Genomic DNA, 178033 nt, shown 5'->3' with positions numbered 1-178033 from the left:
TCGCCCGCGCCACGGACGGCACCATCAACTTCTCCGAGATCACCGTCGATGTGAACGCGATCAAGCTCTACGACACCAACTCGGCCAGCGTTCAGACCGCCGCCACCGCCGCCCGGGTCACCGCCGGCCAGGCCCTCGTCGGAAAAATCGACCTGAGCGGCGGCCAGGGCGTCCGCTTTTCCATCGCCCTCGACGGTGGTGCCGCCCAGGACATCGTCCTCGACCGGGCGAGCATGGCCGCCGCCGTCCCCGACCTCGCCGCCGTCGGGGCGCCGGACATCGTGCGCGGGATCAACAACCAGATCGCGGCCAACGCCGTGCTGCGGGGCCATGTCAGGGCCAGCCTCGACGATGACGGGCGCCTGACCTTCGAGACGACTGCGGCGGGCGGCGCCAGGAGCCTCGCGATCGACCGGGCCGGCGTCGGGACGCCTGGGCCCGGGGGCAACCTCCTCGCCAACGGCGGCTTCGAGAGCGACCTGGCGGATTGGACGCTCGGGGGCAACACGTCGCTCGTCTTCACGAACGGGACGGCGCACAGCGGCGCCAAGGGCCTCGCGATGGGGACGGTCGGTGGCAGCGCCGTCCTGAGCCGGACCCTCGCGACGGTGCCCGGGGAGACCTACGTCATCGATTTCTGGCTCCGCAACGCCGGCGGGACGCCCAACCAGTTCAAGGTCTCCTGGGACAGCACGGTACTCGCCTCGCACGTCGACGTGCCGGCCCAACCCTATACGCACTACCAGTTCACCGTGACGGCGAGCGCCACCACGTCAGCCCTGGCGTTCGAGGCGCGCCAGGACCCCAGCTACTGGTATCTCGACGACATCGCCGTGACGACGTCGGGCGCCGACATCACGCTGGGGTTCGGGACCGGGGCCGCGGATCACCGAACCGGCCGTGGGACCGATGCGGTCGCCGGGGCTCGCAAAGGCATCCTCGACTCCCTCTCGGGCGGCACCTCGATCGACACCATCGACATCGGCGCCCTGCGCGGCACGGCGGGCGATGCCGCACTGAAGGCCGCGATCGCGCAGGTCGAGCGGGCGCTGGCCGAGGTGACGGACGCCGGCGCGAAGCTCGGGGCCGGCAAGACCCGGATCGACGGGCAGAAGGCCTTCGTAGGCTCGCTCATGAAGGCCAACGAGCGCACCCTCGGCATCCTGGTCGATGCCGACATCGAGGAGGAATCGACGAGGCTGAAGGCGCTTCAGACCCAGCAGCAGCTGGGCGTGCAATCCCTCGGCATCGCCAATTCGGCCAGCCAGGCGTTGCTCGCCCTGTTCCGGTGAGCGGGCCGACGCTTCACCCGCCTCGGGATCCGGCGCCGTCAAGGGGGCGCACGACCGCTCGCGTGAGAGCGCAGTGGGCCGCCCTCAGATCTCGATTTCGGTGCCGACCTCCACCAGTTGCCGGGTCGGGATGCAGAACTGCGTACCGGTGCGCTCGGCGTTGCGCAGCAGGAACGCGAACACGTGCTCGCGCCAATGGGCCATGCCGCGGCGGTCGCTCTTGGGGATGATGGTCTCGTGGCCGATGAAGATCGTCAGGTCGTCGAGGAAGGCGGCGTCGAGGTGGCCGCTCTCCACGGCGCAGCGCAGCCCGTCGGGAATCGAGGCCTCCTCCATGAAGCCGTAGCGCAGGACGACGCGGACGATCTCCGGCGACAGTGCCGCGATCTCGGCCCGGCGGGAGCGCGGCACCACCGGCTCCTCCTCGTAGCGGGCGGTGACGATGAGGACGCGCGCATGCAGCGCGTGGCTGCGCTCGACGAAGCGCGAGAGGTGGAGCGGAATCCCGCTCGTGGCCGAGGACAGGAAGGCGGCGTTGCCGGGCAGGGCGATGGGCGGTGCGTGCCGCATGCGTTCGAGGAACGCGGGCTCGGGCTCGCGTAGAACCGTCCGGGCCTCCTCCACGAGGCCGTTGCCCTTGCGCCAGGTCAGCATCAGGAAGGCGACCGCGAAGGCCAGCGCCAGGGGAAACCAGCCACCCTCGAACAGCTTGACGCCGTTGGCGGCCAGGAACACCGCGTCGATGGCGAGGAAGAAGCCGTTGACCGCCAGCACCGCCACCGGGTTGAAGCCCCAGCGCAGGGCGACGAGGGCGGCCAGCAGCGTGGTGATCGCCATCAACGCCGAGACCGCGATGCCGTAGGCGCCCGCCAGCGCGTCCGAGGATTCGAACACCACCACCGCCGTCAGGGTGGCCGCCGCCAGGAGCCAGTTCACCACCGGCACGTAGATCTGGCCGCGCTCCTCGCGGGCGGTGTGGATCACCCGCATCGGCGGCAGGAAGCCGAGCTGGATCGACTGCTGGGTGAGCGAGAACACGCCCGAGATGATCGACTGCGAGGCGATCACCGTGGACACGGTCGCCAGGGCGATGAGCGGGTAGTGCGCCCAGTCCGGCGCGAGGCGGTAGAACGGGTTGGCGATGGCGTCGGGCTCGGCGAGCAGCAGCCCGCCCTGGCCGACGTAGTTGATCGTCAGGGCCGGCAGCACGAAGCCGAACCACGCGATCCGGATCGGCCGGGCGCCGAAATGGCCGAGGTCGGCGTACATCGCCTCGCCGCCGGTGACCGCCAGGAAGGCGGCGCCCAGCATCAGGAAGCTCACCTTCCAGCCCGCGAGCAGGACGTAGTCGATGGCGGCCATCGGGTTGAGGGCGGAGAGAATCTGCGGCGACTGCAGGATGCCGCCGATGCCGAGCAGCGCCAGCACCGAGAACCACACCACCATGACGGGCCCGAAGATGCGGCCGATGAAGGCCACGCCCTTGCTCTGGACGAGGAACAGCCCGACCAGGATCGCCAGGGTGATCGGCACCACGAAGGGGCTCAGCCCCGGCGCGTCGACCTTGAGGCCCTCCACCGCGCTCAGCACCGAGATCGCCGGCGTGATGGCGCCGTCGCCGTAGAGGAGGGCGGCACCGACGAGGCCGGTGACGAGGATCAGCCCCTGCCAGGAGCCCGGCCTGGCATGGCGGGCGCCCAGCAGCGCCAGCATCGCGACGATGCCGCCCTCGCCGCGGTTGTCGGCGCGCAGGATCAGCACCGCGTACTTGAGGGAGACGATGAGGATCAGCGCCCAGACGATCAGCGAGACCGCGCCGACGACGGCCGCGGCCTGGGGCGGCGCCCCGCCGGAGGCCGCCCGCACCGCCTCCTTGAAGGCGTAGAGCGGGCTCGTGCCGATGTCGCCGTAGACGATGCCGAGGGTGGCGAGCAGCACGGCCGGACCCGCGAGCCGAGGCTTCGCGCCGGTGGAGGAGGAGTCGGTCACGGGCAGCGCTCCGGTCGTCGTCGATCCGTGCGGATACAACGCAGGATCGACGACGCCCGGCGAGCAAAATCTGCGCGGCGGAGGGCCGGAGTCACCGATTTTTCGAGCGGCGTCCCTTTCCCCTCGCGGGGAGGCGCTCGCGGTGGGGGTGGCCGGGCGACCCTCGGTCAGGGCCCGGCGGAACCAACCCCCGGCCCCGCAAGGGGAAGGGGAAGAGGAAGCGAAGTGCGTTCCGTTCGCAGGCGACGACGCCACTCGTCGGGACATCCGAGCAGGGAGGTGGGCCGCCTGGCTGTCGCCGTCACACCAGCGCCAGGAGCCCCGCCGGACATGCCGCACCGCGCGCCAGGGCCAGCACCGGCACGCCGCCGGCATGGCGGGCGATCGACCCGGCCACCGTCTCCACGGGGACCGGCGCCTCCTCGCTCTCGCAGACCACCGCGCAGGCGAGGCGCACGCCGCGCCCGCGCAGGGTCTCGATCGCCGTGAGGGCGTGGCTGATGGCGCCGAGGTAGGAGCCGGCGACGAGGACGGCCGGCAGGTCGAGGGCCGTCAGCCAGTCGAGGCCGGTGGCCTCGGGCGTGACCGGGCTCATCACCCCGCCGACCCCTTCGATCAGCACCGTGGTGCCGTCTGGCGCCCGGGCGATCCGGCCCCGGCACCAGGAAACGAGGTCGTCCAGCGCCAGGTGCCGGCCCTCGCGGGCGGCGGCGAGATCGGGGGCGAGGGGAGCCGCGAACCGCCAGGGCGAACAGGCCGCCACCGTCTCGGGCGTCACCGGCAACCCTTGCGCGGCCAGCAGGACGGCGGTGTCGCTCGACGCGAACGCCGGATCGTCGAGGGGCGCGACCCCGCTGGCGACGGGCTTGAGCGTGAGGACGCCGCGTCCCGCGTCCCGCAGGCCCCGCGTGAGGGCGGCGGTGAGGTAGGTCTTGCCGATCCCGGTGCCGGCACCGGCGACGAAGACGGCCGTCACTTCTCGACGAAGGCCTTCTCGATCACGTAGTGCCCGGCCTCGCCGTGGTTGCCCTCCTCGTAGCCGCCCTCGGTGAGGAGCGTCCGGGTGTCGCGGATCATGTCCGGCGAGCCGCAGAGCATGAAGCGGTCGGTCTCCACCGACATCGGCGGCAGGCCGATATCGGCGAACAGCTTGCCCGAGGTCATCAGGTCGGTGATGCGGCCGCGGTTGCGGAACGGCTCGCGGGTGACGGTGGGGTAGTAGATCAACTGCGCCGCGATGGTCTCGCCGAGGAATTCGTGGTTGGGCAGCTCCTGCGTGATGGTCTCGCCATAGGCGAGCTCCTGCACCTGCCGGCAGCCGTGGACCAGCACGACCTTCTCGAAGCGGTCATAGGTCTCGGGGTCCTTGATGATCGACATGAAGGGGGCGAGCCCGGTGCCGGTGCCGAGGAGGTAGAGGTGCCGGCCGGGCATCAGGTTGTCGAGCACCAGGGTGCCGGTGGACTTCTTGCCGACGATGATCGGGTCGCCGACCTTGAGGTGCTGCAGCTTCGAGGTGAGCGGGCCGTTGGGCACCTTGATCGAGAAGAACTCCAGCTCCTCCTCGTAATTGGCCGAGACGACGCTGTAGGCGCGCAGGAGCGGGCGCCCCTCGACCTCGATGCCGATCATCACGAACTCCCCGTTGCGGAAGCGGAAGGCGGGATCGCGCGTGGTGCGGAAGGAGAACAGCGTGTCCGTCCAGTGACGGACACTCAGCACGCGCTCCTCGTTGAACTTGCTCATCGGCAGACCGGTCCCACACCCTATACTGTGTCGTGGCGTCTTTTCGCAGGTGCGAGGGGCACGTCAAGCCGGGCCTGCGTCGCATTCGGGCCAGGCATGTCCGGATCGGTCGCCGTTCCGGGCGGCGAGGGCATCGCCCCGTGCGCCCGCGTCGCTCCGGAGAGTGGACCGGACGGGCCGGCCATACCATATGCGTGGGAGCCCCGGTCGGGTCGCAGGGCCGGTTCCCGGGGATCGGGGCTGCGGCTCGATCCTTGCGCCCGCCTCGGCTAAGAGCCACAGACGACATCCCCCGCCGTGCTGCCGGCGTCGGTGGGACTTTCCTCGGACGAGGAGCGTTTCGTGAAGGGTCCGGCGCACGCGAGGGTGCGGACGTCGGGGTTCGATCATGGTGCCGGGATCCCGGGGCGGGATCTCGAACGGGCGCGACACGCGCGGGACAACAGCTGACGGCCACGAACGGATCGGTGATGCAGGATTCTCTCGACGCGACGACCCTGATCTTCCTCGCGCTTGCGGTGTTCGTGATCTGGCGCCTGCGCTCGGTGCTGGGCCAGAAGACGGGCACGGAACGCTCGCCGTTCAAGCCGGTGGATCGCAACCAGACGCCCGCCGCCCGCAAGGAGGGCGACAACGTCGTCCGCCTTCCGGGCGCCGACCGGGCGGCTCCCCCGGCCCAGGCGGCGGCCGCGCCGCGGGACTGGCGCGGCATCGCCGAGCCCGGTTCGGCGGTGGCCGGCGGCCTCGAGGCGGTGCTGCAGGTGGAGCCGGGCTTCGACCCGCGCGCCTTCCTCGACGGCGCCCGCAGCGCCTACGAGGCCATCGTGATCGCCTTCGCCAAGGGCGACCGCAAGACCCTGCGGATGCTGCTGTCGCGGGAGGTCTGCGAGGGTTTCGAACGGGAGATCACCGAGCGTGAGGCCCGTCGCCACGTCCTGGAGACCACCTTCGTCTCCCTCGACAAGGCAGAGATCGTCGCCGTCGAGGTGAACAACCGCGTCGCCCAGATCACCGTGCGCTTCCTGTCGCACCTGATCACCGCCACCCGCGATGCCGACGGCAAGGTCGTGGACGGCAGCGCCGAGGCGGTGGTCGAGGTTCCCGACGTGTGGACCTTCGCCCGGACGCTCGGCGGGCGCGACCCGAACTGGCAGCTCGTCGCCACGGAAGCGGGCGCCTGACCCTTCCCCGTGGCCGGACCGTCTCAGCCTCTCCTCGCCGGGATCGTCCTCTCCCTGGTCTCCTGCGCCCCCGCCGCCGCGCAGACGCGCGTCGGTGATGCCGTGCTCGAACCCGTGGCCGCATCGAGCCTGCCGGGCTTCCCCGGCACCGACGCGGCACCCGCCCTGGACCATTTCCGCCGCAGCTGCGCCGCCGACCTGGTGCCCGTCGCCGCCACGGTGCAGGGCGACCACGAGGCCCTCGCCGCCGCCTGCCGCAGGGCGCAGGACGTGGCGCCCGAGGGCGCGGCCGCCTTCTTCGCCGAGGCGTTCGACGCCTACCGCATCCTGCGGGCCGACGGGCAGGGCGGGCAGCGCAAGGCCGGCTTCCTCACCGGCTACTTCGAGCCCGAACTGACGGGCTCGCTCACGCCCAGCGCCGACTTCCCGACCCCGGTGCTCGCCCGCCCCGACGACCTCGTCAGCCTCCAGCCCGGCGAGACCCTGCCGGGCCTTGACCCGGCCCTGCGGGCCGGGCGGCGGGGCGCGCAGGGGTTCGAGCCCTATCCCGACCGGGCCGCCATCGAGGACGGGGCGCTGGGCGGCCGCGCCCGGCCGCTTCTCTACCTGCGTGACCCCGTCGACCTCTTCGTGCTCCAGGTCCAGGGCTCGGGGCGGGTGCGCCTGCCCGACGGCGGCGCCGTGCGGGTGCTCTACGACGGCCGCAACGGCCGGCCCTACACCTCCATCGGCAAGCGCATCGTCGCCGAGGGCCATCTGCCGCTCGAGGGGTTGACGCTCGCCCGCTGGACCGGCTGGCTGCGGGCCAACCCCGAAACGGCACGCCGGCTGATGCGCGCCAACGCCTCCTACATCTTCTTCCGCCTGAGCCCGGTGGCCGACCCCGGCCTCGGCCCGCCCGGCGCGGCGGGCGTACCGCTGGTGCCGGGCCGCAGCCTGGCGGTGGACGCCACCCTGTGGCGCTACGGATTGCCGTTCTGGCTGGAAGGCCCGCTGCCGGGAGGAACCGCCCCCGGCCGCCTCGTGGTGGCGGCCGACACCGGCTCGGCCATCGTCGGACCGGCGCGGGGCGACCTCTACCTCGGCACCGGGGAGGCCGCGGGTGTGGCCGCCGGCAACCTGCGCGACGCCGTGGGCTTCGTGGTCTTCCTGCCCAAACCTTCGCCCAAACCCTCGTCCGACACCCAGCCGAAGTCCCCTCGGCCATGAGGCCGCCCCGCCGCCCCCGTCCCCTCACCGGCGAGGAGGCCAGCCTGTGGAACGCCGTCGCCCGGCTGATCACGCCGCTGCAGGGCAAGGCCGTGCAGGGCAAGCTGCTTCACGGCAAGATGGTCTCGGGCAAAATGGTCTCGGGCAAGGCGACCCCAGGCAAGACCGTCTCGGGAACAGCGCCTCGCGGCGAGGCCCCGCCGGCCGAGGCGCGGCCGGTGTCCCCGGTGAAGGTCGCGCCGCCCCCGCCCCAGCCGCGGCAGAAGCGCGTCGCGGTGAAGCCGACACCCCCGCCCGCGGCGCCCGCGCCGGTGGCGAGGCCGATCCCGCCGCCGGCCCCCGGCCTGGAGCGGCGCACCCGTCTCGCCCTGCGCCGGGGGGCGCTTCAGGTCGACGCCCGCATCGATCTGCACGGCCTGTACCAGGCCCAGGCCCACGGGGCGCTGGTCGGCTTCCTGATGCGGGCCCAGGCCTCCGGGCACACCCACATCCTCGTGGTCACCGGCAAGGGCGGCCCCTCCTACGACGACGCCTTTTCCGAGCGCGGCGTGCTGCGCCGCTCCGTTCCCCACTGGCTGCGGGCACCGGAGTTGCGCGGCGTCGTCCTCGGCTTCGAGGAGGCCGCCCGCCACCACGGCGGGGCAGGGGCCTTGTACGTCCGGCTGAAACGACGCTGACGGGGACTTGAGCGGCAGCTCGAATCGCGGTACGCAAAGTTCCCTCCTGTCTATGCCGAGATGTATCCCGCGAGCCCCAGAGGCCACCGCAGGCGATGCGCGGACCCAGAGCGGTCCGATGAACCGCGCCGAACCGGCGCTCGGCACCTCCCCGAACCATCCTTCTTCCGTGTTGCGCGTAGCCTCTGTCGGTCGTCCCCTCCCAGTCGGGTTTTCCCGTCCCAATCGGCTCTCGATTCCCATGACCTCACACACCGATGCCCTCATTCCCGCGGAACCGCAGGCCGAGGGCGCCGTCATCGCCCTCGACGCCCATCGCGAGGTCAAGCTCCAGGACCTCAAGTCCAAGACGCCCACCGACCTGATCGCCTTCGCCGAGGAGGTCGAGGTCGAGAACGCCTCCACCATGCGCAAGCAGGAGCTGATGTTCTCGATCCTGAAGCAGCTGGCGGCCAAGGAGGTCGAGATCATCGGCGCCGGCACCGTCGAGGTGCTGCAGGACGGGTTCGGCTTCCTGCGCTCGTCGGAGTCGAACTACCTGCCGGGGCCGGACGACATCTACATCTCGCCGACCCAGATCCGCCGCTTCGGCCTACGCACCGGCGACACCGTCGAGGGCCCGATCCGTGGCCCCAAGGACGGCGAGCGCTATTTCGCGCTGCTCAAGGTGAACACGATCAACTTCGAGAACCCGGAGAAGATCAAGCACAAGGTCCACTTCGACAACCTGACGCCGCTGTTCCCGACCCAGCGCTTCAAGCTCGAACTGGACGCTCCGCCCAAGAAGGATTTCAGCCCTCGGATCATCGACATCGTCGCTCCCATCGGCAAGGGCCAGCGCGCCCTGATCGTGGCGCCGCCGCGCACCGGCAAGACCGTGCTGATGCAGAACATCGCGCAGTCGATCACCATCAATCACCCGGAGTGCTACCTCATCGTGCTGCTCATCGACGAGCGCCCGGAGGAGGTCACCGACATGATCCGCTCGGTGAAGGGCGAGGTCATCGCCTCCACCTTCGACGAGCCGGCCACCCGCCACGTCCAGGTCGCCGAGATGGTGATCGAGAAGGCCAAGCGCCTCGTCGAGCACGGCCGCGACGTGGTCATCCTGCTCGATTCGATCACCCGTCTCGGCCGCGCCTACAACACCGTCGTGCCGTCGTCGGGCAAGGTGCTCACCGGCGGCGTCGACGCCAACGCGCTGCAGCGCCCCAAGCGCTTCTTCGGTGCCGCCCGCAACATCGAGGAGGGCGGTTCGCTCTCGATCATCGCCACCGCGCTCATCGACACCGGCTCGCGCATGGACGAGGTGATCTTCGAGGAGTTCAAGGGCACCGGCAACTCGGAGATCATCCTGGACCGCAAGGTCTCGGACAAGCGCATCTTCCCGGCCATCGACATCACCCGCTCGGGCACCCGCAAGGAAGAGCTGCTGGTGGCGCCCGATTCCCTCAAGAAGACCTACGTGCTGCGCCGCATCCTCAACCCGATGGGCGTCACCGACGCCATCGAGTTCCTCATGGACAAGCTGCGCCAGACCAAGAGCAACAACGACTTCTTCGACTCGATGAACACGTAAGATGGACTAAATCCCTGGGGAAATTGAACGATTTCGCAGGGAAAATAGATCGTTAGCCGGTCGAAGGAGCTCTCCCTCCCATCCGGTGAGGATTAGGGGGTGGGGGTGGTTCGGCCGGCCTGCGCGACAGGGTCGCCTAGCCGCGCCGCCTCTGACGCCTCCCCGCAAGGGGGCAATCGGGGCAGGAGACGAAGCCCGACGGTTCATCCCTCCGACCGAAGCCGCACCATGGCCGACGCCACCATCTTCGCCCCCGCCAGCGGCCATGGCCGCGCCGCCGTCTGCGTCGTCCGCATCAGCGGCCCTGAAAGCGCGGCCATCCTTGTCGGGTTGATCGGCGACCTGCCGCCCCCTCGCCGCCTGTCCCTGCGCACGCTGCGCGATGCCGCCGGCGATGTCCTCGACCGGGCCATGGTGTGCTGGATGCCGGGGTCGGCGACCTTCACGGGCGAGGACATGGCCGAGCTCCACCTCCATGGCGGTCTGGCGGTGCGCGCCGGCGTGCTGGCGGCCCTGGCCGCCATTCCGGGCTGTCGGCCGGCCGAGCCCGGCGCCTTCACCCGCCGCGCCGTCTACAACGGCCGCATGGATCTCACCGAGGCCGAGGCCGCCGCCGACCTGATCGAGGCGGAGACGGACGGTCAGCGCCGCCAGGCGCTGCGGCAGCTCGATGGCGCCCTCGGCCGCCAGGTCGCGGACTGGCGTGCCCGGATGATCGACCTGCTGGCCTCGACGGAGGCCGCCCTCGACTTCTCCGACGAGGGCGATGTCGACGACGTTGGGCTCGATGCCGCCCTGTTCGGGCAGGCGAGGGCGGTCCGCGATGCGATCCACCGAGCCTTGGCGGATGGACGCCGCGGCGAGCGCCTGCGCGAGGGTTTCGTCGTGGTGCTGGCCGGAGCCCCGAACGCCGGCAAGTCGACCCTGCTCAACGCGCTGGCCCGGCGCGACGTCGCCATCGTGTCGGACGTGCCAGGCACCACCCGCGATGCCATCGAGGTCCGCTGCGACCTCGGCGGCCTGCCGGTGCTGCTCGTGGACACCGCCGGCCTGCGGGAGACCGCCGACGCCGTCGAAGCCGAGGGTATCCGGCGCACCCGCGGCCGGATCGAGACCGCGGACCTCGTCGTGTTTCTCGCCGCCGCCGACGATGCCGCCGGCTTCGAGCCCGCGCCTCCGGCCGCGCTGCGCGTGTGGACGAAAGGCGATCTCGGGATCGGCGATCGGACCGGCCTCGCGGTTTCGGCCCGGACGGGGGAGGGGGTCTCGGACCTGCTCGATGCCATCCAGCAGCGGGCCGCGGCGGCGCTGCTGGGCGGTGAGACGCTGATCACCCGCGAGCGCCACCGGGAGGCCCTGACCCGCTGCCGCGATCACCTCGACCAGCTGTTGGCGGCGGCCGCGCTGCCGCCGGAGCTCGTCGCCGAAGATCTGCGGCTGGCGGTCAAGGCGCTTGGCGAAGTCGGTGGTCATGTCGGCGTCGAAGACATCCTCGACCGCCTGTTTGCCGGCTTCTGCATCGGGAAGTAAGATGCATCGGGAAGTGAGGCCGCTTCGCATGGCCGATGTTTCACGTGAAACATCGGCCGTCTGTTGACGCCATCGCGCCCGGCCGCGTACTCACCGGCATGTCCCTGAACCGTTCCGATTCCGCCGATGTCATCGTCGTGGGCGGTGGCCATGCCGGCACCGAGGCCGCCGCAGCGGCCGCGCGCACCGGGGCTCGTACCATCCTCGTCACGCATCGAGCCGCCACCATCGGCGCGATGTCGTGCAACCCGGCCATCGGCGGACTCGGCAAGGGCCACCTCGTGCGCGAGGTCGATGCCCTCGACGGTCTGATGGGCCGGGTCGCGGATGCGTCGGGCATCCAGTTTCGTCTCCTCAACCGGCGCAAAGGACCGGCCGTGCGTGGGCCGCGCACCCAGGCCGACCGCAAGCTCTACGCGGCGGCGATGCAACGGGCCATCGCCGAGACCGCCGACCTCACGGTGATGGAGGCCGAGGTCGCCGACCTGACGGTCGAGGCGGGGAGGGTGGCCGGCGTCGTCCTGGCGGATGGCCGCACCCTCGCCTGCGCCGCCGTCGTCATCACCACCGGCACCTTCCTGCGCGGGCTGATCCACATCGGCGAGGTCCAGATTCCCGCCGGACGGGCCGGCGAGGCGCCGGCGATGGGTCTCGCCGGCACCCTGGAGCGCCATGGGTTCCGTCTCGGCCGGCTCAAGACCGGGACGCCGCCACGCCTCGACGGCCGTACCATCGATTGGGCCGGCCTGGAGATGCAGGCCGCCGACGCGGACCCCGTGCCGTTCTCCACTCTCACCGAGCGGATCACGGTGCCGCAGATCGCCTGCGGCATCACCCGCACCACCCAGGCGGTCCATGACCTCATCCGCGCCAACCTGCACCGCTCGCCGATGTATTCGGGCGGGATCGCCAGTCGCGGCCCGCGCTATTGCCCCTCCATCGAGGACAAGGTGGTGCGCTTCGGCGACCGCGAGGGCCACCAGATCTTTCTGGAACCCGAGGGGCTCGACGATCCCACCGTCTATCCCAACGGCATCTCCACGGCCCTGCCCGAAGAGGTCCAGCACGCCCTCATCCGGCTGATCCCGGGGCTGGAACGGGCGGACATCCTGCGGCCCGGCTACGCCATCGAGTACGATTACGTCGACCCGCGCGAACTCGACACCTCCCTGCAGACGCGGCGCCTGCCCGGCCTGTTCCTGGCCGGGCAGATCAACGGCACCACCGGCTACGAGGAGGCGGCCGGGCAGGGGCTGGTGGCCGGCCTCAACGCGGCGCGCCTGGCCGGCGGATCGACCCCGGCGGTGTTCGACCGGGCCGAATCCTACCTCGGCGTGATGATCGACGACCTCGTCACCCATGGGGTGAGCGAACCCTACCGCATGTTCACCTCGCGCTCGGAGTACCGGCTGTCCCTCCGGGTCGACAACGCCGACGAACGGCTGACCCCGCGCGGCCTCGCGTTCGGCTGCGTCGGCAACGAGCGGGCCATGCATTTCGCCCGAAGCCAGGCCACCCTGGAGGCGGCCCGCACCCTGCTCGACACCTGCGCGCTGACGCCGTCGCAAGCCCGGGCCCACGGCATCACCCTCAACCAGGACGGCATCCGCCGCAGCGCCTTCCAGCTCCTGTCGCATCCCGACATCGACTGGTCGCGGCTGGTCGCGGTCTGGCCGGACCTCGCGAGCGTGCCGCCCCGCATCGCCGACCGGCTGTGCACCGACGCGACCTATGCGGTCTATCTCGACCGGCAGCGCGCCGACATCGCCGCGTTCCGGCGCGACGAGCAGGTGAGCCTGCCGGCTCGGCTCGACTACGCCGCCATCCCCGGCCTCTCCAACGAGATGCGGGTGAAGCTCGAAGCGGTGCGGCCGGGCACCCTGGGGCAGGCGGCCCGAATCGAAGGGGTGACGCCGGCCGCCCTGACCCTGCTCGCCGCCCACGCCCGGCGCTCCGTCCCAGCCATGGCCAGCGCCTGATGGCCACGTCCGACCGCGACCGGGTCGTCGCACAGGCTGGTGTTTCACGTGAAACAGCGGTCGCCCTGGACCTGTACGTGGCGCAGCTGCGGCGCTGGCAGGGCGTGAAGAACCTCGTCGGCCCGGCCACCCTCACCGAGGTATGGACGCGACACGTGGCCGACTCGCTGCAACTGCTCGCCATCGCGCCCGAAGCGAAGACCTGGCTCGACCTCGGCTCCGGGGCCGGCATCCCGGGCCTGCTGCTGGCCATCGCCGGGCGGGAGCGCGACGGGTTCAGGGTCGACCTCGTCGAGAGCAACGCCCGCAAGTGCGCCTTCCTGCAGGAGACCGCACGCCTCACCAAAGCCCCGGCCCGCGTCCACGCCGCGCGGATCGAGGCCATCATCGCGGACCATGCCGGCGTGGCGGTGGTCTGCGCCCGCGCGCTGGCTCCGCTGCGCCAGCTGCTCGCCTGGACCGAGCCCCTGTTGACAACCGGCACCACCGGCCTGTTTCCGAAGGGTCGTGACGTCGATGCGGAATTGACCGAGGCCGCGCAAGAGTGGAGATTCGTTTACGATCTTGTGCCGAGCCGAACCGAGTCGGACGCGCGCATCGTGCGCGTCACCGCCCTCTCCCGCGTGGATCCATGACGAATTCCTCGACTCTCCCGTCCGGCACCTCGTCGGAGCGCCCCTTGCGCATCCTCGCCCTCGCCAACCAGAAGGGTGGCGTCGGCAAGACCACGACGGCGATCAACCTCGGCACGGCCCTGGCCGCCATCGGCGAGCGCGTGCTGGTGATCGACCTCGACCCGCAGGGCAACGCCTCCACCGGGCTCGGGATCGACCGGCGCTCGCGCAAGGTCTCGACCTACCACGTGCTCGCCGGGGAGGCTTCGCTGGCCGATGCGGTGGTGGCCACCGCCGTGCCGCGCCTGCTGGTGGCGCCCTCGACCATGGACCTGCTCGGCCTCGAGATGGAGATGGCCAGCGCACCGGACCGGGCGCACCGCCTGCGCCAGGTGCTCAAGAGCGTCGGCGAGCCCGGCGCCACGGAGGGCGTCACCTACGTGCTCATCGACTGCCCGCCCTCCCTCAACCTGCTCACCATCAACGCCCTGGCCGCCTCGGATGCGGTGCTGGTGCCGCTGCAATGCGAGTTCTTCGCGCTCGAAGGGCTCAGCCAGCTCCTGCGGACCGTCGAGCAGGTGCGCGGCGCGCTCAACCCGCGCCTGACCATCCAGGGCATCGTGCTCACGATGTTCGACCCGCGCAACAACCTCTCGGCGCAGGTGGTGGCCGACGTGCGCAGCTTCATGGGCGACAAGGTCTACGAGACCATGATCCCCCGCAACGTGCGCGTCTCCGAGGCGCCCTCCCACGGCAAGCCGGTGCTGCTCTACGACCTCAAATGCGCCGGCAGCCAAGCCTACCTCCGCCTCGCCTCGGAGATCATCCAGCGTGAGGGCCGGCTCCCGCAGGCGGCCTGACGACCATCGGTTAAGTGTTTGACAATGTTGCGTAAAGAGGAGTGGAAGCGGGTGGCGATGGCGGATGACGTAGTGCGGCCCCGGCTTGGTCGCGGCCTCGCGGCCCTGATCGGCGATTTCGGCGGCGACGAAGGCGGCAAGTCCCACGAGCAGCGCAAGGTCGCGGTGGAGTTCCTGCGCCCCAACCCGCGCAATCCACGCAGGCGCTTCAACGACCCCGAGCTCGACGAACTCGCGACCTCGATCAAGCTGCGCGGCATCATCCAGCCGATCGTGGTACGGGCGCTGGCGGGCGTGCCGGATACCTATGAGATCGTGGCCGGGGAACGCCGCTGGCGGGCGGCCCAGCGCGCCGGGCTGAACGAAGTCCCCGTCGTCACGGTGGAGATCGACGACCGCACCTCCCTCGAATACGCGATCCTCGAGAACGTCCAGCGCGCCGACCTCAACGCCATCGAGGAGGCCGCTGGCTACGAGCGGCTGATGAGCGAGTTCCGCTACAGCCAGACCGAACTCGCCGAGATCCTCGGCAAGAGCCGCAGCCACCTCGCCAACACCCTGCGCCTGCTCCAGCTCTCGGCGGCGATCCAGGAGCGGGTGGTGGCCGGCGAGATCACCGCCGGCCATGCCCGCGCGCTGCTCTCGGTCAGGGACCCGGAGGCGGTGGCCCGCCGAATCGTGGCCGAAGGCCTGTCGGTGCGCGACGTCGAGGCCCTGGCCGCCTCCGAGACCCAGGAGGGCGACACTGTCCGTCCGGGTCGCCCGCGTAAGGCGCCGGAGGCCGAATCGGCCCACCGTTCGCTGGAGGTGGCGATGGCCCGGGCCCTCGGGGTGCGCGTCTCCCTCAAGCCCAAGGGCACCGGCACCGGCGAGATCCGGATCCGCTACGAGTCGGAGGCCGAGCTCGACGACCTGTGCCGGCGGTTCAAGATCTCGGCGGAGGGCTGAGGCGGTCCCACCTATGGTGGGCGATCGCATTCTTCCTTCACGGGGCAGACGGTTCGAGACTGCGCGCGTCCTTCCCCCTCTGCGGAGGAGGGTGGCCCGCGAAGCGGGTCGGGCGAGGGGAGCGACATGTCCGGCGAGGTCGCTTCCCTCTCCCGCAGAGGGAGAGAGACGACGGGGCGGCGCTTGCCCGCCCAATCGGCGCGCGATAGAGCCGAACACGTCTTTCGACCCGTCGGACTCCGCGTGATCCGAACCGGTCCCTCATCCTGAGGTGCCCGCGGCGGCGGGCCTCGAAGGAGACCTCCAGTGCGCTGCGTGGTCCCTGGAGCCCTCCTTCGAGGCCGCTTCGCGGCACCTCAGGATGAGGGGTGCGGGTTAGGCTGGTCGACCACCATTCCGATGCCTTTCACCCCTCCACAGATGAAGCGACACCCATGGCCCAGGCCGATTCCAAGAAGGTCGACATCCTGAAGCCCCGTCTGCCGCGGGGCCTCGTCGACCGCCGGGCCGACGAGATCGCCGCCCAGGGGCGGATGCTGGAGACGATCCGGGCGAGCTTCGAGCTCTACGGCTTCGAGGCGCTGGAGACCCCGTTCATCGAGTACACAGAGGCACTGGGCAAGTTCCTGCCCGACCTCGACCGCCCCAACGAGGGCGTTTTTTCGTTCCAGGACGACGACGAGTCCTGGCTGTCGCTCCGCTACGACCTGACCGCGCCGCTGGCCCGGCACGTGGCCGAGAACTTCGACGCGCTCCCCAAACCCTATCGGAGCTTTCGCAACGGTTACGTCTTCCGTAACGAGAAGCCGGGGCCGGGGCGCTTCCGCCAGTTCATGCAGTTCGACGCCGACATCGTCGGCGCCGGGTCGGTGGCGGCCGACGCCGAGATCTGCATGCTCATGGCCGACACGCTGGACAGGCTCGGGCTCGCCGGCCGTTACGTGGTCAAGGTCAACAACCGCAAGGTGCTCGACGGCGTGATGGAGGCCATCGGCCTCGCCGGCCCCGACAAGGCCGGCCAGCGCCTCACGGTGCTGCGGGCGATCGACAAGCTCGACCGGCTGGGTGCGGACGGCGTGCGCCAGTTACTGGGGCCGGGCCGCAAGGACGAGAGCGGGGATTTCACGAAGGGCGCGGGGCTCGACGAGGCCGGCATCGCCCGGATCCTCGCCTACGTGTCGTTCGAGGCGGCCCCCCATGTCGGCGGCGATCGCATCGCCTTCTGGGACCAGTTCTTCGGGTCGTGGAAGGACGTCGTGGGGACATCGGAGACGGGCCACGAGGGCATCGCCGAACTGCACGCGATGATGCGTCTGTGCGAGGCCGGCGGCTACGGCTCCGACCGCATTCGGGCCGACCCCTCCGTCGTGCGCGGCCTCGAATACTACACCGGCCCGGTCTACGAAGCCGAACTGACCTTCCCCGTCACCAACGAGGCCGGCGAGACCGTGCGCTTCGGCTCGGTGGCGGGCGGTGGGCGCTACGACGGGCTCGTCGGGCGGTTCCGGTCCGAGCCGGTGCCGGCCACCGGCTTCTCCATCGGCGTCTCGCGGCTGTTCTCGGCGTTGCAACTCACCGGGAGCCCGCTGCTGCAGGGCCGGCCCAAGCCCGGTCCGGTGGTAGTCCTCGTGCTGGATCGCGAAAACATCGCCGACTACCAGCGCCTCGTCGCGCGGCTGCGGGGGGACGGCATCCGGGCCGAGCTCTACCTCGGCAGCTCCGGCATGAAGGCACAGATGAAATACGCCGACCGGCGCGGCAGCCCCTGCGCCATCATCCAGGGTTCGAACGAGCGCGAGGCCGGCGAGGTCCAGATCAAGGATCTGATCGAGGGCGCCAAGGCGGCGCAGGACATCGCCAGCAACGCCGAATGGAAGGCCGCCCGGCCGGCCCAGTTCTCGGTGAAGGAGGACGAGATGGTGGCCCGGGTGAAGGAAGTCCTGGCCCGGCACCATTGAGACCGACCCCGGCCCTCTCGATCACCCGCGCCGTGCCGCCTCCGTCGCGATGCGCAGGAGGGTGCCCGAGGCCTGGGCGTGGGCCAGTTCCGCATCCGACCGCCGGCAGGCAAGCACGGCCTCCTGGAGCAGGCGCAGGACGTGCCGCAGGGCGGGGGGCGACCAGCGGGCGAGCTGCGTCTCGACGATGGGCTTGCGCTTGAAATGCAGACCGCGCCAGGTCGCCACCATGGCGCCGGCACTCTGGCGCTCGTTGGCGAGCCGGGTCGAGAGCAGGGTGAGAGCGTGGCGCAGCGCGCTGCCGAGCATCACCGAGGGGTCCATGCCCTCGTGGCGGAAGCGGCGGTAGTCACGCTCGACCTCGGCGGTGCGGCCGGCGAAGGCGGCATCGATCAGCGTGTTGAGGACGCTGCCGGCGACATCGCTCACCACCGCCTCGACGTCGTCGAGGCTGACCTGCCCCTGGCCCTGCGCGTAGAGGGCGAGCTTTTCGATCTCGCCGAGGCTGGCGCGGCGGTCTCCGCCGAGGCTCGCCGCCAGCACCTCGCGGGCCTCGCGGGCGATGCGCAGGCCGCTCTCCTGCAGGGTGCGGTCGATGAGCTCGGCCAGCGCCCGCTCGTCGTCGGGGTAGCAGGGCAGGGCCAGCGCCCGCGCCGAGCGTTCGCACAGGGTCCGCAGGGGCGCGGTCTTGGCGAGGTCGCCCGCCTCCACCACGATGCGGGTGTCGACGAGGGGGGCGCCGAGCACCGCCTCCACGGCGGGCGCATAGTTGCGGCTGCCCGGCCGCACCCAGATCGTGCGGGCACCGCCGAACAGGCCGACCGTGCCGGCCTCGTCGGCGAGGCGTCCGGCGTCCTGCGCCAGGGTGTCGCCGTCGATCTTGACGAGGGCGAAGGGGTCGGCCGGGTCCGCCACGAAGGCCTCGGCCAGGCGCTTGGCCCGGTCGAACACCATGCCGGTGTCGGGGCCGTAGACCAGGATGACGCCGATGCGCGGATCGAGCCCGCGCCGGATCAGGCCCTCGACCTCGTGGGCCTTGACGATCGTCATGGGAGGGGCGGGGCTCGGCGGATCAGGGTTTCGTCACCAGCACGGAGGCGAGCCGGGTCTTGATCTGCTCGGAGAGCACCTTGGCGAGGCGGATCTCGGCGTCGCGGGCGGCGCGCAGCGAGGCGAAGCGCTGGATCGAGCGGTCGTAGGTGGCGGTGCCGGTGGCGACGCCTTCGGTGATGATCTTGGTGCCGTCGAGGTTCTCCAGGGCGTACTTCACCGTGCCGATGATGGTGCCGGCCTCGGCCCGGCCGGTGGTGGAGGAGACGATCGGGGTTTGCACCGACTCGCTGCCCTGCATCTTCAGGCGGTAGCGCTTGGGCGCGGGCGTGCCCGATCCGTCGAGATCGAAGATCAGCTCGCTGCGCAGGTAGTGCCCGATCCGCTCCTGGCCCTGGGCCATGGTGATGTCGTCGACCTGGATCGAGGCCAGCAGCGCCGACATCGACTCGCCGGACGTGGTCGGGCCGTAGAGGGGGCGGAAACAGGCCGACAGGGAAAGGGAGAGGGCGCCGACAAGGGCGATCCGCACCGCCATCCGCTTCGTCACACGCATCATGCTCGCCATCGTCCCGGCTGGAGTCCCGCGACCCCGTCTTACGGCGATCGGCGGCTTCGCGTCACCCGTATAAGGCCCCAAGCTTTACGATTCCCCTGCGGCGGCACGAGGGCGGCAGCCGAACGAGAGGCAAGGCGCCAAGACGATCACGGTCGGTCACACCACCAGGTTCACGATCCGGCCCGGCACCACGATGACCTTGCGCGGCGTGCGGCCCTCCAAGGCCTTCAGGACCGCCTCGGCGGCCAGCACGAGCGCCTCGACCGCCGTGGCGTCGGCGCCCGCCGGCACGGTGACGTCCGCCCGCTTCTTGCCGTTGATCTGGACGGGCAGGGTGATCTCGTCCTCCACCAGCAGCGCGCGGTCCACCACCGGCCAGGGCGCCTGTGCCGCCAGGCCCTCGCCGCCGAGCGCCGACCAGCATTCTTCGGCCAGATGCGGCATCATCGGGGCCACGAGCTGCACCAGGATGCCCGCCGCCTCCCGGGCCGTAGCCTGGGAGATCCCGGTCTTGAGGGCTTCCTCCAGCGCGTTGGCCAGGGTGTAGATATGGGCGACGCAGCGGTTGAAGCGCAGGCGCTCGACATCCTCTTCCACCGCCGCCAGGGCCTTGTGGGCGGCCTTGCGCAGGATGGCGTCGGCCGGGCCAGCGGCGCCCGCGATAACGGCCGCCTGGGAGACGAGGCGCCAGACCTTCTGCACGAAGCGACCGGCGCCCTGCACCCCGTCCTCGGTCCAGATCACGTCGCGCTCAGGGGGCGAATCCGAGAGCATGAACCAGCGCGCGGTGTCGGCACCATAGCTGGCGATGATGTCGTCGGGGTCGACCACGTTCTTCTTCGACTTCGACATCTTCTCGATGGCGCCGATGGCCACCGGCGCCGATGTTTTCACGTGAAACGCCGTGCGCTCCCCGTCGCGCGTCTCGAAGCGGATGTCGGCCGGCGGCACCCAGGCCCCGGCCTCGTCCTTGTAGGTCTCGTGGACGACCATGCCTTGCGTGAACAGTCCGTCGAAGGGCTCCGACACGCCGGACCAGCCGGTGGCCTGCATCGCCCGCATGAAGAAGCGGGCGTAGAGCAGGTGCAGGATCGCGTGCTCGATGCCGCCGATGTACTGGTCCACCGGCAGCCAGCGGTCGACCTGCGCCCGGTCGGTGGGGGCCTCCGCCAGCCAGGGGGCGGTGAAGCGGGCGTAGTACCAGGACGAATCGACGAAGGTGTCCATGGTGTCGGTCTCGCGCCGGGCCGCCGCGCCGCAGCGGGGGCAGGGCACGTTGCGCCAGGCGTGGTCGCGCTCCAGCGGGTTGCCGGGCACGTCGAACGAGACCTCCTCGGGCAGGGTCACCGGCAGGTCGGCCACCGGCACGCCGACCGGGCCGCAGGCCTCGCAATGGACGATCGGAATCGGGCAGCCCCAGTAGCGCTGGCGCGAGACGCCCCAGTCGCGCAGGCGGAACTGCACCTTTCGCGATGCGACGCCCTGCGCCTCGAGGCGGTCGGCCACGGCCTTGAAGGCGTCGCCGGTGCTCATGCCGTCGAGGAAGGCCGAGTTGATCATCCGGCCGTCGCCGTCGAACGCCGTGTCGGTGATCACGAAGCTGGCGGCGTCCTGTCCCTCGGGGCAGACCACCGGCGTGTTGCCGAGCCCGTATTTCTTGGCGAAGTCGAGGTCGCGCTGGTCGTGGGCCGGGCAGCCGAACACGGCGCCGGTGCCGTAGTCCATCAGCACGAAGTTGGCGACGTAGACCGGCAGCAGCCAGGACGGGTCGAGGGGGTGGCGGACCTTGAGCCCGGTGTCGAACCCGAGCTTTTCGGCGGTGTCGATGGCGGCCTGGGCGGTGCCGGTGCGGCGGCACTGTTCGATGAACGTCTGCAAGTCGGGCGCGCCGGCGGCGACCGCCGCCGCGATCGGATGATCCGCCGCCACGGCCAGAAATTTGGCGCCGAACAGGGTGTCGGGGCGGGTGGTGTAGACCAGGATGCCGCCGTCGCGGCCGTCGAGGTCGAACCGGACCTCCAGCCCCTCGGAGCGGCCGATCCAGTTCTTCTGCATCACCCGGACCTTCTCGGGCCACCGCTCCAGCCCGTCGAGGGCGTCGTAGAGGTCCTGCGCGAAGTCGGTGATCTTGAAGAACCACTGCGTCAGCTCGCGGCTCTCCACCAGGGCGCCCGAGCGCCAGCCGCGCCCGTCGATCACCTGCTCGTTGGCCAGCACCGTGTGGTCGACCGGGTCCCAGTTCACCTTGGCCGTGCGGCGCGTCACCAGCCCCTTGTCGAGGAAGTCGAGGAACATGCGCTGCTGGTGCTTGTAATAGCCGGGCTCGCAGGTGGCGATCTCGCGGCTCCAGTCGAGGGACAGGCCCATCGCCTGCAACTGGGCGCGCATGCTGGCGATATTGGCCAGCGTCCAGTCGCGCGGGTTCACGCCCCGCTCCATCGCCGCGTTCTCGGCCGGCAGGCCGAAGGCGTCCCAGCCCATCGGGTGCAGCACGTTGAAGCCGCGCGCGCGCTTGTAGCGGGCCACCACGTCGCCCATGGCGTAGTTGCGCACGTGGCCCATGTGGATGCGCCCGGACGGGTAGGGGAACATCTCGAGCACGTAATAGGTCGGGCGCGGGTCGTCGTTGCGGGTCCGGTCGATCCCGGCTTGCGCCCAGGCCGCCTGCCAGCGCGGCTCGGCGTCCTTGGCGTTGTAGCGCTCGGGCGGGGCGGGGACGGTCGGGGGAGCGGTCATCGAGACTCGGGCGCCAAGGCGTTGGGAGGGCGTGATCGGGGGCGGGATGTCGCGCCGGACTAGCACGGAAGGCCGGGGGGTCAACACGCCGGTACCGGCGGGGCGCGTCTCGGCGCCGGAAACGGCCTCCCGCCGTCGATCCGATCCCACGCCGTGCGGCCTCGTCCCGAAGCGGAGCGAACGCCGCTTCGCCGAAAGGCCCCTAGACCTCGATCCGCTTTCCCGCCCCTTCTGTCGAAGGTCTCGGCGTCCCTGGACGAGGTCGCGGGGATCACGCCAGCTCGCGCACGGCGAGGCAGCCGGGCGGGAACGAGGCCTTGAGCCGGGGGATGTCCGGGGCGAGGTCCCACAGCCGCGCCTCGGCGTAGCGCACGAGGGTGGTGCCGTCGGCATCCCTGGCGCCGTGGAAGCAGGATTCCAGGGTGAGCGCCAGGGTCGGGTTGGGCGGGTGCAGCCGCAGGCGCATGTCGATCTCGATGGCGAGACTGTCGAGGGCGGAATCGGCGAAGGCGGCCAGATTGTGCGTCAGGACATCGACCTCGGACCCGTCGAGGGTGAGGAGCAGGCAGATCCGGGCCGCCGCCTGGGTGCAGGCCGCCACCGGCGCATTGCGCAGGAGGCTCAGGCAGAAGCGCGGGATGCGGGCGTTGGGATAGGCCCACTGCCGTCCCTCGGGCACGCCGCGCAGGAAGACCGCGTCGAGCGGCCGGGCCAGGGACGGGCTGGCGATGCGCCGTTCGGCCCGCCCGTCGGTGCGGAAATGCAGGAGCGGGTTGGCGCCGGCCCTGGCCACGTCGGGATAGCGGGCGAGATAGGCCACCGTGCTGAAGGCCGGGCTCGGATCGAAGCCGGCCTTCACCCCGAGGCTCATGTAGTGCCGCACCGGATCGAGGGCGGTGGGCCCGCTCTGGTCGCGGTAGTAGGCGGTGTCGAAATCCGCGCTCGGGTTGCGGTCGGCGGCGGCCCCCGACCGGACGAAATGCAGGTACGGGTCGAGGCCCGAGGCGACGACGTCCGGATAGGTGCGCTCGTAGAACACCGCATCGAACAACCTCGGCACCGGGCCGAGGGTGGCCCGCCGGTAGGCGGCGGTGACGAGGCGGATGGCGCGCCGGCGGAGCGAGGCGTCGGTCGTGTGTGGCTCGGTCTTATGGGAGTTGGTCTTATGGGAGTCGGTCATGCGAATGTCGGCGCCTCGCAGAGCCGTCTCAGGAGGGTGGCGTAGGGGGCGGGCGCGCAGTCGATGCGCAGGCGCTCGAGGCCGGCCCGCTGCACGGCCTCCCAGGTGGCGCGGTCCTCGTGCAGGTGGACCAGGGCATCGGCGAACCCCTCCGGGTCGCGCCAGTCGCGCACGCGGTAGCCGGTGCCCTCCGGCCAGCCGATCTGGTCCGCGAGGATCGGCGTGACCACCCCCGGCAGGCCGCGCGAGACCGCCTCGTGGACCTTGTGCGGGATGCCGGCGGCAAATCGCGTCGGGGCCACCGAGACCCGGGCGGCATCGAACAGCGGGCCGGGATCGGCCACCCGGCCGTGCACGGTCACGCCCGGCCGGGCCAGGCGCTCGGCCACGGCGGGCGCCACCTGCCCGACCACGTCGAAACGGGCCTCGGGCAGCCGGCGGCGCAGGCGCGGCCAGACCGCGTCGAGAAGCCAGACCAGGGAATCGACGTTGGGCTCGTGGGCGAAGGCCAGGGACCCGATGAACAGGAATCCGTGCCGCCCCGCGAACCCGGGCGGGTCGGGGCGCGGCGCCAGGGCGTGCCCGAGCACGGCGGCATTAGCGCGTCCGTAGCGGGCGACGAGGCCGGCCTCGGCCTGCGAGACGCAGACGACGTGATCGGCGCGAGGAAAGTTGCGGGTCTCGCGCCTCGCCTCGCGGGCGAGGGTCGCGGCGTTGGCGGCCTCGCCGTTCAAGGCGGCGGTGACGAAGGCGCGCACGGCGAACAGCGCCTCCGAATCGAAGATCACCCGCGAGCGTCCGACCCGGCGCAGGGTCAGGCCGAGGTCGTCGACGATCTGGCAGACGAGGTCGATGTTGGCCGGGCGGCTGACCCAGAGCACGTCGTAATAGTCCGGCCGCTCCTGGATCAGCTTGGCGATCCCCTCGGGGCCGCAGGGGTCGATGACCTCGATGCGGGTGGAGAGGTCGCGGCGGCGGGCGGCCGGCTCCTCGCCCGTGCCGAACACCGAGCAGAAGGTCACCGCGTAGCCGAGGTCGGCCATGGCGTTGAGCACGCCGTTGGCCCGGGGCAGGCCGGCCCCGAGGTCCTGGTGCGGGGTGAAGTCGTCGACCACCAGCACGCGCAGGGCGAAGGCGTCCTGGTCGCGGCCGCCGAACCCCCGGCGCTGCGGGCCCTGCTCGAACAGCCAGGCCCCGTGCCGCTCGCGGAACAGGGCGCGGTTGCGGTCGAGCAGGCGTTCGACGTCCTCGCGCCGGGGCGAGGTGGCGTTCTCGACGTGGATGGCGGTGGCGCGGGGCTGGTAGACGACCCGCCGGCCCTTCTGCAGGACCCGCACGCACAGGTCGGTGTCCTCGAAATAGGCCGGTGCGTAGCGGTCGTCGAAGCCGCCGAGCTCCTCGAACAGCGCCCGCTCGATCAGCAGCACCGCCCCGGAGACGTAGCCGACGTCGCGCGCGAACCCGGCCTCGGCGGCGAAGGGATCGGTCCAGCCGCGACCGTAGGGATGGGTAACCTGCTCGTCGTCGCGAAAATTCGCGCCGGCCTCCTGCAGGATGCCTCCGGGGAAGACGAGGCGTGCGCCGACGATGCCGACCTCGTCGAACTCCTCGAGGGTGTCGACCAGCGCCTTCATCGCCCCCGGCATCAGGTCGATGTCGGGGTTGAGGAACAGGATGTGGGGGGCCCGCGCCAGCGCCGCCCCGGCGTTGCAGGCCGGCCCGAAGCCGACGTTCTCGGCGTTCTGCACCACGCGCGCACCGTCGAGGCGGGAGAACAGCGTGCGCGTCTCGGCATCCGAGGCGTTGTCGACGACGATCACCTCGAAGGCGACCCCGGCGAGGTCCTGCTGCGCGGCGAGGCGGTAGAGGGTCAGCGCCAGGAGCGGGCCGGCCCCGTGCGAGACGATCACCACGCTGACCCGGGGCGCGGCGACATCGCGAAAGCCGATGCGCACGTCGTTGAGCGCCAGGTGGTTCCAGATCAGCGCGGCCTCGACGAGGGCGACGCGGCGGCCGGCGGCGGGATCGACGGTGTCGATGGTGATGGTCATGGCGGGCTTCCGGGCCCGTTGGGGCCGGCGAGGTCAAGCACGCCGATCATGTCATCGGTAAGGACGAGAATGCGGTCGCCGGGGACGGCCTGAGACAGGTCGTGGTCGAGGCGCAGGGTGGCGGGCACCGGGGTCAGCTCGTCGCGGCGCCGGGCGGTGAAGGCAGCGCCCCATCCGGCCGCCGTCTCGGCGAAGGCCGCCCCCATGCGCTCGCCGGCCGACAGCCCGGCCCGGTCGACGGCGAAGACCGCGGCTTCGCGCGGTGCCGTCAGGAAATGGCTCGGGACCACGGTGGCGAGGAGGAGCATGCCGTCGCAGATGCCGACGAGACGGGCCTGTGCCCGCCAGTCCGGCTCCGCCTGCGAAAGCAGCAGGGCGAGATCCTCGCGCACGGCCCGCGGCAGCGCCCGGTCGCGGACCCATTCGGGGGAAAGGGCGAGGCGGCGCTCGCAAAAGCCGGCGTCGGAAAGAGCGGCCGCGGTCCGGGGTGCCGTCGCATCGGCGGCCGTCGCGAACCAGCGCCGGCGAGAGGGCGAATAGGCACGGGCGGCGGCATCCGCTCCGGCCGGCACGCGCTCGGTGGCGACGAGGCGGCCGTGGTCGGGATGCTCGCGCAGGGCCGAATCGAGGGAGTCCAGGCCGCTGAGCACCACCGTCCCGAACCGCTGGACCGCCACGGGCTCCGGGGCGGGATCGGCCGGCGGGGCCGGTGGCGGCGGGACGGGTTCGGCGGAGGCCGGCTTCGGCTCCCCGCCGGAGAACATCGCGGCGTAGGGTCTCGTCACGCGATCGGTCATGTCGCCGGCCTTGGCGAGCCAGCCCCGGAGCCGGGTCCGCTCGGGCACCGGCCCGTCGCGGGACGGCGCCCGCCAGTCGCGGATCATCGCCACGAGGTCCGTCTCGGCAGCCTCGGCGCGGGCATTGTAGGTGGCGAAGAGGTCGGCGCAGGCCCGGGCCAGGACCGCGAGGCCGTCCGCGTCCCCGGCGAGGGACAGAACCTGCGCCTTGACGTCCTCCGCCCCCTCGCAGCGATGGGCCGGCACGAGCGGATCGAACCCCTCGAAGCCGACCACGGTGCCCACCACCGGCACGCCGAAGGACAGGGCCTCGGCCACCTTCATCTTGAGGCCGGTGCCCATCAGCATCGGCGCCACCACGAGGTCGACCTCCTCGTAGAAGGCCGCGACCGAGGGGACGTAGCCGGCCAGGCGAACCCCGGCCGGGACGGGCCCGGCGAAGCTCGCGCAGATCTCGCCCGCGATCACGAGTTCCGGGCGCGCCGGCGTCCAGCCCTCGGCCCAGGCCTCGACGAAGCGGGTGATCGAGACGCGGTTGGGATCGTTGCCGTGGCCGATGAAGCCGAGCCGCGCCAGGCGCGACGGGGTCCGGAAGGGAGCCTCGACGAGGAAGCGCGGCGGCAGCAGGTGCACCCGGCTCGCGGTCAGGGCGCGGAAGTGGGCGGCCTCTTCGGACTGGATCGCCAGCACGATGTCGGCGCGGTCGAGGCCGATCGTCTCGTTGGCGGTATCGGTGTAGAAGAAGTTCGGCTCGGCCCGGAACGGGCGGTATTGCCGCTGCCGGTCGGCGAAGCGGTCGTGGGTGTCGATCAGCGTGAGGACGCCGGGCGGGACGGCGGCGAGCGCGCGCGACAGGAACACGTAGTTGACGAGGACGGTACGGGTCTCGGGGTGGGCCGCCAGGTACCAGGCGACGAAATCGCCGACCGCCTGGGGGCACCAGTCGTCGATGCCGAAGCAGCGCGCACGCGTCTTGAGGGGGATGGTCTCGTCCGCCTCGATCAGGAAGCTGCGCTGGAACGACGCCGCCGTGGCCACCATGTCGGTGGGCGGATGCTGGCCGAACCGCCGGTAGATCTGGTCCTCGTGGGCGACGTAGGCGAGGTCCACGGCAAAGCCGGCCCGCTGCAGGGACTGGCAGGTGGTCACGAGGCGGCGGCGGTTGCCCGCGCTCGTGGGGAAGGGCGGCATCGGCGCCAGGACGAGGATCGTGTCCGCACTCATCGCGGGGCGGGGGCCGCCACGATGCGGGCGGTGGAAAAGCCCGCCTCCGTGAGGAGGATCGCCCGGTCGGGCCGCGTGCCGCACGGCCGCCCCCAGACGGTGTCCAGGGTCAGATCGGTGCGGACGTCGCCTCCCGGCCGCACCCGCGCCGAGGCGACGCGGGCACAGGACAGATCGCCGTCCCCGCGCAGGAGGAGGTAGTTCGGCACCGAAAAGCCCGCCAGCGTCACCGTCGAGGCGCCCTCGCCCGACACGGTCAGTTCCGGGGCCGTCTCCGGCACCGGCAGGGCGTCGATCACCGGCCGCAGCATCGGCAGGAGCTTCGACAGCGGCCCCACCGTTTCGGGCACGATCGCCGAGAGGACGGCCACGCACAGCGCCTCGCGCTCGACGGCGGTGAGGGCCTGGGCGGTGCCGGAGCGGGGAACGGCGATGGCGAGATCGTGGAAATGCGTCGCCAGCGCCAGTTCGCCGGCCTCGCGCAGGGCGGTGGCGGCATCGGGACCGGCCAGGACCAGGAGCGCCACCGGTGCCTGCCCCCCGCTCCCGGCCTCGCCCATGCCGGCGAAGGTCCAGGTCACGAGGTCGAGGCCGCCGGGCGCCAGCACCGCCAGCGGGATCGGCAGCGAGGTCGAGACGGGATAGCGGCACACCACGACGTGATCGGTGATCGGCCAGATCTCACCGCCGACACGGCGTGCGGCCTGCGCCGCGGGTTCGGCGAGGCTCGTCATGCATCATCCTCGCGCTGTGCGACGGAACGCCGGGAGATATCGGCGACATCGGCCAGCCGCTTGCACGACCGGGCGGCGCCCCGTCAACCACCTTGGCTCGCGGGCGACTAGGCGTGCCGACCGCAAGGCACACGGGCGGCGGCGTCCGTCCGCTCAGCCGGCCCGCTCGAGGAGGAGATCGGTGGTGGCGGAGACGACGCGGTTGCGCCCGGCCACCTTGGCTTCGTAGACGGCGATGTCGGCCCGCTTGATCATGCCCTCGACGGTGTCGCCCTCCGACCATTCGCTGACGCCGAAGCTGCAGGTGACGCGGATGGGTGTCTTGGCGCCCCGCAGCCGCAGGGACTCGATGACGAGGCGCAGGCGGCCGGCGGCGGCTTCGGCCTCGGCAAGGGTCTTGTTGGGCAGCACAATGGCAAATTCCTCGCCGCCCAGGCGCCCGACGATGCCGTCTGCGGCCAGTTCGCGGGCGACGCTCTGCAGGGCGGTGTCGCCGACGTCGTGGCCGTGCTCGTCGTTGATGCGCTTGAAGAAGTCGATATCGGCGATGATGGCGCTCATTCGGCCGTGGTTGCCGACGCGCTCGGCCGCCTCGTGGACGCGCTTGAGGAAGGCGCGGCGGTTGAGGAGGCCGGTGAGGGGATCGGTGTCGGCGAGCCGGATCAGTTCGCTCTGCATGGTGGTGAGGCGCTCGGCGGCGCGCAGGCGGGCGTGGAGTTCCTCGGCACCCGGCGGCTTCTCGATGAAGTCGTCGGCCCCGCTGTCCAGAGCCTCGGCCAGATTGCGCGCGTTGCGGGCCGAGGACATGGTGATGACGTAGAGCGGGCGGTTGGCCTCGGCCAGGAGGCGGGCCGACCAGCACAATTCGAGCCCGCTCAGGGGCCGGACCTCGAGGCTGGTGATGAGCACGCGCACCGAGGCGGTCTGGGTGACGTAATCGAGCGCCTCGGCAGAGTTCGTGAACACGCCGACCGTGTGACCGTGCGGTTCCAGCAACCCGGCGACGATCTTGAGGACGACGCGGCTGGAATCGACGATGACGATGTGCATGGCGTCCGGATCTGTCCAAGGGAGACGATTCCCCCTCAGACTAACCGCAACACCTTAATGGGTTGCCAAATCCACCCGCCGACGGTCCCGATGCAGCCCCAATCAGCGCCGGGGCACCGAGACCGAGATCACGCGCGCACCGCCGCCGTATCCACGACGGGCATCGTATGCGACGCCCGGACGGCTCGTACGGTCGTCGCCGGCAAGGCCGCTCCTGCGGGCGGGCGCATCGATGACGTAGACGGTGGGGACACCGGCGGGCGCGGCACGGATTCCGCTCGCGGTGGGAATGCCGTAGGTGCCGTAGCCCCAGGCGGGCGGAACGATGTCGCTGGGGGACGGAAACCGGGTGAGGGGGGCGCCGATGTAGTCGCCCCGGATCGCCGGCTCAGCGAATCCATGGCCGTAGGACGGGCCGTAGACGACCGAGCGGGAGCCGCCGTAATAGCCCTGCGCCGACACGCCGGCAGTGGCGCTGGCCAGGACCAGAACCGAACCGAGCGCCCTTAGCGACATCCGTTGCGACCACCTCATACGCCGTACTCCTGCCCGCGCGGTAAGGATTGCTTAACCCAATCCATGAACACTGCGAGGGAGAGAGTCGTTCCGAACGGCACCATAGCGCCAGGGGCGAAGACTGCGTAGGCGAACGTGGTGGGACGGGCTTCGCGGTGGGACGACGCCAGGTCGGCGGACGAAAACGGCCGGCTCAGCGGCAGGTGGTGACGCGGCGCACGATCCAGCCTTCGCCATCGACCCAGAGGCGGCGGCGGGCACGGCTACAATTGGCGGCGTCGTCACCGGTATCGGGCGAGAGCGCCGGCTGGGTGTCGGCGCTCGACACCTGGGCGACCTTGGTGGTGACCGCCTCGGGGGCGGCCGTGGCGGGCTGAACGCCGGCCAGGGCAAACGCCATAGCGACGCCCGCCGCGAGGGCGGCCAGGCTCGTGTTCTTCGCGCTCATGATCTTCTCGTCCGCCTGCCTTGACCTGGAAACACCGCATTCGGCGCTCCGGCGATGACCCGGCCCGTCACCGGCTCCAGATCGTCCCGACCGTCGGACAAATAAAGCGCGAAAACCGTATTCAGTTGCAGAACGAACGCGGTTACCGGCGATAAATATCGCGCCGCGTGCGGCACGACACCGGATGCCTGTTATCGCGGCACCGAAACCGGGGTCCGGGGGGGGCCGTCGTGGCCGGCGGTGACGCTCAGCATGGGCAGGACGACGGCGATCTGAAGCGCATCGGTGGTGCCGATCGGCGCGGTCGCCACCCATGCGCCGAGCCCGAGGGCGAGGGACAGCGCCAGGAGCGACGCCTCGACGCCGCGATAGAAACCGTCCATCCGAACTCTCCCCGCGCGGCCCCGGCCCTGACGTCGCGCCACCGGAGAGTCTAGTCGGGGAGGGTTAAGAGGAACCCCACCGACCCGTGCGACGCCGAGGCCGCAGGAACCCGCGGTTTCAGCGGAAGGAGACGGCGTCAGGCCTGGCCCATCGTGGCCATCTGGGCGAGATCCTGCGACGGCGGTTGCAGCAGGGCGGCGGCGAGCTGGGCTTCGAGCACCACGAGATCGCCGTCCGGGTCCGGCTCCCAGCCGCAGGCGCAACCGCCGGGGCCGTCGTGAGCCTGCGCCATCTGGCGGTAAAGGGTACCGATCGTGCGGGCGGCCACCTGCAGGGCGTCCATCGGCGGCAAGGGACCGCGATGCAGCACGGTCCAGAACGCCCGCCGGATCGCCTCGTCGAGGTCGGCCCGGGTCGCGGCGGCGGCGGCACACGGCCGATTCACGCGATCAGCGGCCATGGCGGACCTCCCGCGCGGGCGCCAGCGCGGGGTCGGCGCCGTCGCGGTCGATGAACCCGGCGAGGCGGTGGAGGCGCAGATCGAGGCAGGAGCCGTCCCACCACGCGATCTGCCCCCACTGACGGATCGTCGTCAGCACCCGTTCCACCATTCCGGCCTCCGTCGATCACCCGTTCCGGCGACCTGAATGAAGACCGATCACAGCAAGATCAAGCAGCGATCGCAATATTGGAATTCCTATAGATTGTAATGCTTATATCGTCGACTGGCGTCGATCGAGAACGATTCCACTCTACCCATAAAATACCTTGCGGCCCTCCACATTCGAAGCGCGGAGCCACGGCGCGCACGAAAAAGGCCGGATCGGACGAGGTGTCCGATCCGGCCGGTGGCAGGGCCGACCCGGTGACGATGGATCTCAGCCGATGAGCTTGTCCACGGTGATGGGCAGATCGCGGATGCGCTTGCCGGTGGCGTGGAACACCGCATTGGCGATGGCGGCGGCCGTGCCGACGATGCCGATCTCGCCCAGGCCCTTCACGCCCATCGGATTGGCCTTGTCCTCCTCCTCGACGAAAATCACGTCGAGGTTCTGGATGTCGGCGTTCACCGGCACGTGATACTCGCCGAGGTTGTGGTTCATGAACCGACCGATGGTGTGGTCGAGCATCGACTCCTCTTCGAGGGCCGAGCCGATACCCATGACGACGCCGCCCAGGATCTGGCTGCGTGCAGTCTTGGGATTGATGATCTTGCCCGCCGCGATGGCCGAGACCACGCGGGTCACCCGCACCTGGCCGAGGTCCTCGTCGACCTTCACCTCCACGAAGATCGCCGAGTGGGTATAGGCCGCGAACTCCTTGGCGTGGCCGGAGTCCGGCCCGGCGGACTCGGTCGCCTCGACCTTGTCGACGGCACCCGCCGTCATGGCGTCGACGAGCGAGACGCTGCGCGACGGGTCCCCGGCCACCGCGATGCGGCCGCCCTCGAAGACCACGCGGTCGAAGTCGACGTTGGCCAGCGGCGAGTCGTCCATGGCGCGGGCCATGGCGAAGACGTCGGCGGCGATCTTGCGGCAGGCCTTCATCACGGCGGTGCCGGACGAGGCGGCGGTCCAGGAGCCGCCGGCCACGGGCGCCTCGGCCAGATCGGTGTCGCCGAGCTTGGTCGTGACGTCCTCCATCGGCAGGCCCAGCACTTCGGCGGCGATCTGCGTCAGGATGGTGTAGGTGCCGGTGCCGATGTCGCCGGTGGAGTTGCCGACCACGAGCTTGCCGTCCGAGGTCAGGGTCGCCTGGGCGCTCGACTGCTGCATCAGGGCTTCCCACACGCCGGTGGCCATGCCCCAGCCCACCAGCTCGCGCCCCTCCGTCATGGAGCGCGGCTCCGGGTTGCGCCGCTCCCAGCCGAAGCGCTCGGCCCCTTGCGCGTAGCAGGCGCGCAGGGCCTTGGAGCCGAACGGCTTGCCCTCGGTGCGGTCGCGCTCGGAATAATTGGCCAGGCGCAGCGCCACCGGGTCCTGGCCGGTGGCATAGGCCAGCTCGTCCATGGCGATCTCGAGGGCGAGGACGCCGGTCACCGCGCCGGGCGCACGCATGTCGGCCGGCGTGTAGGTGTCGATCTGCGCGAGCTTGTAGCTCAAGGCGACGTTGTCGCAATCGTAGAGGATGGCCGACCAGTTGACGACGACCTCCTGGTAATCCTCGAAGCGCGAAGTGCCCGAGAGGGCGTCGTGGCGCAGCGACTGGAGGTTGCCGGTGGCATCGGCCCCGAGGCTGACGCGCTGGCGCACGTCGGGGCGGTAGCCGAAGGTGAACATCTGGTCGCGGGTCAGGGTCACGCGCACCGAGCGTTCGAGGTCGCGCGCGGCCATCACGGCGAGGAAGAGCTGGTATTGCGGGCGCAGGCCGATGCCGAAGCCGCCGCCGAGGTAGGGGTTGAGCACCCGCACCTCGTCCTTCTTCATCCCGAACACCGCCGCGATGTAGCCCTGGCTGTTCGAGACGCCTTGGATCTTGTCGTAGACGGTGATGCGCCCGTTACCGTCCCAGACCACGGTGGAGGCGTGCGGCTCCATCGGGTTGTGGTGCTCGACGGCGAGGCGGTAATCGTTGGAGAGCTTCACCGGCGCGGCCTCGTAGGCCGCCGTCGCGTCACCCCAGGGCTGGGGCGGCGGCTTGATCCCGGCGCGCTTCTTTGGCGGGTCGTAGGCGAATTCGGCCTGGGCATCGACGTCGGTGGCCGGCACCTCGGCGGCATAGGCAACCTTCACCAGCGAGGCGGCATGGCGGGCGGTCTCGAAGTCCTCCGCCACCACCAGGGCGACCGGCTGGCCGCTGTAGTGGATCACGTCGTCGTAGAGCGCCCGGAACGGCGAGCCGGGGGGTGCCACCGCGTCGCGGTAGTTGTAGTCGAGCCAGGCCGTGCGCGGCCGGTTCTCGTGAGTGAAGACCTTGATGACGCCGGGCACCGCCTCGGCCTCGGCCGTCTCGATGGCGGTGATCCTGCCCTTGGCGATGCCGCCGGAGACGACGTAGCCGTGGGCGAGGTCGGGGGCGGCGAACTCGCCGGCGTATTTGGCAAGGCCCGTGACCTTGGCCGGACCGTCGACGCGGCTGTGGGCGGTGCCGACGTAACGGTCGGTGCCGGTGGAGCTGATGGTGGTGACCATGAGGCTGTGACCTTTACGCGATGCGCTTGTCGGAGATCGACTGGGGCGTGCCGGCGGCGGCCTGGGAGAGGCCCCGCACGATGGCGCGTCGCGCGAGTTCGACCTTGAAGGCGTTGCCCGACTGGGGCTCGGCCTCGGCGACGACGATGGCGGCGGCGGCCTCGAAGGTCTCGGCCGTCGCCGGCTTGCCCCGGAGCGAGGCTTCGGCTTGCGGGTTGCGCCAGGGCTTGTGGGCGACGCCGCCCAGAGCGAAGCGGCCCGCCCGGATGGTATCGCCGTCGAGATCGAGCACGGCCGCCACCGACACGAGCGCGAAGGCGTAGGAGAGCCGGTCGCGCAGCTTGAGGTAGGTGTAATGCGAGGCCGCATCCTGCTCCGGCAGGTCCACCGAAAGGACGATCTCGTCGGGTGCCAGGGTGGTGTCGATGTGGGGCGTGTCGCCCGGCAGACGGTGGTAGTCGGCGAACGGGATGCTGCGCTCGCCGCCGGGGCCGGCCACCCGCACCACGGCGTCGAGGGCGGCCAACGCCACGCACATGTCGGACGGGTGCGTGGCGATGCAGGCGTCGCTGGCCCCGAAGATCGCGTGGATGCGGTTGACGCCGCCGATGGCCGGGCAGCCGCTGCCGGGCTCGCGCTTGTTGCAGGGCGTCGCCTCGTCGTAGAAATAATAGCAGCGGGTGCGCTGGTTGAGGTTGCCGCCGGTGGTGGCCGCGTTGCGCAATTGGCCCGACGCACCGGCCAGGATCGCGTTGGCCAGGACGGGGTAGCGCTCTACGATGCGCGCATCGTGGGCGGCCGTGGCGTTGGTGACGAGCGCGCCGAGGCGAAGCCCGCCCTCGTGCTCCTCGATGGCATCCAGCGGCAGGCGGGTGATGTCGACGAGGCGCCCTGGCCGCTCGACGTTGTACTTCATCAGGTCGACGAGGTTGGTGCCCCCGGCGATGAAGCGGCCGCCGCCGGCCACGGCCTGCACGGCCTCGGCCACGGTGCCGGCGCGGACGTAATCGAAGCGGTTCATCGGGCGGCTCCCGACTGCATCACGTCCTCGATGGCGTCGACGATGTTGGTGTAGGCGCCGCAGCGGCAGATGTTGCCGCTCATCGCCTCGCGGATCTCGTCCCGCGACCGGGCATGACCTTCGGCGATCATCCCGGCCGCGGAGCAGATCTGGCCGGGGGTGCAATAGCCGCACTGGAAGGCGTCGTGCTCCACGAAGGCGGCCTGGAGCGGGTGCAGGGTGCCGGCTTCGGTCAGGCCCTCGATGGTGGTGACGGTGGCGCCGTCCTTCATCACGGCCAGCGCCAGGCACGAATTGATGCGCTTGCCGTCCACCAGCACCGTGCAGGCACCGCACTGGCCATGGTCGCAGCCCTTCTTGGTGCCGGTCAGGTCGAGGCGTTCGCGCAGGAGATCGAGCAGCGTCGTCCAGGGGGCGACCTCGAGGGTGCGGACCTCGCCGTTGATCGTCAGGCTGATGCCGACGGTCTCCATGGCCCGGGGTGAGCCGCTGTCGATGAGCATGGGCGATCCGCTGTTTGCTTCGGTCGGATGGTCTGCGCGCGACAAGCGGGCGGACCGGGGTCGTGCGGCGGGGCCCGGTGGCGGGCCGCTCGGCGCAGTCGATAACAGTTCCAGTCTGCGCCCTGTTCCCCCGGGCCGGACGGGGCCACGGTTTACGGCCGGCCCCGGCCTCGGCTACGCCTTCTGGAAACGCACCCCGATCAGGATCCCGCCATGGCCGCGCTCGACCCCGTGCTCAACGACATCGACCACGATCTCGACAACGCCCTCGCGCGGCTGTTCTCGTTCCTGCGCATCCCCTCGATCTCCACCGATCCGGCCTATGCCGGACATTGCCGCGAGGCCGCCGCCTGGCTGGAGGGCACCCTCGCGGCGATCGGCTTCGAGACCGGCATCCACGAGACCAGCCTGCACCCGGTGGTGCTGGCGCATGCGCCGAAGCCCGGGAAGCCGCACGTGCTGTTCTACGGGCATTACGACGTGCAGCCGGTGGACCCGCTGTCCTTATGGGAGACGCCGCCGTTCGAGCCGCGCATCGCCACCGATGCCGCGGGCGAGAAGCGGATCGTCGCGCGGGGCGCCTCCGACGACAAGGGCCAGGTGATGACCTTCGTCGAGGCCTGCCGCGCCTGGAAGGCGATGGATGGTGAGCTGCCCTGCGGCGTCACCATCCTGATCGAGGGTGCCGAGGAGAACGGCTCGCAGGGCCTGCCCGAATGGGTGGCGGCCAACCGGGACAAGCTGGCCGCCGACATCGTGCTCGTGTGCGACACCAGCATGTGGAATTCCACGACGCCGGCGATCACCACCTCGCTGCGCGGGCTCGCCTATTTCGAGGTCAAGGTCACCTGCGCCGACCGCGACCTGCATTCGGGCTTCTTCGGCGGGGCCGCCGCGAACCCGATCCACGTGCTCGCCAAGATCATCGCCGACCTGCACGACACCGAGGGCCGGGTGACGCTGCCGGGGTTCTACGAGGGCGTGCGCGAGACCCCGCCCGAGATCCTCGAGCAGTGGCGCGGCCTCGACCTCAGCCCGGAGACGTTCCTGGGTCCGATCGGCCTGAGCCAGCCGTCCGGCGAGCGCGGGCGCATGCTGATCGAGCAGATCCAGTCGCGCCCGGCCTGCGACGCCAACGGCATCATCGGCGGCTACACGGGCGAGGGCACCAAGACGGTGATCGCATCCCAGGCCAGCGCCAAGATCTCGTTCCGCCTCGTGGACGACCAGGACCCGGAGGTGCTGGCGACCACCTTCGAGGCGTTCGTGCGGGAGCGCATCCCCGCCGACTGCTCGGTGGAGGTGGTCTGCTACAAGGGCTCGCGGGCCATCAGCCTGCCGTTCGACATGCCGGAACTCGACATCGCCAAGGCGGCGCTGGCCGCGGAATGGGGGGTGCCCCCCGTCACCATCGGCGCGGGCGGCTCGATCCCGATCGTCGGCGACTTCAAGCGCCTGCTCGACCGCAACACCCTGCTCATCGGCTTCGGCCTCGACGACGACCGCATCCATTCGCCCAACGAGAAGTACGACCTGCGCAGTTTCCACAAGGGCACGCGCTCGTGGGCGCGGATCCTGGGGGCGTTCGGGGGGCTCTGAAACCCTCCCCCGCGGAGCGACCGTATTCGCACATCCCCGAACGCCGTCCTGGCTCGCCCCACCCTCTCCCCTCATCCCGAGGTGCCGGAGCGAAACGGAGGCCTCGAAGGAGTCCTCCAGATACCGCTGTGCCCTCTGGAAACCTCCTTCGAGGCCCGCTGACGCGGGCACCTCAGGATGAGGGGGCGGGTGGGAGAAATGCGTGCATCCGATAGCCCGCTGAAGGGGGAAGGGTTGGCGCGCCCCCTCACATCGTCACGACATCGACCCCATCGCCCAGCCGCGCGCGGGCAAGGTCGGCGACGTGGGCGTGGTGGGTGAACAGGATCGGCTGGATCGTCCCGCCCACCGCGGCCAGGGCCTCCAGGCCGTGGCCGGTGCGGGCGTCGTCGAAGGTGATGAAGAGGTCGTCGCCGATGAAGGGGGCCGGCTCGCCGCGGGCGGCGTAATCCTGCAGGTAGGCGAGCCGCAGGGCGAGGTAGAGCTGGTCGCGGGTGCCCTCGCTCAGGCCCTCGACCGGGACCGAGCCGCCGTCGGCCCGGCGTCCGGTGAGGCGGGGGGTGTCGGCCTCGTCGTACTCCTGCGCCAGCCCGGCGAAGGCGCCCCCGGTCAGGCCCGAAAACAGGTCGCCGGCCCGCGACAGGAGCGGGTCCTGCTGTCCGGCCCGGTGGCGGCCGATGGCGGTGCCGAGCATGAGGTGGGCGAGCTTGAGCACCGCCCACTGCCGGGCGTGGACCTGCAACTCGGCCTCCGCCGCCTTGCGCTGGGCGACCGCGAGTTCGGCGCCGACCCCGCCCTCGAGGTCCTGTCGGCGGCGCTCGCCCCGGTCGCGGTCGGCGAAGACGACGCGGCCCTCCTGGTCGTGGGCCTCGTCCTCCATGGCGATGCGGGCGAGCGCCGCCTCGATGGCATCGGGCGAGGTCGCCACGAGGTCGTCGCGCAGGCTCGCCTCGGGCAGGCCGTCGGCGGCGCGGGTGAGTTCGGCCCGGCGGGCGGCGAGATCGGCCCGCAGGCGGGCGCGGGCCAGGAGGCGGCCCTGCAGGGTCTCGATCGCGGGGATGGCATCGGCGCCGAGATCGGGCCGGTAACCGGCGAGGTGTCCGGTCAGGGCCGCTTCGGCCCTGGCGAGGTCGGCGTCGGCGATCTCGACCCTGCGGTCCGCCTCGTCACAGTGGCGCGTAAGCGCGGTGCGGCGCGCCTGGGCGTCGCGGGCCTGTTGCAGGCGGCCGTGCAGGGAACGGATCGCGGCGCTGGGCGCCATCTCCGCCAGGGCGGGGGCGACGGCGGCCAGGAGTTCGGCCACGGTCGCGGCATAGGTCTCGCGGTCGCGGCGGATGCCGGCGACCCGGCGGGCGAGGGTGTCGTGCGCGTCGAGGGCGAGCGGCACCGCCCGCCATGCCTCGATGGCGCCCTCGGCCTCGGCGAGGCTGGCGGTCGCTGTGAGACCGACGGCGGCGACGGCCTCGCCCCAGCCCGCCGCCCAGGCGGTGCGGCCGGCGTCGGCCTCGCCGAGGGCGTCGCCGAGCCGGGCGCGTTGCGTCGCGGCGGCGCGCAGCCGCGCCTTGGCCTCGCGGCCGGCCTCCCACAGGCCGGCGAGTTCCGTGATACGGTCGTCGAGCCGTGCCAGGAGGAGCGCCGGCGGCAGGGTATCGAGACCGGACACACCGGCGCGGGCGGCCAGATCGACCAGGGGCGTCCGGCACGCCTCGATGCGGCGCGAGAGGGCCGCGATTTCGTTTTGTCGGCTCTCCAGGACCTGCTGGCCCTCGATGAGGTTGACCGCCTCGCCGAGCCAGACCGCCATTTCGGCCGGCGGCAGCGGGAGGATGCCGGCCGGGGCCCAGGCGGCGCGCCAGTCGTCCAGCGCCTGGGAGGCCTCCGCGGCGATCTCGTCGAGGCTTGCGCGGGCGCCGGCCTCCTCCTCCTCTTCGGCCGCGAGACGGCGGTGGTCGGCGGCCTGCTCGGCGACGCGGGCGGCGTCCAGGGCGAGGTCGTCGGCCATGCGGTCGGCGGCCGACACGGCGCGCTCGTAGCGGGCGATGGGGTCGGCGCCGGTCGTGCCGGCGCGCAGCGGGGCGAACAGGTCGTCGCGCTCCCGGCGCAGGGCGGAGAGATCGACGAGCGACGGGATCGGCCGGCCGGCCTCGCGGCGCAGGAGCCGGGTGCGGGTCGCCGCCACCGCCTTGCGGGCGGTGGCGAGGGCATCGCAGGCGCGCAGGCGCTCGCGCTCCTTGGCCTCCATCAGGGTGCGGAACCGCGCCACCGTCTCGGGCTGGGGCAGGGGCGCATCGACCAGGGCGGCGGGGTCGGTGACGGCGGGCGAGAGGCGGGCGGCCTGCCCGGCGAGCAGCCGCGCCTCGTGCCGCACCGCCGCATCGAGGGCGTCGCGCCGGGCCAGATCCTCGCGCAAGGGAGCCAGCACCTTGAAGGCGGCGCGCAAGGGGCCCGGATCGACCACCACCCCCTCGGCCTCCACCGCGCGGGCGAGGTCGGCTTCCTCGGCGGTGGCCGCGGCGAGGTCGCGCCGGAGCCGGGTGAGCGTGGCCTCGCGCTCGCGGCCCTCGCGGACCAGGGCGTCGATGCGGGCGCGGGCGGCGTCCGAGGGCTGGCGGGCGGACAGGGCGGCGCGGTCGGGCAGGCCGACCCGGATGGCCAGGCGGTCGAGGTCGGCCGCGGCCCGGTCGGCGTCGGCCTGGATGCGGGTGAGATCGACCCCGTCCTTGTCGAACCGGTCGATGCCGCGGAACCGCTCGAGGATGTCCTGGTCGCGCGCGATCACGCCGGCCTCGACGGTGACCGCGTCGCGGTCGGCGCTGGCATGCGCCAGGGCGGTGCGGGCCCGGGCCTGTTCCGCCCCGGCCGCGCGCAGGGCCGAGAGGGCGTCGCCGAGGCGGTCGATCCAATCCGGGCTCGCCTCGACGAGGTCGGGGTCGGCCTCCGCCTGCGCCGAGATCGCGTCGATGGCGGCCACCAGCGGGGCGACGCGCTTGAGCCGTTCGAGCCGGGCGCGCTCGCGGGCGATGGCCTCGCGGGCGTCGCGGATCGCGTCGAGGCGGGATGCGGCGGCCTCGATCTCGTCGTTGAGGGCACGCCAGTCGCCCGCGCGCAGTTCGGTCTCGCGGATCGCCCGGCGCGCGGCCTCGTGCCGGTCGAGGGCCTGGTAGAAGGTGCGGTCCTTCGAGCGGCGCGGGGCGAAGATGGCGTCGGCCTCGGTGCCGAGCCCCTTCTGCAGGTCGTGGTAGCCGCGCAGGCCCGAGGCGGCGGCGAACAGGCTGGCCCCGACCTCGCCGTCGCTGGTGAGCATCTCCCGGCCGCCCTGGCGCAGGCTGGCCGCATCGAGGCCGAAGGCGCGGCAGAACACGTCGCGGGTGAGCCCGCCGAGGAAGGGCACCAGCGCGTCATCGGGCAGGGCCGCATCGGCGGCGTCGACGAGGGTGCCGCTGTTGCCCTTGCGCCGGCGGAAGGCGAGGCGGCGGCCGTCCGCGGCCTCGATCTCGGCCCCGAGCCGGAGGGTCTTCATCTCGTGCAGGAAGGCGAAGCGGGTGCGCGCCTCGATCCCGAACAGCAGGTCGGTGACGGCGGCCAGCGCCGTGCTCTTGCCGGCCTCGTTGGGGCCGAGCACCACGTGCAGCCGCGCATCCGGCCGGAAGGCGAGGCGACGGCCGGAAAAGGGGCCGTAGCGTTCGAGGTCGAGGCTGAGCAGGCGCATCAGCAGGACCGGCCGGACAGGCGCCCGACGATCACCGCCTCGGCCTCGGCGCAGAGGGCGTCGAGGTCGGACAACTCCTCCCCGCCGGCCCCGGCCGGGAGCTTGCCCCCGATCTCGGCCAGGACCGCCGCGGCGCGGGCCCGGAAATCCGGGTCGCGCTCGACGCTGGCCAGCATCGCGACGGGGTCGATGCCGGAAATGTCGATGCGCGGACCCGCCCCCTCGGGCCGGCGGGTGGCGTTGACGAGGCGCTCCAGCCAGATGTCCTCGTGGATGCGCTGGGCCGCGGCCTGGACCTCGGCGGTGAAGGCCTCGCGGTCGGCGGCGATGCGGTCGTGCAGGCCGGTCTGTCCGGTCAGGCGCAGGCGCAGGGCCAGGAGCCGCCCGCCGGCCTCCTGCGCCAGGGGCCGCAGGGCCGCCTCGATCGCCGCCAGTGCCGCGCCCTCCTCGGCGATCCCGGCGAGGGCGACGTCGAGGGTCGCGAACCGGGCCTGGTCGACGATGAGCCGGCTCACTCCGGTCACGCGGCCGTCGGCGACCTCCACCACCACGGCGCCCTTGGCCCCGCATTCGCGCACCGAGCGGCCCTGGAGGTTGCCGGGAAACACGATCCACGGGTCGCGGGCGAGCTCGGCATGCTCGTGGATGTGGCCGAGCGCCCAATAATCGTAGCCGCGCCCCGCGAGATCGGCGATCGAGCAGGGCGCGTAGGTGTCGTGCAGCGACGAGCCGGTGCAGGAGGTGTGGAGCACGCCGATGTTGAACCAGCCCGGCACGGGGGCCGGATAGGTCAGGGCGTAATTCTCCTCCACCGCCCGGTTGGGGAAGCTGCGCCCGTGGAGGGCCACCCGCAGGTGGTCGAGGCGGTGGGTCTCGGCCCGGTCGGCGCGGTAGCCGCGCACGCAGGGGGGCAGGGTGATCGCCTTGGTGATGACGCTCTCGGCATCGTGGTTGCCCCGCACCAGCACCACCGGAATGCCGGCCCGGTCGAGTCGCGCCACCTGCCGGGCGAAGAACAGCCCGATGGTGTTGTCGGCCCAATCGCCGTCGTAGACGTCCCCGGCCACGATCAGGAACGCCACCTTCAGGGCGATGGCCCGGTCCACCAGCTCCTCGAACGCCCGCCGCCCGGCCGAGGCGAACCGCCGGGCGATCTCGGCATCCTTGAGCGCGAGCCCCGAGAGGGGGCTGCCCAGATGCAGGTCGGCGGCATGGATGAAGGTGAAGGCGGCCATCGGGCTGGCGTAACGCGGATCGCGCGCGGGTGTCACGGGGTTGGGGGATTGGGCTGTGGAGGGGGATTTTTGGGATGTGATGCTGGGAGGCCGGAGGGGGTGTTTCACGTGAAACCCAGGGGCGTCGCTACCATTCTACCGTGGCAGCAAAGTCAATTTTTTACGCCTTGCGCCACCAAAAATTCGACGTCATTATAGCTTATCGATACCAATTATAGCATATATTTTTTGGAACAACTGCGATACTAATTATATAATAGCAATGAATACTAAATTGACATACATCGCACCGGCACGCCGCGTTGCGATGCTTTGTGCGCAGACAGCAGCGCTACCGTGCGATTTTGCGAGGCGTCACATAACTCCAAGCCCCGGCAACATGGTTGCAAAGCCGGCCCATCTAGGGTTGTCTGCCTCTCCGTTAGGCGGGACCGTATGCCTCTAGATGAACTTGTAACATCGCCCAAGACGCTTGATGCGATTCCTTCTTGGAATGGGCGCGCAGATCCTTTGCGATTTGAGTTTTTGCAGACATTAAGCATTGATGGAGCAACGATAGGAGGGCTATCACTAAGAGGAAAGGCTCACAAAACACATCTAGATCGTGATGTGATGCTTCAACTTGAATATCGACCCAGTGGTCGAACGAGCATCCTGTTATATAGAATCGATTGGCGCCCATTCCACAACCATACCAATGATGCAAAATGCCCAAACGATCTTGCGTTTGAGGAATTCTCAGGCACTCATGAGCATGATTTTTGGTTAAACTATCTATCTCGCTTGGATAGGATGCGCTCAGGAAACCTTCCTAATGCTTGCATTTGCGAACCAGAACCAAACAACTACACTTCTCTGCTGGACTATTGCGCAAATCGCTTAAATATCATAAACTTGCACATGCTTCCGCCGCCTCAGGCTTCGACAGACATGTTCAGGCCGTAGCATGACACTAGGGTTCAAAATTTCCCCGTCAGTGCCGCTGGCAGAAGCGGTTGACATAGCCGTGCGTAAAATCGTGCGCGCTGATCACCGCCAAGGCGGCTCACATGTAACAATGCCCATACGCTATCCTAGTGGGGCTTCTGCTGTGCTTGAGATAACTCAAACAGGAGACAGGTGCTTCATCAATGATATGGGCCTGGGGTTTCTTGAAGCAGAAATGATTGGCGCCACTCGTCAGTACGAGAGGCATGCACGAATAATCGCTGAAGATACGGGCATCCGTTATGATGGACGTTCATTCTTTGTCGCAGAGGTTCCGACAAAGAAGCTAGCGGGTGCAATGACTCTTGTCGCGGATAGCTCTCATAGATGCGCCTCGTTCGCTGCCTTGAAAGCCGCAGAGCGAGCAGAAACGGATATCAGACAAAACGTTTTCGATCGTATGATTAGCCTATTTGGAGCGGATCATGTTAGGCGCGATTCGCCTTTTATTGGCGCATCTGGGCATGAATGGAAGGTACCCTTTTTGATTGACCTTGACCATGGTCGCGCGGTTATTGAAGCCATCAGTCCTCATTCGGGCTCTATTGCTTTTACAGTAATGAGGCTAAGCGATATTAGTCGACTGGAAACCCCTCCGCCGAGGCTTGTTGTTGTTAACGACAAGAGAAAACTTGGAGATATGCTTGGGGTTGTTTCGCCTGTATCTACCGCTGTTATTGATATATCAGAAAGCAAGAGACATTTTGAAAAGTTTTTGCTCGTTGCGTGAGCAATCAATGAAGTTAACGAATTTCGATATTTTTTTAAACGGCAATCGTCTCGAATGAGACGTTTTGCGTCTCGTATGCCGGACCACAGCCTGTCGGCGCTAAAGCATCGGGAAAAACACATGGAGCCCAGCCCCATGCGAACTCGGTCTCCTTTCATAAATTCCTGTCATAGGAATTTATGTTGACACCGCGACGCTCCTCGGCTATCACTCCTCCACGCTCAAGAAGTGTGACGAGAGACGGCGGGGGCGGCGATGACGGGTTCGCCTCAGGAGGGGCGTCGGCGCGTCGAGGCGCTGGTGCGCGGCACCTCCAAGACATTTGGGCAGATCGCCGCGGAGACCGGTGTCGCCCACCCGTCGACCATCGCGAAATGGAGCCAGCGTCATGGCTGGCGCCCGTCGGCGGCGTCGGGCGGAAAGAACGACCTGCGGGCGACCCTGCGCCGCCACGTCGCCCGCCAGATTTCGCGGTTCGACGTGGCCCTGCGGCAGGCACCCAAGACTCTCGCGCCCGAGACCCTGGCACCCAAGACCCTCGATTCGGCGAAGGTGCTGCGCGATCTCGGCGGCCTCAAGAAGCTCCTGGACGAGATCGACGCGGACGGACGGCGGGAGGCGGGCGATGGCAAGGATGCTGGCGGCGACCCCGGCGGCGGCCTCGACCTGCCCGCCCTGCGCGCGCAGATCGCGGACCGCTATGCGGCATTCGCAGGCGACGGGGCGGCTGCCGGCCTTCCTGGCGAGCCTGCCGCCGGCCCTGGTCCTGACCCTGGCGCGTGACTGGCTCCATTGCGCCCGCCCCGACCAGATGCCGCCCTGCGAGGGGCGAACCCCCTGGACCACCTGGGCGGTGATCGGCGGGCGCGGCTCGGGCAAGACCCGCACGGGGGCCGAGTGGGTGCGGGCGCTGGCGCTGGGCGATCCCGCCTTCACGGCGAGCCCCGTCGGGCGGATCGCGCTCGTCGGCGAGACCTTCGCCGACGTGCGCGACGTGATGATCGAGGGGCCGTCCGGCCTGCTGGCGCTCGCCGGCCCGCGCCCGGTGTGGTCGCCCTCCCGCCGGCGGGTCGATTATCCCAACGGCGCGGTGGCGCTGGCCTTCTCGGCCGAGGAGCCGGATTCCTTGCGCGGGCCGCAGTTCGGCGCCGCCTGGTCGGACGAACTCGCCAAGTGGCGCCAGGCGGAGGCCGCCTACGACATGATCCAGTTCGGGCTGCGGCTGGGGGCGCGGCCGCGCAGCCTCGTCACCACGACGCCGCGCCCCACCGCCCTGATCCGCCGGCTCCTCACCGACCCGTCCGTGGTGGTGAGCCGCTCGCGCACCGCCGACAACGCCATGAACCTGGCGCCGTCCTTCCTCGAGGGCATCGTCGGGCGCTACGCCGGCACCCGGCTCGGGCGCCAGGAACTCGACGGCGAGCTGATCGAGGACCGGCCGGACGCCCTGTGGAACCGGGCCGGGATCGAGGCGGCCCGCGTGGCCAGGGCGCCGGACGCGCTCAGGCGCATCGTGGTGGCGGTGGACCCGCCGGCCTCGTCGCGGGCCGGGGCCGACGCCTGCGGGATCGTGGCGGCGGGGTTGGCGGATTCGGGCCACGCCTACGTGCTGGCCGACGCCACGCTGAGCCGGGCGACGCCGCAGGTGTGGGCGCTGGCCGCCCTCACCCTCTACCACCGGCTCGAGGCCGACGCCCTCGTGGTCGAGGTCAACCAGGGCGGCGAGATGGCCTCGGCCGTGATCGCCCAGATCGACCCCGCCGTGCCGGTGACCCCGGTGCGGGCCAGCCGCGGCAAGTACCTGCGGGCCGAGCCGGTCTCGGTGCTCTACGCCCGCGGCCTCGTCCACCACGTCGGCGCCTTGGCCGCCCTGGAGGACGAACTGTGCGACCTCGGCCCCGACGGCCTCTCCACCGGCGCCTCGCCGGACCGCCTCGACGCGCTGGTGTGGGCGCTGACCCACCTCATGCTGGGGGCCAGGGCGGAGCCGCGGATCCGGGGATTGTAGGGCCCGCTCTCCCCTTGTGGGGAGGGGCCGGGGGTGGGGGTGGTTCCGCCAGCCTCCGGCCAGGGTCGCCCCACCACCCCCACCTCCAACGCCTCTCCACAAGGGGGAGGAGAGACCCGCGAGAGCCCCCATGCCCAATCTTCTCACCCGTCTCACCCGGGCGATCGCCCGCGCGCCGGCCACCAAGGCAGCCCCCCTCTCGGCCACCCGCGTCGCCTTCTACGGCGAGGGCCGGGCCGCCTGGACGCCGCGCGACGGCGGGGCGCTGGCCCGCGAGGGGTTCCAGCGCAACGCCGTGGTCCACCGGGCGGTGCGCCTCGTGGCGGAGGCCGCCGCCGCGGTGCCGCTGAGTCTCACGGACGCGGCCGCAGGGCATCCGCTGACGGCGCTCCTCGACCGTCCCAACCCGCGCGAGGGCGGGGCGCGGCTGCGCGAAACGCTCTACGGGCACCTGATGGTGTCGGGGAACGCCTATCTCGAATGCGTCGCCCTCGACGGCGTCCCGCGCGAGCTCCACGCCTTGCGCCCCGACCGGATGCGGGTGGTGCCCGGCCCGGACGGATGGCCGGCGGCCTACGACTACACGGTCGGCGGGCGCGTCCTGCGCTACCACCGCGGCGACGAGGGGATGAGCCCGATCCTCCACCTCACCCTGTTCCACCCCACCGACGACCACTACGGCCTCTCGCCGATGGAGGCGGCGGCGGTGGCGCTCGACATCCACAACGCGGCCGGCGCCTGGAACAAGGCGCTCCTCGACAACGCCGCCCGGCCGTCCGGCGCGCTGGTGTTCGCCGCCGCCGCCGGCAATGGCTTGAGCGACACGCAGTTCACCCGGCTCAAGGGCGAGCTGGAGACCAACTACCAGGGCGCCGGCAACGCCGGGCGGCCGCTGCTCCTGGAGGGCGGGCTCGACTGGAAGCCGCTGTCGCTCTCGCCCAAGGACATGGATTTCGTGGAGGCCAAGAACGGGGCCGCCCGCGAGATCGCCCTGGCCTTCGGCGTGCCGCCGCTCCTCCTGGGCCTGCCCGGCGACAACACCCACGCCAACTATGCCGAGGCCAATCGCGCCTTCTACCGCCAGACCGTGATCCCGCTGGTGCGCCGCACCGCCGAGAGCCTCGCGCAATGGCTCGAACCCGCCTTCGGCCCCGCCCGCCTGGAACCCGACCTCGACGCCATCGAGGCCCTGGCGCCGGAACGGGAATCCCTCTGGCGCCGGGTGCAGGGGGCGGACTTCCTGTCCGAGGACGAGAAGCGCGAGGCGGTGGGCTATGGGGCGCGGGGGTGAGGGAGGTCGGTCTTCGAAAAGTCGTCGCCCTCGAACGGCAGCGCGGCCCGATGCGCCTTGGCGCAGGCATGGGCGTGGCAGTCGCCCCTATCGAGCGCGGCCGGATGCCGGCCCTTTCCGAAGCGGGCATAGGCCTCGATGGCGAGTTCGGACTCGGCTTCGCCGATCGGGATCGGACGTAGCCCCAAGGCCTCCCGCTAGAGGCGCACGCGCTCACGGGCTGTCTCGACGGTGAGGGAAGAGCTGCGGACGAGACCGGCAACGGTTTCCCACACCGACACAGCAGAACACAGGCAATCGGCGTCGGCATCGACGATGTCGCTGAAGACATCGGCCTCTGCTTAGCCGGCGATGATGGCGATCAACGCCGACGCATCGACCAAAAGTGTCATTCGCCGCTCAACCCATCGAAGAACGCCTTGTCCGCCAGCTGTCCGGTGGGCGCCGGCAGCGGGTGGAGCGCACGACGTTCGGCCAGCCGCACCGCCTCGGACTTCGTCGTGCCGGTGGCCTTGGCGAGCTGCGCCACGAGATCCGCCGTCGCGTCGTCCTCGATGGTGAGCGGCATCCGCCCCTCCTCGCATATCCTCGATGCACCACACGGATCTTCGCGGTCCTCACCCCTGTCATCCCTCACCGATCGGATCATCCATGGATGGCCATGTCACCGGCTACGCCAGCCTGTTCGGCGTGCCCGACCTCGGGCGCGACGTGGTCGCGCCGGGCGCCTTCGCCGCCAGCCTCGCCCAGCGCGGGCCGGCGGGGGTGCGCATGCTCTGGCAGCACGATCCCGCCGAGCCGATCGGGCGCTGGCTGGCGCTCTCCGAGGACGCCCGCGGCCTCAGGGTCGAGGGCCGGCTCAACCTCGCCGTCCAGCGGGCCCGCGAGGTCGACGCGCTGATGCGCGAGGGCGGCCTCGACGGGCTCTCGATCGGGTTTCGCACCCTGCGCGCGGCGCCCGAGCGCAACGGCCTGCGCCGCCTCCAGGCGATCGACCTGTGGGAGATCTCCCTGGTGACCTTCCCGCTCCAGCCGGGCGCGCGCATCGGCGCACCGGCCCGTGCGGCAGCCGACATGCCTGCGCAGCTGCGGGCGCTCGCCCGCCGCATCGCCCCCCTTTCCACCCGGCCCCGCGCCGCCCCTTCCGCCCCCACCCGAGGTACACGATGAGCGTCCACGCCCCCTTCGAGACCGCATCCTCCCCCCTCCTCGAGAACAAGGCGGCGCCGGCCGACGCCGGCACGGCCCTGGCCGAGCTCGCCCAGGCCTTCTCGGCCTTCAAGGAGACCAACGACGCCCGCCTGGCGCAGCTCGACGCGCGCCTGGGCACCGACGTGGTGACCGAGGAAAAGCTCGCCCGCATCGACGCGGCCCTCGACGGCGCCCGCCAGCGCCTCGACCGCCTCGCCCTCGACGGACGCCGGCCGCCCATGGCCACCGGGCCGGTCCCGCGCGACGCCGCCGCCACGGAGCACAAGGCCGCCTTCGACCTCTACGTCAGGGCCGGCGAGAGCGGCGGCCTCAAGCGCCTGGAGGAGAAGGCGCTCTCGGCCGGCTCCGGGCCGGACGGCGGCTACCTCGTGCCCGCCACGGTGGAGCGCGAGGTGCTGGTGCGCCTCGCCCGCCTCTCGCCGATCCGGGCGCTGGCCAGCGTGCGGACCATCTCGGGCGGCCAGTACAAGCGCGCGGTCTCGGTGAGCGAGGCCGTCTCCGGCTGGGTCGCCGAGACCGCGCCGCGGCCGCAGACGGCGAGCCCGACCCTGTCCGAGCTGAGCTTTCCGGCGATGGAGCTCTATGCCATGCCGGCCGCGACCCAGACGCTGCTCGACGACGCCGTCGTCGACATCGACGCCTGGCTCGCCGACGAGGTCGAGACCGCCTTCGCCGAGCAGGAGGGCACCGCCTTCGTCACCGGCAACGGCATCAGCCGCCCGCGCGGCCTGCTCGCCTACGACACGGTCGCCAACGCGTCGCTGGTGCCGGGCAAGCTCGGGACGATTGCCACCGGGGCGGCCGGTGCCTTCCCGGCGGCCAACGCGGCCGACGTGCTGTTCGACCTCGTCTATGCCCTGCGCGCCGGCTACCGCCAGAACGCCGCCTTCGTGATGAACCGCAAGGTCCAGAGCACGATCCGCAAGATGAAGGATGCCGACGGCAACTACCTCTGGCAGCCGCCCACCGCCGCCGACCGCGGCGCCACCCTGCTCGGCTTCCCGGTGGCCGAGGCCGAGGCGATGCCGGATGCGAGCGCGGGCAGCCTCTCGATCGCCTTCGGCGACTTCAAGCGCGGCTACCTGGTGGTGGACCGCACCGGCCTGCGGGTGCTGCGCGACCCTTATTCGGCCAAGCCCTACGTGCTGTTCTACACCACCAAGCGCGTCGGCGGCGGCGTGCAGGACTTCGATGCGATCAAGCTGCTGTCGTTCGCTTGAACACCCCGGCCTCCGCCGACGCCGGGCGGAGGCCGGCCGTCCGGACGATGCGCCCTCGCGATCCCCACCCGCGATCCCCACCGTTCTGTAACCGGTGGCTGCATTTTTCCCGTCGTACCGCTTCCTTAACCGCTTGGTCATGTCCATAACGCTACCTCAGGTTAATCGAGGAGCATCGCAATGAACCTTGACGGAGCGGAGAACGCCAAAGCCGAGGTGTTCAAGCGCGCCTTCCGCTACGCGGAGGTGGCGACGGCGGCGACCGACGGCGGTGGGCCGATCTTCGCGCCGGCCCCCGACACGGCCGCCCATGCCGACATCGCGCGGGCGAGGCGGGCCGGGGAGATCGATCCCAAGGAAAAGATCGCGGTCGGCATCCTGCGACGGGATCGGGGGGACGACCGCGGGCAGGGACTCAAGCTGGGGCTGTTCGTCCAGCACAAGAAGCTGCTCCACCATCCCGTCGTCGAGGCGGCGTTGCGTGTCGCGCCCACGGAAGCGGAGGTCATCGTGACCGGCCGGATCCGCAGCCAGGGCAGGCGGAAGGTCAGGACCTGCCGCCCCCTGCGCATGGGCGAGTCGGTCGGCCACCATCGCATCACCGCTGGCACGATCGGCTGCTTCGGCGTCGATGCGGACGGCCGCGTTGGGTTGATCTCGAACAACCACGTCCTGGCCATGAACAACAAAGCCCGAGTGGGCGACATCATCCTCCAGCCGGGCAGGGCCGACGGCGGGGACGCGCGGCAGGCCGCGCACGTGGTCGCCAAGCTCGGCACCTATGTGCCGCTCGATTTCGACCCGACGTCCTTCAACCTCGTCGACTGCGCCTTCGCACCGCTCGAAGACGGGCATGCCCGTCCCGAGCCCTTCCTGGTCGGCGACGGAGAGATCGGTTCGGACGGCTGGAGCATCGGCGATATCGAAGACGTGCTCATCGACGGCGACCCGGTGAAGAAGGTCGGCCGCACCACCCGCTTCAGCACGGGCGTCGTGGACGCGATCGCGATCGACAACGTCCGGGTCCAGATGGTCAGCGGCGCCGCACCCCGCTTTGCGATATTCAATCGCCAGATCGCGATCAGCGGCACGGAGAAGACCTTCTCCAAGGGCGGCGACAGCGGTTCGCTGATCTGCACGATGGACGGCCGGCCGATCGCCCTGTTGTTCGCCGGAACCGAGACCGGTGGCCGCAACGACCGCGGCATCACTTTTGCAAATCCGATCCGGGCCGTTCTTGATGCACTCGCCGTCGATCTCTACAGTCCCGCGACAGGAGTCTGACCATGGGTGAGCAGCGGGAGAAGTTGCTGGCGTCGCGGTCGGCGGCCCTGGCTGCGAAGGAGGCGTTCACCTCTCAATACGCGGCGGGACGGCCGGACCGGGCCGTCGGGCTCGGCGTCAACCGGAGCGGCGACGACTGGGCCGTGAAGGTGTTCGCGCAGACGCCCTCGGCGGCCGAGGAATTGCCCGATCATTTCGGCGCGTTCGACGTCGAGGTGGAGATCACCGGGCAAGTCAAGATCCGCTAGATCCAAGCTCCGCCAGATCCAAGCTCCGCTAGATCCAAGCTCCGCTAGATCCAAGATCTGCTAGATCATGGGGGCGGGCGCCACGACGTCCCGGCTTGGCTGCGCTTGAGGTTGGTCCGGAACCAGCGTGTCGCGTCGTCGAGGGTGTCGAACGGCTGGACGCGTACGCCCTTCAGGTGGCCGAAGGCGGCTTCGACGAACCAGGCGCCGCTATGCTCGTGACCCGGGGTCACGAGGCGCACGAGAACCCCGACCAGCATTCCGTTGGCCATCACCAGCATGCCGTCGCGGTCGAGGCTCGCGGTGTCGACGGCGACCGGCTGCAGCACCACCAACGTCTCGACGTTGTGCTGCGCGTCCACGGTCAAGCTCCTTCGGTTCGACCGAGCCAGGTCGCGCGCCGACGTTCGACCCAGCGCGTGTTCTTGAGGTGGAGGTAGTTGGCGTTGAAGCCGCAGTAGGCCTTCAGCCGGTCGACGTCGAGAATCGTCAGGACCCGATGCTTGAGCGTGACGAGGCCGAGCTCGCGCAGTTCGCGCAGGGTGCGGTTCACGTGAACGTTCGAGAGCCCCATCGTGTCGGCGATGTCGGTCTGGGTGAAGGGAAACTGATAGCTGTTGTCGCGCACGCGACCGACGGCGTCGAGGCGCATCAGGATCTCGCACATGATGTGGGCGATGCGTTGATTTGCCTCGCGCGCTCCCAGATTCACCAGCCACTCGCGCAGGATGGCTTCATCGACCAGCGCACACCACCAGAAGGCGCGGGTGACGCGGGGATGACTGGCGGTGATCTCGTCGATGGCCGCGCGCGGGATGTCCACGATCTGGCACGCCGAGATCGTGCCGATGCTGTGGTCCATCTGGTCGAGGATGAAGACGTTGAGGTCGCAGAAATCGCCCGGCAGGAAGTAGGCCATGATCTGCCGCTGGCCGTCGGCCAGGACCTTGTAGCGACAGGCGAAACCGTCGAGGACGAGGTGGACGTTCTCGGGTACCTCGCCCTCCCGGATGAGGTCGACGCGAGCGCCGACCTGCCGCACCTTCGGCACCAGCGCATCGAGGGCGCTGCGGTCGTCGTCCGACAGTGACTCGAAACTTTCGAGCTTCTTGATCAAGGCATGGTGCATCTATCACGCCATGTGTGTGGCCTTCGCGGCCTCAGCACTATGTTGAAAATACAACCTCCGTGCCATCATATGATAATGATTGCGTCGATCCCGACATGCACGTAAGTCATAAGCATCGTTTGCCGTAGTCACTGGGCGCAGACGACTGAGGGTTTTTGCTCCCGCCCCCGATGCGGACGGGACCATTGCCACACCCACTTCAGACTGCTTGCGCGAACCGGCTTCTCAGCTTCATGCCGCCGGACGACTTCTCGACGATACAGCCGTATCTCGAGACGTCACCGCTCCGGACCGGTGACGTCCTGATCCGGGCCGACACCCCGATCCCGACGGCCCACTTCATCGAAGACGGGATCGTCTCCTGCATCGCCGTGGCGGCGGACGGCCAGCAGATCGAACTCGGCCTCGTCGGCCGCGAAGGCATGGTCGGCGTGCCGATCCTGCTCGATGCCGAGCGCACGCCCAACGAGGCGCGGGTCCAGGTCGCGGGGACGGCCTGGTCGATCCCGGCCGCGGCCCTGCGCGACGCGTTGCGGCGGCGGCCCAGCCTGCACGATTTCCTGCTGCGCTACGCCCAGGCCGTGGCGGTGGAGGTGGCCGCGACCGCGCTCGCCAACGGCCTCTACAAGATCGAGCGGCGGCTCGCCCGGTGGCTGCTGATGTGCCACGACCGGATCGACGGCGATGTCCTGCCCACGACGCACCGGTTCCTGTCCTTGATGCTCGGGGTCAACCGCACCGGCCTGACCACGGTGGTGGCCGGCCTCGAACGGGCCGGCATCATCGAGACCAGCCGCGGCTCCATCACCATCCGCGACCGCGACGCGCTGCTGGCCCTGGCGGGCGCCGCCTATGGGGCGCCGGAGGCGGAATACCTCCGGCTCATCGGCGCAGGCGCCGAGCCCATCCGGCCCGAGTGAACGGCAGCGTCAGCGCGCCAGGCAGTCCAGCGGGATCGCGATGCGCACGCTCAGTCCTTCGGGCTCCCACTCCTGGGCGATCGTTCCGCCGAGCTGTCCGGTGACGCTGCGCTGAACCAGGGCGGAGCCGAACCCCGGCGCGGCCGGTGCGCCCGCCACCGCGGGGCCGCCCCGCTCGATCCAGGCGAGTTGCATCGCGGCCCCGTCGCGCCGGCAGGTGACGCGGACGTGCCCGGCCTCCCCGGCCAGGGCGCCGTGCCTGACGGCGTTGGTGGCGAGTTCGTGGACGACGAGGGTCAGGCTCGTGGCGGCGGTGTATCCCACCGGCCCGTCACCGACGGAGTCGACGACGATCCGGGCCCCGCCGTCCGGATCGCCGTAGGGCGCGAGCAGGGCGCCCAGGAGAGCCCCCAGCGTCCGGCCCGGCCCGTCCTCGGGCAGGGCGTGGGCGCGGTCGAGGGCGGTGAACCGGTCCCGCAGGGCCTTGGCGAAGGGCTGCACCGCCGGCAGGCTGCGGGCCGACGAACCGATGAGCCCGTTGACGAGGGCGAAGACATTTTTCAGGCGGTGGTTCAGTTCGCGCCGGCGCAGGTCCTGGTCGGCGCCGATCCGGCGCAGGGCCGTCGCGTCCCGCGAGACGGCGAGGAACCCGCGCAGGGCTCCGCGCTCGTCGGTCATCCGCGTCAGGACCACGTCCCAGTCGCGGCTGTCGCCCTGGGCGGTGGGGCGCTTCAGGAAGAACCGCGACGCGATGCCGGACCGGGCGACCGACAGGCTGGCGAGGATCGCCATCCGGGCCTCCGCGGGCCAGAGGTCGCTCCAGCGACCGGCTTCGCCCGGCACCATGCCGGCACCGTAGAGAGTCTCGGCGGCGGCGGGATTGGCAAAGCGCAGGTGCCCCTCGCCGTCCAGGACCTCGATGCAGTCGGGCGTGGCCTCGACGATGCCGGCCCCGAGCCGCGCGCCGGACCAGAGCATGCGGGACAGGGTGGCCGACGCCTCGTTCGGGCTCGGGGCGGAGGGGGCTCGCTGAGCCTCGCCAGACGGTCCCCGTCGGCTCCACCACGGCTGGCCTTCCTGCACGGAACGGTCACCGTCTCCGCCCTGTGTCATCGCGCTTCCTTGCTGGGCCCCGCAAGGCTTCGGGAAAGGTGTCGACCGCCCGAACCGTAACCGTATCGTGTTGTCAGGCCACCAACATATGTTGGAAATCGTACAGACGCCCTATCGGGAAGATGTCGCGAAGTGCCGATATCTCGCACGCCCTCGAAGACAGGACCCTCGCAGTAACGCCGTTCCGAGGCGGCGAGCGATGGTGCACGGGAGCTGTCGTCGCCGCCCCGTCGCGGAGGGATGAGCGGCGCTGGACTGGGCGATGCGCTACCGGCGCGCGGGCCGGGCCATCCAGTCGGAGCGGTTGCCGCGGCCGGCGGGCAGGGCCTCGCCGGGCTGGATGCGGGCGAGTTCGGCCGAGCGCGAGGCGATCCAGCCGGCGTGCTCGCCGGTGGGCGTCACCGCGGTGAAACCGCCGCAGGCGGTGCGGGCGCGGGCGTTCTGGCGCATGGCGCCGCTCGACCAGCTCACCACGCCGACGATCTGGTAGCCGCCGCGGCCACCGCGCAGGATCGGGCCGCCGGAATCGCCCAGGCAGGCGCCCGAGCCGGTGGTCTCGGCAAAGCGGCGGCGGTCGGTGACCATGGTGACCCTGTTGGCCACCTCGAGCGAGCCGATGGAGACGAGCTGCGCCGAGCGCAGGGTGCCGGCGGTGTTGCGACGGTTCTCGGCCACGACGCCGAAGCCGGCGATGTCCACCGCCTCGCCGGTGGTGATGGCGCCGCCGCGCGGGTCGAGGGGCTGGAACTCGGGGCCCAGGGGCCGCTCCAGCTTGATCAGCGCCAGGTCGATGCCGGGCTGGTCCTCCGGCGTGGTGCCGGGCACGAAGTCGGGGTGCATCGAGGCGGCGACGGCCAGGACGCGCTGCTGGCGGAACCGCCGGTCGACGGCCACCACGCTGTAGCCGGCCCGGTGCATCACGCAATGGGCGGCGGTGAGGACGAGGTCCGGACCGATCAGGGTGCCCGAGCAGATCTCGCCCCGGGTGCTCTCGATGCGCACCACCGAGGCGCGCAGGCCGTCGGGATCGCGCGAGACCGCGCCGTTGATGACCGCCATCGCCGGGCCGGCGCTCGTCAGCGCGACCAGGGCAGCGCCGAGACGGGCCACGCGCAGGGCATTTACGAGCATCGATCTCTCCGGAGTCCGGGGACGCGTGTCCCAGGGCGGGTCAAGCCTAGCCGAAGGAAGGGTCGTGGCCAAGGCGTGGTTCCATCGCGAGGGCGGCGGCGGTGCGACCCCTCCGGCGGCATGGGTCGTCAGGGCGCCGTCCAGGTCGCCGTCGTGCCCCAGCCGGCGAGCGTCCGGTCGATCCAGTCGCGCTGCGGCCCCAGCAGCACGCCCTGGGAGACGCCGCCGCAACCGCCGCCGATCCAGGCCGAGACCGCGAGCACGGCGGCGGTGCCCTCGGGCCCGATCGGCCCGCCGGAATCGCCCTGGCAGCCGCCCGCACCCGCGCTCCTCAGCCAGACCAGGATGCGGCTCTGGCCGTAGGGCTCCACCACCGGCAGCGCGACGCTGCGGAAGGTGCCGGTGGAGCGCGCGTCACCCGCCTTGCCGGCACCGTAGCCCGAGAGGGCGAGGCGCTCGCCGGCCCTCGGCATCGCCGCGCTCAAGGGGGCGACGGAGAAGCGGGGCGGCAGCGCGGACGCCGTGCGCACCAGGGCGAGGTCGATGGAGCGGCGGCGTCCGGCGATCGCCCCGGCATCGTAGCCCGGATGCACCACCCGGCTCGCGAGATCGAGGAGGACGGGCGCCCCGGCGGCGTCGCGAAAATGCACCCGGTGCTCGGCGCGTCCCGACACGCAATGGGCGGCGGTGAGGACGGCGTCGCGGGCCACCACGACGCCGGTGCAGACCCCGCCGTTCGACGACAGGACCATCACGCTCGACCCGGCCGCCTCCGGCGCCTCGCGGCCGCCGACCACGGCGGGCGCAGGGCCGGCCAGAACGACCCACGCGACCGCCGCCGCGACCGTCCGCCAACCCGCCCGCGTGCCTTTTCCCCGCATGCCTTCTCCCCGCGCGCCCCGGAGACGCCGATGACCCCGATACGCCTGGACGAGGACATCGTCGAGCCGGTCAGCCTCGCCGAGATGCGCCTCCACCTGCGCCTCGACCCCGACGACGGCGGGGCCGAGGACGGCCTCGTCGCCGCACTGATCGCGGCGGCCCGCGCGAGCGTGGAGGCCGAGACCCGCCGCGTCCTCGCCCCCGGCCGCTACCGGGTGATGCTCACCGCCTGGCCGCCCGACGGCCGGGTGCCGCTGCCGCTGAGCCCACTCGTCGCCCTGGCGCGGGCGGGCACCGTCGACGGCGACGGGACGGTCACCCCCCTCGCGCCCGGCCTCGTGCGCCTCGGCGACGACCCCGTCGAGGCGCCCGGCCTCGTGGTCTCGGCCGCGGTGCCGGAGCTGTCCCGGCGGGTCGCGCTGATCGAGGTCGAGGCCGGCCACGGCGGCGCCGGCCCGCCGGTGCCCGCTCCGCTGACCCAGGCGATCCGCCTGCTCGTGGCCCACGGCTTCGAGCGGCGCGGCGACGAGGCCGGCCAGGAGCCCCGGCCGCCGGCGGTCGCCGCCCTGATCGCCCCCTGGCGGCGGCTGCGCCTGTGACGCCCTCCCTTCCCGGAGCCTTCGCGATGAATTCTTCCCCCATCGGCGCGCGCCGGCGCCGGTTCGTGCTCGAGAGCCCGATCGAGGAGCCCGACGGCTTCGGCGGCAGCTTGCGCCGCTACGTCGCCGGGCCGCTCCTGTGGGGGGCGATCACGCCGCTCGGCGCCACGGAGCGGGCCGGGGGCGGACGCGCCGACCGGCGCGCCACCCACCGCATCCGCCTCGCCTACCGCGACGGGGTCGCGCCGCCGATGCGGCTCAGCGCCGGCCCGCGCCGCTTCGCGATCCGCCTCGCCGGCGATCCCGACGGACGCCGCCGCGACCTCCTCTGCGAGGTCGAGGAGCTCGTCGAGGCAACCTCGGAGCCCCGGCCATGAGCGCCGCGACCACGAGCGCCCCGACCATGACCGCCCCGACCATGACCGCCGTGTCCACCGGCCCGCTCCTCGCCTTGCGGGGAGCGATCCTGGCGCGTCTGGCCGCCGACGCCACCCTCGCCGGGCTGACGGGCGGGCGCTTTCGCCTCCACGACGAGCCGCCGCGCGGGGCGAGCCCGGTCTACGCCCTGTTCGGCGACACCACGGTCCGGGCCGATCCCGTCGACGGCGCCAGCCGCCACCTCCACGAGCTGGCGCTGGTCGTGGTCGGGAAACCGGGCTCGACCCGCAGCGCCGTCGAGGCCGCCGCCCGCATCGGCGACCTGCTCGCCGACGCCCCCCTGTCGCTGACCGGCCACGCCCTGGTGCTCCTGCGCGTCCAGTCCCTCTCCACCGTCCGCGATCCGCGCAGCGGCGAGGCCAGCGCCACCCTGACGCTGGCCGCCGTCACCGAAGCCCTTCTCCCCGAAGCTCTTTCTTCCGAAGCCCTTTCCCCAGAAGCCGTTCCGACCTGATCCCCCACCAATCCGGAGCCCGCCATGACCGCCCAGAAAGGCAAGGACCTCCTCCTGCGCATCGCGGAGGGCGCCGGTTTCACCGCCGTCGCCGGCCTGCGCGCCCGCCAGATCGCCTTCAACGCCGAGACCGTGGACATCACCTGCGCCGAATCCACCGGGCGCTGGCGCGAGCTGCTGGCCGGAGCCGGCGTGCGCCGCGCCGCGATCTCGGGCTCGGGCGTGTTTCGCGACGGGGCCTCGGACGCGCGGCTGCGCCAGGTGTTCTTCGAGGGCACCATCGAGGCCTGGCAGATCGTGGTGCCGGACTTCGGCACCGTCACCGGCCCGTTCCAGATCACCGCCCTCGAATACCGCGGCGACCATGCCGGCGAGGTGACCTTCGACATCGCCCTCGATTCGGGCGGTGCCCTCGCCTTCGTGGCCGCGTGATGGCCAACCGCCGCCGCGGCGAGGTGCCCCTCGTCATCGCCGACACGCGCTACACCCTGTGCCTCACCCTCGGGGCCCTGGCCGACCTCGAGGACGCTCTCCAGGCCGGCGACCTCGCCGGCCTGGCCGACCGCTTCGCGGGCGGGCGCCTGGCCAGCCGCGACCTCATCGCGCTCCTGGGCGCGGCTCTGCGCGGGGGCGGCCACCCCCTCGACGACGCGGCGGTGGCCGCCCTGCCCCTGGCCGGCGGCCTCGAACCCATCGTCACGGCGCTGGGCGACGTGCTCGCGGCCGCCTTCGGGGCCGAACCGCCGGACCCTCCCTGACCACGGGCGGGCAGGGGCCGGAGGGTACGCCACCCTCCGCCTTCCCGTGGGACGACGTGCTGGCCCTGGCCCTCCACGACCTGCGCTGGCGCCCCGCCGACGTCTGGGCCGCGACCCCGCGCGAACTCGCCGCCGCCGCCGGGTTTTCCCGCCGCGCGAGCCCCATGAGCCGGGCCGACCTCGACAGGCTCATCGCCGCCCATCCCGACCCGAGCTGATCCGGAAAGCCGCCATGCCCGAGACCGACACCGACCGCAGCCTGGCCGGCCGCGCCAGGCAGCTGGAAACCCTCGACAAACTCTCCCAAAAATTCGGCCAGAGCCTCGCCAGGGCCCTGTCGGTCAACGTCAGCGGCGGGCGCCAGCTCGACGGGGTGCTCGCCACCATCGGCGCCAGGCTCGCGGGCCTCGCCGGCCGGGCGATCGCGGCACCGGTGAAGGCGGGCGTGACCGGCCTCGTGAAGAGCCTCATCAACGCCGGGGCCACCCAGGAGACCACGGCGCTCGCCCGAGGCGGGGTGATCGCGCAGGGGCGGGTGCGGCCCTTCGCGAGCGGCGGGATCGTGGCCGCGCCCACCTACTTCCCGATGCAGGGCGGCACCGGCCTGATGGGCGAGGCCGGGCCGGAGGCGATCCTGCCCCTGCGCCGGGGCGGCGACGGCCGCCTCGGGGTCGCGGCGGCACCGGGCGGGGGGCCGAGCGTCACCGTCAACATCACGACGCCGGACGTGGCCGGCTTCCGCCGCTCGGAGGCGCAGGTCGCCGCCACCCTGGCGCGGGCGGTGGCGCGGGGCCGGCGCGGGCTCTGATACGGTTTGCCGCTTGAATCGAGCGGGAACCGTATCACCAAGCCCGCGCGGCGCCTGAGCGAAGCCCATGTCCGCATCACGAAGTGATCAGCCGGAAATGGGATGAGGCGAGCCTCGTCCATCACGGAGACCGACCGATGCCGAGCGACTTCCACGAGGTCCGTTTTCCCCTTGACGTGGCCCTGCGCGGCAGCGGCGGCCCGCGCCGGCTCACCGAGATCGTCACCCTGGCCTCGGGCGCCGAGCACCGCAACGGCCGCTGGGCCGATTCGCGCCGGCGCTACGACGCGGGCTTAGGCATCCGCAGCCTCGATGCGCTGCATGCGGTGCTGGGCTTCTTCGAGGAGCGGCGCGGGCGCCTCTACGGCTTCCGCTACCGCGACCGGGTCGACCACCTCTCCGGACCACCCTCGAAGGCGGTCTCGGCCACCGACCAGCCGCTGGGCACCGGCGACGGGACGACGCGGGTGTTCCAGCTCGCCAAGACCTACGGCACCGGCCCGCTGCCCTACCGCCGTGTCATCGCCAAGCCGGTGGCCGAGAGCGTGCGCGTCGCGGTGGCGGGGGTGACGGTGCCCGCCGCGAAGGTCACTTGCGACGCCGCCACCGGCCGGCTCACCTTCGCCGCCGACGCGGTGCCGGCGGCGGGCGCGGCGGTGACGGCGGGATTCGCCTTCGACGTGCCCGTCCGCTTCGACACCGACGACCTCACGGTCGACCTCTCGGCCTTCACGGCCGGCGAGATCCCGCGGGTGCCGCTCATCGAGATCGTGCCGTAGAGGAGACGGCCGGCTCGTCGAACCGCAGCGGCCATGCGCCCGCGCGTCGGATCACCGTGCGGGGCTCGAAGCGCCAAAGCCGCTCGGCGCCCGGGAAATCCGCGATCTCCTCGGCGTCGAGGGCCACCGTCGCGCGCCCCGTCATCTGCAAGAGGTCGCCGCCGGCAAAATCGATGACGACGAGCCCGGCGCGCGGATTGGCGAGCATGTTTCCCAGCGTGTTGAAGAACCGGTTGCCGGAATAGTCGGGGACCGTGAGCGCGCCATCGGCACCGACCCGGACGAAGCCGGCGGGCCCGCCGCGATGCGAGACGTCGACCTGCCGTGTCCCGTCCCCGCCCTCGGCGTAGCTGGCGACGAAGACGGTCTCGGCCTGCACGACGAGCGCGCGGGCGCGCTCGTCAAGGCGATCAGACACCTCGGGAACGGCCGGCGCCGACACCGCGATCGGGTGCGGGTTGGCGCGCACGCGGATGTATTGCGGGCAATTGCCGAAGCTCTGCTGCACCCGGATGGCGAAGCCGTCCGGTCCGGTCCGCTCCAGGAGGCCGTTCAGGCGGTTGCGCCGCCGCGTGGCGAGATCGATCCCGAGGAGACCGATCGCGGCGCCGTCCGACAGCCCCGCCTCGGCGGGGTCGCCGGGCTCGGCAACCGCCCGCACCCGCAGATGGGCCGGATCGGTCGCCTCGAGGAAGCCCGGTCGCCCGGTCCGAAGGGTCGCCCAGACATCGCCGGCCGGATCGACCGCCCCCAGCACCACGAACGGCAAGTGGGCGTAGAATGCGCGATGCTGGTCGATCAGGTGGTCGCGGATCACGCGGGGGCCGATCTCGGCCATCCGTTCGGCGACGCCGAGGTTCGCCTGGAGGGCGACTTCGCCCGGATGCCAGGGCAAGGCGGGCGGATGTTCTGAGAGAGGCATGTATTCTGAGAAGGACATGGGGAACTCCCGGACGAGGCCTGAGCGTCAGGCGGCACGCAGGCCGGCGCGCGTTCGCGCAAACGGCACGAAGCCGGGCAGGGCCTCGATGCGGGCGAGCCAGGTGCGGACCGCGCCATAGGGTGCGAGGTCGACGTTCCCCTCGGGCGCGGCGGCGATGTAGCTGTAGAGGGCGACGTCCGCGATGGTGGGACGGTCGGCGGCGATCCAGGACCGGCCGGCGAGTTCGGCCTCGATGCGGCCCAGGATCAGGTGAGCCCGGGCGATGACCTCCGCCGCATCGAAGGATGCGCCGAACACCGTGACGAGGCGGGCGGCCGCTGGCCCGAAGGCGATGGGGCCGGCCGCGACGGAGAGCCAGCGCTGCACCTGCGCCGCGCCGGACGCATCCTCCGGCAGCCAGTCGGTACGGCCGAGGCGCTTGGCCAGGTAGACCAGGATGGCGTTGGAATCGGGAACCACGTTCGCCCCGTCCACCAGGACCGGGACCTGGCCGAACGCATTGAGCTTGAGGAAGTCCGGCGCCTTGTGCTCGCCCTTCGCCAGATCGACCTCGACGATCTCGCAGGGCGCGCCGACCAGGGACAGGAACAGGCGGGCCCGGTGGGCATGCCCGGACAGGGCGACATGGAACAGCTTCATCGGACGTCTCCTCGGTAACCGGCCAAGAGCGCCGGCCGCATCCGTATCGAACCCCTTTCCCGGGCAGGCGAGAACCGGCTTTCCTCGCAATCGACTATTGCGCAAATTGGAACAATCGAGACGGTGGGGAGGTGCCGGCATGGACCGGTGGCAGGCGATGCGGGTGTTCGTCCGCGTGGCGGAATGCGGCGGCTTTTCGGGCGCCGCGCGTCAGCTCCACATGAGCCCGCCCGCCGTGACCCGGGCGGTGGCCGCCCTCGAGGACCGGATCGGGACGCGTCTTCTGGCGCGGACCACCCGCTCGGTGAAACTCACCGAGGCGGGCGGGCGCTACCTGGAGGATTGCCGGCGCATCCTGGCGGACATCGAGGAGGCGGAGGCCGCCGCATCCGGGTCCTACGCCACACCCTCGGGCACCCTGACCGTCACCGCTCCGGTGCAGTTCGGCCGCCTCTACGTGCTGCCCGTCATCACCGACTACCTCGCGCGCCATCCCGCCGTCAGCGCCCGCGCCCTGTTCCTCGACCGCGTCATCACCATGCTCGACGAGGGCGCGGATGTGGGGGTCCGCATCGGTCACCTCGCCGATTCCGGTCTGGCGGCGATCCGGGTCGGCAGCGTGCGCCGGATCCTGTGCGCGTCGCCGGACTACCTCGACCGGCACGGGACCCCCGAGACCGCCCGCGACCTGCAGCACCACGCCCTGATCGGCTCGGCGAGTTCCGGCCTGGGAGAGGACGGGCGCTTCGGTCTCGGCCGGGGCGTTCCGGCCACGGCGCGCCCGCGGCTGGTCTGCAACACCATCGATTCGGCCCTCGCGGCCGCGCTCGCCGGCCACGGCATCGCGCAGCTCCTGTCCTATCAGGTCGCGCCCGCGATCGCGGACGGCCGCCTGCGCCTCGTCCTCGACGACCCCGAGGCTGGACCGATGCCGGTCCACGTCGTGAGTGTCGAGGGGCGGCGCGCGCCCGCGAAGGTGCGCGCCTTCATCGATCTGGCCGTGACGCGACTTCAGGCCGATCCGAGGGTCAATCCGAATCGTTCCTGAGGGTCACGACCATGCGCGTGCTTCCCCCCGCCCTCGCTGCGCATCTCGCCGGCGGGGCCACCACCCTGTGCCGGTGCTGGTCGCTCACCCGCCGCGACGGCGCGACCCTCGGTTTCACCGACCACGACCGCGACCTCGTGCTCGGTGGATTGGTCCATGCCGCCCATTCCGGGCTCGAGGCGGCCGAGGCCAGCGCCGAGCTCGGTTTCGCGGTGGGCGGCGGCGAGGTCGCCGGGGCCTTGCGCTCCTCGGGCATCGCCGAGGCCGACATCGCCGCCGGGCTCTACGACGGGGCCGGGGTCGAGACTTGGCTGGTGGACTGGAGCGATCCGCAGACGCGCCTCCTCCTCGACGTCGGCACGGTCGGCGAAATCCGCCGCAGCGGGGCCGCCTTCGTGGCCGAGCTGCGCGGCCTGATGCACGCGCTGGACGTCGAGCGCGGCCGGACCTACCGGGCCACCTGCGGCGCCGACCTCGGCGATCGCCGCTGCCGGATCGACCTCGCCGATCCGCGCTGGCGCACCACCGGAACCGTGACCGGGCCGGCCACCGCGGGGGGCCTCGGCGTCGCCCTCGCCACCCCTGCCGACGACGGCCGCTTCGACGGCGGCCGCCTCGCCTGGCGTTCGGGGTCCAATGCCGGCGCCTCGGCGGACGTGCGCGGCCTCCTCAGCGACCGGATCTGGCTGTGGGAGGTTCCGGCCAGGGCGGTCGCCACGGGCGACGCCTTCGTCCTCACCGCCGGCTGCGACAAGCGCCTGTCGACCTGCCGCGACCGCTTCGCCAACGTCCCGAACTTCCAGGGCTTTCCACACATGTCGGGCAACGACTTCGTGCTGCGCCACGCGCCGGGCTCGGGCCCCGGCCTCGACGGCGGCAGCCTGTTCCGATGATCGCCCTGCCACAGGCCGGCCTGCCGGACCGCGTCGTCGCGCGGGCCCGGGCCTGGATCGGCACGCCCTATCGGCATCAGGCCTCCCTGATCGGGGTCGGCTGCGACTGCCTCGGGCTGGTGCGCGGGGTCTGGCGCGAGGTCCACGGCCCCGAGCCCGAGGTCGCCCCGCCCTACGGCGCGAGCTGGGCCGAGTCGGCGCCCCGCGGCAGCGATCCCCTCGCGGAGGCGGCCGGGCGCCACCTCGTGCCCCTGCCGCGACCGGATGCGGGGACCGAGCCGGAAGCCGGCGCGGTGCTGCTGTTTGCCTTCCGCGCCCACCTGCCCGCCCGGCACTGCGCCATCGCCACCGGTGCGGGCACGATGATCCACGCCCACGACGGCGCCGCGGTGACGGAGGTCGCCCTCACCCGCTGGTGGCGCCGGCACCTGACGCATGGGTTCCGGTTTCCCTGAAACCCCACCAACGACGGTCTTACGCCGCCTTGCAGACCGTCATCTCCACCTGCAATCCGGCGGCGCTCAGCATGGTCACGAGGGTGTCGATCGCGAACAGATCGATCTTGCCGCGCAGGAGATCCGACACCCGCGGCTGCGTCACGCCCAGAATTCTGGCCGCCTGCACCTGACTCCATCCTTCGCCGGCTATGTGATCCTTGAGCGCCGTCATCAGCGCCGCGCGTAGCTTCATGTTTTCGGCCTGCGCCGGGGTGTCCTCGATCGCGTCCCAGACGCTCGCATAGCGGTTGGCGGTCATGGGGTGGCTCCTTTGATGGCCTCGCCGTATCGGCGTGTCGCGAGCGCCAGATCCTCGCGACTGGTCTTCTGTGTCGTCTTTCGAAAACAGTGCAGGACGAAGATCGCATCGGCAAACTTCGCAACGTAGACGACGCGAAACGCGCCGCTCGCCTCGCGAATCCGTAGCTCTCGGGCACCAGGGCCGATCGACGTCATAGGCTTCCAGTCGTCCGGGTCACGGCCCGACTGCACCCGGTCGATTTGATAACCGGCCTCACGGCGAGCGGTCAGCGGAAACGCGCGCAGGTCGTCGAGCGCAGTACCCACGAAGACGACGCTTTTCGATCGGTCGGTCACCCGCCATCCATACAAAATTTTGTATGGATGGCCAAGGCGTCGGCTCGCATCTGCCCCATCCCCCGGAGCCCGCCATGGCCACGCTGATCCTGCAGACGGCCGGCGCGGCGGCGGGCACCGCGCTCGGCGGGCCGATCGGCGCCATCGTCGGCGGTGCCGTCGGGTCGGCGGCCGGGTCGGCCCTCGAGGGGGCGCTGTTCGGCGCGCGGGCGGGTCCGCGCTTCGTCGAGGGGCCGCGCCTGTCGGAGGTGGCCGGGCTCGGCTCCACCGAGGGCGCGCCGATCCCGCGGGTCTATGGCCGCGCCAGGATCGGCGGCACCCTGATCTGGGCGACGCGCCCGGTCGAGGTCCCCAACACCACGGTGGCGCGCGCCTCGGCCGGCGCCAAGGGCGGTGGCGGCGGGCAGAAGACCGTGTCCACCACCTATGCCTATTACGCCAACCTCGCCGTCGGCCTGTGCGAGGGCGAGATCGCGGGCCTGCGCCGGGTCTGGGCCGACGGCAGCGAGATCGACCTCGCCACGCTGACCCACCGCCTGCACACGGGCGGACCGGACCAGGCGCCCGACCCGCTGATCGCGGCCAAGGAGGGGGGAGACGCGCCAGCCTATCGCGGCCTCGCCTACGTCGTGTTCGAGCGCCTGGATCTGGCCCCCTTCGGCAACCGGGTGCCGCAGTTCGCCTTCGAGGTGGTCCGCCCCGTCGATGGCCTGGCCGGCATGATCCGCGCGGTCTGCCTCATCCCCGGCTCCACCGAGTTCGGCCTCGATCCCGCCCTCGTCACCGAGGACGCGGGCTACGGCGCAAGCCGCCCGGCCAACCGCTTCCAGTTCCAGGGCGCCACCGACGTCGTCGCCTCCCTCGACGCCCTCCAGGCCCTGTGCCCGCGCCTGGAGCGGGTCTCGGTGGTGGCGAGCTGGTTCGGCGACGACCTGCGCGCCGGCCATTGCACGGTGCGCCCCAAGGTCGACAACCCGGGCAAGGCCACTCTCGGCGACGTCTGGCGGGTCGCGGGCCTGACCCGCGGCGCGGTCGGGACGGTCTCGACCGCACCCACCGGCGGCCCGGCCTACGGCGGCACCCCCTCGGACGCGGGGCTGACCCGCCTCGTGGCCGAACTCGGACGGCGCGGGCTCGACGTGGTGCTCTACCCCTTCGTGATGATGGACGTGCCCGCCGGCAACGCCCTGCCGGACCCGCGCGACCCCGCCGCACCCGGCCAGCCGCCCTACCCCTGGCGGGGGCGCATCACCTGCGCGCCCGCGCCCGATCTGCCCGGAAGCCCCGACGGCACGGCGACGGCCGGCACCGAGGTCGCGGCCTTCTTCGAGCGGGCGGACGGCTACCGCCGGTTCCTCCTGCATTACGCGGATCTGGCCGCCACCTGGCTGCGCGACGGCATCGCCCTGCACGGCTTTGTCGTCGGCAGCGAGTTCGTCGGCCTCACCCGCGTGCGGGCGCAGGCCGGGCGCTACCCGGCGGTGGAGGGGTTCCGGGCACTGGCGGGCGCGGTCCGCACCCGCCTCGGCGCGGGCGTCAAGCTCGTCTACGCCGCCGACTGGACCGAGTACGGCGCCCACGTCCGGGAGGGGGGCGCGACCGTGCGCTTTCCCCTCGACGCGCTGTTCGCCGACCCGGCCATCGACGCCGTCGGGATCGACTACTATCCGCCCCTGTCCGACTGGCGCGACGGCGACGGCCATGCCGATCTGGCGCAGGCGGGCACGATCCACGATCCGGCCTACCTCAAGCGCGGGCTCGGTTCGGGCGAGGCGTTCGACTGGTTCTATGCCGGGCCGGCCGCCAGGGACGCGCAGGTGCGCACGCCGATCACCGACGGCGCATATGGAAAACCCTGGATCTACCGCGCCAAGGACCTCGTCGCGTGGTGGTCGAACGATCACATCGAGCGCGACGGCGGCCTCGAGACCCGGGCCACCGCCTGGGTGGCGCGCTCCAAACCGATCTGGCTCACCGAGATCGGGGTGCCGGCGGTGGACAAGGGCAGCAACGGCCCCAACGTCTTCCCCGACCCGAAATCCTCCGAGAACGCCGCCCCGCCGTTCTCGTCGGGCGCGCGCGACGACCTCGTCCAGGCCCGCGGCCTCACCGCGATCCTGAGCCGGTTCGACCCCGCCCTGCCGGGCTTCGACCCCGCCGACAACCCGGTCTCGCCCCTCTACGGCGGGCGGATGGTGGACCCGGCCGGGGTGTTCGTGTGGTGCTGGGACGCGCGGCCCTACCCGGCCTTCCCGGATTTCGACGCGGTGTGGGCGGATGCGGTCAACTGGCGGGTCGGCCACTGGATCACCGGGCGGATCGAGGGGCTGGAACTCGACCGGCTGATCGGCGCCGTCCTCGACGACCTCGGCGTGGCGGTGCCGCGCCGGATCGCGGCCGACGCCTTCCTCGACGGCTACGTCCTCGACCGGCCGCTGTCGGCCCGCGCCGCGCTCGAACCCCTGGCCCAGGTCTACGGCCTCGACGTCTCGGCGGTGGCCGGCATCCTGACGATCCGCGGGCCGCGTCGGGAGAGCCCGCTGGCGCTGTCGGAGGCGGACCTCGTCCGCGACGAGCCGGAGGCGGCACCCCTGTCCCTGGTGCGGGCCGAGGAGAGCGAGTTGCCGCGCTCGGTCGAGGTGAGTTTCTGCGACGCCGAGAGCGCCGAGTACCGCACCGCCACCGCCGCGGCGGTCCGGCCCGCCGGCGGCCGGCGGCGCGAGACGCGGGTGGAAGCCCCCGTCGTCACCCGGCGGGAGGCGGTCGAGCGGCTCGCCGAGGCGGCCCTCGACACCGCCATCGCAGGCCGCGAGACCGCCCGCTTCGGTGTGAGCCCGCGCCTGGTGACGTTGGAGCCCGGCGACCTCCTCGCCCTGCCCGGAGCGGCGGCGCGCCACCGCATCGTACGGATCACCGACGATCCGGGCGGGCGGCGCATCGAGACCCGCGCCGTGCCGGCGGGTGGCCTCGCCGCCCCGCTGCGTGACCGCGCCGAGGTCAGGCCGCACCGGCCGCCCCCGCTCCTGGCCGGACGGCCCTATGCGGCGATCCTCGACCTGCCCGTCGACCGGGGCGGCCCGACGCCGCTGCAGGACCTTGCGGTGGCCGCCGACCCGTGGCCCGGCGCGGTCGCGGTCTGGCGCGCCTCGGGCGAAGGCGCCCCTCTCGTGCTGCACGGCCAGGTCGACTACCCGGCCTGCCTCGGCGAAACCCTGGGCGTGCTGCCGCCCGGACCGCTCTGGCGCTTCGACCGGCACGCCGTCCTCGAGGTGACCCTGCGCCACGCCGGCGCACTCTCGGCGATCGCCGAGGAGGCGGCCATGGCGGGCGGCAACCTGTTCGCCCTGCGCGGTCCCGACGGGGCCATCGAGATCCTGGCGGCGGCCGGGGTCGCGCTCGTGGGGCAGGGCCGCTACCGCCTGACCCGGCTCCTGCGCGGGCTCGCCGGGAGCGAGGCGCAGGCGGCCCGCCCGCTGGCCGCCGGGAGCCTGATCGTGCGCCTCGACGACGGCGCGGTGGTGCCCCTGGTCGAGCGCCTCGACGAGGCCGGCCGCCCGTTCCGCTACCGGATCGGCCCGGCCGCGCGCGATCCGGCCGATCCGTCGTTCGTGGAGGCGACCGCGACGGCGGGGCTGGGCGCCCTGCGGCCGCTGGCCCCCGTCCACCTGCGGGCCCGGCGGACGCCGCAGGGGGTGCGGCTGACCTGGCTGCGCCGGGCCCGGCGCGACGCGGACGCCTGGGAGCCGGCCGAGATCCCCTTCGACGAGCCGGGCGAGAGCTACGTCGTCGACCTCCACGGGCCGGAGGGCACCCTCCTGCGTAGCCTCGGCGCGACGACGGCGAGCCTCCTCTACGACGCCGCCGCCGAGGCCGCGGACTTCGGGGGCCCCCAGACGCGCCTCGACGTGGCCGTGGCGCAGGTCGGCACCGTCGCCGGGCGGGGGCCCGCGACCCGGACGCTGGTGCCGGTCAGGGCCGGCTGACGAAGCCCACCCTTCGCAATCCTGTCAGGAGACCACCGATGTCGCAGGCCACGGCCAACCTCGCGCTGCCGCTGATCGCGGCGGCGCAGGCCTCCAAGCACGTCACCCACAACGAGGCGCTCACCGCCCTCGACAGCCTCGTGCAGCTCGCCTGCCTCGACAAGGACCTGGCCGCGCCGCCCGCCGGCCCGCGCGAGGGCGACCGCTACCTCGTCGTCACGCCGAGCCCGGCGGGACCTTGGGCGGGGCTGTCGGGCCAGGTCGTGCGCTACCAGGACGGCTCCTGGATCGGGTTCGCGCCCAAGGCCGGCTGGTTCTGCTGGGTCGTCGACGAGGGCGACCTCTACACCTTCGACGGCACCGCCTGGATCGGGTTTCGCGCGACCCTGACCGCGTTCCAGAACCTGGCCCGCCTCGGGGTCGGCACCACGGCGGACGCGGGCAACCCGTTCGCGGCCAAGCTCAACGCCGCGCTGTGGACGGCGCTCGGCACCGGCGAGGGCGGGACGGGGGACCTGCGCTACACCCTCAACAAGGAGGCCGCCGCCCGGACGCTGTCGCTCCTGATGCAGACCGGCTTCTCCGGCCGGGCCGAGATCGGGCTGACGGGCGACGACGACCTCCACGTGAAGGTCTCGGCCAACGGCTCCGCGTTCCTGGAGGCCCTGAGGGTCAACCGGTCGAACGGCACCCTGGCGCATGTGGCGGGCACCGCCGCCGCCCCGGCGCTGACCCCGGCCGGGGACGCCAACACCGGCGTCTTTTCCCCCGGCGCGGATGCCTGGGCGGTGGCGACGGGCGGCATCGAGCGCCTGCGGGTGGGCAGCAACGGGCGCCTCGGGCTCGGGACGGCGACGCCGCGCTCGACCCTGGACACCGGGCTCGGCACCCTCACGGGTGCGGCCAACGACTACGGCCAGGCACAGACCACGTTGTCCGGCGGCGGAAGCGTCTCGTGGGGCGGGGCGGGCGGGCGCCTGCGCTGGACGGGGCGGTTCCTGGCCATGCCCATGAGCAGGCCCACCGCCCAGAACGGCTACATCGCCATCACGCAGCCCACCACCGACATCCCGGCGGCGCAGTGCTGGGACAACCTCGCGCGGACGGCCGACCCGACGGGGATCGTCCTCACCCCGTGGGACGCGCTCTATGCGGTGCATCCGCCCGGGGGCACCGCCTCGAGCGTGACGCTCTGGGTCGTCAACTATGCGTCGGCCTTCGTCGCGCCGAGCAACTGGCTGCTCGTGGCGGCGCACAACGGCGACGACAACACGATCAAGCTCGGCACCGGCGCCATCCTCAGGGCCGGCGGCACCGCCACGGCGGGCACGGATGCGCACTACGCCCCGCGGCTGCCGAGCCCCGACAACACGCTCAACCTCGGCGGACCCGCCAACCGCTACGCTCTATGCGGCCACCGGCGCCATCAACACCTCCGACGCCCGCGAGAAATCACCCCTGGCGCCGCTGTCCGCGGCGGAGATCGCGGCCTCGGTGGCGCTGGGCAGGCGGATCGGCACCTTCCGCTTCCTCGAGGCGGTCCGCCGCAAGGGAGCGGCCGCGCGGCTCCACGTCGGGCTGACCGTCCAGGAGGCGATCGGCGTCCTCGAGGCCCACGGGCTCGACCCCTTCGCGTTCGGCTTCATCTGCCACGACGTGCTCGACCCCGACCCGGAGGCATCGGCCGGGACAGGGGCGGGGGCCGGCGACCGCTACGGCTTTCGCAGCGACGAGCTGCTGCTGTTCCTGGCCCGGGGCTTCGAGGCGCGGCTCACGGCCCTCGAGGCGGCGTGAGCGACCGCACCGGGGCGGGCCCAGGATCCGGGACCGCTAGAACCCCATCCGCTCCACCAGCCACCAGGTCGAGCCGGCGATGACCGCGCACCACACCAGGGTCAGGCCCGCCCCCAGGCAGAGGCCGAGCGCGATGAGGCGGTCCTTCCACGCCTCGTCGTCCCGTTCCCGGCCATCGCCCGCCGGCTCGTCCCGTTTCCGGCCAAGCCTCATCCCGAATCGCGCCATCGGCCCCTCTCATTCCGTCCGTTCCGGCGGACCGCGCAAGCCGCGCACCGCCGCCCCCGATCCCTCGACAGGAGACGATCCATGGACCTCAGCGCCATCGGCCGCGCCGCGCTCATCGCCCGGGAGGGGCGCCGGCTCTCCGCCTACCGCGATTCCGTCGGGATCTGGACGATCGGGGTCGGGCACACCAGCGCGGCCGGGCCGCCCCTGGTGACGCCAGGCCTCAGGCTGAGTGCGGCCGAATGCGACGCGCTCTTTGCCCGCGACGTCGCCCGCTACGCCGACACCGTGCGCGGCGCGGTGCCAGCGGACCTGCCCGCGGACTTGCCCGAGCACGCCTTCGACGCCCTCGTCTCCCTCTGCTTCAACATCGGGCAGCCGGCCTTCCTGCGCTCCACCGTGGTCCGGCGCCTCAGGGCCGGCGACCGCGAGGGAGCGGCCGAGGCCATCCTGATGTGGAACCGGCCGGCCTCCATCGTCACCCGCCGCCAGGCCGAGCACGACCAGTTCCGCACGCCCTACGCGCTCGCCCTGCCGTCGGCCCGCCGGGGCGAGGCGGCCGTCGCGGCCCCGCCCGCCGCCGTGCCGCCCGCGCGCCGGCCGATCCCCCGCGCCCCGCACCTCGTCCCCGCACGCCCGCAGACACGGCCGGCGGCGCCTCTCGAGGAACCCACACGTCCCGAGGAATCCAAGGGCCTGTGGGGCCGCCTCCTCGCCCGCCTGCGCCCCGGCGCCTGACCCCGCTTCCCTCACCCTCTCGAAGGACCGACGCCATGCTGCGATACCGCGCGCCACACGCCCTCCTCGGAACGGCCCTGCTCGCCCTCGTCCTCGACACCGGTTCCGCCCGGGCGGACCCGGCGACGAGCCTCGCCCTGCCCTGGGGCGACGCCGTCGTCGCCCTGGCGCAGGGCCTCACGAGCCTGCTCCTGCCCCTGGCGATCGCCGCCGCCACGGCCGCCGCGGCGCGGATCGCCGGCCCCTTGCGCCTCCTCGTCACCGCGGCCCTGGTCGAGCGCCTCGTGACCAACGTCGCCGACTACGCGGTGAACGCCGTGGCCGGGGCCGCGCGCGGGCGCACCCTCGACGTGCCGATCGGCACGGCGGTGATCGCGCGGGCGGTCCGGCGCGGCCACGACGAGGCCCCGGCCTGGCTGATGGGTGCGGCCGGCGGCCCGGCCGGCCTCGCCGAGAAGGTGTTTCGCAGCCTGCCCCTCGATGCGCGGGCCACCGCGGCCAACACCCTCGTGCCGGCCCTCGACGAGGCCCTGGCGAAGCGCACGCGGCCGGCCGACCCGATGCCCTGACGACACGGGGAGGCCGGCGTGGACAAGATCGCCCTCGGCAAGGCCGCCCTCGACGCCGCCCGCCTGCTCCTGAGCGAGGGCGGGGCCGGCTGGCTCGTGGCGTTCCTCCTCGGCCTCGCCTGCCTCCACCTCCACCGCGAGGTCCAGCGCGTCCACGAGGCGCGGATCGGCGAGACCGGCACCACCGCCGCCGCCCTCGAACGGGCCTCGCAGACCAACGCCGCCGTTGCCGCCGCCCTGGAGAGCCGCAGCCGGGTGGTCGAGGACCTGTCGCGGCTGGCCGGCGAGATCGCCCGCGGGGTCGACCGCAGCGACGAGCGCGCCCGCGACCGCTTCGACGAGATCCTGCGCCGGATCGGCGACCTCCAGCAGCGCACCCGCCCCTGATCCGCGCGACCCGCGGACCCGCCTCGAAGGACACCTGCCATGCGCGACCTCCTCCGTCGTTCCCGCCCCGAGACCGCACGGGGCCGTCGCCGGGCCGCGGTGCTCCGCTTCGGGCTCGCGCAGCGGCGCTTCGAGCGCTCCATCGCCGCCCTGCGCGAGGCGGCCCTCGACGAGGTCGACCGGCAGGTGGCGGTGAGCGCCACCCTGCGTGCCGCCGCCGACCGGCTCGCCTCGGAGGCCGGGCGCCTTTGACGGGCGACCCGGAACCTGGGACGCTGCGTCCCCCGGCTCCATTCGCATTCAGGGCGCATTCAGTGCCCGGGGGGCACTGCCATCGCCATGCGTTACGTCCTCGCCCTGTTGTTCGCCGGCCTGACCGTCGCGGTTCTCGCGACGGAACCCGGCGAGACGTGGGCCGAGGAATCCGCCGCGCCGGTGGTCGGCACCATCCCTGTCCAGGCGATGCCGCGCACCGAATCCTGCCTCAGCCCGGCCGACATGCGCGAGGCGCTCGCCGACAAGCGGGTGATCGAGCCCGTCGCCGCGATCCGCGCCGCCAGGCAGGTGATCCCGCGCGCCGAGATCCAGCGCGCCCGCCTGTGCCGTCACGACGACGGCCTCGTCTACCTGCTCACGGCCTTGCGCCGGGACGGGCAGTTCGTGCACGTGATGGTCGACGCCACGACCGGACAGATCACCGGGCGTTGACGGACCGGACATGACATGACGGACTTGGGGAGGACTTCGCGGTGAGACTGCTCGTCGTCGAGGACGATCGCGACATCAACCGGCAGGTGGTGAACGCCCTGGAGGAGGCCGGCTACGTCGCCGACAAGGCCTTCGACGGCGAGGAGGGCGGCTATCTCGGCGAGAGCGAGCCCTACGACGCCATCATCCTCGACATGGGCCTGCCCAAGGCCGACGGCGTCAGCGTCCTGCAGAAGTGGCGCCGGGCCGGCATCAAGACGCCCGTCATCATCCTCACCGCCCGCGACCGCTGGAGCGACAAGGTCGACGGCTTCGACGCGGGCGCCGACGACTACGTCACCAAGCCCTTCCACATGGAGGAGCTGATGGCGCGGGTCCGCGCCCTGCTGCGGCGGGCGGCCGGGCACGCCACCAGCCAGATCGCCTGCGGCCCGGTGGTCCTCGACACCCGGTCCGGCCGGGTGTTCGTCGACGGCAACCCGGTCAAGCTCACGAGCCACGAATACCGGCTGCTGTCCTACCTGATGCACCACACCGGCCGGGTGGTCTCGCGGGCGGAACTGACCGAGCACCTCTACGACCAGGACTTCGACCGCGATTCCAACACCATCGAGGTCTTCGTCGGCCGCCTGCGCAAGAAGCTGGCGGTGGACCTGATCCAGACCGTGCGGGGGCTCGGCTACCTCGTCGACCCCAACCATCCCGCCCAGCGGGTCTGACGCGCGGCCGGCACCCCTTGCGGGGGCGCCGTCGACTTTTGGGACGGTCGGACGAGACAATCGGGATGCGCCCGGCGGCGTCCTCCCTTAGACAGGCCGGCATCGCCGACGGGGGAGTGAAGCACATGAGATCGACATGGCCGATGCGGGCCGCCGCCGCCGCCCTCCTGACGATCCTCGCCGGGCTCCCGGCGGACGCCAAGCCGGTGACGGTGACGCCCGGCAATCCGCCCGTGACCGTCGACGTCCCCGCCGCCTGGAAGGCCTCGAAGATCGACCGCGGCATCCAGGCCAAGACCGCCGACGACGAGGTCTTCGTCTGGTTCGAGAGCTACCGTCCGGCGCAGTTCAAGACGCTGCTCGACGAGCACAACGCCTACTTCAAGAAGCAGGGCGTCGCGATCACCGGCCAGGGCGCCTCCCAGGAGAAGGATTTCCCGACCTACGTCGTCAAGACGACGGACTATCCGGCCACCTACGAGGGCAAGCGGACGATCCTGCGCTACATCTCCGTGGCCCCCAAGGACACGACCAAGCGCGAGTTGCTGGTGAGCATCTGGGCCTCGCCCGAAGGCGAGACGACCTATGCGGCCGACCTCGACACGATCTTCAAGAGCTTCAGGGCCTCCGTCGAGGGGCTGTGACCGGCGCGCCGGCGCGAACGGAACGATCGGTGCCGGCCAGGGTTCGCCACAGCGTTGACGAATCCCGCCCGAAGCAATCAAACAGGCAGGCGATGCATTCGATGCGGCAAGGAGCGTCGAATCGGCCGCGCGAGGAGAGCGAGCCACTGTACAACGCCTCACACGGGACCCGGCCGATACCGGCCGTGTCCTCGACAACCCCTTCGCACCCGGCGTTCGACGGGCGGCCATCGGGGCATCCCGACCCGACATCTCGCTCAGACGACGGAGTTTCGCCTTTGAACCGCTCGACGACCGCGTCCTTGGACACCGACAGGCTGGCAGCCCGGGAGGCGGCATCGTGAAGGCCGTCATCCTCGCGGGCGGTCTCGGGACGCGGCTGTCCGAGGAGACGGTGGTGCGGCCCAAGCCCATGGTCGAGATCGGGGGACGGCCGATCCTCTGGCACATCATGCAGATCTTCGCGGCCCACGGCACGACCGACTTCGTGATCTGCCTGGGTTACAAGGGCTACATGATCAAGGAATTTTTTCTTAACTACCGCCTCCACCTGAGCGACGTCACCATCGACATCGGCCGCGGGAAGATCGATTTCCATCGCTCGAAGGCCGAGAACTGGCGCATCTCGCTGATCGAGACGGGCCCGGAGACGATGACCGGCGGCCGCCTCAAACGGGTGCGGGACTACCTCGGGGACGAGGACTTCTTCATGACCTACGGCGACGGGGTCTCCGACGTGGACCTCACGGCGCTCGCCGCCTATCACAGGGAGCGCGGGCGGCTGGCGACGCTGACGGCGGTGCTGCCGCCGGGCCGTTTCGGCGCCCTGGAGCTCGACCGGGGCGGCGTGCGCCGGTTCCGCGAGAAGCCGGTGGGCGACGGTGTGGCGATCAACGGCGGCTTCTTCGTGCTCTCGCCCAAGGTGATCGACCTCATCGAGGGCGACACCACCGTCTGGGAGAAGGGCCCGCTGGAGACCCTGGCGCGGGAGGACCAGTTGTCGGCCTACGTCCATGACGGGTTCTGGCACGCGATGGACACCCTGCGCGACAAGAACCACCTCGAAGCGTTGTGGACCCAGGGTGCGGCCCCCTGGAAGCTTTGGTAGCCCCTCACGAAGTCTTGAACGTCTCGGCACCGCCGTCGGCGCCGGTCTTTTTCGGCACCGCAGCGAGAACCGGGCTCCTCTTTTCGAGCCGATGCTCTAGAGGTCGATTTTTGGAGACCGGCTCTGCGAGGCGGGTCGGACGAACCAGCCGGAGCATCGTGCGGTTGCCAGTGATCCACCGTCCCGCCGCCTCGAACCCCGACCCCGCCTTCTGGTCCGGGCGCCGCGTGGTCCTGACCGGTCATACCGGCTTCAAGGGCGCCTGGCTCAGCGTGTGGCTCGCCCGTCTCGGGGCCCGGGTGACCGGGCTCGCCCTCGCCCCCGAGCCGACGCCCCATCTCTTCGAGGCGATCGGCTTCCCCCCGGCCGCGTCGCACCTCGTCGACATCCGCGACCGCGCGGCGGTGGCGGCCTGCCTCGAGGCGGCGCGGCCCGAGGTCGTCCTCCACATGGCGGCCCAGGCCCTGGTGCGGCCCTCCTACGGCGACCCGGTCGGCACCTTCGGCACCAACGTGATGGGGACCGTCAACCTCCTCGACGCCGTCCGGAGCTGTCCGACCGTGCGGGCCGTGGTGGTGGTGACGAGCGACAAGGCCTACGAGAACCGCGAGTGGCCCCATGCCTATCGCGAGACGGACTCCTTGGGCGGTCACGACCCCTACAGCGCCTCGAAGGCCTGCGCCGAACTGGTCACGGCCGCCTACCGCGCCTCGTTCTTCGCGAACGGCGCCCACCCGGCCCGGATCGGCACCGCGCGGGCGGGCAACGTCATCGGCGGCGGCGACCGCTCCCCCGACCGCCTGATCCCGGACATCATGCGCGGCTTTGCGCGGGGCGCATCGGTGGAGATCCGCTCGCCCCGGGCGATCCGCCCCTGGCAGCACGTCCTCGAACCCTTGAGCGGCTACCTGCGCCTCGCCGAGGCGCTCGCCGGCGACGAGGGCGGGCACTTTGCGCAAGCCTGGAACTTCGGGCCGGCGGACGAGGATTGCCGACCGGTCTCGGCCATCGCCGACCGGTTGGCCGCGAGCTGGGGCGAGGGCGCGGCCTGGCACGTGTCGACGGCCGGGCACCCCCACGAGGCCGGCACCCTCAAGGTCGATTCCGCCAAGGCGCGGGCCGGGCTCGGCTGGGACCGGCGCCTGTCGCTGGACACGGCCCTGGACTGGACCGCGCGCTGGTATCGGGAGGACGCCGGCGGGCGCCCGGCCCTCGATCTGATGCAGGGCCAGATCGCCGATTACGAGGCGCTCGGCGCTCCCGCCGGAGCCGGCTCATGAGCGGCCTCCACTGCCGCGGCTGCGGCGCACCCCTGACCCGGACCGTGGTCGACCTCGGCCTGTCGCCGCTCGCCAACGCCTACGTGCCGGCCGATGCGGCGGGGCGCGGCGAGAGGGTGCATCCCCTGCGGGCCTACCTGTGCGAGGCCTGCTTCCTCGTCCAGCTCGAGGAGTTCGAGACGCCCGAGGCGATCTTCTCCGACTACGCCTATTTCTCGGGGTTCTCCGCCGGCTGGCTCGCCCATGCCGAGCGCTACGCCCGGGCGATGCAGGCCCGCCTGGGCCTGACCGCCCGGTCCAAGGTCGTCGAGGTCGCCAGCAACGACGGCTACCTGCTGCAATACTTCGTCGCCGCCGGCATCCCGGTGCTCGGCGTCGAGCCCGCCGCCAACGTCGCCAGGGCGGCGGTGGACCGCGGCGTGCCCACCGAGGTCGCCTTCTTCGGGCAGGCGACCGCCGCGCGCCTGAAGGCGGCCGGCCACGAGGCGGACCTCATCGCCGCCAACAACGTGCTGGCGCATGTGCCCGACCTCCACGGCTTCCTCACCGGGTTCCGGACGCTCCTGAAGCCCGACGGCGTGGCGACCTTCGAGTTCCCGCACCTCCTGCGGATGATCGCCGAGCGCCAGTTCGACACGATCTACCACGAGCACTTCTCGTACCTGTCGCTGGGCGTCGTGGCGGATCTGGCCGCGCGCAGCGGCCTGCGGGTGTTCGACGTGGAGGAATGGCCGACCCACGGCGGCTCGCTGCGGGTCTTCGCCTGCCATGCGGCCGCGGCCCATCCGGCGAGCCCCGCGGTCGCGCGCGTCCTGGCCGACGAGCGCGCGGCCGGCCTGTTCGACGCCTCGGGCTACGACGCCTTCGCCGAGGCGGTGATCGACATCAAATGCGAGACCCTGACCTTCCTCGCCACCGCGCGGCGCGAGGGCAAGACCGTGCTGGGCTACGGCGCGGCGGCCAAGGGCAACACCTTCCTCAACTACTGCGGCATCGGCCCCGAACTGGTGGGCGCGGTCGCCGACCGCTCGCCGCACAAGCAGGGCATGCTGCTGCCGGGCAGCCGCATCCCGATCGTTTCGCCGGAGGCGCTGCTGGCGCGGCGGCCGGACTACGTCCTGATCCTGCCCTGGAACCTGCGCGACGAGGTGATGGAGCAGATGGCCGCCATCCGGGCCTGGGGCGGTCGCTTCGTGACCGCGATCCCGCGCCTGAGCGTGACCTGAGCCGCATGCGGATCGAGGCGCTGTCCCTGGCGGGGGCCTATCGCATCGTGCCCGAGCCGGCGACCGACGAGCGCGGGTTCTTCGCGCGCACCGCCTGCGCCGAGACCTTCGCCGCCCACGGGCTGGTCGGCGCCTTCGCCCAGTCGAGCGTGTCCTACAACGCCAGGCGCGGGACGGTGCGCGGCCTGCACTACGCGGTCCCGCCCCATGCCGAGACCAAGCTCGTGCGCTGCACGGCGGGCGCGATCCACGACGTGATCGTCGACCTGCGGCCCGGTTCGCCGACCTATCTCGAGAGCGTCGGCCTCGAGCTGACGGCGGGCAACCGCCACGCCCTCTACATCCCCCCCGGCCTCGCCCACGGTTTCCAGGCCCTGCGCGACGAAACCGAGGTCCTCTACATGATCGACGTGCCTTACGTCGCCGCCAGCGCCCAGGGCCTGCGCTGGAACGACCCGTCGATCCGCGTGACCTGGCCCGAGCCCGTGAGCGTCATCTCCCCCCGCGACCTCGCCTACCCCGACTGGGTGGCCCCGTGACCGGGCGCGTCCTCGTCACGGGCGGATCGGGCTTCGTCGGCCGGTCGGTGCTGCCGCTGCTGGTGCGGCGCGGCTTTACCGTCCACGCGGCCGGGCCGGATCCGGTCGATCTTGCCGGCGTCGTCGGCCATCGGATCGATCTCCTCGATGCCGCCCAGCGCCGGGCGGTGGTGGCCGACATCCGCCCGACCCACCTCCTGCACCTCGCCTGGTACGCCGAGCCGGGGGCGTATTGGACCTCGCCGAAGAACCTCGACTGGGTCGGGGCCAGCCTCGACCTCGCCCAGGCCTTCGCCGAGGCCGGCGGCCGTCGCCTCGTGGCGGCGGGCACCTGCGCCGAATACGAATGGGGGTCCGAGCGCCTGTCTGAGAGCCGAACCCCGTGCCGGCCGGCCACCCTCTACGGGGCGGCCAAGGACGGCCTGCGCCGCGTCCTGGCGGCCTATGCGCGGGAGGCCGGCCTGTCCTTCGCCTGGGGCCGGCTGTTCTATCTCTACGGCCCCGGCGAGCAGCCCGGCCGCCTGGTCGGCGACACCATCCGCCGGCTCCTGGCCGGCGAGCGCATCCCCACCACCGAGGGCCTGCAGCGGCGCGACTTCCTGCACGTCGACGACGCCGCCGAGGCGCTGGCCGCCCTCCTCGCCGCCGCCCTCGAAGGCCCGGTCAACGTCGGATCGGGCCGCGCCGTGCCGGTGCGCGAGATCCTGGCGCGCATCGGGGCGCTGACCGGCCGGGCCGACCTCATCGGGTTCGGCGAACGGGCCCTGCCGCCGGGCGACCCCGCCGTGATCGAGGCCGACGTCGCGCGGTTGCGCGGCGAACTCGGGGTGGCGCCGGGCCGCGACCTCGACGAGGGACTGGCGCAGATGGTCGAACGGTATCGCGCACTGCCGCCCGGCGCACCCTGAGGGCCCATCCGGGCTCGTCGGTGCGGGATCGTTCCGCTATGGGTGCGCACCACGCACGGGTCCAGGCGACACCGGACGATGCAGCACCGGCCGCTGGGAGGCCCTGGGAAGACCGGATGGCCCTGTCGCTCACCCTGTTCTCGCTCAAGCGGCGCTCCATCGCGGTGCGCCTGGCCACCTCGGCGCTGCTGGCGAGTTCGGCGATCCTGCTGATCGCCGCCTGGATCCTCACGACGCTCTACCGCGAAAACACCGAGCGCGCCTTCGACAGCCGGCTCCTGGTCTATGCCAACAACCTCGCCACCGACCTCGTGGCGCCGAGCGACCCCGAGAGCCGCTCCTTCACGCTGAGCGACCCGCGCTTCGACCTGCCGCTGTCGGGCTGGTACTGGCAGATCGGGCGGCCGGACGCCAAGCCGCGCGACCTGCGCACCTCGCGCTCCCTGGTCGGCGTGCCCCTGAAGCCCGCCGGCCGGCCCGATTCCACCGCCGGCGTCGGCCAGATCCGCCAGGGCTACGGCCGGGCCCAGGACGAGCGCGCCCTGCGCATCATCGAGCGCGACGTCGATCTCGGCGAGGAGGGGCGCTACACCGTGCGGGTGGCCGGCCCCGCCGACGAGATCGAGAACGACGTCGGCCGCTTCCGCTTCTCCCTGGTCGTCACCTTCGGCCTGCTCGGCCTGTCGCTGGCGCTCACCACCCTCCTGCAGATCCGGTTCGGCCTCGCCCCCCTGGCCAAGCTGCGCCATGCGCTCGGCGCGATCCGCCGGGGCGAGTCCGACCGCATCGGCGGCGAGTACCCGCGCGACATCGCCCCGCTCACGGGGGAGGTGAACCTGCTCATCGAGACGAACCGCGAGATCCTCGAGCGCGCCCGCACCCAGGTCGGCAACCTGGCGCACGCCCTGAAGACGCCGCTCTCGATCATCGTCAACGAGGTCGGCTCGAGCGAGGCGCCCGACGACATCGCCGCCAAGATCCGCGAGCAGGCCGCGATCATGCGCGACCAGGTCAACTACCACCTCGACCGCGCCCGCGCCGCGGCTCTGGCCGGCACGCTCGGCACCTCCACCGAGGTCGAGCCGGCGCTGGCGGCCCTGGTGCGCACCTTCGGCAAGATCTACCGCGACAAGGACATCGCCTACGAGGTCAGCGTGCCGCCGGGCCTGCGCTTTCGCGGCGAGCGCCAGGATTTCGAGGAGATGGTGGGCAACCTCGTCGACAACGCCTCGAAATGGGCGGAAGGCCGGGTCTCGATCCGCGCCGAGGCGGTGGACCAGGACGCCTATCCCCACCTCCTCGTGGCGGTGGAGGACGACGGCCCCGGTCTGTCGCCCGACGATCGCAAGGCGGTGATCGGGCGCGGCCGGCGCCTCGACGAGACCAAGCCCGGCTCGGGCCTCGGCCTCTCGATCGTGGCCGACCTCGCCACCCTCTACCGGGGCCGCTTCCGCCTGGAGGAGGCGGGGCTCGGCGGCCTGAGGGCGGTGATCGAGGTGCCCGGCGACGCGCCGGCCTCGTCGAGCCATGCTTGACCGTTGGCGGTTACGTGACACCGTGTCACCGTGCGGTCAGGTCGTGCGGACCGGCGCCTTTATCTAGTTTAGTCTCGCGAACGACCGGGGTGTGATGACGGCGATTTGGTTCATTCTGGCGTTCATGACGGGACTTGCCGTGCTTAGCCTGCTCTGGCCGATGTCCCGCCGAACGAGGGCGGTCGCCGGCTCTCCCGAGGGAGACGCCCTGGCGACCCAGACCGGCTTCTACGAGGACCAGCTGCGCGAGATCGACCGCGACCTCGCGCGCGGCCTGATCGCACCGGCCGAAGCCGAGGCCGCCCGCACCGAGGCGGCGCGCCGGCTGCTGCGCGCCAACCGCGACGGAGGCCCCAAGGCCGCCGGCGGCATCGCCGAACCGGCCCTGCGCCAGCGCCGGGCGGCCTCCGCCTTCGCGCTCTCGACCATTCCTCTGGTGGCGCTGATCGCCTACGGCATCTACGGGTCGCCGCACCTGCCGGCCCAGACCGCCGCCGAGCGCCAGGCCGGGCGGACCGGCGACCAGGACCTCCTGAAGGCCGTCGGCCAGATCGAGGCGCGCCTCGCCAGCGACCCCAAGGACGGCCGCGGCTGGCAGGTGCTCGCCCCGGTCTACATGCGCATGGGCCGGTTCGACGACGCGGTGCGCGCCTACGAGATGGCCAACCGCATCCTCGGCGAGACGCCCGACCGGCTCTCCGACCTCGGCGAGGCCATGGTGGCCGCCGGCAACGGTGCGATCTCGCCCGAGTCCCGCGCCGTCTTCGAACGGGCGGCCGGCCTCGACCCCGCCGCCCCCAAGCCCCGGTTCTACCTCGCCCGCGCGGCCGAGCTGAGCGGCGACGTGCCCGGCGCCGTCGACCGGCTCACCCAGATGATCGAGAGCGCGCCGGCCGACGCCTCGTGGCTGCCCCTGGTGCGCGAGAACCTCGCCCGCCTGAAGGGCGAGCCGGCCCCGTCGTCCCCCGCCGCGACGGCGGCGGTTCCCCCGTCGACCTCGCCGCCGGCGGCCTCGCCCCAGGCGATGCCGCCCGAGGCCCGGGACGCGGCCATCCGCGGCATGGTCGACGGCCTCGACCAGCGCCTCGCCGCCAAGGGCGGCACCGCCGAGGAATGGGTGCGGCTGCTGCGCTCCTACGGGGTGCTGGGCGAGCGCGAGAAGGCGGTGGCCGCCCTGGCCCGCGCCCGCGCCGGCCTGGCGCAGGACGCCGACGGCCTCGCCCGGGTCGAAGCCCTGGCGAACGAACTCGACCTTGCCAAACCCGCACCGCCGGGCAGACCCTCGCCGGAGAAGGCGTCGCCCGCCAACGGCGCTCCCGGCAAGGCCTCGCAGGCCCCCGGCGCACCCGCGGCCAATGCCGACACGGAGGCCGCCATCGCCGCGGTCAAGGCGATGCCGGCGGCCGAGCGCGACGCGGCCATCCGCGGCATGGTCGCCGCCCTCGATCGGCGCCTCGCGGCCAAGGGCGGCAGCCTCGACGACTGGTTGCGGCTGGTGCGCTCCTACGCGGCGCTGGGCGAGCGCAAGCAGGCCGCCCAGGCCCTCGACCGCGCGCGCATGGCGCTGAGCCCCGATCCGTCCTCGGTGGGACGCCTCGATCTCCTCGCCAAGGAGCTCGAGTTGCACGGGTCCGAGCCGCGTCAGGCCACCACCCCCTGACAATCGGTCCCGCCCGCGGGCCTTGACCCTCGCGGCCCGGCGGTCGACATCGGTGTTACGCCAAAGACAAAGATGGACGGGGCGCGGCGGCGACGCTCCGCAGCGCTCCGGCAAGATCGACCAGGCGAGCCTGAAACAGCACGGGACGACAACGTGACCCGAAAGAGCCGCCGCCTGATCATGATTGCCGTGTGCGGCGGCGTGCTCGCCCTCGCGCTGGGCCTGATCCTGTCGGCCATGAGCGGGTCGATCGTGTTCTTCCGCTCGCCCACCGAGGTCGCGCAGAACGGCGTCGCCCCCGGCACCCGGTTCCGCCTCGGCGGCCTCGTGCAGGACGGGACCCTGAAGCGCGGGCCGGACCAGACCGTCGACTTCACGGTCACCGACACCAACGCCACGGTGGCGGTGCAGTATCGCGGCCTGCTCCCGGACCTGTTCCGCGAGGGCCAGGGCGTCGTCGCCGAGGGAACGCTGATCCCCGGCGGCATCTTCAAGGCCGACACCGTGCTCGCCAAGCACGACGAATCCTACATGCCGCGCGAGGTCGCCGACGCCCTCAAGGCGCAGGGACGCTGGCAGGAGGGCGGCGCCAAGCCGGCCTCCGGCAACGGCCCGGCTTCCGCCACCAAGGCCGCACCGGCCGGCGAAGCCACCCTCGGCCCGCGCACCGAACGATGACGCAGTCCCTTCCGCGAAAGGAGAGGCACCCTTGCTGATCGAGGTCGGCCATTTCGCGCTGGCGCTGGCGCTGGCGCTCTCCCTCGTCCAGATCGTGATCCCGATCTGGGCCGCCCGTTCGGGCGACGCGGCCATGCGCGCCGTGGCGACGCCGGCCGCCCTCGGGGCGTTCGGCTGCATCCTGTTCTCGTTCGCGGCGCTCACCTACGCCCACGCGACCTCGGACTTCTCCGTCCAGAACGTGGTCGAGAACTCGCACACGACCAAGCCCTTCCTCTACAAGATCTCCGGCGTCTGGGGGAACCACGAGGGCTCGATGCTGCTCTGGGTCCTCATCCTCGCCCTGTTCGGGGCGCTGGTGGCGGTGGCCAAGGAGTCGGTGCCGGCGGTGCTGCGCGCCAACACGCTCGCCGTCCAGGGCCTCGTGACCTTCGTGTTCGTGCTGTTCATCATCACGACCTCGAATCCGTTCAACCGGGTCAACCCGGCCCCCCTCGAGGGCAACGACCTCAACCCGCTGCTGCAGGACTTCGGCCTCGCGGTGCATCCGCCGCTGCTCTACGTCGGCTACGTCGGGTTCTCGATCACCTTCGCCTTCGCCATCGCCGCGCTCATCGACGGGCGCATCGACGCGGTCTGGGCACGGGCGGTGCGGCCCTGGACGCTCACCGCCTGGAGCTTCCTGACGCTCGGCATCGCGATGGGCTCGTACTGGGCCTATTACGAGCTCGGCTGGGGCGGCTGGTGGTTCTGGGACCCGGTCGAGAACGCCTCGCTGATGCCCTGGCTCGCCGGCACCGCGCTCCTGCATTCCACCGTGGTGATGGAGAAGCGCGACGCCCTCAAGGTCTGGACGGTGCTGCTGGCCATCCTCACCTTCTCGCTGTCGCTGCTGGGCACCTTCATCGTGCGCTCGGGCGTGCTGACCTCGGTGCATACCTTCGCCACCGACCCGACCCGGGGCGTGTTCATCCTCGCCATCCTGATCCTGTTCGTGGGGGGTTCGCTGGCGCTGTTCGCCTGGCGGGCGCCGATGCTGCGCCAGGGCGGCCTGTTCGCACCGATCTCCCGCGAGGGCGCCCTGGTGATGAACAACCTGTTCCTGGCCGCCGGCTGCGCCACCGTGTTCGTGGGCACGCTCTATCCGCTGCTCCTGGAGATGCTGACCGGCGAGAAGATCTCGGTGGGACCGCCCTTCTTCAACTACACCTTCGTGCCGATCGCGATCCCGCTGCTGCTGATCGTGCCCTTCGGCCAGACCCTCGCGTGGAAGCGTGGCGACGTCCACGCCGCCAGCCAGCGCCTGTTCGCGGCGCTGGGCCTCGCCCTCGTGGTCGGCCTCGCCGCCATGGCGCTGACCTGGGGCGGACCGGTGATGGCCCCCATCGGCATCGGGCTCGGCGCCTACCTCGTGCTGGGCTCGATCATGGAGATCGTGTCGCGGGCCCGCGGCTACGGCAACTCGCGCTCCTCTAAGCCGGCCGACGTGATGCGCCGGGCGATCGGCCTGCCGCGCTCGGCCTGGGGAACGGCCCTGGCCCATGCCGGCGTCGGCATCGTCGTGCTCGGCATCGCCGCCCAGGGCTGGGCGACGGAAGGCCTCTCGGTGGTCAAGCCGGGCCAGTCCCTGGCCTCGGGCCCCTACAGCGCCACCCTCGAACGGGTCGGGCCGAGGCCGGGCGAGAACTACGAGGAGACGGCCGCCTTCCTCACCATCCGCACCCTGAACGGGGACAAGGTCGGCACCCTCGAGACCGGCAAGCGGTTCTACCCGAGCCGCAAGATGACGGTGACGGAATCCGGCCTGCTGACGGTGGGCGCCAGCCAGGTCTACGCCAGCATCGGCGAGGTCATGGCCGACGGCAGCATCGGCCTGCGCCTCTACTACAAGCCCCTCGTGCTGCTGATCTGGCTCGGCGCGGTGGTGATGGCGCTGGGCGGTGCGGTCTCCATCACCGACCGGCGGATGCGGGTGGGGGCCCCGGCCAAGGCCAAGGCGCGGCCGCTGCCTCCGACTGCGGTGCCGGCGGAATGAGGACGCTGCGCCTCCCCGTGCTCGGCCTCGGCCTCGCGCTGCTCGCGGGCGGCGCCCATGCCGTCCAGCCCGACGAGGTGCTGAGCGACCCGCGGATGGAATCGCGGGCCCGCGACATCTCCTCGGGCCTGCGCTGCCTCGTCTGCCAGAACCAGTCGATCGACGATTCCGATGCGCCGCTGGCCCGCGACCTGCGCCTCATCGTGCGCGAGCGCCTCAAGGCCGGCGACGACGACACCCAGGTGCGCGACTACGTGGTCGGCCGCTACGGCGAATATGTGCTGCTGCGCCCGGTCCTCGCCCTCCACACCCTGCTCCTGTGGCTGACCCCGATCCTCGTGCTCGGGCTCGGCGCCTTCGGGATCTGGCGCTTGGCGAGGCGACGGGCGGTGGCGGCAACCCCCGAGCGCCTGACCGCGCTCGAGGAGGCGGAGATCGCCGCCCTGACCAAGCGCGAGTGATCCACCTCACCACCCAACGCATGGCTTCGTGATTTTTCAAACGAGCTATGCGCAGAGGGCATTTTTGCGTTGCGATATCTCCCTCTTCGCAACGCACCATTTCATCGGCATCTTGCGGTCTCCCGGTGCTACCGGCTCCCGTTCGGGCACTCCCGGCGGCAGTAACCGCACAGGTTTCACGACGATGCGCACGCTCCCCACGCTTCTGGCCGCCACCCTCGCCCTCGTCTCCGGCACCGCATTCGCGGCCGAGCTGCAGGCGAACCGGTCCAGCACGATCGACCTCGGCACCTTCCGCGGCTCGGCCTATTACACCGCCGAGAAGGGCGGCTACCGGGTGGTCGCCACCCTCGCCGCCGTCAACTCCGGCTCGGACATCCCGCAGGTGGTCCGCATGGTCACCACCCTCAACCCCGACCAGACGGTGCACCTCTCGGTGCCGGGCGCGCTCGGTGCCGACGGCCGCGACGCCACGGTGGCGTTCTCCCGGCGCGGCGACCGGGTCGAGGTGGCCGCGGCCGACATCGCGAACGATTGACGCGCCTCCGGCGCGGGCCGCCCGCCGCGATGCCCGAAGAAGAGCCCGGCCGCCGACGCGGCCGGGCTTTTGTCGTCGACGACCCTGCGGCCACGGCGACGCCTCGCTTTCGCCCCAGTGAAACGAGACCACGGGGTTGCCGGCCCGCCGTATGGCCCGGCGATAACGATGCGTTAACCACGAGCCGCGAGCGTGCCGAGCGACATGAAGCCCAACGCCTCGCTCCCCCTCCTCGCGCTCGCCCTCGCCCTCGCGCTCGCCCTGCCCGGCACCGCGCAGGCCCATCCCCATGTCTGGATCACCGCCAAGGCGCAGGTCGCCTACGGCCCCGGCGGTCGCGTCACCGGCATCCGCCATGCCTGGACCTTCGATGCGTCCTACTCGGCCTTCGTGACGCAGGGGCTCGACACCAACGGCGACGGCAAGCTCAGCCCGGAGGAACTGGCCGGGCTCGCCACCGAGAACACCACCAACCTCGCCGAGTTCGGCTACTTCACCAAGCTCAAGGTGGCGGGCAAGGACCAGCCCTTCGCCGAGCCCGCCGAACCGCGGATGGCGATGGAGGGCGACACGCTCACCCTGAGCTTCCTCCTGCCGCTCAAGAGCCCCGCGGCGCAGGGGCGCGGCGTCGCGGCCCTGGAGGTCTACGACCCCACCTACTTCGTGGCCTTCAGCCTGTCGGATGCCGCCGACGTCGCCAGGCTCGCCGATGCGCCGAGCGGCTGCGCCATCACCGTCACCCGCGCGAAATCCGATGCCGCGCCACCGGCGCAGGCCAATGCCGCCAAGCCCGGCATGTCGGAGGCCTTCTTCGAGGCACTCACCAACGCCTCCACCTATGGCGAGCAGTTCGCCAACCGGATCCTGGTGGCATGTCCGTAGGGGTCGCGTCGGGCACCGTGCCGGAGCCCTCCCGGCTCGGCGCGCGGCTGCTGGTCGCCGCCGGAGCGATCCTGCTCGCGGGCCTCGTCCTCGCCGGCCTGTCGCTCCTGCTCGCACCCGTCGCCGCCCCCGCGCCGGCCCGCTCGCCCTTCGGCATGGGACTGCGCGAGGCCGCACCGGCCGCGACCGGGCTCGGCGGCTGGATCCTCGCCCTGCAGGCCAGTTTCTCCCGCAGCCTCCAGACCGCGCTCGCCGCGATCCGGGCGGGGGGCGGCTACGGCCCCATGCTGGCCCTCGGCTTCGGCTACGGCGTCTTCCATGCCGCCGGGCCGGGCCACGGCAAGGCAGTGATCGCCGGCTATCTCCTGGCGGGCGAGCGGGCGCTCCTGCGCGGCTTCACCCTGAGTGCGGCCGCCGCCCTGCTCCAGGCCCTCGTCGCCATCGCCATCGTCGGGATCGGGACCCTGCTTCTCGGCGCCACCGCCGCGACCCTGACCCGGGCCGGCACCGCCATCGAGACCGTGAGCTTCGCCCTCGTGGCCCTGCTCGGCCTCGCCATGACCTGGCGCAAGGCCGGGCGCCTCGCCGCCGTGGTCCGGGGAGGGTCCCCCGCCGCCTGCGCCCCGGATTGCGGACACGTGCATCTCAACGATGCCGCCGCCGTCGGCCGCCTCGACGGCTGGTCGGCGCGCGTGGGCGTCGTCCTGGCCGCAGGCTCGCGCCCCTGCGCAGGCGCCATCCTCATCCTGGTGTTCTCGGCCTCGCAGGGCATGCTGGCGGCCGGCATCGCGGCGACCTTCGCCATGGCCCTGGGCACCGCCCTGACCACCGGCGTCCTGGCCAGCCTCGCGGTCTTCGCCAAGGCCTTCGCCCTGCGCCTCGCCGGCGGGCGGGGCACCACCGGCGCCATGGTCATCGCCGGCCTCGAGGTGGTGGCAGGAGCCTTCGTGCTGGTGCTGGGCCTCGCCATGCTCGCGGGCCTGTCGGTCGGCGTCGGCGGCTGAGCGGGTTTCGGGTCGGCGGTCGCCGGAATCCCGACGAAAACCTGCTTCCCCGCCAAGACCCTAAGCGGACCTGGCGTGGGCCCGCCGATGCCGGGTCCGCTGAAGAACGCCCCCTCGCCAGCCCACCCGCGACGTGGCAGGCTGCGGAGCGATCAGGGACGGGACGGCTCAGGAACGGGACGGCATGGCGGCGAGCTTCGACCACATCCTCGACTGGCGGCTGCTGGCCGGCTCGCACGATTTTCCGGGGCCCGATGGCGGCACCTGCATCAACGAGGCGGCGGTGGTGGCGGCCGGGCTGCCCTACCGCGCCATCCGCTCGTCCGCCGATTGCCCGCCCTGCTTCTCGCCGCCGCTGGCCGCCTATGCCCTGGGCCTCAACGACACCATGCCCGACGCGGAGCGGCCCCGGCTGATGGCCTTCGTGCTGCGGCTGTCGGGATCGGCGGACGGGGCGGACGTCGAGGCCAAACGCACCGCCTTCCTGGCGCTGGAGGGCATCCGCCGCATCCTGCCGCCGCTCCTCGACCGGGCGGGCTTTTCGGATCTGGCCGCCCGCTGCGACGACCTGCGGGATCTCGACGCCGCCGTCTCGGCGGCCCGCACGGCCGAATGGCGCGGCGGTGCGGCGGCACAAGGCGACTCGGAACGGGGCGAGTGGCGGCGCGGTGCGCTGGCCTCGGCGGTGGCCCGCGCCGCCGCCGCGGCGGTGCGGTCGGCTGGCGATGCGCGCTGTGCCGCCGATGTCGCCGCGGCTGCGGCTCCCTTCTCGCCAGGCACCTGGACGAGTGCCATGACGATCCTCGACGAGGCCCTGCTCATCGGTCGGCAGGCGGGCGACATCGACCCGTTGCGCGCGCGCGAACGGCTCGATGCGGCCAGGATCGCGGGCAGGATCGCGGGCAGGATCGCGGCCGGCTGACGCCGGCCTCAGGACAGGGCGGGGGCGCTCGCCAGGTCCAGTTCGACGGTCTCGCAGTTGTCGAGCCAGACCCCGGTGAGGTGGAAGAAGAACGTCCCGTGCCCGACCACCGCGATCGTGCGCTCCGGCCGAGCGGCGAGCCAGTCCCGGAATGCGGCGACGCGGGCGTCGAAGACGGTGCGCGGCTCGATGTGGAACCCGCTGGGATGCGGCTCGCCCTCCGCGTACCACCAGGTCTCCGGCAGGTGGTCGACCCGGATGTCGGGAAATTCGGCGGCGATCAGCGAGGCGGCGCGGCCGACGTCGCAGCTGCTCTCCTGGCACTCGCGGTGCAGCACCTCCACCAGGATCTCGGGCCGGGCCGGATGCTCGGCGAACAGGCCCACGGTGGTCTGGATGGCGCGGGTGAGGGGCGAGGTCACCACCACCTCGAAGGGCACGTCGTGCAGGGCCCGGCGCGCCGCCGCGACCTGCGACAGGCCGCGCGTCGTGAGCGGCGCATCGATGTGCCCTGGGTCGCGCCCGGTGGCGCGATGGGCGGCGTTGAAGGTGGATTCGCCGTGGCGGATGCAGACGATGCGCTGAAGGGTCATGCGGTCCAGTGCTGACGTACCGTGTCGGTGTCGACGGTTTTTTGACCCGCTGTCCATAGCCGGAGCGATACGGCGTGAGAAGCGCGTCGTGCGCCCGGTCAGACGACGATGCGGGTGCGCCGGTCGACGGCAGTGCCATAGGGACCGTAGCCGGACACCCGATGTAAACCCGCCCGACCGTAGCGTGCCGCGGCGGGGCCGCCGGTCTCGACCGATGTGGTTCCTCGCCCGGCAGGCTCTCCATGGTCCCGACGACGCTCTCCCCGAGGACCGACGCGATGGGATGGCCGGGCGACGCCGGCGTGCGGACGGCGGCACAGGCCTGGCAGGATTGCCTGGCGCGGGAACGCCGCATGGCCGGCAACACCGTCGAGGCCTACGGCCGCGACCTGCGCCAGTTCCTCCACCATCTCCAGGGGCGGCAAGGCCCTCCGGCGATCGCCGACCTCGTCGCCCTGAAACCCCGCGACCTGCGCGCCTTCATGGCCGCGCGGCGCGCCGAGGGCGTCGGCGGGCGCTCGCTGATGCGGGCCCTGGCGGGCTTGCGCTCGTTCGCGCGACATCTGGAACGCGACGGTCACGGCACCGTGGCGGCGCTCGGCGCCGTGCGGTCGCCCAAGGTCGAGCGGCGCCTGCCCCGGCCGATCCCGATCGCGGCGGCCCGCGCCATGACCGGAGCCGATGTGCGGGCCGGCGAGACCCGCGAGCCCTGGATCCTCGCCCGCGACGCCGCCGTCTTGGCGCTCCTCTACGGCTCGGGTCTTCGCATCTCCGAGGCCCTCGGCCTGGCGCGGCGCGATGCGCCGGTGCCCGGCATCGACGCCGTGACGGTGACCGGCAAGGGCGACAAGCAGCGGATGGTGCCGGTGCTGCCGGTGGTGGCCGAGGCGGTGGCCGCCTACCTCGCCGCCTGCCCGCACCCGCTGCCCGGCGAGGGGCCGCTGTTCGTGGGGGCGAGGGGCGGGCCGCTGTCGCCGCGGATCATCCAATATGCGGTTGCCGCGATGCGGGCCGGCCTCGGCCTTCCCGACAGCGCCACGCCGCACGCCCTGCGCCACTCCTTCGCGACCCACCTGCTCGGCCGCCAGGGCGAGTTGCGGGCGATCCAGGAGCTGCTCGGCCACGCCTCGCTCTCGACGACCCAGCTCTACACGCGGGTCGATGCCGCCCGCCTGATGGAGGCGTTCGACGCGGCGCACCCGCGGGCCGGCACGGCGCCTATCCGTCCAGCTCCGGGTAGCGCCGAAAGATCCCGTCCTCGTTGAACGGAATCCGACGCGGTCCGGCGAGATAAGCGGCGATCCGCGGGCGCGCGGGAACCGCGGCGTGGAGCGCGCTCAGGTGCGGGCTCTCGCGGAGTTCGGCGCGGGCGGCGCGAGGGAAGGCGTAGAGCAGGCCCTCCACCAGCTGGAACAGCGACAGGTCGGCATAGGTGAGCGCGCGTCCGACGAGGTGACGGCCGCCGTTGCGGGCGAGCAGGTGCTCGAACCAGGCGAAGAATTCCGGGATGCGCTCGCGGCGGAAGTGTTCGGCCCGCCGCAGGGCCTCCGGCCTCTGGTCCTCGTAGGCGAGGCCGACGGCGATCGGGTGATGGGTGTCGTGGGCCTCCGTCACCATGTCGGCGACGGTGAGCTGGATCTGGTGCGTCCAGAGTCGGTCGGCCTCCGACTGCGGCACCAGCCCGAGGCGGGGCCCGAGATAGAGCAGGATCGCCGCGGTCTGGCCGATGGTCACCGTCCCGTCCTTCAGGACGGGGAGGGCGAAGGACGGGCGTGCGACCGTGGGGTCCTGCAGCCGCGCTACCAACGCGCCGAGCCCGCCGCCTTCCGCCTCGTCGCAGCGGGCGACGTCCACATAGGCGGCACCGGCCTCCTCCAGGGCGAGGCGGACGAACTCGCCGCGCCCCAGGATGGTGGGCCAGTCATGCAGCTCGTAGGGCACGATGCGGGTTCCGCGAGGGTGGCCGGCGGTCCTGCGACGGAAACCGGCGGTCGAGCGGCGCTCTCAGATGTGGATCGCCCGCTTGCCCACCGCCAGGGCCGCTTCCTTGACCGCCTCGGTGAGCGTCGGGTGGGCGTGGCAGGTGCGGGCCACGTCCTCGGCGCTCGCCCCGAACTCCATCGCCACCGCCACCTCGGCGATGAGGTTGCCGGCGTCCGCCCCGACGATGTGGACGCCCAGCACCCGGTCGGTCCTGGCGTCGGCCAGGATCTTCACGAAGCCGTCGGTGGTGTGGTTGACCTTGGCGCGGCCGTTGGCCGTGAAGGGGAACTTGCCGGTGTTGTAGCCGATCCCGTCCTTCTTCAGCTCCTCCTCGGTTTTCCCCACCGAGGCGACCTCCGGATAGGTGTAGACCACGTTGGGGATGACGCCGTAGTTCACGTGGCCCGATTGGCCGGCGAGGAGTTCGGCCACCGCCACGCCTTCGTCCTCGGCCTTGTGGGCCAGCATCGGCCCACTGATGACGTCGCCGATGGCGTAGATGCCGGTGACGTTGGTGGCGTAGTGGCTGTCGGTCTGGATCCGGCCCTTGTTGTCGAGGCCGACCCCCACCGTGTCGAGGCCGAGGCCCTCGGTGTAGGGCACCCGCCCCACCGCCACCAGCACCACGTCGGCCGCCAGGGTCTCGGGCTCGCCGCCGGCGGCCGGCTCCACGGTGACCGCCGCCGCCCCGGCCGCGACCTCGACGCCGGTGACCTTCGAGGACAGCTTGAAGGCGATGCCCTGCTTGCCCAGGATGCGCTGGAACTGCTTGGCGGTTTCGCCGTCCATACCCGGCAGGATCCGGTCGAGGTATTCGACCACCGTGACGTCGGAGCCCAGCCGCCGCCAGACCGAGCCGAGTTCGAGGCCGATGACGCCGGCACCGATGATGAGGAGCTTTTTCGGCACGCTCTTGAGGTCGAGGGCGCCGGTGGAGGAGACCACCACCGTCTCGTCGATGGTGACGCCGGGCAGCCGCGTCACGTCCGAGCCCGTGGCGATGACCACGTTCTTGGCCTCCAGCATCTGGTTGCCGCCGTCCTCCGACAGCACCTCGACCCGGCCGGCACCCGCCAACCGGCCGGTGCCGCGATAGGTGTCGATGCCGTTCTTCTTGAGCAGGTATTCGACGCCCTTGGTGTTGCCGTCGACGCCGTCCTGCTTGAACGCCATCATCTTGGCGAGGTCGAGCTTGGGGGCATTCACGATCACGCCCATGTCGGCGAAATGCGTACCCGCCTCCTCGAACGCCTCCGAGGCGTGGAGCAGGGCCTTGGACGGGATGCATCCGACGTTGAGGCAGGTGCCGCCATGCGTCGCCCGCTTTTCCACCACCGCCGTCTTCAGGCCGAGCTGCGCGGCGCGAATGGCGCAGACGTAACCGCCGGGGCCGGTGCCGATGACGACGAGATCGTAGGACATGGTCTTCCTTCAACAGCTGTCGCGACATCGGGCGACCACCGCGTTTTGCAGCCCGGCATCACGGTTCGGCAGAATCGGTATGGCTCGTGGACGAACCATCCGGCAGCACGGTCGGGATCACCCGACCATCAGCTTGTGGATCTCGGCCTGACGCTCGCAGTCTCGCCTCAGCGAGTCGGCTCCGAAGTCGAGAGTGTAACCGCTCTCGTCCGTCCACGAGATGGAGTGCCCGTACTCGTCGACGCGCACGCCCGAGAAATTCTCAGGGTCCTGCAGCCAGGTGAACACCTTGCCGCGGGCGATGAGCGGACGAAGATCGATGACGCCTTCATAGCCGTCCAGGAAGATCAGCTTGAGCACACCATGGATGACGGGCTCGGCGGTTGCGACCCGAGGCAGCTTCTTCATGCGATCGGCTCAACTTTCTCATGTGCTGTCGCCCGAACGAAAGCGAGGCTCAGGTGGCGTTGTCGCGACAAAGCCCAGTCCAGAATTGTCCGTCGTTTTGCAATCGGAAGAAACCCTTCTGTCACCGTGAGGCTTGCGATGTCGATGACGGCCCGATGCTCGGCGATTTCGGCATGAAAATGAGGCGGCGGGTGTTCGTTCGCGTAGAACATGATGCGGACACCATCCACCTTCGCAACGACCGGCATCCGTCATGCCCCTCGTACGGCTCGGGATGGACGAACGAACCTCTCGGCTGACACACACACGCCTCATCCCGCGGAGCGGCGAAGTGTTTGGACGATCGACTGCGAGAAGAGAAAAACAGGGGAAACGAGGGCAGCTATCGCGGCTGAATCGAGAATGAGCACGACAATCAATGTTGCGGGAGGGAAATCCGTGTCGGCGGCCATGGCCGGTGAGATTGCCATTGCAACAGCCGCCGACATCATCGTGTCACAGATCCAGCACGAGCCGGGCCGGATCCTCCAGCGCCTCCTTCACCCGCACCAGGAAGGTCACCGCCTCCTTCCCGTCGACGATGCGGTGGTCGTAGGAGAGGGCGAGATACATCATCGGCCGCGCCTCGATCTTGCCGGCTCGTACGACCGGGCGCTCCTCGATGCGGTGCATGCCCAGGATGCCCGACTGCGGGGCGTTGAGGATCGGGGTCGACATCAGCGAGCCGTAGATGCCGCCGTTGGTGATGGTGAAGGTGCCGCCCTGCATCTCGTCGATGGAGAGCTTTCCGTCGCGCGCCTTTTTCCCGTAGCCGGCAATCGTCTTCTCGATCCCGGCGATGGAGAGGTCGTCGGCGTCGCGCACCACCGGCACCACGAGGCCCTTGTCGGTCCCCACGGCGATGCCGATGTGGTAGTAGTTCTTGTAGACGAGGTCGGTCCCGTCGATCTCGGCGTTCACCGCCGGCACGTCCTTGAGCGCGCCGATCACCGCCTTGGTGAAGAAGCCCATGAAGCCGAGCTTGGTGCCGTGCTTCTTCTCGAACATGTCCTTGTACTGGGCGCGCAGGGCCATCACGGCGCCCATGTCGACGTCGTTGAACGTCGTCAGCATCGCCGCCGTGTCCTGGGCGTCCTTGAGGCGCCGGGCGATGGTCTGGCGGAGCTTGGACATCTTCACGCGCTCTTCGCGCGCGGCGTCGTCGGGCTTCGAGGCCGGACGCGGCGCCGGAGCCTTGGCCTCGCGGGCCGGCGCCGCGGCGGGGGTCGGCCCCTTGGCCGTGGCATCGATCATGTCGCCCTTGGTCACGCGGCCGTCCTTGCCGGTGCCGGCGAGGGTCGCGGGATCGATGCCGGTTTCGCGCGCCATCTTGGCCACCGCCGGGCCGTTGTCGCCTGAGGGGCGCGCGGCGGGCGATGCGCCCTCGCCGTGGTTGCCGTAGCCGGCCGAGGACTCGGTGGCGGGCGCGGAATCAGCCGGCTTCGCGCCTTCGGACCGGGACTCCGGCTTGGTCTCCGTCGCCTTCGCCTCGGCCTTCTTCGGCGCGGGCTTGGCCCCGCCCGCCCCCGCCTCGACGATCGAGCCGAGCAGGGCGCCGGGCTCCACCGTCTCACCGTCCTTGGCGACGATCTCGCCGAGTTCGCCGGCGGCCGGCGCGTTGACCTCGAGGGTGACCTTGTCGGTCTCGAGTTCCACCAGCGGCTCGTCGGCCGCCACGATGTCGCCCGGCTTCTTGAACCAGCGGCCGATCGTGGCCTCGCTCACGGATTCGCCGAGCGTCGGGACGAGGATGTCGGTTGCCATGTGGTTTCGTCCCCGGAGGGTTGGGGCCGCGGCGGGCGCGGCCTGACAAGGAGAGGGCGCGGCCGTCAGACGGCCAGCGCCTCGTTGAGGAAGGCCGCGAGCTGCGCCTGGTGCTTGGAGAGCAGGCCCACCGCGGTGGAGGCCGAGGCCGGGCGGCCGACGTAGCGGGCGCGCTTCACCGAGGCGCCGGCCTGGCCGAGCACCCATTCGAGGTAGGGCTCGACGAAGGCCCAGGGACCCATGTTCTTGGGTTCCTCCTGGCACCACACCACCTCGGCGTTGCGGAAGCGGGCCATCTCCGTGGCCAGCGCCTTCAGGGGGAACGGGTAGAGCTGCTCGACGCGCATCAGGTAGACGTCGCTGAGCCCGCGCTTCTCGCGCTCGTCAAACAGGTCGTAATAGACCTTGCCCGAGCACAGCACGACGCGGCGGATCTTCTCGTCGCGCACCAGCTTGATGCCGTCCGGCTCGTGCTGGGCATCGTCCCACAGGATGCGGTGGAAGGTCGAGCCCTCCGCCAGCATGTCGAGGTTCGACACCGCCTTCTTGTGGCGCAGCAAGGACTTGGGCGTCATCAGCACCAGCGGCTTGCGGAACTCGCGGTTGAGCTGGCGCCGCAGGATGTGGAAGTAGTTCGAGGGCGTGGTCACGTTGGCGACCTGCATGTTGTCCTCGGCGCACATCTGCAGGAAGCGCTCCAGGCGGGCGGAGGAATGCTCCGGCCCCTGGCCCTCGTAGCCGTGCGGCAGCAGCAGGGTCAGGCCCGACATGCGCAGCCACTTGCGCTCGCCGCTCGAGATGAACTGGTCGATCACCACCTGCGCGCCGTTGGCGAAATCGCCGAACTGCGCCTCCCACAGCACCAGGGCGTTGGGCTCGGCCAGGGAGTAGCCGTACTCGAACCCGAGCACCGCCTCCTCGGAGAGCATCGAGTTGATGACCTCGAGGCTGGCCTGGCCCTCGCGGATCGAGTTCAGCGAGGTGTAGCGCTGCTCGTTTTCCTGGTCGATCACCACGGCGTGGCGCTGCGAGAAGGTGCCGCGCTCGACGTCCTGCCCCGAGAGGCGGACGCGGTGGCCCTCGATCAGCATCGAGCCGAAGGCCAGCGCCTCGGCGGTGGCCCAGTCGATCCCCTTGCCGGTCTCCACCGCCTTGGCGCGGTTGTCGAAGAACCGCTGGATGGTGCGGTGGAGGTGGAAGCCCGGCGGCGGCGTGGTGATGCGCTGGGCGATCTCGCGCAGCGTCTCGGCCGGCACGCTGGTCTTGCCCCGGCGGGGATCGTCCACGTCCTCGCGCACCGCCTTGAAGCCGGACCAGCGGCCATCGAGCCAATCGGCCTTGTTGGCCTTGTAGTTGCCGGCGACCTCGAGCTCGCCGTCGAGGATGGCACGGAACGCCGCCTTGCGCTCGGCCAGCTGCTCCTCGGTGATCACGCCGTCGGCGACGAGGCGCTTGCCGTAGGTCTCCAGCGCGGTCGGATGCTTGCGGATGCGCTGGTACATCTTGGGCTGGGTGAAGGCCGGCTCGTCACCCTCGTTGTGGCCGAAGCGCCGGTAGCACAGCATGTCGATGACCACCGGCTTGCCGAACTTCTGGCGGTACTCGGTGGCGATCTTGGCGGCGAAAGTCACCGCCTCGGGGTCGTCGCCGTTGCAGTGGAAGATCGGCGCCTCCACCATCTTGGCGACATCCGACGGATAGGGCGAGGAGCGCGAGAACCGCGGGTCGGTGGTGAAGCCGATCTGGTTGTTGATGATGAAGTGGATCGAGCCGCCGGTGCGGTGGCCCTTGAGGCCCGACAGGCCGAGGCACTCGGCCACCACGCCCTGGCCCGCGAAGGCGGCGTCGCCGTGGATGAGGAGCGGCATCACGCTGGTGCGCTGCACGTTCGGCTTGGCGCGCTGGTCCTGCTTGGCGCGCACCTTCCCCAGCACCACCGGATCGACGATCTCGAGGTGGGACGGGTTGGCGGTGAGCGAGAGGTGGACGTTGTTGTCGTCGAAGGTGCGGTCGGACGAGGCACCGAGGTGGTACTTCACGTCGCCCGAGCCCTCGACCTCGGCCGGGTTCGCCGAGCCGCCCTTGAACTCGTTGAACACCGCCCGGAAGGGCTTGGCCATCACGTTGGTGAGCACGTTCAGCCGGCCGCGGTGGGCCATGCCGAGGACGATCTCCTTCACGCCGAGCGCGCCACCGCGCTTGATGATCTGCTCCAGGGCCGGAATCATCGATTCCGAGCCGTCGAGGCCGAAGCGCTTGGTGCCGGTGTACTTGAGGTCGAGGAACTTCTCGAAGCCCTCGGCCTCGATCAGCTTGTTGAGGATCGCGCGCTTGCCCTCGGGCGTGAACGAGATCTCCTTGCCCCGGCCCTCGATGCGCTCCTGGATCCACGCCTTCTCGGTGGGATCGGAGATGTGCATGAACTCGACGCCGAGCGTCTGGCAGTAGGTCCGCTCCAGGATCTCGACGATCTCGCGGATGGTCGCGTATTCGAGGCCGAGCACGTTGTCGAGGAAGATCGGGCGGTCCCAATCCGCCTCCTCGAAACCGTAGTGCTGGGGGTGCAGCTCGGCCTGGTCGCCGCGCTGGGCGAGGCCGAGGGGGTCGAGCTTGGCGTGGAGATGGCCACGCATGCGGTAGGCGCGGATCAGCATGATCGCGCGCACGGAATCCTTGGTCGCCTGCTCGATGGAGGCGGCGCTGGCGGCCGGGGCCGCGGCCCCGTTGGCGGCCTTGGGCTCCACCTTCGCCGTGTCGGATTTGGCGCGGATCTTGTCGCCGATCGCCTTCTCGACCGTGGCCCAGTTGCCGTCCAGCGCCGAGACGATCTCGCCGTTGGCCTGCACCGGCCAGTGCGGCTTCTCCCAGGATGCGCCGGCGGCGTTCTTCTCGGCCAGCGCCCTGTCGTCGCCCAGCGACTTGAAGAACGCGGCCCAGGCCGGATCCACCGAGGCCGGATCGCGGAAATAGTCCGCCTGCAGGGCCTCGATGTAGGCGGCGTTGCCGCCGGTGAGGAAGGAAGTCCCGAGCGCCGTGTCGTTCGCGTCCATCCGTGCCATCGGTCGTTCATCCTGCCGCTGGAGAGCCCGCCCCTCGGGCCCTCGTCCGGGTCGGCCCCGACCCGGGTTGTCGATCGATGCGGGGCTCAACCCAGCATCGCCATCTTCATATAGGTGCGGCGCACCGGAATGCACCGCACCGCAAACGCGGCCTCAACCCTTCAGCACCTCGACGAGGGTCGAACCGAGGCGGGCCGGCGAGGGCGAGACCCGGATGCCGGCCGCTTCCATGGCGGCGATCTTGTCCTCGGCGCCGCCCTTGCCGCCGGAGATGATGGCGCCGGCGTGCCCCATGCGCCGGCCCGGAGGCGCGGTGCGCCCCGCGATGAAGCCGACCATCGGTTTCTTGCGGCCGCGCTTGGCCTCGTCGGCGAGGAACTGCGCCGCTTCCTCCTCGGCCGAGCCGCCGATCTCGCCGATCATCACGATCGATTCGGTCCTGTCGTCAGCAAGGAACAGTTCGAGCATGGCGATGAACTCGGTGCCCTTGACCGGATCGCCGCCGATACCCACCGCCGTGGTCTGGCCGAGCCCCGCGTTCGAGGTCTGGAACACGGCCTCGTAGGTCAGGGTGCCCGAGCGCGAGACGATGCCCACCGAGCCGCGCTTGAAGATGTTAGCCGGCATGATGCCGATCTTGCACTCGCCCGCCGTGACGATGCCGGGACAGTTCGGCCCGACGAGGCGAGACTTCGAGCCTTCCAGCGCGCGCTTGACCCGCACCATGTCGAGCACCGGGATGCCCTCCGTGATGCAGACGATCAGCGGGATCTCGGCCTGGATCGCCTCGCAGATGGCGTCGGCCGCGCCCGGCGGCGGCACGTAGACGACGGAGGCATCCGCACCCGTCGCCTCGCGGGCCTCGGCCACCGTGTCGAAGACCGGCAGGTTGAGGTGCTTGGAACCGCCTTTGCCGGGCGAGGTGCCGCCGACCATCTTGGTGCCGTAGGCGATGGCCTGCTCGGAGTGGAAGGTCCCGTTCTTGCCGGTGAAGCCCTGGCAGATGACCTTGGTGTTCGCGTCGATCAGGATGGACATGGGTACTCTCAGCCCTTCTTCACGGCGGCGACGATCTTCTGGGCGGCGTCGTCGAGGTCGTCGGCCGAGATCACGTTCAGCCCCGAGTTGCGGATGATGTCCTTGCCCTGCTCGACGTTGGTGCCCTCCAGGCGCACCACCAGCGGCACCTGCAGGCCCACCGCCTTCACCGCAGCGATGACGCCGCGGGCGATGACGTCGCACTTCATGATCCCGCCGAAGATGTTGACGAGGATGCCCTTCACCTGCGGGTCGGCGGTGATGATCTTGAAGGCCGCGGTGACCTTCTCCTCGCTCGCGCCGCCGCCGACGTCGAGGAAGTTGGCCGGCTCCTCGCCGTAGAGCTTGATGATGTCGAGGGTCGCCATGGCGAGGCCCGCGCCGTTGACCATGCAGCCGATGGTGCCGTCGAGGGCGATGTAGGCGAGGTCGTATTTCGAGGCCTCGATCTCCTTGGCGTCCTCCTCGGTCTCGTCGCGCAGGGCCACGATGTCGGGGTGGCGGTAGAGGGCGTTGGAATCGAACGAGATCTTGGCGTCCAGGCATTTGAGATGGCCGTCGCCGGTGAGCACCAGCGGGTTGATCTCGAGCATGCTCATGTCCTTGGCGGTGAACGCCGTATAGAGCCTGGTGACGAGATCGCCCGCTTCCTTGGCCTGCGGGCCGGTGAGCCCGAGGGTCTTGGCGACGAGGCGGCCGTGGTGGGGCATCACGCCGGTGGCCGGATCGACCGAGAAGGTGACGATCTTCTCCGGCGTCTCGTGGGCCACCGTCTCGATGTCCATGCCGCCCTCGGTGGAGACCACGAAGGCGACCTTGCCGGTCTCGCGGTCCACCAGCATCGAGAGGTAGAACTCCGCCTCGATCTGGGCGCCCTCCTCGATATAGAGGCGGTTGACCTGCTTGCCGGCCTCGCCGGTCTGGATCGTCACCAGGGTCTCGCCGAGCATTTCGCCGGCAAACTGCTTGACCTCGTCGATGGACTTGGTGACGCGCACGCCGCCCTTGGCCCCGGCCGGCGCGCCCTTGAACGTGCCCTTGCCGCGCCCGCCCGCATGGATCTGCGACTTCACCACCCAGACCGGGCCGCCCAGTTCCCTGGCGGCGGCCTCGGCCTCCTCGGCCTTGAAGATCGGAACGCCGCGCGAGACCGGCAGGCCGAATTCCTTGAGCACCGCCTTGGCCTGGTATTCGTGGATGTTCATCGCAACCTCTTTTGGATGGGGCGAATAGGGAGTAGCGAATAGGGAATAGTCATCGAGAAAGCGGAAGCGGATCGGCGAGCCTGAAACCTGCTATTCGCCACTCACTATTCGCTATTCGCCCATTGTCACGCCAATGCCGGATTGATGCCCTTGCACGCCTCGAGCAGCGTCTTTACCGCGCCCACCGACTTGTCGAACATCGCCTTCTCGTCGGGCGTGAACTCCACCTCGAGGATGCGCTCGACGCCGTTTGCGCCGATGACGATCGGCACGCCGACGTACATGCCGTCGATGCCGTATTCGCCGGAGAGATGGGCGGCGCAGGGCAGCACCCGGCGCTTGTCGCGCAGGTAGCTCTCGGCCATGGCGATGGCCGACGCCGCCGGGGCGTAGAAGGCCGAGCCGGTCTTGAGGAGGTTGACGATCTCGCCGCCCCCTTTACGGGTGCGCTCGACCATGGCGTCGAGCTTCTCCTGGGTCGTCCAGCCGAGCTTGACCAGGTCAGGCAGCGGCACGCCGGCCACGGTGGAGTAGCGCACCAGCGGCACCATGTCGTCGCCGTGGCCGCCGAGCACGAAGGCGGTGACGTCCTCCACCGAAACCTTGAACTCGTCCGCGAGGAAGTGGCGGAAGCGGGCGGAATCGAGCACGCCGGCCATGCCGACCACCTTGTTCGTGGGCAGGCCCGAGAACTTCTGCAGCGCCCAGACCATGGCATCGAGGGGGTTGGTGATGCAGATCACGAACGCGTCCGGCGCGTGGTTCTTGATGCCGGTGCCGACGGCCTCCATCACCTTGAGGTTGATGCCGATGAGGTCGTCGCGGCTCATGCCGGGCTTCCTCGGCACGCCGGCGGTGACGATCACCACGTCGGCGCCGCTGATCGCGGCGTAATCGCTGGCGCCGGAGTAATGGGCGTCGAAGCCGTCGACGGGAGCCGATTCGGCGATGTCGAGGCCTTTGCCCTGGGGCACGCCGTCGGCGATGTCGAACAGGACGACGTCGCCGAGTTCCTTCAGGCCCGCCAGATGCGCGAGGGTTCCGCCGATCTGCCCGGCGCCGATGAGCGCGATCTTGCTGCGTGCCATGAAAAACGACCTCCGATGGTGATGGCTGCCCACGGTTGCGATGCCGAGCCGTCGGTCGTCGAACCGCGGACCGGGCTTCCCGCCCGCTCTCGTTGCGCCGGGGTGTGGCGGAAAAGGCGCGCCGCTTCAAGCCGACGGGAGGCGAGGGAAAGCAGGGTTCGGGCCAGCCGGCGCCCGGCAGGGTTTTCGATGCCCCGAAGAACGCGAGGCTTCCCAGTCTCTTAGGGCGAGGACGGCGATATCGCTTCGGCGGCGAAGCAGTCGTGACAGCGGGTCGGATCTGTCACTTCGGCAGCGGCGGGCCGGAGGTCAGAGCTGGCCGGAACGCAGGCTGCGCTGAATCGCCTGGATCACCACGCCGAAGCGCAGATCGACGAGGTCGCGCGGCAGGTCGGCGTCGTTCTGGATCGCGAGGGGGTGGGTGAAGCGGTAGCTCGCATCGAAGATGTAGGCGATGGCCCGCTCGCGGTCGCGGGCGACGAAAGCCCCGGCGCCGATGCCTTCCTCGACCACCCGCTCGACCAGGTTGCGCAGGCGGACCCGGTGCCGGCGGGCGATCGGCCGTGCCGCCACCGCGGCATCGAGGTGGACCGCGAAGAGATGGGGCGCCTGCGACAGGGTCTCGCGCTGGGCCGCGGCCAGGGCGGTGAGGAGCCGCTCGATCTTGTCGTCGGCGGGGTCCGGCGCGTCGGCGATCCGGGCGAGCTCGGCCTCGACGTCGCGCAGCCAGCGCCCGACCACGGCGTCGAGGAGCGCGTCCTTCGAGGGGAAGTAGCGATAGACGTTGGCGTGGGTCATGCCGGCCTCGGCGGCCACCGCGACGACGGTGACGCGCTTGGGACCCAGCCGGGCGAGATGGTCCGAGGCGATGGCGAGCAGGCGCACGTCGGCCGAGACCGTGGCCGGGCGCGACCGGAGGGCGACCCGCAGCGGCCGGACCGCAGGGGGGACGGACGCCTCCGGTGCCGACTCGGCCGGGGTGGGGACGGGCTCGCCCAAGACGGCCAGCTCCTGGACCGGCTCTTGGACCGGCCCCTGCGGCACCGCCGCGACCACGGCGACGGGCGTCGTGGATCGCTTGGTGAAGGCATCCCGTCCGCGGGCCGCCGCGTTCCGGTGGGCGCGCGCCCGCATCGGCACCATGTCCTCTTCGAAAGGCGGCCGGCACGCAGACCGTGTATCCGCGCCCGGCAGCCCTGAGTCAGTCGCATAGCCTGTCAGAACCGGTTCTTCCAGGCCCGCAGGGCGGTGAAAACCTCCACCGGTGCCGCCTGCGCGGAAAGATTCACGGCTTTGGCGAGGGTCGCCTGGTCGGATCGCAGGAACGGGTTGGTGGCGCGCTCCATCCCGATGGTGGTCGGGATCAGAAACCGGCCTTCGCCGGCCGCCGCCTCGGCCTCGGCCATGCGCGCGGCGAGGGCGGCATTGTCGGGCTCGGCGGCCAGCGCGAAGCGCGCGTTGGCCAGCACGTAGTCGTGGCCGCTGTAGACCTGCGTCGCGTCGGGCAGGGCCAGGAACCGGCTCAGGGAGTGCCACAGCACCTCCGGCGGCCCTTCGAGAATGCGGCCGCAGCCCAGGGTGAACAGGGTGTCGCCGGCGAAGGCGACCCCGGCCTGCCCGAACACGTAGGAGACGTGGTCGTCGCAATGGCCCGGCGTCTCCCAGACCTCGGCGTCGAGCTCGCCGATTCGCACGACGTCGCCCTCCTTCACGGTCCGGTCGACCTCAGGCACCGCGCCACCCGCCTTGAGCGGCGCCGTGACCTTGGCGCCGGTGCGCCGCTTGACCTCGGGGATGCCCTCGACGTGGTCGCCGTGGCGGTGGGTGACCAGGATGTCGGTCAGCGTCCAACCGGTCTCGTCGAGGGCGGCCAGCACCGCGGCGGCCTCGGGCACGTCGATGGCGGCGCAGGCCCCGGTGGCGGGATCGCGCAGGAGCACGCCGATGTTGTCGCTGCGGCAGGGGAAGGTGCGGATCTCGGGGCGAGGGTCGGTCATGGTGGGGTTCACTCCATCGTTCGGCGGTCGAAGAACATGAGGTAGAGCAGGCGGTTCCGTGCGCAGCGCGGGTTGCCGGGCGCGCCCGCGATCCCCATTGATGGCCCTCGTCGGGCTTCCACGGCCCGGACGGGCCGGAACCGCAACGCCATGCGTCTCGACGTCACCGATCTGCGCGCCTTCTACGCCACGCCGCTCGGCAGCGTGACCCACCGCATCGTCGGCCGCGCGGTCCACGGCTTCCTCGGCTCCGTCTCCGGCCTGAGGGTGCTCGGGCTCGGCTACGCGACCCCCTACCTCACCACCGTGCATTGCATCGCCGAGCGCACGCTGGCCTTCATGCCCGCCACGCAGGGCGTGGTGAACTGGCCGGGCAGCGGCCGCTCGGCCTCGGCGCTCGCCGACCTGACGATGATGCCCCTGCCGGAGGCGGCGGTGGACCGCGTCATCCTGGTCCATGCCCTCGAATCGGTGGAGAGCCCCACCGAACTGCTGCAGGAGGTCTGGCGGGTGTTGACGCCGGGGGGGCGCATGATCCTCGTCGTGCCCAACCGCCGTGGCGTCTGGGCCCGGCGCGAGGCGACGCCGTTCGGCCACGGCCAGCCCTACAGCCGCTCGCAGCTCGGCCGGCTGATGCGCAGCACCCTGTTCTCGCCGGAGGGCTGGGCCGAGACCCTGTACATGCCACCGGTGGAGAGCCGCCTGTGGCTGCGCACCGCCGGGGCCTGGGAGCGGTTCGGCACCGGCCTGTCGCTGCCCTTCGCCGGGCTGCACGTGGTCGACGCGACCAAGCAGCTGTATCGTCCGATTCCCGTGCATCAGGTCCGGCGCAGCACCCTGCGCGCGCCCGCCCGGGTCCTGGTCCCCGCTCCCTCACCGGGATGACGCGATGACCGACGCCATCAGCCTGGAAGCCGGGGTCGCGAGCTTCCTCCTGGCGCTCTCGACCCTGTTCTCCATCGTCAACCCGGTGGGGGCCGCCCTCATCTTCGCGCAGGTGACGGCGCAGAACAGCCATGCCGAGCGCCTCGAACTCGCCCGGCGGATCGGCTTCTACGCGGCGCTGATCATGCTGGCCGCGCTCTGGGCCGGGGCGCCGATCCTCAACTTCTTCGGCGTCTCGCTGGCGGCCCTGCGGATCGCCGGCGGCCTCGTGGTCGGCGCCTCGGCGTGGACGCTGCTGCGCGCACCCGAGGCCCGCGAGGCGCGCAAGCACGCCGAGGCGCAGGAGCCGACCGGCAACCTCGCCGAGATCGCCTTCTTCCCCCTCACCCTGCCCTTCACCACCGGCCCCGGCACCATCGCGGTGGCGATCGCGCTGGGCTCGAACCGGCCGCCGGCCGGGCCGGAATCCGTCGGCTTCTTCGTGGGCGTGTCGCTCGCCGCCCTCGTCATCGCCGCGATGGTGCGCATCGCCTACGGCTCGGCCGACCGGGTCGTCTCGCTGATCGGCCCGGGCCGGGCGCGGGTACTCGGCCGGCTCTCGGCCTTCCTGCTCCTGTGCGTCGGCACCCAGATCTTCCTCAACGGCGTCGTCGACGTGCTCGGGCCGCTGCTGGCGGGGCGGAAGTCGTGACGGACCGTCGACGGAGGACCCTCGCGTGGCATCACCGGTCGGGATAGGCCGTGATGAAGCGAGCGGTGTTGTGCGCTTCGGCGAGCCAGACGGTCCTGATCCGAGGATTTCGACCGTCGGGAGTCCTGATCGGGCCTGCGTAGACGAGTCGGATGTCGCCAGCCTTCCCGACGACGCGTCCGGCGAAATGGTCGGGCACGGCATGGTCGAGGATGGCCCGGCCCAGCGTCTCGGGGTCGCTGACGCTGAACCCGAAAGCTAGGAAGAACTGCGCCTTGGGTCCGCCCAATGCATGGTGGAGGTTGAGGAGGTACCCGACGATCTTGGCAGGGTTCACGACAAGATGTGTGGGCCGATCGCTGGTCGGTGCCCTCACGCTCGGGCGGCACCCGCTCGCACAAGCTCATCCGCCATGACGGTGGCGAGCGTTCCGGGAGGCTCGCTGAACTCGACGATGTAGGCGATCCCGTCGCGAACGACGGCCACGACCGTGCCGTCCGTGCCCGCCGTCAGGACGGCGCCATCGTCGGCGGACACGTCGCTCAGGAGCACCACCTCGTCCAGATCCTTCAGACCCGTCCGCGGCTCGTCCTTTCGCGACAGATCCTGCTTTCGCACTAGGTCTCGGGCTGCGCTCGTCATGCGAAAACGATACGCCGTTCCCCATGCCGTGCAAGGTCCCCGCGCCCCTGCCTCCTCGATCCCCTCGTCTTTGCAGAGTCTTGGCCGAGCAGAGTCTTGGCCGAGCCTTGGCAGAGCCGGCCCCAGGCTGTACCGCCAGCCGGAACGGTCGGAGGACAGCATGCGGCTCGTGGTGGTGGGCGCCGACGGGCGCATGGGGCGGATGCTGATCCGCGCAGTGGCCGAGGCCGAGGGCTGCACGCTGTCGGGGGCGATCGAGCGCGAGGGCTCGCCCGCGCTGGGCCAGGATGCCGGGACGCTGGCCGGCATCGGGGCGCTCGGCGTGCCCGTCACCGACGATCCGCTGCCGGTCTTCGCCGCCGCCGAGGGCGTGCTCGACTTCACCGTGCCTGCGGCCACCATCGTCTTTGCCGAACTCGCCGCCCAGGCGCGGATCGTCCACGTGGTCGGCACCACCGGGATGGACGAGGCCCACCTCGCCAGGCTGGCGGCCGCGGCCCATCACGCCAGGATCGTGCGCTCGGGCAACATGTCCCTCGGGGTCAACCTCGTGGCCGGGCTGGTGCGCAAGGTCGCCGCGGCCCTCGGCGAGGACTTCGACATCGAGATCGTCGAGATGCACCACCGCATGAAGGTGGATGCGCCGTCCGGCACCGCGCTGCTCCTCGGCGAGGCGGCGGCGGAGGGGCGCGGCGTGGCGCTCCCCGACGTGCGCGTCTCGACCCGCGACGGCCACACCGGCGCGCGCCGACCCGGCGACATCGGGTTCGCCACCCTGCGCGGCGGCAGCGTGGTCGGCGACCACAGCGTGGTCTTCGCCGGCCCCGGCGAGCGCATCACGCTTTCCCACCACGCCGAGGACCGCGCCATCTTCGCCCGCGGCGCGGTGCGCGCGGCGCGATGGGCCTTCGCCCGGCCGCCGGGCCTCTACGGCATGGCCGACGTGCTCGGGCTCTGATAGACGCGCTCGGCAAACGGCGCCCGCGTCATCGCGCGTTCAGGCTCGGGCAGGCATCAGCCTTGGCGGCGCACGTTTGTGCACCGCACCATCCACGACCGAAGGGATCGTTGCCCCATGGAGCGTCTGCTCGTCCTCGCTCGCCACGGCCAGAGCGAGTGGAACCTCAAGAAGCTGTTCACCGGCTGGCGCGACCCCGAACTGACCGAGCTCGGCATCGCCGAGGCCCGCACCGCCGGTCGCTGGCTCAAGGGCCAGGGTTTCGCCTTCGACGTCGCCTTCACCTCCAACCTGCGCCGGGCCCAGGACACCTGCTCGCTGATGCTGGAGGAGATGGGGCAGGGCGGTCTCGAGACCCACCGTGCCGAAGCCCTCAACGAGCGCGACTACGGCGACCTGTCGGGCCTCAACAAGGACGACGCCCGCGAGCGCTGGGGCGACGAGCAGGTGCGCCAGTGGCGCCGCTCCTACGACGTGCCGCCCCCCGGCGGCGAGAGCCTGAAGGACACCGCCGCCCGGGTGCTGCCCTACTACATCCAGTTCATCCTGCCCCGCGTCATGAACGGCGAGCGCGTGCTGGTGGCCGCCCACGGCAACTCCCTGCGCGCCCTGGTGATGGTCCTCGACGGCATGACCACCAAGACCATCGCCAGCCTCGAGATCGCCACCGGCATCCCGCTCGTCTACCACCTCAAGTCCGACACCACGGTGGAGAGCAAGTCGGTGCTGGAGCGCGACATCGACCAGGACCACTGATCCGGTCGATGGCCGCCGCCTCGCCCGGCGTGGTGCTGGCCCCGGGGCTCGTGCACCATCCGGGCTACCTCGACGCGGCGGCGCGCGACCGGCTCTGGACGGAGCTGGCGCGGGCGATGGACGAGGCCCCACCCTACACGCCGCGGATGCCGCGCACCGGCCGGCCGTTCTCGGTGCGGATGACCAACTGCGGCGCCCTCGGCTGGGTCTCGGACGAGGTCGGCTACCGCTACCAGGCGCATCACCCCGAGACCGGCCGGCCCTGGCCGGCGATGCCCTCGCTGGCGCTGCGCGCCTGGGCCGACCTGTCGGGCTACCATGCCGAGCCGGAGGCCTGCCTCGTCAACCTCTACGGCCCGGCCGCGCGCATGGGCCTGCACCAGGACCGCGACGAAGAGGCGCTGGATGCCCCGGTCGTCTCCCTGTCCCTGGGGGCCACCGCGCTGTTCCGCTACGGCGGGCTGCGGCGCGGCGACCCGACCCGGTCCGTCCGGCTCCGCTCGGGCGACGCCCTGGTGATCGGCGGGGTCTCCCGCCTGATCCACCACGGCGTCGACCGGCTGCTGCCGGCCGTGCCCGATCTTCTGGGCGAAGCGGGGGACGCGACGATTCCGGCGGTCATGGCCGATCGCCTGCCGGCCGGGGGGCGCTGTAATCTCACGTTGCGGCGGGTGCGGGTGCCCATGAGATCCGGCCACGCTTGACAGGGGAGGGATGTGGGCCGACCTCATCGGGGATCGAGACACGGCTCGGGGCGGCCCGACTGCCCCAAGCCGGCTGTCCCAAGACCGCCCACAGTGCCCGGAGACCAGGACCCGATGCGTCTGCGTGATTGTCTGCGCCCCTGTGCGGCGCTGGTGCTGAGCCTCGGCCTCACCGCGGCTGCCCTCGCGGCCGACGTGGTCTATCCGCCCAGCTCCCGCTTCGGGTTCACGCCGCCCTCCGACATGGCCCCCTCCAAGCGCTTCTCCGGGTTCGAGCGCCTGGAGGGCGGCGCCACGCTCTCGGTGGTGGAGCTGCCGCCCAGCGCCTACGTCGACCTCGAGAAGAGTTTCACCGACGAGAACCTGAAGTCGCAGGGCTTCGTCGTCTCGAGCCGCGAGGCGATCAAGGTCGCCGGCGAGGTCGACGCGGTACTGTTCACCGGCGAGCAGCCGGTGGCCGAGCCGGCGGGCGCGCCCCCGATCAAGAAATGGCTGCTCCTCGTGGGCGATCCCACGGTCACCGGCATCATCATCGCCCAGAGCGTGCCCGGGGCGGAGACCGAGGAGACCATGCGCGGCATGCTCACGGGCGTGCACATCCGCCCCGCGCTCACCCTTCAGGAGCAGGTGGCGGCCCTGCCCTTCAAGGTCGGCACCGCCGCGGGCTTCCGCCCGGTCCGGGTGTTGGCCGGCAACTCGATGCTGATGACCTACGGCGCCAACGACGAGGTCAGCAACCTCGACCAGCCGATCCTGGTCCTGGCCCAGGCGGTGCAGCAGCCCCCCGCCGCCGACCAGCGCGAGGCCTTCGCCAGGGCCGCCCTCTATTCCAACCAGACCATGAAGGACTTCGTGATCGAGCGGTCGCAGAGCTACCGCCAGAACGGGGTCGACTGGCACGAGATGGTGGCCCGCGCCAAGGACCTGCCCACCGACATCCCGGTGGTGATCTCGCAGACCATCCGGTTCGCGCCCGACGGATACCTGCGCGCCGTCGGGGTGGTCCGCGCCGAACAGCGCGACGCCACCCTGTCGCGGTTCCGCGATGTCGTCGACAGCATCCAGCTCAAGTAGCGAGACCTCGCTCGAGGGTCTCGGACCGGACGCCATGTTCCGATCCGAGGCACTGGACGTCGTCGCTCAGGCCGCGTCGTCGGCCGCCGGGCCGGCCGCGGCCTTCGGGCCGCCCTTGGCGACGCCGACGAGGGCCGGGCGCAGCACCCTGTCGCCGAGCACGTAGCCGGCCTGCATCACCTGCACCACGGTGCCGCTCGGCACCTCGGCATCGGGCACCTCGAACATCGCCTGGTGGCGGTTGGGATCGAACTTCTGGCCCTTGGGCTCCAGGAGCTTGACGCCGTGGCGCTCGAAGGTCTTGGCGAGGTCGCGCTCGGTGAGCTCGATGCCGTCGAGCAGCGCCTTGAACGGGCCGTCGGCGGTCTCACGTGCGTCCGCCGGCACGCTCTCGATGGCGCGGCGGATGTTGTCGGCGGCGGTGAGCAGGTCGCGGGCGAAGTTGGTGACCGCGTAGGTGCGCGCGTCGGCGACCTCGCGCTCGGTGCGGCGGCGCAGGTTCTCCATCTCCGCCAGGGTGCGCAGGGTCCGGTCCTTGAACTCGTCGCGCTCGGCCATCAGCGTCGCCAGGGCTTCGGCGTGCTTGGCATCGCCGTTGGCGGAATCGGATTCGGCGGCCTGCGCCTCGCCGGGGGCGGACTCGTGGGCTGCCTGCGAGGCCTCGCTCGCCTCGCGCCGGTCCTCGTGCTCCATATCGGTGGCCATCATCGGTTGTCGTCGATCGTTGAAGGAAAAGGGATGTCGGGGTCGCGGGTGATATCAGGCCCTCGCCGCCCGAAATCAAGTTGACCGGTCCTCACGCCTCGCGCGGCGGCGGCGAGTCGACCAGGGCTTCCAGCCCCTCGGCCCGCAGCGCCGCCACGTCGCCGGCGAAAACCTCCATCACCGCGTTGCGGATCGCCACCTGCCGGTCGGGCTGGGTGACGCGGGTGCCGGTGAGGTCGGTGACGTAGAAGACGTCCACCGCCCGCTCGCCGAAGGTGGCGACATGGGCCGACGTGATGTTGAGGCTCAGCCGGCTCAGCGCCGTGGTCAGCTCGTAGAGCAAGCCCGGCCGGTCCAGCCCGGTGATCTCCACCACGGTCTCGCGGCTCGACAGGGCGTTGTCGATCGCCATGTCGGGCGGCACCAGGAATGTGGTGGTGCGCGCGCTCGGGGGGTGCTTGTCGGCCACGAGGTCGGCGATGCGGATCTCGCCCTTGAGCGCCTTCTCGATCGCCATCGTGATGCGGCCGGCCCGGCGCAGCTCGTCCTCGTCCCGGTCGAAGGCGCGGGAGATGAAGATCGAATCGAGGGCGAAGCCGTCGGTGGTGGTGAAGATCTGCGCATCGACGATGTTGCCACCCGAGGCCGCGCAGGCGCCGGTGACGATGGCGAGCAGGCGCGGGTGGTCGGGGGAATAGATCGTGATCTCGGTGATGCCGCGGGCCGGGTCGGTCTCGCAGGCGGTGGCCACGGTGCGGCCCTGGGCGGCCAGGCGGTCGACGAAGCCGGCGTGCTTGAACTGGCGGGCGGAATCGACCTTGAGCCAGTAAGCCTGGTTGTGGCGGCCGGCATAGGCGTCGAAGGTGCCCGACTCCCAGTCGGCGAGCTGCTCGCGCAGGGCCATCTGGATGAGGCGGACCCGGTCGGTCCGGGCGATCTCCGAGTGGCCGCCCGAGAGCATCACCTCGGTCTCGTCGTAGAGGGTGCGCAGGAGCGTGCCCTTCCAGGCGGTCCACACGCCCGGGCCCACCGCCTTGATGTCGGCCACCGTCAGGATGGTGAGGAGCTTGAGGCGTTCCAGGGTCTGGACCACGCCCGCGAACTTCTCGATGGTCTTGGGGTCGGACAGGTCGCGGCTCTGGGCGGTCATCGACATCAGGAGATGGTGCTCGACGAGCCAGGCCACGGTCTCTGTCTCGGCCGGGCTGAGGCCGAAGCGCGGGCCGACCTTGAGGGCGATGGCGGCACCGGCGATGGAGTGGTCCTCCGGCCGGCCCTTGGCGATGTCGTGCAGGAGCACCGCCACGTAGAGGGCGCGCCGGTTGCTGATCGTGTTGATCAGGCGCGTGACCAGGGGATGGTCCTCGGTCACCCGTCCCGAATCGATCGCCGCCAGCACGCCCAGCGAGCGCAGCAGGTGCTCGTCCACCGTGAAGTGGTGGTACATGTTGAACTGCATCATCGCGACGATGCGGCCGAAATCCGGGATGAAGCGGCCGAGCACGCCGGCCTCGTTCATCAGGCGCAGGATGGTCTCGGGCGAGTTCTTCGAGGTCAGGATGTCGAGGAACAGCCGGTTGGCCTCCCCGTCGGCCCGCAGGGAATGGCCGATCAACCGCTGCGAGCGGTTGGCCAGGCGCGTCGCGTCCGGATGGATCGGCAGGTTGTGGCGGTCGGCCAGCCAGAACAGGCGGATCAGGTTGACCGGATCGCGCACGAAGGCGTCGCCGTCCTTGACGTTGATGCGGCCGTGGTCGTCCACGAAGTCCTCGGCCTCGATGGCGGAGGCGCGGAAGCGGTCGCGGAACCGGCCGATCCAGCGGTCGAGCACCGGGGTGCGCTTGGCGTGGCGCGCCTCCAGGGCCGCACAGACGATGGCGGTGAGGTCGCCGACGTCCTTGGCGATCAGGAAGTAGGCCTTCATGAACCGCTCGACGCCCGAGAGCCCGCCGCGGGGGCCGTAGCCGAAGCGCTCGGCGATCTTCGGCTGCAGGCCGAAGGACAGCCGCTCCTCCGAGCGGCCTGTGACGAAGTGCATGTGGCAGCGCACCCGCCACAGCAGCTCCTCGCAGCGCTCGAACAAGCGGTACTCCTCCGGCGTGAACAGGCCGGCGGGCACGAGCTCGCTCTGGTCGCGCACCCGGTAGGTGTACTTGGCGATCCAGAACAGGGTGTTGAGGTCGCGCAGCCCCCCCTTGCCGTCCTTGACGTTGGGCTCGACGAGGTAGCGCGAGGCCCCCGACTTGCTCACGCGCCCGTCGCGCTCGCGCAACTTGGCCTCGACGAATTCCGGTGCGGTCCACATCACGAGCTCGGTGTCGAAGCGCGTCACCAGCTCCTCGAACAGGACCCGCGACCCGAACAGGAAGCGCGCTTCCAGGAGGGCGGTGCGGATCGTCATGTCCGCCTTGCCCTCGCGCAGGCACTCCTCCACCGAGCGGGTGGCGTGGCCGACCTTGAGCTTGAGGTCCCACAGCACGTAGAGCATCGCCTCGACGACGCTCTCCGACCACGCGGTCTGCTTGTAGGGCAGCAGGAACAGGAGATCGATGTCCGAGCCCGGCGCCATCGTGCCCCGGCCGTAGCCGCCGGTGGCGACCACGGCCAGCTGCTCGCCGGACGACGGGTTGTCGTTGGGATAGAGCCGCCAGACCACGGCGTCGTGGATGGCGCGCACCACCGCATCGGTCAGCGCGCTGATGCGCCTGGCGCAGGCGACGCCGTCGCGCTCCTGCATCAGGCGCTCCTCGGCGTCCTTGTGCCCGGCCGCGATCACCGCCCGCAGTTCCGGCACCAGCACGGCGCGCAACTGCGTCGCCTCGCGGGCATCCCGCGGCAGGGCATCGAGGACGGACTTGAGGCTTGCGGCAGCGTCGAACATCGCGCTCCCGTAGCATGTTAAACCGGCGCCGACAGCGGGCTCGCGGTGCGGGGAAACCACCGCATAGGGGCAGCGCGCGAGGAAGGCTGGACCGGTGCGGCTTGCGCACGAGCGGCACAAGGGATTTTGACCCACAGCCGATTAAAACGTATCTACATCGACGATACGCCCGTGAGTCGATATGGCTCGCCTGAGCGTACATCTCGTTGATACCGGCGCGGATCGAAAAATGTTCGTTCAGTTCTCACGGTGGGGCAACAGCCTCGCCATCCGCATTCCTGCGCACATCCTGCGGGATGTGGGCGCCAGCGAAGGCAGCGGTGCCGAGTTGCGCGTCGAAGATGGACAGATCGTCATTTCCCCCCGCGCGACTCCGCCTCGCTACACGTTCGAGGAACTGCTCGCCGGCATCACGAAAGACAACCTCCATGACGAGCAGTTCGTCGGGCCTCTCGTCGGAAACGAGTTCTGGTGAAACACGTTATTGTCCCGATCTCGGAGACATCATCGTTCTGAACGTCAGTCCCCATGTCGGGACGGAGCAGGGTTTCTGGCGTCCGGCGCTTGTGCTGACACCTCGATCCTACAACGACCTCGTCGGGCGATGCTTCGCGTGCCCGATCACCAGTCGCGGACGCGGCTACCCCTACGAGGTCGCCCTGCCACCCGAACACGGGACCCACGGCTTCGTACTGGCTGATCAGGGTAAGCCCCTTTCCTGGGCCGACGGTGGAGCGCGTTTCTCCAACGTGGCCCCAGACAGCGTCATCGCAGAGGTCAAAGCGAAGATCGCCGCCTTCCTCCAACTCCCCTGAAGCGTTCTCTTCAGCGGATTTTCCGTTTGACACTCCGAACGCGATTGCCTAGCTCACCCCTGTGAGCCCGCGTCGACGGGCATCGGGGAGCTCCGCCATGCACCTGTCCCGTCGCGGCCTCGCGAGCGCCGCCCTCGCCCTGCTACTCTCGCACGGCGCGGCCTTCGCCGCCGACGTGAAGGAGATCCGGCTCGACTGGGCGACCTACAACCCGGTCAGCCTCGTCCTCAAGGACAAGGGCTTCCTCGAGGAGGCGCTCAAGGACAAGGGCATCAAGGTCCGCTGGACCCAGTCGCTCGGCTCCAACAAGGCGCTGGAATTCCTCAACGCCGGCGCCATCGACATCGGCTCCTCGGCCGGCGCCGCCGCCCTGCTGGCGCGCATCAACGGCAACCCGATCAAGGCGATCTACGCCTTCTCGCGCCCGGAATGGACCGCGCTCGTCACCCGCAAGGACACCGGCATCGCCAAGCCCGCCGACCTCAAGGGCAAGCGCATCGCCGTCACCCGCGGCACCGATCCGCACATCTTCCTGATCCGCGCCCTACAGGGGGCCGGCCTCACCGAGAAGGACGCCAAGCTCGTCCTGCTGCAGCATGCCGACGGACGCGCCGCACTCGAGCGCGGCGACGTCGATGCCTGGGCCGGCCTCGACCCGATGATGGCGGCCTCCGAGATCGAGGCCGGCAACGTCCTGTTCTTCCGCGATGCCTCCGCCAACACCTGGGGCGTGCTCGACGTGCGCGAGGATTTCGCCACCGCCAACCCCGAGCTCGTCAAGGCGGTGATCGCCGCCTACGAGCAGGCCCGCGCCTACGCCATCGCCAACCCGGATTCGCTGAAGCAGGCCCTCGTGGCGGCCACCAAGCTGCCCGAGCCGGTGATCGCCCGCCAGATCGAGCGCACCGACCTCACCCAGCCCGTCGTCGGCGCCGCCCAGGCCCAGAGCATCGAGGCGGCGGGCGTGGCATTGCAGCAGGCCGGCGTGGTCCCCGCCGAGGTCGACGTGAAGGCGGCGGTGGCCGGCCTGATCGACACGCGGTTCGCGCCCGTCCCGGCCCGCTGAGCGTCCGCCCATGGCCTCGTCCGGCAGCGCGGCCACCCCACGGCCGAAGGTTTCCTGGGGCTCGGCCGGCCAGGTCGTCCTCGGGCTCCTGCTACCGCTGGCGGTGGCGCTTGGCTGGGAGTTCGCGGTGCGGGCCGGCCTGGCGCAGGGGCGGCTGCTGCCACCGCCGAGCCGGATCGTCGCCGCCCTCCAGGCGATGGCCGTCTCGGGCGACCTGTGGCTGCACGTCAACGCCACCCTCACCCGCGTCGGCCTCGGCTTCGTGTTGGGCGCCACCGCCGGCATCGCGGTGGGCGCGCTCACCGGCACGCTGCCCTTCGCCCGCCACCTCCTCGATCCGACCCTGCAGGCCCTGCGGGCGGTGCCCTCGCTGGCCTGGGTGCCGCTGTTCATCCTGTGGCTCGGCATCCTCGAGACGCCCAAGGTGGTGCTGATCGCGGTGGGGGTGTTCTTCCCGGTCTACATTGGGGTGGCCGGGGCCATCGCCTCGGTCGACCGCAAGCTGATCGAGGTCGGCCGCATCTTCCGCCTGTCGAAGGCGGCGCTCGCCCGGCGCATCCTCCTGCCCGCCGTGCTGCCGGCCACCCTGGTGGCCCTGCGCACCGGCCTCGGGCTCGGCTTCCTGTTCGTGGTGGCCGCCGAGCTGATGGGCGCCTCGGAGGGGCTCGGCTACCTCCTCGTGGACGGGCAGCAGTTCAGCCGGGCCGACCAGATCCTGGCGGCGATCATCGCCTTCGCGATCCTGGGCAAGCTCGCCGACGCCGTCCTCGTGGCCCTGACCCGGCCCCTGACCCGCTGGCAGGATACTGCCCGCGAGATCATGTAGCGGCTCAGGCCGGATCGGGCCGCACCCGCGCCCCGAAGATCGCGGTCCCCACCCGCACATGGGTGGCGCCCATCTGGATCGCGGCCTCGTAGTCGGCGCTCATCCCCATCGAGAGCATGGGCAGCCCGTGGCGCTCGGCGATGGCGGCCAGGAGCCCGAAATGCGCCGAGGGCGGGTCCTCGGCGGGCGGAATGCACATCAGGCCCGAGATCGTCAGCCCGTGGGTGTCGCGGCACTCGGCCAGCAGCGTGTCGACCTGCGCGGGCGAGACGCCGCCCTTCTGCGGCTCGTCGCCGGTGTTGACCTGGACGAGGAGTTTCGGGGAACGCCCGACGCGGGCGATCTCCTTGGCCAGCGCCGCGGCCAGCGACAGCCGGTCGAGGCCGTGGATGACGTCGAACAGCTCCACCGCCTCGCGGGCCTTGTTGGATTGCAAAGGCCCGACGAGGTGCAGTTCGACGTCGGGGAAGCGCTCGCGCAGGGCCGGCCACTTGGCCTTGGATTCCTGCACGTAGTTCTCGCCGAACACCCGCTGCCCGGCCTCCAGGGCGGTGAGGATGCCCTCCGCCGCGATGGTCTTGGAGACCGCGACCAGGGTGACGGTCGCCGGATCGCGCCCGTGGTCCCCGGCGGCGCGGCGGATGCCCTCCAGGGTCGCGGCGAGCCCGGCGGCGACGTCGGCGGTGGGGGGGTGGGTCTCGGCCATGGGTGCCCTCACGGATCATCTTGCAGCGTCGTGCGGCAGTAGCATCCGCCACAGACCCCGCGAAGCGCGGCGTTCCCCGGTATCGGACCGAGGGCGGAGCAGGCGCCCCCGATCTATCGCGTGCAGGACGGGTCGCCGCCGGGGCACGTCAGCTGGTCGAGGAGATCCGCGGTCCTCCGCCCCGTGAGGTCGCGCTTGCAGTCGCCGACCAGGAACGGCGCCAGGGTGCCGTTGTTGCCGGGGTCTTGCGTGTCGTAGCCGGACCGGAGCTCGCATTCCCGGTCGCGAAACACGATCCAGGCCCGCTGCGCGGCGACGAGGTTGCGCCTGCCGTTGGCATCGAGCCGGTCGCCGAGCTGCCGGTACGCCCGGTTCAGGGCCGCGTCGGCCTCGCCGAGCGCCGCGCCGATGCAGGCATTCCTGTCTTGCTGCGCCTCGAGGTCCGCGCAAGGCCTCGTCGCCGCGACGGCGACGCCGGGGAGGCAGAGCGCGACGAGAAGGACGGCGAGACGGCGCATGGTGACGGGCTCCGCGGGGCCTCGTTCGAACGCAGGTGAGCTCAGACCCGGCGGCGCTGCGCGTCCAGGCTCCACGGCCCGGGGCCGGCGGCGGCGAGGTAGAGGAAGACGAAGCAGAACAGGATCGCGAGTTCGCCGCCGTTGAGGATGGGATAGAAGCTGCGCTGCGCGTGGGCCAGGAAATAGGCCACCGCCATCTGCCCGGAGAGGATGAAGGCCACCGGGCGGGTGAAGAGGCCGAGCACGATCAGCACGCCGCCCACCAGTTCGAGGAGGCCGGCGGTGCCCGACAGCGACAGCAGGGCGGGCATGCCGCGCTCGCTCGGCGGGAACCCGAGGATCTTCTGGGTGCCGTGCTGAAGGAACAGGAGCCCCGTCATGATGCGCAGGACGCTGAGCAGGCGCGGGGCCCAGGTGAGCGAGAGGGCGTCGAGGTTCATGCGGTCGTCTCCCTAAGCAGGATCCGCAAACCGGCCCTGCGGCCTTGCGATCGGACCCGGCGACACACCAAGGACCCAGGCGGATTCAACGGCGTCCCGGCCCAGGCGCGCATCGAGCATGAAACGGGCGCGGCCGTCGACCCTCGGTGGCGCTGCCGCACCGCACCATCCACCGCCGCGTGGTCCTCCCGGACCTACCGGAACAGCGCCAGCAGGGCGTGGGCCATGGTCGCCCCGCCGATCGGCGCGACGAGCAGGAGCAGGGCGTTCAAGGCCGGCACCCACACCAGCACCCGCTCCTGCCGCTTCGTGATGCGGGGCTTGCGGGACGGCGGTTCGAGCGGCGGCCGCCAGCCATCGTCGACATACATCGGCCCCTCCACTCCCGGCGGCGTCCACGACCGTATCCTCCGGCGCGCGATGGTAGTGCGCGCCGATCATCGTGCCAACGCCGCGGCTTGCGTGCGGCCGGACGCTACGGCTCCTTGAAGCCGTAGTCGGGCACGCCGTCCTCGTTGTCGTAGTACTTGTAGGGCAGGAACTTGCCCGAGAGGTTCATCTTGACCCGGTCGCCCTTGTTGTTGGGCTCGCGCTCCATGGTCATGTTGAAGTCGATCGCCGACATGATGCCGTCACCGAAATCCTCCTGGATCAGCTCCTTCCAGGTGGTGCCGTAGACCATCACCAGCTCGTAGAAGCGGTAGATCAGCGGGTCGGTGGGCGGCATCTGCGGGATCGAGCCGCGATAGGGCGCCTCGTTGAGCATCCGCTCCTCGGCCTGGCTGAGGCCGAACAGTTCGGCCGCCTTCTTCGCCTGGGCCTTGGGCAGCTTCATCTGGCCCATGCAGGCGGCGGTGATGAGGATCGGCGAGATCCCGCCGATCTCGGCCTGGATGTGCTTCCAGGTCCAGCCCTTCTCGCGCTTGATGTCGAGCAGCTTCTCGGTGAGGTCTTCGCGCTTCATGATGGGTCTCCCGGTTGCATGATGGTGGAGCAGGGTCGCGCGGGTCTCCCTCTCCCAGGGGGAGAGGGCAGGGGTGAGGGGAGTGCGTTCTCCGACGAGGTCGCACACCTCACCCTCTCCCTCTCCTTCCAGGAGAGGGGACCCGCGCTTGGTTCGGCGTGCTCAGCCGAGCGCCGCCGCGGCCTCGTCGGCCTCGGTCAGGGTCAGCCGGACGACGGGCGGGTGGCGCTGGTCGTAGCCGGGCGGGCTCTCGTCGCGCAGGGTCTTCGAGCGGCTGACCAAGAAATCGATGAGGTGGTTGCGCAGGGCGTAGTAGCCGGGCTGGCGGTGGAGCCCGGTCCGCGAGCGGACCTTGGGCAGCGGGTTCTCGACGATCTCGGCGACCTTGGCCTGCGGGCCGTTGGTCATCAGCACGATGCGATCGGCGAGATAGATCGACTCGTCGACGTCGTGGGTGATCATGAACACGGTCTGGCCGGTCTCGAGGCAGATGCGCCGGACCTCGTCCTGCAGGGTGCCGCGGGTGAGGGCGTCGAGCGCCGAGAACGGCTCGTCCATGAGCAGCATCTTGGGCGCGATCGAAAGCGCCCGGGCGATGCCGACCCGCTGCTTCATGCCCCCCGAGAGCTCGGCCGGGCGCTTGTGCTCGGAGCCCGCCAGACCCACCGTGGCGATGGCCTCGGCGGCCCGGGCCTCGACCTCGGCGCGACCGGCCTTGGGCCAGCGCGACGACACCGCGTAGGCGACGTTGCCGAGCACGCTGCGCCAGGGCAGCAGGGCATGGCCCTGGAAGATCACCGCCCGGTCGAGGCTCGGCCCCTCGATCGCCTTGCCGTCGGCGATGACGACGCCCTCGCTCGGGGCCTCGAGACCGGCCAGGATGTTGAGCACCGTGGTCTTGCCGCAGCCCGAATGCCCGATCATGCAGACGAACTCGCCCCGGCGCATGGGCAGCCACAGGTTCTCGAACACGGTGGTCGCCTTGCCGCCGGGGGCCGGGTAGCGCCGGGCGATGCCCTCGATGGAGAGGAAGCGTTCGGAGGGGGACATGCGGCCGGGTTCCGGGCTGTCGGAGGCGGCGGGAGTGAAGGGTGTGAGCGCGTTCATCGCCGCCTCATTCCGGGAAGGTGACGAGGCGCTGGGCCCTCGCCAGGAGCTGGTCGAGGACCATGCCGACGACGCCGATGAGCAGGATCGAGGTGATCACATTGGTGATCGAGAGGTTGTTCCACTCGTTCCAGACGAAGTAGCCGATGCCGGTGCCGCCCACGAGCATCTCGGCCGCCACGATGACGAGCCAGGCGATGCCGATGGAGATGCGCATGCCGGTGAGGATGGTGGGGGCGGCCGCCGGCAGGATCACCGTGAAGGCCCGCCGCAGCGGCCCGACCTCCAGGGTGCGGGCGACGTTGAGCCATTCCTTGCGGGTGCCCGAGACCCCGAAGGCGGTGTTGATCAGCATCGGCCAGAGCGAGCAGATGAAGATCACGAAGATCGCCGACAGGCCCGAATCCTTGATCGTGAACAGCGCCAGCGGCATCCAGGCCAGGGGCGAGACCGGCTTGAGGAGCTGGATGTAGGGGTCGAGCGCCTTGCTCATCAGCGGCGACATCCCGATTACGAACCCGATCGGGATCGCCACCAGCACCGCCAGCCCGTAGCCGAGCGCCACCCGCCCGATCGAATAGGCGATCTGGATGCCGAGCCCCTTGTCGTTGGGCCCGCGGTCGTAGAACGGGTCCTTGAGGTGGCCCCAGATCGTGGCGGCGACGTCGAGCGGGCCGGGCATCGCCGACTTGCCGGTGGTGGCCGAGGCCCCCATCAGCGCGGCGTATTCCGGGTCCATCGCCTCGGTCTTGGTCAGGCCGCTCACCGCGATGTGCCAGGCGAGCAGGAACAGCGCGAGGAGGCCGAGCGACACGATCGCGGCGCGCAGGTTGAGGGAGGGGCTGGGCATGGGGATGTCGGCTCCGCATGGAACGCCGTCGCCGGCCGGTTGACGAAGATCGGGTGTTCGAGCGCGGGTCCCCTCTCCTGGAAGGAGAGGGACAGGGTGAGGTGTGCGACACCTCCGGAGGGTCCGCTCCCCTCACCCCCGCCCTCTCCCCATGGAAGAGGGAGCGCGCGTGCCTCAGAGCGCCCGCTTGATCGCGAAGGACTCCAGGTATTCCTTCGGCTTGGCCGGATCGAAGGGCTTGCCCATCACCGAGAAGGTCTTGGTGGTGGAGGCCGGCGGGGTGACGCCGTCCTGCTCCATGCGCTTGATCGCGTCGGTGGCCAGGAACACCCGCTTGGCGACGCCGTCGTAGTCGACGTCGCCCTTGATCTGACCCCAGCGCTTCATCTGGGTCATGATCCACACGGCGAAGGACTGCCACGGGAAGGGGTCGAAATCGACGCGGTCGGCCACCTTCTTCACGCCGCCCAGGCCGTCGGCGTAGGTGCCGGTGAGGACCTGCTCCACCACCGTGAGCGGCTGGTTGAGGTAGTTGGCCGGGGCGATCGCCGCGGCGATCTCCTTGCGGTTCTCGGCCTTCGACGCGTAGCTCGTCGCCTCGATGATCGCCCGCAGGAGCGCGGCGTAGGTGTTGGGCGTCTGGGTCACGAAGTCCTGCGAGGCGGCGAAGGCGCAGCAGGGGTGGCGGTCCCAGATCTCCTTGGAGAGGAGGTGGATGAAGCCGACGCCGTCGTAGACCGCCCGCTGGTTGACCGGATCGGGCGCCAGGAAGCCGTCGATGTTGTCGGCGCGCAGGTTGGCGACCATGTCCGGCGGCGGCACGCTGCGGATCTGCACGTCGGCGTCGGGGTCGATGCCGGCCTCCGCCAGGTAATAGCGCAGCAGGTAGTTGTGCATCGAGTAGTCGAACGGCACCGCGAGCTTGAAGCCCTTCCAGTCCTTGGGGTCGCGCCGGTCCTTGTGCTTCATGGCGAGCGTGATCGCCTGGCCGTTGACGTTCTCCACCGCCGGCATCGTGTAGGGGGTGGGGGTCGAGCCGAGGCCCAGGGAGATGGCGATGGGCATCGGCGCCAGCATGTGGGCGGCGTCGTATTCCTTGTTCAGGGTCTTGTCGCGGATGACCGCCCAGCCCGCCGTCTTGACGACCTCCACCTCGAGGCCCTGCTTGGCGTAGAACCCCATCGGCGAGGCCATGATGATCGGCGTGGCGCAGGTGATCGGGATGAACCCGATCTTGAGCGCCTTCTTCTCCGGGGTGCCGGCCTGGGCCAGGGCCTCGGCGGCGAACTTCACGGGGAAGAACTGGCTGACGGCGGCCAGCGCGGTGGCCGCGCCGACGCTCCTGAGGAAAGCCCGGCGCTGGGCGTCGTGGGGGAACAGCGCGCGCATCACCGCGCCCTCCACCACCCGCTCGATCTGCGCGTCGCCCGTCGGCGTCGCATCGTGCTCGGCCTGGCTGGCATGGGCGCCGCAGGAGCAGCCGCGCTGCCTGAGCGTGAGCCTCGCATTGAACGGATCGTCGAACAGCGCCATCGCGTTTGCCTCGCCCGGGGTGATGGAGAGGGATCAGCAAGGGGTGTGCCAGCGGCGATCCGGCAAGGTTCGTCAACCCTTCGAGGGGTTTAGCGGCCATTTTGCGAATGCGAGGTTTCGTAGTCTACGAATGTTCGTCGTCCGTGCTACGAAGTCTCGTCGCTCGGGTGAGGCGGCTCCGGCTCGACGGCGAGGTTTCGCATGGCCACCTCCGATCCATCGTCGGTCGCGGGACTCCCCTCCCCGCAAGGGGGAGGGGACGCGTTCGGCCCCGCCTTCGAGGGTGCGCCCGAGGCGATGCTGGTGTTCGACCCCGTGGCCGACGCCATCCGCGATGCCAACCCGGCGGCGGCCCGGCTCCTGGGCTACGACCGCGCGACACTCCGCGCCATGCGTGTCACCGCCCTCCACCCCGAGCAGGTTCCGACGCTGATCGTGTTCACCCAGGCCGTCCAGGCGCGGGGGCGCGACTGGACCCATGCGCTCTCGCCCCGGCACGCCGAGGGCCACGGGCTCCATGTGGAGTACAGTGGCGCATTGCTGCCGGGAGACCCCCAGACCGTCCTCGTGAGCCTGTTCGACCTCGACGAGCGCCGCCGCCGCCTCGTCGATACGCAGGCCGATGCGCACATGCGCGCGGGCCTCACCGAGTGGCAGCGCATGGAGCGCATCTTCGCGGACATCGAGCGCGAGAACCAGTTGATCCTGCGGGCGGCGGGCGAGGGCATCTACGGCGTCAACGCCGACGGGATCACCACCTTCATCAACCCGGCCGCCGAGCGGATGCTGGGCTGGCAGGCCAGCGACCTCGTCGGGCGCGACATGCATGCCACCGTCCACCACAGCCACGCCGACGGCTGCCACTACCCCCACCACGACTGCCCGATCTACGCGGCCTTCCGCGACGGCGCCGTGCATCAGGTCGACACCGAAGTGTTCTGGCGCCGGGACGGGTCGGCGTTCCACGTGGAATACACCTCGACGCCGATCCGCGACCGCGGCCGCCTGCTCGGCGCCGTCATCGTGTTCCGCGACATCAGCCAGCGCCGCGAGGCCGACGAGCGCCTGCGCAGGGCCCTGGCGGAGGTCGATTCCCTGCGCGAGCGCCTGGAGCTCGAGAACGCCTACCTGCGCGAGGAGATCCGCGAGGGTGGCCACCACCAGGGCATCATCGGCCGCTCGCCGGCCATCGAGGCGACCCTGCGCCAGATCGACCTCGTGGCCGGCACCGACGCCACCGTTCTGGTGACCGGCGAATCCGGCACCGGCAAGGAGCTGATCGCCCGCGCCATCCACGAGGCGAGCCGCCGCCGCGACCGGCCGCTGATCCGCGTGAACTGTGCCGCGATCCCGCGCGAACTGTTCGAGAGCGAGTTCTTCGGGCACGCCAGGGGCGCCTTCACCGGGGCGCTGCGCGACCGGGTCGGGCGGTTCGATCTGGCCGACGGCGGCACCCTGTTCCTCGACGAGGTCGGCGAGATTCCCCTCGATCTCCAGGGCAAGCTGCTGCGGGTGCTGCAGGAGCGCCAGTTCGAGCGCGTCGGCGAGGAACGCACGCGGGCGGTCGACGTGCGCCTGGTGGCGGCCACCAACCGCGACCTCAAGGCCGAGGTGAAGCGCGGCCGCTTTCGCGAGGACCTCTATTTCCGGCTCAACGTCTTTCCCATCGCCGCCGTCCCCTTGCGCGAGCGCCCGGAGGACATCCCCCTCATCGCCCAGCACTTCCTGCGCGGCGTGGTCAAGCGGCTCAACATCCCCGAGCTGCGCCTGACCGAGGGGGACGTCCGCCGGCTGACGCGCTACGACTGGCCGGGCAACGTGCGCGAACTCGAGAACATCATCGAGCGCGCCGCGATCCTGGCGGTGCGCGGCCGCCTGCGCTTCGACCTGCCCGAACCGGAGGCGACCGCCGCCGTCCACCCCGTCGCCTTCGATCCGCAGCCTACCGCCCCCGCCACCGAGGCCGACCGCCGCGCCAAGGCCCGCGCCGACATCGTGGCCGCCCTCGCGCTGGCCCAGGGCCGCATCTTCGGCACCGGCGGCGCCGCCGAGATCCTGGGGCTCAAGCCGACGACCCTGGCCTCGCGGATCAAGGTCCTGGGCATCCGCCGCCGGTGACGATCCAGGACCCGCGACACCGGCACCATCGAGACCGTCGCCCTGGCCGGTCCCATGCGTGGGATCGAGGACGCGTCTCATGTGTCCACGAGCCGAATCGCCGCCGTCCAGGCCTTGGTCATGGACAAGACCGCTCGACCGCAGCGCCCAACCGTGAGGTGCAGACAAATGTCGCGATCGGCGAAGGCCGGCGCGAACGTCTCGCGCTGTAGACCGTCGTTCGTCTTCGCGGGAGCCTCGATGATCGAGCGACGTGCCATGACCCGGGTCAAGCTCGTGTTGCCGGCCCTGTGCTGGGGCAAGGCGAGGCCTGATTTCTATGCCGTCACCGACGACGTCACCGGGTTCGGGATCCGGTTCAAGTCCGCCACGGTGCCCGCGGTCGGCGAGCGCCTGACCTGCAGCATCCGGCATGCCGGCTCCATCGAGACGCGGGTGATCCGCGCGGAGAAGCACCGCTTCGCGGTGCGCGTCCTGCGCGCCGAGTATCCCCTCCGGCTGGTGGCCCGGAACCTCGTTTCCCTCGCCAACGAGCAGAATGCCCGTCCGCCCGCCGAGCGCGCCGCGCCGCGGATCGTGCCGCGCGAGCAGGAGGTGGTGGTCACCACCGCGCTGGGGGCGACGATCCCGGGCCGGGTGCTCAACATCTCGGTGTCCGGGGCCGCGGTCTCCCTCGACCGGCCCCTCGCCGTCGGCACCCTGATCATGATCGGCAACACCCCGGCCAAGGTCGCCCGCGCCTTCGACAACGGCATCGGCGCCGCGTTCCTGTCCCCGCTGGCCGACGGTCGGGTCGGCCCGGAGGTGGTGCTGTGAGACACGGCTGTTCCAGGCCGTGATGAAGGGCCCGCACCAAGGTCTCGGAGCGATACGATCCAGAGTTCACGGTCCGTCAACACAGCATCTCTAGCGTCCGTCGGTAACGACCCAGGATGACCGATGCAGATCGCCAGTACGCCAGGCTTTTCGGAGGACGGACCGACCCGCTGGTCGTCCCCGACCGCTTGGTCCGCGCTGACGGCGGCGCTGGCTTCTCCGGTGCTGCTGCGCCGGATCGTACGCAACATGATCGAATCCTGGCCCGCCGAGGTCTACGAGGACGGCCTCGTCGAGGTCGCCCGGTTCGGCCGCCGGACGTTCTTCGTCTGCGATCCCGCCCTGATCAGGACCCTGATGGTCGATCGGGCCGAGGCGCTGGTGCGCGAGGACTTCATGATCGCGGCCCTGTCGCCGATGCTGGGCCGCGGCATCCTGACCTCCGACGGCGCTCGCTGGCGCGACCAGCGCCGGACGGTGGCGCCGGTGTTCCGGCCCGATGCCATCGCCGCCCTGGTGCCGTCGATGCGGGAGGCCGTGGCGCGTACGGCCGAGCGGTGGGACGCGCAGGGTGCCGGCACCCGCGACGTCCTCGACGAGATGATGCGCACCACCTTCGACATCATCGGCAGCACCATGCTGCCCAAGGAGCCGAGTCTCGACGTGGCGGCCTTCGGGACGTCGCTGACCACCTACCTCGACAGCGTCGGCTGGCGCATCGGCCTGTCGATGCTGGGCGCGCCCGCCTGGATGCCGCATCCCGGCGCGGGCAAGGCCGCCCGGGCGGCCGCGACCTTGCGCGCCGGCATCGCCGACGTCGTGGCCCGGCGCCGGGCCAGCGCCGAGCCGGGCGACGACCTCCTCGGCCTGATGATGCAGGCCCGCGACCCCGAGGCGGCGACGGGCTGCCCGCATCGCACCGCGGGTATGGGCAAGATCGAGACCGAGAGCGGTCACGGCAGGACCGGTCCCGGGCACCACGGCGCCGCCGGCATGTCCGACCAGGCGCTGACCGACAACCTCCTCACCTTCATCGCCGCCGGGCACGAGACCACGGCCCTGGCGATGGCCTGGATCTTTCGCCTGCTCGCCGAACACCCGCGGATCGAGGGACGCCTGCGCGCCGAGATCGCGGCGGCCGGACCGGCGGCCTCCCTCGACGACCTCCCCTACGCCCGTCAGGTCGTCATGGAGGCGATGCGCCTCTATCCGCCCGCCCCCATGGTGGTGCGCCAGGCCGCGCAGGAGATCCGCCTCGGGGGCGCCACCATCCCGGCCGGGGCCTCGGTCCACATCCCGGTCTATGCGATCCACCGCCACCGCGCGCTCTGGGGCGACCCCGAGGCCTTCGATCCGGACCGGTTCGCGCCGGGCGTCCAGCGCGACCGCTACGGCTACCTCCCGTTCGGGGCCGGACCGCGGGTGTGCATCGGCATGGGCTTCGCGCTGGCCGAATGCAGCGTGATCCTGGCCGGCCTCCTGCCGCACTTCCGGTTCGAGGCGGCGGCCGAGCCCCGGCCGCAGGCCCGGTTCAAGGTCACCCTGCGGCCCCACGGCGGGATGCCGCTGCGGGTGGTCCCACGGCGGCTCGCCCCATGACCGGCACGCTCCTTCCGATCCCGCTGCCGCGCCTGCCCGACGCGGCGGAGGCGGTTCCGGCGCGCTACCGCGAGGAGACGATGGCCGGGCAGTTGGCCGAGACCATCGATCTCGCCTCGCACCTTGCCATCACCCACGTCGTCGTCGCCGTGGCGGTGATGACCTTCTTCTGGGACGTGGCCTCGCACCGCTACCTCGTCAGCCTGGTCGCGGCGGTGACGATCTTCTCCGGGCTGCTGCCGGCGATCGGCTGGGTCGGCCGCCACAGGCAGGCCTGGCTGCCCGGCCTCGGCGTGCGGACGAAGGCGGTGCGCATCCTCATCCTGGGCCTCGGCCTCGCCTGGAGCACGATGCCGTTCGTGCTGTTCGGCCCCTCGGGGGTCGACCACCGCATGCTCGTGGTGGCGATCACCGCCGGGCTCATCGCCACCGCCTTCGTGCTCAACGGCATTCCCCACCTGGCGATCTGCTTCTGCGTGCCCCTGGTGGTCGGAAGCTTCCTGGCCCTGGTCCTGACCGGCGAGCAGGCCTCGTTCCTCCTGGCGGTGCTCCTGGCGATCTACGCCGCCTTCGTCCTCGCCAGCGTGCGGCGCATGACCCGGCTCTCCACCGAGCGCATCCTCGACCGGGTGCGCGTCTTCCACCAGAACGAGACGATCGGGCTGCTGCTCCACGAGTTCGAGGCCAACACCAGCGACTGGCTGTGGGAGACGGACGCGGCCGGGACCCTGCAGCACGTCTCCGAGCGCATGGCCGAGGTCTCGGGCATCGCCATGGCCGACCTCCTGCACGCGCCGTTCGACCGGCTGCTGCGCTCGGGCCGGCCGGACGCGCCCCTGGGCGACGGCGGCCGCGAACTCATCGCGCTGACCCGCAGCGCCACCGCCTTCCGCGACCATGTCGTCGAGATCCCCGGGCCCGACGGGCCGCGCTGGTGGCGCCTGAGCGGAAAACCCACCTACGACCGCGACGGCAGCTTCGTGGGGGTCCGCGGGGTCGGCTCCGACATCACGGCGACCCGGCGTTCGGAGGACCGGATCGCCTATCTCGCCAGCTACGATTCCCTCACCTGCCTCGCCAACCGCGCCCTGTTCGGGCTGCAGGCGGGGGCCGAATGCGAGCGGGCCGGGCGGGTGAACGAGCCCTGCGCCCTGCTTTACATGGACCTCGACGGCTTCAAGATCGTCAACGACACCTTCGGCCACAACATCGGAGACCGCCTGCTGCAGCAGGTGGCGCGCCGCCTGCGCACCGCCGTGGACACCGGCGAGCTCGTGGCGCGCCTGGGCGGCGACGAGTTCGCCATCCTCCACCGGCGGATCACCGACGACGCGGCCGTGGGCCTGGCCGAACGGCTGATCGCCATCGTCAGCGCGCCCTATGTCATCGACGGGATCCAGGTCGAGATCGGCGCCAGCGTCGGCATCGGCATGACACCGCGCGATGCGGTGGAGCCCGAGAGCCTGATGGGCAAGGCCGACCTCGCCCTCTACCACGCCAAGTCGAGCGGAAAGGGCCGGGTCTCGATGTTCGAGCCGACCCTGGAGCGGGCGATGCGCACCCGCCGGGACCTCGAGACCGACCTCAAGGCCGCCATCGCCCAGGGCGAACTCGACCTCCACTACCAGCCCCTGGTGAACCTGCGCACCGGCCGCGTCGATTCCTTCGAGGCGCTCCTGCGCTGGAGCACGCCGGCCCGCGGCGTCATCTCCCCGGCCGACTTCGTGCCGGTGGCCGAGGCCTGCGGCCTGATCTCGGCCATCGGGCGCTGGGTGCTGGGCCGGGCCTGCGCCGAGGCCGTCCGCTGGCCGGCGGCCACCCGGATCGCGGTGAACATCTCACCGTCCCACTTCCGCCATTCGGACCTTCTGCAGGACGTGGTCGACGCCCTCTCGGCCAGCGGCCTCGACCCGCGCCGGCTCGAACTGGAGATCACCGAATCGATCTTCTTCGAGATGAACGCGGCGATCGCCTCGAACCTGCGCGAACTGCGGGCGCTGGGAGTCCGCATCGCCCTCGACGACTTCGGCACCGGCTATTCGAGCCTGAGCTACCTGATCCGGTTCCCCGTCGACAAGATCAAGATCGACCGCTCGTTCATCAAGGACATGAACACCCGCCACGAGTGCCTGGCGATCATCGAGGCGATCCTGACGCTGGCGCGCAAGCTGTCGATCAGGGTCACGGCGGAGGGCGTCGAGAGCGTCGAGCAGGCGATCATGCTGCAGGCCCGCCGGTGCGACGACATCCAGGGGTTCCTGTTCAGCCCGGCGCGACCGGCCGGCGAGGTGCCCCTGCTCCTCGAGATGCTACCGATGCGGTTCCACGCGATCTTCCCCGTCCAGGCACGCGAGCCCGGGCGGGAGATCGAGGACGCCCACGCCCGGCTCTCGGCTTGACCGGGCCTTTCGCGGGCGGTTCGACCGCAAGGATCGGGATGCGCCCGCCCGCGGCCTGCCCCATAGGATCGTCGCGGGGTGCCCGACCGGCACGCCGGGAGGGCGGGCGATGACGGGGGCGCAGGATACGATAGGACAGGATACGGGGGCGCAGGATACGGCACGCTGGCAGGCGCTCCTGGCGCGCGACGCCGCCGCCGACGGGACGTTCGTCTACGGGGTTCGCAGCACCGGCGTCTTCTGCCGCCCGAGCTGTCCCGCCCGGCGGCCGCGCCGCGACCGCGTCAGCTTCCATGCGGATGCGGCCGAGGCGCGTGCGGCGGGGTTTCGCCCCTGCCTGCGCTGCCGGCCGGACGGCGAGAGCCTCACCGAGCGCCATGCCGTCGCGGTGACGCGGGCCTGCCGGCGGATCGAGGCCGCCGAGGAACCGCCCGACCTCGACGCCCTGGCGCGGGACGCCGGCATGAGCCGCTTCCACTTCCACCGGGTGTTCAAGGCCGCCACCGGCGTGACGCCGCGCGCCTACGGCGCCGCGGTGCGGGCCCGGCGGGTCGCGGGGGCGTTGCCCGGTGCCGGCACGATCACGCAGGCGGTCCATGCCGCCGGCTACGGCGCGGCCAGTGCCTTCTATGCCGAGGCGAAGGGGCGGCTGGGCATGGCGCCCTCGCGCTACCGCGGCGGCGGGGCCGGCACGCGCATCCGCTTCGCGCTCGGCGCCTGCAGCCTCGGGGCGATCCTGGTGGCGGCCACCGAGGCGGGGGTCTGCGCCGTCCTCCTCGGCGACGACCCCGACGTGCTCCTGCGCGATCTCCAGGACCGGTTCGGCCGGGCCGACCTCGTCGGGGGCGACCCGGCGTTCGAGACCCTGGTGGCGCGGGTGGTCGGCCTCGTGGAGGCCCCCGCCCTCGGGGCGGACCTGCCGCTCGACATCGGCGGCACCGCCTTCCAGCAGCGGGTATGGGCGGCCCTGCGCCGGATCCCGGCGGGCCGGACGGCCACCTATGCCGAGATCTCCGCTGCCATCGGGCAGCCGGGCGCCTCGCGCGCGGTGGGCACGGCCTGCGGCGCCAACGCCATCGCCGTGGCGATCCCCTGCCACCGGGTCGTGCGCGGCGACGGCACCCTGTCGGGCTACCGCTGGGGCATCGACCGCAAGCGCGCGCTTCTCGCCCGCGAGGGGGCGGTCGCGGAGGGTCCTGACCCGATGCGCATCATCCCATTGCCGCGCGGGTGACGCCGTCGGCGCCGATGTCGTCGCTGCCGGCCATGCCGAGATCCTGGATCAGGCGGCCGCGGGCGCGGCTGACCCGGCTCTTGACGGTGCCCACCGCCACCCCGCAGATCGCGGCGGCCTCCTCGTAGGTGAAGCTCTGGGCGCCCACCAGCACCAGCGCCTCGCGCTGGCTCAGGGGCAGGGCGTCCAGCGCGCTGTGGAACTCGCGCAGTTCGAGGCGGACCTCCTGCTCGGGCAGGCTCGTGAGGCGCGCGGCATGGACGCCGTCGGCATCCTCGACCTCGCGCTTGCGCTTGCGCTGCTCGGAATAGAACAGGTTGCGCAGGATGGTGAACAGCCAGGCGGTGAGGTTGGTGCCGCGCTGGAAGCTGTCCGCCTTGGTCCAGGCCCGCACGAGCGTGTCCTGCACGAGGTCGTCGCTGCGGTCGAGGTCGTAGGTGAGGGTGTAGGCGAACGCCCTCAAGGCCGGGATCGAGCCGATCAGCATGTCGCGCATCTCGGCATCGGCGCCGCTCGGGGTGCCGATCGGCTGGGGTGAGGCCACCATCATGACGTCTCCCGCGGGGTTACGATGCCGCTCGAGGCGGAGAGGTCGGCGAGCAGGGTCTCGAAGCGATCCGGCAACGGCTGGGTCAGGACGTCGGCATAGAGGAGCTTGAGGTTGCGCCCGATCCGATGCCGGGCCTCGGCGTCGATCGGTCCCTGGTCCCGCGCCGGCCGTGCGCCCTTGGGCACCAACCGGATCACCGTGGCGGTAGGGGGTGCCCCGTTCGGGGCATCGGTGGCGGTAGGGGGTGCCCCGTCCGGGGCATCGGCGGCCGATGGCGCGGCCTGATCCTGTATCATGGCTCTCGGGTCCTCGACGGTCGGAGCCCCGGGCCCGCCCGAAGGCGGGCGCCAAGGCGAAAATCGGGAGCGACCGTTCTCTTGAGCCTGCGCTAGTGAGGTGGCGTTTAATGCGTTCTGAAGAATGCATTCATTCTACCTTAAGGCGGGCCTCGTCGTTCCGGCCAAGCTCAAGTCCTTGAGGAAGCTTGAGAACGAGCTTGGCAGGAGCCCCGGCGACCCCTGTCGCGACCCTTGCCACCACCCTCGCCGTGCATACACGGCACCGCGTTTGCATTCTGCCGCGGGCACCCCGATGCGTGTCTGAGCCCGCGCGCGACCCGGCGTTCGGTGGCCTTCGACCCGGCCCATGGAGACCATGCCCGATGACGCTATCCCGGCTGCCGCGCGCGTCCCGCCGCCACGACGCCAGCCCGCGGTCCCGTCTCCCGCGCCGGCTCGCCGCCGCTGTGGCGGCAAGCGCCCTGATGGCGGCCGGGCCGGCGTGGGGGGAGGGCGTCTTGCGCATCGCCATGACGGCGGCCGACATCCCCACCACCACCGGCATGCCCAACAACGGCTTCGAGGGGATGCGCTTCCTCGGCTATCCGGTGTTCGAGAGCCTGGTGCTGTGGGATCTGACCCGCACCGACGGGCCGGCCGGCCTCAGGCCGGGCCTCGCCGAACGCTGGGAGCAATCGGCCACCGACAAGAAGACCTGGATCTTCCACCTGCGCCGGGGCGTCACCTTCCACGACGGCACGCCGTTCGACGCCGATGCGGTGATCTGGAACCTCGACCGCTTCTTCAAGGCCGACAGCCCGCAGTACGAACTGCAGGGCGCCGGCATCACCCGCGCCCGCGCCTCGCTCCTGGAGAGCTACGCCCGGATCGACGACCACACCGTCTCGATCACCTCTTCGGTGGTGGCCTCCTACTTCCCGTTCATGACCGCCTACGTGCTGTTCACCTCGCCGGCCTCCTACGAGAAAGCGGGCCGGGACTGGGCCAAGGTGGCGATGCTGCCGGCAGCCGGCACCGGGCCGTTCCGGATCACGCGGGTGGCGCCGCGCGAATCGGTCGTGCTTGCCCGCAACGACGGCTATTGGGACAGGGAGCGGGTGGCCAAGGTCGACACGATCCGGCTCTCGCCGATCCCCGAGGCCAACGCCCGCATCGCGGCCCTGCGCGCCGGCCAGGTCGATTGGATCGAGGCCCCGGCGCCCGACGGCATCGCCTCGCTCAAACAGGCCGGCTTCACCATCACCACCGGCTCCTACCCGCACGTATGGCCGTGGTTCTACAACATCGGCGCGGCCGCCAGCCCGCTGAAGGACGTGCGGGTGCGCCAGGCCCTCAACTACTGCATCGACCGCGAGGGCATGACGAACTTCCTCGGCGGCACCGCCGAGCCCGCGGTGGGCTGGCTCAAGGCGAGCGACCCGAACTTCGGCGCGCCCGCCAACCGCTACCGCTTCGACCCGGACAAGGGCAGGGCGCTGCTGGCCGCCGCCGGCTACGGCGTGGGCAAACCTCTCGCCTTCAAGGTGATGATCTCCACCTCCGGTTCGGGGCAGATGCAGCCCCTGCCGATGAACGAATTTTTGCAGGAGAACCTCAGCCAAGCCTGCGGCGTCGCGGTGAGCTTCATCGTCTCGGAATGGCAGGTGCTGTTCTCGTCGCTGCGGTCGAGCCCCGATGCGCCCTCGCTCCAGGGCGCCATGGCGCTCAACGTCAGCTCGCCCTCGTCGGACCCCTCGGTGATGGCGCGCTACTTCTCGTCCGCCAACATCCCCCCCAAGGGCTTCAACTTCGAGCATTGGGCCGACGCGGCCTTCGACGCCGCCCTCAAGACCCTGTCGGAATCCGCCGACCCCGCCGAGATCGCCACCGCGACGCGGGCCGCCCACGAGCGCCTCGTCGACGATCCGCCCTGGCTGTTCGTGGTCCACGACCTCAACCCGCGGGCGATGTCGCCCAAGGTGAAAGGCTTCGTCTCGCCGCAATCCTGGTTCGTGGACCTCACCCGCGTCAGCGTCCAGTAGGAACACCGCTCATGAGCGAGACCGTCACCGATCCGAGCCTGTTGCCGGCCCACGTCCTGGCCGACCGCATCGCGTCGAAAAAACTCTCCCCGGTGGAGGCGGTCGAGGCGATGCTCGGTCGCATCGCTCGGCTCGATCCGCGCCTGAGGGCCTTCGTCGAGGTCTATGGGGCCGATGCGCGGCTGGCCGCGGAAGGGGCCGACCGGGCGATCCGTTCGGGCCATGCGGTCGGGCCGCTGCACGGCGTGCCGGTGGCGCTGAAAGACCTCGTCGACGTCGAGGGGCGCATCACCACCGGCGGCTCGCTCGCCTTCCCCGACCGGCGCGCCACGTCGACGGCCACCATCGTGCGCCGGATGATCGGCCAGGGCATGATCGTGCTGGGCAAGACCCACACCGTCGAGTTCGCCTTCGGCGGCTGGGGCACCAACGCCCGCATGGGCACGCCCTGGAACCCGTGGGACCTGACGCGGGCGCGCACGCCGGGCGGATCGAGCAGCGGCTCGGCCGTGGCGGTGGCCGCGCGCATGGCACCCTGGGCGATCGGCACCGACACCGGCGGCTCGATCCGGATGCCGGCCTCGTTCTGCGGGCTGACCGGGCTCAAGGTCACCACCGGGCGCATCAGCGCGGCCGGGATCGTGCCACTCAGCGCCACCCTCGACACGCCGGGGCCGATGGCCCGCAGCGTCGCCGATGTCGCCCTGCTCTACGACGTGCTGCAGGGGCCGGACCCGCGCGATCCCAACACCCGCGGCATCCTGCCGGCCGATCCGATGGCGAGCCTGCACCGGGGCGTGCGCGGCCTGCGGCTGGGCCGGATGCCGGCCTCGGAGCGCATCGGCGTCACGGCCGAGATGCTGGCGGCCTACGACCGCTCCCTCGACACCCTCGCCGATCTCGGCGCCGAGATCGTCGAGGTCGCGCTCCCCTTCCGCCTCGCCGACCTGATGAGCGCCTCCACCATCCATCTGGCGGAGGCGCATTTCGTGAACGGGCGGCTCGCCGAGGACCCCGACAGCCCCCTCGACCCGGCGGTGCGCAAGCGCATCCTCGGCGGGGCCGGCATCTCGGCCCACGACTACCTCCTCGCCCGCCAGACCCAGGCCGCCATGAAGCGCCAGATGGCGACCGCGATGGCCGACCTCGACGCCGTGCTGACCCCGACCACGGAGGAGCCGGCGGTGCCGCTCGACGGCCTCGACCAGGACAGGATGCCCTCGCGCTTCACCCGCTTCGGCAACCTCCTCGAACTCTGCGCCCTGGCGCTGCCCAACGGCGCCACCCCGGCCGGGCTGCCGCTCTCGCTCCAGATCGTGTGCAAGCCCTACGACGAGGCCATGGCCCTGCGCATCGGCCAGGCGCTGCAGGCGGCCACCGACTGGCACCTGCGGATGCCGCCGGGATTGTGAAGCGGACGTCGTCTACCGGCGGATCAGCACGACGCCGCCGATGAGCAGCGCCCCGCCGAGGAGGCGGGAGAGGTCCACCGGCCGTTGCGGCACGCCGAGCAGGCCGACGTGGTCGACGGCCATGGCGGCGAACATCTGGCCGGCGACCAGTAGCGCCATGAAGGTCGCGGCCCCGAGCACCGGCACGAGCTGGATGCCGAGGCCGACGAAGATCGCGCCGAACAGCCCCCCGCTCCAGGCCCACCACGGGATGCGCGCCGCCACGCTCGCCGACGGAACCGGATCACGCAGCGCGACGGCCAGGAGCGCCATGCATCCGAGCCCGACGAGATAGCTCACGACGCCCGACCACGCCGCCGAGGTCAGGGCGGTGCGCAGGTTGGTGTTCAAGGCCTGCTGCACGACGATGCTGGCACCCGCCAGTACCGCGAGCGCCGAGGGGACGAGGATGTGGAGCATCGGCCGGTGGACCCCGTTGGGCGACGCCGCGTCGCCGAGGGTCTTTGACAACCACCCGGCCGCCGGGCCGTCAAATGCCCGCAGCCGCCGAAACCCGAAGAACCGGATCTTAAGCGCGCGGCCTCAGCCTGACCGTACCGGCCGTCTCGCGACCGGGAAGGCCGCCGCCAGGGCGTGACGCTCTCCCGGGACGAGTACAGCCTCACCTGTTTCCCGTGAAACACCCGATGCACCGGTAGAGACGCGCTCCGCCCCGATGGTCAACGACCCACCTTTTTTCGTCCCCCCGACGCGGTTGCGCGTGGCGACCTTCGCGGTGCTGTTCGTCCTGGCGCTCCTGCCGGTCCTGACGACGACGATCCCGGCGATGGTCGACTATCCCAACCACCTCGCCCGCATGGTGGTCCTCGTGACCGACGGCACCCCGGCCGCCAACCCGGCCTATGCGGTGACCTGGGCGTTCTCGCCCAACCTCGCCATGGACCTCGCGGTGCCGCAGCTGGCCCGGTCAATGAGCGTGGAGGCGGCGACCCGGCTGTTCCTGCTGCTGAGCCAGATCCTCACCGTCACCGGCGCCTGCGCCGTCGAAGGCGCGGTCAAGCGCCGGTTCGAGGCGAGCGGGTTCTTCGCCGTCATGATGCTCACCAGCGTCCCCTTCGCCTGGGGCTTCGTGAACTTCCAGTTCGGGCTCGGGATCGCCCTGTGGGGCATCGCGGGCTGGCTCGTGCTGCAGGACCGGCCCTGGCCGCTGCGGCTCGTCCTCCACGCCCTCGTCGTGGCGGTGCTGTTTGGCGCGCATCTGTTCGCGCTCGGGCTCTACGGCGTCACGCTCGGCCTGCACGAAGCCTGGCGGGCGGCGACCCGGCGCCCGCCCCTGCGCGAGACGGGTCTCCGGTTCGCGGGCCTCGCCGCCCCGGCCGTCGTCCTTCTCGGGCTGATGCTGGCCTTCGGCGGCCAGGTCGGGTCGCAGGGCACGGTCTGGAACGCCGCCTGGAAGCTGCGCGCCTTCGTCGTCACCCTCAACGGCTACCACATGGGGCTCTCGCTCGCCGGCACCACGGTGCTGGCGGTGCTCGGCTATCTCCTCGCCAAGCACCGGGCGGTGCGCGTCCTGCAATCGGGCCTGTGGCTCACGGCCGGGCTGGCGCTGCTGTTCGTCGCCCTGCCGACGACGCTGTTCGACACCGCCTTCGTCGACCTGCGGGTGGTGGTCGCCGCCGCCCTGATCGTGCCGGGCTTCCTCGCGTTCACGCCGCCGAGCGAACGCTTCGCCCGGATCGCCACGGGCGCCGTCCTCTGCGTCATCCTGGTCAACCTCGCCACCGCGCTGGTGGTGGCGCAGGGCTACCGCACCGAATACGCGGCGCTGGTCGCCTCGTTCGGGCAGATCGACCGGGGTGCGCGCGTCCTCGTCGGCCACAGCGGGGAGGGGGCCGACCCACCGCTCTCAAGCTTGAGCGAATACCCGATCTACAACGCGCCGACCCTGGCGGTGGCCTATGCGCAGGCCTTCGTGCCGACGCTGTTCACGGCCGCGGGCAAGCAGCCGATCACGGTGCGCGAGCCCTATCGGCGCCTCGCCGTGCCCTACGGCGGCCCCGCGCCCATCGCGGTGCTGGCCGCCATCGCCAACGGCGGCCCCGCCCTCGACCAGCCCGCCTTCGTCCGGAACTGGCCCGCCGATTTCACCTATCTCTACCTCGTCGGCCCGGTGGTCCCGAATCCGCTGCCGCGGCTCCTGATGCCGCTGGCGGCGGGCTCGCGCTTCACGCTCTACCGGATCACCAAGCCGGCCCGGTAGGGTTGCCGGCCCGGTAGAGTTGCCGGCATCAGGGCGTGCGGCACGCCATGGCGGCGGCCGCCTCGATCACGCTGAGGGCACGGCGCCGGACCTCCAGGGAGGCTCGCGGGCTGTCGGAGACGGCGCTCGCCTCGCGCTTGAGGGCCGCATCGCAGGCGCAGGACCTGTATCCGCTGGTGTCGTAGCAGGTGTCGTGGCGCATGCAGGCCTCGTCGAGGGCGTCGGTGGGCGGCAATCCCTCGCCGCGCTGACCCGTCCCGCAGTAGTTCCCGTGGAACAATTCCTTGCCGGCCAGGACCCTGCCGAGGTCGCCGCGCGGCGGGGCCGGCGCCTCGGTGTCGCCTCCCGGGTTGAGGTCGTTGGCGGGGCCGCCCGCCTTGGATGCCGAGCCGCGCAACACCTTCGGGATGCCGGAGCGTTCGTCGGGCTCGTTCAGGGCCTGGCCGGCGCGGGCGTTCGGGTCGGCGAGATCCGGCAGCGGCGGCGGTGGGCCCGGGCGCGGCTCGTCCACCTCCGACGTCGCGGGCGTCTCCTCGGCGGCGACCTGTGCCGAAACGGCCTGCGAGCCGGCCACGAGCAACAGCCCGACCAGCGCGAGGAGATATGGTCTCATCGAGTCCCCCAAGAATGCGGAGCCAGCAACACCGAGCCCGGCGATTCCGTTCCGGACCGGCACGGCCACGCCCCCGGCGCAAGGCGAAAGGCGCGTGCAACGGTTCCGGCGTCCCTGACGTTCTCGTCAGCCCGGACAGGCCGGGCGTCTTGGGAGCACATCATGCTGGTACGTTTTGGGCTGGGCGTCGTTCTGGCCGCGATGGCCGGGGGTGCCGCGTTGGCCGCTCCCATGTCGGCCGAGGACAAGGCCGTGCTGCAACAGCAGTGCGCCGGCGACTTCACGCAGTTCTGCGCCGGTCTGCCGCCCGAGGACGGTCCCGAGACACAGGCCTGCTTCGAAAAGAACATGTCCAAGCTGTCCCCGGGCTGCCAGACCGCCATCCAGGCCTACAAGAAGAAGGGCTGAGATCGTGCGGCGCACGACCTCCGCGCGCCGCACATCGACGGTCGGCAGGATCGCGGTCCTGCCGACCACACGTCCTGCATTCCCTTGACATCCGGGTGTCCGCATCGCTTCCACGGGCGCATGCACGGGTCCATCTCCAGCCTCGACGCCTTTGCGGGTGCGCAGCTCGCCCGCCTGGAGGAGACCGCCCTGCGCCGGCGCCTCGTCCCGACCGCGCGCGGGGCCGCTGCCATGGCCGAGCGCGGGGGCCGCGCCCTGGTCTCGTTCTCTTGCAACGACTACCTCGGGCTCTCCGACGACCCGCGGGTGATCGCGGCGGCGCAAGCCGCGACCGCCCGCTACGGGGCCGGGGCGGGGGCCTCGCGCCTCGTCACCGGCAGCCACCCGCTACTGCCTGCCCTCGAGGAGCGGCTGGCCGCCCACAAGGGCACGCAGGCCGCCCTGGTGTTCGGCAGCGGCTACCTGGCCAACCTCGGCATCGTCACCGGGCTCGCCGGGCCGCGCGACCTCGTCCTCGTCGATGCCCTCGCACACTCCTGCCTCTGGGCCGGGGCCCGGCTCTCGGGTGCGCAGGTGGTCCGTTTCGCTCACAACGACACGGCCGATCTCGCCGCGGCCCTGGAGCGCCATCGCGCCCGGCATCGCCACGCCCTGATCCTCACCGAGCGGGTGTTCAGCATGGACGGCGACCGCGGTCCGGTCGCCGACATCCTGTCGGTGGCGGAGCGCCACGACGCCTGGACGGTGGTGGACGATGCCCACGGCCTCGGGGTGATCGGCCCCGATGCGCGCGCACCGCTGGAAATGGGCACCCTGTCGAAGGCGCTCGGGTCCTACGGCGGCTATCTGTGCGCGTCCCGCGCCGTCGTCGACCTGCTCACGAGCCGGGCGGCCAGCTTCGTCTACACCACCGGCCTGCCGCCGGCCTCGGCGGCGGCGGCGCTGGCCGCACTGGCCATCCTCGAGGCCGAGCCCGAACGGGCCGCCCTGCCGTTGACCCTCGCCCGCCGCCTCACCGCCGCCCTCGGGCTGCCGGAGGCGCAAAGCCCGATCGTGCCGATCCACGTCGGAGAGGCGGCATCGGCCCTGGCGCTCTCGGCGGCCCTGGAAGAGCGCGGCTTCCTGGTGGTGGCGATCCGCCCGCCGACCGTCCCGGCGGGCACCGCGCGGCTGCGGGTGGCGCTCTCGGCGGCCCATACCGAGGCGCAGGTCGACGCGCTGGCCGAGGCCATCGCCACGCTGCGAGCCCGGTCGGGGGCCAGCGTCTCGGTTTGAAATCTGGCGCCGCTCAAGCGTTGGCTGTCGGCCCTTAGCGGCCACGCAGGAGTGCGAGCCGTTCAAAGCATAATTTCATCGGCATGATTTCATCGGAATGTAATCGGCAGTGTTGCTTTCAATGTCGATGTGTTGGGCGGCAGAGGAGGCAACGGCAGCGGTCTCGCGGATCGGACAGCACGAATGACTGCATCGTCCAGATCCGCCGAACCACTGCCTTTCACTACCACGATGTCGCTGACGTTACCTGCGCGGTTCACCACGAACTGAACGATCGTCGTCGGTGGGCCGGTTGGTCGCCTGTAAACGGAAGGCAGCCGGATTTGCTGGGCAATGTCCCGACTTGCTTGCGTCGCCCACTCCCCAATGCCTTCGGACTGCGCTTGTCCAGGCCCCAGCAAAAGGGCAGTTAGACACGAGATGATTGGATAATGGCGCCATGGCATAGATGAGCTTACTTACTCATCCTGAGTTTGAGAAGGTCTGCTTCCATCCTCAGCGGGCGGCGAGCCAATATCAAACGACGACCCGGTCGGGACGGACCCCGACGCGCGAAAAAGACCGGTGTGCCAGCGCACCTCCTCGGCGTTGCCCGAAGGCGGCGGCCGCCCGACTTCACGGGGCGCAGACACCCGTCACCGCACCCTGAGCGACAGCGAGGATCCTCCCCATGGCACAGCGCAACGCCCTCATCGTCGGAGCCTCGCGTGGCCTCGGCCTCGGCCTCGTCGAGACCTTCCTGGCACGCGGCTGGTCGGTCACCGCCACGCAGCGGTCGCCCTCGCCCGGTCTCGCCGCGATCGCGTCCGACGCGCTCGACCTCGAGACGGCCGACATCGACGACGACGCGGCGGTGGCCGCGCTGCACGACCGCCTCGGTGGGCGCCGCTTCGACCTGGTGTTCGTGGTGGCGGGTGTGGCGACCCAGGCGCACGACCCGCTGCACCTGGTGCCGCGCGAGGTCGCGGCCGCCGTCTATCTCACCAATGCCGTCAGCCCGATCCGCTTCGCCGAAGCGTTCCGCGACCGGCTGGCGCCGGGCGGGCTTGTCGCCGTCATGAGCTCGGTGCTCGGCAGCGTCGGCCTCAACGACAGCGGCGGCTGGGAAAACTACCGCGCCAGCAAGGCGGCCCTGAACACCCTGGCGCGCAGCTTCGAAATCCGCCACCGCGACGAGGGTTTCGGCGTGGCGTTGATCCATCCGGGCTGGGTCCGCACCGAGATGGGCGGGGCGGACGCCGACATCGACGTGGAGACGAGCGTCAAAGGGGTGGCCGACGTGATCGAGGGACGCCTCGGCCAGACCGGCTGCGTCTACCTCGACTACACGGGCAAGACGCTGGACTGGTGAGGGCCGCCCGGGTTCGCGGTGCTACCGCCGCCCGTCGATGGGGGGGCGGCCACGGCGCTCGACGATCACCGGCGGGCGGGTGCGCCGCTCCACGATGACGGTGCGGGGCGGCCGGTTCGGGGTGCCGGTGCTGAGGATGCGCTCCGGCTGCCGCTCGGGCCGCGCCTTGGCCGCCTCCAGCACGTGGGGGCGAACCTCGTCGAGGGGCAGGCCGATCAGCCCGGCGGCGATCTCCACCTGCTGCTCGACGTCGTCGGCGAGGTCGCGGGCGGCGGCCACGGCCTCGGGAATCGTCGGCGGCTCGCGGCGGACGCGGATCGGCGGCAGATCCTGGAAGGATTTCGGAATCTTCTTCACAGCACGGCTCGCGATCGTCATCCCATGAGGATATACGCCAGACCGTCCGCTTTGTGCATTGCACCAAACGCGGCCCGCCCCGCGCGGCGAGCGAGGCTCGAGCGGGTTTTTCGCCCCGATGACCGGATTTCGACCACGGCTCCGGGCCCATCGCCATACCAAAGGGCAATCTGGGCCCCGATGATGAGCGATGAGGCAGAAGTCTGCGTCGTCATGCCGCGAGAGTCGCCGCACCGGCGGTCGACTTGCGATGGGCCGGTCGCCGCCCGATAGTCTCGCGCGATGACCGTCGATCGCTTCGCCACCACCGACCGCCGCCTGTTGCCGGCGCGCCCCGACCTCGCCGACCATCGCCTGCGCGGCCGGATCACCGCGACGCGCTACGTCGAAGGCGAGCCGCGCCGGGTGCTCGCCGGCTCGGCCCCCCTCTGCCGCGGCCCCGGCCGCGACGCGGGCCTCGATACCGAGGCGCAGCGGGGCGAGCCGGTGACCCTCTACGAGGATTGGGAGGGATTCTCCTTCGTGCAGCTCGGCAGCGACGGCTACGTCGGCTACCTGCCGAGCGCGGCGCTGGGCCCGGTCGACCCCACGCCCACCCACCGCGTCACGGCGCTGCGCACCTTCGTCTATCCCGCGCCGGACCTGAAGCAGCCGGTGCTGGCCCATCTCGGGCTCGGCGCCACCCTCGCGCTCGACGAGAGCGAGGGCGCCTATCGCCGGATCGTTGGGGGCATCGCGGCGGACGGCCGGCTCATCCACGACGCCTTCGTGTTCGCGGCCCATTGCGCCCCCCTCGAGGAGACGGCGGCCGACATCGCCGGGAGCGCCGAGCGGCTGATCGGGACGCCTTACCTGTGGGGCGGCCGCACCAGCCTGGGCCTCGACTGCTCAGGCCTGGTGCAGTTGTGCTGCTCGCTCGCCGGCCTGTCCGTTCCCCGCGACGCCGACCAGCAGGAGGCGGCCCTGGGCGAGGCGCTGCCCCTCGACCCGTCCGGCCTGCGGCGGGGCGACCTCGTGTTCTGGCGCGGCCACGTCGGGATCATGCTCGACCCGGCCACCATCATTCACGCCAACGGCCATCACATGGCGGTGGCGGCCGAACCCCTCGACACGGCGATGACGCGCATCCGCGAGACGAGCTACGGCGCGGTGACGTCCCTGCGACGGCCGGGCTGAGGGCCGCGATCGCGGGGGAGCGATACCGCCGTCGTCCGTGCTGCGGCGATGCGCTTTCCCGCGAGGGACGGGCCGTCAGGCAAAAATCCGCCCGCTCACCAGAGACCGGGCTTCACGATCACCAGCACCACCACGACGATCATCAGGAGCGTCGGCACCTCGTTGATGACGCGGTAGAACTTGTGGCCGCGCCGGTTCCGGTCGGCGGCGAAGTCCTTGACCATGCGGGCGAGCCAGCCGTGGATGCCGCTCATCGCCAGCACCAGGGCGAGTTTGGCCTGCATCCAGCCCTCGGCCCAATAGCCGCTCTGCCAGACCAGGACCAGGCCGAAGGCCCAGGTGGCGATCATGGCCGGCGTCATGATCGCCTTGAGGAGCCGGCGCTCCATCACCTTGAACGTCTCGGACTGCCCCGCCGACCCGGGACCGGGCGGCAGCGAGGCGTGGTAGACGAACAGGCGCGGCAGGTAGAGCAGCGCCGCCATCCAGGCGATCATCGCGACGACGTGGCCGGCCTTGATCCAGAGGTAGAGGTCGCTCATCGGCGAAGGCGCGCCAGCATCCGCTCGACGTGAGCGATCGGCGTCTGCGGCGTGATGCCGTGGCCGAGGTTGAAGATGTGGGGCCTGCCCTTCACCGCCTCACGCACCGCGTCGACGGCCGCGTCCAGCGCCTCGCCGCCCTCGATCAGCACGTCGGGGTGGACGTTGCCCTGCGTGACCGTGGTGTCGGGGATGCGGGCACGCAATTCGGCGAGATCCACCGACCAGTCGACGCCCACCGCATCGGCGCCGGTCTCGGGCACCACGCGGGCGTGGCCCTCGAGGCCCGAGCCGCGGGCGAACACGATGATCCTGGCGCCCGGCACCCGGGCGCGCACGCCGGCGACCATCCGGGCGATGGGATCGAACGACCATTGCTTGAGGGCGTCGCCCTGCGTCTCCGGCAGCGTGCCGGCGTGCGACTCGAAGATCTGCACGGCGTCGACGCCGGCCTCGAACTGGCGCACGAGGTATTCGATCTGCACGTCGACCAGGCGGTCGATCAGCGCCTTCACCAGTTCGGGCTCGCGGCGGGCGAGGTCGCGCGAAGGGGCGAGATCCGGCGTGCCGCGCCCGCCGATCATGTAGCTCGCCACCGTCCAGGGCGCGCCGCAGAACCCGAGCAGGGTGGTCTCGAAGGGCAGTTCGGCCCGCAGCCGCCGCACCGCCTCGAACACCGGCGCGAGGTGGGTGAAGATCGCCGGGTCGTCGGCCTGGCGCAGGCGGTCGAATTCGGCCCGGCCCTCCAGCGGATCGAGGCGCGGGCCTTCGCCCTCCACGAACCGCACCCTCTGGCCCAGCGCGTCGGGGATTACGAGGATGTCGGAGAACAGGATCGAGGCCTCGAAGCCGAACCGGCGGATCGGCTGCAGGGTCACTTCCACCGCGTAGTCGGGGGTGTAGCAGAGGTCGAGGAACGACCCGGCCCTGGCACGAACCTCGCGGTACTCCGGCAGGTAGCGCCCGGCCTGTCGCATCACCCAGGCCGGAGGCGGAAACACGGCTTCTCCGGACAGGACACGCAGGACCGCGCGGTCCTCTCGGCGAAGCTGGCTCATCGGGTCTCCTCGAAACGGGGTGTCGGCGTCGGTGTCGTGTGTAGCATCACCGATCGGGGTCTTGGCCAGAGCGAAAACGCCGGCGCCGCCCCGATCGTGGAATCGCCTCGGATCGTTCCACACAGGGCCCCCTTAAAGAGAGAAAGAAAGACTCTTGAGGACTCTGTTTTTTCAGTTGGAGACTGGATGACGGGAGCGGAAATCCATCCACAGGCGATCCCTGGGGCGACGGCGTTAACCGGGCTTTAACGGATCGTGAGCAATCTGAGCATTCGATCAGCAGAGTCAGGCGCTTGCCGCCTCGACCCTCCCCGACGACCGTACGCCGTCCCGGATTCTCCCAAAACCGGTCCCGGCACGAGTCGGTTGCGACACGCTGTTGATCCAGGAGTCGACGATCGTGCAGGCGAGATCCCTGGACGGTCCCGTTGAGCCGGCTTATCCACACTCGTCGACTCCTCCCGCGCGACGCGGTGGATGACGCCCCGACCGGCCGCCGTCCCGATCGCGCCGAAGGACCTCTGCGCCCGATGAGCCGAAGCTACTTCCATCTCCATCTCGTGTCGGATTCCACCGGCGAGACCCTCATCAACGTCGGCCGGGCGGCGGCCGCGCAATACGAGGGCATCTCGGCCATCGAGCACGTCTATCCGCTCGTCCGCTCGGGGCCGCAGCTGGAGCGGGTGATCTCGGAGATCGAGGCCGCACCCGGCCTCGTGCTCTACACCCTCGTCGGCCACGACCTCACCCAGCGCCTGGAGGCGGCCTGCCGCGAGACCGGCTCGCCCTGCCTGTCGGTGCTGCAGCCGGTGCACGCCCTGCTGCAGTCCTACCTCGGGGCCGAGACGACGGCCCGGCCGGGCGCCCAGCACATGCTGAACGCCGAGTATTTCAAGCGCATCGACGCCATGAACTTCACCCTGGCGCACGACGACGGCAACCTGCCCCTCGACCTCGACGAGGCCGACGTCATCCTGATCGGGGTGAGCCGCACCTCGAAGACGCCCACCGCGATCTATCTGGCCAACCGCGGCCTCAAGACCGCGAACTTCCCCCTGGTGCCCAACATGCCGGTGCCCGAATCCCTTGAGACCGCCCGCAAGCCCCTGATGGTCGGCCTGCTCGCCAGCCCCGAGCGCATCGTGCACATCCGCCAGAACCGGCTCCTCAGCCTCAAGGCCGACGATTCCTCGCTCTACGTCGACCGCAGCGCGGTCGCCGACGAGGTCGCCGCCTGCCGCCGGCTGTGCGCCAAGCACCGCTGGCCGACCATCGACGTCACCCGCCGCTCGATCGAGGAGACGGCCGCCGCCATCCTCGACCTGCACCGCGAACACCGCCTCAAGTTCATCGCCAGCTGAGCGACGGCAGGCCATTCCATGACCAGCCTCTGGACCCGGTCCGACCCGCTGCTCCTGGCCTCCGCCAGCCCGACCCGGCGCCTGCTGCTGGAAGGCGCCGGGCTCACCGTCGAGGCCTGCGCGGCCGATGTCGACGAGCGGGGACTGGAGGCCGCCGGTCACGACGGCCCGGCCGCCCTCGCCCTGGTGCTCGCCCAGGCCAAGGCCCGCGCGGTCGCGCAGCGGTTTCCCGGCCGCCTCGTGGTCGGCGCCGACCAGGTCCTGTCTTGCGACGGCGCGCTCCTGCACAAGCCGGCCGACCTCGCCCAGGCCCGCGAACAGATCGCGATGCTCTCGGGCCGGACCCACAGCCTGCACGCGGCCGTGGCCATCGCCGAAGGGGGCGAGGTGGTGGACGGCTTCGTCGAGGAGGCGCGGCTGACCCTGCGCCGCCTCGATGCGGAGCAGATCGCGCGCTACGTCGCGCTGGCCGGGCTCGCGCGGGTGACCGCCAGCGTCGGCGGCTACCAGCTCGAGGGCCTGGGCATCCACCTGTTCGAGAGGATCGAGGGCGACCACAGCACGATCCTGGGGTTGCCGCTGCTGCCGTTGTTGAAGCGGTTGCGGGAGCGGGGATGCCTGGCGTTCTGACACGGGCGCGTGGACGGACCGCAGTCGACGGTCCTCATGGCTCGTCAGGGCGGATCGCGGGTTCGCCTTTCCCGGCACGCGGGGAGAGGGAATGCGCACCTCTCGATCCCACAGAGCGGTCAGGGTATCGAACCCTCCACACAAGACGATAAGGGCGCTCCGTGGCCGATCACGCGCACGACCATCACCACGGTCATCAAGGCCATGATCATCACGGCCATCATCACGCTCCGGCCTCGTTCGGGCGGGCCTTCGCCATCGGCATCGTCCTCAACACGGTGTTCGTGGTGGTGGAGGCCGGCTACGGCGTCGCCAGCCAGTCGATGTCGCTGGTGGCCGATGCCGGGCACAACCTCTCCGACGTGCTCGCCCTCGTCGTCGCCTGGGTCGCCTCGCGACTGGTGACGCGGCCGGCGAGCGCCCGCTTCACCTACGGGCTGCGCGGGTCGTCGATCCTGGCGGCGCTGTTCAACGCGGTCTTCCTCCTGCTCGCCACCGGGATGATCATCTGGGAGGCGGCCTCGCGCCTCGTCGATCCCACCCCCGTGGCCGGCGGCACCGTGATGGCGGTGGCCGGCGTCGGCATCCTCGTCAACGGCGTCACCGCCTGGCTGTTCGCCTCCGGGCGCAAGGGCGACATCAACATCCGCGGCGCCTACCTCCACATGCTCGCCGACACCGCCGTCTCGGCCGGCGTCGTGGTCGCCGGCCTCGTCATCCTGGTCACCGGGTTCGACTGGGTCGACCCGCTGGTGAGCCTCGTCATCGCCGCCCTGATCGTGTGGAGTTCCTGGGGCCTCCTGCGCGACAGCACCGTCATGGCGCTCTCGGCGGTGCCGCAGAACCTCGACCCCGCGGCCATCGCCGCCTTCCTCACCGCGCGGCCGGGGGTGAGCACCCTGCACGACCTCCACGTCTGGCCGGTGAGCACCACCGAGACGGCGCTGACCGCCCATCTGGTAATGGCGGCCGGACACCCCGGCAACGGCTTCCTGGTCGAGACGGCCGAGGCCCTGCGCCACCGCTTCGGCATCGCCCACACCACGCTCCAGATCGAGGATCCCGGCGGCCCCGCCTGCCCCCTCGCGCAAGGCTGCCGCCCATGATCCGCGCCTTCGTCGTCGGCCACCCCATCGCCCATTCGCGTTCGCCGCTGATCCACGGCCATTGGCTCGCCGCGTTCGGGATCGACGGGCGCTACGAGCGGATCGACGTGGCGCCCTCGGCGTTTCCCGCCTTCCTGCGCGACCTGCGCGAGCAGGGGCTGGCCGGCGGCAACGTCACCATCCCCCACAAGGAGGCCGCCTTCGCCCTCGTCGACGTCCTGACCCCGCGGGCCGCCCGCATCGGCGCGGTCAACACCCTGTTCTTTTCCGAGGACGGCCGGCTCACCGGCGACAACACCGACGCACCGGGCTTCATCGCCCACCTCGACCAGAGCCTGGGCCGCGACTGGCCGAGCCGCGGCGACGGCTCGGCCGTCGTGCTCGGGGCGGGGGGAGCGGCGCGGGCCATCGTGGTCGGTCTCCTCGAACGCGGCATCGCCCGGGTATCGGTGGCCAACCGCACGCCCGACCGGGCGCTCGGCCTCGTCGCCCTCGACCCCGCCCGCGTCCGCGCCATCGCCTGGGACGAACTCCCCGCCGCGCTCGCGCCCGCCGGGCTCCTCGTCAACACGACCTCGCTCGGCATGGCCGGCCATCCGCCCCTCGTCCTCGACGTGGCGGCGTTGGGCCCGGAGGCGGCGGTGGCCGACATCGTCTACGCCCCCCTCGAGACGCCGCTGCTGGCCGCCGCCCGCGCCCGCGGGCTCGATGCCGTCGACGGGCTCGGCATGCTGCTGCACCAGGCGGTGCCGGGGTTCGCCCGCTGGTTCGGCCCCACCCCTTCGGTGACGCCGGCCCTGCGCGAGCGCATCCTGGCCGACCTCGCCCCGTCATGACCGGGCGCGCGCAGACGGTCCTCGGCCTCACCGGGTCGATCGGCATGGGCAAGTCGGCGACGGCGGCGATGTTCGCCAAGCGCGGCGTGCCCGTTCACGATTCCGACGCGGCCGTCCATGCCCTCTACGGGCCGGGAGGAGGGGCCGGGCCGGCCATCGCCGCGATCGCACCGGATGCGGTCGGCGCGGACGGCGCCGTCGACCGCAAGGCCCTGCGCGCGGCGGTGCTCGGCGATCCCGCCCGCATGGCCGCTCTGGAAGCGATCGTCCATCCCCTCGTCCAGGCCGAGAGCCGGGCCTTCCTGGCCCGCCACGCCGACGCGCCCCTCGTCGTCCTCGACATCCCCCTCCTCTACGAGAGCGGTGCCGAGCGCCGCTGCGACGCCGTCCTCGTCGTCACCGCCGATCCGGAGGTGCAGCGCGCGCGCGTCCTGGCGCGTCCCGGCATGGACGAGGCGACCTTCGCCGCGATTCTGGCGAGGCAGATGACCGACGCGGACAAGCGCGCCCGGGCGGATTTCGTCATCGATACCGGTCTCGGCTTCCCTCATGCCGAGGCCGAGGTGGCGGCTATCATCGACCGTTTGACGGCAAGCGATGGAGGTCCGTGGACGACTGTCGGAGGGTTATGAGAGGAGAAGTCCAGTGTATCTTAACCAAAACGTAACCTGAATCACATAGTGTCCAGAATGGGAAAAAGTTAAGTAGAATCGGTTATGGATCGCTCCGGGTTTTATGGAGTGGTTCGGCATGTCCAAACGCTTGGAAGCGATGAGGTCGAATCCGAAGGCGGGTTGGGCAATCACCGACGTCGAAGCGGTGTGTGCCGAGTTCGGGATCGTGTGTCGGCCACCGCGAGGCGGCGGCTCGCACTACCGGGTCGGTCATCCCTCACAGAGCGAAAAGTTGACCGTACCGGCGAAGCGCCCCATCAAGGCACCCTATATCCGCGACCTCGTACGGTTCATCGACATCGTCAGAGCCGCGTCATGAATGACCTCGCCTATCCGATCGTGATCACACCGCTCACCGCCGACGATGGTGGTGGCTTCGCCGCGACCGTCCCCGACCTCCCGGGTTGCATGTCGGATGGCGAGACGCCCGAGGAAGCGCTCGTCAACGTGCGGGATGCGATCGAAGCCTGGATCGACATGGCGCGCGAACTCGGGCACGCCATCCCCGCACCGTCTCACCTGCCCGCGCGCGCAGTGGGTTAACGCATCGGCCCTAGTGTTGCGTGCCACCACGGCTGCGGACAAGACACCATGCTGCGCGAGATCGTCCTCGACACCGAAACCACCGGCACCGATGCCAAGGGCGGCGACCGGCTGATCGAGATCGGCTGCGTCGAACTCGTCAACCACATCCAGACCGGGGTGAATTTCCACCGCTACTGCAACCCGCAGCGGCCGGTCTCGCAGGGGGCGTTCGCCGTCCACGGCCTCTCGGACGCCTTTCTGGCCGACAAGCCGCTGTTCGCCGACATCGTCGCGGACCTCGTCGCGTTCTGCGGCGATTCCCCCCTCGTCATCCACAACGCCCCCTTCGACGTGGGCTTCCTCAATGCCGAGTTCGCACGGCTGGCCGCCGCCGCCCCGCCGCCGATCGTCCTTGAGTCGGTGGTCGACACCCTGCAGCTGGCGCGGCGCAAGCACCCCGGCGCGGCCAACAACCTTGATGCTCTGTGCGTCCGCTACGGCATCGACACCGCCCGGCGCACCAAGCACGGGGCGCTCCTCGACGCGCAGATCCTCGCCGAAGTCTACATGGAGCTGCTCGGCGGCAAGCAGACCACCCTCGGGCTGACCGCGCTCACCGCCTCGCAGGACCCCGGCCTCGCCCCGGGCGACGAGGTCGGCGCCGCCGCGCCGCGCCGTGCCCGCAGCCGCATCACCCCCGCCGAACGGGAGGCGCACGCCGCCTTCTGCGCCACCCTGGGCGGAACCCCGGTCTGGTCCGACTACCGTAGCGCCACCGACGCGGTGTGATGCTGCGTTGCACGATCGTGCATATTGCAATGCATCATCGCACGCCCATATACCATCCAACAGGATGGCGTGAGGATGGTGGTGATGCTGCAGATCGAGGACCCGCCGGTGGCTCCGGGCAAGGCCCCCGCGCGCTCCGGCGACAGCGAGAAGATCACGATCAACCTCGGTTTCGTCGATCTCGGCCATATCGACCTCCTCGTCTCCGAGGGGGTCTATGCCAACCGCACCGACTTCATCCGCACCGCCATCCGTAACCAGACCGAACGCCATGCCGAGGTGACCCGCCAGGCGGTGGCCCGCAACCGGGTGGAGCTGGGGCTGCGCCACTTCACCCGCGCCGACCTCGAAGACGCCCGCGCCAGGGGCGAGACCCTGCACATCCGGGTGCTGGGCCTCGCCAGCATCGCCTACGACGTGAGCCCCGACCTCGCCCGGGCCACCATCGCTTCCCTCGACGTCCTGGGCAGCCTGCACGCCAGCCCCGCCGTCAAGGCGGCCCTGAGCGACCGCCTGCGCTGATCCAGCCGATACTCCTTTGTCCCGATAGCGCCACGCGTCTCCGCAGGGAGACCGGACGTTCTTGAAAGCGATTCCCCCATGTCCGAGTCGTCGAACGGAATCCAGGCCCGCATCGCCGAAATGATGGAGGCCACCCGCATGACCGGGGCAGGGCGCCTGCACGAGGCGACCGCGCTGATCCAGCGGGCCCTGACCGGCGCCGCGCCGACCTCCTCCCAGCCGAACCCGTCCCAGCCGAAGGCGATCGAACCCAGGACCATCGACCTGACGGCCGAACCGGTCGAGCCGCGTCCCGCGTCCTCCTCCAAGACCACGTCCGCGTCCTCGTCCACCTCGCAGGCGCCCGAGGCGCCGCAGGCGGCGGCGTTCAACCGGGCCGGCTTCCAGGGCCCGGTGCTGCCGGAGCGGGTGCGCGAGGTCGTCAGCACCGTGGTCGGCGGGCTCGGGCGCAACGTCGCGCCGTTGTTCAAGGGGCTGGTGCCGGGGGCGGCGGTGGCACCGCGGGTGGCCGGGGCCGGCACCTTCTCCGAACATGCCTTCGAGAACGCCGCCGGCGCCCGTTCCTACAAGCTCTACGTTCCGAGCAACCTCGCGGCCCGGCCGCCGCTGGTGGTGATGCTGCACGGCTGCTCGCAGTCGCCCGACGACTTCGCCGCCGGCACCGGCATGAACGAGCTCGCCGAGGAACTCGGGTTCCTGGTGGTTTATCCAGGCCAGTCCGGCCGGGCCAACGGCCAGAAGTGCTGGAACTGGTTCGAGCCGCGCGACCAGGGCCGCGACGGCGGCGAGGCCGGCATCATCGCCGGCATCACCAGGGCGGTCACCGCCGCGCACGGGGCCGATCCCGCCCGCGTCTACATCGCCGGGCTCTCGGCCGGTGCGGCGGCGGCGGCCAACGTCGCCCATGCCTATCCCGACCTCTATGCCGGGGTCGGCGTCCATTCGGGGCTGGCGGCGGGCTGCGCCCGCGACCTCTCCTCCGCCCTGATGGCCATGAACATGGGCGCCCCGGGCGCCAATCCGCCCAATGGCTTCGGGGCACCGGCGGCGGGCATCCGCATCCCCACCATCGTCGTCCACGGCGAGGGCGATGGCACCGTCAGCCCCCGCAACGGCGACCAGGTCCTGGCCCAGGCCGGCATCGCCCGGCTCGAAGCGCTGGAGACGCCCGCTCCTCAGGCCAGCCCCGGCGGCCTCGCCTATACCCGCACCCGCTATGCCGACGCCGACGGCCGCGTGCTGGTGGAGAACTGGGTGGTCAAGGGCCTCGGCCACGCCTGGTCGGGAGGGCGTGCGGGGGCGAGCTACACCGACCCGCGTGGACCCGACGCATCGCGCGCCATGCTCACCTTCTTCCTCTCGCACAGCCTCGGGCACTGACGGGGCAAGCGGTCGGTGCTTCGATGTGGTCCCTTGGCCGCAGCGGCGGACCGACCTATGTGGCGGTCTCCGAAGCGGGACGTTCGAGCAGCCCGCGCGGGACGATTGAGGAAACCACCACGCCATGTCGACATCCCCGCTCCCCCTGCGCCTCGTCCTGGGGCTCGCCCTCGCGGCCGCACCGACGTTTGCGAGCGCGCAGATCCGCAACGCGCCCAACCCGCGCGCCCTGGAGTTCGCCGCCTACATTTTCTCGGCGGCCAACGTCTGCGGCTACCGCATCGGCGTCGAGCAGTTCGACGCCCTGCTCCAGAAGCAGAACGTCGACCCCAAGGACGTCGCCCCGCGCGGCCCCTTCGGCGCCAAGGTCCAGACCATGTTCGCGCTGATGTCCAACCAGATGCAGCTCAACCGCGAGCGCTCCTGCCTCGCGGTGGCCGGCGAGTACGGCCCGGAGGGCACCGTCGCCAAGGACGTGCTCCTGCCCGCCGCTGCGCCGGCCGAGCCGAAGCCGGCGCAGTAGGGTCGGGCTTTTCGGCCGTCGCACCTGGCGCGAGGCGGGTGTCGCGTCACCTTTCTCCCGCGGACGCTGCCCTTCCACCCGACACCTCGGGATGAGGGCAGGGTGTGGGAGGAGCCGACAGCGTTCGGAGATGCGCGAGCGCGAACCCGCCTGTCCTCACGGCGCTCCCGCCGCCTCCAACCTCAGGCGGACCGCAGCGCCGAGCACCGCGTATCCCTCCGGGGTCAGATGGACCATGTCGGGCGCGAAGGTCGGGCAGTGGTCGTCGGCGCAGCGCAGGGCGGTGTCGTCCACCATCACGGCGTTGCCCCGCCTCGTCAGGAGGTTCTCGAGTTCGCGGTTGAAACCGATGCGGTCGGCATCGCGAAAGGCGGATTTCTTGCCCCTGGGCAGGATGCCCACCACCACCAGCCTCGGCTTGCGCCACAGGGCGTCGATCCGCTCGACGATCTGCCGGACCCCCTCCCGGATCGCGCAGACCTTGTCGAGATAGCCGAGGTTGTTGGTGCCGATCATCAGAAACACGGTGCGCGGCGACAGCGTCGCGTAGCGCGCGTCCTGCAGGCGCCACAGGACGTTCTGGGTGCGGTCGCTGCCGACGCCGAGGTTCAGGACCTTCGCACCGAAGGTCTCGGCCACCGATGCGGCGGGCCATAGCTGGGTCAGGCTGTCGCCGAGCAGGACGACATCGCCGTCCTGCGCTTCGCCAACCGTGACGCCGACCGCCCGGGCGCGTCGATAGGCGGTGGCGCTCTGGGGCGGCACCGGGATCGTCGCCACCGCGATGTCGGCCTCGTCGCAGGCCGCGTCCTGCGCCTGGGCCGGAGACAGGAGACACAGCGCCACCAGGGCGCCGACGTGGATCGCTCGGATCATCCGTTCCTCCGCCCGTGCCCGGCCCGGGCGGCCCGCCGCCTTACCGTCGCCGCCCGCCCGCCCGCAAGCGCAACGGCGCCATTCGCGTTCGACCGCGGAATCGCCTAAGAGGAGGCCGTTCCCCAAAAATCTTCGAAGGCACGAGACATTCCATGGCGACGGCGTCGTTCGACACCGCGGCGCGCGAGGCGGGCGCCGTGACAGCAATCGAGAAGCTGCCCGATTTCGTCCCCGAGGCGGTGCCGGGGGTGCGCTCGTCCCTGGTCGGGCTGACCCGCGACGACCTGAAGGCCCGGCTCGGGGCGATCGGCGTGTCCGAGCGCGAGCAGAAGATGCGCGCCGCCCAGGTCTGGCACTGGCTCAACGTGCGCGGCGCCACCCAGTTCTCCGACATGACCAACGTCGGCAAGGGGCTGAAGGCGCAGCTCGCCGAGGCCTATACCCTCGACCGGCCCGAGGTCGTCACCGAGCAGGTTTCTCGCGACGGCACCCGCAAGTGGCTCCTGCGGATGCCGCCCACCGGCCGGCACGACCACAACCGCGGCGCCGAGATCGAATGCGTCTACATTCCCGGCCGGGGGAGGGGCACCCTGTGCGTCTCCTCCCAGGTCGGCTGCACGCTCACCTGCTCGTTCTGCCACACCGGCACCCAGCGCCTCGTGCGCAACCTCACCGCCGCCGAGATCACGGCCCAGGTGGTAGTGGCCCGTGACCGCCTCAACGATTGGGCCGGCCAGAACCCGGTGCAGGCCGGGGCCGACGAGACCCGGCGGGCGGTGACCAACATCGTGTTCATGGGCATGGGCGAACCCCTCTACAACACCGACGCGGTGATCGACGCCGTCGGCGTCATGGCCGACCAGGACGGGCTCGGCCTCTCGCGCCGGCGCATCACCGTCTCGACCTCCGGGGTGGTGCCGCAGATGCAGCGCCTGGGCACCGACGCCCATGCGATGCTGGCGATCTCGCTGCACGCCGTGCGCGACGACCTGCGCGACACCCTGGTGCCGCTCAACCGCAAGTACCCGCTGGCCGAGCTGATCGCCGCCTGCCGCGCCTATCCGGGCCTCAACAACGCCCGGCGCATCACCTTCGAATACGTGATGCTCAAGGGCGTCAACGACACCGACGCCGACGCCCGCGAACTCGTGCGCCTGCTCAAGGGCATCCCGGCCAAGATCAACCTGATCCCGTTCAACCCCTGGCCGGGCTCGGCCTACGCCTGCTCCGAGTGGGAGCGGATCGAGCGCTTCGCCGAGATCGTCTACGACGCCGGCTACGCCTCTCCCGTGCGGACCCCGCGCGGCCGCGACATCCTGGCCGCCTGCGGCCAGCTGAAGAGCGAGACGGAAAAGCTGCGGGCGCGCGCCCGCATGATGCTCGACGAGGGGATCGGTGCGGAAGGACTCTATGCGGCAGCCGACGAGAGCGACGACGACTGACCTTCTCCGCGTCGGGCTCGCCCTCCTTCTCCTGAGCGGACCGCTCCGGGCGCAGACGCCGCCGATCCAGTCCGACGACGCCCGGGTGCTCCCGGTATTGGCGCGCCACGGCATGGTCTCGTCGCAGGACGCCACGGCGACGCGGGTCGGGGTCGACATTCTCAGGCGCGGCGGCAACGCCGTCGATGCCGCCGTGGCGGTGGGGTTCGCCCTGGCCGTGACCCTGCCGCGGGCGGGCAACCTCGGCGGCGGCGGCTTCATGCTGGTGCACCGGGCCGAGCCGGCGGCCACGGTGGCGATCGACTACCGCGAGACCGCCCCGGCGGCGGCCAGCCGCGACATGTTCCTCGACGCCCGCGGCGAGCCCGACCCGTCCGCCTCCACCCGGAGCGGCAAGGCCATCGGCGTGCCCGGCACCGTGCGGGGCCTGACCGACGCCCACCGCCTCTACGGTTCGGGCCGCCTGTCGCTCGCCGATCTCGTCGCCCCGGCCGAGGCGCTGGCCCGCGGCGGCATCCCGGTGGAGGCCGGGCTCGCCGATTCGCTGCCCCGGGCCGCCGGGCTCTTGGGGCGCTGGCCGTCGAGCCGGGCGATCTTCTTCTCCGGGACCGCGCCCCTGGCCCGCGGCGACACCCTCGTCCAGACCGATCTCGCCGACACCCTCAAGGCCATCGCCGCGCGAGGGGCCGACGCCTTCTACCGCGGGCCGGTCGCCGAGAGGATCGCCGCGGCGGTGCGGGGGGCGGGCGGCGTGATGACGGCGGCCGATCTCGATGCCTACCGCACGGTGGTGCGCGAGCCGGTGCGCGGCCGCTACCGCGGCTACGAGGTCGTCTCGATGCCGCCGCCGAGTTCGGGCGGCATCCATCTCCTGCAGATCCTCAACATCCTGGAGGGCTTCGACCTCGCCCGGATGGGGGCGGGCAGCGCCGAGGCGATCCATCATCTGGCCGAGGCGATGAAGCCCGCCTACGCCGACCGCGCCACCTGGCTCGGCGACCCCGCCCACACCCAGGTGCCGGTGGAGGGGCTGACCGCGAAATCCTACGCCGCGACCTTACGCGCGGCCATCGATCCGGCCCGCGCCCGCAGCGCCGATTCCGTCAAGGCCGGCGATCCGCTCGCGTTCGAGCCCGACCAGACCACCCACTTCTCGGTGATCGATGCGGCCGGCAACGCGGTCTCGAACACCACCACCCTCAACTTCTCCTACGGCGTCGGCCTCGTCGCCGAGGGTACCGGCGTGCTCCTCAACAACGAGATGGACGATTTCTCGGCCAAGGTCGGGGCCACCAACGCCTACGGCCTCGTGGGCGGCAAGGCCAACGCGGTGGCGGCCGGCGCCCGCCCGCTCTCGTCGATGACCCCGACCTTCCTGTTCCGGGACGGCCGGCTGGTGCTGGCCACCGGCAGCCCGGGGGGCAGCCGCATCATCTCGACCGTGCTGCAGGTGGTGGTCGGCCTCGTCGACTTCGGCTTCAACCTCGCCCAGGCGGTGGCGGCCCCGCGCATCCACCACCAGTGGCGGCCCGACCGCCTGAGCGTCGAGGAGGGCGTCTCGCCCGATACCCTGGCGCTCCTGCGCGCGCGGGGCCACGCCGTGGCGGTGGGCCAGAGCTCCGGCTCGGCCAATTCCGTGATGGCGGCGGAGGGATTGCTCGCCGGGGCCGCCGATCCGCGCCAGCGCGGCACCCTCGCCGAGGGATATTGAGGGCCACTCCCTACCCAGGGCGCTCGGGTGAACCCGATCGCCCTGTCGTCTTGGGTTTGCCTCAAGCGCCGGCGGCCGCATCCGCGGCCTTGGGCTCACGCTTCGCGCGACGCTTTGCAGGACGTGCGTCCTGCAAAGCCCGCTCCGCGGGGCGCTCTTCGCGCCCGGTCCATCGACAATCGGGTTTCACCCGATTGTCCCGACTCCCTACCCGGCACGGTGGTGAAGCGGGGACCGGCGCGCTACACGCAGGCGGCCGGCCCCGGCGTCGCGGGGGCGGCGTGACCCGGGTCGTCGATGCTCCTCCTCCGATCGCTTGCCTTCAACTGCGCCTTCTACCTCGCCACCACGGTGATCGCCGTGGCCGGCCTGCCGACCCTGGTCTCCCGCCGCGCGGTGATCCGGCTGGCGCAGGTCTGGGGCCGCACCACCCTGTGGCTGCTGCGCGTGGTCGGCGGTCTGACGGTGGAGTTCCGCGGCCTGGAGAACCGGCCGGCCGGGGCCTGCATCGTGGCGGCCAAGCACCAGTCGGCGCTGGAGACCCTGGCGCTGGTCACGGTGTTCCCGGACTTCGCCTACATCCTCAAGCGCGAGCTTCTCTGGATCCCGCTGATCGGCTGGTACCTGTCGCGCAGCGGCATGGTGGCGATCGACCGCAGCCGCGGCGCCAAGGCGATGGCGACCATGAACGAGGCCGCCGCCCAGGCGATCCGCGACGGCCGCCAGCTCATCATCTTCCCCGAGGGGACCCGCCGGGCGCCCGGCGCCGCCCCCGCCTACAAGCTCGGCATCACCCATCTCTACGCGGCGCTCGACGTGCCCTGCGTGCCCGTGGCCCTCGACACCGGCCTCTATTGGCCGCGCCGCAGCCTGATGCGGCGCCCGGGCACCACCGTCATCGCCTTCCTGCCCCCGATCCTGCCGGGCCTCGACCGCGCGACGTTCCTCGACCGGTTGCAGGAGCGGGTCGAGGACGCCTCGAACGCGCTGCTGGCCGCCGCACCCTACCCGGCGCCGGTCCTCGCGCGGGAAGAGCGGGAACCGCAGCGCATGGCGTGAGGAGGGCCGAACGCTCTCCCCACCCCTTTGTGGGGAGGAGGTTCAGGGGGTGGTGGTGGCTGGGCGACGCTCGGTCGGTGGCAGGCGGAACCACCCCCACCGCCCTACTCCTCCCCACAAGGGGGAGGAGAGGTGCGCGCTTCACCGAGGCTTCATGGAGAGGAAACGATCTCATTCTTCAGCGACGCTCTGTCCCTGACGGGTCAGGCGACGCGAAAATCCTCATCGCCTGCCGACCTTCCCCTCAGAGCCCGGCCTGCCCCGGCATCTCCTCGCGGGCGAGCCGGAGCAGGTTCTGCCCGTAGGCGGTCTTGGCGAACAGCTCGCCGCGGGCGACGAGCTGGTCCTTGCCGATGAAGCCCTGGAGGTAGGCGATCTCCTCCAGGCAGGCGACCTGCAGGCCCTGGCGGTGCTGCAGGGTGCGCACGAACTCGGCCGCCTCCAGCAGGCTGTCGTGGGTGCCGGTGTCGAGCCAGGCGTAGCCGCGCGACATCTTCTCGACGTGGAGCTCGCCCTTCTCCAGGTAGGCCTGGTTGACGCTGGTGATCTCGAGCTCGCCCCGCGCCGAGGGCGTCACCGCCGCGGCGATGTCGAGGACCTGGTTGTCGTAGAAGTAGAGGCCCGTCACCGCCCAGGGGCTCTCGGGCTCCTTGGGCTTCTCCACGAGGCGCAGGGGCCGGCCCTCGCGGTCGAGGGTGACGACGCCGTAGGCGGCCGGATTCTCGACGTGGTAGGCGAACACCGTCGCACCGTGCTTGCGCTCGCGCGCCCGCGCCAGCAACTCGCTCATCCCTGAGCCGAAGAACAGGTTGTCGCCCAGCACCAGGGCGACGTCGTCGCTGCCGACGAAGTCGCGCCCGATGACGAAGGCCTGCGCCAGGCCCTCGGGACGCGGCTGCACCGCGTAGGAGAAGCTCAGGCCGAACTGCTCGCCGGTGCCGAACAGGCGCTTGTAGTTGTCGAGGTGCTCCGGGCTCGAGATGATCAGGATCTCGCGGATGCCCGCCAGCATCAGCACCGAGACCGGGTAGTAGATCATCGGCTTGTCGTAGACCGGCAGCAGCTGCTTGTTGATCGACAGCGTCGCCGGATGCAGCCGGGTGCCCGAGCCTCCGGCCAGAACGATCCCCTTCATGGCTGCACTCCTTCTGTCGCCGGCCCCACGAGCCGGTCGAGGATGTCGTCGAGGGCCTGTTCCCAGGGCCGCGGCACGAGGCCGTAGGCCTGCGTCAGGCTGCGTGTGGAGAGCCGCGAGTTGGCGGGCCGCCGGGCCGGAGTCGGGTAGGCGCTGGTGGGGATGCCGGTGACGGGCACCGAGCGGCCGCCGCGCCGGGCGGCGCCGGCCACGATCGCCTGGGCGAAGCCGCACCAGGTGGTGGCGCCCTCGTTGACGCAATGGACCGTGCCGGTGGGGGCGCCCGCGTCGGACGCCAGGCGCAGGGCGATCGCGGCCAGGGCCTGCGCGAGGTCGGCCGCGCTCGTCGGGCAGCCGTGCTGGTCGTCGACGACGCTCAGGGCGTCGCGCTCGGCGGCCAACCTCAGCATGGTCTTGACGAAGTTGCCCCGGTGCGGGCTCACCACCCAGGCCGTGCGCACGATGGCGTGGCGCGGGTTGGCGGTGCGCACCGCCATCTCGCCGGCGGCCTTGCTGGCCCCGTAGACGCTGCGCGGGGCGATGGGCGCATCGGCCTCGTAGGCGCCCGGCGCGCTGCCGTCGAAGACGTAGTCGGTGGAGACCTGCACCAGCGGGATGCCGGTGCGGGCCGTCTCGGCCGCCAGATAGGCGGGCGCCAGCGCGTTCAGGCGCCAGGCCTGCGCGACCTCGCTCTCGGCCTTGTCCACCGCCGTGTAGGCGGCCGTGTTGATCACCGCCGCCCAGGGCGTTCCGGCGATGAGAGCGGCCACCGCCGCCGCGTCGGTGATGTCGAGGGCGTGCCGGTCGGGGGCGTGCAGGCGCACGCCCTCGGGCCAGCGGCCGGCGGCCTGGAGTTCGGTGCCGACCTGCCCGGCCCCGCCGAGGATGAGGACGTCCACCTCAGGCCTTTCCGGACAGGCCGAGGCGTTCGCCGGAATAGCGGCCCTCGCGGATCGGGCGCCACCACGATTCGTTGTCGAGGTACCAGCGCACGGTCTCCTCCAGGGCCTCCTCGAACACCTTGGTGGGGACCCAGCCGACCTCGGCCTCGGACTTGGTGGGGTCGATGGCGTAGCGGCGGTCGTGGCCGGGGCGGTCGGCGACGTAGGTGATCAGCCGCTCGTGCGGGCCGGCCTCCGGGCGCAGCCGGTCGAAGGCGGCGCACAGGCCCTTCACCACCGCGAGGTTGTTGCGCACCGAGCGGCCGCCGAGGAGGTAGGTCTCGCCGAGCGTGCCCTTCTCCAGCACCGCCACGAGGCCGCGGGCGTGGTCCTCCACATGGATCCAGTCGCGCTCGTTGAGCCCGTCGCCGTAGACCGGCAGCGGCTTGCCCTCCAGGGCGTTGAGGATCATCAGCGGGATCAGCTTCTCGGGGAAGTGCCGGGGGCCGTAGTTGTTGGAGCAGTTGGTGACCAGCACCGGCAGCCCGTAGGTCTCGTGCCAGGCGCGGGCCAGATGGTCGGACGCCGCCTTCGACGCCGAATAGGGCGAGCGCGGGTCGTAGCGGCTCTCCTCCGTGAAGAACCCGCCCGGCGGCAGCGAGCCGTAGACCTCGTCGGTGGAGACGTGGAGGAAGCGAAAAGCCTCGCGGTCGGGCCCGGTGAGGCCCTCGTAATGGCCGCGGGCCGCATCGAGCATCACCTGCGTGCCAATGACGTTGGTGCGGATGAAGGCGCCCGGATCGGTGATCGAGCGGTCGACGTGGCTCTCGGCGGCCAGATGCATCACCGCCTGCGGCCGGAACGCGGCGAAGGCGGCGTGCACGGCCGGCGCGTCGCAGATGTCGGCTTCCACGAGGCGATGGCGCGGATCGTCGGCCAACGGCTGCAGCGAGATCGGGTTGGCCGCATAGGTCAGCGCGTCGAGGGTGAGGACGTCGTGGCCGAGGTCTTCCACCAGGTGCAGAACGAGCGCCGAGCCGATGAAGCCGCAGCCGCCGGTCACCAAGATGCGCATGCCATCATCCGTCATTGCTGGTCGCCGCCATCGACCGATTCGGCGACGACGCGAAGCACAACCTTGCCAGCGCCGCCGCCGCCGGGCGGGCGGAGAGGGTTTCTCCGGTCGATCGGCCGGCCGTGTCGGTCGGCTGTACTTGGGGATCGTGGGCGGGGCAACCGCCGATGCCGCGAGAATCCCTCGCGCCGGGCGCCGGCCTATTCGGCGGCATCGCTCGTCATGACAGAGGCTTGCGGGCTCCGGCGCTCCGGATTGATGGCGGCGAGCGCCCGCTTGGCCGCCTCCAGCGGATGCTCGGATTCGATGCGCACGGAGGTGAGGTCGGGGTTCTTGTAGACCGTGACGATGGTGTCCATCACCTCGGTCAGCGTGGTGCGCTTGTCCTCGGGCGCGGCGATCAGCAGTTGCAGGCCCCAGGCCTGGTAGAGGTCGACCAGAGCCTGGGAATTGCGCACGTCGAGCTTCGAGAATGCTTCGTCGAGGAGGCACAGGCCCAGGCCCGGGTTCTCGTCGCCGGGGCGGTCTCCGGGGTAGTAGGCCGAGGCGAGGGAGGCGGCGATGGCCACGTAGAACGGCGCCTGCGCCTCTCCGCCCGAGCCACGCAGGGCCCGGTTCGACATGGTGGTGCGGTTGCCCGCGGCATCGCGCATGCCGATCTCGTAGACGAAGTAGTTGCGGTAGTCGGCCAGCCGCGCCGCGCTCTCCTCGCCGGCGATCAGCGCCGAGATCTCGGCGATGGCCGCCGAGAGCGGCCCGTCCGCGGGCGCCCCCGCCTCGGGCAGGATCGCCTGGGCGGCGTCGGGCGAGCGGGCGACTTCGGTGGCCAGCGCATGGACGGCCGCGTAGCGCCGGTCCACCGCCGCCTCGAAGGCGTAGGTCTGGCCGGTGAAGCTCTGGGTCGAGAGCCGTTCGTTCAGGGCGTCGAGGCGGGTGCGGACCCGCTCGAACTTGTCGGCGAGCCGGGTCAGCAGGTCTTCCGTCATCAGCCGGCGCATCTCGCCCTCGGCGCGCAGCGCCTGATCGCGGTAGCGGCGCAGCTCGTGCCCGGCGACCTCGTCGTGGGCGCGCACGACCCAGGCGTAGCCGAAGGAGGCCGGCACGTCGCCGCGCCCGAGCGGATTCTCGAGCCGCCACTGGGCGCAGTATTCGGCCAGATCCCGCTCGGCGGCGCGCCCCTGCGTGCGGGCGGTCTCGGCCCCCTCGCGGGCGGCCTGGCGGGCGGCGTTGGCCAGAGCGGCCAGGTCCTTCGCGTCGAGCCCGGCCGCATCCGCCCGCGCCCTGGCCACCGCCGCCGGATCGAACCCGTCCGGACGCACGAGGCGGATGCGCACCCTGTCGCCGCCGCTCCAGCGGGCGTGGGCGCTACGGCGGGCGGCCAGCGCCGCGCGGGCCGCCTCGCGGGAGGCCGTCACCTTCGCCTTCAGCCCGGCCTCCTCGCCCAGCAGCGCGTCGCGCTTGGGCTCGAGCACCTGCACCAGTTCGGTGAGATAGGCCGAGCGCTCGGCCTGCAGGTCGCGGATCTCGGCCTCCAGGGCGCCGGTGTCGGCCTTCTCCACCGCCTCGCGCTCGGTGGTGAGGCTGCGCCGCCGGCCCTCGATGGTATCGGCCTCCTCGCGCAGGGCGGCGACGTCGAGATCGGCCTCGCCGAGGCGTTTTCCCAGCACGGTGGCGCTGCGGGCGGCCTCGCGCAGCACGTCGGCCTGCGAGCGCAGGCGCCGGGCCTCCGCCACCGCCTGTTCCAGCGCCTGCCGGCCCTCGGCGGTGGGCCCCCGGCTGCCGCGGGTCATCATCAATTGCACCGGGCGCACCACCGAATAGGCCATGCCCGAGGTCGAGCGCCCGCTCGGCGCCACAGCCCGGCTCATCCGCGACAGGGCCGCATCGTCGGGGGCGAGGTCGTAACCGCCGAGCCGGGCGGCGAGGAAGGCCATGGCGTGGGGATCGTCCGATGCGATCAGCGAGAGCGGGCCGACGTCGTCGCGCCCGCCCCGGCGCCGGGCGGTGTCTGTGGTCTTGACCAACAGGCAGCGGTAGAACTGGCTCTTGCGCGCCTCCAGGTGGGCGAAGGCCTGGGCGAGGCGGTCGGGCTGCACCACCAGGGCCTCGCGGGCGCCGCCCAGCAGGCCCTCCAGGGCCGGGCCCCAGGCCGGATCGACGATCTCGGCGAGTTCGCACACCGGCACCGCCTCGATGCCCAGGCGCGCGAGTTCGTCGCGAAAGCCGGCGGTGTCCGAGGACAGCCGCCCCGCGCTGGCGCGACCACCGGAAAAGGCGGCCGAGAGGCTCTGAACCTGCGTCTCCTCGGCACGGGCGCGCAGGGCCATGTCCTCGGCGGCCCGGTCGAGGGGCGTGGCGATGTCGGGCAGGGCGGAGAGGTCGGCGACGAGGCGCGCCAGCGGCCCGTCCGGGCGCAGGCTCTCGTCGGGGGGCGCGTCCCGGCGCAGCCCCGAGCGGGCGCAGGCCTCCACCACCCGCGCCGCCTGCGGGTCGATCCGGCGGATCTCGGGAAGGATCGCGGCGAGCTTGCCCGCCTCGAGCACCAGGCCGACGAGGTCGCCCACCCGGGTCCCGAGGTCGCGCCGGTCGCGCGCCAGCATGGACAGGCCGGCATCGGTGGCGGCGAGCCTGCCCTGCGCGGCGGTGCCCGCCGCCAGCGCCTTCTTGGCGGCGATCTCCCCGTCGATGTCGCGCACGAAGCCCTGGCTGGCGGCGACGCTCTCGCGGGCGATGCGCAGGCGCTCGGCGACCTCGCCGAGGCGGGCCCTCGCCGCGCTCCAGTCGAGGAGCCGCCGGCGCAGGTCGGCCCCGGCGGCGCGCACCTCGTCGAGGGCGGCCGACAGGCTCGCCTCCGCCCAGGTCTCGTAGCGGGTGAGCAGGCGGCGCAGATGCGAGAGCCGCCGCTCCAGCTCCTCGATGGTCTCGAGGAGCCGACGCCAGTTCTCCACCGACTGGCGGATGCGGGCGACGTCGAGCGGCTCGGGCTCGAGCACGAAGGAGCGCACGAAGGCGCTGGAATCGAAGATCGGCTTGAAGGCGACGGCGTTCGAGAAGGTGCGCAGGAAGTGGCGCGGCTCGGGCGCCGGGGCGCCCTCGCGCAGGAGGGCGAGCACCTGCGCCGTGAAGCGCTCGCCCGAGGAGCGGAATTCCTCGAAGCGCCGCGACACCAGGCGCAGATCCTTGGCGATCTCGGGCCAGGGGGCGACGAAGCTGCCCTCCGGCGTCTCGCGCACGTAGTCGCCGATCTCGAACCGGTGCCCTTCCGCGATGAAGCGCGACAGGGTGGTCTCGCGGCTGTCCTCGGCGCGGGCGGCCAGCGCCAGCCCCACCGAGACGACCCGGCCGGTGGCGGCGTTTTCGAACACCAGGACGATCAGGGTCTCGCAGGCCTCGCGGGTGGGGCGCCCGCCCTCGGCCGGGTCGCTGATCCAGCCCAGGCAATAGTCGCGCACCGTGCGTGCGCTGCGCCCCGAGGCGGACGCGTTGAGCGCCAGCCGGCTGGCGTTGTTGCCGGCCAGCACCGTGCCGACCGCGTCGAAGATCGTCGACTTGCCCGCCCCCGTCGGCCCGACCAAGGCGGTCGCGCCCCGGATCCGGATCTGCTCGCGCCGGATCAGGTACCAGTTGGAGAGGACGATGTCGGTGAGGCGATACACTCCGAGGGGCCCGGCGATCCGTGAGGGGTGGCCGTCCAGTTGCCCCGACTCGCGCGGCCGGCGCAAGCGAGGGGGCCGGCATGGCAGGGGACGACGGGAAGCAGGCCGGAGCGCCGCGGCCAATGGCGCCTCCACTGCCTCACGGCCACGGTGGGCTCATCCTTGGATGTCGGTGTCACCGCCCCGGCAGCGAGGACGCCGCGCTCTTCAGGGCGGCCTTGCCGTCGGCCATGTCGGGGGCGTCGATGCGGCGGTAGCGGGCCTGGACGAAGCTGAACAGGCCGAAGGCGAACAGGCCGGCCGCGGTCAGCCCGAGGAGCACCCATCCGAACGGCTGGCTGCGGAGGAAGACGAGGGATTCGCCCAGGCCCTTCACCTCCGAGGAGCGGCTGTGGACGGCGGCCAGGACGAGGAAGCCGCCGATGAGCGCGAACACCACCCCGCGCGCGGCGAAGCCCAGCCGGCCGAGGGGGACCGCCCAGGACCCGGCGCCCGCCGGCAGGGCGAGGTGCTTGACGACGTCGCCCGACCAGCCCTTGCGCAGGAAGCCGAGGCCGATGCCGATCACCACGAGGCCGACGATCCCGGTGAGCCACTGCCCGAACGGCTGGGCGAGCAGCCAGGCGGTCCAATCCTGCGCGGCTTCGTTGTCCCGGCTCGACAGGGCGAGGCCGAGGGCGAGCTGCCCGGCGCTGAGCGCCAGCGCCGCGTTGGTCAGCCCGCTGACGACATGGGCGGCGCGCACCGCCAGACCCTTGCCCGAGCGCCCGTGGCGATCGGCGTCCGTGGCGGCCTCGACGATCCGCCAGACGGCGAAGCACAGCAGGCCCAAGGCGACGAGCCCGAGCCAGATCCGCCCGAACGGCTGCGTCAGCAGGGCGGTCAGGGCCGATTTGCTGCCCCCGGTCTGGCCGCCGGTGCCGACGGCGGCGAGGACGGCGAGCCCGCCGACGAGGCAGTAGACCGCCCCGCGGGCGCCGTACCCGAGCCGGGCGATGTGTTCGAGCGTCGGCGCGTCCATGCGAAACAACGAGGCTCTCCGGCAGGTGCGGCCGGAGGCGATCGCCGAGCCGGCTAAGGCCACGGGAAACGACCCAGGGCGTTCGGCCGTTCCCCCGTCACCCTTCGTCTTCACCGCGCGAGGCCCAGGCCCGGACCTGGTCCATCCAGGCGTCGGGCGAGAGCACCGCGATGCCCGGCAGCACCATCAGGGGCGTGATCCGCTCCGCCTTGTCGCGTTCGCCCAGGCGCAGCGCGCCCTTGCGGGCGAACAGGCGCAGGATCTCCGTGAGCCGCGTCTCCTCGGGCGGATCGCTGCGGGCGGCGGTGCGGATCGACTCGGCGATGTCGTCGGTGGTGCATTCGACCACCCCCTCGGTGGTGACGCGGTGGTCGCGCAAGCCCTCCTCGTAGGCGAGGCGCAGGGCCAGCAGCACCAGGGTCTCGTCCTTGCGCAGGCGCTCGGCCTGGCCGTCGTGGCGGACCCCGTCGGTCGGAACCCGCAGGAACACCATCTGGTCGCGGTGCGAGACCTCGAAGCCGTAGCCGAGGCAGGAGAAGTAGCTCTGGAAGAACGGCGCGTAGTGCCGGGCGATCTCGTAGGAGCGGCCGATGCCCGGCGTGCCGGCATAGACGCACTGGCTCTTGAGCAGCACCTGCAGGGCGCGGGTGAGTTCGGTCTCGTCGGGCGCGCGGGCCCCGGGGGGAGGGGGCTCGTCGCCGTCGACGATGGCGCGGAAGGCTTCAAGCATGGCGGACCGGCTGGCGTTCGGATCGCCTTCCTCCTAGCACGGGCCGGCGGGCCGTCCTCCCCGATGACAAGCCGGGAACATGTCCCGCAAAAACCCGATTCCCAGAACGTCCCGCTCGCGAAGAACCTCGTCCGGGACCCGATCGCCCGCGGCGCGTGGCCGGGCGCGGTGAAAAACGATCCTTTGTCGGGTATACCGCCGGTCGCATGGACGAGACCTCGAAGGACCACACGACCGAGCCGTCGATCCCGCGGGACTCCGTCGAGCAGCTCTTGCGCGACGAGACCCGGATCGGCGCCGAGATCGCCGGCACCGACGGCGGCTTCGATCCGTTCCCCGCGGCCGTGCGCGCCACGCGCATGCCGATGGTCATCACCAACCCGCGCCTGCCCGACAATCCGATCGTCTTCGTCAACGAGGCGTTCTGCCGTCTCACCGGCTACGACCGCGAGGAGATCCTGGGCCGCAACTGCCGGTTCCTGCAGGGGGGCGAGACCGATCCCGACGACGTGGCCCGCCTGCGGGAGGCGCTGGCGGTGCCGCGGGCCGTCGAGATGGACATCCGCAACTACCGCAAGGACGGCACCCCGTTCTGGAACCGGCTCCTGCTGGCGCCGGTCACCGACGCGGCCGGGGCGCTCGCGTACTTCTTCGCCAGCCAGCTCGACGTCACCCTCGACCGGGACCGCCTCTGCGCCCTCGAGACCCAGAACGCGATCCTGGCGGCGGAACGGCAGGCCAGCCGGGAGCGCCTGGCCTTCAGCGAGGTCTCGCACCAGCTCGCGGTGGCGGCGGCCGAGATCGGCACCTGGGACCTCGACCTCTCCACCGGCGTCCTGACCTGGTCGGACCGCACCAAGGCGATGTTCGGCATCTCGCCGGACGTGCCCTGCTCCATGGACGACTTCTACGGCGGCCTGCACGCGGAGGACCGGGACGCGACCGTCGCCGCCTTCGCCTCGGCCCTCGATCCGCTGCAGCGGGCGACCTACGACGTCGAGTACCGCACGGTCGGCAAGGAGGACGGCCTCGTGCGCTGGGTCGCGGCCAAGGGCCGGGGCCTGTTCGACGAGGGCGGCCGCTGCCTGCGGGCGCTGGGCACCGCCATCGACATCACCCGCCGGCGGCAGGCGGACGAGGCGTTGCGCGCCAACGAGGCCCGCCTGCGCTTCCTCGACGACCTGGGGGTGGCCACCGCCAAGAGCGTGGACGCCGACGCCATCCTGGCCACCACCACGCGGATGGTGGCCGAGCACCTGTCCCTGTCGAACTGCGCCTACGCGGACATGGACCCGGACGAGGACGGCTTCACCATCCGCGGCGACTGGGCCGCACCCGGCTCCCCCAGCATCGTCGGCCACTACAGCCTGGCCGCCTTCGGCAGGCGCGCGGTGCGCGACCTCGGTGCCGGCGAACCGCTGATCGTCAACGACAACCTGGCGGAGCTGGCGCCGGAGGAGGCCGCGACCTTCCAGGCGATCGGCATCGCCGCCACGATCTGCATGCCGCTGATCAAGGACGGCCGCCTGACCGCCCTGATGGCGATCCACGACCGGGTCCCCCGCACCTGGACCGCGCACGACCTGACCCTCGTCCGCGAGGTCACGGAACGCTGCTGGGCCCATATCGAACGGGTCAGGGCGGATGCGGCGGTGCGCGAGGCGGTGGATGCGCTCGCCGCCCTCAACGCGACCCTCGAGGAGCAGGTGGCGGCCCGCACCGGCGACCTGATGGCGGCCGAGGAGGCCCTGCGCCAGGCCCAGAAGATGGAGGCGGTGGGCCAACTCACCGGCGGTCTCGCCCACGACTTCAACAATCTGCTGGCCGGCATCTCGGGTGCGCTCGAACTGATGCAGACCCGGATGCAGCAGGGCCGCTTCAACGACGTCGAACGCTACATGGCCGCGGCGCAGGGGGCCTCGAAGCGCGCCGCCGCGCTGACCCACCGGCTGCTCGCGTTCTCCCGCCGCCAGACCCTCGACCCGAAGCCCACCGACGTGAACCGCCTCGTGGCGGACATGCGCGAGCTGATCCAGCGCACGGTGGGGCCGGCGATCCCGATCGACGTCGCCGCCGCCGCCGGGATCTGGCCGGCCCTGGTCGACCCCTCGCAGCTCGAGAACGCACTCCTGAACCTGTGCATCAACGCCCGCGACGCGATGCCGGAGGGCGGCCGCATCACGGTGGAGACCGCCAACACCCGGTTCGACGCGCAGGCGGGGCGCGGGCACGACATGCCGCCGGGGCAGTACCTGTGCCTGAGCGTCACCGACACCGGCATCGGCATGCCGCCGGAGGTGGTGGAGCGGGTGTTCGAGCCGTTCTTCACGACCAAGCCGATCGGGCAGGGCACGGGCCTCGGGCTCAGCATGATCTACGGGTTCGCCCAGCAGTCGGGCGGGGAGGTCCGCATCACGTCGGAGGTCGGCAAGGGTACGACGGTCTGCATCTACCTGCCGCGGCACGAGGGCGAGATCGCGCCGGAGGAGGCCCCCACCGACATCGCCCGGCTGCCGCGCTCGGTCCAGGGCGAGACGGTGCTGGTGGTGGACGACGAATCCACCGTGCGCATGCTGATCGCCGACGTCCTGGCGGACCTCGGCTACACCGCCATCGAGGCGTCCGACAGCGCGGCGGGCCTCAGGGTGCTGGAGTCGGACGTGCGCATCGACCTGCTCATCACCGACGTGGGCCTGCCCGGCGGCATGAACGGACGCCAGATGGCGGATGCCGCGCGCGCGCGCCGGCCGGCCCTGAAGGTGCTGTTCATCACCGGCTACGCCGAGAACGCCGCCGTCGGCAACGGCTCGCTCGCCCCCGGCATGGCGGTGCTGACCAAGCCCTTCGCCATCGAGACCATGGCCGCCCGCATCCGCTCGATGATCGGGACGTAGGCCGTCCCGTCATCCCATTTCCGGTTGATCACGTCGTGATGCGGACATGGGCTTCGCTCAGGCGCCGCGCGGGCTCGGTGATACGGGTCCCGCTCGATCCAAGCGGAAACCGTATCGCCCGGCAATCCGAGGCAAGCGGGCGGTGGATCGGCAAGGACCCCGCCGACGACGCGACGGCGTCGGCGGGAGCGCGCCCTCACGACAGGGTGGTGAGGTCCTGGAACCAGTGCTGGGCCTGGGTGTAGCCCTTCACCTTCGGGGACAGGGCGTGGGGATTGGTGTCGTGGACGACCCAGACCTGCACCGCGTCGTCGACCACGATCTCGTGGATACGCGCCAGCATCGCGTCCTGCTCCTTGGGGTCGAGACTCTGCTTGACCTTGTCGCAGAGGGCGTCGACCTCCGGGTTGCGGTAGTGGCTCCAGTTCACGCCGTTGGGGGAGATCTGCTTCGAATCGTAGAAGCGGATGATGGCGTAGAGCGGGTCGGAGGTGACGTAGGCGACGTTGCTGGCGGTGATGCCCTTCAGGCTCGGATCGGCCGCGCCCTGGCGCCAGGCGGTGTAGGCGACTTCCTGCTCGACGGTGCGGAACTCCACCGCGATGCCGATTTCGGCCCAGCTCTGCTGGATGAACTCGTTGATGGGCAGGGACAGCATCTGCCCGGTGCCGCCGGTGGGGATGATGAACTTGGCCTTAAGCGGGTTCTGGGCCGAGTAGCCGGCGTCCTTCATCAGCTTGCGGGCGGCGTCGATGTCGGTGCCGACCTTGAAGGTCGGCTTGCCGAACCACGGGCTCGAGCGCTGCACCTGGCCCTCGGCCGGGGTGGCGAGCCCGCCCATCAGGGTGGCCACGCCCTCGCGGTCGATGGCGAGGTTGGCGGCCTTGCGCAGGCGCAGGTCGCGCCACGGGCTGCCTTCGACCATCGACAGGTGGTAGTTCCAGACGTGGGGCGTGTCGTTGCCGACGATGCGCATGCCCGCGGCCTTGAGGCGGGGCACTGAATCGGGGGCGGGCAGTTCGATGAGGTCGACGCTGCCGCTGAGCAGCGAGTTCACCCGCGACAGGTCCTCGGGCAGGCAGCTCAGGATGAGCCGCGCGAGCTTCGGGGCACGCTTGGGGTTCCAGTAGGCCTCGTTGGGCACGAGCTCGGCCCGCACCCGCGGGGTCAGGCCGGCGAGCTTGTAGGGGCCGGTGCCCGAGGGCTCGAAGGCGAACTTCGCCCAATCGCGGCCGACCTTCTCGTACTGGGCTGGCGACGACACCAGGAACCACAGCATCTGGTAGGGGAACAGCGAATCGGCCGCCTTGGTCGTCACCTGGATCGTGGAGGCGTCGAGCTTCCTGTAGCTGGCCACCGAGGGCAGGCGCGGGCGCACCTGTGCCGCCTGGCGCTGGTCGAAATGCGGGGCGTCCTTGTTGAGGACCTTGTCGAAGTTCCAGATCACCGCATCGGCGTCGAGGAGCGAGCCGTCGTGGAATTTCACGCCTTCGCGGATCTTGAAGACCCAGTTCTTGCGGTCGGCCGGGTCGCTCTCCCAGGAGGTGGCCAGACCCGGCACCAGCTTTCCGGGGCGGTCGGAGACGTCCATCTCCCAGGCCACCAGCGGATCGTAGAGGGTGAAGCCCGTGAACTGGTAACCGCCCGCACCCCGGTCCGGCTGCCCGGTGGTGAGCGGCAGGTCGCTCATCGAGATACCGTAGTTGAGGGTGCCGGCGGGAGCCCCGGCAGGGGTGCCGGTCGTCGTCTGCGCGAAGGAGCGCGACGCACCGGGACCGAGGGCGGCCAGCGCCGCCGCGCCGCCGATCAGACCGCGGCGGGTGAGTGACAGGGGATCCATGACCGGCTTCCCATTCGTTTCATGTGAAACACCCCGCCGGGGGCGAGGATGTATGCACTTCACTGGAGAGAATATTATTTTCTGTAAAGTGGAAACAATGGGCGCCCTCTGACCTGAATTGGGCAGATTGCATACAGTTTACGCAACGCCGTCGAACGAATCGGTTGGGCGAGACAGGGGGGCGGTGTCCGACCGTCCAAAGCGGACAGCGGGACCCGCCACGCGCTTTCCTCCCCGCGAGGGGGAGGGGGATGCGCCCCCCGCTGGACCTCGCCTCAGCGCTCCCGCACCACCCGCAGCCCGGTCCGTTCCAGCAGGAAATCCGGGCAGTCGAGCCAGCCGTTGGAGACACGGCCCTCCAGGCGCGACAGGCGGTAGCGCTGGCCGAGCGCGCCGTCGAACAGCACGTCGAGCTCGCGCAGGCGCTGGAACACCACGAAGGCGTCGACGTCGGTCACCCGGATCTGCGAGCCGCGGATCGCCGTCGATCGGCCGAGCTGGCCCTCGACGAAGGCGATCATCCGTTCGGGCGTCACCGCCACCCGCTGGCGGAAGGCGTCCTTGGCGGCGATGAAGGCCTCCACCGCGGGATCGAGCCAGATCTCGGGCAGCGGCTCGGCCAGGATCGGGCGGCGGGCGTTGCGCGGCCGGTAGAGGTGGGGCTCGCCCACCGGCGGGTGCAGCAGCGAGACCTGAGCCATCGGCGGCGGATCGGGCGGGGTGCCCGTCGCTCCCACCGCCCGCAGGGCGGCGGCGACCCGCTCGATCCGGTCGGAATCGCGGTGGTCGAGGTAGCGCAGGGCCGCCGCGATCCGCCGTTCGAGCCGGGCGACCACCGCGTCAACCGCATCGAGATGCCGGTCGAGCCCCTCGAAGACCGCCAGGATCTCGGCCAGATCGCCGCGCACGGTCCGTTCGGCGCTTCCCAGGTCCGGGGCGCGGCCCTCGCGCAGGCCGGCCTCGGCCAGGGCGCGGATGGTGAGGGCGTCGCGCAGGGCCCGGGCCGCCTCGCGCACGATGCCGGAGCGGAAGCGGAACGGGTTCAGGCGGGTGTGGAGGGTGCGGTAGTCGCTGACCAGGTGGCGGGCGACGAACTCTTCGAAGTAGAGCCGGAAGGCGGCGCGCTGGTCGTCCTCGCGCAGGATGCGCTCCTCGACCTTGCGCATGGCCCCGGCCAGGCTGCGCAGGTGGCCGAGGAAGGCGCGCGACGCCTTGGCGGCATTGACCAGCGCCTCCGAGCGGTCGGCCGGGTTGGCGATGGCGCTCTCCAGGCTGCCGAGCACCTCCAGCACCGCGCCGCCGTAGGAGCGGGTCTCGCCCCTGTCGAGCCGGGCCAGCTCCTCGATGAGGAGGCGGGCCTCGGGGTCGAACTCCACCACCGGCACGTAGCGCTCGCGCCGCTCCGTCAGCCAGCCGGCATCGAGCAGGCGCCGGTAGATCGCCGAGCGGCGCTCGACCGGGTCCGCCGGGGTGGTCTCGTCGTCGGCGATCTCGCCCTGGCTGAAGGCCTCGGCGAAGTCGCCGATCTCGGTGAGGAGTTCGCCCTTGCGCAGGGGGTCGGCGACGTCGGCGAAGACGCGGGTGTGCAGGTGCAGCAGCAGGGCCGCGTTGAAGGCCCGGCTCGGGGAGGCCAGCGGCCGGAACAGGTCGTCGGAGAGGCGGGTGAACAGCATGGGTCCAGCGCAGGACAGACGGCCGGGCCGGCGTTTGTCAACGCCGCGGGCTCCCCCTTCAGGCGGTGATCCCGTGCTTCGTGAGCAGGCGCTCGGCGCTGTCGTTCCAGACCTCCATGGTCACGATCACCCCGTCGCGCACGGTGAAGCGGTCGACGTAGCGGTTGCCCTCGAAGGGGGTGCCGTCGGGCCAAGCGCCGTAGAGGGTGCCGAGGCTGTAGACCGTGGTGACGCCGTCGCCCGGCACCACGTCGAGGCGTTCCATGCGCTTCTTCACCCAGGCGTAGCGGCCGGCGTTGAAGGCGGTGACCTCGCGCGGGTGGTGGAACAGCCGGGCGCCGGTGAAGGTGATCGGGATGCCCGGCGCCATGTAGCCCGCCGCCCGCTCGGGGTCGGGCACCATCGAGGCTTCGAGATAGGCGGTGACGACGGCCGCGTCGCGCTGCGTCGTGTCGGTGGCTGGTCCGGTCGTCATGGCTGGGGTCTCCTCGAGAGGGCGGCAGGATCGGGTCCGGCGGCAGGATTGCGCGAATCGCGCCGAAGTGTATGCATCAAGTGCATGCAGTTTGGCGCCGATCTGGGCAGCGAGGCGTCATCGAACCGAGATTCGCCTGACTCTGCAAGGCGTCAGCCCATGCGACGCGCATGGCACGGCCGTTGCGCAAAGGCCCGTAACCCTCAGCCGGAGACGACGCCATGAACGCCCAGGCCATGAAACCTCAGGCTCTGAAACCTCAGGCTCTGAAAACTCAGGCTCCGAACGCCCGGGCTCCGAAGGCCGAAGGACGCCGATCGCCGACACGCCGGCTGGCCCTGGGGACGGTGGCCCTGATCGGGCTGGGTCTGGCCTCGGGCGTCCAGGCGGCCGAGACCCTCAAGATCGGCCTCGTCACGGCGCTGAGCGGCCAGTCGGCCAAGTCCGGCGAGGCGATCTCGCGGGGCATCGGGCTGGCCATCGACGAGATCAACGCCGCCGGCGGCGTGCTCGGCCAGCCCCTCGAACTCGTCGCCCGCGACGACGAGGCCAACCCCTCGAAGGGCGTGCTCGCCGCGCGCGAGCTCGTCCAGCGGGTCGGGGTCGTGGCGCTGGTGGGCGGCCTCGACACGCCGGTGTCGATGGCCATCGTCCCCATCGCCAACCAGATGAAGGTGCCTTTCCTCGGCCCCTGGGCGGCGGGCACCGGCATCACCCGCAACGGGGCCGCCGACAACTACGCCTTCCGGGTCTCGGCGGTGGATGCGCTGGTGGACGAGGCGCTGGTGGCCTACGCGGTCAAGACCTACGGCGCCAAGAAGCCGGGCATGATCCTCGTCAACAACGCCTGGGGCGAGTCCAACGAGAAGGGCCTGACCGCCGCCCTGAAGGGCGCGAACCTGCCCGCGGCCGGCATCGAGAAGTTCGAGGCCTCCGACGTCGACATGGTGCCCCAGCTCACCCGGCTGAAGGAGGCCGGCGCCGACGCCCTGTTCATGGTCGGCAACGTCGGCCCCTCGGCGCAGGTCGTCAAATCCCTCGACCGGATGGGCTGGAGCGTGCCGGTGGTCTCGCACTGGGGCCCTGCCGGCGGGCGCTTCGACGAACTGGCCGGCCCGAGTGCCGCCAAGGTCCACTTCATCCAGACCTTCACCTTTGCCGGCAACACGTCTCCCAAGGCGACCGCGGTGCTGACCGCCCTCAAGGCGAAGTACCCGGCGATCAAGTCGATGGCCGACGTCACCCCGGCGGTGGGCATCGCCAACGCCTACGACGCCACCCACCTCCTGGCGCTGGCCATCAAGGCGGCGGGCTCCGCCAAGGGACCGGAGGTGCGCGACGGCTTCTACAAGGTCGCCACCTATCCCGGCCTGATCAAGACCTACGAAAAACCCTTCGCCCCCGGCCAGCACGACGCGCTCGGGCCGCAGGACTACGTCTTCACCCGGTTCCAGAACGGCGAGATCGTCGCGGTGGGCAACTGAAGGGAGGGGTGGGCTGCCGGTGGTCCCGTCGCAACCCGATTCCGAGGGCGCAACGTCGTTCGTGCGCCGCGACGGGCTCCCTCTCCCAGGGGGAGAGCGCAGGGGTGAGGGGAGTGACCGTTCCGGAGGGGGCACGCCCCTCAACCTGTCCTTCTCCCCCTGGGAGAAGGGACCCGCGCCCGATCCGGCGTCTCCTGCGGTCCGACGTCCGGCCCCCGCCAACCCGAAAGGCTCCACCCCATGCTGACCGGAACCCTCGTCAGCGGCCTCGGCCTCGGCAGCATGTACGGGCTGATCGCGCTCGGGTTCCACGTCACCTACGTGGTGTCGGGCACCGTCAACTTCGCACAAGGGAGTGCTGTGACCCTGGGCGCGGTGCTCGGCTACGCCCTCGGCGTCACCCTCGGCTGGCCGATGCCGCTGGCCGTGCTCCTGGCGCTCGCCGGCTGCGCGCTGCTCGGACTCGTGGTGGAACGCCTCCTGGTGCGGCCCTTCGTCGAGCGGGCGTCCGACTCCTGGCTGCTGGCCACCGTGGCCGGCGGCATCGTCCTCGACAACGCCATCCTGTTCACCTTCGGCAAGGAGCCGCGCAGCCTGCCCTCCGTGCTGGCCACCAGGCCCGTGGAGATCCTCGGCACCGGCCTCTATCCCCTGCAACTCGTCATCCCCGTGGTCGGCCTCGGGGTGGCCTTCGCCATCCGGACGGTGTTCCGGCGGACCGACCTCGGCCGCGTCCTGCTCGCGGTGGCCCAGAACGCCGACGCCGCCCGGCTGATGGGGATCGACGTGCGCCGCACCGTGGCCTGCGCCTATGCCCTCTCGGCGCTGCTCGCCGGGGTGGCGGGCTTGCTGATCGCGCCGCTGTTCTCGGTCTCGGCCGAGATGGGCACCCTGTTCGGCATCAAGGCCTTCGCGGTGGCGATCCTGGGGGGCATCGGCTCGGCCACCGGCGTGGTGCTGGCCGGCCTCCTCTATGGTCTCGCCGAGGCGCTCGTCACCGCCACCCTCGGCTCGACCTACACCCAGATCGTCGTGTTCTCGGTGATCATCCTGGCGCTCGCCCTGCGGCCGGACGGCCTGCTCGGTCGCGCCGCCGTCAACAAGGTCTGAGCGATGCTGCGTTCGCCTCTCGCGATGCCGCTGGCCATCGCCGGCCTCACCCTGGCCGGCCTCGCCCTGGTGCTGGTCAGTTCCGGCTACGCGCATTTCGTGATCGCCCTCGTCGCGCTTACGGCCATCGCCGGCACCGGCCTCAACGTGCTTCTCGGCCTGACCGGGCTGATGTCGTTCGGCCACGCCGGGTTCTACGCCATCGGCGCCTACGCCAGCGCGATCCTGACGCTGGCCGGGGTGAGCTTCTGGCTGGCGCTGCCGGCGGCCGCGCTGATCGGGGCCGGCATCGGCGGGCTGCTCGCGATCCCGGCGATGCGGGTGAAGGGGCCGTACCTGGCCATGGTCACCATCGCCTTCGGCTTCATCGTCGAGCACGGGCTGATCGAGGGCGGGGCGCTGACCGGCGGCCAGAACGGCCTCGTCGTCATCGGCGGCCCGACCCTGTTCGGCCACGCGTTCCTGGAGCGCGAGCTGGCGCTCCTCTCGGTCCTCGGAGCGGGTGGCGCCCTCTACGGCTTCCACCGCCTGGCGCTGAGCCGCCTCGGCCGGGCCATGCGGGCGGTGCGCGACGCCGATGTCGCCGCCGCCTCCCTCGGGTTCGACCCGGTGCGGGTCAAGACCCTGGCCTTCGCGATCTCGGCGGCGCTGACGGCGCTGGCCGGCGCGGTGCTGCCGCCCCTGATGCTATTCATCGCGCCGAGCTCGTTCCCGTTCTCGCAGTCGATCCTGTTCGTCCTCTCGGTGGTGGTGGGCGGGGCCGGCACGGTGCTGGGGCCGCTGGTGGGCGCCCTCGTGACCGTGCTCCTGCCGGAACTGCTGGCGGGGCTCGCCGAATACCGGCTCCTGTTCTTCGGCCTCGCCACCCTGGTGGTGCTGTGGCTGGTGCCCTCGGGGCTGATCGGGACTTTGGCGCGACTGTTGCCCAAGCCCGCCCCCGAGCCGCCCCGGCCCTCGCCCGACGTGACGCGCCTGCTCTACCGGCGTGGCGGCGAGCCCCTGGCGATCGAGGGCATCGGCATCGCCTTCGGCGGCATCCGCGCGGCCGAGGGCGTCTCGGTGACGGCCGCCCCCGGCGCCGTCACCAGCCTCATCGGCCCCAACGGCGCGGGCAAGACCACCGTGCTCAACATGGTCTCGGGCTTCTACCGGCCGGACGCCGGCGCCATACGCCTCGCCGGCGCGGATCTCGCCGGTGCGCCCGCCCATGCCATCGCCAGGGCCGGCATCGCCCGCACCTACCAGACCACCCGCCTGTTCGGCTCGCTCAGCGTCCTCGACAACGTCGTCCTCGCCCTCGATCCGGGCCGGCTCTGGCGCTGGCCCCGTGCCGGCGACGCCAGGGACGCCGCCGCCCTCCTCGACTTTGCCGGCTACGAAGGCCGCCTCGACCGGCCGGCCGGGGAACTCCCGCACGTCGACCGTCGCCTCGTGGAGATCGCGCGGGCGCTGGCCGGCCGCCCCCGCGTGCTGCTGCTCGACGAGCCCGCCGCCGGCCTCACCCGGGCCGACACCGACGCGCTCGGCGGCCTCCTGCGCCGCATCGCCGGATGCGGCATCGCCGTGGTGCTGGTCGAGCACGACATGCCGCTGGTGATGAGCGTCTCCGACCACGTCCTCGTCATGGACGCCGGCCAGCCCATCGCCGCGGGCACGCCCGCCGCCGTCCGCACCGATCCGGCCGTGCTGCGCGCCTACCTCGGCGGGGCCGATACGCCGGCGAGGCCCCGCGAGACACCCTGGCGCGGGCCGGCCGACGCGGTGCTGTTCGCGCAGGGGCTCACCGCCGGCTACGGCGCCGCGCCGGTCCTCGACGCCCTCGCCCTGGAGGTGCGCCCCGGCGAGACGGTGGCGCTGCTGGGCGCCAACGGGGCCGGCAAGTCCACCGCCATGCGCTCCCTCGCGGGCCTGCTGCGCCCGGTCACCGGCACCATCCTGCTCGACGACGTCGCCATCGCGGCGCTGCCGGCCCACCGCATCGCCCGACTCGGCCTCGCCCTGGTGCCCGAGGGCCGCCAGGTGTTTCCCGAACTCACCGTCATCGAGAACATGCGCCTGGGCGCCCACGGCCGGGCCGAGGCCCTCGACCCCGCCGAGATCGAGGCCCTGCTCGACCGCTTCCCGCGCCTGCGCGAGCGCGCCGGCAGCCGGGCCGGCCTCCTCTCGGGGGGCGAGCAGCAGATGCTCGCCATCGCCCGCGGGCTGATGGCCAAACCCCGCATCCTCCTCCTCGACGAGCCGTCCCTCGGCCTCGCCCCGGCGATGATCAACGCCCTCTACGCCGTGGTGGCGGAGCTGCGCGACCAGGGCGTCACCATCCTCATCGTCGACCAGATGGCGGCCCTGGCGCTCACCGTGGCCGACCGCGGCTACGTGCTCGAACAGGGCCGCGTCGTCACCGCCGGCTCGGCCGCCGAGCTCGCCGCCGACAAGGCCCTGGAAGCGGCCTACCTCGGCGCCGCCTGATCTCTCCACCCCTCACGAAGACACCCCATGGATACGATTCCCGGACACGGCCGCTACGGCTACAGCGCCCTCCCGCAAAGGCCGGTCTACGACTGGCCGGAGGGCAGGCGCCTGGCCGTCTACGTCGCCCTCAACCTCGAGACCTTCGATTTCGGCTCCGGCCTCGGGGCCGAGCTGGCGCCGGGCGGGCCGCAGCCGGACGTGCTGAACTACGCCTGGCGCGACTGGGGCAACCGCGTCGGCGCGTTCCGGCTCGCCGAGGCGTTCGACAACCTGCGGCTCCCCGCCAGCGTGCTCGTCAACAGCCGGCTCTATGCCGATTGCCCCGGCCTGATCGAGGCGTTCCGGGCACGCGGCGACGAGATCGTCGGCCACGGCCGCACCAACGCCGAGCGCCAGGGCCCCCTCGACGAGGCCGCCGAACGCGCGCTCATCGCCGAGGCCACCGCCACCCTCACCCGTCACGAGGGCCGCGCCCCGGCCGGCTGGCTCGGACCCTGGATCTCGCAGTCGCGCGTCACCCCCGACCTCCTGGCCGAGGCCGGCTACCGCTATCTCCTCGACTGGGCCCACGACGACCAGCCGGTGTGGTTTGCCACCCGCGGCGGCGGGCGCATCCTCTCGGTGCCCTACCCGCAGGAGCTCAACGACATCCCCGCCATCGTGGCGCGCAAGGACTCGGCCCGGGATTTTTCCGACATGATCGTCGACGCCTTCGACGAGATGCTAGCGCAGAGTGCCGCCGCGCCCCTGGTGATGGGCATCGCCCTCCACCCCTACATCGTCGGCCAGCCCCACCGCCTGCGCCCGCTGCGCGCCGCCCTGGCCCATATCGCGTCGCGGCGGGACGACGTCTGGCTGACGACGGCCGGCGGGATCGCGGACTACGCCGGGCGGCTGCCGGAGGTGGGGGGGTGAGGGCTGCGCGTTTCGCTCAATTGGGTTCCGGCCGAGACCGCTCCCCTCACCCCGCCTTCCGCCTCGCCGCCCCGCCCTCGACATAAGGCGCCAGCAGGCGTCCGAGGTCGCGGTCGCGGGGGGGCTCGGCGACGATGTGGGCGCGCTCGGCCACCGCGTCGAGGTGGTGGTCCATGAGCGCGATCACCCGCTCGGCGTCTCCCGCCACCAGGGCGGCGACGATCTCGCGGTGCTCGCTCACGGCACAATCGGAGGAATGGGGCCGGCTGTACAGGGACAGGATCAGGGCGCAGCGGTAGCCGAGTTCGCCGACGTAGCGGCCGAGCACCGGGCTGCCGGTCATTTCGGCGAGCAGCAGGTGGAACTCGGTGGCGAGCCGGATCGAGGCGGCCT

The 178033-nt window shown here is 71.3% G+C and carries 172 protein-coding genes and 1 pseudogene (1 of these 173 running past the window's edge); 97 read left to right on the top strand and 76 right to left on the bottom strand.

Features of this window, described 5'->3' with window-relative positions; genetic code table 11:
• The coding region (locus tag ASG40_RS22020) for a flagellin (protein ID WP_055880968.1) at positions 1–1292 on the top strand (1292 nt) is incomplete at its 5' end.
• Positions 1293–1376: 84 nt separating this feature from the next.
• Here ASG40_RS22020 and ASG40_RS04380 read toward each other — a convergent pair.
• The 3 genes from ASG40_RS04380 to ASG40_RS04370 all read right to left on the bottom strand — a co-directional run bounded on the left by ASG40_RS04380 (position 1377) and on the right by ASG40_RS04370 (position 5027).
• Positions 1377–3281, bottom strand: coding sequence for a potassium transporter Kup (locus tag ASG40_RS04380; RefSeq protein WP_244472239.1), 1905 nt, complete (start codon positions 3279–3281; stop codon positions 1377–1379).
• Between the two features lie 301 nt (positions 3282–3582).
• On the bottom strand, positions 3583–4257 hold the full coding sequence (gene bioD, locus ASG40_RS04375) for a dethiobiotin synthase (protein ID WP_055880964.1): 675 nt from the start codon (positions 4255–4257) through the stop codon (positions 3583–3585).
• Positions 4254–5027: a ferredoxin--NADP reductase gene (locus tag ASG40_RS04370; protein WP_055880961.1), complete on the bottom strand. Its 774-nt coding sequence runs from the start codon at positions 5025–5027 to the stop codon at positions 4254–4256. Before ASG40_RS04370 ends, bioD begins: the two co-directional genes overlap by 4 nt.
• 470 nt (positions 5028–5497) lie before the next feature.
• On the opposite strand from ASG40_RS04370, the gene ASG40_RS04365 reads away from it, so the two are divergent.
• The 10 genes from ASG40_RS04365 to hisS all read left to right on the top strand — a co-directional run bounded on the left by ASG40_RS04365 (position 5498) and on the right by hisS (position 17562).
• Positions 5498–6208 (top strand): Tim44/TimA family putative adaptor protein, encoded by a 711-nt coding sequence (locus ASG40_RS04365; protein ID WP_055880958.1) that lies wholly within the window; start codon positions 5498–5500, stop codon positions 6206–6208.
• A gap of 9 nt (positions 6209–6217) precedes the next feature.
• Positions 6218–7417, top strand: coding sequence for an MltA domain-containing protein (gene mltA, locus ASG40_RS04360; protein WP_082523879.1), 1200 nt, complete (start codon positions 6218–6220; stop codon positions 7415–7417).
• Positions 7414–8094, top strand: a complete 681-nt coding sequence (locus ASG40_RS04355) for a Smr/MutS family protein (protein WP_055880955.1) — start codon at positions 7414–7416, stop codon at positions 8092–8094. Before mltA ends, ASG40_RS04355 begins: the two co-directional genes overlap by 4 nt.
• 241 nt (positions 8095–8335) lie before the next feature.
• Positions 8336–9673, top strand: a complete 1338-nt coding sequence (gene rho, locus ASG40_RS04350) for a transcription termination factor Rho (RefSeq protein ID WP_055880952.1) — start codon at positions 8336–8338, stop codon at positions 9671–9673.
• A 228-nt stretch (positions 9674–9901) separates the two neighbouring features.
• Positions 9902–11203, top strand: coding sequence for a tRNA uridine-5-carboxymethylaminomethyl(34) synthesis GTPase MnmE (gene mnmE, locus ASG40_RS04345; RefSeq protein WP_055880949.1), 1302 nt, complete (start codon positions 9902–9904; stop codon positions 11201–11203).
• 98 nt (positions 11204–11301) lie between these two features.
• Positions 11302–13182, top strand: coding sequence for a tRNA uridine-5-carboxymethylaminomethyl(34) synthesis enzyme MnmG (mnmG, locus tag ASG40_RS04340; RefSeq protein WP_055880946.1), 1881 nt, complete (start codon positions 11302–11304; stop codon positions 13180–13182).
• Positions 13182–13817: a 16S rRNA (guanine(527)-N(7))-methyltransferase RsmG gene (gene rsmG / locus ASG40_RS04335; RefSeq protein WP_055880944.1), complete on the top strand. Its 636-nt coding sequence runs from the start codon at positions 13182–13184 to the stop codon at positions 13815–13817. The genes mnmG and rsmG overlap by 1 nt, the downstream gene beginning before the upstream one ends.
• Positions 13814–14656 (top strand): ParA family protein, encoded by an 843-nt coding sequence (locus ASG40_RS04330; protein WP_055880940.1) that lies wholly within the window; start codon positions 13814–13816, stop codon positions 14654–14656. The genes rsmG and ASG40_RS04330 overlap by 4 nt, the downstream gene beginning before the upstream one ends.
• 57 nt (positions 14657–14713) lie before the next feature.
• A complete protein-coding gene (locus tag ASG40_RS04325; RefSeq protein WP_055880936.1) occupies positions 14714–15604 on the top strand; it encodes a ParB/RepB/Spo0J family partition protein in 891 nt (296 codons plus the stop codon).
• Positions 15605–16038: 434 nt separating this feature from the next.
• A complete protein-coding gene (gene hisS / locus ASG40_RS04320) occupies positions 16039–17562 on the top strand; it encodes a histidine--tRNA ligase (protein ID WP_055880931.1) in 1524 nt (507 codons plus the stop codon).
• A gap of 21 nt (positions 17563–17583) precedes the next feature.
• Here the strand turns inward: hisS and holA are convergent, their stop codons facing one another.
• The 16 genes from holA to ASG40_RS04245 form a co-directional block, all read right to left on the bottom strand.
• Positions 17584–18612: a DNA polymerase III subunit delta gene (holA, locus tag ASG40_RS04315; protein ID WP_055880927.1), complete on the bottom strand. Its 1029-nt coding sequence runs from the start codon at positions 18610–18612 to the stop codon at positions 17584–17586.
• A 22-nt stretch (positions 18613–18634) separates the two neighbouring features.
• The gene (gene lptE / locus ASG40_RS04310; protein WP_055880924.1) at positions 18635–19171 is read right to left on the bottom strand and encodes an LPS assembly lipoprotein LptE; all 537 of its coding nucleotides are present in this window, start codon (positions 19169–19171) and stop codon (positions 18635–18637) included.
• 156 nt (positions 19172–19327) lie between these two features.
• Positions 19328–21907, bottom strand: a complete 2580-nt coding sequence (gene leuS / locus ASG40_RS04305; RefSeq protein WP_055880920.1) for a leucine--tRNA ligase — start codon at positions 21905–21907, stop codon at positions 19328–19330.
• A gap of 271 nt (positions 21908–22178) precedes the next feature.
• Complete coding sequence (locus ASG40_RS04300) at positions 22179–23087, bottom strand: hypothetical protein (RefSeq protein ID WP_055880917.1); 909 nt, start codon at positions 23085–23087, stop codon at positions 22179–22181.
• Positions 23084–25138, bottom strand: a complete 2055-nt coding sequence (locus ASG40_RS04295; RefSeq protein ID WP_055880914.1) for a glycosyltransferase — start codon at positions 25136–25138, stop codon at positions 23084–23086. The genes ASG40_RS04300 and ASG40_RS04295 overlap by 4 nt, the downstream gene beginning before the upstream one ends.
• Positions 25135–27159: a glycosyltransferase gene (locus tag ASG40_RS04290; RefSeq protein WP_055880911.1), complete on the bottom strand. Its 2025-nt coding sequence runs from the start codon at positions 27157–27159 to the stop codon at positions 25135–25137. Before ASG40_RS04290 ends, ASG40_RS04295 begins: the two co-directional genes overlap by 4 nt.
• Positions 27156–27893, bottom strand: coding sequence for a hypothetical protein (locus ASG40_RS04285; RefSeq protein WP_055880907.1), 738 nt, complete (start codon positions 27891–27893; stop codon positions 27156–27158). The genes ASG40_RS04290 and ASG40_RS04285 overlap by 4 nt, the downstream gene beginning before the upstream one ends.
• Positions 27894–28046: 153 nt before the next feature.
• Positions 28047–28943, bottom strand: coding sequence for a GGDEF domain-containing response regulator (locus ASG40_RS04280; protein WP_055880903.1), 897 nt, complete (start codon positions 28941–28943; stop codon positions 28047–28049).
• A 102-nt stretch (positions 28944–29045) separates the two neighbouring features.
• Complete coding sequence (locus tag ASG40_RS04275) at positions 29046–29459, bottom strand: hypothetical protein (protein ID WP_055880900.1); 414 nt, start codon at positions 29457–29459, stop codon at positions 29046–29048.
• Between the two features lie 193 nt (positions 29460–29652).
• On the bottom strand, positions 29653–29907 hold the full coding sequence (locus ASG40_RS04270) for a hypothetical protein (protein ID WP_082523878.1): 255 nt from the start codon (positions 29905–29907) through the stop codon (positions 29653–29655).
• A gap of 191 nt (positions 29908–30098) precedes the next feature.
• Positions 30099–30290: a hypothetical protein gene (locus ASG40_RS04265; RefSeq protein WP_055880896.1), complete on the bottom strand. Its 192-nt coding sequence runs from the start codon at positions 30288–30290 to the stop codon at positions 30099–30101.
• Positions 30291–30427: 137 nt separating this feature from the next.
• Complete coding sequence (locus tag ASG40_RS04260) at positions 30428–30751, bottom strand: hypothetical protein (protein ID WP_055880893.1); 324 nt, start codon at positions 30749–30751, stop codon at positions 30428–30430.
• Positions 30741–30902, bottom strand: coding sequence for a hypothetical protein (locus ASG40_RS21000; RefSeq protein WP_156387536.1), 162 nt, complete (start codon positions 30900–30902; stop codon positions 30741–30743). The genes ASG40_RS04260 and ASG40_RS21000 overlap by 11 nt, the downstream gene beginning before the upstream one ends.
• A 267-nt stretch (positions 30903–31169) precedes the next feature.
• Positions 31170–33422 (bottom strand): xanthine dehydrogenase family protein molybdopterin-binding subunit, encoded by a 2253-nt coding sequence (locus ASG40_RS04255; protein ID WP_055880890.1) that lies wholly within the window; start codon positions 33420–33422, stop codon positions 31170–31172.
• 13 nt (positions 33423–33435) lie between these two features.
• The gene (locus ASG40_RS04250; RefSeq protein WP_055880885.1) at positions 33436–34443 is read right to left on the bottom strand and encodes an FAD binding domain-containing protein; all 1008 of its coding nucleotides are present in this window, start codon (positions 34441–34443) and stop codon (positions 33436–33438) included.
• Positions 34440–34946, bottom strand: coding sequence for a (2Fe-2S)-binding protein (locus ASG40_RS04245; RefSeq protein WP_055880882.1), 507 nt, complete (start codon positions 34944–34946; stop codon positions 34440–34442). Before ASG40_RS04245 ends, ASG40_RS04250 begins: the two co-directional genes overlap by 4 nt.
• A gap of 213 nt (positions 34947–35159) precedes the next feature.
• Here ASG40_RS04245 and ASG40_RS04240 point away from each other — a divergent pair, with 213 nt between their 5' ends.
• Positions 35160–36545: a M20/M25/M40 family metallo-hydrolase gene (locus tag ASG40_RS04240; RefSeq protein WP_055880878.1), complete on the top strand. Its 1386-nt coding sequence runs from the start codon at positions 35160–35162 to the stop codon at positions 36543–36545.
• Positions 36546–36792: 247 nt separating this feature from the next.
• Here the strand turns inward: ASG40_RS04240 and ASG40_RS04235 are convergent, their stop codons facing one another.
• Together ASG40_RS04235 and ASG40_RS04230 are read right to left on the bottom strand one after the other, a co-directional pair.
• Positions 36793–40254 carry an ATP-binding protein gene (locus ASG40_RS04235; protein WP_055880875.1) on the bottom strand — a complete coding sequence of 1154 codons (3462 nt, stop codon included), beginning with the start codon at positions 40252–40254 and terminating at the stop codon, positions 36793–36795.
• Positions 40254–41489: a metallophosphoesterase family protein gene (locus ASG40_RS04230; protein ID WP_055880872.1), complete on the bottom strand. Its 1236-nt coding sequence runs from the start codon at positions 41487–41489 to the stop codon at positions 40254–40256. Before ASG40_RS04230 ends, ASG40_RS04235 begins: the two co-directional genes overlap by 1 nt.
• 946 nt (positions 41490–42435) lie before the next feature.
• On the opposite strand from ASG40_RS04230, the gene ASG40_RS20995 reads away from it, so the two are divergent.
• The 4 genes from ASG40_RS20995 to ASG40_RS04215 all read left to right on the top strand — a co-directional run bounded on the left by ASG40_RS20995 (position 42436) and on the right by ASG40_RS04215 (position 46505).
• Entirely contained in the window at positions 42436–43206 is a 771-nt protein-coding gene (locus ASG40_RS20995; protein WP_156387535.1) for a hypothetical protein, read from the top strand.
• Positions 43207–43461: 255 nt separating this feature from the next.
• The gene (locus ASG40_RS04225; RefSeq protein ID WP_055880867.1) at positions 43462–43989 is read left to right on the top strand and encodes a hypothetical protein; all 528 of its coding nucleotides are present in this window, start codon (positions 43462–43464) and stop codon (positions 43987–43989) included.
• Positions 43907–45214, top strand: a complete 1308-nt coding sequence (locus ASG40_RS04220; protein WP_082523877.1) for a terminase large subunit domain-containing protein — start codon at positions 43907–43909, stop codon at positions 45212–45214. The genes ASG40_RS04225 and ASG40_RS04220 overlap by 83 nt, the downstream gene beginning before the upstream one ends.
• A gap of 130 nt (positions 45215–45344) precedes the next feature.
• Positions 45345–46505 carry a phage portal protein gene (locus ASG40_RS04215; RefSeq protein WP_055880863.1) on the top strand — a complete coding sequence of 387 codons (1161 nt, stop codon included), beginning with the start codon at positions 45345–45347 and terminating at the stop codon, positions 46503–46505.
• Here ASG40_RS04215 and ASG40_RS22015 read toward each other — a convergent pair.
• Together ASG40_RS22015 and ASG40_RS04205 are read right to left on the bottom strand one after the other, a co-directional pair.
• Positions 46487–46693 carry a type II toxin-antitoxin system VapC family toxin gene (locus ASG40_RS22015; protein ID WP_244480517.1) on the bottom strand — a complete coding sequence of 69 codons (207 nt, stop codon included), beginning with the start codon at positions 46691–46693 and terminating at the stop codon, positions 46487–46489. The two genes, ASG40_RS04215 and ASG40_RS22015, sit on opposite strands and share 19 nt — an antisense overlap.
• 200 nt (positions 46694–46893) lie before the next feature.
• Positions 46894–47073, bottom strand: coding sequence for a type II toxin-antitoxin system VapB family antitoxin (locus tag ASG40_RS04205; protein WP_055880858.1), 180 nt, complete (start codon positions 47071–47073; stop codon positions 46894–46896).
• A gap of 83 nt (positions 47074–47156) precedes the next feature.
• Here ASG40_RS04205 and ASG40_RS04200 point away from each other — a divergent pair, with 83 nt between their 5' ends.
• The 4 genes from ASG40_RS04200 (at position 47157) to ASG40_RS04185 (ending at position 50469) form a co-directional block, all read left to right on the top strand.
• A complete protein-coding gene (locus ASG40_RS04200; RefSeq protein WP_055880854.1) occupies positions 47157–47675 on the top strand; it encodes an HK97 family phage prohead protease in 519 nt (172 codons plus the stop codon).
• Positions 47672–48937, top strand: a complete 1266-nt coding sequence (locus ASG40_RS04195; RefSeq protein ID WP_055880851.1) for a phage major capsid protein — start codon at positions 47672–47674, stop codon at positions 48935–48937. The genes ASG40_RS04200 and ASG40_RS04195 overlap by 4 nt, the downstream gene beginning before the upstream one ends.
• Positions 48938–49447: 510 nt before the next feature.
• Complete coding sequence (locus tag ASG40_RS04190) at positions 49448–50221, top strand: hypothetical protein (RefSeq protein ID WP_156387534.1); 774 nt, start codon at positions 49448–49450, stop codon at positions 50219–50221.
• 2 nt (positions 50222–50223) lie between these two features.
• Positions 50224–50469 carry a hypothetical protein gene (locus ASG40_RS04185; protein ID WP_055880845.1) on the top strand — a complete coding sequence of 82 codons (246 nt, stop codon included), beginning with the start codon at positions 50224–50226 and terminating at the stop codon, positions 50467–50469.
• 65 nt (positions 50470–50534) lie between these two features.
• On the opposite strand, the gene ASG40_RS04180 is transcribed toward ASG40_RS04185, so the two are convergent.
• Together ASG40_RS04180 and ASG40_RS04175 are read right to left on the bottom strand one after the other, a co-directional pair.
• Positions 50535–50831 carry a hypothetical protein gene (locus tag ASG40_RS04180; RefSeq protein ID WP_055880842.1) on the bottom strand — a complete coding sequence of 99 codons (297 nt, stop codon included), beginning with the start codon at positions 50829–50831 and terminating at the stop codon, positions 50535–50537.
• 2 nt (positions 50832–50833) lie between these two features.
• Positions 50834–51598 (bottom strand): Crp/Fnr family transcriptional regulator, encoded by a 765-nt coding sequence (locus tag ASG40_RS04175; RefSeq protein ID WP_055880838.1) that lies wholly within the window; start codon positions 51596–51598, stop codon positions 50834–50836.
• Between the two features lie 233 nt (positions 51599–51831).
• Here ASG40_RS04175 and ASG40_RS04170 point away from each other — a divergent pair, with 233 nt between their 5' ends.
• Positions 51832–52518 carry a Crp/Fnr family transcriptional regulator gene (locus ASG40_RS04170; RefSeq protein WP_244480516.1) on the top strand — a complete coding sequence of 229 codons (687 nt, stop codon included), beginning with the start codon at positions 51832–51834 and terminating at the stop codon, positions 52516–52518.
• A gap of 9 nt (positions 52519–52527) precedes the next feature.
• Here ASG40_RS04170 and ASG40_RS04165 read toward each other — a convergent pair whose 3' ends face one another.
• From ASG40_RS04165 to ASG40_RS04155, 3 genes are all read right to left on the bottom strand, one after another.
• Positions 52528–53496, bottom strand: coding sequence for a PAS domain-containing protein (locus ASG40_RS04165; RefSeq protein ID WP_055880831.1), 969 nt, complete (start codon positions 53494–53496; stop codon positions 52528–52530).
• Between the two features lie 402 nt (positions 53497–53898).
• Complete coding sequence (locus ASG40_RS04160; RefSeq protein ID WP_055880827.1) at positions 53899–54762, bottom strand: S1 family peptidase; 864 nt, start codon at positions 54760–54762, stop codon at positions 53899–53901.
• Between the two features lie 128 nt (positions 54763–54890).
• Positions 54891–55643, bottom strand: a complete 753-nt coding sequence (locus tag ASG40_RS04155) for a S1 family peptidase (RefSeq protein ID WP_055880824.1) — start codon at positions 55641–55643, stop codon at positions 54891–54893.
• 30 nt (positions 55644–55673) lie between these two features.
• On the opposite strand from ASG40_RS04155, the gene ASG40_RS04150 reads away from it, so the two are divergent.
• The 8 genes from ASG40_RS04150 to ASG40_RS04115 all read left to right on the top strand — a co-directional run bounded on the left by ASG40_RS04150 (position 55674) and on the right by ASG40_RS04115 (position 59480).
• Positions 55674–56243: a head-tail connector protein gene (locus ASG40_RS04150; RefSeq protein ID WP_055880821.1), complete on the top strand. Its 570-nt coding sequence runs from the start codon at positions 55674–55676 to the stop codon at positions 56241–56243.
• A gap of 26 nt (positions 56244–56269) precedes the next feature.
• The gene (locus ASG40_RS04145; RefSeq protein WP_055880818.1) at positions 56270–56620 is read left to right on the top strand and encodes a head-tail adaptor protein; all 351 of its coding nucleotides are present in this window, start codon (positions 56270–56272) and stop codon (positions 56618–56620) included.
• Complete coding sequence (locus ASG40_RS04140; RefSeq protein WP_443136579.1) at positions 56617–57135, top strand: DUF3168 domain-containing protein; 519 nt, start codon at positions 56617–56619, stop codon at positions 57133–57135. Before ASG40_RS04145 ends, ASG40_RS04140 begins: the two co-directional genes overlap by 4 nt.
• A 24-nt stretch (positions 57136–57159) precedes the next feature.
• Positions 57160–57567, top strand: a complete 408-nt coding sequence (locus ASG40_RS04135; RefSeq protein ID WP_055880815.1) for a phage major tail protein, TP901-1 family — start codon at positions 57160–57162, stop codon at positions 57565–57567.
• Positions 57567–57893, top strand: coding sequence for a gene transfer agent family protein (locus ASG40_RS04130; RefSeq protein ID WP_055880812.1), 327 nt, complete (start codon positions 57567–57569; stop codon positions 57891–57893). Before ASG40_RS04135 ends, ASG40_RS04130 begins: the two co-directional genes overlap by 1 nt.
• Positions 57890–58111, top strand: coding sequence for a phage tail assembly chaperone (locus ASG40_RS04125; protein WP_055881324.1), 222 nt, complete (start codon positions 57890–57892; stop codon positions 58109–58111). Before ASG40_RS04130 ends, ASG40_RS04125 begins: the two co-directional genes overlap by 4 nt.
• A 14-nt stretch (positions 58112–58125) precedes the next feature.
• Positions 58126–58701, top strand: coding sequence for a phage tail tape measure protein (locus ASG40_RS04120; protein WP_055880809.1), 576 nt, complete (start codon positions 58126–58128; stop codon positions 58699–58701).
• Positions 58702–58838: 137 nt separating this feature from the next.
• Positions 58839–59480, top strand: coding sequence for a DUF2460 domain-containing protein (locus ASG40_RS04115; RefSeq protein WP_055880806.1), 642 nt, complete (start codon positions 58839–58841; stop codon positions 59478–59480).
• On the opposite strand, the gene ASG40_RS04110 is transcribed toward ASG40_RS04115, so the two are convergent.
• Both ASG40_RS04110 and ASG40_RS04105 read right to left on the bottom strand, forming a co-directional pair.
• Positions 59461–60420 carry a pyridoxamine 5'-phosphate oxidase family protein gene (locus tag ASG40_RS04110; RefSeq protein ID WP_244480515.1) on the bottom strand — a complete coding sequence of 320 codons (960 nt, stop codon included), beginning with the start codon at positions 60418–60420 and terminating at the stop codon, positions 59461–59463. The genes ASG40_RS04115 and ASG40_RS04110 overlap by 20 nt on opposite strands.
• A 27-nt stretch (positions 60421–60447) precedes the next feature.
• A complete protein-coding gene (locus tag ASG40_RS04105; RefSeq protein WP_055880802.1) occupies positions 60448–61062 on the bottom strand; it encodes a glutathione S-transferase family protein in 615 nt (204 codons plus the stop codon).
• 139 nt (positions 61063–61201) lie between these two features.
• On the opposite strand from ASG40_RS04105, the gene ASG40_RS04100 reads away from it, so the two are divergent.
• The 3 genes from ASG40_RS04100 to ASG40_RS04090 are packed head-to-tail and all read left to right on the top strand — an operon-like array spanning position 61202 to position 63458.
• A complete protein-coding gene (locus ASG40_RS04100; protein WP_055880798.1) occupies positions 61202–62110 on the top strand; it encodes a LysR family transcriptional regulator in 909 nt (302 codons plus the stop codon).
• A gap of 11 nt (positions 62111–62121) precedes the next feature.
• The gene (locus tag ASG40_RS04095; RefSeq protein ID WP_055880794.1) at positions 62122–63003 is read left to right on the top strand and encodes a DUF2163 domain-containing protein; all 882 of its coding nucleotides are present in this window, start codon (positions 62122–62124) and stop codon (positions 63001–63003) included.
• A complete protein-coding gene (locus tag ASG40_RS04090; RefSeq protein ID WP_055880790.1) occupies positions 63000–63458 on the top strand; it encodes an NlpC/P60 family protein in 459 nt (152 codons plus the stop codon). Before ASG40_RS04095 ends, ASG40_RS04090 begins: the two co-directional genes overlap by 4 nt.
• 19 nt (positions 63459–63477) lie before the next feature.
• On the opposite strand, the gene ASG40_RS04085 is transcribed toward ASG40_RS04090, so the two are convergent.
• Both ASG40_RS04085 and ASG40_RS04080 read right to left on the bottom strand, forming a co-directional pair.
• The gene (locus ASG40_RS04085; protein WP_055880788.1) at positions 63478–63759 is read right to left on the bottom strand and encodes a helix-turn-helix domain-containing protein; all 282 of its coding nucleotides are present in this window, start codon (positions 63757–63759) and stop codon (positions 63478–63480) included.
• Positions 63756–64097 carry a type II toxin-antitoxin system RelE/ParE family toxin gene (locus ASG40_RS04080; RefSeq protein ID WP_055880785.1) on the bottom strand — a complete coding sequence of 114 codons (342 nt, stop codon included), beginning with the start codon at positions 64095–64097 and terminating at the stop codon, positions 63756–63758. Before ASG40_RS04080 ends, ASG40_RS04085 begins: the two co-directional genes overlap by 4 nt.
• Positions 64098–64171: 74 nt before the next feature.
• Here ASG40_RS04080 and ASG40_RS04075 point away from each other — a divergent pair, with 74 nt between their 5' ends.
• The 3 genes and pseudogenes from ASG40_RS04075 (at position 64172) to ASG40_RS22485 (ending at position 69874) form a co-directional block, all read left to right on the top strand.
• Complete coding sequence (locus ASG40_RS04075; protein WP_055881318.1) at positions 64172–68080, top strand: baseplate multidomain protein megatron; 3909 nt, start codon at positions 64172–64174, stop codon at positions 68078–68080.
• 38 nt (positions 68081–68118) lie between these two features.
• Positions 68119–68436: pseudogene (locus tag ASG40_RS22490) on the top strand (DUF2793 domain-containing protein); the annotation flags it as partial.
• Positions 68437–69286: 850 nt separating this feature from the next.
• A complete protein-coding gene (locus ASG40_RS22485) occupies positions 69287–69874 on the top strand; it encodes a tail fiber domain-containing protein (RefSeq protein ID WP_443136581.1) in 588 nt (195 codons plus the stop codon).
• Between the two features lie 36 nt (positions 69875–69910).
• Here the strand turns inward: ASG40_RS22485 and ASG40_RS20205 are convergent, their stop codons facing one another.
• Positions 69911–70102 carry a hypothetical protein gene (locus ASG40_RS20205; RefSeq protein WP_056280981.1) on the bottom strand — a complete coding sequence of 64 codons (192 nt, stop codon included), beginning with the start codon at positions 70100–70102 and terminating at the stop codon, positions 69911–69913.
• Between the two features lie 81 nt (positions 70103–70183).
• On the opposite strand from ASG40_RS20205, the gene ASG40_RS04065 reads away from it, so the two are divergent.
• The 21 genes from ASG40_RS04065 to ASG40_RS03965 all read left to right on the top strand — a co-directional run bounded on the left by ASG40_RS04065 (position 70184) and on the right by ASG40_RS03965 (position 88643).
• The gene (locus ASG40_RS04065; protein ID WP_055880779.1) at positions 70184–70840 is read left to right on the top strand and encodes a lysozyme; all 657 of its coding nucleotides are present in this window, start codon (positions 70184–70186) and stop codon (positions 70838–70840) included.
• A 35-nt stretch (positions 70841–70875) separates the two neighbouring features.
• Entirely contained in the window at positions 70876–71409 is a 534-nt protein-coding gene (locus ASG40_RS04060) for a hypothetical protein (RefSeq protein ID WP_055880776.1), read from the top strand.
• Between the two features lie 18 nt (positions 71410–71427).
• On the top strand, positions 71428–71796 hold the full coding sequence (locus ASG40_RS04055; RefSeq protein WP_244472243.1) for a hypothetical protein: 369 nt from the start codon (positions 71428–71430) through the stop codon (positions 71794–71796).
• 39 nt (positions 71797–71835) lie between these two features.
• The gene (locus tag ASG40_RS04050) at positions 71836–72048 is read left to right on the top strand and encodes a hypothetical protein (RefSeq protein WP_055880772.1); all 213 of its coding nucleotides are present in this window, start codon (positions 71836–71838) and stop codon (positions 72046–72048) included.
• Between the two features lie 87 nt (positions 72049–72135).
• Positions 72136–72504 carry a PepSY domain-containing protein gene (locus tag ASG40_RS04045; protein ID WP_055880770.1) on the top strand — a complete coding sequence of 123 codons (369 nt, stop codon included), beginning with the start codon at positions 72136–72138 and terminating at the stop codon, positions 72502–72504.
• Positions 72505–72545: 41 nt separating this feature from the next.
• Complete coding sequence (locus ASG40_RS04040) at positions 72546–73223, top strand: response regulator transcription factor (RefSeq protein WP_055880767.1); 678 nt, start codon at positions 72546–72548, stop codon at positions 73221–73223.
• A gap of 125 nt (positions 73224–73348) precedes the next feature.
• Entirely contained in the window at positions 73349–73867 is a 519-nt protein-coding gene (locus ASG40_RS04035; protein ID WP_055880765.1) for a hypothetical protein, read from the top strand.
• Positions 73868–74207: 340 nt separating this feature from the next.
• On the top strand, positions 74208–74975 hold the full coding sequence (rfbF, locus tag ASG40_RS04030) for a glucose-1-phosphate cytidylyltransferase (RefSeq protein WP_055880763.1): 768 nt from the start codon (positions 74208–74210) through the stop codon (positions 74973–74975).
• Between the two features lie 164 nt (positions 74976–75139).
• The gene (gene rfbG, locus ASG40_RS04025; protein WP_244480514.1) at positions 75140–76255 is read left to right on the top strand and encodes a CDP-glucose 4,6-dehydratase; all 1116 of its coding nucleotides are present in this window, start codon (positions 75140–75142) and stop codon (positions 76253–76255) included.
• Positions 76252–77481, top strand: coding sequence for a class I SAM-dependent methyltransferase (locus tag ASG40_RS04020; protein WP_055880760.1), 1230 nt, complete (start codon positions 76252–76254; stop codon positions 77479–77481). The genes rfbG and ASG40_RS04020 overlap by 4 nt, the downstream gene beginning before the upstream one ends.
• Positions 77482–77486: 5 nt before the next feature.
• Complete coding sequence (locus tag ASG40_RS04015; protein WP_055880757.1) at positions 77487–78020, top strand: dTDP-4-dehydrorhamnose 3,5-epimerase family protein; 534 nt, start codon at positions 77487–77489, stop codon at positions 78018–78020.
• Positions 78017–78928: an NAD-dependent epimerase/dehydratase family protein gene (locus ASG40_RS04010; RefSeq protein WP_055880755.1), complete on the top strand. Its 912-nt coding sequence runs from the start codon at positions 78017–78019 to the stop codon at positions 78926–78928. The genes ASG40_RS04015 and ASG40_RS04010 overlap by 4 nt, the downstream gene beginning before the upstream one ends.
• A gap of 116 nt (positions 78929–79044) precedes the next feature.
• Entirely contained in the window at positions 79045–80463 is a 1419-nt protein-coding gene (locus tag ASG40_RS04005; RefSeq protein WP_055880752.1) for a sensor histidine kinase, read from the top strand.
• A 94-nt stretch (positions 80464–80557) separates the two neighbouring features.
• Entirely contained in the window at positions 80558–82123 is a 1566-nt protein-coding gene (gene ccmI / locus ASG40_RS04000) for a c-type cytochrome biogenesis protein CcmI (protein ID WP_055880749.1), read from the top strand.
• Positions 82124–82276: 153 nt separating this feature from the next.
• Positions 82277–82801, top strand: a complete 525-nt coding sequence (gene ccmE / locus ASG40_RS03995) for a cytochrome c maturation protein CcmE (RefSeq protein ID WP_055880747.1) — start codon at positions 82277–82279, stop codon at positions 82799–82801.
• A 31-nt stretch (positions 82802–82832) separates the two neighbouring features.
• Positions 82833–84836 carry a heme lyase CcmF/NrfE family subunit gene (locus ASG40_RS03990; protein ID WP_055880744.1) on the top strand — a complete coding sequence of 668 codons (2004 nt, stop codon included), beginning with the start codon at positions 82833–82835 and terminating at the stop codon, positions 84834–84836.
• The gene (locus ASG40_RS03985) at positions 84833–85297 is read left to right on the top strand and encodes a cytochrome c-type biogenesis protein (protein WP_055880742.1); all 465 of its coding nucleotides are present in this window, start codon (positions 84833–84835) and stop codon (positions 85295–85297) included. The genes ASG40_RS03990 and ASG40_RS03985 overlap by 4 nt, the downstream gene beginning before the upstream one ends.
• A 184-nt stretch (positions 85298–85481) precedes the next feature.
• Positions 85482–85835 (top strand): hypothetical protein, encoded by a 354-nt coding sequence (locus ASG40_RS03980; protein ID WP_055880739.1) that lies wholly within the window; start codon positions 85482–85484, stop codon positions 85833–85835.
• Positions 85836–86039: 204 nt separating this feature from the next.
• On the top strand, positions 86040–86717 hold the full coding sequence (locus ASG40_RS03975) for a DUF1007 family protein (protein WP_055880736.1): 678 nt from the start codon (positions 86040–86042) through the stop codon (positions 86715–86717).
• Positions 86708–87721 (top strand): nickel/cobalt transporter, encoded by a 1014-nt coding sequence (locus ASG40_RS03970; RefSeq protein WP_055880734.1) that lies wholly within the window; start codon positions 86708–86710, stop codon positions 87719–87721. The genes ASG40_RS03975 and ASG40_RS03970 overlap by 10 nt, the downstream gene beginning before the upstream one ends.
• Positions 87722–87905: 184 nt before the next feature.
• Entirely contained in the window at positions 87906–88643 is a 738-nt protein-coding gene (locus tag ASG40_RS03965) for a hypothetical protein (protein WP_055880732.1), read from the top strand.
• An 8-nt stretch (positions 88644–88651) separates the two neighbouring features.
• Here ASG40_RS03965 and ASG40_RS03960 read toward each other — a convergent pair whose 3' ends face one another.
• On the bottom strand, positions 88652–89236 hold the full coding sequence (locus ASG40_RS03960; RefSeq protein WP_055880729.1) for a histidine phosphatase family protein: 585 nt from the start codon (positions 89234–89236) through the stop codon (positions 88652–88654).
• Positions 89237–89514: 278 nt separating this feature from the next.
• Between ASG40_RS03960 and ASG40_RS03955 the strand changes: the two genes are divergently transcribed.
• On the top strand, positions 89515–90501 hold the full coding sequence (locus ASG40_RS03955) for a tyrosine recombinase XerC (RefSeq protein WP_443136578.1): 987 nt from the start codon (positions 89515–89517) through the stop codon (positions 90499–90501).
• Here ASG40_RS03955 and ASG40_RS03950 read toward each other — a convergent pair.
• The 11 genes from ASG40_RS03950 to gloB all read right to left on the bottom strand — a co-directional run bounded on the left by ASG40_RS03950 (position 90455) and on the right by gloB (position 103239).
• Complete coding sequence (locus ASG40_RS03950) at positions 90455–91177, bottom strand: glutathione S-transferase (protein ID WP_055880723.1); 723 nt, start codon at positions 91175–91177, stop codon at positions 90455–90457. The two genes, ASG40_RS03955 and ASG40_RS03950, sit on opposite strands and share 47 nt — an antisense overlap.
• Before the next feature lie 63 nt (positions 91178–91240).
• Positions 91241–92641, bottom strand: a complete 1401-nt coding sequence (gene lpdA, locus ASG40_RS03945; RefSeq protein WP_055880721.1) for a dihydrolipoyl dehydrogenase — start codon at positions 92639–92641, stop codon at positions 91241–91243.
• Between the two features lie 117 nt (positions 92642–92758).
• Positions 92759–93049, bottom strand: coding sequence for a DUF2442 domain-containing protein (locus ASG40_RS03940; RefSeq protein ID WP_055880718.1), 291 nt, complete (start codon positions 93047–93049; stop codon positions 92759–92761).
• Positions 93046–93297, bottom strand: a complete 252-nt coding sequence (locus tag ASG40_RS20200; RefSeq protein ID WP_082523873.1) for a DUF4160 domain-containing protein — start codon at positions 93295–93297, stop codon at positions 93046–93048. Before ASG40_RS20200 ends, ASG40_RS03940 begins: the two co-directional genes overlap by 4 nt.
• 247 nt (positions 93298–93544) lie before the next feature.
• On the bottom strand, positions 93545–94852 hold the full coding sequence (gene odhB / locus ASG40_RS03935; protein ID WP_055880715.1) for a 2-oxoglutarate dehydrogenase complex dihydrolipoyllysine-residue succinyltransferase: 1308 nt from the start codon (positions 94850–94852) through the stop codon (positions 93545–93547).
• 65 nt (positions 94853–94917) lie between these two features.
• Positions 94918–97911 carry a 2-oxoglutarate dehydrogenase E1 component gene (locus ASG40_RS03930; RefSeq protein WP_055880712.1) on the bottom strand — a complete coding sequence of 998 codons (2994 nt, stop codon included), beginning with the start codon at positions 97909–97911 and terminating at the stop codon, positions 94918–94920.
• Positions 97912–98064: 153 nt separating this feature from the next.
• A complete protein-coding gene (gene sucD, locus ASG40_RS03925) occupies positions 98065–98949 on the bottom strand; it encodes a succinate--CoA ligase subunit alpha (RefSeq protein ID WP_055880710.1) in 885 nt (294 codons plus the stop codon).
• A gap of 8 nt (positions 98950–98957) precedes the next feature.
• Positions 98958–100154 (bottom strand): ADP-forming succinate--CoA ligase subunit beta, encoded by a 1197-nt coding sequence (sucC, locus tag ASG40_RS03920; protein WP_055880707.1) that lies wholly within the window; start codon positions 100152–100154, stop codon positions 98958–98960.
• Between the two features lie 125 nt (positions 100155–100279).
• Positions 100280–101242, bottom strand: coding sequence for a malate dehydrogenase (gene mdh / locus ASG40_RS03915; protein WP_055880704.1), 963 nt, complete (start codon positions 101240–101242; stop codon positions 100280–100282).
• Positions 101243–101551: 309 nt separating this feature from the next.
• Positions 101552–102127, bottom strand: a complete 576-nt coding sequence (locus ASG40_RS03910) for a TetR family transcriptional regulator (RefSeq protein ID WP_055881309.1) — start codon at positions 102125–102127, stop codon at positions 101552–101554.
• Positions 102128–102459: 332 nt separating this feature from the next.
• The gene (gloB, locus tag ASG40_RS03905) at positions 102460–103239 is read right to left on the bottom strand and encodes a hydroxyacylglutathione hydrolase (protein ID WP_055881307.1); all 780 of its coding nucleotides are present in this window, start codon (positions 103237–103239) and stop codon (positions 102460–102462) included.
• 150 nt (positions 103240–103389) lie between these two features.
• Between gloB and ASG40_RS03900 the strand changes: the two genes are divergently transcribed.
• Positions 103390–104124: a class I SAM-dependent methyltransferase gene (locus tag ASG40_RS03900; protein WP_055880701.1), complete on the top strand. Its 735-nt coding sequence runs from the start codon at positions 103390–103392 to the stop codon at positions 104122–104124.
• A 4-nt stretch (positions 104125–104128) separates the two neighbouring features.
• On the top strand, positions 104129–104815 hold the full coding sequence (locus ASG40_RS03895; RefSeq protein WP_055880698.1) for a MarC family protein: 687 nt from the start codon (positions 104129–104131) through the stop codon (positions 104813–104815).
• A gap of 31 nt (positions 104816–104846) precedes the next feature.
• On the opposite strand, the gene ASG40_RS03890 is transcribed toward ASG40_RS03895, so the two are convergent.
• Both ASG40_RS03890 and ASG40_RS03885 read right to left on the bottom strand, forming a co-directional pair.
• On the bottom strand, positions 104847–105152 hold the full coding sequence (locus ASG40_RS03890; protein WP_055880695.1) for a DUF6883 domain-containing protein: 306 nt from the start codon (positions 105150–105152) through the stop codon (positions 104847–104849).
• A 35-nt stretch (positions 105153–105187) separates the two neighbouring features.
• Complete coding sequence (locus ASG40_RS03885; RefSeq protein WP_156387533.1) at positions 105188–105433, bottom strand: DUF4926 domain-containing protein; 246 nt, start codon at positions 105431–105433, stop codon at positions 105188–105190.
• 184 nt (positions 105434–105617) lie between these two features.
• Between ASG40_RS03885 and dapB the strand changes: the two genes are divergently transcribed.
• The 4 genes from dapB to ASG40_RS03865 all read left to right on the top strand — a co-directional run bounded on the left by dapB (position 105618) and on the right by ASG40_RS03865 (position 108949).
• Positions 105618–106415, top strand: coding sequence for a 4-hydroxy-tetrahydrodipicolinate reductase (dapB, locus tag ASG40_RS03880; protein ID WP_055880690.1), 798 nt, complete (start codon positions 105618–105620; stop codon positions 106413–106415).
• Between the two features lie 117 nt (positions 106416–106532).
• The gene (locus tag ASG40_RS03875; protein ID WP_055880687.1) at positions 106533–107171 is read left to right on the top strand and encodes a 2,3-bisphosphoglycerate-dependent phosphoglycerate mutase; all 639 of its coding nucleotides are present in this window, start codon (positions 106533–106535) and stop codon (positions 107169–107171) included.
• Positions 107172–107179: 8 nt separating this feature from the next.
• Positions 107180–107875, top strand: coding sequence for an alpha-ketoglutarate-dependent dioxygenase AlkB (locus ASG40_RS03870; protein ID WP_055880685.1), 696 nt, complete (start codon positions 107180–107182; stop codon positions 107873–107875).
• A gap of 114 nt (positions 107876–107989) precedes the next feature.
• The gene (locus tag ASG40_RS03865) at positions 107990–108949 is read left to right on the top strand and encodes a hypothetical protein (RefSeq protein ID WP_055880682.1); all 960 of its coding nucleotides are present in this window, start codon (positions 107990–107992) and stop codon (positions 108947–108949) included.
• Positions 108950–109015: 66 nt separating this feature from the next.
• On the opposite strand, the gene grpE is transcribed toward ASG40_RS03865, so the two are convergent.
• Both grpE and ASG40_RS03855 read right to left on the bottom strand, forming a co-directional pair.
• Positions 109016–109657 (bottom strand): nucleotide exchange factor GrpE, encoded by a 642-nt coding sequence (gene grpE / locus ASG40_RS03860; protein ID WP_055880679.1) that lies wholly within the window; start codon positions 109655–109657, stop codon positions 109016–109018.
• 88 nt (positions 109658–109745) lie between these two features.
• The gene (locus ASG40_RS03855; RefSeq protein WP_055880677.1) at positions 109746–112535 is read right to left on the bottom strand and encodes a [protein-PII] uridylyltransferase; all 2790 of its coding nucleotides are present in this window, start codon (positions 112533–112535) and stop codon (positions 109746–109748) included.
• 181 nt (positions 112536–112716) lie between these two features.
• On the opposite strand from ASG40_RS03855, the gene ASG40_RS03850 reads away from it, so the two are divergent.
• From ASG40_RS03850 to ASG40_RS03840, 4 genes are all read left to right on the top strand, one after another.
• The gene (locus ASG40_RS03850; protein ID WP_200944191.1) at positions 112717–113010 is read left to right on the top strand and encodes an AbrB/MazE/SpoVT family DNA-binding domain-containing protein; all 294 of its coding nucleotides are present in this window, start codon (positions 112717–112719) and stop codon (positions 113008–113010) included.
• On the top strand, positions 112964–113350 hold the full coding sequence (locus ASG40_RS20195) for a type II toxin-antitoxin system PemK/MazF family toxin (RefSeq protein WP_082523872.1): 387 nt from the start codon (positions 112964–112966) through the stop codon (positions 113348–113350). Before ASG40_RS03850 ends, ASG40_RS20195 begins: the two co-directional genes overlap by 47 nt.
• 97 nt (positions 113351–113447) lie before the next feature.
• Positions 113448–114416 (top strand): aliphatic sulfonate ABC transporter substrate-binding protein, encoded by a 969-nt coding sequence (locus ASG40_RS03845; protein WP_055880670.1) that lies wholly within the window; start codon positions 113448–113450, stop codon positions 114414–114416.
• A 10-nt stretch (positions 114417–114426) separates the two neighbouring features.
• Positions 114427–115242 (top strand): ABC transporter permease, encoded by an 816-nt coding sequence (locus ASG40_RS03840; RefSeq protein ID WP_055880668.1) that lies wholly within the window; start codon positions 114427–114429, stop codon positions 115240–115242.
• Between the two features lie 4 nt (positions 115243–115246).
• Here the strand turns inward: ASG40_RS03840 and ASG40_RS03835 are convergent, their stop codons facing one another.
• The 8 genes from ASG40_RS03835 to ASG40_RS03805 form a co-directional block, all read right to left on the bottom strand.
• Positions 115247–115948 carry a YggS family pyridoxal phosphate-dependent enzyme gene (locus ASG40_RS03835; RefSeq protein WP_055880663.1) on the bottom strand — a complete coding sequence of 234 codons (702 nt, stop codon included), beginning with the start codon at positions 115946–115948 and terminating at the stop codon, positions 115247–115249.
• A gap of 113 nt (positions 115949–116061) precedes the next feature.
• Positions 116062–116466, bottom strand: coding sequence for a lysozyme inhibitor LprI family protein (locus tag ASG40_RS03830; protein WP_055880660.1), 405 nt, complete (start codon positions 116464–116466; stop codon positions 116062–116064).
• Positions 116467–116507: 41 nt separating this feature from the next.
• A complete protein-coding gene (locus tag ASG40_RS03825; protein WP_055880657.1) occupies positions 116508–116906 on the bottom strand; it encodes a DoxX family protein in 399 nt (132 codons plus the stop codon).
• A 194-nt stretch (positions 116907–117100) separates the two neighbouring features.
• Entirely contained in the window at positions 117101–117277 is a 177-nt protein-coding gene (locus tag ASG40_RS21605) for a hypothetical protein (protein WP_200944189.1), read from the bottom strand.
• Between the two features lie 104 nt (positions 117278–117381).
• A complete protein-coding gene (cynS, locus tag ASG40_RS03820) occupies positions 117382–117870 on the bottom strand; it encodes a cyanase (protein WP_055880655.1) in 489 nt (162 codons plus the stop codon).
• Between the two features lie 162 nt (positions 117871–118032).
• Complete coding sequence (locus tag ASG40_RS03815; RefSeq protein ID WP_055880651.1) at positions 118033–118977, bottom strand: ABC transporter ATP-binding protein; 945 nt, start codon at positions 118975–118977, stop codon at positions 118033–118035.
• Positions 118978–118984: 7 nt separating this feature from the next.
• Complete coding sequence (gene ntrB / locus ASG40_RS03810; RefSeq protein WP_055880648.1) at positions 118985–119827, bottom strand: nitrate ABC transporter permease; 843 nt, start codon at positions 119825–119827, stop codon at positions 118985–118987.
• Positions 119828–120001: 174 nt separating this feature from the next.
• Positions 120002–121360: a CmpA/NrtA family ABC transporter substrate-binding protein gene (locus tag ASG40_RS03805; protein WP_055880646.1), complete on the bottom strand. Its 1359-nt coding sequence runs from the start codon at positions 121358–121360 to the stop codon at positions 120002–120004.
• Positions 121361–121657: 297 nt separating this feature from the next.
• On the opposite strand from ASG40_RS03805, the gene ASG40_RS03800 reads away from it, so the two are divergent.
• From ASG40_RS03800 to ada, 5 genes are all read left to right on the top strand, one after another.
• Positions 121658–123478 carry a sigma 54-interacting transcriptional regulator gene (locus ASG40_RS03800; protein WP_055881303.1) on the top strand — a complete coding sequence of 607 codons (1821 nt, stop codon included), beginning with the start codon at positions 121658–121660 and terminating at the stop codon, positions 123476–123478.
• A 240-nt stretch (positions 123479–123718) separates the two neighbouring features.
• A complete protein-coding gene (locus ASG40_RS03795; protein WP_055881299.1) occupies positions 123719–124294 on the top strand; it encodes a PilZ domain-containing protein in 576 nt (191 codons plus the stop codon).
• Positions 124295–124417: 123 nt separating this feature from the next.
• A complete protein-coding gene (locus ASG40_RS03790) occupies positions 124418–125893 on the top strand; it encodes a cytochrome P450 (RefSeq protein ID WP_082523870.1) in 1476 nt (491 codons plus the stop codon).
• Entirely contained in the window at positions 125890–128292 is a 2403-nt protein-coding gene (locus tag ASG40_RS03785) for a putative bifunctional diguanylate cyclase/phosphodiesterase (protein ID WP_055880644.1), read from the top strand. The genes ASG40_RS03790 and ASG40_RS03785 overlap by 4 nt, the downstream gene beginning before the upstream one ends.
• Positions 128293–128401: 109 nt before the next feature.
• On the top strand, positions 128402–129526 hold the full coding sequence (gene ada / locus ASG40_RS03780) for a bifunctional DNA-binding transcriptional regulator/O6-methylguanine-DNA methyltransferase Ada (protein ID WP_055880641.1): 1125 nt from the start codon (positions 128402–128404) through the stop codon (positions 129524–129526).
• Here ada and ASG40_RS03775 read toward each other — a convergent pair.
• Both ASG40_RS03775 and ASG40_RS03770 read right to left on the bottom strand, forming a co-directional pair.
• Positions 129504–130073 carry a sigma-70 family RNA polymerase sigma factor gene (locus tag ASG40_RS03775; RefSeq protein WP_055881292.1) on the bottom strand — a complete coding sequence of 190 codons (570 nt, stop codon included), beginning with the start codon at positions 130071–130073 and terminating at the stop codon, positions 129504–129506. The genes ada and ASG40_RS03775 overlap by 23 nt on opposite strands.
• Positions 130073–130372: a NepR family anti-sigma factor gene (locus ASG40_RS03770; RefSeq protein ID WP_082523869.1), complete on the bottom strand. Its 300-nt coding sequence runs from the start codon at positions 130370–130372 to the stop codon at positions 130073–130075. The genes ASG40_RS03775 and ASG40_RS03770 overlap by 1 nt, the downstream gene beginning before the upstream one ends.
• 365 nt (positions 130373–130737) lie before the next feature.
• Between ASG40_RS03770 and ASG40_RS03765 the strand changes: the two genes are divergently transcribed.
• The gene (locus tag ASG40_RS03765; RefSeq protein ID WP_082523868.1) at positions 130738–132396 is read left to right on the top strand and encodes an ABC transporter substrate-binding protein; all 1659 of its coding nucleotides are present in this window, start codon (positions 130738–130740) and stop codon (positions 132394–132396) included.
• A gap of 11 nt (positions 132397–132407) precedes the next feature.
• Positions 132408–133808, top strand: coding sequence for an amidase (locus tag ASG40_RS03760; RefSeq protein ID WP_055880635.1), 1401 nt, complete (start codon positions 132408–132410; stop codon positions 133806–133808).
• A gap of 12 nt (positions 133809–133820) precedes the next feature.
• Here ASG40_RS03760 and ASG40_RS03755 read toward each other — a convergent pair whose 3' ends face one another.
• Positions 133821–134267 carry a DMT family transporter gene (locus ASG40_RS03755; RefSeq protein WP_055880631.1) on the bottom strand — a complete coding sequence of 149 codons (447 nt, stop codon included), beginning with the start codon at positions 134265–134267 and terminating at the stop codon, positions 133821–133823.
• A 301-nt stretch (positions 134268–134568) separates the two neighbouring features.
• Between ASG40_RS03755 and ASG40_RS03750 the strand changes: the two genes are divergently transcribed.
• Positions 134569–136068 carry a hypothetical protein gene (locus ASG40_RS03750; protein WP_244480512.1) on the top strand — a complete coding sequence of 500 codons (1500 nt, stop codon included), beginning with the start codon at positions 134569–134571 and terminating at the stop codon, positions 136066–136068.
• A 28-nt stretch (positions 136069–136096) separates the two neighbouring features.
• Here ASG40_RS03750 and ASG40_RS03745 read toward each other — a convergent pair whose 3' ends face one another.
• Positions 136097–136681 carry a phospholipase A2 family protein gene (locus tag ASG40_RS03745; RefSeq protein WP_055880625.1) on the bottom strand — a complete coding sequence of 195 codons (585 nt, stop codon included), beginning with the start codon at positions 136679–136681 and terminating at the stop codon, positions 136097–136099.
• 162 nt (positions 136682–136843) lie between these two features.
• On the opposite strand from ASG40_RS03745, the gene ASG40_RS03740 reads away from it, so the two are divergent.
• Complete coding sequence (locus ASG40_RS03740; RefSeq protein ID WP_055880621.1) at positions 136844–137089, top strand: hypothetical protein; 246 nt, start codon at positions 136844–136846, stop codon at positions 137087–137089.
• Between the two features lie 120 nt (positions 137090–137209).
• The gene (locus tag ASG40_RS03735) at positions 137210–138364 is read left to right on the top strand and encodes an aminotransferase class I/II-fold pyridoxal phosphate-dependent enzyme (RefSeq protein WP_055880617.1); all 1155 of its coding nucleotides are present in this window, start codon (positions 137210–137212) and stop codon (positions 138362–138364) included.
• An 89-nt stretch (positions 138365–138453) separates the two neighbouring features.
• On the opposite strand, the gene ASG40_RS22480 is transcribed toward ASG40_RS03735, so the two are convergent.
• Complete coding sequence (locus ASG40_RS22480) at positions 138454–138810, bottom strand: TonB family protein (RefSeq protein WP_082523867.1); 357 nt, start codon at positions 138808–138810, stop codon at positions 138454–138456.
• Positions 138811–139034: 224 nt separating this feature from the next.
• On the opposite strand from ASG40_RS22480, the gene ASG40_RS03730 reads away from it, so the two are divergent.
• Positions 139035–139715, top strand: a complete 681-nt coding sequence (locus ASG40_RS03730) for an SDR family NAD(P)-dependent oxidoreductase (protein ID WP_055880614.1) — start codon at positions 139035–139037, stop codon at positions 139713–139715.
• A 21-nt stretch (positions 139716–139736) separates the two neighbouring features.
• Here ASG40_RS03730 and ASG40_RS03725 read toward each other — a convergent pair whose 3' ends face one another.
• Positions 139737–140072 carry a hypothetical protein gene (locus ASG40_RS03725; RefSeq protein ID WP_443136577.1) on the bottom strand — a complete coding sequence of 112 codons (336 nt, stop codon included), beginning with the start codon at positions 140070–140072 and terminating at the stop codon, positions 139737–139739.
• Positions 140073–140354: 282 nt separating this feature from the next.
• On the opposite strand from ASG40_RS03725, the gene ASG40_RS03720 reads away from it, so the two are divergent.
• On the top strand, positions 140355–141248 hold the full coding sequence (locus ASG40_RS03720; protein ID WP_055880604.1) for a C40 family peptidase: 894 nt from the start codon (positions 140355–140357) through the stop codon (positions 141246–141248).
• A gap of 95 nt (positions 141249–141343) precedes the next feature.
• Here the strand turns inward: ASG40_RS03720 and hemJ are convergent, their stop codons facing one another.
• Both hemJ and hemE read right to left on the bottom strand, forming a co-directional pair.
• Entirely contained in the window at positions 141344–141790 is a 447-nt protein-coding gene (hemJ, locus tag ASG40_RS03715) for a protoporphyrinogen oxidase HemJ (protein WP_055880602.1), read from the bottom strand.
• A complete protein-coding gene (gene hemE / locus ASG40_RS03710) occupies positions 141787–142848 on the bottom strand; it encodes a uroporphyrinogen decarboxylase (protein WP_055880599.1) in 1062 nt (353 codons plus the stop codon). The genes hemJ and hemE overlap by 4 nt, the downstream gene beginning before the upstream one ends.
• A gap of 530 nt (positions 142849–143378) precedes the next feature.
• Between hemE and ASG40_RS03705 the strand changes: the two genes are divergently transcribed.
• From ASG40_RS03705 to ASG40_RS03660, 10 genes are all read left to right on the top strand, one after another.
• Positions 143379–144209, top strand: a complete 831-nt coding sequence (locus ASG40_RS03705) for a pyruvate, water dikinase regulatory protein (protein ID WP_055880596.1) — start codon at positions 143379–143381, stop codon at positions 144207–144209.
• An 18-nt stretch (positions 144210–144227) separates the two neighbouring features.
• Entirely contained in the window at positions 144228–144839 is a 612-nt protein-coding gene (locus ASG40_RS03700) for a Maf family protein (protein WP_055880592.1), read from the top strand.
• A 161-nt stretch (positions 144840–145000) separates the two neighbouring features.
• Positions 145001–145945 carry a cation diffusion facilitator family transporter gene (locus ASG40_RS03695; protein WP_055880588.1) on the top strand — a complete coding sequence of 315 codons (945 nt, stop codon included), beginning with the start codon at positions 145001–145003 and terminating at the stop codon, positions 145943–145945.
• Positions 145942–146781, top strand: coding sequence for a shikimate dehydrogenase (locus ASG40_RS03690; RefSeq protein WP_055880585.1), 840 nt, complete (start codon positions 145942–145944; stop codon positions 146779–146781). The genes ASG40_RS03695 and ASG40_RS03690 overlap by 4 nt, the downstream gene beginning before the upstream one ends.
• A complete protein-coding gene (gene coaE, locus ASG40_RS03685; RefSeq protein ID WP_055880580.1) occupies positions 146778–147413 on the top strand; it encodes a dephospho-CoA kinase in 636 nt (211 codons plus the stop codon). The genes ASG40_RS03690 and coaE overlap by 4 nt, the downstream gene beginning before the upstream one ends.
• Positions 147414–147770: 357 nt before the next feature.
• A complete protein-coding gene (locus ASG40_RS03680) occupies positions 147771–147998 on the top strand; it encodes a type II toxin-antitoxin system HicB family antitoxin (RefSeq protein ID WP_055880576.1) in 228 nt (75 codons plus the stop codon).
• A gap of 48 nt (positions 147999–148046) precedes the next feature.
• Entirely contained in the window at positions 148047–148769 is a 723-nt protein-coding gene (dnaQ, locus tag ASG40_RS03675; protein ID WP_055880572.1) for a DNA polymerase III subunit epsilon, read from the top strand.
• Positions 148770–148853: 84 nt separating this feature from the next.
• Positions 148854–149291 (top strand): hypothetical protein, encoded by a 438-nt coding sequence (locus ASG40_RS03670; protein ID WP_055881284.1) that lies wholly within the window; start codon positions 148854–148856, stop codon positions 149289–149291.
• 78 nt (positions 149292–149369) lie between these two features.
• Positions 149370–150671 (top strand): extracellular catalytic domain type 1 short-chain-length polyhydroxyalkanoate depolymerase, encoded by a 1302-nt coding sequence (locus ASG40_RS03665; protein ID WP_055880568.1) that lies wholly within the window; start codon positions 149370–149372, stop codon positions 150669–150671.
• 124 nt (positions 150672–150795) lie between these two features.
• Positions 150796–151194, top strand: a complete 399-nt coding sequence (locus ASG40_RS03660; protein ID WP_055880564.1) for a hypothetical protein — start codon at positions 150796–150798, stop codon at positions 151192–151194.
• Positions 151195–151350: 156 nt separating this feature from the next.
• Here the strand turns inward: ASG40_RS03660 and ASG40_RS03655 are convergent, their stop codons facing one another.
• Positions 151351–152070: a GDSL-type esterase/lipase family protein gene (locus ASG40_RS03655; RefSeq protein ID WP_055880561.1), complete on the bottom strand. Its 720-nt coding sequence runs from the start codon at positions 152068–152070 to the stop codon at positions 151351–151353.
• Positions 152071–152222: 152 nt separating this feature from the next.
• On the opposite strand from ASG40_RS03655, the gene rlmN reads away from it, so the two are divergent.
• From rlmN to ASG40_RS03640, 3 genes are all read left to right on the top strand, one after another.
• Positions 152223–153512: a 23S rRNA (adenine(2503)-C(2))-methyltransferase RlmN gene (gene rlmN / locus ASG40_RS03650; protein WP_055880558.1), complete on the top strand. Its 1290-nt coding sequence runs from the start codon at positions 152223–152225 to the stop codon at positions 153510–153512.
• Positions 153481–155223 (top strand): gamma-glutamyltransferase, encoded by a 1743-nt coding sequence (ggt, locus tag ASG40_RS03645; RefSeq protein ID WP_055880554.1) that lies wholly within the window; start codon positions 153481–153483, stop codon positions 155221–155223. The genes rlmN and ggt overlap by 32 nt, the downstream gene beginning before the upstream one ends.
• Before the next feature lie 297 nt (positions 155224–155520).
• A complete protein-coding gene (locus ASG40_RS03640) occupies positions 155521–156282 on the top strand; it encodes a lysophospholipid acyltransferase family protein (protein WP_055880551.1) in 762 nt (253 codons plus the stop codon).
• 244 nt (positions 156283–156526) lie between these two features.
• Here the strand turns inward: ASG40_RS03640 and rfbA are convergent, their stop codons facing one another.
• From rfbA to ASG40_RS03610, 6 genes are all read right to left on the bottom strand, one after another.
• Positions 156527–157417: a glucose-1-phosphate thymidylyltransferase RfbA gene (gene rfbA, locus ASG40_RS03635; protein ID WP_055880548.1), complete on the bottom strand. Its 891-nt coding sequence runs from the start codon at positions 157415–157417 to the stop codon at positions 156527–156529.
• The gene (gene rfbD, locus ASG40_RS03630; RefSeq protein WP_055880544.1) at positions 157414–158316 is read right to left on the bottom strand and encodes a dTDP-4-dehydrorhamnose reductase; all 903 of its coding nucleotides are present in this window, start codon (positions 158314–158316) and stop codon (positions 157414–157416) included. The genes rfbA and rfbD overlap by 4 nt, the downstream gene beginning before the upstream one ends.
• Before the next feature lies 1 nt (position 158317).
• Positions 158318–159373: a dTDP-glucose 4,6-dehydratase gene (gene rfbB, locus ASG40_RS03625; protein WP_055881280.1), complete on the bottom strand. Its 1056-nt coding sequence runs from the start codon at positions 159371–159373 to the stop codon at positions 158318–158320.
• A 200-nt stretch (positions 159374–159573) separates the two neighbouring features.
• Positions 159574–163029 carry an SbcC/MukB-like Walker B domain-containing protein gene (locus ASG40_RS03620; RefSeq protein WP_055880541.1) on the bottom strand — a complete coding sequence of 1152 codons (3456 nt, stop codon included), beginning with the start codon at positions 163027–163029 and terminating at the stop codon, positions 159574–159576.
• A gap of 175 nt (positions 163030–163204) precedes the next feature.
• The gene (locus ASG40_RS03615) at positions 163205–164050 is read right to left on the bottom strand and encodes a DUF1206 domain-containing protein (RefSeq protein WP_055880538.1); all 846 of its coding nucleotides are present in this window, start codon (positions 164048–164050) and stop codon (positions 163205–163207) included.
• 97 nt (positions 164051–164147) lie between these two features.
• The gene (locus tag ASG40_RS03610; protein WP_055880535.1) at positions 164148–164780 is read right to left on the bottom strand and encodes a DUF4194 domain-containing protein; all 633 of its coding nucleotides are present in this window, start codon (positions 164778–164780) and stop codon (positions 164148–164150) included.
• Positions 164781–164986: 206 nt separating this feature from the next.
• Between ASG40_RS03610 and ASG40_RS03605 the strand changes: the two genes are divergently transcribed.
• Positions 164987–167674, top strand: a complete 2688-nt coding sequence (locus ASG40_RS03605; protein WP_055880532.1) for a PAS domain-containing protein — start codon at positions 164987–164989, stop codon at positions 167672–167674.
• A 196-nt stretch (positions 167675–167870) separates the two neighbouring features.
• On the opposite strand, the gene ASG40_RS03600 is transcribed toward ASG40_RS03605, so the two are convergent.
• The 3 genes from ASG40_RS03600 to ASG40_RS03590 all read right to left on the bottom strand — a co-directional run bounded on the left by ASG40_RS03600 (position 167871) and on the right by ASG40_RS03590 (position 171662).
• On the bottom strand, positions 167871–169514 hold the full coding sequence (locus ASG40_RS03600) for an ABC transporter substrate-binding protein (protein ID WP_055880528.1): 1644 nt from the start codon (positions 169512–169514) through the stop codon (positions 167871–167873).
• 275 nt (positions 169515–169789) lie between these two features.
• Entirely contained in the window at positions 169790–171187 is a 1398-nt protein-coding gene (locus tag ASG40_RS03595; RefSeq protein WP_055880525.1) for a Wadjet anti-phage system protein JetA family protein, read from the bottom strand.
• A gap of 58 nt (positions 171188–171245) precedes the next feature.
• Positions 171246–171662, bottom strand: a complete 417-nt coding sequence (locus ASG40_RS03590) for a nuclear transport factor 2 family protein (protein WP_055880522.1) — start codon at positions 171660–171662, stop codon at positions 171246–171248.
• Between the two features lie 221 nt (positions 171663–171883).
• On the opposite strand from ASG40_RS03590, the gene ASG40_RS03585 reads away from it, so the two are divergent.
• The 4 genes from ASG40_RS03585 to ASG40_RS03570 all read left to right on the top strand — a co-directional run bounded on the left by ASG40_RS03585 (position 171884) and on the right by ASG40_RS03570 (position 177640).
• Complete coding sequence (locus ASG40_RS03585) at positions 171884–173146, top strand: ABC transporter substrate-binding protein (RefSeq protein WP_244480511.1); 1263 nt, start codon at positions 171884–171886, stop codon at positions 173144–173146.
• 240 nt (positions 173147–173386) lie between these two features.
• Positions 173387–174256 carry a branched-chain amino acid ABC transporter permease gene (locus ASG40_RS03580; RefSeq protein WP_055880517.1) on the top strand — a complete coding sequence of 290 codons (870 nt, stop codon included), beginning with the start codon at positions 173387–173389 and terminating at the stop codon, positions 174254–174256.
• Positions 174257–174259: 3 nt separating this feature from the next.
• Complete coding sequence (locus tag ASG40_RS03575) at positions 174260–176722, top strand: branched-chain amino acid ABC transporter ATP-binding protein/permease (RefSeq protein ID WP_055880514.1); 2463 nt, start codon at positions 174260–174262, stop codon at positions 176720–176722.
• Between the two features lie 27 nt (positions 176723–176749).
• Positions 176750–177640 carry a polysaccharide deacetylase family protein gene (locus ASG40_RS03570; RefSeq protein WP_055880511.1) on the top strand — a complete coding sequence of 297 codons (891 nt, stop codon included), beginning with the start codon at positions 176750–176752 and terminating at the stop codon, positions 177638–177640.
• 46 nt (positions 177641–177686) lie between these two features.
• On the opposite strand, the gene ASG40_RS03565 is transcribed toward ASG40_RS03570, so the two are convergent.
• A protein-coding gene (locus ASG40_RS03565; RefSeq protein WP_055880509.1) for a GntR family transcriptional regulator crosses the window boundary here: on the bottom strand, positions 177687–178033 show its 3' portion. Its footprint extends 382 nt past the window's final position; only the last 347 of its 729 coding nucleotides appear in the window; its start codon lies off the right edge, out of view — the gene reads right to left on this strand; it ends in the stop codon at positions 177687–177689.

The organism is Methylobacterium sp. Leaf399, from assembly GCF_001424525.1.
Lineage (GTDB): Bacteria > Pseudomonadota > Alphaproteobacteria > Rhizobiales > Beijerinckiaceae > Methylobacterium.
The sequence above is the reverse complement of the archived record's forward strand: the minus strand, read 5'-3'. Positions and strand labels throughout refer to the sequence as shown.

Bases quoted from the DNA above. Each gene is read 5' to 3' on its own strand.
- ASG40_RS04045 (WP_055880770.1), top strand. From the start codon at position 72,136: ATGCGTTACGTCCTCGCCCTGTTGTTCGCCGGCCTGACCGTCGCGGTT.
- ASG40_RS04220 (WP_082523877.1), top strand. From the start codon at position 43,907: ATGCGGCATTCGCAGGCGACGGGGCGGCTGCCGGCCTTCCTGGCGAGC.
- ASG40_RS03825 (WP_055880657.1), bottom strand. From the start codon at position 116,906: ATGAACCTCGACGCCCTCTCGCTCACCTGGGCCCCGCGCCTGCTCAGC.
- ASG40_RS03615 (WP_055880538.1), bottom strand. From the start codon at position 164,050: ATGGACGCGCCGACGCTCGAACACATCGCCCGGCTCGGGTACGGCGCC.
- leuS (WP_055880920.1), bottom strand. From the start codon at position 21,907: ATGACCGCTCCCCCGACCGTCCCCGCCCCGCCCGAGCGCTACAACGCC.
- ASG40_RS04290 (WP_055880911.1), bottom strand. From the start codon at position 27,159: ATGAGTGCGGACACGATCCTCGTCCTGGCGCCGATGCCGCCCTTCCCC.
- ASG40_RS03980 (WP_055880739.1), top strand. From the start codon at position 85,482: ATGCGCACGCTCCCCACGCTTCTGGCCGCCACCCTCGCCCTCGTCTCC.
- ASG40_RS03835 (WP_055880663.1), bottom strand. From the start codon at position 115,948: ATGGCCGAGACCCACCCCCCCACCGCCGACGTCGCCGCCGGGCTCGCC.
- hemJ (WP_055880602.1), bottom strand. From the start codon at position 141,790: ATGAGCGACCTCTACCTCTGGATCAAGGCCGGCCACGTCGTCGCGATG.
- ASG40_RS04120 (WP_055880809.1), top strand. From the start codon at position 58,126: ATGCCCGAGACCGACACCGACCGCAGCCTGGCCGGCCGCGCCAGGCAG.
- ASG40_RS03985 (WP_055880742.1), top strand. From the start codon at position 84,833: ATGAGGACGCTGCGCCTCCCCGTGCTCGGCCTCGGCCTCGCGCTGCTC.
- ASG40_RS20195 (WP_082523872.1), top strand. From the start codon at position 112,964: ATGACGAGCAGTTCGTCGGGCCTCTCGTCGGAAACGAGTTCTGGTGAA.
- ASG40_RS04185 (WP_055880845.1), top strand. From the start codon at position 50,224: ATGGGTGAGCAGCGGGAGAAGTTGCTGGCGTCGCGGTCGGCGGCCCTG.
- ASG40_RS22480 (WP_082523867.1), bottom strand. From the start codon at position 138,810: ATGCCATGGCGCCATTATCCAATCATCTCGTGTCTAACTGCCCTTTTG.
- ASG40_RS04020 (WP_055880760.1), top strand. From the start codon at position 76,252: ATGAGCGGCCTCCACTGCCGCGGCTGCGGCGCACCCCTGACCCGGACC.
- ASG40_RS04060 (WP_055880776.1), top strand. From the start codon at position 70,876: ATGCTGCGATACCGCGCGCCACACGCCCTCCTCGGAACGGCCCTGCTC.
- ASG40_RS04075 (WP_055881318.1), top strand. From the start codon at position 64,172: ATGGCCACGCTGATCCTGCAGACGGCCGGCGCGGCGGCGGGCACCGCG.
- ASG40_RS04245 (WP_055880882.1), bottom strand. From the start codon at position 34,946: ATGCTCATCGACAGCGGCTCACCCCGGGCCATGGAGACCGTCGGCATC.
- ASG40_RS21605 (WP_200944189.1), bottom strand. From the start codon at position 117,277: ATGTATGTCGACGATGGCTGGCGGCCGCCGCTCGAACCGCCGTCCCGC.
- ASG40_RS04200 (WP_055880854.1), top strand. From the start codon at position 47,157: ATGGATGGCCATGTCACCGGCTACGCCAGCCTGTTCGGCGTGCCCGAC.
- ASG40_RS03865 (WP_055880682.1), top strand. From the start codon at position 107,990: ATGCGTCTGCGTGATTGTCTGCGCCCCTGTGCGGCGCTGGTGCTGAGC.
- mnmE (WP_055880949.1), top strand. From the start codon at position 9,902: ATGGCCGACGCCACCATCTTCGCCCCCGCCAGCGGCCATGGCCGCGCC.
- rlmN (WP_055880558.1), top strand. From the start codon at position 152,223: ATGGCGACGGCGTCGTTCGACACCGCGGCGCGCGAGGCGGGCGCCGTG.
- ada (WP_055880641.1), top strand. From the start codon at position 128,402: ATGACGGGGGCGCAGGATACGATAGGACAGGATACGGGGGCGCAGGAT.
- ASG40_RS04365 (WP_055880958.1), top strand. From the start codon at position 5,498: ATGCAGGATTCTCTCGACGCGACGACCCTGATCTTCCTCGCGCTTGCG.
- ASG40_RS04265 (WP_055880896.1), bottom strand. From the start codon at position 30,290: ATGGACGGTTTCTATCGCGGCGTCGAGGCGTCGCTCCTGGCGCTGTCC.
- ASG40_RS20200 (WP_082523873.1), bottom strand. From the start codon at position 93,297: ATGCCGGTCGTTGCGAAGGTGGATGGTGTCCGCATCATGTTCTACGCG.
- ASG40_RS03900 (WP_055880701.1), top strand. From the start codon at position 103,390: ATGCGTCTCGACGTCACCGATCTGCGCGCCTTCTACGCCACGCCGCTC.
- rho (WP_055880952.1), top strand. From the start codon at position 8,336: ATGACCTCACACACCGATGCCCTCATTCCCGCGGAACCGCAGGCCGAG.
- coaE (WP_055880580.1), top strand. From the start codon at position 146,778: ATGACCGGGCGCGCGCAGACGGTCCTCGGCCTCACCGGGTCGATCGGC.
- ASG40_RS04160 (WP_055880827.1), bottom strand. From the start codon at position 54,762: ATGCTCGTAAATGCCCTGCGCGTGGCCCGTCTCGGCGCTGCCCTGGTC.
- ASG40_RS03845 (WP_055880670.1), top strand. From the start codon at position 113,448: ATGCACCTGTCCCGTCGCGGCCTCGCGAGCGCCGCCCTCGCCCTGCTA.
- mnmG (WP_055880946.1), top strand. From the start codon at position 11,302: ATGTCCCTGAACCGTTCCGATTCCGCCGATGTCATCGTCGTGGGCGGT.
- ASG40_RS04330 (WP_055880940.1), top strand. From the start codon at position 13,814: ATGACGAATTCCTCGACTCTCCCGTCCGGCACCTCGTCGGAGCGCCCC.
- hisS (WP_055880931.1), top strand. From the start codon at position 16,039: ATGGCCCAGGCCGATTCCAAGAAGGTCGACATCCTGAAGCCCCGTCTG.
- ASG40_RS04275 (WP_055880900.1), bottom strand. From the start codon at position 29,459: ATGTCGCTAAGGGCGCTCGGTTCGGTTCTGGTCCTGGCCAGCGCCACT.
- ASG40_RS03640 (WP_055880551.1), top strand. From the start codon at position 155,521: ATGCTCCTCCTCCGATCGCTTGCCTTCAACTGCGCCTTCTACCTCGCC.
- ASG40_RS03795 (WP_055881299.1), top strand. From the start codon at position 123,719: ATGATCGAGCGACGTGCCATGACCCGGGTCAAGCTCGTGTTGCCGGCC.
- ccmI (WP_055880749.1), top strand. From the start codon at position 80,558: ATGACGGCGATTTGGTTCATTCTGGCGTTCATGACGGGACTTGCCGTG.
- ASG40_RS03690 (WP_055880585.1), top strand. From the start codon at position 145,942: ATGATCCGCGCCTTCGTCGTCGGCCACCCCATCGCCCATTCGCGTTCG.
- sucC (WP_055880707.1), bottom strand. From the start codon at position 100,154: ATGAACATCCACGAATACCAGGCCAAGGCGGTGCTCAAGGAATTCGGC.
- ASG40_RS03755 (WP_055880631.1), bottom strand. From the start codon at position 134,267: ATGCTCCACATCCTCGTCCCCTCGGCGCTCGCGGTACTGGCGGGTGCC.
- ggt (WP_055880554.1), top strand. From the start codon at position 153,481: ATGCGGCAGCCGACGAGAGCGACGACGACTGACCTTCTCCGCGTCGGG.
- ASG40_RS04145 (WP_055880818.1), top strand. From the start codon at position 56,270: ATGAATTCTTCCCCCATCGGCGCGCGCCGGCGCCGGTTCGTGCTCGAG.
- ASG40_RS04140 (WP_443136579.1), top strand. From the start codon at position 56,617: ATGAGCGCCGCGACCACGAGCGCCCCGACCATGACCGCCCCGACCATG.
- ASG40_RS04300 (WP_055880917.1), bottom strand. From the start codon at position 23,087: ATGACCGACTCCCATAAGACCAACTCCCATAAGACCGAGCCACACACG.
- ASG40_RS03575 (WP_055880514.1), top strand. From the start codon at position 174,260: ATGCTGCGTTCGCCTCTCGCGATGCCGCTGGCCATCGCCGGCCTCACC.
- ASG40_RS04235 (WP_055880875.1), bottom strand. From the start codon at position 40,254: ATGCGCCTGCTCAGCCTCGACCTCGAACGCTACGGCCCCTTTTCCGGC.
- ASG40_RS03720 (WP_055880604.1), top strand. From the start codon at position 140,355: ATGACCGTCGATCGCTTCGCCACCACCGACCGCCGCCTGTTGCCGGCG.
- ASG40_RS04150 (WP_055880821.1), top strand. From the start codon at position 55,674: ATGACCCCGATACGCCTGGACGAGGACATCGTCGAGCCGGTCAGCCTC.
- ASG40_RS03590 (WP_055880522.1), bottom strand. From the start codon at position 171,662: ATGACGACCGGACCAGCCACCGACACGACGCAGCGCGACGCGGCCGTC.
- ASG40_RS04170 (WP_244480516.1), top strand. From the start codon at position 51,832: ATGCCGCCGGACGACTTCTCGACGATACAGCCGTATCTCGAGACGTCA.
- ASG40_RS03975 (WP_055880736.1), top strand. From the start codon at position 86,040: ATGAAGCCCAACGCCTCGCTCCCCCTCCTCGCGCTCGCCCTCGCCCTC.
- ASG40_RS04130 (WP_055880812.1), top strand. From the start codon at position 57,567: ATGGCCAACCGCCGCCGCGGCGAGGTGCCCCTCGTCATCGCCGACACG.
- lptE (WP_055880924.1), bottom strand. From the start codon at position 19,171: ATGATGCGTGTGACGAAGCGGATGGCGGTGCGGATCGCCCTTGTCGGC.
- odhB (WP_055880715.1), bottom strand. From the start codon at position 94,852: ATGGCAACCGACATCCTCGTCCCGACGCTCGGCGAATCCGTGAGCGAG.
- grpE (WP_055880679.1), bottom strand. From the start codon at position 109,657: ATGATGGCCACCGATATGGAGCACGAGGACCGGCGCGAGGCGAGCGAG.
- ASG40_RS04090 (WP_055880790.1), top strand. From the start codon at position 63,000: ATGATCGCCCTGCCACAGGCCGGCCTGCCGGACCGCGTCGTCGCGCGG.
- gloB (WP_055881307.1), bottom strand. From the start codon at position 103,239: ATGACCGACCCTCGCCCCGAGATCCGCACCTTCCCCTGCCGCAGCGAC.
- ASG40_RS03800 (WP_055881303.1), top strand. From the start codon at position 121,658: ATGCTGGTGTTCGACCCCGTGGCCGACGCCATCCGCGATGCCAACCCG.
- ASG40_RS03595 (WP_055880525.1), bottom strand. From the start codon at position 171,187: ATGCTGTTCACCCGCCTCTCCGACGACCTGTTCCGGCCGCTGGCCTCC.
- ASG40_RS03580 (WP_055880517.1), top strand. From the start codon at position 173,387: ATGCTGACCGGAACCCTCGTCAGCGGCCTCGGCCTCGGCAGCATGTAC.
- ASG40_RS04225 (WP_055880867.1), top strand. From the start codon at position 43,462: ATGACGGGTTCGCCTCAGGAGGGGCGTCGGCGCGTCGAGGCGCTGGTG.
- ASG40_RS03940 (WP_055880718.1), bottom strand. From the start codon at position 93,049: ATGAAGAAGCTGCCTCGGGTCGCAACCGCCGAGCCCGTCATCCATGGT.
- ASG40_RS04215 (WP_055880863.1), top strand. From the start codon at position 45,345: ATGCCCAATCTTCTCACCCGTCTCACCCGGGCGATCGCCCGCGCGCCG.
- ASG40_RS03760 (WP_055880635.1), top strand. From the start codon at position 132,408: ATGAGCGAGACCGTCACCGATCCGAGCCTGTTGCCGGCCCACGTCCTG.
- ASG40_RS04065 (WP_055880779.1), top strand. From the start codon at position 70,184: ATGGACCTCAGCGCCATCGGCCGCGCCGCGCTCATCGCCCGGGAGGGG.
- ASG40_RS21000 (WP_156387536.1), bottom strand. From the start codon at position 30,902: ATGGTGGAACGGGTGCTGACGACGATCCGTCAGTGGGGGCAGATCGCG.
- hemE (WP_055880599.1), bottom strand. From the start codon at position 142,848: ATGAGCCAGCTTCGCCGAGAGGACCGCGCGGTCCTGCGTGTCCTGTCC.
- ASG40_RS03970 (WP_055880734.1), top strand. From the start codon at position 86,708: ATGTCCGTAGGGGTCGCGTCGGGCACCGTGCCGGAGCCCTCCCGGCTC.
- ASG40_RS04295 (WP_055880914.1), bottom strand. From the start codon at position 25,138: ATGACCATCACCATCGACACCGTCGATCCCGCCGCCGGCCGCCGCGTC.
- ASG40_RS04280 (WP_055880903.1), bottom strand. From the start codon at position 28,943: ATGCACATCGTCATCGTCGATTCCAGCCGCGTCGTCCTCAAGATCGTC.
- ASG40_RS04260 (WP_055880893.1), bottom strand. From the start codon at position 30,751: ATGGCCGCTGATCGCGTGAATCGGCCGTGTGCCGCCGCCGCCGCGACC.
- ASG40_RS03740 (WP_055880621.1), top strand. From the start codon at position 136,844: ATGCTGGTACGTTTTGGGCTGGGCGTCGTTCTGGCCGCGATGGCCGGG.
- ASG40_RS03870 (WP_055880685.1), top strand. From the start codon at position 107,180: ATGGCCGCCGCCTCGCCCGGCGTGGTGCTGGCCCCGGGGCTCGTGCAC.
- ASG40_RS03730 (WP_055880614.1), top strand. From the start codon at position 139,035: ATGGCACAGCGCAACGCCCTCATCGTCGGAGCCTCGCGTGGCCTCGGC.
- ASG40_RS03790 (WP_082523870.1), top strand. From the start codon at position 124,418: ATGCAGATCGCCAGTACGCCAGGCTTTTCGGAGGACGGACCGACCCGC.
- ASG40_RS04095 (WP_055880794.1), top strand. From the start codon at position 62,122: ATGCGCGTGCTTCCCCCCGCCCTCGCTGCGCATCTCGCCGGCGGGGCC.
- ASG40_RS04325 (WP_055880936.1), top strand. From the start codon at position 14,714: ATGGCGGATGACGTAGTGCGGCCCCGGCTTGGTCGCGGCCTCGCGGCC.
- ASG40_RS03745 (WP_055880625.1), bottom strand. From the start codon at position 136,681: ATGAGACCATATCTCCTCGCGCTGGTCGGGCTGTTGCTCGTGGCCGGC.
- ASG40_RS04015 (WP_055880757.1), top strand. From the start codon at position 77,487: ATGCGGATCGAGGCGCTGTCCCTGGCGGGGGCCTATCGCATCGTGCCC.
- ASG40_RS04005 (WP_055880752.1), top strand. From the start codon at position 79,045: ATGGCCCTGTCGCTCACCCTGTTCTCGCTCAAGCGGCGCTCCATCGCG.
- ASG40_RS04165 (WP_055880831.1), bottom strand. From the start codon at position 53,496: ATGCTCTGGTCCGGCGCGCGGCTCGGGGCCGGCATCGTCGAGGCCACG.
- ASG40_RS04195 (WP_055880851.1), top strand. From the start codon at position 47,672: ATGAGCGTCCACGCCCCCTTCGAGACCGCATCCTCCCCCCTCCTCGAG.
- ASG40_RS04035 (WP_055880765.1), top strand. From the start codon at position 73,349: ATGAGATCGACATGGCCGATGCGGGCCGCCGCCGCCGCCCTCCTGACG.
- rsmG (WP_055880944.1), top strand. From the start codon at position 13,182: ATGGCCACGTCCGACCGCGACCGGGTCGTCGCACAGGCTGGTGTTTCA.
- ASG40_RS03965 (WP_055880732.1), top strand. From the start codon at position 87,906: ATGGCGGCGAGCTTCGACCACATCCTCGACTGGCGGCTGCTGGCCGGC.
- ASG40_RS03875 (WP_055880687.1), top strand. From the start codon at position 106,533: ATGGAGCGTCTGCTCGTCCTCGCTCGCCACGGCCAGAGCGAGTGGAAC.
- ASG40_RS03680 (WP_055880576.1), top strand. From the start codon at position 147,771: ATGAATGACCTCGCCTATCCGATCGTGATCACACCGCTCACCGCCGAC.
- ASG40_RS04230 (WP_055880872.1), bottom strand. From the start codon at position 41,489: ATGGCCGCCTTCACCTTCATCCATGCCGCCGACCTGCATCTGGGCAGC.
- ASG40_RS04240 (WP_055880878.1), top strand. From the start codon at position 35,160: ATGGCCGCGCTCGACCCCGTGCTCAACGACATCGACCACGATCTCGAC.
- ASG40_RS03600 (WP_055880528.1), bottom strand. From the start codon at position 169,514: ATGGATCCCCTGTCACTCACCCGCCGCGGTCTGATCGGCGGCGCGGCG.
- ASG40_RS03570 (WP_055880511.1), top strand. From the start codon at position 176,750: ATGGATACGATTCCCGGACACGGCCGCTACGGCTACAGCGCCCTCCCG.
- ASG40_RS03850 (WP_200944191.1), top strand. From the start codon at position 112,717: ATGGCTCGCCTGAGCGTACATCTCGTTGATACCGGCGCGGATCGAAAA.
- sucD (WP_055880710.1), bottom strand. From the start codon at position 98,949: ATGTCCATCCTGATCGACGCGAACACCAAGGTCATCTGCCAGGGCTTC.
- ASG40_RS03700 (WP_055880592.1), top strand. From the start codon at position 144,228: ATGACCAGCCTCTGGACCCGGTCCGACCCGCTGCTCCTGGCCTCCGCC.
- ASG40_RS04205 (WP_055880858.1), bottom strand. From the start codon at position 47,073: ATGCCGCTCACCATCGAGGACGACGCGACGGCGGATCTCGTGGCGCAG.
- cynS (WP_055880655.1), bottom strand. From the start codon at position 117,870: ATGAAGCGCGAAGACCTCACCGAGAAGCTGCTCGACATCAAGCGCGAG.
- ASG40_RS03605 (WP_055880532.1), top strand. From the start codon at position 164,987: ATGGACGAGACCTCGAAGGACCACACGACCGAGCCGTCGATCCCGCGG.
- ASG40_RS03670 (WP_055881284.1), top strand. From the start codon at position 148,854: ATGCTGCAGATCGAGGACCCGCCGGTGGCTCCGGGCAAGGCCCCCGCG.
- ASG40_RS03815 (WP_055880651.1), bottom strand. From the start codon at position 118,977: ATGAACGCGCTCACACCCTTCACTCCCGCCGCCTCCGACAGCCCGGAA.
- dapB (WP_055880690.1), top strand. From the start codon at position 105,618: ATGCGGCTCGTGGTGGTGGGCGCCGACGGGCGCATGGGGCGGATGCTG.
- ASG40_RS22485 (WP_443136581.1), top strand. From the start codon at position 69,287: ATGCGTCGGCCTTCGTCGCGCCGAGCAACTGGCTGCTCGTGGCGGCGC.
- ASG40_RS04105 (WP_055880802.1), bottom strand. From the start codon at position 61,062: ATGAAGCTGTTCCATGTCGCCCTGTCCGGGCATGCCCACCGGGCCCGC.
- ASG40_RS03960 (WP_055880729.1), bottom strand. From the start codon at position 89,236: ATGACCCTTCAGCGCATCGTCTGCATCCGCCACGGCGAATCCACCTTC.
- ASG40_RS03895 (WP_055880698.1), top strand. From the start codon at position 104,129: ATGACCGACGCCATCAGCCTGGAAGCCGGGGTCGCGAGCTTCCTCCTG.
- rfbB (WP_055881280.1), bottom strand. From the start codon at position 159,373: ATGCGCATCTTGGTGACCGGCGGCTGCGGCTTCATCGGCTCGGCGCTC.
- dnaQ (WP_055880572.1), top strand. From the start codon at position 148,047: ATGCTGCGCGAGATCGTCCTCGACACCGAAACCACCGGCACCGATGCC.
- ASG40_RS04135 (WP_055880815.1), top strand. From the start codon at position 57,160: ATGACCGCCCAGAAAGGCAAGGACCTCCTCCTGCGCATCGCGGAGGGC.
- ASG40_RS04270 (WP_082523878.1), bottom strand. From the start codon at position 29,907: ATGAGCGCGAAGAACACGAGCCTGGCCGCCCTCGCGGCGGGCGTCGCT.
- ASG40_RS03585 (WP_244480511.1), top strand. From the start codon at position 171,884: ATGAACGCCCAGGCCATGAAACCTCAGGCTCTGAAACCTCAGGCTCTG.
- holA (WP_055880927.1), bottom strand. From the start codon at position 18,612: ATGACGATCGTCAAGGCCCACGAGGTCGAGGGCCTGATCCGGCGCGGG.
- ASG40_RS03830 (WP_055880660.1), bottom strand. From the start codon at position 116,466: ATGCGCCGTCTCGCCGTCCTTCTCGTCGCGCTCTGCCTCCCCGGCGTC.
- ASG40_RS03770 (WP_082523869.1), bottom strand. From the start codon at position 130,372: ATGATACAGGATCAGGCCGCGCCATCGGCCGCCGATGCCCCGGACGGG.
- ASG40_RS03660 (WP_055880564.1), top strand. From the start codon at position 150,796: ATGTCGACATCCCCGCTCCCCCTGCGCCTCGTCCTGGGGCTCGCCCTC.
- ASG40_RS04085 (WP_055880788.1), bottom strand. From the start codon at position 63,759: ATGACCGCCAACCGCTATGCGAGCGTCTGGGACGCGATCGAGGACACC.
- ASG40_RS03735 (WP_055880617.1), top strand. From the start codon at position 137,210: ATGCACGGGTCCATCTCCAGCCTCGACGCCTTTGCGGGTGCGCAGCTC.
- ASG40_RS03775 (WP_055881292.1), bottom strand. From the start codon at position 130,073: ATGGTGGCCTCACCCCAGCCGATCGGCACCCCGAGCGGCGCCGATGCC.
- ASG40_RS04050 (WP_055880772.1), top strand. From the start codon at position 71,836: ATGCGCGACCTCCTCCGTCGTTCCCGCCCCGAGACCGCACGGGGCCGT.
- ASG40_RS03705 (WP_055880596.1), top strand. From the start codon at position 143,379: ATGAGCCGAAGCTACTTCCATCTCCATCTCGTGTCGGATTCCACCGGC.
- ASG40_RS04255 (WP_055880890.1), bottom strand. From the start codon at position 33,422: ATGGTCACCACCATCAGCTCCACCGGCACCGACCGTTACGTCGGCACC.
- ASG40_RS03610 (WP_055880535.1), bottom strand. From the start codon at position 164,780: ATGCTTGAAGCCTTCCGCGCCATCGTCGACGGCGACGAGCCCCCTCCC.
- ASG40_RS04355 (WP_055880955.1), top strand. From the start codon at position 7,414: ATGAGGCCGCCCCGCCGCCCCCGTCCCCTCACCGGCGAGGAGGCCAGC.
- ntrB (WP_055880648.1), bottom strand. From the start codon at position 119,827: ATGCCCAGCCCCTCCCTCAACCTGCGCGCCGCGATCGTGTCGCTCGGC.
- ASG40_RS04155 (WP_055880824.1), bottom strand. From the start codon at position 55,643: ATGCGGGGAAAAGGCACGCGGGCGGGTTGGCGGACGGTCGCGGCGGCG.
- ASG40_RS03930 (WP_055880712.1), bottom strand. From the start codon at position 97,911: ATGGCACGGATGGACGCGAACGACACGGCGCTCGGGACTTCCTTCCTC.
- ASG40_RS04175 (WP_055880838.1), bottom strand. From the start codon at position 51,598: ATGCACCATGCCTTGATCAAGAAGCTCGAAAGTTTCGAGTCACTGTCG.
- lpdA (WP_055880721.1), bottom strand. From the start codon at position 92,641: ATGTCCTACGATCTCGTCGTCATCGGCACCGGCCCCGGCGGTTACGTC.
- ASG40_RS04110 (WP_244480515.1), bottom strand. From the start codon at position 60,420: ATGTCCTTCTCAGAATACATGCCTCTCTCAGAACATCCGCCCGCCTTG.
- ASG40_RS03955 (WP_443136578.1), top strand. From the start codon at position 89,515: ATGGGATGGCCGGGCGACGCCGGCGTGCGGACGGCGGCACAGGCCTGG.
- ASG40_RS04100 (WP_055880798.1), top strand. From the start codon at position 61,202: ATGGACCGGTGGCAGGCGATGCGGGTGTTCGTCCGCGTGGCGGAATGC.
- ASG40_RS03805 (WP_055880646.1), bottom strand. From the start codon at position 121,360: ATGGCGCTGTTCGACGATCCGTTCAATGCGAGGCTCACGCTCAGGCAG.
- ASG40_RS03840 (WP_055880668.1), top strand. From the start codon at position 114,427: ATGGCCTCGTCCGGCAGCGCGGCCACCCCACGGCCGAAGGTTTCCTGG.
- mdh (WP_055880704.1), bottom strand. From the start codon at position 101,242: ATGGCACGCAGCAAGATCGCGCTCATCGGCGCCGGGCAGATCGGCGGA.
- ASG40_RS03855 (WP_055880677.1), bottom strand. From the start codon at position 112,535: ATGTTCGACGCTGCCGCAAGCCTCAAGTCCGTCCTCGATGCCCTGCCG.
- ASG40_RS20205 (WP_056280981.1), bottom strand. From the start codon at position 70,102: ATGGCGCGATTCGGGATGAGGCTTGGCCGGAAACGGGACGAGCCGGCG.
- ASG40_RS03785 (WP_055880644.1), top strand. From the start codon at position 125,890: ATGACCGGCACGCTCCTTCCGATCCCGCTGCCGCGCCTGCCCGACGCG.
- ASG40_RS04370 (WP_055880961.1), bottom strand. From the start codon at position 5,027: ATGAGCAAGTTCAACGAGGAGCGCGTGCTGAGTGTCCGTCACTGGACG.
- ASG40_RS03655 (WP_055880561.1), bottom strand. From the start codon at position 152,070: ATGATCCGAGCGATCCACGTCGGCGCCCTGGTGGCGCTGTGTCTCCTG.
- ASG40_RS20995 (WP_156387535.1), top strand. From the start codon at position 42,436: ATGACACTAGGGTTCAAAATTTCCCCGTCAGTGCCGCTGGCAGAAGCG.
- ASG40_RS03665 (WP_055880568.1), top strand. From the start codon at position 149,370: ATGTCCGAGTCGTCGAACGGAATCCAGGCCCGCATCGCCGAAATGATG.
- ASG40_RS03765 (WP_082523868.1), top strand. From the start codon at position 130,738: ATGACGCTATCCCGGCTGCCGCGCGCGTCCCGCCGCCACGACGCCAGC.
- rfbA (WP_055880548.1), bottom strand. From the start codon at position 157,417: ATGAAGGGGATCGTTCTGGCCGGAGGCTCGGGCACCCGGCTGCATCCG.
- ASG40_RS04285 (WP_055880907.1), bottom strand. From the start codon at position 27,893: ATGACGAGCCTCGCCGAACCCGCGGCGCAGGCCGCACGCCGTGTCGGC.
- ASG40_RS04250 (WP_055880885.1), bottom strand. From the start codon at position 34,443: ATGAACCGCTTCGATTACGTCCGCGCCGGCACCGTGGCCGAGGCCGTG.
- ASG40_RS04115 (WP_055880806.1), top strand. From the start codon at position 58,839: ATGCCGAGCGACTTCCACGAGGTCCGTTTTCCCCTTGACGTGGCCCTG.